This window comes from Acidovorax sp. GW821-FHT10E03 (assembly GCF_059415205.1).
This window is the reverse complement of sequence record NZ_JBWKMU010000012.1, coordinates 56,593-250,186: the sequence shown is the minus strand read 5'-3', so window position 1 is coordinate 250,186 and position 193,594 is coordinate 56,593. Positions and strand designations below refer to the sequence as shown.

At 64.2% G+C, this 193,594-nt stretch carries 175 protein-coding genes, 3 tRNA genes and 1 pseudogene; 65 read left to right on the top strand and 114 right to left on the bottom strand.

Going from position 1 to position 193,594, the window contains the following annotated elements; all coding sequences use genetic code 11:
- Positions 1–76: 76 nt before the first annotated feature.
- Together AC07OD_RS21610 and istB are read left to right on the top strand one after the other, a co-directional pair.
- A pseudogene (locus AC07OD_RS21610) lies at positions 77–541 on the top strand (IS21 family transposase); the annotation flags it as partial.
- A complete protein-coding gene (istB, locus tag AC07OD_RS21605; RefSeq protein WP_494597977.1) occupies positions 531–1,334 on the top strand; it encodes an IS21-like element ISThsp10 family helper ATPase IstB in 804 nt (267 codons plus the stop codon). The pseudogene AC07OD_RS21610 and the gene istB, both read left to right, overlap by 11 nt.
- Before the next feature lie 9 nt (positions 1,335–1,343).
- Here istB and AC07OD_RS21600 read toward each other — a convergent pair whose 3' ends face one another.
- The 8 genes from AC07OD_RS21600 to AC07OD_RS21565 all read right to left on the bottom strand — a co-directional run bounded on the left by AC07OD_RS21600 (position 1,344) and on the right by AC07OD_RS21565 (position 17,140).
- Positions 1,344–1,562 (bottom strand): hypothetical protein, encoded by a 219-nt coding sequence (locus AC07OD_RS21600; protein ID WP_494597976.1) that lies wholly within the window; start codon positions 1,560–1,562, stop codon positions 1,344–1,346.
- A gap of 31 nt (positions 1,563–1,593) precedes the next feature.
- Positions 1,594–4,116, bottom strand: coding sequence for a S8 family peptidase (locus AC07OD_RS21595; RefSeq protein ID WP_494597975.1), 2,523 nt, complete (start codon positions 4,114–4,116; stop codon positions 1,594–1,596).
- Between the two features lie 12 nt (positions 4,117–4,128).
- The gene (locus AC07OD_RS21590; protein ID WP_494597974.1) at positions 4,129–5,307 is read right to left on the bottom strand and encodes an AAA family ATPase; all 1,179 of its coding nucleotides are present in this window, start codon (positions 5,305–5,307) and stop codon (positions 4,129–4,131) included.
- Positions 5,308–5,687: 380 nt separating this feature from the next.
- The gene (locus AC07OD_RS21585; protein ID WP_494597973.1) at positions 5,688–7,262 is read right to left on the bottom strand and encodes a S8 family serine peptidase; all 1,575 of its coding nucleotides are present in this window, start codon (positions 7,260–7,262) and stop codon (positions 5,688–5,690) included.
- Positions 7,263–8,057: 795 nt separating this feature from the next.
- The gene (locus tag AC07OD_RS21580) at positions 8,058–11,267 is read right to left on the bottom strand and encodes a hypothetical protein (RefSeq protein ID WP_494597972.1); all 3,210 of its coding nucleotides are present in this window, start codon (positions 11,265–11,267) and stop codon (positions 8,058–8,060) included.
- Positions 11,268–11,270: 3 nt separating this feature from the next.
- Positions 11,271–13,217: a trypsin-like serine peptidase gene (locus tag AC07OD_RS21575; RefSeq protein ID WP_494597971.1), complete on the bottom strand. Its 1,947-nt coding sequence runs from the start codon at positions 13,215–13,217 to the stop codon at positions 11,271–11,273.
- Positions 13,214–14,362, bottom strand: coding sequence for a trypsin-like serine peptidase (locus AC07OD_RS21570; RefSeq protein ID WP_494597970.1), 1,149 nt, complete (start codon positions 14,360–14,362; stop codon positions 13,214–13,216). Before AC07OD_RS21570 ends, AC07OD_RS21575 begins: the two co-directional genes overlap by 4 nt.
- Positions 14,363–17,140 carry a phospholipase D-like domain-containing protein gene (locus AC07OD_RS21565; RefSeq protein ID WP_494597969.1) on the bottom strand — a complete coding sequence of 926 codons (2,778 nt, stop codon included), beginning with the start codon at positions 17,138–17,140 and terminating at the stop codon, positions 14,363–14,365.
- Between the two features lie 393 nt (positions 17,141–17,533).
- On the opposite strand from AC07OD_RS21565, the gene AC07OD_RS21560 reads away from it, so the two are divergent.
- Complete coding sequence (locus tag AC07OD_RS21560) at positions 17,534–18,565, top strand: patatin-like phospholipase family protein (RefSeq protein WP_494597968.1); 1,032 nt, start codon at positions 17,534–17,536, stop codon at positions 18,563–18,565.
- Positions 18,566–18,659: 94 nt separating this feature from the next.
- On the opposite strand, the gene AC07OD_RS21555 is transcribed toward AC07OD_RS21560, so the two are convergent.
- Positions 18,660–19,994 carry a tyrosine-type recombinase/integrase gene (locus AC07OD_RS21555; RefSeq protein ID WP_494597967.1) on the bottom strand — a complete coding sequence of 445 codons (1,335 nt, stop codon included), beginning with the start codon at positions 19,992–19,994 and terminating at the stop codon, positions 18,660–18,662.
- A 284-nt stretch (positions 19,995–20,278) separates the two neighbouring features.
- Entirely contained in the window at positions 20,279–21,283 is a 1,005-nt protein-coding gene (hrcA, locus tag AC07OD_RS21550; RefSeq protein WP_218341517.1) for a heat-inducible transcriptional repressor HrcA, read from the bottom strand.
- Between the two features lie 28 nt (positions 21,284–21,311).
- Between hrcA and AC07OD_RS21545 the strand changes: the two genes are divergently transcribed.
- The 3 genes from AC07OD_RS21545 to rapZ are packed head-to-tail and all read left to right on the top strand — an operon-like array spanning position 21,312 to position 24,744.
- Positions 21,312–22,208: an NAD kinase gene (locus AC07OD_RS21545; protein WP_218293536.1), complete on the top strand. Its 897-nt coding sequence runs from the start codon at positions 21,312–21,314 to the stop codon at positions 22,206–22,208.
- 2 nt (positions 22,209–22,210) lie between these two features.
- Positions 22,211–23,881, top strand: coding sequence for a DNA repair protein RecN (gene recN, locus AC07OD_RS21540; protein ID WP_218293535.1), 1,671 nt, complete (start codon positions 22,211–22,213; stop codon positions 23,879–23,881).
- Positions 23,881–24,744, top strand: coding sequence for an RNase adapter RapZ (rapZ, locus tag AC07OD_RS21535; protein WP_492254714.1), 864 nt, complete (start codon positions 23,881–23,883; stop codon positions 24,742–24,744). Before recN ends, rapZ begins: the two co-directional genes overlap by 1 nt.
- 30 nt (positions 24,745–24,774) lie before the next feature.
- On the opposite strand, the gene mutY is transcribed toward rapZ, so the two are convergent.
- The 3 genes from mutY to mutM all read right to left on the bottom strand — a co-directional run bounded on the left by mutY (position 24,775) and on the right by mutM (position 28,729).
- On the bottom strand, positions 24,775–25,845 hold the full coding sequence (gene mutY, locus AC07OD_RS21530) for an A/G-specific adenine glycosylase (RefSeq protein ID WP_369641685.1): 1,071 nt from the start codon (positions 25,843–25,845) through the stop codon (positions 24,775–24,777).
- Positions 25,842–27,806 carry a dynamin family protein gene (locus tag AC07OD_RS21525; RefSeq protein ID WP_218293532.1) on the bottom strand — a complete coding sequence of 655 codons (1,965 nt, stop codon included), beginning with the start codon at positions 27,804–27,806 and terminating at the stop codon, positions 25,842–25,844. The genes mutY and AC07OD_RS21525 overlap by 4 nt, the downstream gene beginning before the upstream one ends.
- 107 nt (positions 27,807–27,913) lie before the next feature.
- Entirely contained in the window at positions 27,914–28,729 is an 816-nt protein-coding gene (gene mutM, locus AC07OD_RS21520) for a bifunctional DNA-formamidopyrimidine glycosylase/DNA-(apurinic or apyrimidinic site) lyase (RefSeq protein WP_492254713.1), read from the bottom strand.
- A gap of 29 nt (positions 28,730–28,758) precedes the next feature.
- Between mutM and AC07OD_RS21515 the strand changes: the two genes are divergently transcribed.
- From AC07OD_RS21515 to pth, 7 genes are all read left to right on the top strand, one after another.
- Positions 28,759–30,537: a tetratricopeptide repeat protein gene (locus AC07OD_RS21515; protein WP_494597966.1), complete on the top strand. Its 1,779-nt coding sequence runs from the start codon at positions 28,759–28,761 to the stop codon at positions 30,535–30,537.
- A gap of 119 nt (positions 30,538–30,656) precedes the next feature.
- The gene (locus AC07OD_RS21510) at positions 30,657–31,073 is read left to right on the top strand and encodes a lipoprotein insertase outer membrane protein LolB (protein ID WP_494597965.1); all 417 of its coding nucleotides are present in this window, start codon (positions 30,657–30,659) and stop codon (positions 31,071–31,073) included.
- 33 nt (positions 31,074–31,106) lie between these two features.
- Entirely contained in the window at positions 31,107–31,964 is an 858-nt protein-coding gene (ispE, locus tag AC07OD_RS21505) for a 4-(cytidine 5'-diphospho)-2-C-methyl-D-erythritol kinase (RefSeq protein ID WP_494597964.1), read from the top strand.
- A gap of 30 nt (positions 31,965–31,994) precedes the next feature.
- A tRNA-Gln gene (locus AC07OD_RS21500) sits at positions 31,995–32,071 on the top strand.
- 47 nt (positions 32,072–32,118) lie between these two features.
- Positions 32,119–33,093 carry a ribose-phosphate pyrophosphokinase gene (locus AC07OD_RS21495; protein ID WP_218293527.1) on the top strand — a complete coding sequence of 325 codons (975 nt, stop codon included), beginning with the start codon at positions 32,119–32,121 and terminating at the stop codon, positions 33,091–33,093.
- A 162-nt stretch (positions 33,094–33,255) separates the two neighbouring features.
- The gene (locus tag AC07OD_RS21490; RefSeq protein ID WP_218293526.1) at positions 33,256–33,891 is read left to right on the top strand and encodes a 50S ribosomal protein L25/general stress protein Ctc; all 636 of its coding nucleotides are present in this window, start codon (positions 33,256–33,258) and stop codon (positions 33,889–33,891) included.
- A 218-nt stretch (positions 33,892–34,109) separates the two neighbouring features.
- Complete coding sequence (gene pth / locus AC07OD_RS21485; protein ID WP_218293525.1) at positions 34,110–34,718, top strand: aminoacyl-tRNA hydrolase; 609 nt, start codon at positions 34,110–34,112, stop codon at positions 34,716–34,718.
- Between the two features lie 106 nt (positions 34,719–34,824).
- Here the strand turns inward: pth and AC07OD_RS21480 are convergent, their stop codons facing one another.
- Entirely contained in the window at positions 34,825–35,082 is a 258-nt protein-coding gene (locus AC07OD_RS21480) for a YfhL family 4Fe-4S dicluster ferredoxin (protein ID WP_218293524.1), read from the bottom strand.
- A 209-nt stretch (positions 35,083–35,291) separates the two neighbouring features.
- Here AC07OD_RS21480 and AC07OD_RS21475 point away from each other — a divergent pair, with 209 nt between their 5' ends.
- The 8 genes from AC07OD_RS21475 to AC07OD_RS21440 all read left to right on the top strand — a co-directional run bounded on the left by AC07OD_RS21475 (position 35,292) and on the right by AC07OD_RS21440 (position 44,458).
- Positions 35,292–36,254 carry an ABC transporter permease gene (locus AC07OD_RS21475; RefSeq protein WP_494597963.1) on the top strand — a complete coding sequence of 321 codons (963 nt, stop codon included), beginning with the start codon at positions 35,292–35,294 and terminating at the stop codon, positions 36,252–36,254.
- Between the two features lie 5 nt (positions 36,255–36,259).
- On the top strand, positions 36,260–37,138 hold the full coding sequence (locus AC07OD_RS21470) for an ABC transporter permease (RefSeq protein ID WP_218293522.1): 879 nt from the start codon (positions 36,260–36,262) through the stop codon (positions 37,136–37,138).
- 30 nt (positions 37,139–37,168) lie between these two features.
- On the top strand, positions 37,169–38,206 hold the full coding sequence (locus tag AC07OD_RS21465; RefSeq protein WP_218341524.1) for an ABC transporter ATP-binding protein: 1,038 nt from the start codon (positions 37,169–37,171) through the stop codon (positions 38,204–38,206).
- Positions 38,203–39,078 (top strand): ATP-binding cassette domain-containing protein, encoded by an 876-nt coding sequence (locus tag AC07OD_RS21460; RefSeq protein ID WP_218293520.1) that lies wholly within the window; start codon positions 38,203–38,205, stop codon positions 39,076–39,078. The genes AC07OD_RS21465 and AC07OD_RS21460 overlap by 4 nt, the downstream gene beginning before the upstream one ends.
- Before the next feature lie 103 nt (positions 39,079–39,181).
- Positions 39,182–40,672, top strand: coding sequence for an ABC transporter substrate-binding protein (locus AC07OD_RS21455; protein WP_494597962.1), 1,491 nt, complete (start codon positions 39,182–39,184; stop codon positions 40,670–40,672).
- Positions 40,673–40,933: 261 nt separating this feature from the next.
- Complete coding sequence (locus tag AC07OD_RS21450) at positions 40,934–42,337, top strand: amidase (RefSeq protein ID WP_492254709.1); 1,404 nt, start codon at positions 40,934–40,936, stop codon at positions 42,335–42,337.
- Between the two features lie 132 nt (positions 42,338–42,469).
- Positions 42,470–43,078, top strand: a complete 609-nt coding sequence (locus AC07OD_RS21445) for a hypothetical protein (RefSeq protein ID WP_218293517.1) — start codon at positions 42,470–42,472, stop codon at positions 43,076–43,078.
- A gap of 24 nt (positions 43,079–43,102) precedes the next feature.
- Positions 43,103–44,458, top strand: a complete 1,356-nt coding sequence (locus AC07OD_RS21440) for a tetratricopeptide repeat protein (RefSeq protein WP_494597961.1) — start codon at positions 43,103–43,105, stop codon at positions 44,456–44,458.
- Between the two features lie 62 nt (positions 44,459–44,520).
- On the opposite strand, the gene AC07OD_RS21435 is transcribed toward AC07OD_RS21440, so the two are convergent.
- The 8 genes from AC07OD_RS21435 to AC07OD_RS21400 all read right to left on the bottom strand — a co-directional run bounded on the left by AC07OD_RS21435 (position 44,521) and on the right by AC07OD_RS21400 (position 50,971).
- A complete protein-coding gene (locus AC07OD_RS21435) occupies positions 44,521–45,192 on the bottom strand; it encodes a histidine phosphatase family protein (protein WP_494597960.1) in 672 nt (223 codons plus the stop codon).
- Between the two features lie 124 nt (positions 45,193–45,316).
- Positions 45,317–45,541: a hypothetical protein gene (locus tag AC07OD_RS21430; RefSeq protein WP_218293514.1), complete on the bottom strand. Its 225-nt coding sequence runs from the start codon at positions 45,539–45,541 to the stop codon at positions 45,317–45,319.
- Positions 45,542–45,579: 38 nt separating this feature from the next.
- Positions 45,580–46,467, bottom strand: a complete 888-nt coding sequence (locus AC07OD_RS21425; protein ID WP_494597959.1) for a DUF429 domain-containing protein — start codon at positions 46,465–46,467, stop codon at positions 45,580–45,582.
- A 6-nt stretch (positions 46,468–46,473) separates the two neighbouring features.
- Positions 46,474–47,355, bottom strand: a complete 882-nt coding sequence (locus AC07OD_RS21420) for an EamA family transporter (protein ID WP_218293512.1) — start codon at positions 47,353–47,355, stop codon at positions 46,474–46,476.
- A 206-nt stretch (positions 47,356–47,561) separates the two neighbouring features.
- Positions 47,562–47,984, bottom strand: coding sequence for a BLUF domain-containing protein (locus AC07OD_RS21415; RefSeq protein ID WP_010461918.1), 423 nt, complete (start codon positions 47,982–47,984; stop codon positions 47,562–47,564).
- A 2-nt stretch (positions 47,985–47,986) separates the two neighbouring features.
- Positions 47,987–48,715: a GTP cyclohydrolase I gene (gene folE, locus AC07OD_RS21410; RefSeq protein WP_218293511.1), complete on the bottom strand. Its 729-nt coding sequence runs from the start codon at positions 48,713–48,715 to the stop codon at positions 47,987–47,989.
- Between the two features lie 206 nt (positions 48,716–48,921).
- Entirely contained in the window at positions 48,922–50,160 is a 1,239-nt protein-coding gene (clsB, locus tag AC07OD_RS21405) for a cardiolipin synthase ClsB (RefSeq protein WP_218293510.1), read from the bottom strand.
- Positions 50,161–50,233: 73 nt separating this feature from the next.
- Positions 50,234–50,971, bottom strand: coding sequence for an endonuclease/exonuclease/phosphatase family protein (locus tag AC07OD_RS21400; protein ID WP_218293509.1), 738 nt, complete (start codon positions 50,969–50,971; stop codon positions 50,234–50,236).
- A gap of 119 nt (positions 50,972–51,090) precedes the next feature.
- Here AC07OD_RS21400 and AC07OD_RS21395 point away from each other — a divergent pair, with 119 nt between their 5' ends.
- Positions 51,091–52,836: a response regulator gene (locus AC07OD_RS21395; protein WP_218293508.1), complete on the top strand. Its 1,746-nt coding sequence runs from the start codon at positions 51,091–51,093 to the stop codon at positions 52,834–52,836.
- Between the two features lie 71 nt (positions 52,837–52,907).
- Here the strand turns inward: AC07OD_RS21395 and nudB are convergent, their stop codons facing one another.
- From nudB to serA, 14 genes are all read right to left on the bottom strand, one after another.
- A complete protein-coding gene (nudB, locus tag AC07OD_RS21390; protein WP_218293507.1) occupies positions 52,908–53,378 on the bottom strand; it encodes a dihydroneopterin triphosphate diphosphatase in 471 nt (156 codons plus the stop codon).
- A gap of 10 nt (positions 53,379–53,388) precedes the next feature.
- Complete coding sequence (locus AC07OD_RS21385) at positions 53,389–54,207, bottom strand: CsgG/HfaB family protein (protein ID WP_370627873.1); 819 nt, start codon at positions 54,205–54,207, stop codon at positions 53,389–53,391.
- Between the two features lie 136 nt (positions 54,208–54,343).
- The gene (gene aspS / locus AC07OD_RS21380; RefSeq protein WP_218293505.1) at positions 54,344–56,146 is read right to left on the bottom strand and encodes an aspartate--tRNA ligase; all 1,803 of its coding nucleotides are present in this window, start codon (positions 56,144–56,146) and stop codon (positions 54,344–54,346) included.
- Positions 56,147–56,189: 43 nt separating this feature from the next.
- Complete coding sequence (locus AC07OD_RS21375; protein ID WP_218293504.1) at positions 56,190–56,810, bottom strand: DUF502 domain-containing protein; 621 nt, start codon at positions 56,808–56,810, stop codon at positions 56,190–56,192.
- A gap of 8 nt (positions 56,811–56,818) precedes the next feature.
- Complete coding sequence (locus AC07OD_RS21370; protein ID WP_369641678.1) at positions 56,819–57,163, bottom strand: FmdB family zinc ribbon protein; 345 nt, start codon at positions 57,161–57,163, stop codon at positions 56,819–56,821.
- Positions 57,164–57,226: 63 nt separating this feature from the next.
- Entirely contained in the window at positions 57,227–58,672 is a 1,446-nt protein-coding gene (locus tag AC07OD_RS21365) for a high affinity choline transporter 1 (protein WP_218341533.1), read from the bottom strand.
- Between the two features lie 41 nt (positions 58,673–58,713).
- Positions 58,714–60,297 carry a ubiquinone biosynthesis regulatory protein kinase UbiB gene (ubiB, locus tag AC07OD_RS21360; RefSeq protein WP_218293501.1) on the bottom strand — a complete coding sequence of 528 codons (1,584 nt, stop codon included), beginning with the start codon at positions 60,295–60,297 and terminating at the stop codon, positions 58,714–58,716.
- Entirely contained in the window at positions 60,294–60,896 is a 603-nt protein-coding gene (locus AC07OD_RS21355; RefSeq protein WP_492244441.1) for a hypothetical protein, read from the bottom strand. The genes ubiB and AC07OD_RS21355 overlap by 4 nt, the downstream gene beginning before the upstream one ends.
- Positions 60,897–60,950: 54 nt before the next feature.
- A complete protein-coding gene (locus AC07OD_RS21350) occupies positions 60,951–61,976 on the bottom strand; it encodes a Tim44 domain-containing protein (protein ID WP_218293499.1) in 1,026 nt (341 codons plus the stop codon).
- Positions 61,977–62,016: 40 nt separating this feature from the next.
- Positions 62,017–62,748: a bifunctional demethylmenaquinone methyltransferase/2-methoxy-6-polyprenyl-1,4-benzoquinol methylase UbiE gene (ubiE, locus tag AC07OD_RS21345; RefSeq protein WP_218293498.1), complete on the bottom strand. Its 732-nt coding sequence runs from the start codon at positions 62,746–62,748 to the stop codon at positions 62,017–62,019.
- A 181-nt stretch (positions 62,749–62,929) separates the two neighbouring features.
- Positions 62,930–63,352, bottom strand: coding sequence for a gamma-butyrobetaine hydroxylase family protein (locus AC07OD_RS21340; RefSeq protein ID WP_218293497.1), 423 nt, complete (start codon positions 63,350–63,352; stop codon positions 62,930–62,932).
- Positions 63,353–63,466: 114 nt separating this feature from the next.
- Positions 63,467–63,886, bottom strand: coding sequence for an HIT family protein (locus AC07OD_RS21335; protein ID WP_494597958.1), 420 nt, complete (start codon positions 63,884–63,886; stop codon positions 63,467–63,469).
- A gap of 11 nt (positions 63,887–63,897) precedes the next feature.
- Positions 63,898–67,827: a DUF3683 domain-containing protein gene (locus AC07OD_RS21330; protein WP_494597957.1), complete on the bottom strand. Its 3,930-nt coding sequence runs from the start codon at positions 67,825–67,827 to the stop codon at positions 63,898–63,900.
- Between the two features lie 86 nt (positions 67,828–67,913).
- Complete coding sequence (gene serA, locus AC07OD_RS21325) at positions 67,914–69,143, bottom strand: phosphoglycerate dehydrogenase (RefSeq protein ID WP_494597956.1); 1,230 nt, start codon at positions 69,141–69,143, stop codon at positions 67,914–67,916.
- Between the two features lie 300 nt (positions 69,144–69,443).
- Here serA and ugpB point away from each other — a divergent pair, with 300 nt between their 5' ends.
- The 5 genes from ugpB (at position 69,444) to ugpQ (ending at position 74,844) form a co-directional block, all read left to right on the top strand.
- On the top strand, positions 69,444–70,763 hold the full coding sequence (gene ugpB / locus AC07OD_RS21320; RefSeq protein WP_218293493.1) for a sn-glycerol-3-phosphate ABC transporter substrate-binding protein UgpB: 1,320 nt from the start codon (positions 69,444–69,446) through the stop codon (positions 70,761–70,763).
- Positions 70,764–70,970: 207 nt separating this feature from the next.
- On the top strand, positions 70,971–71,852 hold the full coding sequence (gene ugpA, locus AC07OD_RS21315) for a sn-glycerol-3-phosphate ABC transporter permease UgpA (protein WP_218293492.1): 882 nt from the start codon (positions 70,971–70,973) through the stop codon (positions 71,850–71,852).
- Between the two features lie 149 nt (positions 71,853–72,001).
- Complete coding sequence (ugpE, locus tag AC07OD_RS21310) at positions 72,002–72,853, top strand: sn-glycerol-3-phosphate ABC transporter permease UgpE (protein ID WP_218293491.1); 852 nt, start codon at positions 72,002–72,004, stop codon at positions 72,851–72,853.
- 60 nt (positions 72,854–72,913) lie between these two features.
- The gene (gene ugpC / locus AC07OD_RS21305) at positions 72,914–73,918 is read left to right on the top strand and encodes a sn-glycerol-3-phosphate ABC transporter ATP-binding protein UgpC (protein WP_218293490.1); all 1,005 of its coding nucleotides are present in this window, start codon (positions 72,914–72,916) and stop codon (positions 73,916–73,918) included.
- A gap of 152 nt (positions 73,919–74,070) precedes the next feature.
- Positions 74,071–74,844, top strand: a complete 774-nt coding sequence (gene ugpQ, locus AC07OD_RS21300) for a glycerophosphodiester phosphodiesterase (protein ID WP_369641671.1) — start codon at positions 74,071–74,073, stop codon at positions 74,842–74,844.
- Between the two features lie 113 nt (positions 74,845–74,957).
- On the opposite strand, the gene AC07OD_RS21295 is transcribed toward ugpQ, so the two are convergent.
- Together AC07OD_RS21295 and AC07OD_RS21290 are read right to left on the bottom strand one after the other, a co-directional pair.
- Positions 74,958–75,929, bottom strand: coding sequence for a Bug family tripartite tricarboxylate transporter substrate binding protein (locus AC07OD_RS21295; RefSeq protein WP_218293488.1), 972 nt, complete (start codon positions 75,927–75,929; stop codon positions 74,958–74,960).
- Positions 75,930–76,040: 111 nt separating this feature from the next.
- Positions 76,041–76,319, bottom strand: a complete 279-nt coding sequence (locus AC07OD_RS21290) for a hypothetical protein (RefSeq protein WP_218340310.1) — start codon at positions 76,317–76,319, stop codon at positions 76,041–76,043.
- Between the two features lie 72 nt (positions 76,320–76,391).
- Here AC07OD_RS21290 and hemA point away from each other — a divergent pair, with 72 nt between their 5' ends.
- From hemA to paeA, 7 genes are all read left to right on the top strand, one after another.
- Complete coding sequence (hemA, locus tag AC07OD_RS21285) at positions 76,392–77,708, top strand: glutamyl-tRNA reductase (RefSeq protein ID WP_218293486.1); 1,317 nt, start codon at positions 76,392–76,394, stop codon at positions 77,706–77,708.
- 115 nt (positions 77,709–77,823) lie between these two features.
- Complete coding sequence (prfA, locus tag AC07OD_RS21280) at positions 77,824–78,936, top strand: peptide chain release factor 1 (RefSeq protein ID WP_494597955.1); 1,113 nt, start codon at positions 77,824–77,826, stop codon at positions 78,934–78,936.
- A 73-nt stretch (positions 78,937–79,009) separates the two neighbouring features.
- A complete protein-coding gene (gene prmC, locus AC07OD_RS21275; RefSeq protein WP_218293484.1) occupies positions 79,010–79,852 on the top strand; it encodes a peptide chain release factor N(5)-glutamine methyltransferase in 843 nt (280 codons plus the stop codon).
- A gap of 53 nt (positions 79,853–79,905) precedes the next feature.
- Positions 79,906–80,229: a Grx4 family monothiol glutaredoxin gene (grxD, locus tag AC07OD_RS21270; protein ID WP_218293483.1), complete on the top strand. Its 324-nt coding sequence runs from the start codon at positions 79,906–79,908 to the stop codon at positions 80,227–80,229.
- A 160-nt stretch (positions 80,230–80,389) separates the two neighbouring features.
- Entirely contained in the window at positions 80,390–81,073 is a 684-nt protein-coding gene (locus AC07OD_RS21265; protein ID WP_494597954.1) for a hypothetical protein, read from the top strand.
- A gap of 151 nt (positions 81,074–81,224) precedes the next feature.
- Positions 81,225–82,232, top strand: a complete 1,008-nt coding sequence (locus AC07OD_RS21260; RefSeq protein WP_218293481.1) for an AAA family ATPase — start codon at positions 81,225–81,227, stop codon at positions 82,230–82,232.
- 160 nt (positions 82,233–82,392) lie between these two features.
- On the top strand, positions 82,393–83,742 hold the full coding sequence (paeA, locus tag AC07OD_RS21255) for a polyamine export protein PaeA (protein ID WP_369641667.1): 1,350 nt from the start codon (positions 82,393–82,395) through the stop codon (positions 83,740–83,742).
- A 229-nt stretch (positions 83,743–83,971) separates the two neighbouring features.
- Here the strand turns inward: paeA and AC07OD_RS21250 are convergent, their stop codons facing one another.
- Both AC07OD_RS21250 and AC07OD_RS21245 read right to left on the bottom strand, forming a co-directional pair.
- Positions 83,972–84,661, bottom strand: a complete 690-nt coding sequence (locus AC07OD_RS21250) for a lytic transglycosylase domain-containing protein (protein WP_218293479.1) — start codon at positions 84,659–84,661, stop codon at positions 83,972–83,974.
- Positions 84,658–86,400, bottom strand: coding sequence for a proline--tRNA ligase (locus AC07OD_RS21245; RefSeq protein WP_492254697.1), 1,743 nt, complete (start codon positions 86,398–86,400; stop codon positions 84,658–84,660). Before AC07OD_RS21245 ends, AC07OD_RS21250 begins: the two co-directional genes overlap by 4 nt.
- Positions 86,401–86,492: 92 nt before the next feature.
- Between AC07OD_RS21245 and AC07OD_RS21240 the strand changes: the two genes are divergently transcribed.
- Positions 86,493–87,161, top strand: a complete 669-nt coding sequence (locus AC07OD_RS21240) for an RNA pyrophosphohydrolase (RefSeq protein ID WP_218293477.1) — start codon at positions 86,493–86,495, stop codon at positions 87,159–87,161.
- Positions 87,162–87,242: 81 nt separating this feature from the next.
- Here the strand turns inward: AC07OD_RS21240 and proB are convergent, their stop codons facing one another.
- The 4 genes from proB to rplU form a co-directional block, all read right to left on the bottom strand.
- Positions 87,243–88,385 carry a glutamate 5-kinase gene (gene proB, locus AC07OD_RS21235; RefSeq protein WP_494597953.1) on the bottom strand — a complete coding sequence of 381 codons (1,143 nt, stop codon included), beginning with the start codon at positions 88,383–88,385 and terminating at the stop codon, positions 87,243–87,245.
- Positions 88,386–88,476: 91 nt separating this feature from the next.
- Complete coding sequence (gene cgtA, locus AC07OD_RS21230; RefSeq protein ID WP_494597952.1) at positions 88,477–89,547, bottom strand: Obg family GTPase CgtA; 1,071 nt, start codon at positions 89,545–89,547, stop codon at positions 88,477–88,479.
- A gap of 172 nt (positions 89,548–89,719) precedes the next feature.
- A complete protein-coding gene (gene rpmA, locus AC07OD_RS21225) occupies positions 89,720–89,977 on the bottom strand; it encodes a 50S ribosomal protein L27 (RefSeq protein ID WP_008905145.1) in 258 nt (85 codons plus the stop codon).
- Positions 89,978–89,992: 15 nt separating this feature from the next.
- A complete protein-coding gene (gene rplU, locus AC07OD_RS21220) occupies positions 89,993–90,304 on the bottom strand; it encodes a 50S ribosomal protein L21 (protein ID WP_010462012.1) in 312 nt (103 codons plus the stop codon).
- Between the two features lie 225 nt (positions 90,305–90,529).
- On the opposite strand from rplU, the gene AC07OD_RS21215 reads away from it, so the two are divergent.
- The 8 genes from AC07OD_RS21215 (at position 90,530) to AC07OD_RS21180 (ending at position 97,295) form a co-directional block, all read left to right on the top strand.
- On the top strand, positions 90,530–91,459 hold the full coding sequence (locus tag AC07OD_RS21215) for a polyprenyl synthetase family protein (RefSeq protein WP_218294407.1): 930 nt from the start codon (positions 90,530–90,532) through the stop codon (positions 91,457–91,459).
- 41 nt (positions 91,460–91,500) lie between these two features.
- A tRNA-Pro gene (locus AC07OD_RS21210) sits at positions 91,501–91,577 on the top strand.
- A gap of 128 nt (positions 91,578–91,705) precedes the next feature.
- Positions 91,706–93,445 carry a type IV-A pilus assembly ATPase PilB gene (gene pilB, locus AC07OD_RS21205; protein ID WP_218293474.1) on the top strand — a complete coding sequence of 580 codons (1,740 nt, stop codon included), beginning with the start codon at positions 91,706–91,708 and terminating at the stop codon, positions 93,443–93,445.
- Positions 93,446–93,463: 18 nt separating this feature from the next.
- Complete coding sequence (locus AC07OD_RS21200) at positions 93,464–94,684, top strand: type II secretion system F family protein (RefSeq protein ID WP_218293473.1); 1,221 nt, start codon at positions 93,464–93,466, stop codon at positions 94,682–94,684.
- The gene (locus tag AC07OD_RS21195) at positions 94,684–95,562 is read left to right on the top strand and encodes a prepilin peptidase (RefSeq protein WP_218293472.1); all 879 of its coding nucleotides are present in this window, start codon (positions 94,684–94,686) and stop codon (positions 95,560–95,562) included. The genes AC07OD_RS21200 and AC07OD_RS21195 overlap by 1 nt, the downstream gene beginning before the upstream one ends.
- A 3-nt stretch (positions 95,563–95,565) precedes the next feature.
- Positions 95,566–96,186, top strand: coding sequence for a dephospho-CoA kinase (coaE, locus tag AC07OD_RS21190; protein WP_494597951.1), 621 nt, complete (start codon positions 95,566–95,568; stop codon positions 96,184–96,186).
- Between the two features lie 85 nt (positions 96,187–96,271).
- Positions 96,272–97,027 (top strand): cell division protein ZapD, encoded by a 756-nt coding sequence (gene zapD, locus AC07OD_RS21185; protein ID WP_494597950.1) that lies wholly within the window; start codon positions 96,272–96,274, stop codon positions 97,025–97,027.
- Between the two features lie 40 nt (positions 97,028–97,067).
- Complete coding sequence (locus AC07OD_RS21180; protein ID WP_218293469.1) at positions 97,068–97,295, top strand: DNA gyrase inhibitor YacG; 228 nt, start codon at positions 97,068–97,070, stop codon at positions 97,293–97,295.
- A 90-nt stretch (positions 97,296–97,385) separates the two neighbouring features.
- Here AC07OD_RS21180 and AC07OD_RS21175 read toward each other — a convergent pair whose 3' ends face one another.
- From AC07OD_RS21175 to AC07OD_RS21155, 5 genes are all read right to left on the bottom strand, one after another.
- Positions 97,386–97,865, bottom strand: a complete 480-nt coding sequence (locus AC07OD_RS21175) for an NUDIX domain-containing protein (protein ID WP_255591193.1) — start codon at positions 97,863–97,865, stop codon at positions 97,386–97,388.
- Positions 97,843–98,715: an ATP-binding protein gene (locus AC07OD_RS21170; RefSeq protein ID WP_218293468.1), complete on the bottom strand. Its 873-nt coding sequence runs from the start codon at positions 98,713–98,715 to the stop codon at positions 97,843–97,845. The genes AC07OD_RS21175 and AC07OD_RS21170 overlap by 23 nt, the downstream gene beginning before the upstream one ends.
- A gap of 55 nt (positions 98,716–98,770) precedes the next feature.
- The gene (gene argJ / locus AC07OD_RS21165) at positions 98,771–100,000 is read right to left on the bottom strand and encodes a bifunctional glutamate N-acetyltransferase/amino-acid acetyltransferase ArgJ (RefSeq protein WP_369641660.1); all 1,230 of its coding nucleotides are present in this window, start codon (positions 99,998–100,000) and stop codon (positions 98,771–98,773) included.
- A 145-nt stretch (positions 100,001–100,145) separates the two neighbouring features.
- Complete coding sequence (gene secA, locus AC07OD_RS21160) at positions 100,146–102,902, bottom strand: preprotein translocase subunit SecA (RefSeq protein ID WP_218340323.1); 2,757 nt, start codon at positions 102,900–102,902, stop codon at positions 100,146–100,148.
- 137 nt (positions 102,903–103,039) lie between these two features.
- The gene (locus tag AC07OD_RS21155) at positions 103,040–104,023 is read right to left on the bottom strand and encodes a M23 family metallopeptidase (RefSeq protein ID WP_370627804.1); all 984 of its coding nucleotides are present in this window, start codon (positions 104,021–104,023) and stop codon (positions 103,040–103,042) included.
- A gap of 31 nt (positions 104,024–104,054) precedes the next feature.
- On the opposite strand from AC07OD_RS21155, the gene AC07OD_RS21150 reads away from it, so the two are divergent.
- On the top strand, positions 104,055–104,354 hold the full coding sequence (locus AC07OD_RS21150) for a hypothetical protein (protein WP_218293464.1): 300 nt from the start codon (positions 104,055–104,057) through the stop codon (positions 104,352–104,354).
- A 45-nt stretch (positions 104,355–104,399) separates the two neighbouring features.
- Here the strand turns inward: AC07OD_RS21150 and AC07OD_RS21145 are convergent.
- The 6 genes from AC07OD_RS21145 to petA all read right to left on the bottom strand — a co-directional run bounded on the left by AC07OD_RS21145 (position 104,400) and on the right by petA (position 108,656).
- Positions 104,400–104,475 (bottom strand) — tRNA-Thr (locus AC07OD_RS21145).
- A 52-nt stretch (positions 104,476–104,527) separates the two neighbouring features.
- Entirely contained in the window at positions 104,528–105,076 is a 549-nt protein-coding gene (locus tag AC07OD_RS21140) for a ClpXP protease specificity-enhancing factor (RefSeq protein ID WP_218340325.1), read from the bottom strand.
- A 51-nt stretch (positions 105,077–105,127) separates the two neighbouring features.
- Positions 105,128–105,739: a glutathione S-transferase N-terminal domain-containing protein gene (locus AC07OD_RS21135; protein WP_007854512.1), complete on the bottom strand. Its 612-nt coding sequence runs from the start codon at positions 105,737–105,739 to the stop codon at positions 105,128–105,130.
- 111 nt (positions 105,740–105,850) lie between these two features.
- Entirely contained in the window at positions 105,851–106,612 is a 762-nt protein-coding gene (locus AC07OD_RS21130; protein ID WP_218293462.1) for a cytochrome c1, read from the bottom strand.
- A gap of 17 nt (positions 106,613–106,629) precedes the next feature.
- A complete protein-coding gene (locus AC07OD_RS21125; RefSeq protein ID WP_494597949.1) occupies positions 106,630–108,042 on the bottom strand; it encodes a cytochrome b in 1,413 nt (470 codons plus the stop codon).
- A 14-nt stretch (positions 108,043–108,056) separates the two neighbouring features.
- The gene (gene petA / locus AC07OD_RS21120; RefSeq protein ID WP_218293460.1) at positions 108,057–108,656 is read right to left on the bottom strand and encodes a ubiquinol-cytochrome c reductase iron-sulfur subunit; all 600 of its coding nucleotides are present in this window, start codon (positions 108,654–108,656) and stop codon (positions 108,057–108,059) included.
- 145 nt (positions 108,657–108,801) lie between these two features.
- Here petA and mscL point away from each other — a divergent pair, with 145 nt between their 5' ends.
- Positions 108,802–109,230, top strand: coding sequence for a large conductance mechanosensitive channel protein MscL (mscL, locus tag AC07OD_RS21115; RefSeq protein WP_218293459.1), 429 nt, complete (start codon positions 108,802–108,804; stop codon positions 109,228–109,230).
- A gap of 183 nt (positions 109,231–109,413) precedes the next feature.
- Here the strand turns inward: mscL and pdxA are convergent, their stop codons facing one another.
- Entirely contained in the window at positions 109,414–110,442 is a 1,029-nt protein-coding gene (gene pdxA / locus AC07OD_RS21110) for a 4-hydroxythreonine-4-phosphate dehydrogenase PdxA (RefSeq protein WP_494597948.1), read from the bottom strand.
- 98 nt (positions 110,443–110,540) lie between these two features.
- Positions 110,541–111,308, bottom strand: a complete 768-nt coding sequence (locus tag AC07OD_RS21105; RefSeq protein WP_494597947.1) for a Nif3-like dinuclear metal center hexameric protein — start codon at positions 111,306–111,308, stop codon at positions 110,541–110,543.
- Positions 111,309–111,446: 138 nt separating this feature from the next.
- Here AC07OD_RS21105 and AC07OD_RS21100 point away from each other — a divergent pair, with 138 nt between their 5' ends.
- On the top strand, positions 111,447–112,589 hold the full coding sequence (locus AC07OD_RS21100) for a S1C family serine protease (protein WP_494597946.1): 1,143 nt from the start codon (positions 111,447–111,449) through the stop codon (positions 112,587–112,589).
- 276 nt (positions 112,590–112,865) lie between these two features.
- Here the strand turns inward: AC07OD_RS21100 and tatC are convergent, their stop codons facing one another.
- The 16 genes from tatC to AC07OD_RS21020 form a co-directional block, all read right to left on the bottom strand.
- Positions 112,866–113,663, bottom strand: a complete 798-nt coding sequence (gene tatC / locus AC07OD_RS21095; protein WP_218293455.1) for a twin-arginine translocase subunit TatC — start codon at positions 113,661–113,663, stop codon at positions 112,866–112,868.
- 68 nt (positions 113,664–113,731) lie between these two features.
- The gene (gene tatB / locus AC07OD_RS21090) at positions 113,732–114,196 is read right to left on the bottom strand and encodes a Sec-independent protein translocase protein TatB (RefSeq protein WP_218293454.1); all 465 of its coding nucleotides are present in this window, start codon (positions 114,194–114,196) and stop codon (positions 113,732–113,734) included.
- Between the two features lie 44 nt (positions 114,197–114,240).
- A complete protein-coding gene (gene tatA / locus AC07OD_RS21085; RefSeq protein ID WP_218293453.1) occupies positions 114,241–114,477 on the bottom strand; it encodes a Sec-independent protein translocase subunit TatA in 237 nt (78 codons plus the stop codon).
- Positions 114,478–114,583: 106 nt separating this feature from the next.
- Complete coding sequence (locus AC07OD_RS21080) at positions 114,584–114,940, bottom strand: histidine triad nucleotide-binding protein (RefSeq protein WP_218293452.1); 357 nt, start codon at positions 114,938–114,940, stop codon at positions 114,584–114,586.
- A 162-nt stretch (positions 114,941–115,102) separates the two neighbouring features.
- A complete protein-coding gene (locus AC07OD_RS21075) occupies positions 115,103–116,149 on the bottom strand; it encodes a patatin-like phospholipase family protein (RefSeq protein ID WP_492244184.1) in 1,047 nt (348 codons plus the stop codon).
- A complete protein-coding gene (locus tag AC07OD_RS21070; protein WP_218293450.1) occupies positions 116,142–116,528 on the bottom strand; it encodes a DUF4870 family protein in 387 nt (128 codons plus the stop codon). The genes AC07OD_RS21075 and AC07OD_RS21070 overlap by 8 nt, the downstream gene beginning before the upstream one ends.
- Complete coding sequence (locus tag AC07OD_RS21065) at positions 116,525–116,899, bottom strand: phosphoribosyl-ATP diphosphatase (protein ID WP_218293449.1); 375 nt, start codon at positions 116,897–116,899, stop codon at positions 116,525–116,527. The genes AC07OD_RS21070 and AC07OD_RS21065 overlap by 4 nt, the downstream gene beginning before the upstream one ends.
- A gap of 5 nt (positions 116,900–116,904) precedes the next feature.
- Positions 116,905–117,303 (bottom strand): phosphoribosyl-AMP cyclohydrolase, encoded by a 399-nt coding sequence (gene hisI, locus AC07OD_RS21060; RefSeq protein WP_218294405.1) that lies wholly within the window; start codon positions 117,301–117,303, stop codon positions 116,905–116,907.
- A 113-nt stretch (positions 117,304–117,416) separates the two neighbouring features.
- The gene (gene hisF, locus AC07OD_RS21055) at positions 117,417–118,217 is read right to left on the bottom strand and encodes an imidazole glycerol phosphate synthase subunit HisF (RefSeq protein WP_218340328.1); all 801 of its coding nucleotides are present in this window, start codon (positions 118,215–118,217) and stop codon (positions 117,417–117,419) included.
- A 117-nt stretch (positions 118,218–118,334) separates the two neighbouring features.
- On the bottom strand, positions 118,335–119,075 hold the full coding sequence (gene hisA, locus AC07OD_RS21050; RefSeq protein ID WP_218340329.1) for a 1-(5-phosphoribosyl)-5-[(5-phosphoribosylamino)methylideneamino]imidazole-4-carboxamide isomerase: 741 nt from the start codon (positions 119,073–119,075) through the stop codon (positions 118,335–118,337).
- Between the two features lie 56 nt (positions 119,076–119,131).
- Positions 119,132–119,809, bottom strand: a complete 678-nt coding sequence (gene hisH, locus AC07OD_RS21045) for an imidazole glycerol phosphate synthase subunit HisH (RefSeq protein ID WP_218340330.1) — start codon at positions 119,807–119,809, stop codon at positions 119,132–119,134.
- A gap of 52 nt (positions 119,810–119,861) precedes the next feature.
- Positions 119,862–120,497, bottom strand: coding sequence for an imidazoleglycerol-phosphate dehydratase HisB (gene hisB / locus AC07OD_RS21040; protein WP_218293446.1), 636 nt, complete (start codon positions 120,495–120,497; stop codon positions 119,862–119,864).
- Positions 120,494–121,615 carry a pyridoxal phosphate-dependent aminotransferase gene (locus AC07OD_RS21035; protein WP_218340331.1) on the bottom strand — a complete coding sequence of 374 codons (1,122 nt, stop codon included), beginning with the start codon at positions 121,613–121,615 and terminating at the stop codon, positions 120,494–120,496. The genes hisB and AC07OD_RS21035 overlap by 4 nt, the downstream gene beginning before the upstream one ends.
- A complete protein-coding gene (locus AC07OD_RS21030; RefSeq protein WP_218293444.1) occupies positions 121,612–122,064 on the bottom strand; it encodes a PIN domain-containing protein in 453 nt (150 codons plus the stop codon). Before AC07OD_RS21030 ends, AC07OD_RS21035 begins: the two co-directional genes overlap by 4 nt.
- Before the next feature lie 14 nt (positions 122,065–122,078).
- Complete coding sequence (locus AC07OD_RS21025) at positions 122,079–122,303, bottom strand: hypothetical protein (RefSeq protein WP_008905190.1); 225 nt, start codon at positions 122,301–122,303, stop codon at positions 122,079–122,081.
- A gap of 57 nt (positions 122,304–122,360) precedes the next feature.
- On the bottom strand, positions 122,361–123,815 hold the full coding sequence (locus AC07OD_RS21020; protein WP_218293442.1) for an aminotransferase-like domain-containing protein: 1,455 nt from the start codon (positions 123,813–123,815) through the stop codon (positions 122,361–122,363).
- 151 nt (positions 123,816–123,966) lie between these two features.
- Here AC07OD_RS21020 and AC07OD_RS21015 point away from each other — a divergent pair, with 151 nt between their 5' ends.
- A complete protein-coding gene (locus AC07OD_RS21015) occupies positions 123,967–124,380 on the top strand; it encodes a DUF2917 domain-containing protein (RefSeq protein ID WP_494597945.1) in 414 nt (137 codons plus the stop codon).
- Here AC07OD_RS21015 and hisD read toward each other — a convergent pair.
- The 25 genes from hisD to AC07OD_RS20890 form a co-directional block, all read right to left on the bottom strand.
- A complete protein-coding gene (gene hisD / locus AC07OD_RS21010) occupies positions 124,367–125,749 on the bottom strand; it encodes a histidinol dehydrogenase (protein ID WP_492244188.1) in 1,383 nt (460 codons plus the stop codon). The two genes, AC07OD_RS21015 and hisD, sit on opposite strands and share 14 nt — an antisense overlap.
- Before the next feature lie 22 nt (positions 125,750–125,771).
- Positions 125,772–126,431, bottom strand: a complete 660-nt coding sequence (gene hisG, locus AC07OD_RS21005) for an ATP phosphoribosyltransferase (RefSeq protein ID WP_370627805.1) — start codon at positions 126,429–126,431, stop codon at positions 125,772–125,774.
- Positions 126,428–127,702: a UDP-N-acetylglucosamine 1-carboxyvinyltransferase gene (gene murA / locus AC07OD_RS21000; protein WP_218293439.1), complete on the bottom strand. Its 1,275-nt coding sequence runs from the start codon at positions 127,700–127,702 to the stop codon at positions 126,428–126,430. Before murA ends, hisG begins: the two co-directional genes overlap by 4 nt.
- An 86-nt stretch (positions 127,703–127,788) precedes the next feature.
- Positions 127,789–128,031 carry a BolA family protein gene (locus AC07OD_RS20995; RefSeq protein WP_218293438.1) on the bottom strand — a complete coding sequence of 81 codons (243 nt, stop codon included), beginning with the start codon at positions 128,029–128,031 and terminating at the stop codon, positions 127,789–127,791.
- 1 nt (position 128,032) lies between these two features.
- Complete coding sequence (locus AC07OD_RS20990) at positions 128,033–128,788, bottom strand: ABC transporter permease (RefSeq protein ID WP_218293437.1); 756 nt, start codon at positions 128,786–128,788, stop codon at positions 128,033–128,035.
- Positions 128,785–129,810 (bottom strand): ABC transporter ATP-binding protein, encoded by a 1,026-nt coding sequence (locus tag AC07OD_RS20985; RefSeq protein ID WP_218293436.1) that lies wholly within the window; start codon positions 129,808–129,810, stop codon positions 128,785–128,787. The genes AC07OD_RS20990 and AC07OD_RS20985 overlap by 4 nt, the downstream gene beginning before the upstream one ends.
- A gap of 92 nt (positions 129,811–129,902) precedes the next feature.
- On the bottom strand, positions 129,903–130,175 hold the full coding sequence (locus AC07OD_RS20980; protein ID WP_218293435.1) for an STAS domain-containing protein: 273 nt from the start codon (positions 130,173–130,175) through the stop codon (positions 129,903–129,905).
- A gap of 56 nt (positions 130,176–130,231) precedes the next feature.
- Positions 130,232–130,882, bottom strand: a complete 651-nt coding sequence (locus tag AC07OD_RS20975) for an MlaC/ttg2D family ABC transporter substrate-binding protein (RefSeq protein ID WP_218293434.1) — start codon at positions 130,880–130,882, stop codon at positions 130,232–130,234.
- 161 nt (positions 130,883–131,043) lie between these two features.
- Entirely contained in the window at positions 131,044–131,814 is a 771-nt protein-coding gene (locus tag AC07OD_RS20970; protein ID WP_370627806.1) for an MlaA family lipoprotein, read from the bottom strand.
- Positions 131,815–131,819: 5 nt separating this feature from the next.
- Positions 131,820–132,314, bottom strand: coding sequence for an outer membrane lipid asymmetry maintenance protein MlaD (gene mlaD / locus AC07OD_RS20965; RefSeq protein WP_218293432.1), 495 nt, complete (start codon positions 132,312–132,314; stop codon positions 131,820–131,822).
- Positions 132,315–132,353: 39 nt separating this feature from the next.
- Complete coding sequence (gene mlaE, locus AC07OD_RS20960; protein WP_218340336.1) at positions 132,354–133,136, bottom strand: lipid asymmetry maintenance ABC transporter permease subunit MlaE; 783 nt, start codon at positions 133,134–133,136, stop codon at positions 132,354–132,356.
- Positions 133,133–133,951, bottom strand: coding sequence for an ABC transporter ATP-binding protein (locus AC07OD_RS20955; protein ID WP_218293430.1), 819 nt, complete (start codon positions 133,949–133,951; stop codon positions 133,133–133,135). Before AC07OD_RS20955 ends, mlaE begins: the two co-directional genes overlap by 4 nt.
- Positions 133,952–134,279: 328 nt before the next feature.
- Positions 134,280–135,773, bottom strand: a complete 1,494-nt coding sequence (locus AC07OD_RS20950) for a glutamate synthase subunit beta (RefSeq protein ID WP_218293429.1) — start codon at positions 135,771–135,773, stop codon at positions 134,280–134,282.
- A gap of 48 nt (positions 135,774–135,821) precedes the next feature.
- Positions 135,822–140,552: a glutamate synthase-related protein gene (locus AC07OD_RS20945; RefSeq protein ID WP_369641644.1), complete on the bottom strand. Its 4,731-nt coding sequence runs from the start codon at positions 140,550–140,552 to the stop codon at positions 135,822–135,824.
- Positions 140,553–140,733: 181 nt separating this feature from the next.
- On the bottom strand, positions 140,734–141,432 hold the full coding sequence (locus AC07OD_RS20940) for a transposase (RefSeq protein ID WP_494597944.1): 699 nt from the start codon (positions 141,430–141,432) through the stop codon (positions 140,734–140,736).
- Between the two features lie 87 nt (positions 141,433–141,519).
- Positions 141,520–142,488 (bottom strand): class I SAM-dependent methyltransferase, encoded by a 969-nt coding sequence (locus AC07OD_RS20935; RefSeq protein ID WP_494597983.1) that lies wholly within the window; start codon positions 142,486–142,488, stop codon positions 141,520–141,522.
- Entirely contained in the window at positions 142,485–143,123 is a 639-nt protein-coding gene (locus AC07OD_RS20930) for a DUF1415 domain-containing protein (protein WP_494597943.1), read from the bottom strand. Before AC07OD_RS20930 ends, AC07OD_RS20935 begins: the two co-directional genes overlap by 4 nt.
- Before the next feature lie 116 nt (positions 143,124–143,239).
- Entirely contained in the window at positions 143,240–144,445 is a 1,206-nt protein-coding gene (locus AC07OD_RS20925) for a deoxyguanosinetriphosphate triphosphohydrolase (protein WP_494597942.1), read from the bottom strand.
- Between the two features lie 54 nt (positions 144,446–144,499).
- Positions 144,500–145,603, bottom strand: coding sequence for a 3-dehydroquinate synthase (aroB, locus tag AC07OD_RS20920; RefSeq protein WP_494597982.1), 1,104 nt, complete (start codon positions 145,601–145,603; stop codon positions 144,500–144,502).
- A 345-nt stretch (positions 145,604–145,948) separates the two neighbouring features.
- Positions 145,949–147,475 carry a putative Ig domain-containing protein gene (locus AC07OD_RS20915; protein WP_218293423.1) on the bottom strand — a complete coding sequence of 509 codons (1,527 nt, stop codon included), beginning with the start codon at positions 147,473–147,475 and terminating at the stop codon, positions 145,949–145,951.
- Between the two features lie 22 nt (positions 147,476–147,497).
- Complete coding sequence (locus AC07OD_RS20910) at positions 147,498–149,642, bottom strand: type IV pilus secretin PilQ (protein ID WP_218293422.1); 2,145 nt, start codon at positions 149,640–149,642, stop codon at positions 147,498–147,500.
- Positions 149,639–150,181 (bottom strand): pilus assembly protein PilP, encoded by a 543-nt coding sequence (locus AC07OD_RS20905; RefSeq protein ID WP_218293421.1) that lies wholly within the window; start codon positions 150,179–150,181, stop codon positions 149,639–149,641. The genes AC07OD_RS20910 and AC07OD_RS20905 overlap by 4 nt, the downstream gene beginning before the upstream one ends.
- On the bottom strand, positions 150,178–150,855 hold the full coding sequence (locus tag AC07OD_RS20900; protein WP_218293420.1) for a type IV pilus inner membrane component PilO: 678 nt from the start codon (positions 150,853–150,855) through the stop codon (positions 150,178–150,180). Before AC07OD_RS20900 ends, AC07OD_RS20905 begins: the two co-directional genes overlap by 4 nt.
- Before the next feature lie 2 nt (positions 150,856–150,857).
- On the bottom strand, positions 150,858–151,466 hold the full coding sequence (locus AC07OD_RS20895; RefSeq protein WP_492254681.1) for a PilN domain-containing protein: 609 nt from the start codon (positions 151,464–151,466) through the stop codon (positions 150,858–150,860).
- Positions 151,463–152,542, bottom strand: coding sequence for a pilus assembly protein PilM (locus AC07OD_RS20890; RefSeq protein ID WP_369641635.1), 1,080 nt, complete (start codon positions 152,540–152,542; stop codon positions 151,463–151,465). Before AC07OD_RS20890 ends, AC07OD_RS20895 begins: the two co-directional genes overlap by 4 nt.
- Before the next feature lie 268 nt (positions 152,543–152,810).
- On the opposite strand from AC07OD_RS20890, the gene AC07OD_RS20885 reads away from it, so the two are divergent.
- Entirely contained in the window at positions 152,811–155,204 is a 2,394-nt protein-coding gene (locus AC07OD_RS20885) for a penicillin-binding protein 1A (RefSeq protein WP_494597941.1), read from the top strand.
- 68 nt (positions 155,205–155,272) lie between these two features.
- Here the strand turns inward: AC07OD_RS20885 and cyaY are convergent, their stop codons facing one another.
- Positions 155,273–155,602, bottom strand: coding sequence for an iron donor protein CyaY (cyaY, locus tag AC07OD_RS20880; RefSeq protein ID WP_218293416.1), 330 nt, complete (start codon positions 155,600–155,602; stop codon positions 155,273–155,275).
- 12 nt (positions 155,603–155,614) lie between these two features.
- On the opposite strand from cyaY, the gene lptM reads away from it, so the two are divergent.
- Together lptM and AC07OD_RS20870 are read left to right on the top strand one after the other, a co-directional pair.
- Positions 155,615–155,824: an LPS translocon maturation chaperone LptM gene (gene lptM, locus AC07OD_RS20875; RefSeq protein WP_218293415.1), complete on the top strand. Its 210-nt coding sequence runs from the start codon at positions 155,615–155,617 to the stop codon at positions 155,822–155,824.
- Between the two features lie 134 nt (positions 155,825–155,958).
- The gene (locus AC07OD_RS20870) at positions 155,959–156,777 is read left to right on the top strand and encodes an oxygen-binding di-iron domain-containing protein (RefSeq protein ID WP_218293414.1); all 819 of its coding nucleotides are present in this window, start codon (positions 155,959–155,961) and stop codon (positions 156,775–156,777) included.
- A gap of 110 nt (positions 156,778–156,887) precedes the next feature.
- Here the strand turns inward: AC07OD_RS20870 and msrQ are convergent, their stop codons facing one another.
- From msrQ to AC07OD_RS20845, 5 genes are all read right to left on the bottom strand, one after another.
- Positions 156,888–157,538 (bottom strand): protein-methionine-sulfoxide reductase heme-binding subunit MsrQ, encoded by a 651-nt coding sequence (msrQ, locus tag AC07OD_RS20865; RefSeq protein ID WP_218293413.1) that lies wholly within the window; start codon positions 157,536–157,538, stop codon positions 156,888–156,890.
- Between the two features lie 65 nt (positions 157,539–157,603).
- Positions 157,604–158,608 (bottom strand): protein-methionine-sulfoxide reductase catalytic subunit MsrP, encoded by a 1,005-nt coding sequence (gene msrP / locus AC07OD_RS20860; protein WP_494597940.1) that lies wholly within the window; start codon positions 158,606–158,608, stop codon positions 157,604–157,606.
- A gap of 152 nt (positions 158,609–158,760) precedes the next feature.
- A complete protein-coding gene (gene ccsB, locus AC07OD_RS20855; protein WP_218293411.1) occupies positions 158,761–160,107 on the bottom strand; it encodes a c-type cytochrome biogenesis protein CcsB in 1,347 nt (448 codons plus the stop codon).
- Positions 160,104–162,260, bottom strand: a complete 2,157-nt coding sequence (locus tag AC07OD_RS20850; protein ID WP_494597939.1) for a cytochrome c biogenesis protein ResB — start codon at positions 162,258–162,260, stop codon at positions 160,104–160,106. Before AC07OD_RS20850 ends, ccsB begins: the two co-directional genes overlap by 4 nt.
- Positions 162,261–162,408: 148 nt before the next feature.
- Positions 162,409–163,038 (bottom strand): c-type cytochrome, encoded by a 630-nt coding sequence (locus tag AC07OD_RS20845; RefSeq protein ID WP_218340352.1) that lies wholly within the window; start codon positions 163,036–163,038, stop codon positions 162,409–162,411.
- 72 nt (positions 163,039–163,110) lie between these two features.
- Between AC07OD_RS20845 and yihA the strand changes: the two genes are divergently transcribed.
- Together yihA and AC07OD_RS20835 are read left to right on the top strand one after the other, a co-directional pair.
- The gene (gene yihA, locus AC07OD_RS20840) at positions 163,111–163,854 is read left to right on the top strand and encodes a ribosome biogenesis GTP-binding protein YihA/YsxC (protein WP_218293408.1); all 744 of its coding nucleotides are present in this window, start codon (positions 163,111–163,113) and stop codon (positions 163,852–163,854) included.
- Positions 163,855–163,903: 49 nt separating this feature from the next.
- Positions 163,904–164,809, top strand: coding sequence for an alpha/beta fold hydrolase (locus AC07OD_RS20835; RefSeq protein WP_218340353.1), 906 nt, complete (start codon positions 163,904–163,906; stop codon positions 164,807–164,809).
- A gap of 120 nt (positions 164,810–164,929) precedes the next feature.
- Here AC07OD_RS20835 and AC07OD_RS20830 read toward each other — a convergent pair whose 3' ends face one another.
- Both AC07OD_RS20830 and AC07OD_RS20825 read right to left on the bottom strand, forming a co-directional pair.
- Positions 164,930–165,796, bottom strand: a complete 867-nt coding sequence (locus AC07OD_RS20830; protein WP_218293406.1) for a lysophospholipid acyltransferase family protein — start codon at positions 165,794–165,796, stop codon at positions 164,930–164,932.
- A complete protein-coding gene (locus AC07OD_RS20825; protein ID WP_369641629.1) occupies positions 165,793–166,647 on the bottom strand; it encodes a lysophospholipid acyltransferase family protein in 855 nt (284 codons plus the stop codon). The genes AC07OD_RS20830 and AC07OD_RS20825 overlap by 4 nt, the downstream gene beginning before the upstream one ends.
- 132 nt (positions 166,648–166,779) lie before the next feature.
- On the opposite strand from AC07OD_RS20825, the gene metK reads away from it, so the two are divergent.
- The 3 genes from metK to AC07OD_RS20810 all read left to right on the top strand — a co-directional run bounded on the left by metK (position 166,780) and on the right by AC07OD_RS20810 (position 168,886).
- Complete coding sequence (metK, locus tag AC07OD_RS20820) at positions 166,780–167,961, top strand: methionine adenosyltransferase (RefSeq protein ID WP_010462160.1); 1,182 nt, start codon at positions 166,780–166,782, stop codon at positions 167,959–167,961.
- A gap of 227 nt (positions 167,962–168,188) precedes the next feature.
- The gene (locus AC07OD_RS20815) at positions 168,189–168,374 is read left to right on the top strand and encodes a DUF1328 domain-containing protein (RefSeq protein ID WP_218340356.1); all 186 of its coding nucleotides are present in this window, start codon (positions 168,189–168,191) and stop codon (positions 168,372–168,374) included.
- 59 nt (positions 168,375–168,433) lie between these two features.
- Positions 168,434–168,886 (top strand): hemerythrin domain-containing protein, encoded by a 453-nt coding sequence (locus tag AC07OD_RS20810; protein WP_218293402.1) that lies wholly within the window; start codon positions 168,434–168,436, stop codon positions 168,884–168,886.
- An 84-nt stretch (positions 168,887–168,970) separates the two neighbouring features.
- Here the strand turns inward: AC07OD_RS20810 and AC07OD_RS20805 are convergent, their stop codons facing one another.
- Both AC07OD_RS20805 and AC07OD_RS20800 read right to left on the bottom strand, forming a co-directional pair.
- Positions 168,971–170,215 carry a diguanylate cyclase gene (locus AC07OD_RS20805; protein ID WP_218340357.1) on the bottom strand — a complete coding sequence of 415 codons (1,245 nt, stop codon included), beginning with the start codon at positions 170,213–170,215 and terminating at the stop codon, positions 168,971–168,973.
- Between the two features lie 185 nt (positions 170,216–170,400).
- Entirely contained in the window at positions 170,401–171,102 is a 702-nt protein-coding gene (locus AC07OD_RS20800; RefSeq protein WP_494597938.1) for an NUDIX hydrolase, read from the bottom strand.
- 157 nt (positions 171,103–171,259) lie between these two features.
- Here AC07OD_RS20800 and AC07OD_RS20795 point away from each other — a divergent pair, with 157 nt between their 5' ends.
- The 4 genes from AC07OD_RS20795 to AC07OD_RS20780 all read left to right on the top strand — a co-directional run bounded on the left by AC07OD_RS20795 (position 171,260) and on the right by AC07OD_RS20780 (position 176,341).
- Complete coding sequence (locus tag AC07OD_RS20795) at positions 171,260–172,117, top strand: cysteine hydrolase family protein (protein WP_494597937.1); 858 nt, start codon at positions 171,260–171,262, stop codon at positions 172,115–172,117.
- 46 nt (positions 172,118–172,163) lie between these two features.
- The gene (gene pncB, locus AC07OD_RS20790; protein WP_494597936.1) at positions 172,164–173,354 is read left to right on the top strand and encodes a nicotinate phosphoribosyltransferase; all 1,191 of its coding nucleotides are present in this window, start codon (positions 172,164–172,166) and stop codon (positions 173,352–173,354) included.
- Positions 173,355–173,496: 142 nt separating this feature from the next.
- Positions 173,497–175,197 (top strand): NAD+ synthase, encoded by a 1,701-nt coding sequence (locus AC07OD_RS20785; RefSeq protein WP_494597935.1) that lies wholly within the window; start codon positions 173,497–173,499, stop codon positions 175,195–175,197.
- Positions 175,198–175,303: 106 nt separating this feature from the next.
- The gene (locus AC07OD_RS20780) at positions 175,304–176,341 is read left to right on the top strand and encodes a bifunctional nicotinamide-nucleotide adenylyltransferase/Nudix hydroxylase (protein WP_494597934.1); all 1,038 of its coding nucleotides are present in this window, start codon (positions 175,304–175,306) and stop codon (positions 176,339–176,341) included.
- Positions 176,342–176,420: 79 nt separating this feature from the next.
- Here the strand turns inward: AC07OD_RS20780 and AC07OD_RS20775 are convergent, their stop codons facing one another.
- The 5 genes from AC07OD_RS20775 to AC07OD_RS20755 all read right to left on the bottom strand — a co-directional run bounded on the left by AC07OD_RS20775 (position 176,421) and on the right by AC07OD_RS20755 (position 183,600).
- Entirely contained in the window at positions 176,421–177,677 is a 1,257-nt protein-coding gene (locus AC07OD_RS20775; protein ID WP_218340362.1) for a Zn-dependent hydrolase, read from the bottom strand.
- A 38-nt stretch (positions 177,678–177,715) separates the two neighbouring features.
- Positions 177,716–179,167, bottom strand: a complete 1,452-nt coding sequence (gene hydA / locus AC07OD_RS20770; RefSeq protein WP_218340363.1) for a dihydropyrimidinase — start codon at positions 179,165–179,167, stop codon at positions 177,716–177,718.
- A gap of 71 nt (positions 179,168–179,238) precedes the next feature.
- Complete coding sequence (locus AC07OD_RS20765) at positions 179,239–180,699, bottom strand: NCS1 family nucleobase:cation symporter-1 (RefSeq protein ID WP_218293393.1); 1,461 nt, start codon at positions 180,697–180,699, stop codon at positions 179,239–179,241.
- Between the two features lie 179 nt (positions 180,700–180,878).
- Positions 180,879–182,192: an NAD-dependent dihydropyrimidine dehydrogenase subunit PreA gene (gene preA / locus AC07OD_RS20760; RefSeq protein WP_218340365.1), complete on the bottom strand. Its 1,314-nt coding sequence runs from the start codon at positions 182,190–182,192 to the stop codon at positions 180,879–180,881.
- A 40-nt stretch (positions 182,193–182,232) separates the two neighbouring features.
- The gene (locus AC07OD_RS20755; protein WP_494597933.1) at positions 182,233–183,600 is read right to left on the bottom strand and encodes an NAD(P)-dependent oxidoreductase; all 1,368 of its coding nucleotides are present in this window, start codon (positions 183,598–183,600) and stop codon (positions 182,233–182,235) included.
- 330 nt (positions 183,601–183,930) lie between these two features.
- Here AC07OD_RS20755 and AC07OD_RS20750 point away from each other — a divergent pair, with 330 nt between their 5' ends.
- Positions 183,931–184,644, top strand: a complete 714-nt coding sequence (locus tag AC07OD_RS20750; protein WP_218340367.1) for a TetR family transcriptional regulator C-terminal domain-containing protein — start codon at positions 183,931–183,933, stop codon at positions 184,642–184,644.
- A 185-nt stretch (positions 184,645–184,829) separates the two neighbouring features.
- On the opposite strand, the gene AC07OD_RS20745 is transcribed toward AC07OD_RS20750, so the two are convergent.
- Positions 184,830–185,717, bottom strand: a complete 888-nt coding sequence (locus AC07OD_RS20745) for a LysR family transcriptional regulator (protein ID WP_492805455.1) — start codon at positions 185,715–185,717, stop codon at positions 184,830–184,832.
- A 103-nt stretch (positions 185,718–185,820) separates the two neighbouring features.
- Between AC07OD_RS20745 and argC the strand changes: the two genes are divergently transcribed.
- The 5 genes from argC (at position 185,821) to AC07OD_RS20720 (ending at position 193,559) form a co-directional block, all read left to right on the top strand.
- Positions 185,821–186,759 (top strand): N-acetyl-gamma-glutamyl-phosphate reductase, encoded by a 939-nt coding sequence (gene argC, locus AC07OD_RS20740; protein WP_494597932.1) that lies wholly within the window; start codon positions 185,821–185,823, stop codon positions 186,757–186,759.
- Positions 186,760–186,961: 202 nt separating this feature from the next.
- Positions 186,962–188,959 carry a tetratricopeptide repeat protein gene (locus AC07OD_RS20735; protein ID WP_494597931.1) on the top strand — a complete coding sequence of 666 codons (1,998 nt, stop codon included), beginning with the start codon at positions 186,962–186,964 and terminating at the stop codon, positions 188,957–188,959.
- Between the two features lie 67 nt (positions 188,960–189,026).
- Positions 189,027–190,811 carry a glycosyltransferase gene (locus AC07OD_RS20730; protein ID WP_494597930.1) on the top strand — a complete coding sequence of 595 codons (1,785 nt, stop codon included), beginning with the start codon at positions 189,027–189,029 and terminating at the stop codon, positions 190,809–190,811.
- 96 nt (positions 190,812–190,907) lie between these two features.
- Positions 190,908–193,196, top strand: a complete 2,289-nt coding sequence (locus tag AC07OD_RS20725; protein WP_494597929.1) for an InlB B-repeat-containing protein — start codon at positions 190,908–190,910, stop codon at positions 193,194–193,196.
- A gap of 18 nt (positions 193,197–193,214) precedes the next feature.
- Complete coding sequence (locus AC07OD_RS20720; protein ID WP_218293385.1) at positions 193,215–193,559, top strand: hypothetical protein; 345 nt, start codon at positions 193,215–193,217, stop codon at positions 193,557–193,559.
- Positions 193,560–193,594 lie beyond the last annotated feature (35 nt).

Here is a 193,594-nt window from a genome sequence, read left to right as displayed (position 1 = left end):
GAGATACTTCACCGGTAGAGTTCGAAAGACGCCATTTCCAACGGCTCAAAAGTGTCTAGGGAATCCGGGGCGATTCATGGTGATTGCCGCCGAAGGCCAGATCGTGTGCGAGCATCAGCGCCTGATCGAGCGTAACCACCATGGTGCGGGACAGACCGTGTACGACTGGCGCCACTACTTGGCGGTGCTGCAGCGCAAACCAGGAGCTTTGCGCAACGGCGCCCCATTCCTGGAGCTGCCAGCGGCCTTCAAGCGACTGCAAGCCACCTTGCTCAAGCAAACCGGCGGCGACCGGGAGATGGTGGAGGTACTGGCACTGGTGCTGCACCACGATGAACAGGCTGTGCTCGCTGCAGTGGAGTTGGCACTGGAGTCAGGGGCTGCCAGCAAGACGCACATCCTGAACGTGCTGCACCGCCTGCTGGACGGCAAGCCCGCTCCAGCACCGGTCACGTCGCCGCAGGCCCTCAAGCTGGCGGTGGAACCCCAGGCCAATGTGCTTCGCTACGACCAATTGAGGGAGGTGCGCTATGCGTCCTGACCCTGCCATCGCTTCCATCGTGATCATGCTGCGCGAGCTCAAGATGCACGGCATGGCCCAGGCGGTTGCGGAACTGGCTGAGCAAGGTGCACCGGCCTTCGATGCGGCGCAGCCCATCCTGTCCCAACTGCTCAAAGCCGAGACCGCCGAGCGGGAGGTGCGCTCTGTGGCCTACCAGCTCAAGGTGGCCAGGTTCCCTGCGTACCGGGACCTGGCTGGGTTTGACTTCAGCCACAGCGAGGTGAACGAGGCCCTGGTGCGACAGCTGCACCGCTGCGAATTCTTGGAGAACGCCAACAACGTGGTGCTGGTGGGTGGACCGGGTACGGGCAAGACCCACATTGCCACGGCCCTCGGGGTGCAAGCCATCGAGCACCATCACCGCAGGGTGCGGTTCTTCTCCACGGTGGAGCTGGTCAATGCACTGGAAGAGGAGAAGGCCCAGGGCAAGCCGGGGCAGATCGCGCACCGCCTGGCCTATGCTGACCTGGTGATCCTGGATGAGCTGGGCTACCTGCCGTTCAGTACGTCAGGAGGAGCCTTGCTGTTCCACCTGCTGTCCAAGCTGTACGAGCGCACGAGCGTCGTGATCACCACCAACCTGAGCTTTAGCGAGTGGGCCAACGTGTTCGGCGATGCCAAGATGACCACGGCGCTGCTGGACCGACTCACGCATCACTGCCATATTCTGGAAACCGGCAACGACAGCTACCGGTTCAAGAACAGCTCCGCACAGCAACCACCACAGACCACCAAGAAGGAGAAGATAGCCAAGAACTTATCCACAACGTGAGCGTGAAGTTCACGAACAAGGGTGGGTCAGATCGAGATGGAAATGGTGGGTTACGGTTGCATGGAAATCAACAATGGCCGACGCATACGGCTCAACGATGTTCTTCATGCCATGGCGCTCGACCGGTGATGCTGCCTTGAAGCGCTCCCTCGCCGCAGAGTAGGCGATGGCTCCATGCGTAGCATCGCGACTCCAGCGTACGCTGCACTGTTCAGGAGATGGCGACATGTATCGACGCCATATTGCAAACTAAAAGTCCCTATCCCTTCGTCTGAACTTGGGCTTGGGCTTGGGCTTGAACAGTTGCACGGACGTCGCTGGTCAAGATATTCCGGGAAGTCAACCCGATCTTCATGTCCTGGTAGACAGGCTTGTCTGCTTTCGGATCCTGAATTGTCAGCACGGCTGCAAAAGGAATGCCTGCCTCAGGAAACTGCTCCGATGCGCGAGTGAGATATTTGATGCAAACGCGCCATTCGGAAGAAACGCCAGTGCCATTTGGAGATGCGAAGCGCACCTGCTTGACTGTGCCCCACTTTAGTCCTTCCTCTATGAGATGCTTTTCCATGGCTGAGGCCGCTTTATTTGGTTCCGCCGCGAACGTGTCTTCGCTTTGCTTCGTCCACTTGCCATGCTTGTTGCGTTGATGCAGAACCGCTTCCAGATTAATCCGAACGAGTTCATCGTCATGAGAGTCTTCGATTGGCGGCGTGTAGATCAGGGTCAGTAAGGCTTCCCCGCGGCATTTGCCGTCTTCCACCAGCGACTGCGGCCAGTCAAAGTTGAAGAACAGATCCTTCTTGTCTTGCATGTCGTCGTAGAAGAGGATCGTCGCCTGATGAGGTGTCCCGCCCAGAAGTTGCTCGCTCGCCGCAGGTAGGCCGAAGCCAACAAGCTGTCGAGTAACTCGCTTGTCGTAGCTGCTCAAGCAAGCAGGCTGGCGAGCGCCATGAATAAGCAATGCTGTTAGGGCTTCGCGGGGCAGTCGCGATCCAGTGAGCATGTCTAGCCGCGCAAGCGTTTTGGCCGCCAGGGGTCCAGAGTAACTGGTGCCGTTGATGAAGCAGTGCTTTCCCGCAGGGCTGGTCGATGTAAGCCCAGTGGCGGTCGATGTGGTCTTGCAAAGCCCGCCATAGTGAACAACATCAGGTTTGACGAAGTGCTTTGGGAACGAGCCGCGGCGCGAGTAGCGAGCGGGCGCATGGGGCACATGGGATCCGGTCGAGGGCGGGTTCAAGGCCCCCACCGATACTGCAAACAGGGCGTCAGCAGGGGCGGTGATGCCGTCGCCATTCACGGATGCGAGGTCCGATAGAACAACCATCGGGTTGATGTGCCACTCCTGGCGACCAGTGCCATCTTCCGTGTTGCCCGCACTGACAACGAAGATGACATCCTGTTCCCGCGCAATTCGGTCCAGCCCGGCAGAGAGGTCGGGATATTGCGGACCTCCGTATCCCGGAGGATTTTCAAAGTTGTGGCTGAAGCAGAAAACACGCGCATTGACGGCGGCCTTTGCTGATTTCACTTCCTGCTCGATTGCAAGCACGAAGTCGAGATCGGAGCGATAGTTCTGATCGTAGAAGGTGTCGTGCGGGACCATCGCCAGATCGGCAAGTAGGCAGCCGTCCGGCTCCGGACTGACAGCAGCGCCATTGAGAGCCTGACCTGCGACCAAGAGCCCGGCGATCTCGCAGCCGTGGTTGACGATTGCGTGATTGGTCGGGACGCCCTGCGCGGCATACGGCACCCACGCAGAATGTACCGTACCGATGCCGCCATCAATGATTCCCACTACCGGATACTCGGCACCCGCTTGGGGCATCATGCGCACATATTCCTTAGCGCCTGTGCTGGTTGCTACCCTGTCCTGGGCACTGCTTCGCAGAGCGGGAGGCAAAGAGATCCGGCGCACGGCTGGATGCTTGCCCAAAATATCCAGAAGAAACTGGTGGTTCTCAGGCTGTAGCGAGGGCGTGGGCAGTTCTTTGAACGCCTGCTGCAGCTTGGACGCGCGTACGAAGAAACGTTGTTGAGGGTCAGGCAATAACCACATGTACAGTCGCAACATCGAGCCGTTATCAGGTCGAAACAATGCGCCGATGTAGCCGCAGGGAAGGTTCTCATCAAGCGTCGTCATGAGGTTGGCGGTGAGATCGCCGGCAGCCTCCACTTCTTGGCGAACTGACTTTGAAGCCGGCTCGATGGTGTCGAAGAGGTCAACACGATAGGCTTTGGGCACGCCTTCCATTCGCAACCAATTGAGAGCTTCATCTGCGCTAAAGGCTCGGCGGTCGCGCGCGTCCCAAAACTGGATGCTCTGGATAGCGCCAACTTCCGAGCGCTCGCGTGAAGGGGCTGGTTCTTGCTCTTCAGGCTTGTCTCGCTTGGGGCGGTACCTGAGAGTTTCTTCTGCCCTGGCCACGTGCTGCAGAGCCTGCTTGATACTCTGCGGTGAGACTTGAACAATCAATTCACCCTCGCCGGATGATCCAGCCAGGGGGGCGTTGTTGGGGTGAAATATTTTCTGCACGGGCCGATGACTCTTGGCCAATGCTTCCTCGCGCATCCGCACCTTTATGAACCCCACCTGGCCGGCAGAACTGGAAAGCAGCCTTGAACGTACCTTCTCCAGTTGGTCGGCAACATGATGCTTATGCTCAGCAAAGGCATCGTTGCGATGCTCAAAAAACTCCTTCGCAGAGCCTCCAGCAGTACGCTTTCGATCAGCTTGGAATTGGCGTGCGTCTAACACCACCTGAATTGGACTGAAGGTCTCCATCTTGTGCTCCCCCTAGTTAGCGACGGGCTCATCTACCCAGCGGGCGACGGCCGATTTGCTCTTGTCAAATATTGCACCCAACTCTACGAGCGTGAACCGCGAATGCCGATGGCGGGCCCACTTGGCAACGTCAGCATCTTCTCTGAGCAAAAGCGTACGAACATCAGCAGACAGCCTGCCACTATTGAGATAAGCGATATCGCGTAGGCATTCAATGGGCGATGTCGGCATGGGCCTGAGAACCGATCGCTTCTTGTACAGGTTGACGATAGTCTCGATCTCTGCGCCCGAAGCGCCTTCCGTGAGCAGCACGAGAAAACGTTTGACAGCCGGCTTGATTTCGATGGGATGCTCGTAGCGAGAGATGATCGCCTCACGAGCCTCTGCATTGGGGAGGGGCACCTCGATCTGGGCAGTGAAACGCCGCCATACCGCGGGGTCAAGCAGCTTGGGATGGTTTGTGACACCAATCGTGATGCCCGTCGAGGAGCGGACGTCAAGGTTCTGAAGAAGCGCATTGACGACACGTTTGATCTCGCCAACCTCATTGGGATCGTCCCGTAGCTTGGCGAGCGAGTCAAATTCATCGAGCAGCAAGATGCAGCGAAATCGATTGGCAAACTGAAAAACCTGCGCGATGTTGCGGGAGGTGGTTCCCAAGAACGACGACATCATTGCGTCGACGCGTGCAGTAAGCACCGGCAATCCCAACTGAGCGCCCAGCCACAACGCAAGAGTGGTCTTGCCGGTACCAGGGGCACCAGTTAGCAAGCACGACATGGCAGGCGTGGAACCAACCATAGCGAGATCGGCAGCGTGCTCCCATTCAGACGTGAGCATCTTCAGCGCGCGTTCCATCGGCGCTGGCATGTGAGGTTGCACTATCGCGGGATTTGGGAAGGTCACGTCCAAAAGCCGGACACCGGTCTCACGATCTGCAGGCAACTGCGTGGTCGGAAGCAACTGCTCACCGGGCAACGACGGTGAGGCCTTCGAAGGTACAAGTCGCCGCGGTGCTAGCGCCTGATGTCGATCAGCCGAGGCTAGCAGCGTGCGGAGTGCTTTCGCGTTGTCGACGTCTCCGGACCGCTCCAATGCCTCGGTAAGTCGAACGACCTGATGCTTGATGCTCTCCGTCGTGGAGTCGAGCGCAAGCCGACAGATGCTGTGAATGATCGAAAAATTGTCCATGACACCAATTTTCCATCCATTCTGGGAAAAAAGCTTCTTTTAAAGGAAATTTACCGCGAGCCTGGGAAATTGGCCAAAAAAAATGGCGCCTAAGCGCCATGGATGTCGTCTAAGCTAGCGTTTTCGGATGCGAAGTCTCGAATCGGGAACAGGAACGGTCGCGCTTTGCTCCGAGACGATCCAGCCCGAAAGACGGCTCGCCAAGTTGCTGATCTGGCTACTAGGAATGTCTACCAACACGTTGTTGCCACTGGAGCTAAGGACACGCCCACGCGTGGTCACGTCCGTTACGAACGTAATCGCATCAGCCGCAGACACTGCGGCGTCTTTGGTTTTCCTGAGGATCACTTGGCTCATAGACAAGACTCTAGCGGAAGACGTCATTTGGGCAAGCCCATTCCCTCAAATTCCTTAGGAAAGCCCGCTGCAGTGCACATTGTGAAAAATAGTCGCTGAATTTCAATGGCTCGATCCCTATCGCGAGCCATGCTGAGGATCGCTGGCTTACGGGAAAGCGCTGCCGCTAGGAGCCCACACGCTACCGGGCTTGACATCGAAGTACCGCTCATCACCCCGTAGCCGCCACCAGGCAATGTAGAAATGATGCCAACACCCGGCGCGGTAGCGACCACCTCTGGCCCCTTGTTTGTGAACCGTGCGGCATAGCGATGCTTGTTCAGCCCGTTCGCCGTGAATGTGGTGTACGGTGAAACTTCGTCAAGCGTCTCTGTTGAGTCCTTGGGATAGGTGTTCTTTTCACCGATGGCCGTGATCGAGATAACTTCCGACCAACGTGCAGGAAATAGCAGGTCCATACGTCCATCGTTGCCAGCGGCGGCGACGCACACAGTGCCCCTGTCAAACGCCTCCTTGATGGCATCTCTCACCGCTTCATCCGGAACGGGGGTGCCAAGGCTTAGGTTGATGAGGTCACAACCATCTTCAACAGCCGCTTCGATCGCGCGAAGAATGTCGTAATTTGTAGCACCACCACCTGATTCTGGGAAAACTCGGTAGGAGTTGAGCGTCACACCCGGAGCCCTGCCTGCGTGGAGATGCGCAGGTCCATGCCCACTACCCGAGATCAGACCGGCAACGTGGGTGCCATGCTCCCCATCGTCGATTCGCGGAGACCCGTCGCCACTGTCACCTTCAGCAGAAACGAAAGCGCGCGAATGCAGTACCTTCAGGTCCGGGTGACGTCCATCCACGCCGGTATCCACAACCCCTACCACCACGCCCTCACCGTCATTCGCTTTGGAGCTACCGTAGAGGTGGGTTACAAAGTCGTTCGCAGCCAGGTCCACCGCAGTTAGCTGCACGGAATAGTTATCGACGAGCTTTATGCCGTGTTGTACTAGTCCCCAATGCCCCGTGACATCGGCGTAAATTGCGAGCACCTGGACTTGTGGGCCGCCAACAAGCCTTAACCGTACCTCGCCCCTTGAATTAGTCGTCCCGTCGTCACCGATCCCATTGGCGAAATTAGTGAACGCCACCACCACTGCTCCGCGAATTGGCTTGCCGGCAGCATCGACGACCTTGACGCGCAAGGGATTGGCTTGCGCCAGCTTGGCTGCCCTTGCCGAGCTAGGGGATGCGAGAGGCTTAGGTTGCTTGGTCACTCTAAGCCGAGGGCTGCGGGTGGTTTCATAGATGACCAGGGGCACTGCACGCACGCCCGGCTTTTCAACGCGCAGTGCAGCGAGTTCTTGCGGTGTAGCAACAGCCAGTTTCGCCCCGGTAGGAGAGGTTGAGTGAATGATGTTGACAGTGGCCCTCGGGGGGACCACTGCGTCACGGCCGCTAGCGCTACTGGCCTTGAGTCGGGCCCGCAGCGTCTTGCTGAAGCTTGGAGTGGCCACCCCCAGCTTTTTCATATCGTCGGAATGCGTACCTCGAACAGGAAGCAGCACGTACTCAGTCGTTCCCTGATGGGTTGGAATTCTCGCCATGTCGACACTTCTCCCTGAGTGATAAATTGTTGTACGTCAATTCTGCCGTGACTCTAGCGGCAGCACTACATCAAAATTGCAGCCTTGCCAAAGCTCCAATTTTCGGCAGCCTTTTCAAGCGCAGACACCAACTCCTACGCCTAGCTACGAGGGGACGACTTCTCGATAGTCTGCAGCACCAACAACATAGCCCCATCGTGCCCACTCTGTACAGTTCGCACCGAGGCACCCAACCATTCCTCAGGAGTTGCTCTAACAGGCTGTTGAAAAACGATTTTCAGAGCATCAAAACGGCTAATTGGAGGGTCATCGAACCCTTGGCGGGCCTGAAAAAATCGTTTGTGGAGTGTTTTAAGAGGCCGGTTGCGGCTCCTGGTGGGAGCTGCAACCGAATTTCAACAGCCTGCTAACGGGAAATTTCGATTCAATCATCCGAAACACTGATGACCAGCAAATCACTGGACCAAGACCCGCATGTTGATTTCCAGTCAAACGTGACCCCCTCCTGGGGGTCAGTGGGTTACTTCTGAATGGAAATCAACAGCCAGAGCAACTGATGCGAATCGTGCAGCGTGCCAGTCGAATGATTACCTGGCCTCCCGCTGGGCGTCCGAAGAGATCGGCGACCAGCGCCTATTCGGCCTCAGTCAAGTCGGTGCTGTAGCGCAGGCCTGCCTCGCGCCGATGGGCAACGGTGTTCCCGTAGCGTTTGTGAACTGCCCGGCTGGATGCAGACGCTTCGAGCGCTCTGCGCTCGGACATCAGAGATGTAAAAACTGCATTGCTCTTATGAACTTACACAACCCTATACAGCAGAAACTTATGCCAGTCGAGCAGCGCACGCGAGAGAGGTTCCAGCGAGTTGGGATAGCGTGTGCCGTCAGTTTCCCGTCGCCCCTGCCAATCGGGCAAGAGCGACGGCAGCTCTTCCAGATCTGTCGGGTGTAACCGGTCAGCCAACGCAAGCAATTGGCCATGTATGGCAGCCTGCACAGGTTGCAAATCCTTTGATCCTTTGAATCCTGCCCTTTTCAAGATACCCCCCACTCGAACGGAAGAAGGCCCCTCTAAGCTCCTGTCGAGAGCGTTCAAAAACGGGACAAGCCAGTCCGTATGGTCAAACACCATCACGTGTCGCATAGCGATGGCCAGCTCCAAACTACCCCCGATCTCCTTGCCAATTGCTTCTCTACGCTTCTCCCACAAGCTCTGAACATCACGAACTGGCCCCCTGCTCCGAACGCCCAAAGCCGCGCGCAGAGACGACCCCAGAAGTTCATCCCTCTGCTGGGTTTCTTCGCCGAACCAAGACATGTCTTCTGTCAGGCTCACCCAGCGAGCGATGAGCTTCGGGTCTGGTTCATCCATCGCAAGGATGGCCAGACGGAGCTTGGTACGGCTCCAGCTTTCCGGCGGCACATCGCGGATCGCAAATCGCAGTCTTGCCCTGTATTCTTGGCCCACACGCTCTCCAAGCGAGAACTCCGTCGCAAGAATCAGATTGGCGTGGACCTCCACTCTCGCGACTGGGTCGAGTGAATCGACCGACTGCGCGATCTGGTCAAAAGTGGGCGGGCGCTGGCCGGCCTTGGCCGATATATGTACCGCCAGTCGAATGAGCGATGCACGGGCTTCGTCGCTGATGGAGTTAGGCTGGGCCAACCCACGGTGCGCGATGGTCCAGATCAGGTCGCGACAGTCCCGCCAGGCTCCCGCTCGATACAGAAGGCGTGCGGCAATGGCCTCAAGGGAGCCGCCGGTAGCGCTTCCGTCCAGTTGTGATCCTGTCGCCGCGCGAATGAGCTCAAAGTCCTGTGCTGGCTTCTCCGTATGGAGAAAGCGTTCCCCGAAGCGGCCCGCCCAAGCCCCCGCGACGCCAAGCGGGAGTTGCCTAACCTCGTGCGCGTCCAGCCTCTCGTCGTTGCGTGACTTTAGGTAAACCGTGGGCAGGGAATCGGAGCGGAACTCTTCGGGGTCTATGCGTGCATCCAGCGAGGCCCTGGAATTCCAGATTCGGTCGATTTCCTCCAACGGTGCGCCACTCCACAGGCCGTGATAGACCGCCTCAGCGGCCAATGCATTGCTGCGATCTGCCCGCCCGCGGAAGTAGCCGTAGGCGATGCTGTGCAGGTGCGCGAATCGACGTGGCGTCTTTGCTCGGATGAGGGGAACCATTTCGGCTCTGACGTCCTGCCGATGCCGCAGTGCCTGGCCTTCCCGCTCGACTAGCGAGACTTCGCGCGAGAACGAAGTCCAGATCTCCTCTGCCTCCTCCTGCCCCATCTCCCACGGAGAGAAATCGATGGAGTCTCCCGGATCAACTTGCTCGGGCACGGGCCGAGGGGTACCGCGCGCCATAACCAACCGAATGACCTCGGGTGTGATCCGGCGTACCACAAGTCCCGGGTCCGCCAGTGCACGAACGCGCGTGTCCCTCACATGGTCAACTATGCGTCTCACCAGAATGCCTTCGATCATCGGCTCCATCGGCGCGCCGTTGCGAAGTTCAGCGATCAGCGAAGCCGCCAGCTTTTCGCCGTTGGCCGTAGGGCTGCCCGCGAAGATCTGCCCCACCATGCGGATGCGCAGGGGATGCACCCGCGCGTACGACCAAACGCCTCCCTTGACGGACAAGGATTCCGCAAGGCCTCGCGCAGTCTCGAACGAGATCGGCATCGAGGCCTTTTCTGCAAGCCTCCTGATCAACGCATCTGCACCCGAGATGGTAAGTCCGGGCAATTCCAATTCCTCCGTCGCTATCCCAAGCTGCTTCACGTGCTTTCTTCCGGAGACGATCAGCCGTAGCCGGTCCCAGCCGCGCGTCAGGAAACCGTTGACGAAGCGTTCCAAGTGCAAAACCTGGCTGGGGTCGTACTGAACGATCTCGAAGGTGTCCAGCACGATCAGCACGGGGCGAGCCCACTCGAACCGCGACTCAAGGCGAGCTAGAAAAGTGTCAATGCCCCGGCAAAAGTCATCGACCATCTTCGGCGGAAACTCCATGAGCATGCCCTGCGAGGGGCTGCCGAGCTGCCTCCTTAGCGCCTCATCGCGAAGTTCCCCCAAAACGCTTGCAAGCCCATCGAACTGAGCGATGAACTGTTCGCAAATCTCCGCGAACAAGCCAAAATGGTCACGTGGGCTCAGGCTGGGGCGATCGAAGTCCAGATAGGCAAACGGATAGCTATGCGTAGCAGAATCAATGTGCTCCAGCATGAACCGCGAGAGCAGCGTCGTCTTGCCGACGCCGCCTGTGCCCCATATGGCAAGCGGTTTCCTTCTGGTGAACGCTCGCCGCACGGATGTAGCAACACGCGTCAATCTATGCAGCGTCGTGCTGGCGTCGATCACGCCAACGTATGCGTTCAGGGTCTCTAGTTCCTCTTCGCGGCCCACAACTTCACGCCTGAAATCGCTCCCGCAGATGCGCTCGAACTGCTCGACTAGCCGACGTTTGCGGATCATGCGATCAAGCTCGGCGACTGCCAATGCGGGTCGCAAACGATCAAAACCGCTGAGTGCCGCGCCAGCGGCGCGCAGCGCTTCGAGGCTAGGAAGATCCATCTCTTCAGGATCCGTCTTTAATCGGAGCAGGGTCCCACGCAAGGCGTGGCTGACAGCATCGCCGAACCGTGCCTTGGTGCGAGCCAGCGCGGCGGCTAGCTCAGGTGTTTCCCACGCCAGCCCGAGCACATCGGCCCGTACTTCTCGCCGCAGTTGCCATGCCGGCCCTTCCACAGTGTGTGTGGCCTCCGCATAGTCCAGCAATCGGCCCTCTGCCTCTGTGCGGTGCAAGCCCCCCCCCTTTTCCGGCGCCAAGTCCCTGGGCAGGAAGGTGGATACAACCGCAGCTTCCAACAGCAGCGGCCAGACCAAGCTTACGCGAAGCTCTTCCACGGAATCCGCGGCACGCTGCTGTGCACCAGCGTCCTGTGCCTCGTGCAGCGCCTTGCGTGCCCAGTCGGGAACTTCGATGTCATTCGATGGAGGTTGAGATATCGTCATCGCCTAGCGCCTAGGGGCGTTCACGATAAGGCTGGCACCGGCCAGCGCGAGAGCTTTGCGCACAGGAAACTTCTGGCCAGTCGCATTCTGCGCAAGCGTCATACTGGCGAACGCGTGGAAGAGCGCGTCCGCACCCGCTTGCAGATCCTCGACCGCATGCCAAGCGAATCGCATGCACTCCACGAACTCCTCAGTCACCAGAGCGTCGTTCAGATTTTCTTCCAGACGCTCTGCTCCACCGAGGGGTAGGGGTTTCGTCGTGAGGAACAGCCAACGCAGCTGCGGAATCTCAACCGTCTCTCCGGCATCTCGCACACCGATCAATGAAGTCACCAGGTCTCGTAGACCCGCAGCCCAAACGAGGTTTTCCTCCGGCGGAACGGTCACGTTGACGACGACCCAGGCCGGAAGGGAACCGGGACGCTTGGCTTCGTGCCGCGATAGCTGACGCGCGACCCACTTTGGGAGATCGAGTGCCAGCCAGCGCGCCGCCGTCTCGGTAGACAGCTGCGTCGGCCTCGGATCAGCTGGATCGGAGTCAACGCCAATCTGCTCAAGAAGCACGCGGACGAACTCCTGCGGCGGCAGCGTCTGCATGTTAGCGGCGTCGAACCGTGCGGTGAACATCTGGGTGCCGAGCATCCGCTGAAGCAGTGCAGTCGTGAAGCGAGCAAAAGTTCCGTATTCGCCGATGACCGTCAGTACACGCTTCCTGCTATCGGCACGCATGGCGGTTACGTGATCTCTGAAACTCCTGCGCCCGATGATCGGACGCGGCCTTTGAATATCCTCGGTCAGCGACCAGATCGCCGCGTGGTGATCCGTGGGGGCTGTTGGGATATGCCATTGAGCGTTTGCGCGCAGGTCTTCAGCGATCCGGTCAATGCGCACCCCCTGGTTGGTGCGCTCGCCAGGCGTGGACGCTTTGGGCGCCGGCGGGCTGTCCACGCTCGCGTTGTGCAAGGCGAAGAGGGCGCCGCTGGAGTCAACGGCCGCGCCTCCCGAAGATCCGTGCGCGGCGCTGACGCGATACCAAGTTCGAGTGCTTGACGAGTCGAGTTGCAGGAAGTGTCCGACGTCAAACTGTTGTGCGAGCCCCTGCGGATGCTGGAAAATCAGCACACGCCGGGTGTTGAAATAGTCGCACTGTCCTGCCGCAGGCAAAGGCAGCCACCCTCGCATCGCGCCACCGCTTGCTCGCGACGGCCTTTCTCCGACTGCCTTCGCCAGGCGCACAACTACATAGTCAAGAGCATGGTCGGCATCCTTCTCGGCAGTCGCTTTGCCATCGTCGCCGCGTGATCTCCTGGCATGAATCAGCCACTGGACGGCAGCCGGGACGACAATGCAGGGATACTGCTTGCTCGCTGCCGCGTCGAGCGCGGGTGCAGGCTCCGATTGATAGTCGAAGATGAACGATGGTGCCGGTGTGCTCTCCACCTGCCTGTAAGCCTCGTCTGCCGACTTCTCGAGCAGCCCGCCGCTGTCCAGGACATGGAAGTTGGTAAGCACGGTGTCGGGCCCGACAAGAAAGCCCGAGCCCTTGATCTGCCCCCGAACGACCACAGCGCACACCACGCCGCGGACCCGAGGCAACATCCTCTGAAATTCCGCGGAGTTGAAGAAAGGTTCGTAAAGATTCAGCAGCTTTTGCAGGTTCACCGAGTCCAGCCGGCGTCCCTCAAGGATCTGGTTGAGCCCCACGGAGATATATGCACCTTGGGCGGCTTCGCTGCGCAGCAGCGCCATTGCGGTGCCGATCTTGCCTTCGGCCTGCAGTTGCTTGACTAGCTCGGCGGCCAACTCCGCGTTACTGTTGATGTTGTTTCCATCGGCGCGCAGCAGGTCGATGCCAAGTACCGAGGTCGCGAGCCACGATAGATTCCAGCGGCCCAAGCCAGTCGCCAGCAGGTGAGTCAAGTCCTCGATCTGAACATCGGAGAAGTTCATGTTGTGGCTACAGCCCCCAGGGTAAGAATGGTACGAAGAGGATGCTCGGGCAACATCGCCAGGGCGACGGCTGCATTGAATGGTCCCAGCGTCTCCAGGGGATCCGTTGCCTTCCCGCCGAAATGAATCCCGATCACTTCATGGCTATCCATTCCAATGACCGCTGAGCCAGAGTTGCCGCGCAACGTCGAGCAGTCGTGCAGCAGCCATGGCACGCCGGCAGACAGCGCCGTCACATAGCCCGGGGCGCAGCGCTTGCTACCGTCCGCATCGACGAACACCTCGGTCATCTCGAATGTCGGCAACCTCATGAAAGGATGGCCCACGACGTACACCTCCTTCCCCGCAAACCCCGGTGGCTCCGGATTGGTAGCACCAAGCCGTTCACCGTCAAAAGAAACCTTGAGTGTCGGTGGCAACGCCGCCGTGCCAGGCTTCAGTCGCAGTACCGCCACGTCAATGGCTGATTCCGGGGCGCAATATGCGAGTTCGGCGAAAGCAAAGCTGGCCGTAGCCGATGGTCCGCTCGCATCGCTGAAGTCGGCGGTGCAGTTACGGGCCGGATCGAGCATCCACTGCGAAGGCTCCAGCGACCGATTCGCGACTAGCTCACACACCACATGCCTGTTGGTGATCAACAAATCGTCGCCCAACCGCCAGCCGCTGCCCAACAACGCCTCTCGTCCTGTATTCATACGCAGTACCACTTTTGCCACCGACTTTGCGCTAGCGACGATCCCCTCGCGAACACGGATCTGGTTGCGTATCGTGTTGAAGGCGACGACCCAGTGTTCGTTAGCGCGGGCCCCGTTGAAAGGCTCGATGCCGCAATCGGAAAACAGGCGCAGGGCAGGTCGTCCCAGCACCTGAACGATGACCTCTAGGTTGTCGAGCTCGGCAGTGCTAAGAGGCGCACCGTCCGCAGCGGAAAGCGTGGAGTCCAGCGAGTTGAGCATCTGTGATGCCAAGGCTTCGAGCACGTCTTGAGTGGATGGCTGGATCCTGCGTAGGTGCTCCACCAGTGCCTGCTGCGCGTCAGCACGCTGCAGCGTTTCTTCTCCATCGATGGATTGGAGATTCCCCGCTGAAGTTAGCATATGGCGCGCCGTAGCGACGAGCGCGCTGTAGCGAGTGTCCGCGTTCATCTATCGATCCAGGTACTCGGATAGCGTCATGCGGATGTATCCCGCAGGCGGCTTCGGGCCTGCTGCCACCCTGGGAACCATCTCCGGGACCACCTCCTCCATCCGGAGTTCCGGCGATCGGTTCCAGTCCTCATCAAAAACGCCTAGGAAATACGCGGAGATCTCGCGATCATCGAAGATAAGGCTTGCGTCACGGTTGAGCGACACGCCGTCTGAGCTCCAATTGTGGCTTCCCACCAGCACGCGCTTGCCGTCGACGACAATGCCTTTGGTGTGCGTGGCCGCGATCCGGCGTACACATCTATGGACGTCCATCCCGCCTCGCTGAAGGGCGCGCATGTCGTCCCAGAAGCCATCACCACCGCTTCGTAGCAGAACGCGAAAGTCGTCCAGGACTTTCGACTTCTGGCACAGGGCGTTCACCAGCTTCTTGAGGTTTCCCTGAGCCGATGCGGCTTTGATGTATTGGTTCTGAAAGACGAGCTGGTACTCTGCCGATTCGATGAGCGATAGCACTGCGTCTGTAAACACCTTGCCCTTGAGGTCCGGGGTAAGTAAAGGCTTAACTCGGAACCTGCGCGGCCCAGTGGTCAACGGATCGAATACTTGACCCGCAGGGCCTTCGAGCTCCACCGCCTCCAGTGTGGCCAGGGGCACGTCGATCAGCGTTTCTCCACCGGTAGCCTCTTCAGTGCCACCGAGCTCCACGGACCGGCGCAAATCGGCCAGGATGTGACTACGGAAGCGGTCGGCGAGGGTCTTATTCTTGAGGACCACATGCCACTCTCGGTTTCCGGCTTTGCTTGTCTTGCGAGGGTCGTTCAGATCTGCGTCTGGTATTAAGGGCTGGCTCGCGCGCTTCCAATTTCCACTGGACAGCCAGACGTCTTCCGCGTCCCGCACCGTGACCTTGATGTGGTACGAATTGGCCACCAGCCCTCCGGTTCCCGTGGGCACATAGACGTTCTCGAATGTAGAAGAATGCGACGTGCGCCACCGCGAGAACAATGCCTCGCGGTCAAAGTCCCCCTTCAGGATCTCGCCCGTGGGATTTCGGGACTGCCGCGCCAACACGAGCTTCATGTCCACGCCGCTATCTAGCCGTTCACCAATGCCCTTGGCGATGTGCTCTGCATGGAACTCATAGATGGAGGACACCAGATGGGTCTGCGTTTCCGCCAGAAAGGTCTTGAGAACAGGCCAGCTGCGTTCTGGACCGACATGTACATTGACGTCCATGGTCTCGGTCACCCAATTGAAACTGTAGCCCGGACCGGTACGCTGATCGTCGTCATAGGCGATTGAGCTAGCACCCTCCGTCACGACACCCTCGGCCATGCCTAGCTGGTCCAGGATTGACGCGGGCTGGACTGCCACTCTATGTCCCTGGTAGCTCGCCGGCACGCGGGACAAAGCCTCGGGGAGGCGCTCAGGATGCACTGACACGATCAGGCCAAGAGCGCCAGTCAGACGGCCGGATTCCGCGATGCCGCCTGCGCGCACCGCGACAACGCCCTCAACGTTAGCCAGTTCGCGCGCAAGCTCCTTCGCCGCTGCGTCGACGCTGCCACTTGCAGACGCGAATCCTGGGCTAGCTCCATCGCGCCCGCGCAGTTCGGGCGGGCCGACGGTAAGCTGGATTTGCAGTGGAACATTGAAAGCTAGCGTCATGCTTGCGCCGCCCTCAACCAACGTCACCCCAAGGTTTGCGGACTCGCGTGGAGGCGCGGTAAGGGCCACTGGCGCTGGGTTAGGGTGCCACGGCCGCTTGTCAAGATACCCGCGGATTGTCGAGGCGGGGACAGCATAGTTCTCCACCATGTACAAGCCGGCGAAGTGCAGCGCTACGGCCTTGCCGGTTTCTGTGCTGACAACCACAGATCCAGAGTTGCCGCCGAGGGTCGTGCAATCGTGCGTGGCCCAGCCCCGGCTGGAGCTACCCATGAGACCCGGGGCGACACGCTTGATCTCGTACGTGCTGCCATAGATGCGGTCCATCCAGTCCTGGTCCGGGATGATGTGCTCAGGCGCGCGGGCTGGATAGCCGATGACCGCCACTTCCTCGGCGTCTTGGGCATCGGTAACGGCAAGGTTGACCCAGCCTCGTTCCAACCCGTCGTCGGCAGCGTCAACTTCGATGAAGGCAATGTCGGCCTTCTTTGAATCAGGTTCGATCCATAGTACGCGTTTGACAATAGCCACCGCCGAATGGCTGAACCCATGTTCCCGTCGGTAGTCCAACGAGACCTGAAGCTTCTCCCCGAAACGGCCTGGCTTGAACACGAAGGAGCGGCCATCGTGACGAGCCATGATCTCCGCGACGTGGCGGTTGGTGACCACAATGTTCCGATCGACCAGCCAGCCGGTACCTAGGAAAGGCAGGTTGCCGGCATTGTTTGGCGAGTCGATCCGTCCCACCAGAGGTAGCAGCGGCTCGACCTTGTCTTTAGCTGCGCGCAGCCGGGCTATCACTCTGCCAGAAGCCCGGTCGTTCTCGGTACCTGAAAACTGGATCTCGTCTCTCTGCACGAGGAGTGCGGGGCGCCCCTCGCGCACGATGGTTTCATAAACCATCTCTTGGAGCTTGTCATCGGAGGGAGATTCGCGCGTGAGCCCATCGGCCGCTGCTTCTAGGCTCATCCGGCTCCTGACATCCTCGCTAACCTTGGCAATGCGTGCCGCGAGCTCACCATATAGAGCGGGGTCTCGCGACCTCAGGGCGACAAGCCAGCGCCGATAGATTTCAACAGGTGCATCTGACGTGGCATCTTTTGACATTCGGCCCCTCCCTTAGTGCGCGGCTTCCAGACTGCTGCTGGGAAATCGGTTGAGCGATTACATCAGAGGAGCATCTCAGTTACAACACTGTACATACGTGTCTACCTCAAGACGAAGGAAATCGCTCTATGGCGACGCGAGGATGAGGTGGGAACTTCGATCATCCAGGGTGTGAGAGCGACCAGACGCGCCAAAACCGCAAAGCTGAGGCCAAGCCTCGGTCGTCGAACTCTACTGGCCGCTGTTATCCCGTGATGAGGCTTACTTGCGTTCACCGCGTGAGAATGATCATCTTTTAATGGTAGAAAATCTCTTGCCTATGTACACCCCACTGCGATAACGTCTTGTCACGGATTCTCATCCGATGAATTCCGGCATCTCAGCGGAGGGACTATGACAGTGACGATCGACGGCAAGGAGTGCCGTATTGGCCTAGCTTTGTCCGGAGGAGGATTTCGGGCCGCGGCCTTTCATTTGGGCATGCTACGCACGCTCCATAGGCTCCGTTTGCTTCAAGGAATTGATCTGCTGACTTGCGTGAGTGGCGGTAGTATTGCGGGAGCCACTCTTGCCGCGAACTGGTCAGGCGGAATCGATGCCGCACTAGAAAAGCTCGACAAATACCTCAGGACGAAGTCAATCGCAGTGGGCTCCGTTATCGGAGGCATTCTGGATCCGTTTGAGTCTCGTTTGGGCAAGTTGGCGGAGACCTATGACCGAGATCTCTTCGATGAAAAAGCACTGTCCACCTTACAACACGGACCACGGATTTACTTGAATGCGACCAATCTCGCCACCGGCAACATGTTCTTTTTTGTCGCGGGTGGAGGAAGTGCCTCAAAAGCCGAGATGGGTGAGCATGAACTTGGAACTGCCGATGCGGGAAGCTTTCTAATCAGCAACGCTGTAGCGGCCTCTTCCGCATTTCCACCTGTATTTGGCCCCTTGCGCTTGGATCCGGATGTCTATCCACCTGCGGAGAAGGTAGGCTACGTTACGCTCACTGATGGTGGTGTCTACGACAACCTTGGCATCAATCCTGGTCTGCGCGTAGAGCGAAACAAGCTCGACTACCTGATCACCAGTGACGGAGGAAAGCCATTCACTAATACCTCTGAGCCAACAGAGGCGGGAGCTATGGTCCTCAAAGCAGCTCTGGACATTCTGATGGAGCAAGTGAGAGGACTTCAGTTCGATCGCATGCAGCACCGACATCTTGCGGGCAAGGGGCCAAAGCCACTTTGGTTCTCAATCGACAGCGTCGAGGGTCAAGCGGTCGCTGGGGATGCCACATTTGCATCCTCAATCAGTACCAATCTGAAGCGGCTGAATAACGACGAAATGACAGTGCTCCAACGCCACGGTGGAGCTCTTGTAGAAGCGCGCCTTCGTTCATACGCACCCGAACTCCTCTCCGCTGTTTGATCCGATCTCTTCGGGGTCTAGCTGCGACCTCATGAGGCTGTGCGCTACCTTTTAACGACTATCCAACTTAAAGCTGCCGCTTGCTGGCGTAATACTATAGGAAGAGACAGCCTGCAGGAGAACGAGTTTCCGAGGTCTCGCCGCCGGCTTCGGAACCCACCCGCCCCAGCAGATGCTGCTCAAGCTTCGTCAGCGCCTCCAACAACTGCTCCTGCGTTGGCGGCGCGTAGGAAAGCGTCATCGAACTGTTTGTCGAGTGCTTCATCAGATGTGCGATCGTGAAGGCGTGCACATTGAGCAGGGTCATCGCCGTTGTGAAGGTCCGCCTCAGGTCGTGCATCGACCATTGCTCACCGCATTCGGCACGCACGAGCTTGATGTGATACTGCGGAGGGCAAACCACATGGCCCTTGTCCGAGTCGGCGTAGCCGAACACGAAGTCGTTGATCTTGGCCTTGAGCCGGCGTTCCAGGATGGTCCGCGCCAGCGGTGCGATTGGGAACGTGTAGTCCTGCCCGTTCTTGGTGTTGCGGAACACCATGTGCCCCTTCTTTAGATCGACGTCCGACCAGCGCAGTGTTGCCGATTCGATCGAACGGCTGGCCGTGATCAAGGAAAACAGTATGTAGTCGCCAATCATCGGCTCCAGCGATTCGCACGCCTGCCACCACACGACGAAGTACGGCTTGTTGGTGTCCAGGAAACCGCTTCGGCGGTTCATCCGGCTCCAGCGCCTCGCCGTTTTGAGGATACCCACCGGATTGGTGAAGCCTGAGCGCGACAGCTGGTACTTGCTGATGGCGTAGTTATAGGCCGCCTGCAGGTACTTGAAGTGCTGGTTGGACGTCCGCGTGATCGGCTGAGGATGCTTCGAAAGCCTGCGCTTCGGCACCATTCGGGAGACGATATCAAAACGGTCCAGTACGTCGTCCTGATCAATCTCCCGGTACGGATGCTGAAGCCAGTCCGGTAGCTTAACCTTGACCAGTTCGACCTTCTCGGTCGAACGGGCATCTGGCTTGGTCTTGAAGGCCTGTCCTTCCAGCGCTCCGAAGTGCCTCTTGGCCGATTCGATGCTCTTGACGGTATTCGGACGGTGCTGGACCTCCCTGACGTACTCGTCGAACAGCTCTTCCAAGGTGGCGTCGCGGGCGCCCTGGTGACGCTCAGCGTAGGGATCCTTCCCGTCCAGCAGTTGCGCCTTCATTTGCAAGGCGCCTTTTCGAGCTTGGTCAACGGTCATCGGCCCATATTCACCGACTTTGCGCTTGAGCACTTTTCGACCGACCCGCATCTGCAGGTAAAAGACCTTCTTGGTCAGAGACACGCGCAGACCGAAACCGGTCAACTCGTTGTCCATGTAGAAAGTTTGGGATTCGCCCGCCAGAGGGGCGAGAGATTTGACGAAGGACTGCGTCAGCTTAGGCATCTTGGGTCTCCTAGGCTACACATAGCCGCTTCTAGGCTACACGTAGGCTACAAACTAGCGACAAATTGGTCGCAGCCTGTCGAAGTTCAGCACACTGCAGCGTACTGAAAAGTCTTTTTAAATCAAAGACTTATGCCAAGAATAGTGAAATTTCCAAGCATCTACAAGGGCTTGCGAAATGTCACTTTAAGATTTTATGAGTCCTCTGCTCTAACCAACTGAGCTAACGCCCCAAGCCATGCTCCTGCGCCATACAACGGGGCAAGCGCCGTATTGTAGGGGCTTTACTTGCGATGGCTGAGTGCGTTGGACACGAGCTTGGACGTGATGTCCACGATCTGGATCATCCGGTCATAGGGCATGCGCGTAGGGCCGATCACACCCAGCGTGCCCACGACCTTGCCGTCCACTTCGTACGGCGAACTGACAATGGACAGCTCTTCAAATGGCACCACATGGCTTTCGCCGCCGATGTAGATGCGCACACCTTCCGCTTGGCTGGAGATATCCAGCAACCGCAGTATCTGGGTCTTTTGCTCGAACAGATCGAAGGCCCGCCGCAGGTTTCCCATGTCGCTGGAAAAATCGCTGACAGCCAGCAGGTTGCGCTCGCCCGAAATAACAACCTCGTCCTGCGCCTCCGACAGGGCCTCGGAACCCACGTTGACGGCCGCCTGCATGAGGGAGGCGATCTCGCCGCGCAGCACATCCACTTCGGACTTCAGGCGCTCGCGCACCTGCTCCATCGCGAGACCCGCATAGTGCGCGTTGAGGAAGTTGGAGGCTTCAATGAGCTGCGATTGCGAGTAGTCCGCCTCGGTGAAGATGACGCGGTTCTGAACGTCCCCCTCGGGAGAAACGATGATGACCAGAAACCGGCGCTCGGAAAGCCGCAGGAATTCGATGTGGCGAAATACCGAAGTGCGCCGTGGCGCCATGACCACCCCGACGAACTGCGAGAGGTTTGACAACAACTGCGCCGCGTTCGCAATCACCTTCTGGGGCTGCTCCGGCGCAAGCTGTGGAGGTGTCAGCGGATCCCTTTGCACCGTCAGCATGGTGTCTACAAAGAGCCGGTAGCCACGTGCCGTGGGAATGCGGCCTGCCGAAGTGTGGGGGCTTGCAATCAGCCCCAGTTCCTCCAGATCCGCCATGACATTGCGGATGGTGGCTGGCGAGAGATCGAGCCCCGACGCGCGCGACAAGGTCCTCGATCCAACGGGCTGGCCATCGGCGATATAGCGCTCGACCAGCGCTTTGAGCAACAACTTGGCACGGTCATCGAGCATGGAATGATTTTAATGATGTAATTTCGCGATGACGTCCAATTTCCGCCATGTTGCGCTCATCGGCAAGTACCAGGCTTCATCGGCAGGCTCCATGGGCGACAGCTCTCGCCAAGCCTTGGAAGACATCGCCCATTTTCTGGAGCGCCAAGGCTGTGAAGTGATGCTGGAGGCTGAAACCGCCAGCAACACCGGGCTGACACACTACCCAGCCTTGAATGTAGACCAGATAGGCAGCCAGTGCGACCTGGGCCTCGTGGTCGGAGGCGATGGCACCATGCTCGGCATAGGCCGCAGGCTCGCCCGGTTTGGCACCCCCCTGATCGGCATCAACCAGGGGCGCCTGGGCTTCATCACGGACATTCCGTTTGACACGTACCAAGCCACCCTGCTGCCCATGCTGCAGGGCGAGTACGAGGAAGACCTGCGGCCGCTCATGCACGCCACGGTGGTGCGGGATGAGCGGATTGTCTTTGAGGCCCTCGCGATGAACGATGTGGTGGTGAACCGAGGCGCCACGTCGGGCATGGTGGAGCTGCGTGTCGAGGTGGGCGGCCGCCTGGTGGCGAACCAGCGCGCAGACGGCCTCATCATTGCTTCGCCGACGGGGTCCACGGCCTACTCGCTTTCCGCCGGCGGGCCGATGCTGCACCCCTCCATTCCAGGATGGGTGCTCGTGCCCATTGCCCCCCACACGCTGTCCAACCGCCCCATCGTCCTGTCGGATGCCACCGAAGTGGCGGTCGAGGTGGTCAGCGGAAGGGATGTCAGCGCCAATTTCGACATGCAGTCCCTGGCCTCTCTGCTGCACGGGGACCGCATCCTGGTCAAACGGTCGGAGCACTGCGTGCGGTTCCTTCACCCCCTGGGCTGGAACTACTTTGCCACGCTGCGCAAGAAACTACGTTGGAACGAAGGAGGTTCCTGACCATGGCGCTCAGGCGGATCACCCTGCGTGATTTTGTGATCGTTCAGGCGCTGGAGCTTGAACTGGGCTCCGGCTTCACCGTGCTGACCGGAGAAACCGGCGCCGGCAAGTCGATCCTGATTGATGCCCTGCAATTGGTGTTGGGCTCCCGTTCGGATGCGGGCGTGGTTCGCGAGGGCGCAAGCAAGGCCGACCTGTGTGCGGAATTCGATTGCCCGGCCCATGTTCACCCCTGGCTGGAGGAAGCGGGCTTCGACATCGATGACCTGCTGCTCTTGCGCCGCACCGTGGACGCGCAGGGTAAAAGCCGGGCATGGATCAATGGAACGCCCGCCACTGCGGCGCAACTGCGGACGCTGGGCGACAGCCTCCTGGACATTCATGGCCAGCATGCGTGGCAGAGCCTCACGCGGCCTGACTCCGTGCGCGGGCTGCTCGACGCATTTGCAGGAGTGCGCACCGCAGAGACCACCGCACGCTGGGCCCAATGGCGTGCGGACCAGAAGGCCCTGCAACAGGCGCGCCAGGCGCAGGCCACGCTGCAGCAGGAACGTGAGCGCCTGCAGTGGCAGATCAGCGAGGTGGACAAGCTGGCCCCCGCCAATGGCGAATGGGAAGAGCTCGACGCCCAGCACAAGCGCCTCTCGCACGCGCAGGCCCTGCTGGAAGGCGCGGAGGGCGCGATCCAGACCCTGCAGGACGACGAGGCCGGGGCGCTCGCCGGGCTCGCGCGCGCGCACGCCCTCCTGCAAAGCCAGGAACATATTGAGCCCGAGTTCGCCAATCTTGCGGACATCCTCTCCTCCAGCCTCGCGCAGGCGAGCGATGTCGTGCACTCGCTGCAGCTGTACCTGAGGCATGCGGAGATCGACCCACAGCGCCTGGCAGAACTCGACGCGCGCATATCGCTCTGGATGACTCTGGCGCGCAGGTACAAGCGCACTCCCGCAGAGCTGCCTGCCCTGCTCGCAGGCTGGAAGGAAGACATGCGCCGCCTGGATGCGGCCACCGATCTGGAGCAGCTGCAGGTCGCGGAAGCCTCCAGCGCCAAGGCCTACCAGGCATCGGCGCGGTCTCTGTCACTGGGCCGCGCAAAGGCGGCTCCCCGGCTGTCCCAGGCCATCACGCTGGCCATGCAGGGCCTTGGCATGGAAGGAGGGAAATTCGAGGTGTCCGTCACCAAAGCGCAGGAGCCTTCAGCCCATGGCATCGACGACGTCGTCTTCCTCGTGGCCGGCCATCCCGGCATGACCCCCAAACCCATCGGCAAAGTGGCGTCGGGGGGCGAGCTGTCGCGCATCTCCCTTGCCATCTCGGTGACGACCAGCGAATTGGGCATGGCGCCCACGCTCATCTTTGACGAAGTGGACTCCGGTGTCGGCGGTGCGGTGGCCGAAACCGTGGGACGCCTCATGCAGCAACTGGGCAGCAACCGGCAGGTGCTCGCAGTCACCCATCTGCCCCAGGTGGCAGCCTGCGCCCACCATCACCTGAAGGTTTCCAAGCGCAAGAGCCCACAAGGCACCACCAGCACCGTCCTGGCGGTTCAGGAGGAGCAACGTGTCGCGGAGATCGCCCGCATGCTGGGAGGGGAACGCTCCACGGGCACGACACTCGCCCACGCACGGGAAATGCTGGATATCGCTGCCGCAACTTCGGAAGGAAACGGCTGATGGCGCTCGAAATCGTCCTCATCACCGGCATGTCGGGCTCCGGAAAATCCGTGGCACTGCATGCCCTGGAAGACGCTGGGTACTACTGCGTGGACAACCTGCCGCCCGAACTGTTGCCGGCCTTCGTGGCACTGGAGCACCGCCACCACGGGAACCGCGTTGCCATCGCAATGGACGTCCGCAGCGCCACATCCTTGCACCAGGTGCCGCAGGAGCTCCATAGGCTCAGGAGCCAGGGTGTGCTGGTGCAATCCATTTTTCTGGATGCAACGATCGACACCCTGGTGCGGCGCTTTTCGGAAACACGGCGACGCCACCCACTGTCGCACGACGACCTCCAGCAGGGGCGCAAGGCGCTGGTGCAGATCATCGAACTGGAGCGTGAGCTGCTGGCCGAGCTGCGAGAGCAGTCGCATGTGATCGACACGAGCACGATACGGGCCTCGCAACTGCAAAGCTACGTCAAGAGCTTGATCGTCACGACCCGGGGGCAGATGACCCTGGTGTTTCAATCCTTTGCGTTCAAGCGCGGCATACCGATGGACGCGGACTACGTCTTTGATGTTCGGATGCTGCCCAATCCGCACTATGAGCCCTCATTGCGTGATCTGACCGGGCTGGACGAGCCTGTTGCCCACTTCCTGCGCCAGCAGCCCGACGTCTCTTTGATGCAGGCGCACATCGAGCAGTTCCTTGCGCACTGGCTGGAAATGCTTGACCGCAACCACCGCAGCTACGTTACCGTGGCCATAGGCTGCACCGGTGGCCAGCACCGCTCGGTCTATCTGGTGGAGCGCCTCGCCGAGGTTCTGAACAGCCGCTGGACCGCACTGAAGAGGCACCGGGAACTGGATGGGCGGTAAGGCGCGGTACCGCGCACACCCCCACCCCCATCACCAAAGCTGCGCCTGCGTCGAATCAAGCAGCTTGCGGATAGGCGCCGGCAGGCCGATGGAGTGCCATTCGTCGGCACCAAACCACCCGCCGTCTTCCGTGGGACGCTCTGCAATGTCCCCCGCGACCAGAACGGGATGAAGATGCAGATCCCTGTGCGTCAGCACGTGAAGAAACGGCTGCAGCTCATTGCAGGAAATGCGGGACGCATCGCCCAAAGACGCGACACAGCCCATGAGAGAGGCACCGTCGGCAAATACCGGAACGCAATGCATTCCCGCCCAGATGCCAGCCGCCGGACGACGCTGCAACCAAACCCGGCCCCCGGGATTTCGAAGCACGAGCAGTTGCCAGGATTCTGAACGGCGCACCAGCCTGCGCGTCTTGACGGGATAACGCTCCGCGTCGCCGGCCCTGGACGCTGCGCAGCCGCTTGCCAGGGGGCACTGCCCGCAGCGCGGCATTTTTGGAGTACAGACCGAGGCGCCCAGATCCATGAGCCCCTGCGTGTAGCGGGGCATGGCAGCATGCAGATTTTTCCTGGGGAGCAGTGCCTGCGCCTCCTCCCACAACAGACGTTCATTTCCTGCCGACGCCAGGTCCTTGTCGAACCCCAGCAGGCGCGTGAGCACCCTGCGGACATTGGCATCCAGAATGGGGACTCGCTCAGAAAAACAGAAGGCTGCGATCGCTCCCGCCGTGGACCGGCCAATCCCCGGCAAAGTCGCCAGCACCGCGGCAGTGTCGGGAAATACGCCCCCATGTTCGGCGACCACCTGCTGGGCGCAGCGATGCAGGTTGCGGGCACGGGTGTAGTAGCCCAGCCCGCTCCACAGCCCCATCACTTCGTCCTGCCCAGCCTGCGCCAGCGCCCTCACATCGGGGAAACGCGCAAGAAAGCGCGCGTAGTAGTCGAGAACCGTGGCAACCTGGGTTTGCTGCAGCATGATTTCCGACAGCCAGACCCTATACGGATCACGTGTTTGCTGCCAGGGCAGATGGTTGCGCCCGTGCGTCGACTGCCATGCGACCACGCGCTCCGCCACGCTCCCGTGCTCCGTGGCGCTCATGCCGAGACAGGATGGCTGCTGTCGGTGGTCGCGGATTCCAGTCCCGGCAGGGCAATGAGCTTCGCGGTCAGTTCCTGCAGCCTGTGCTCCAGCTGAACCAGCTCGTCCTCGCTCGACTCTATTTCCGCGATGCGCTCCACCAAGCCACTGGCCGCATGCTGTATGCGATCGACGGCTTCGATGCGGCGCGCAAAACTGCGGCGACGTTCACGCAATTGGGCATCCAGCTGGGCGGTGGCGGATTTGCTCCACAGTTCCAGATCGTTCGCTGCGGACTCGTACACGGTGCGCAACCGCATGGCCAAGGCCCGCACCAGGCGTTCCGCGAACTCGGGCTGTGCCAGCTTCAGCGCATTGCCCATGCCGAGGTACTGCAGATGGCTTTGTTCGATCTGGTTCAGATCGTGCGTGAAATGCTCCAGCTGAGGGGCTGAAGGCACCTGAAGGGAGAACCCGAACTCGGCATTGAGTTGCCTGAACGTTCCACCCAGCATGGCCTGGATCTCGGTGCCCGATGCCTGTGCCTTGTCCAGCGTGCCGCGCAGTTTGTCGAAGGTCTGGACATAAATTTTCTTGACCCCCAGCTTGAGCCCCTTCTGTTGCAGCGTCTGCGCCAGTTCAGAGAGTTCCGCCTTGAGCGCCTTGGCGCCCAGTTGCTGGAACACGTCACGGAGAAGCTTGAGGTGAACAGCGCGCACCGCCTGTATCTTGGTCGTGCTCAGGTCGAATTCGCGCTGCTCCTGCTCGACGCGGTGGCGCATCGATTCGATCACCGATGCGTTCTTGCCACGGAGGCTGCGCAACTCGGCCATCTGGTCGTCGAGATCGCGGCGCCGGATATTGATGACGCGGGAGGTTTCAGTGCGCAGGCTGGCGACGCCATTGGCCACCGCCGCCCGCAGAATCGACTGACGCCGGCCCATGATGCCCTTGGCCAGAGCCTCTTCCAGCACCGGCAGTCCGCTGGTTTCCAGCAGCAGATCGTCGGCGGTGATCTTGGCGACCAGGCCTTTCTGCGCGGACACCGGGACCACCCTCTCCAGGGGAACCCCCAGCATTTCCGCGGAAGTGCTGCACTGGCGCTCCATCTGCGCCTGCACCTGTTCGGCCGAGTTGAGCGTGTCCCACAGCGTATCGATCTTGTTCAACACCACCAGCCGGGCATCCATGCTGTCCGCTGAAATGGCCAGATGCTCGCGCCAGATGGACAGGTCGGAACGGGTCACGCCGGTGTCGGCACTCAGGATGAAAACGACCGCATGTGCCTGCGGGATGAGATTGACCGTGAGTTCGGGCTCCGCGCCCACGGCGTTCAGCCCTGGGGTATCGAGGATCACCAGCCCCTGCTTGAGCAAGGGGTGCGGAATATTGATGATGGCGTGGCGCCACATGGGCACTTCCACGAGCCCCTGGGCGTCGGGCACGGGGTTCTCATCGGTCAGGTCATCGTGCCAGAAGCCCAGTGCGCGCGCGTTGTCCAGGCTGACCTTGCGCACTTCGGCGACTTTCTCGAGCGCCTTGGCAATCTGGTCTGCGTTGCCGACGTCCAGAGGAATCTCCTGCCAGCGATCCGTTTTGACCCTCCACTCGGCCAGGCTCTGCATCTGCAGGCGGGTTTCAATCGGCAGCAACCGAAGGCTGGGCGCCACGCTGGCGTCGTAGCCGAGTTCCGTGGGGCACATGGTGGTGCGCCCCGCACTCGCAGGCATGATGCGGCGTCCATAGTCGGCAAAGAAGATTGCGTTGATCAACTCGGATTTGCCGCGCGAGAACTCGGCAACGAACGCCACCATGACCTTGTCGCTGCGAACCTGCTCCTCCAGACGGTGCAGCCGTTCCTGCACGGCAGCGTCCATGAGCTCGTGCGAAGACATCCACTCGGCCAGCCGCTTGAGTTGCTGGGCGAACTCACGCCGCCAGACGCCGTGCTGGTCGAACTGCTCGTTGAATGAAGGTCCCACTGTGCTCCCAGAGATCTATGTATGGCCTACAAGGCAGGCATATACACAAAATATAGCATCGACGGCCCACGGGCTGTCATTTGGGCCGAGCCGCGCCCCCGCTCGCCTCAGGGCCGCTGGCATGCCGGGCAAAAATAGCTGCTCCGCTGTCCTTGGCGCAGAACGCGTATCGGAGTGGCGCACACGTGGCACGGCGCTCCATCGCGCCCATAGACATTTGCCTGGGTCTGAAAGTGCCCCGCGGTGCCATCCGCATTGGAAAAGTCGCGCAATGTACTGCCCCCCAGCTCCACCGCCCGCGCAAGCACCACGCGAATGGCTTCATGCAGTTTCCGCACCCGTGCGGGCCCAATGCGCGAAGCACTCGTGGTCGGCCGGATGCCGGCCAGGAAAAGCACTTCCGAGGCATAGATGTTGCCGACCCCCACCACAAGCCGGCCGGCCAGGAGCAACTGCTTGATGGGCATCTGGCTCTTTTTCAGCCCCGACTGGAAGGCCGCGAGAGAAAACGCATCGGACAGAGGCTCCATGCCCAATCCCCCGAGCAACTTGGCAGCGACCGGGTCCTCCTCCCCCGTGGCGTAAACCACCGCACCGAACCGGCGGGGGTCATGCAGCCGCAGCGTTCCCTGGCTGGTCACCATGTCGAAGTGATCATGGACGCCCGCCGCAGGCAACCCTCGGGTGAACCGAAGGCTTCCGGACATCCCGAGATGCAGGAGCAGGACCCCGCTGCTGGTATCGGCCAGCAGGTACTTGCCGCGACGGCGCAGGTCCACCACGTGCTGGCCTATCAGGGTCTGAGGGGGGCAACCCAGGGGCCAGCGCAGGGGTTTTCCCAGTGTGACGGCCTCGATGCGGGCGCCAGTGATGGCATCGGCCAAACTGCGGCGCGTCACTTCCACCTCGGGCAACTCAGGCATACGAAGACCCCGGCAATGGGTTAACAGGCATGGATTATTATGACCCGATGGTGCCATTTCACAGTTTTCGGATCGCCGCATTGACTACCGTTATCGCGGTAGCTGCCCACTCAGCATGGGCGCAACAGCCGGGGGGCGACGCCCCTCCCGCCACCGGCGAAGCCCCCGTGGCATCCAATCCGGCGCTGGATGCGGAATTGTTTTACGAGATTTTTCTGGGCGAGATCAGTGCGCGGACCGGTGACCCGGGTGCCGGCTACGCGTTCATGCTCGAGGCGGCACGCCGCAGCGCGGATGGACAGCTTTACCAGAGGGCAGCGGACATCGCACTGCAGTCGCGCTCGGGCGAGTACGCGCTGGCAGCCGCCAAGGCGTGGAAGGAAGCACTGCCGCAGTCACGGGAAGCCAACCGCTATGTACTCCAGATTCTGGTTGCGCTGAACCGGATTGGCGAAACCCCCGATCTGCTGCGCCAGGAGCTTGCCCAGTCCCCGCCCCGCGCCAAGGCGTCCACGCTTTCCGCACTGCCCCAGATGTACGGACGCGCGAGTGACAAGGCACTGGCGGCCAAGGTGGTGGAAGCGGCCCTTGTCGACGAACTCGCGCACCCCGCCACCGGACCGGTGGCCTGGGTGTCCCTGGGGCGCCTGCGCATGGCGGCTGGCGACAAGCCGGGAGCGCTGGACGCTGCGCGCAGGGCACAGGCCCTGGACAACGCCAACGAGGCTGCCGCCGTGCTGGCGCTCGAGCTGATGGAAGACAACACCCCCGAGGCCGAGCCCTTGGTGACACAGGCACTCGCCAAGCAGCCGGTCCCCGAGCTCAGGATGGCGTATGCCCGGGTGCTTCTGGGCTTGCAGCGCTATCCGGACGCCAGCCATCAGCTGGAATTTGTCACCAGGGACAAGCCGGAACTGGTGGAAGCATGGCTGGTGCTCGCCACCTTGCAATTCCAGGACAACCGCCTGCCCGCGTCGGAGAGTTCGCTGCAGCGCTTCATGGAACTTGTGTCGGCCTCTCCGGATGCGGACGTACGCCAGAAGGGGTTGACGCAAGCCTACTTGCTGTACGCGCAAATCGCAGAGAAGAAGCAGGATTTCGCGGCCGCCGAGGCATGGCTGGGACGCATCGACAACGTCGATGAAGTCTTCAGCGCGCAAAGCCGCCGCGCATCCCTGCTGGCGCGCCAGGGCAAGGTGGCCCAGGCGCGCGCGCTGCTGCGCAACCTGCCCGGTACGTCGGCCGAAGACAAGCGGATGAAGCTGCTGGCCGAAGTGCAATTGCTGCGCGACCTGCGACTGTACCGGGAGGCCTACGCGGTCCAGAGCGATCTCGTGGCGCTGGCGCCCGATGACGCGGAGCTGGTCTACGACCAGGCCATGCTGGCGGAGAAAGCGGGCCAACCCGAGACGATGGAACGGCTGCTGAGACAGGTCATCGCGCAAAAGCCCCAATACCATCATGCGTACAACGCGCTCGGCTACTCCCTGGCGGAGCGAGGCTTGCGCCTGGACGAAGCCAAGCAGCTGATTCTCAAGGCCATGGAGTTCGCTCCGTCGGACCCCTTCATCACGGACAGCCTGGGCTGGGTGGAATTCCGGATGGGGAACAAGGCGGAAGCGCGGCGGCACCTGGAAACCGCGTACAAGGCGCGTCCGGACGTGGAAATCGCCGCGCACCTTGGCGAGGTGCTCTGGAGCCTGGGAGACAGGGAAGCGGCCGTCAGGGTCTGGAAGGAAGGCCAGCGCGCGAGCCCCGACAACGAGACCCTCAAGGAAACACTGGCGCGCCTCGGAGTCAGCCTTTGATGCGGGGCTGGCAAACGACACCGCTGCACCCCATGGTCGGCCTTGCAGGTCTGCGGCGTTTCGCCGTGTTGCTCGCATGGCTTGCCTGCGCGTTGTGGCTGGCCGGTTGTGCGCAGCCGATGCAAAAAACCGCTCCTGAAGAAGACGCATGGAGCGGTCGCCTGGCCCTGCAAGTCGATGGGCAGGCATCGCAGTCGTTTTCCGCCATGTTCGAGCTGCGCGGCAATGCCCAGTGCGGGGGGCTTGCATTGATAAGCCCCCTGGGCAGCCGCATCGCGCAGCTGGACTGGAAGGATGGGCACGCGCAGCTCGTCAGCGCGCAGGAGACCCGCACCTCCGATTCGCTGGATGCACTGCTGCAGGATGTGACCGGCACGCGCATCCCCGTCGCGGCCCTGTTTGGCTGGCTCAAGGGCGTGCAAGCCACGGTGCCAGGCTGGAGAGCGGACCTCTCCGCCCTGGAGCAGGGGCGGCTGGTCGCGCACCGGGACGACCCCGTGCCACAGGCCACCTTGCGCATCGCCCTGACCCGCTAGCCCGCATCCCCTCCTCGCGCACCGTTTGTTGCCATGCAAGCCCTGTATGACGTGCCGGCCCCGGCCAAGCTCAACCTTTTTCTGCACGTCACAGGCCGACGCCCGGACGGCTACCACCTGCTGCAGTCGGTCTTCATGCTGGTCGACTGGTGCGACACGCTCCATTTCGAGCGCTGCGCGTCAGGCGAGATCACGCGTGAAGACATCGGTCCCGCATTGCCGGAGATAGACCTCACCATCAAGGCGGCGCGTGCCCTGCAGCAGGCCACGGGCTGCCGCCAGGGCGCGCGCATCGGCGTCTTGAAGAGCGTGCCTTCGCAAGCGGGCATGGGCGGCGGCTCGTCGGATGCCGCAACCACCTTGCTGGCCCTCAATCGGGTGTGGGGCCTGGACCTGCCGCGCACGGCACTCGAAAAGATCGGATTGACGCTGGGTGCCGACATTCCATTTTTTTTACGCGGCCACAACGCCTGGGTCGAAGGAATTGGTGAGACAATCACGCCGCTTGAGAAAGCACACCAACTGCCGCCGGCGCGCTTTGCCATCGTGAAGCCCGCAGCAGGCTTGGAGACAAAATCAATTTTTTCGTCACCAAGTTTGAAACGCGATTCAGATAGTGCTACAATCTTAGGCTTTGCTGCAGCACACTTTGACTTCGGTCGAAACGACTTGCAGCCCGTTGCCCAAGCGCTCTGTCCCGAAGTCACCGAAGCCATTGAATGGCTCAGGTCGCGAGGGTTGCAAGGCCGGATGACAGGCTCAGGCAGTGCGGTGTTTGCACAAATGTCACACGCAGTTGATTTGGACCGCGCCCCCGAGGGCTGGCAGGTCAAGGCATGTGAAAATCTGATGATCCATCCTCTGGCAGGCTGGGCATCAGACGAGAATTAAGGTTCGCTGCCTTCGGCAGTTGACCTGTGTAGGGGAGTCGCCAAGCTGGTTAAGGCACCGGATTTTGATTCCGGCATGCGAAGGTTCGAATCCTTCTTCCCCTGCCAAATTTCTTTTCGCGTACGGGCTTTTTTTTCAGACTGCTGGGACGCTCATGCAAGCCAACCACCCCGACTTCATGGTTTTCACCGGCAATGCCAATCCTGGCATGGCAGCTGAAATCGCCCAACACCTCGGCACCACCCTCGGTGCAGCCGACGTGGGTCGCTTCTCCGACGGCGAAGTCACCGTAGAAATCAAACAGAACGTGCGTGCACGGGATGTTTTCGTGGTGCAGTCCACCTGCGCGCCGACCAACGAAAACCTGATGGAACTGCTGATCATGGTCGATGCGCTCAAGCGCGCGTCGGCAGAGCGGATCAGCGCCGTGATCCCCTACTTCGGCTATGCCCGCCAGGATCGCCGCCCGCGTTCCACGCGCGTGCCGATCACCGCCAAGGTGGTGGCCAACATGCTGCAGGCCGTGGGCGTTGCCCGGGTTCTGACCATGGACCTGCATGCCGACCAGATCCAGGGTTTCTTCGATATCCCCGTGGACAACATCTACGCATCGCCCGTGCTGCTGGGTGACCTGCGCCAGAAGAACTACGAAGACCTGATCGTGGTTTCGCCCGACGTGGGTGGCGTCGTGCGGGCGCGTGCGCTCGCCAAGCAGCTCAACTGCGACCTGGCCATCATCGACAAGCGCCGCCCCAAGGCCAACGTGTCGGAAGTCATGCACGTGATCGGCGAGATCGAAGGCCGCAACTGCGTGATCATGGACGACATGATCGATACCGCCGGCACGCTGGTGAAGGCGGCCGAAGTGCTCAAGGAGCGTGGCGCCAAGAAGGTGTACGCCTACTGCACGCACCCCATTTTTTCGGGTCCTGCCATCGAACGCATCGCCAAGGGTTCCGCCCTCGACGAAGTGGTGGTGACCAACACCATCCCCTTGAGCGACAACGCCCGGGGATGCACCAAGATTCGCCAGCTCTCCGTGGCACCGCTGATCGCAGAGACGATACAGCGCATTGCCAAGGGTGAGTCGGTGATGAGTCTGTTCTCGGACCAGGACAACCTGTTCTGACGCGCTTCCCACGGGAGCGTTGCGGACCGGATTGCGTGCAGGCCTCCTTCGGGAGGCTTGCCTGTTCGAGGGCATTGCATGGGCCTGCCGCCAGGAATGGCACCGCAGGCTTTTTTCAACAGGGCAAGACTGGTCGCGGTCTGTCCTTTTCAGGAGCTAGTTATGAACTTCGTCGCTTTTGAGCGCGCCAAGCAAGGTACGGGTGCGAGCCGCCGTCTGCGCAATTCGGGCAAGACGCCTGGCATCGTCTACGGTGGCACCACCGAACCCCAACTCATCGAGGTGGACCACAACGCACTGTGGCACGCCCTCAAGAAGGAAGCTTTCCACTCCAGCGTGCTGGACATGGAAGTGGCCGGCACGACCTCCAAGGTCCTGCTGCGCGACGTGCAATACCACCCCTACAAGCAGCTCGTCCTGCACATCGACTTCCAGCGCGTGGACGAAAAGACCAAGCTGCACATGAAGGTGCCACTGCACTACAGCGGCGCTGAAGAGTCCAACGCCGTCAAGGTCGACAAGTGCATGGTCAACCCGATCGTGAACGAACTGGACGTGACCTGCATGCCTTCGGACCTGCCAGAGTTCATCGCTGTGGACCTGTCCAAGCTGGAAAAGGGCGCATCCCTGCACCTGAAGGACATCAAGCTGCCCAAGGGCGTGGTGGCCAAGGTCCGTGGTGGCCAGAACAACAACCCCGTTCTGGTGTCCGTGGTGCCTCCAGTCGTGGTCGTCGAGACCCCTGCCGAAGCAGCCCCCGCGGCCGACGCCAAGGGCAAGGGCAAGGGCAAGAAGTAATCAGCCGTCCTTCACGGACGACCCTTTGCTTCTTCCCCAAGGCCAGCGCGCTCCGGCGACGCTGGCCACCGAAACGGCCCACCCTGCGTGGGCCGTTTTCATTGGAAGACGCGGCCCGGCGGGCCCCGTCCCGCTGCCGGGCAAACCCCTCTTCCCCGGCGGAGCCGCTCCGCACCCCTTGCAGTTCGCACCACCGCCGCACACGGATAATCCTGCCCATGATCAAGCTGTTTGTAGGCCTTGGAAACCCCGGGCCAGACTACGAGGCCACCCGCCACAACGCCGGTTTCTGGTGGATCGATGCCCTGGCGCGCGAGCTCAAGGCCACGCTGGTGCCCGAGCGCAGCTACCACGGGCTGGTCGCGCGCACCACGGTGCATGGACAGAGCGTGTGGCTGCTGGAGCCGCAGACCTTCATGAACCTCTCGGGCAAGTCCGTCGCTTCGCTGGCGCGCTTCTTCAAGATCCAGCCCGAAGAAATCCTGGTGGTGCATGACGAACTGGACATTCCGCCCGGCCAGGTCAAGCTCAAGCGCGGCGGAAGCCATGCCGGGCACAACGGGCTGCGCGACATCCACGGCCAGCTGGGCTCGCCCGACTACTGGCGCCTGCGCGTGGGCATCGGCCATCCGGGCGTGAAAAGTGAAGTCGCCAACTGGGTGCTCAAGAAACCCTCGCCCGACCAGCGCACGCTGATCGAGGACAGCATCGCCCATTCCCTGAAGGCCTACCCGGCCATGCTGGCGGGGGAGATGGACAAGGCCACCTTGCTCATCCACACCACCAAGCCGCCACGCCCCAAGCCACCCCGCCCCGCGGAAGACTGACCCCCTGGCGGCGTGGCCCTGCCCACAGGGCATGGCAGTCATTGCTATTTATTTCATAGCAATCTACGCCTAATACACAAGCGCTTACCGCCTCCAAGGCTTGAAATCAGGCCGGCGGCGCAGCCTGCAGCCGCTGGAATTTCTGCCACAGGGTTTCCCGGTTCTCCACGTGCTGCGGGTTCACGGGGATGCACGCGACGGGGCAGACCTGCACACACTGGGGCTCATCGAAGTGCCCCACGCATTCGGTGCATTTGCTCGGGTCGATCTCGTAGATCTCCTGCCCCAGGTAGATCGCCTGGTTGGGGCATTCGGGCTCGCAGACATCGCAGTTGATGCACTCGTCGGTGATCATCAGCGCCATACGGCCTCCCTGGGCATGGAGCCGGAAGCAGGGGCCAGAAGGTACGCAGCGCAGTTCATGCTCCGTATTATCCCGCGATGGTGGCATGTGCCTTGCATGCGACACTGCAACCCACCACCGCCGACGGGGATGTTTTTACCGTTATGCTGTGTATACACATTAATTTGACGCACTCGCGCCTTCCTCCTTTTTCCTGACGCCACCCTCCCATGGGCCTGTTTTTCCTCAAGCGATTCATCACCCTCCTGGCCACGCTGATCGGTGCTTCGGTCGTGGTGTTCCTGGTGCTAGAGATCCTGCCGGGCAACGCCGCCCAGATCCTGATGGGCCCCGACGCCTCTCCCGATGCCGTGGCCGCGCTGGCGGCCAAGCTGGGGCTGGATCAGCCCGCCGGCCTGCGCTACTGGAACTGGGTCAGCGGCCTGGTGGTGGGCAACATGGGCGACAGCTATGCCTACAGCTCCCCGGTTCTTAATCTGGTGCTGGAGCGCCTGGCCCTGACCGTGCCGCTGGCCCTCATGGCCATGGTCATCACCACGGTGCTGGCGCTCGCGGCGGGTGTCTACGCCGCCGCGCGCCACAACAAGCTCGGCGACGTGGGCGTGATGGGGCTGGCGCAGATCGGCATCGCCATTCCCAACTTCTGGTTCGCCATCCTGCTGATCCTGCTGTTCTCCGTGAAGCTGCAATGGTTTTCCGCCGGCGGCTTCCCCGGCTGGACGGAGGACGCCGGCGGCGGCCCGCTGGAAGCTCTCAAGGCGCTGCTGCTGCCGGCCATCGCGCTGGCCGTGGTGCAGGCGGCCATCCTCGCGCGCATCACGCGCTCGGCCGTGCTGGAGGTGCTGCGCGAGGACTTCGTGCGCACCGCGCGCGCCAAGGGCCTGTCGCAGCGCGCCGCGCTCTGGGGCCACGTGCTGCGCAACGCCATGATCCCCGTGGTCACCGTCATGGGCCTGCAGTTCGCCAACCTGCTGGCCGGCACCATCGTGGTGGAGAACGTGTTCTACCTGCCAGGCCTGGGGCGCCTGATCTTCCAGTCGATTTCCAACCGCGACCTGATCGTGGTGCGCAACTGCGTGATGCTGCTCGCGGCCATGGTGGTGATCGTGAACTTCGTGGTGGACATCCTCTACGCCGTGATCGACCCCCGCGTGAAGGCTTCCGACATCTGATTCCCATGAGCGCCGCCGTGTCCACCCCCTCCTCTTCCACGCCCTCCGCCCCCGGCTGGCTGCACCGCGCCCTGCGCCACCGCAGTTTTGTCATTGGTGCTGTGTTGTCAGCGCTGCTGATCCTTGCTGCGCTGCTCTCCTTCGTCTGGACGCCCTGGTCGCCCTACGAGATGGACTTGGCCAACAAGCTGGCGAGTCCATCCGGCACCCACTGGCTGGGCACCGACGCCTTCGGGCGCGATGTCGCGTCGCTGCTGCTGGTGGGCGCGCGCAACTCCATCCTGGTGGGCGTGATCGCCGTGGGCATCGGCCTGACCATCGGCACGGCCCTGGGCCTGCTGGCCGCCGCCAAGCGCGGCTGGGTGGAAGAACTGATCATGCGGCTGGCGGACTTCACGTTCGCGTTCCCCGCCATCCTCTCGGCCATCATGATGACGGCGGTGTTCGGGGCGGGCATCGTCAATTCCATCATCGCCATCGGCATCTTCAACATCCCCACCTTCGCGCGCGTCACGCGCGCCTCGGCCAACGCCGTGTGGTCGCGCGAATACATCATGGCCTCGCGCGCCTGCGGCAAGGGCGGCTGGCGCATCACCCTCGAGCACGTGCTGCCCAACATCCTGTCGGTGCTCATCGTGCAGGCCACCATCCAGTTCGCCATCGCCATCCTGGCGGAAGCCGCCCTCTCCTACCTGGGCCTGGGCACGCAGCCACCCCAGCCTTCGTGGGGCCGCATGCTCAGCGAGGCACAGACCCTGATGTTCCAGGCGCCGCTGCTGGCCGTGTGGCCCGGCGTTGCCATCGCGCTGGCCGTGCTGGGCCTGAACCTGCTGGGCGACGGCCTGCGCGACCTGCTGGACCCCCGCCTTTCACGCAAGCGCTGATCCCGCCAAGCAGACCACCAGAATCCCACGATGTCTCTGTTAGAAGTCTCCAACCTCCGCATCCGCCTGCAGACCCACCGAGGCCCCGCCGACGCCGTGCGCGGCGTAAGCTTTTCGCTGGCGCGCGGAGAAACCCTGGGCCTGATCGGCGAGTCGGGCTGCGGCAAGTCCATCACCGCCATGTCGCTCATGGGCCTGCTGCCCGACAGCGCGCAGGTCACGGGCAGCATCCGCTTTGATGGCCAGGAGCTGGTGGGCCGCACCGATGCGCAGATGTGCAAGATGCGCGGCAACCGCATCGGCATGGTGTTCCAGGAGCCCATGACAGCCCTGAACCCCGTGCACACCATTGGCCGCCAGGTGGCCGAGCCCTTGCGTCTGCACCGTGGCATGAGCGCTTCGGCCGCGCGCGCGGAGGCCCTGGCGCTGCTCGACCGCGTGGGCATCCCCCACGCCGCGCAGCGCTTCGATGCCTACCCCCACCAGTTCTCGGGCGGCCAGCGCCAGCGCATCACCATTGCGATGGCCTTGGCCTGCGGGCCCGACCTGCTGATTGCCGACGAGCCCACCACCGCGCTGGACGTGACCATCCAGCAGCAGATCCTGGACCTCATCAGCGACCTCGTGGCCGAGCGCAACATGGCGCTGATCCTCATCTCGCACGACCTCGGCGTGATCTCGCAGAACGTGGACCGCATGATGGTGATGTATGGCGGCAGCGTGGTCGAGAGCGGCTCCACCGCTTCGGTCTTCTCCGCCATGGCCCACCCCTACACACGCGGACTGTTCGCGGCACGGCCCCATCTGGGCGCCGTGCATGCACCTGGCCAGCGCCCGCGCCTGTCCACCATCCCCGGCACCGTGCCGGAGCTCGTGGACCTGCCGGCCGGCTGCCCGTTCGCCGGGCGCTGCAGCTACACCGTGGATGCCTGCCACCACGATCGGCCCGAAGCCACGCTGGTGGCCACCGATGCCGATGGCGACCATGAGGTGCGCTGCCTGCGCCGCGAGGCCATCGCCGAGGCCCAGAGTGCCCAGGCGGTGAACATTGTCGAGGTGACCGCATGACCCCCCTGGCGTCCCTTTCCAACGCCCCCCTGCTGCAGGTGAAAGACCTGGTGCGTGAATACACGCTGCCGCGGGAACATCTGTTCCAGCCCCCGGGGAAGGTGCATGCACTCAACGGCGTGAGCTTTTCGGTGGCTGCAGGCCGCAGCCTGGGCATCGTCGGCGAATCGGGCTCGGGCAAATCCACCCTGGCCCGCCTGGTGATGGCGCTGGACACGCCGACCTCCGGCACCGTCGAGCTGCAGGGCCGCAACCTGCACCAGTTGCCCGCAGAGCAGCTGCGCCACGCGCGGCGCGACTTCCAGATGGTCTTCCAGGACCCCTACGGCTCGCTCGATCCGCGCCAGACGGTGGAGCGCATCGTGACCGAGCCCCTGCAGGCCCAGGGTGAAACCAGCCGCGCCGCCCAGCGCGAGCAGGCCGGCCAGGTGCTGGCCCAGGTGGGCCTGCGCACCAACGACCTCTCCAAGTACCCGCACGAATTCTCGGGCGGGCAGCGCCAGCGCATCGCCATCGCGCGCGCGCTCATCACGCGCCCGCGCCTCATCGTCGCCGACGAGCCCGTGAGCGCGCTCGACGTGTCCGTGCAGGCCCAGGTGCTGAACCTCATGCAGGACCTGCAGCAGGAGTTCGGCATCACGTACATGCTCATCAGCCACGACCTGGCGGTGGTCAACCATCTGTGCGATGAAGTCGTGGTGCTGTACCAGGGCCGCATCGTCGAACGCGGCTCGCCGGCTGAACTGTTCCGCAACGCGCAGCACCCCTACACCCAGTCGCTGGTGGGCGCCGTGCCGCAGGTGCAGCCCGGCCGGGCGCGCGCACGCCGCGCCGCGGCGGCCGCTGCCACGGCCACCGCAAAAACCGCATAACCAAATGCGCACGCGATGGTGTAAAAAGCTTTTGTGCTCCCCGGTAACAAATTGAAATGACACCGGGGCTTTCGTCTGGTTTTTTTGTCTGGAGAGTCCGAACATGCTGAACCGCCGTACCGTCCTAGCCACTGGCGCCATCGCCGCCGTGCCCCTGTCCACCTCGCTCGGCGCCCTGGCGCAGGGCCGCAAAGACGCCGTGGTGCTGGCCATGACGCTCGAACCCCCGGGCCTGGACCCCACGGCCGGCGCCGCATCGGCCATCGCCGAGATCGTGCAGTACAACATCTTCGAGACGCTCACCAAGATCAACGCCGACGGCAGCGTGTCGCCGCTGCTGGCCGAGAGCTGGGAGGTCTCGCCCGACCTCAAGACCTACACCTTCAAGCTGCGCCGGGGCGTGAAGTTCCAGAACGGCGAGCCCTTCAACGCGGCCGTGGTGAAGTTCTCGTACGACCGCGCCGGCGGCGAAAAGAGCACCAACAAGGACAAGCGCACCTTCGCCAACCTCACCACGCAGGTGGTGGACGACTACACCGTCGTGCTGCTCAACAAGGACATCGACCCCGACCTGCTGTTCGTGCTGGGCCAGGCCACCTCCATCATCGTGGAGCCCAAGAGCGCCGACACCAACGCGAACAAGCCCGTGGGCACCGGCCCCTACCAGCTGCAGGCCTGGAACAAGGGTTCCTCCGTGGTGCTGACGGCCTGGGAGGGCTTTCGCGATGCCAAGGCGCTCAAGATCAAGCGCGCCACGTTCCGCTTCATCTCCGACCCCGCCGCCCAGGTGGCCGCCCTGCTGGCCGGCGACGTGGATGCGTTCCCGCGCGTCACGCCCCGCAGCGTGCCGCAGTTCAAGGGCAACCCCAAGTTCCAGGTGGTGGTGAGCGGCTCGCGCGCCAAGACCATCCTGGCGATCAACAACGGCAAGAAGCCGCTGGACGACGTGCGCGTGCGCCGCGCCATCGCCGCCGCCGTGGACCGCAAGGCCGTGATCGAAGGTGCGGGCGACGGCTATGGCGCGCCCATCGGCAGCCACTACGTGCCCGGCGCGTTCGGCTACGTGGACACCACGGGCGTGAACCCCTACGACCCCGAGAAGGCCAAGAAGCTGCTGGCCGAGGCCGGCATCAAGACACCGCTGGAGCTGACCCTGACGCTGCCGCCCACGCCCTACGCCCGCCAGGGCGGCGAGGTGGTCGCCGCCCAGCTGGCCAAGGTCGGCATCATCGCCAAGATCCAGAACGTGGAATGGGCGCAGTGGCTGTCCGGCACCTACGGCAGCAAGAACTACGACCTGACCATCATCTCGCACGTGGAACCGTTCGACCTGGGCAACTTCGCCAAGCCCGACTACTACTGGGCCTACAACTCGCCCAAGTTCAACGAGCTGTTCAACCAGATCAAGAACGCCGCGCGCCCCGCTGACCGCGCACGCCTGCTGGGCGACGCGCAGCGCCTGCTGGCCAACGATGCGGTGCACGCGTTCCTGTACTCCAACCAGTGGATCACGGTGGCCAACAAGAACCTCAAGGGCCTGTGGAAAGACATGCCCGTGTTCGTGAACGACATCTCCACGCTGTCCTGGAGTTGATGAGACACCCCCCTGAGGCCCTGCGGGCCTTCCCCCCGCTCTCACATCGCTGCGCGATGTGGGCAGGGGGACGCAGCCCTCGCTGCGGGGCGGCCCTTGCTCGGCTGCCCGCGCCTGGGCCGTGCCCTTTTCAGAGGCTGTGGGTGGCGCGCCGAGCAATGAATAGCTGAAACGCTCGGGAGCAGATAGCTCCTGAAACAATAGCTGCTAGCGCTTTATCCATAAGCGTTATCAGCCTTTTTTATCAAAAATCTCTCTACCATGACCGCCCTGCACGACCTGCCCGCCCACGACCTCCTGGCCGCCTACCGCGCGCGCCGCCTCTCGCCCGTCGAGGTCACGCAGGCCGTGCTGGCCCACATCGGGCGCTGGGAGCCCCACATAAAGGCGACCTACCTGCTGCGGCCCGAGGCCGCCCTGGCGCAGGCCCGCGAATCGGAAGCGCGCTGGCTGCGTGGCGAGCCCAAGGGCGCGCTCGACGGCGTGCCCAGCACCATCAAGGAAAACATCTCGACGCAAGGCGACCCGACCCCCCTGGGCACCGCCGCTGTCGAACTCGTGCCCGCCGCCGCCGATGCGCCGCCCGCCGCCCGCATGCGCGAGGCCGGTGCCGTCATCGTGGCCAAGACCACCATGCCCGACTACGGCATGCTGTCCTCGGGCCTGTCGACCTTCCACCCACTGTCGCGCAACCCCTGGGACGTGAGCAAGGGCCCGGGCGGCTCCAGCGCCGGTGGCGGTGCCGCCGCTGCGGCGGGCTACGGGCCGCTGCACATCGGCACCGACATCGGCGGCTCGCTGCGCCTGCCCGCCAGCTGGTGCGGCATCTTCAGCCTGAAGCCCAGCCTGGGCCGCATCCCGATCGACCCGCCCTACACCGGCCGTGCCGCCGGCCCCATGACCCGCACGGTGGCCGACGCCGCGCTGATGATGCAGGTACTCAGCCAGCCGGACGCGCGCGACAGCATGAGCCTGCCAGCGCAGGACATCGCCTGGAGCCAGTTCAACAAGGGCGTGGAGCGCCTGCGCGGCCTGCGCATCGGCCTGCTGCTGGACGCGGGCTGCGGCCTGCCGGTGGAACCCGAAGTGAAGGCCGCCGTGGAACGCGCAGCCCGCCTGATGGAGGCCGCTGGCGCCACCATCGTGCCCATGCTGCCCTTCATGACCCAGGCCATGCTCGACGGCATGGACCACTTCTGGCGCATGCGCTCCCACATCGACCTGAAGGCCCTGCCCGCGCAGCAGCGCGACAAGGTGCTGCCCTATATCCGCACCTGGGCCGACAGCGCCGCCAGCATGAGCGGCACCGAGGTCTTCAACGCCAGCCACCAGTTCCACCTCACGCGCGTGAATACGGTCAAGGCCTGCAGCGCGTTCGACTACGTGATCTCGCCCGTGGCGCCGATGCCCGCCTTCCAGGCCGAACTGCCCTCGCCCACCAACGACCCGCTGCGCCCGCTCGAGCACATCGGCTTCACCGTGCCGTTCAACATGTCCGAACAGCCGGCGGCCTCGGTCAACTGCGGCTACACCGCCAGCGGCCTGCCCATCGGCCTGCAGATCGCCGGCGCGCGCTTCGACGACCTGGGCGTGCTGCAGGTGGCCCATGCGTTCGAGCTGATCCGCGAGCCGCAAAAGGCCTGGCCGCTGCCGCCTGCGGCTTAACCCCGAGGGCCCGGCGGGGTGGATGTTGGTAACCTAGGGGTTGGCAACACGCACGCCCCGCGTGCGGCGCCCCCTCCGGGCTGGCCTGCGCCCCGGGCCACCACGACACGCACCACTTCAACGAATCACCGCATGGACATCCTCATCCTGGCGATCCTCATCGCCACCGGCACCTTCATGCTCAACGCCAAGGAGCAGCGCAAGCGCATCGTGCTGCTGGGCAACCATCTGGCCCACTACCAGATCGAAAAGCTGATGGAAGCGCTCACAGACGGCTACCTGCGGGCCCTGGGTGAAAGCACCGACGAGCGCCGCAGCCAGATCTGGAGCCTGCTGAGCACCACCGAACAGCAGCTGAGCGAGCAGTTCAGCCGCTTCGCCGCGGACTTCGCCAAGGTGAGCGACGCCGACGCGCGGGTCAGCCGCCTCGCGATGGCCATCCCCTTCGCCGAGAAGATCCTGCCGGCGTTCACCTTCGACATGCGGCGGGCCCTGGCGATCCATGCACGCGGCATCACCCATGTGGTGCAGAACACCAGCCACCTGTCGCCCAAGGACCGGGCCTACATGATGACGGCGGAGCTGTTCCTGATGCAGCACACCTGCCACTGGTTCTGCAAGTCCAAGACCGTTGCCACGGCCCGCATGCTGGCGCGCCACCAGACGCCGCATGAGCAGCTGGTGGCCTCCGTATCGGCCGAGACACGCAAGGCCTATCTGACGCTGATCAAGGGCGGCTGAGCCCTGCCGCCCAACAATGCCCCCATGCCATCCACCGCCGCGCACGCACTGACCGACAGCCTGGGCAACGCCGCCACCCTGCGCGAGCCAGGCAGCGCGGCGGCGTTGAATGACTTCGTGGAAGGCTTCATCGCCTGCGAGGCCCGCGCGGTGAACGTGCTGCAGGCCGCCGGCGACCCCAGCGCCATCGTGCAGGCCTGCTGCGCGGCACTGCACATGTTCGCCGAATCGGCGCAGGCGCCGGGCAACGCACGCCCCTTCATCGACCGGGCGCTCGCCCACGCCCCTGCGGCGAGCGAGCGCGAACAGCGCTTCGTGGCCGCCGTCGCCGCCTGGGTTCACGGCGACCTGCCGCGCGCCATCGCGCTGCACGGGGAGCAGGCCCGCCTGTTTCCGCGCGACCTGGCCTCCCTCAAGCTCGGCCAATACCACTTGTTCAACCGCGGCGACTCCCCCGGCATGCTGCGCCTGGCGCTGCAGGCCCTGCCCGCGGCCGCCGACGTGCCCTACCTGCACGGCATGCTGGCCTTTGGCTGGGAGCAGTGCCACCGGCTCACCGAAGCGGAAGCCGCCGCGCGCCATGCGGTGCGCCTGTGCCGCAAGGAACCCTGGGCCCACCATGCCCTCGCACACGTGATGCTGACACAGGGGCGCATCGGCGAAGGCGCGGACTTCATGGCCGGCGTGAGCGACACCTGGACGGGGCTCAACTCCTTCATGGTCACGCACAACTGGTGGCACCAGGCACTCTTCCTGCTGGAGCAGGACCGGCACGCCGAGGTGCTGGCGCTGTACGACAGCCAGGTGTGGGGCGTGGTCAAGGAATACACGCAGGACCAGATCAACGCCGTCTCGCTGCTGGCGCGGCTGGAACTGGCGGGCGTGGATGTGGGCCACCGCTGGGCCGACGTGGCCGGCCACCTGGCACTGCGCCTGTCCGACCATGTACTGCCGTTCCTGGACCTGCAGTATCTTTACGGCCTGGCCCGCGCGGGCCGCACGGAGGCGGCACGCACGCTGCTGCGCAACATCGAGGCCCACGCCGCCACGCGCACCGAGGCACATGAACGCACCGTGTGGAAGCAGGTGTGCGAGCCCGCCGCGCGCGGCCTGCTGGCGCATGCGCAAGGCGACTGGGCCACGGCGGCGGAGCAGCTGGGCCTGGCATTGCCACGGCTGCTGGAGATCGGCGGCAGCCACGCGCAGCGGGATTTGTTCCACCAGATCTGGCTGGATGCGCTGCAGCGCAACGGGCAGTGGGCGGCGGTGCAGAACCTGCTGCAGCCGATGGCCAATGCGCAGCCGGAGTCGGTGCGGCTCGCGCGGCAGGTGGGGGTGGTCAATGGCGCCCTGGGGCTGCTGCTGCCACACCAGGGATAGCGGAGCCCGGCGATAGAAGCAGGCGCGGGCGCGGCCCGCCCTCCCCTGTGCCTGCCGCCAGGCTATCTCACCAGCAGCTTCGTCTGGTCATACACCGGCTGCGCCGGCAGGTCCGCCAGGTGCCGCACGTCGGCCCAGTCCAGCACCTCCACCACATCGCCATCCACCCGCACGCGGTTCAGGCCGGCGTTGGGGATGTCGCTCTGGCGCGGGCCGTCCAGGCCCGTGCCGCGGGCGGTGCGCCAGACCATGTCGAGCACGCCGCCGTGGGTCACAACCATGACTTTGCGGCCCTGGTACTGCTGCGCGATGCGGCGCACGGCGTCCATCACGCGGGTGTGGAACTGGCGCGTGGTCTCGCCGCCGGGCATGCCGTAGTCGGCTTCGAAGCGCAGCCACTGGGTCCAGGCATCGGCGTGTTCGATCTTGATGTCGTCCACGCGCTTGCCGTCCACCACGCCGAAGCTCTGCTCGCGCAGGCTGCTGTCGGTGAGGGTGTCGATGCGCAGTTCCGGGAACAGCACCTGCAGGCTGGGCGTGGCGGTCTGCTGCGTGCGGATGAGGTCGCTGCAGACCAGGTGGTCCACCACGATCTGTTCCGCGGCCAGGCGTTCGGCGAGGCGGCGGGCCTGTTCGTGGCCGGTGGCGTTGAGGGGCACATCCACGTGGCCCTGGAAGCGCAGTTCGCGGTTCCAGTCGGTCTCGCCGTGGCGGATCAGAATCAATTCAGTCATGCATGCCATTATCGAATGCATGCACATGATTGCAAGCACTTTTGACTGCTAGCGCTTATGCAACAAGCGCTGATAGCTATGTTTTTTATAACAGCAGCCTGTCCACCACCCACCGTGCGGCACGTCACCGCATGGGCACGATGAGCACTTTGCGGCGCGGCTGGCAGCCAGGGCCTTCGTAGGCGGCGCTGTCGCGCTGCCAGCCATGGCCCGGCGAGGCTTGCGCGCAGACGCGTGCGCCATCCACCATGCTGCGCCAGTAGTACCAGGGCGCGGGGGCGGCCTGTGCGGGCGGCATCAGCAGTGCCAGCAGGGCGAGGGCAAGCAGGGAGCGGGCGACAACCGGCATGGGGGTGGTGAAGATATCAGGCGTGGGTTCCGCCCATGCTACGCACCGTGCGCCGGACCGATGCCCGGAAAAGCGGCAATATCGGCGGCATCGGCGGTCACGATCCAGCCTTCGAGCGGGTCCAGCCCGGGCGGCAGGCCGTAGAGCGCGTCGCCCTCTGCATGGCGCTGCTGGGCCCAGGCGGCCTGCAGCAGGCACAGCACGGCGTCCAGGCTGTCGCCGCTCGCGTCGTCCACCAGCACATCGCGCTGCGCGTGGCTGAGCTTCAGGCGCAGGCCCAGCCGGGTCTGGCCCATCTCCAGCGCATTCACAAGGTCCTTGCGGGCAATGAGCCGGTCGGGCGTGTGCTTGGCGCGGTCGTCGCTCTTGTAGCTGCGCCGCTGCAGCACTTCGCGCGCCAGCAGCCCCGGGTAGGCTTCCAGCGCCACGCGGCGCGGGTCTCCGCCGTGCAGGCCCGGCAGATGGACACCGGCGTCCAGCAGCAGCGGCAAGCCCGCGTGCAGCATGTAGGCCACGGGCGGGTTCACCCATTTCATCGACGGGCTGGAGCGCGCGGGCCCGTCGGTGGCGCGGTGCGCGAACTTGCCGCCCTCGGGGCGTGCGTCGCAGAACGCGGCGAACTGGTCGCGGATCTGCGCGCGGCTGAGGCCGCGGTAGTGCTGCATGCAGGCGCGCCACTGCACCGGCCAGCCCAGCGCCCGCACCAGCTCGCGCGGCAGGCCGAAGGGCAGGTCGAAGCCGCCCACCCAATCGCCCGGCCGGGCGAGCCACTCGCCCAGCGCGGCCAGCGTGTCAAAGCGCTCCAGCGCGGCGAGCTGTACCCGCGCGCCCTGCCGCTGGCCCAGCGCCAGCACGACGGGCTTGCGCCGCGTGGGGCTGCTGGAGAAATCGCAGCCCAGCAGCAGGGGACGGATGGGCTCCGCCATGACGGCCTACCCCAGCGCCAGGGCGGTGACACCCGCGGCAATGCACAGCGCGCCAAAAATGCGCGCCACGCGGTCGCCCTCGCCCAGCAGGTGGCCGCCGATGAGCGCCGCGAACAGCATGGACACCTCGCGCGCGGGCGCCACGTGGGACATGGGCGCCTCGCGCATCGCGTACAGCACCAGCACGTAGGCCACGGGGCTCACCGCCGCCACCAGCAGCGCGAAGCGCCACTGCGCCAGCCACAGCGCACGGGCCGTGGGCAGGTCGCGCAGCACCACGGGCGCGAGCAAGCCCACGCGCACGAAGTTGCCCATGTAGTCCACCAGGATGGGGGACATCAGCAGGATCTTGACCGCATAGCCATCCACCACGGTGTAGCTGGCGATGAAGGCGCCCGTGAGCAGGCCGTAGAGCATGCCCTTGTGCACGCGCGCCCGGGCGGCAGGGTCGTGCGCGGCGCGCAGCAGGCCCGGGCCGCCCGCGATCAGGAACACCCCGCCCACCACGCCGGCGATGCCGGCCACGCCCAGCGCCGAGATGCGCTCGCCAAGGACCGTCACCGCCACCAGCGACGACAGCAGCGGCCCGGAACCGCGCGCCAGCGGGTAAACGACGGTGAGATCGGCCTTGCTGTAGCCGCGCAGCAGGATGACGAAGTAGCCCACGTGCAGCAGCCCGCTGGCCGCGACGAAGGCCCACTCCGTGGCCCCCCACAGCGGCACGGCATCGCGCCCCAGGTACCAGCCCAACGGCGCCCAGATGACCATCATGATCACCGAGGTGAAGAACGCGAACCGCGAATCGCCCCCGGCCTTCTTGGCCACGATGTTCCAGCACGCGTGGATGAGGCCGGCAAGGATGATGAGGGCGAAGGCGGTAAGAGTCACGGATGAGAAGAAGAGCGGCCTGAATGCAAAAAGCCGCAAAGCCGGGTGGGCTGCGGCCGAAACAACGAGGCCAGAGCATCAGCGAAAAGTGGGGTGACTTGTGTAGCGAGCGGTCTCAGCCTGGGTGGAGGAACGCAGCCGCAGTCCCGTGCGGCGAGTACCGCAGGCCCGGGGTGTGGCCGCGCAGCAGCAAAACACCCCGCCTTTCAGGCTCTGCCGATGATGGAGGCCGTGGCCATCAGTTCTTCGAGCAGCGCGAACGACACCTTGCCCGACACGGCATAGGGGTCCAGCTCGGGCTTCTCCGAGTACTTGAGCAGGATGGAGTGGTTGATCTTGGACAGGTTCACCTGCCCCATGGTCCAGCCACCGAAGCGGCGTTCGGCGATTTCTTCGTAGTGCAGCAGCTCCACGTTCTTGTGGCGCGGGTCCTTCTGGATGTGGCCGTACAGGTCGCTCACCGCGGAGCGCCCGCCTTCGATGGCCTGAAGGAACACGCCGCCGCCGTAGCACAGCACCCCGGTGATGCCGCAGCCCGGGTTGTGCTGGCGCGACTGCGTCAGGATGGCTTCGATGGCGGCGGGCGAAGTGTCCACCGCGCGGCTGGCATAGAGCAGGCGTACGAGCATGGTCAGTTCCTTCCAGGGATGAGGGACAGAAATTCGCGGCGCAGCGCCGAATCTTTGAGGAACACGCCACGCATCACGGAGTTGATCATCTTGCTGTCCATCTCGCGCACGCCGCGCCAGGACATGCAGAAGTGGCTGGCCTCCATCACGATGGCCAGGCCGTCGGGCTGGGTCTTTTCCATGATGAGGTCGGCCAGCTGCACCACGGCCTCTTCCTGGATCTGCGGGCGGCCCATGACCCAGTCCACCAGGCGCGCGTACTTGGACAGGCCGATCACGTTGGTGTGTTCGTTGGGCATCACGCCGATCCAGATCTTGCCGATCACCGGGCAGAAATGGTGGCTGCAGGCGCTGCGCACGGTGATGGGGCCCACGATCATGAGCTCGTTCAGGTGCTCGGCGTTCGGGAATTCCGTGATGGCCGGCTGCGCCACGTAGCGGCCCTTGAACACCTCGTTGAGGTACATCTTGGCCACGCGGCGCGCGGTGTTGTTGGTGTTGTGGTCGCCTTCGGTGTTGATCACCATGCTGTCGAGCACGCCCTGCATCTTGACCTCGACCTCGTCGAGCAGCTTCTCCAGCTCGCCGGGCTCGATGAACTCGGCGATGTTGTCATTGGCATGAAAACGCTTGCGGGCAGCGGCAAGGCGCTCTCGGATCTTGACGGAGACAGGCGTGCCTTCATCATCCGGCGGGGTGGACGTCATATCGGCGGCGGGTTGGCTGGACATGGCCAGAATCGTAACAGCGATTGACACACCGCAGATTTCAAAGGTTTTTGACCTCCACCGCTTGATGGCAAAGCGCCAGCAGCTATGTTATTCATAGCAATACTTGCCAACGGCGCCGCCCCACGCCAGTGCCACCGTGGAAGCGGCTTTGCCGGGCCGCGGGGTGGCGTCCCCGGGGGGAAAGCGGCGCAGCCGCTCAGGGGGGCTCAATAGCTTTTTCCGGTGATCCACAGCGCCAGCCGCATGAGGCCGAAGGCAATGCGGTCCAGCACGCGCTGGCGCAGCGGGCGGCCCGCGTAGCGCGCCGGGTCCATGCGCCGGCCGGCATGCTGCATCGCATGCACCAGGCGCTGGCGCAGGTCGGTGGCAAAGGCGGCGTCCTCCACCACCACGTTGGCCTCGCGCGCCAGCAGCAGGCTCAAGGGGTCGAGGTTGGACGAGCCCACCGTGGCCCAGGGCCTGTCGCCCATCGCGTCGATCACGGCCACCTTGGCGTGCAGGAAGCTGGGCGCGTATTCGTGGATCTCCACCCCCGCCTCCAGCAGCGCGCCATACACGGGCCGTGCCGCGTGGTACTGCATGAAGTACTCGTAGCGCCCTTGCAGCAGCAGGCGCACCCGCACGCCCCGGCGCGCCGCCATCACCAGCGCGCGGCGCAGCTTGCCGCCGGGCATGAAATAGGCGTTGGCGATGATGACTTCGTGCCGCGCGGCGCCGATGGCGCGGCGGTAGGCCTTTTCGATGCGGCTGCGGTTGCGCACGTTGTCGCGCAGCACCAGCGCGGCGCGCATGGGCGGGCCGGCCTCGGCGGCCTGCAGCGCATGCTTGGCCGCGCTGGCGGCGCGCAAGGCCTGCAGGGCCTCGGGCAGGCGGCGCTGGCGCGCGTCGCGCACCGCCTGCATGCGCCACCACAGCTGGTCCATGGTCTCGCTGGCCGATGCCACCAGGCTGCCCGTGGCCTGCACCGCGAAGTCAAAGCGCGGCGCCTCCAGCGCGCCGTGGTTGGGGTCGTGGAAGTCGTCCAGCACGTTGATGCCGCCGCAAAACAGCATGCAGCCGTCCACCACGCACAGCTTGCGGTGCAGCCGCCGCCACCGGTGTGGCAGCAGCAGGCCCAGGGGGCCGAGCGGCGAATACACGCGGTACTGCACGCCGGCCGCCTGCAGGCGCTGCGCCCAGCCGTGGGGCAAGGCGCCCGTGCCCACGCCATCCACCACCAGCTGCGTGCGCACGCCGCGCTGCGCCGCGCGCATCAGGGCCTCGGCCACGGCGGCGCCCGCGCCGGTGAAGTCGAAGATGTAGGTCTCGAACTGGATGTCCGACAGGGCGGCGTCCATGGCCTGGATCAGCGCGGGAAAAAGCTCCTCGGCCCCTTGCAGCAGGCGCACCTGGTGGTCGTCGGAAAATCCTGCCCCATGGGCCCGCGCGAAAGGCTTTCTTCTCATTTCGGAAGCCCGTCGCCCGGCGGGGGCGTCGCCCCTTCCAGGGAGGAAGGCGCCGCGAACGGCACAACGGGGGTCATAGCCTGAACTCGGCGATCAGCGGGAGGTGGTCGGACATGCGCCACCAGATGCGGCCGCGCGGCACATGCAGCGACAGCGGCGTGAGGCCGCGCACGTACACATGGTCCAGCTGCGCCAGCGGCAGCCGCGCCGGGTAGGTGAAGGTGCGCGGCGCGTCGAACTCGTGCAGCGCAAAGCCGGCCAGCATGCGCTTGACCTGCTGGCCCCAGTCATTGAAGTCCCCGGCCACCACGACGGGCGCGCCGGACGGCACCTCGCGCTCGATGAAGCGCTGCAGGCGTTCGATCTGGCGGATGCGGCTGCCGGGAATGAGCCCCAGATGCACCACGATCACGTGGATGCGCCGCCCGTGGGCATCCACCTCGACATGCAAGAGCCCGCGCTGCTCGAAGCGGTGGTCCGAGATGTCTTCGTGCTGGTGCCCGATCACGGGCCAGCGCGACAGCAGGGCGTTGCCATGTTCTCCGTGTTTGGTGGTGGCGTTGGTGCGGTACACGGCCTCGTAGCCCTCGGGCGCGAGGAACTCGGCCTGGGGCAGTTCGGGCCAGCGCTGAAAATAGGTCGCCTCGCGCCGGTGGAGCTTGCGCACCTCCTGCAGGCAGACGATGTCGGCGTCGAGCTGCTCCACCGCCAGGCCCAGGTTGTGGATCTCCAGGCGGCGCGCGGGCCCGATGCCCTGCACGCCCTTGTGAATGTTGTAGGTGGCCACCCGCAGAATATCGTCGTGTTCCATGTCCTGATTGTGTCGCAAGCCGCGCTGGCTGCGGGTTTGCCCGACGCTGAAAGCCGCGGCGGCGGCTTACACTTGGTTGCACTCCACTCCCCCGCCATGGCGGGCCGGCACACACCCTGATGGCTACCGAGAACGACCCATCCGCCGCGCCTGCGGTGCTGGCGCTGATCGTCGACAGCAATGCCACTTCCCGCAGCATCCTCGTGGGCCAGTTGCGCGAGTACGGCGTGACCCGCATCGTGCAGTGCACCCGGGTGCAGGATGCGCGCAGCCGGCTGGAGCACACGGTGTTCGACTACGTGCTGTGCGAGCAGTATTTCGGCGAATCGGGCTATTCGGGCCAGACCCTGCTGGACGACCTGCGGCGCGCGCAGCTGTTGCCCTTCTCCACCGTGTTCTTCATGGTCACGTCAGAGGCCTCGTACGCCGCCGTGGCCGAGGCCGCCGAGTCCGCGCTCGACGGCTATCTGCTCAAGCCCTTCACGCCCAGCGCGCTCTTCGAGCGCCTGAGCCTGGCGCGCCTGCGCAAGATCCATCTGCGCCCGATCTTCGACGCCATCGAGGCCGAGGATTTCGAGCGTGCCGCGCAGCTGTGCGTGGAGCGCTTCGAATCGCGCCAGCCCTACTGGCTGTATGCCGCGCGCATCGGCTCCGAACTGCTGCTGCGCCTGTCCCGCCACGACGAGGCCCGCACGCTGTTCGAGGCCGTGATCGCCGCCCGCGCCCTGCCCTGGGCCAAGCTCGGGGTGGCACGCGCGCAGATCGAATCCGGGCAGGCGGCGCGGGCCATCACCACGCTGCAGGAGCTGATCGGCGAGGACGCCTCCTTCGCCGACGCCTACGACGTGCTGGGCCGCGCGCAGGTGGAACTGGGCAACTTCTCGCAGGCCATCGAGACCTACCGCACGGCCAGCGGCCTCACGCCGGATTCGGTGGTGCGGCTGCAGAAGCTGGGGATGATGTCGTACTACATGGGCGACCGCGAAACCGCCACCAAGGTGCTGGCACGGGCGGCCGTGCTGGGCATCGACTCCAAGCTGTTCGACTTCCAGTCGCTGGTGCTGCTCACGTTCTCGTACTTCGCCGACAACGACCGCAAGGGCATCGAGCGCTGCATGGCCGACTTTGGCCGCATCCTGGAGCGGCACGAGTCCAGCGCCCGCATCCGGCGTTTCGCGGCGGTGGCGCGCACGCTGCAGCTCATCCAGCAGCGCCAGTTCTCGCAGGCCGTGGAATCCGTGCGCGGCATGGCCGGCGAGATCACCTCCAGCGGCTTCGACTTCGAGGCCGCGTGCAACCTGGGCAGCCTGCTGGCCGTGCTCGCGGTCACCTCGATCGACCTGTCCGAGGGCGAGGGCTGGGTGCGCGCGCTGGGCATGCGCTACGCCAACACACGGGGCTTGACCGAGCTGCTGGCCAACGCCTGCGGCCTGCACGCACCTTACGGGGAGATGGTGCGCGACTGCCTCGTGCAGATCAACAAGACCGCCGAGGCCGCCATGGCACAAAGCCTGGCCGGCGACCCGGCGGGCGCCGTGAACCACCTGCTGCAGCAGGCCGGGCACACGCTCAACTCCAAGCTGGTGGACATGTCCCAGCAGGTGCTGCTGCGCCACCGCGCGCGCATGGCCTCGCCCGAAACTCTGCAGGACGCCATCGACGCGCTGCGCACGCGTGTGGGCACCGCGCCCACGCGGGCGATCCTGGGGCAGGACAGCGAACGCCGGCCCGGCGGCGTGGTGCTGCGCGTACGCGGCGGCGGCGATGAGCCCACCCGCATCCCGTCGCCGCCCCAGGACAGCCTGGCCCCCGACCCCGCCGAGCCTCCCGACCCCGCGGCCGCGCTGCGCCTGCGGCCGGTCTGAAAATCCCGGGAACGCCGCTGGACGGGCGCCCCTCCGGTGCCATCGGCGACGCGCCTGGCGCCCCCCAAGCCTCAGGCCTGCCCGGCGAACCGGGGCAACAGCAGGCAGGCTTCGGCGTTCGACGCGGAAAAACAGGCGTCCGCGGCGGCCTGCCAGGGTAGCCACCGGAACGCATCGTGCTCGCGCGGGCTGAGCACGACCGGGGTGCCTGAAGGCACGCGCAGCCCGAACACACGCTCCCGGTTGCGCACCACGCCGGGCGCGTAGCGGTACAGCCACTGCGGCCAGATGTCGTAGACGTTCTCCAGCGCCCAATCGGTCAGCACGCAGCCGGGCGACCGCGCATCGATGCCGGTTTCCTCCGCCACCTCGCGGCGGGCCGTCTCCTCAAAAGGCTCTTCCAGGCGGTCCTTGCTGCCGGTGACGGACTGCCAGTGCCCCTCGCCGCCCACGCGGCGAATCAGCAGCACCTCCAGCGCCGGGGTGTGGATCACCACCAGCACCGACTCCGGGAGCTTGCAGGGCCGCTGCGCTGCCACCATGGCGCCCTCCTCACCCGCCCCTGGAGCGCGTGGCGGCGGCGGTGGTGGGCACGGGCGGGGGCAATTCCTTGGCCTGCAGCGCACGCACCTGCACCACCAGCTGGTTGTGCGCATCCAGGAACGCCGCGGCGATGACCTTGCCCTCGTTGGTATTGCTCCAGCCCGCCCCCGCCGCGCCACCGAGCTTGCCGAACACGAGCCCGCCCACCCCCAGGTCGGTGGTGCGTGCCGCCCCGGTGGCCGCGGCCACCTGCTCGGTGGTTTCGTTGTCGGACAGCAGCAGGGCCGTCTGCGCCTCCTTGAACTTGACCTGCTCCACCAGACCGGCCAGGCCGGCAATGTCGCGCAGCACCGGAATCATCGCGATCACCCCGGCCAGGCCGCGCCCCGCATCCTGCTCGCTGAAGGTCAGGCTGGGGGTGAGCGTGTACTGCGCCTCATAGCCCTTGCCCTTGGCCACGGTGGAGTTGTTCTTGCGCAGGATGCCGGAGTCCTTCAGGTCCTGCTCCTGGATGGTGCCGCGCAGGCCGGCCGAGCGGTCCACCACCCGAAAGCAGCCGCTTTGCTGCGCCAGCAGCTTGACCAGGGGCACGGGGGATGCCGGCAGGTGGTAGCCCGAACCCACGGTGTAGCCGTTGGGGTTCTCGGCCAGCGCCAGCGTGGCCACGGGTGCTTCGCAGCGGACCAGCTCGCGGGCGGCGTTCTGCGCGCCCTGGGGCCCGGCCGAACCGGTGACCACCGAGCCGCCCTGGCCCAGTTCGGTCTTCTTTTCGCCGCAGCCCGCCAGGGCCAGCAGCAACACCCCTGCCAGCAGGGCCGGGATCGTCATGGAACGCATGGAAGGCTTCCTTTCAACGCTGGGGAACCAGCCAAGAAAAAAGCGGCATGGGGCCGAGGCCCCTGCCGCTTTGTGGTGCGATGCCGCCGGAGTGCATCTGCGGGATCGATCTGGCGGATGCCCCGGATCAGGCCGCCTTGATGGCGTCGGGGTTGCGCAGGCGGATGTGCAGCTCGCGCAGCTGCTTTTCGTCCACCGGCGAAGGCGCCTGCGTGAGCAGATCTTGGGCGCGCTGGGTCTTGGGAAACGCGATCACGTCGCGGATCGACTCGGCGCCGGTCATCAGCGTGATCAGGCGGTCCAGGCCGAAAGCCAGGCCACCGTGCGGAGGCGCGCCGTACTGCAGCGCGTCCAGCAGGTAGCCGAACTTGGCCTGTGCGTCTTCGGGCGTGATCTTGAGGGCATCGAACACCTTCTTTTGCACATCGGCGCGGTGGATACGCACCGAGCCGCCACCCAGCTCCCAGCCGTTGAGCACCATGTCGTAGGCCTTGGCGATGCACTTGCCAGGGTCCGTGTCCATCAGGTCCTCATGGCCATCCTTGGGCGACGTGAAGGGGTGGTGCACTGCGGCCCACCGGTCGTTCTCTTCGTCATGCTCGAACATCGGAAAATCCACCACCCACAGCGGTGCCCAACGGCTTTCGAACAGGCCGTTCTTCTTGCCAAAGTCGCTGTGGCCGACCTTCAGGCGCAGTGCGCCGATGGAGTCGTTGACGATCTTTTCCTTGTCGGCACCGAAGAACAGCAGGTCGCCATCCTGGGCGCCGGTGCGCTTCAAGATCTCGGCGATGGCTGCGTCGTGCAGGTTCTTGACGATGGGGGACTGCAAACCTTCGCGGCCGTTGGCCACCTCGTTGACCTTGATCCAGGCCAGGCCCTTGGCGCCGTAGATCTTCACGAACTCGGTGTAGGCGTCGATCTCGCCGCGCGAGATCTGCGCGCCGCCCGGCACGCGCAGGGCGACCACGCGGCCGCCCTTGGTGGTGGCGGGCGCGGAGAACACCTTGAAGTCCACGTCCTTCATCACTTCGGTCAGCTCGGTGAATTCGAGCTTCACGCGCAGGTCGGGCTTGTCGGAGCCGAAGCGGAAAGCCGCCTCCTGGTAGGTCATGATGGGGAACTCGCCCAGGTCCACGCCCAGCTGGGTCTGGAACACCTCGGCGATCATGCGCTGGAAGATCGCGCGGATCTCTTCCTCGCCCAGGAACGAGGTCTCGCAGTCGATCTGCGTGAACTCGGGCTGGCGGTCGGCGCGCAGGTCTTCGTCGCGGAAGCACTTGGTGATCTGGTAGTAGCGGTCATAGCCGGCCACCATCAGCATCTGCTTGTACAGCTGGGGCGACTGGGGCAGCGCGAAGAACTGGCCATCGTGCACGCGGCTCGGGACCAGGTAATCGCGCGCGCCTTCGGGCGTGCTCTTGCCCAGCATGGGCGTCTCGATGTCGATGAAGCCTTCCTTGTCCAGGAAGTTGCGCACCTGGATGGCCGTCTTGTAGCGCAGCATCATGTTGCGCTGCATGTGCGGGCGGCGCAGGTCCATCACGCGGTGCGTGAGGCGGGTGGTCTCCGACAGGTTCTCGTCGTCCATCTGGAACGGAGGCGTGACCGAGGGGTTGAGCACGTTCAGCTCGTGGCACAGCACTTCGATCTGGCCGCTCTTGAGCTTGTCGTTGGTGGTGCCGTCGGGACGGGGGCGCACCAGCCCCTTGACCTGCACGCAGAACTCGTTGCGCACATCTTCGGCGGTCTTGAACATGTCGGCACGGTCGGGGTCGCACACCACCTGCACGTAGCCTTCGCGGTCGCGCAGGTCGATGAAGATCACGCCGCCATGGTCGCGGCGACGGTTCACCCAGCCCGACAGGGTGACGGTTTGGCCCATCAGGGCTTCGGTCACAAGACCGCAATAGTGGGAACGCATGGCCATGGCAGAAACTTCCGGCGCCCAGGGGGCGCGTTAAGGGGATTATTTACTTGGATGAAACGAGCGTCGGGTCCGCCGGAGCGACCACGCCCATCGAAACAATGTATTTGAGGGCGGCGTCCACGCTCATGTCGAGCTCGACGCAGTCGCTCTTGCGCAGCATCACGAAATACCCGCCCGTGGGGTTGGGCGTGGTGGGCACGTACACGCTCACGAACTCGTCGCGCAGGTAGGCCGCCACCTCGCCGTTGGGCGCCCCGGTGACGAAGGCCACGGTCCAGACGCCCTCGCGCGGCCACTGCACCAGCACGGCCTTGCGAAACGCGTTGCCGCTTTCGGAGAACAGCGTGTCCGACACCTGCTTGACGCTGGAGTAGATGGAGCGCACGACCGGGATGCGGTGCACCAGGGCATCGCCCCACTGCACGAGCTTGCGGCCCGCGAAGTTGCTGGCGATGGCGCCCACCACCAGCAGGATGAGCAGCGTGAGGACCACGCCGAAGCCGGGAATGTGGATTCCCAGCAGCTTGTCGGGGTGCCATGCGCCCGGCAGGATCTGCAGGGTCTGGTCGAGCGTGCTCACGATCCAGTTGAGCACCCACGCCGTGATGACCCCTGGCACGATCACCAGAAGGCCGGTCAACAGCCATTTGCGCAAGGCAGCCATGAAGGTACTCAGTTCGACGAAGGGGTTGTGGAGGTTGAACCGCCGCCAGCGCTTGGTGCAGCTGCGCTGGATGCTTCTTTTTTAGGAGCATCTCCGGTGCTGGCGGGAGCGGGCGCGTCGGACTTCGACTCCGGCTTGGCCTCGGTGGCGGGGGCGGAATTCCCGCCGTTGCCGCCGCGGAAATCCGTCACATACCAGCCGGAGCCCTTGAGCTGGAAACCCGCCGCGGTCACCTGCTTGGAAAAGGCCTGCGCGCCGCAGGCGGGGCAGACCGTCAGGGGCGCGTCGGAGATTTTTTGCAGCACATCCTTGGCATGGCCGCAGGAGCCGCATTTGTAGGCGTAGATAGGCATGTCAGAGTGTTGAGGGAAAGTGCAAAACCCTCAATTATAGGCGGCATGCCCCCGGCCACCGTGTCACTCCGTGCCGACGAGCCTGTGGTGCGCCGCATGGCTGTTGCGGATGGCCTGCGGGCCCAGCGAGCCGATCAGCATGCCCGCCAGCGCGGCCAGCAGCCCTGCCAGCTGGGCGGGGAAGACCGCGCCCGCGGGCGTGGCCAGGAACAGCAGCCAGGTCAGCAAGCCCAGCACGATCGCGAAGATGGCGCCCTGCGTCGTGGCGCGCTTCCAGTACAGGCCAAACACCAGGGGCACGAAGGCCCCCACCAGCGGCACCTGATAGGCGCCGGACACCAGCTCATAGATCGACGTGCCCTGCATGTAGATGGCATACGCCAGCACGAGCGCACTGAACACCAGCGTGGTGACGCGCATGGTGCGCAGGTGCTGCCTGTCCGAGCTGTGCGGGCGGAACTGGCGCCAGATGTTCTCGGTGAACGTGACGCTGGGCGCCAGCAGCGTGGCCGACGCGGTGGATTTGAGGGCCGACAGCAGCGCGCCGAAGAACAGCACCTGCATCACGAAGGGCATCTTGGACAGCACCAGCGTGGGCAGCACCTTCTGCGGGTCGTCCTTGAGCAGCTCGGCCGTCTCGGCGGGCATGATGATCAGCGCGCTGGCCACGAGGAACATGGGCACGAAGGCGAACAGGATGTAGCAGATGCCCCCGATCACCGGGCCGCGCGTGGCGGCCTGGATGTTGTTGGCCGACATCACGCGCTGGAACACGTCCTGCTGCGGAATCGAGCCGAACATCATGGTGACGCCCGCCGCGATGAAGAACACCACGTCATGGAACTTGGGCTCGGGCAGGAAGCGGAACAGCTCGCGGCTGGAGGCGAACTCGATGACCTTGCCGGCACCGCCCGCCATGTTGCCCGCGAACACCGCGATCACGGCCAGCCCCACCACCAGGATGATCATCTGGATGAAGTCGGTCACCGCCACCGACCACATGCCGCCAAACAGCGTGTAGGCCAGGATGGAGACCACGCCGATGGTCATGCCCACGGGGATGCTGATGGCGCCGGCCGACAGCAGGTTGAACACCAGCCCCAGCGCCGTGACCTGGGCAGACACCCAGCCCAGGTAGCTGAGCATGATGATGAGGGAGCAGACGATCTCCACCGTGCGGCCATAGCGCTCGCGGTAGTAGTCGCTGATGGTGAGCAGCGTCATGCGGTAGAGCTTGCCCGCGAAGAACAGGCCCACCAGGATCAGGCAGAAGCCGGCGCCGAAGGGGTCTTCGACCACGTTGCCCAGCCCGCCCTCGATGAATTTGGCCGGGATGCCCAGCACCGTTTCCGAGCCGAACCACGTTGCAAACGTGGTGGTGATGATCATGTACAGCGGCAGATGGCGCCCTGCAATGGCGAAATCCGCGGCATTCTTGACTCGCCGGGCTGCCAGCAGGCCGATGGCGATGGTGATCAACAGATAGACAATGACCAGGGTCAACAGCACGGCATGCTCCTCGATGTCGCGAAGGGGTGGGGAAGGGAAACCTAGAAAATCCGGAAACGCAGAAGCACTTGCAACTGCTGTACCAGCATCAGCGACAGCAGGCCCAGCACGAAGCCCGCGCCCACGTAGATGATGCCCTGCAGCAGGCGGTTGGTGCGCTTTTGCGCGGCCAGCAGTTCCAGCAGCTCGCGCCGATGGTCCTGCGGCTTGTGGCGCAGGTAGTCGTACAGCAGCCGGGGCAGCTCGGGAATCAGCTTGGCGTAATGCGGCGCCTCGGCGCGCAGCTCTCGCAGCACGCGCTGGGGTCCCATCTGCTCGAGCATCCACTTCTCCAGGAAGGGCTTGGCCGTGCTCCACAGGTCCAGCTCAGGGTCGAGCTCGCGGCCCAGGCCTTCGATGTTGAGCAGTGTCTTTTGCAGGAGCACGAGCTGGGGCTGGATTTCCACATGGAACCGGCGCGAGGTCTGGAAGAGCCGCATCAGCACCATGCCCAGCGAGATTTCCTTGAGCGGCCGGTCGAAGTACGGCTCGCACACCGCGCGGATCGCCGATTCCAGATCGTTGACCCGCGTTTCGGGCGGCACCCAGCCGCTTTCGATGTGCAGTTCGGCCACGCGCTTGTAGTCGCGGCGAAAGAACGCCACGAAGTTCTGCGCGAGGTACTCCTTGTCCGATTCGGTGAGGGTGCCCACGATGCCGAAGTCAAGCGAGATGTAGCGCCCGAAGGTCGCCGGGTCCAGGCTCACCTGGATGTTGCCCGGGTGCATGTCGGCGTGGAAGAAGCCGTCGCGGAACACCTGGGTGAAGAAGATCGTGACGCCGTCGCGCGCCAGCTTGGGGATGTCCACCCCGGCATCGCGCAGGCGCTCCGTCTGGCTGATGGGCACGCCGTTCATGCGCTGCATCACCATGACCTCGGGGTGGCAGAAGTCCCAGAACATCTCGGGGATCAGCACCAGGTCCAGCCCCTGCATGTTGCGGCGCAGCTGCGCGGCGTTGGCGGCCTCGCGCACCAGGTCCAGCTCATCGTGCAGGTAGTTGTCGAACTCGGCCACCACCTCGCGGGGCTTCAGGCGCTTGCCATCCGCCGACAGGTTCTCCACCCAGCCGGCCATCATGCGCATGAGGCCCAGGTCTTTCTCGATCACCGGCAGCATGCCGGGGCGAAGCACCTTGACCGCCACCTCGCGCTCGATGCCGTGGCGGTCGCGCAGCGTGGCGAAGTGCACCTGCGCGATCGAGGCGCTGGCCACCGGCACGCGATCGAAGGACGTGAAGACCTCATCCACGGGCCTGCGGAACGCCCGCTCGATGGTGGCGATCGCCACCTCGGGATCGAACGGGGGCACGCGGTCCTGCAGCCGGGCGAGCTCGTCGGCCACGTCGGGCGGCAGCAGGTCGCGCCGGGTCGAAAGCACCTGGCCGAACTTGACGAAGATGGGCCCCAGCCGCTCCAGCGCCAGGCGAAGCCGCTGGCCCCGGGGGGCGTCCAGGTTGCGCCCGAACGACAGGATGCGCGACACCGGCCGCAGCCAGGGCTTCTGGAAGCTGTCGAGCACCAGGCCGTCCAGGCCGTACCGGAACCCCACCCAGAGGATGGCGGCGCCCCGCAGGAATTGCTTCATGCGCCGGCCCGGTCGGAGCCGCTGGCCGGCGCTGCCGGCATGGGGGGCACGGGCACGGCCGCAAAGGACGATGGCGCCACGCGCGCGCCCACGAACTGGCGCAGCGCCTGCGCGGCGCGGCGCGCAACCTGCGCCACCGTGTGCGCCGGGGCATCGCCGATCACGCGTGCGAGGTCTTCCTCGACATCCCAGCGCACATGGTCGACCAGCCAGTTGATCTCGGCGGCCAGCTGCACATCGCCTTCGATGCGGATGGAGGGCTTGTCCCCCCGCAGGGCCGCCTGGGCGAGCGTGAGCGGCGAGCTCTCGGTCACTTCAAGGCGCAGGTCGGGCGCCGCGGTCTCGGGCGCCAGGTTGAACAGGCCGGCGGGCGTGATGACAAGCGCCATCGAATAGGCGCGCCACTGCACGCGGGCGATGCGCCCCTTCTGGCGCACCAGGCGGTCAGTGGCCTCCTTTTCCTGCATCAGGACATGGTTGAGGAACAGCACCATGCGCTGCTGCATCTCGTGCACCAGCCACTGCGGAGGTTGGGGGCCGGCGGCCACACGCTCGAAGAGGCCGTCCAGAAACGAAAAAGGGGACTGTGGTGTTGCCATAGTCCCCGATTATTCCCTGAACTGGGATAGCCCCAAATGGGGGTATCTCCTTTATTACTGCAGGGCCTGCACCCCTGCCACCAGCCAGCCGCTGCTGCCCGCCTTGGGCTTGGTCATGTTCCAGACCTCGCGGAACGGGCTCGGGCCCGCGGAGGGCTCCTCGCGGATCATGCCGGAGAACTCGACGCTGGCCATGTAGCCGTCGCCCAGGTCCTCGATGCCCAGCAGCTGGGCCTCGATCATGACCACGTCCGTGTGGTTGGGCTGCACGCCGCGGTGCGCTTCGCGCTCGGTCAGCTGGGTGCGGATCTCGTCCAGCATGCTGTCCGTCATCATGGAACGCAGCGTGGTGATGTCCGAGCGGTCCCAGGCGGCCTGCAGCGTGACGAAGTTGCGCTTGGCGGCGGACAGGAACCCTTCGGTGTCGAAATCGGCCGGAACGCCCCAGTTCTGCGAGCCCGACAGACCCGAACCGATGACCACACCCGTGCCGGCCCCGCCCTGCGCTGCGCGCGAGGCATCGAACGCCATGCTGCTGCGCTCCCAGGGGCGCGCCGAGGCGTCGTTGCCCACGTTGTTGGGGCTGTACTGCGGAGGCACCTGCGCCGCCGCCGGCGAGGCGGCCCCTGCCCCCTGGAAGGCGAACGGCGCGCCTCCAGCGGCACCACCGCCCTGGCTGGCGCCACTGCGCGCGCGCATCACCATCTTGAAGATGGCGAACGCGGCCAGCGCCAGCAGCGCGATCATCAAAATATTGCCGAACCCTGCGCCCAGGCCCAGCGAACTGGCCAGCCAGGCCAGGCCCAGGCCCGCGGCCAGGCCACCCAGCATCGCGCCCCAGGGCTTCTTCGCAGCCGCGGCGGCGGGTGCCGCGCCCGCCGTGGCCGGCTTGGCGCCTGCCGCATTGGTCGCGTTCTGTGCCGGAGCCCCCGGCGTTGCGGGCGGCGTTGCCGACTCGCGCTGCGTCACATTGCTGGACTGCTTGCCCACCGATTTGCCGCCAGCCAGTCGCCGGGCGTCGGCATCGGCGTGTGCAAACGCCAGCATCGCGACCAACACCACAGACCACAGTTTCATCATGACTTCTCCGTCTCCGTTAATGACCGAGCGAAACGCTCACTCAGCACTTGATTCCAACATGCAAGGCGACGATGCCCCCCGTCATGTTGTGATAGTCCACATGCCCAAAGCCATTTTTCTGCATGAGGCTTTTGAGTTCTTCCTGTCCCGGGTGCATGCGGATGGACTCCGCCAGGTAGCGGTAGCTGGCATCGTCGCCCGCCACCAGCTTGCCCAGCTGGGGCAGCACCTTGAACGAATACCAGTCGTACACTTTTTCCAGCGGCTTGGCCACCTTCGAGAATTCGAGCACCAGCAGCTTGCCGCCGGGCTTGAGCACGCGGCACATCTCGGCGATGGCCTGGTCCTTGTGCGTCATGTTGCGCAGGCCGAAGGCCACGCTCACCACGTCGAAATGCGCATCCGGGAACGGCAGCTTTTCGGCATCGCAGACCAGCGTGGGCAGCACCACGCCCGCATCGATGAGACGGTCGCGACCCACGCGCAGCATGGCTTCGTTGATGTCGGTATGCACCACGCGCCCCGTGGCGCCCACCTTCTTCGAAAATGCCAGCGCGAGATCGCCCGTGCCGCCCGCGATGTCCAGCACCTGGCTGCCCTCGCCGAGGTTGGCCACCATCACGGTGTAGGCCTTCCAGGCGCGGTGCAGGCCGGCCGACATGAGGTCGTTCATCACATCGTATTTGGAGGCGACCGAATCGAACACGCCACGCACGCGGCGCGCCTTTTCCTGCTCGTCGACCGACTGAAAACCAAAATGTGTGGTGCTCATAAGAATCATGCTAGGCGCGCAAGCGCCAGAGGTACAGCGACAACCCCGCACTGAAATGGGGCTTGTGTCGCAATTAGGACAACGCCATCAAAGAGAAAACAGCCGCTACCGCTTGCCTATATTGCGCTGGCAGCTCTTCTTTCAATAGCACATTGGTCAACAAGGGCTTAGGGGCTGCCCTTCAGTGACCGCCACAGGCATGCCCGCCTGCACCACCCTTGGGCGCCATCGGCGCGTCGCGGTCCACGCCCGCCGCGGCCAGGCGCTCGGTGTACTGCGTCCACAGCGCGTCCTGCTTCTGGCCCAGTTCGTAGAGGTAGTCCCAGGTGAAGATGCCGCTGTCGTGGCCGTCCGAGAACGTGGGCTTGACCGCGTAGTTGCCCACGGGCTCCAGGTTGACCAGCGTGACCTCCCGCTTGCCCGTCTGCAGCACTTCCTGGCCCGGGCCATGACCCTGCACTTCGGCCGACGGTGAATACACCCGCATCAGCTCAAACGGAATGCGGAACGTGGCGTCATCGGAGAACCCCACTTCGAGCACCCGTGATGCTTCGTGCACCGTGATTGCCTGCGGCGTGGGCGCGCCCGCTTTCAAACCTGCCATGGATTCACCTGTGAGAGAACTGTTGTCAGAAAAGGCGGTTGTGATTGTCCCACCCGCCGCAGACCCCACCGCCCAGAGGGCCGGCAGACGCACCGACTCCTGACAGAGCGCCAGTCACGCAGTAGCCAGGGTCGCCAGTTGCTGGCGCAAGGCGCTTTCCAGCGCTGGCAGCAGCGCCTGCACGGCAGCCTCTTGCGCCACAGGGCTGGGCCGCTGCGCAGCCGCCCACACGGGTGAGGGAAAGTGACTGTCCCAGTCAAACCGCGCAATCACATGCCAGTGCAGGTGCGGCACCATGTTGCCCAGCGCCGCGATGTTGACCTTGGTGGGCGACAGGTGCTGGCGCAGGGCCCGCTCCACCATCGTCACGGCCTCCATGCAGTGGGCACGTTCGGCAGCAGCCAGGTCAGAGAACTCGGCCACATGCGCATTCCAGACCACGCGGTAAAAGGCAGGAAACCCCGCCTCCTGCGCACGGATGACACGCAGGCGCTCACCGCGCCAGACCAGTGCGCCACCATCTTCAGCGCACAACGGGCAGGCCGTCACACCAGCACCCGCTCGATGCCGCCGTTGTTGGCGCGCTGCACATAGTCCGGCATCCAGTTCTCGCCCAGGATCTCGCGCGCCATCTCGACCACGATGTAGTCGGCTTCGAGCAGCCCGTTGTTCAGGTCGCCTTCGTAGCGGTTCAGGCCCTGCAGGCAGCTGGGGCAGCTGGTGAGGATCTTCACGTTGTCCTGCGCGCCGACGGCGCCGCTGGCACGCAGCTGGGCCTCGCCCTTCTTGATTTCTTCTTCCTTGCGGAAGCGCACCTGCGTGGACACATCCGGGCGCGTCACGCCCAGCGTGCCCGACTCGCCGCAGCAGCGCTCGCTCTTCAAGACCTGCTCGCCCACCAGCGCCTTCACGGTCTTCATCGAGTCCTGCAGCTTCATGGGGTTGTGGCAAGGCTCGTGGTACAGGTAGGCACCCTTGCCCTGCAGCTGGATGCCCTTCTCCAGCAGGTACTCGTGGATGTCGATGATGCGGCTGCCCGGGAAGATCTTGCCGAACTCGTAGCCCTGCAGCTGGTCGTAGCAGGTGCCACAGCTCACCACCACGGTCTTGATGTCGAGGTAGTTGAGCGTGTTGGCCACACGGTGGAAGAGCACCCGGTTGTCGGTGATCATCTTCTCGGCCTTGTCGAACTGGCCGCTGCCGCGCTGCGGGTAGCCGCAGCACAGGTAGCCCGGCGGCAGCACGGTCTGCACGCCCGCATGCCACAGCATGGCCTGCGTGGCCAGGCCGACCTGGCTGAACAAGCGCTCCGAGCCACACCCCGGGAAATAGAACACCGCTTCCGTCTCGGCCGTGGTGGTGGCCGGGTTGCGGATGATGGGCACGTAGTCCTTGTCCTCGATATCGAGCAGTGCGCGCGCCGTCTTCTTGGGCAATCCCCCCGGCAGCTTCTTGTTGATGAAATGGATCACCTGCTCCTTGATCGGAGCCGTGCCCACCGTCGCTGGCGGCTTGGCCGTCTGCCTGCGGCCCACCTTGCGCAGCAGGTCCACGGCCAGGCGCTGGGCCTTGAAGCCCACGTCCACCATGGCCGAACGCATGAACTTGATGGTGTCCGGATTCGTGGCGTTGAGCATGGTCATCGCCAGCGCGTTGCCAGGCCGGAAGGTTTTCTTGCCCATCTTGCGCAGCAGGTTGCGCATGTTCATGGTGACGTCGCCGAAGTCGATCTTCACCGGGCAGGGGCTCTCGCATTTGTGGCACACCGTGCAGTGGTCCGCCACGTCCTCGAACTCCTGCCAGTGCTTGATGCTCACGCCGCGGCGGGTCTGCTCTTCGTACAAAAACGCCTCGACCAGCAGCGAGGTGGCCAGGATCTTGTTGCGCGGGCTGTAGAGCAGGTTGGCGCGCGGCACGTGCGTGGAGCACACGGGCTTGCACTTGCCGCAGCGCAGGCAGTCCTTGACCGAATCGGCGATCGCGCCGATGTCGCTCTGCTGCATGATCAGCGACTCGTGCCCCATGAGGCCGAAGCTGGGCGTGTAGGCATTGGTCAGGTCGGCATGCAAGGCGGCGGGCCTGGAAGCCGGCTTGGAAGCCAGATGGGCCTCCAGCGCTTTCCCCTCCAGCGCAAGCAGCTCCTGATTTCGGAGCAATTTTCCTTTGTTGAAGCGCCCTTCGGGGTCCACCCGCTGCTTGTACTGCGCGAACGGCAGCAGCTCGGCGTCGGTCAGGAACTCCAGCTTGGTGATGCCGATGCCGTGCTCGCCCGAGATCACGCCGTCCAGGCTGCGCGCCAGCACCATGATGCGCTCGACCGCCTCGTGCGCGGTCTGCAGCATTTCATAGTCGTCGCTGTTGACCGGCAGGTTGGTGTGCACGTTGCCGTCGCCGGCGTGCATGTGCAGCGCCACCCAGACTCGGCCCTTGAGCACGCGCTTGTGGATGGCCGTGGCTTCGTCCAGGATGGGCTGGAACGCCGCGCCCGCGAAGATGCCCGACAGCGGCGCGCGCAACTGGGTCTTCCAGCTCGCGCGCAGGGTGTGGTCCTGCAGCTGCGGGAACAGGGGTTCGACATCCTGCAGCCAGCCGGCCCACAGCGCGCGCACCTCGGCCACCAGCGCCAGGGCTTGCGCCACGCGGTCCTCCAGCAGTTCGGCCGAGGGGATTTCGCTCGCGTCGTCGTGCTTGCCCAGCGGCAGGTTGCCGCGCTCGAAGAACTCGGTGAGCGCGTCGCACAGCTTGATCTTGTTGCGCAGGGACAGCTCGATGTTGATGCGCTCGATGCCGTCGGTGTACTCGGCCATGCGCGGCAGCGGGATCACCACGTCTTCGTTGATCTTGAAGGCGTTGGTGTGGCGGCTGATGGCGGCCGTGCGCTTGCGGTCCAGCCAGAATTTCTTGCGCGCCTCGGGGCTGATGGCGATGAAGCCTTCGCCGCTGCGCGAGTTGGCGATGCGCACGACCTCGCTGGTGATGCGCGCCACGTCGTCGGCGTTGTCGCCCGCGATGTCGCCGAACAGCACCATCTTGGGCAGGCCGCCCCCGTGCTTCTTGCTCTTGGTGGCGTAGCCCACCGCTTTCAGGTACCGGTCGTCCAGGTGCTCCAGGCCGGCCAGCAGCACGCCCGAGCGCTTTTGCTCGGCGAACATGAAGTCCTTGATCTCCACGATGCTGGGCACGGCGTCCTTGGCGTTGCCAAAGAACTCCAGGCACACGGTGCGCGTGTGCTCGGGCATGCGGTGCACCACCCAGCGCGCGCTGGTGATCAGGCCGTCGCAGCCTTCCTTCTGGATGCCGGGCAGGCCCGAGAGGAACTTGTCCGTCACGTCCTTGCCCAGGCCTTCCTTGCGGAAGGTGCGGCCCGGGATGGCCAGGCGCTCGGTGCGCACGGGCGTCTTGCCGTCGGCCTCGAAGTACTGCAGCTCGAAGGTGGCCGTCTCCACGTCATGGATCTTGCCCATGTTGTGGTCCAGGCGGGTCACCTCGAGCCACTGGGCGTCGGGCGTGACCATGCGCCAGCTGGCCAGGTTGTCGAGCGCCGTGCCCCACAGCACGGCCTTCTTGCCGCCCGCGTTCATGGCGATGTTGCCACCGATGCAGCTGGCTTCGGCGCTGGTCGGGTCCACGGCAAACACAAAACCCGCACGCTCGGCCGCATCGGCCACGCGCTGAGTGACCACGCCGGCCTCGGTCCACACCGTGCCCACTTCGCGGTCCATGCCCGGCAGGCGGCGCATCTCCACCTCGGTCATGGCTTCGAGCTTTTCGGTGTTGATGACCACGCTTTTCCACGTCAGCGGGATGGCGCCGCCGGTGTAGCCGGTGCCGCCTCCGCGGGGAATGATGGTCAGGCCCAGTTCGATGCAGCCCTTGACCAGGCCTGCCATCTCGGTTTCCGTGTCCGGCGTGAGCACCACGAACGGGTATTCGACGCGCCAGTCGGTCGCGTCGGTCACGTGGCTCACGCGCGAGAGGCCGTCGAACTTGATGTTGTCCTTGGCCGTCAGGCGGCCCAGGGTCTTCTGGATCTGGCGGCGCAGCTGCGCGGCCTGCTCGAAGGTGGCGTTGAATTCGGCCACGGCGCGGCGCGCCGCCACCACCAGCTCGCCGACCAGGCGGTCCCGCCCGGCGTCGTCGTCGGGGGTGCGGCGCTTGTCGATCTCGGCCAGGCGGTGCTGCAGGGCATCGACCAGCAGCTTGCGGCGGTTGGGGTTGTCCAGCAGGTCGTCCTGCAGGTAGGGGTTGCGCTGCACCACCCAGATATCGCCCAGCACTTCGTACAGCATGCGGGCGGAGCGCCCGGTGCGGCGCTCCTTGCGCAATTGGTCCAGCACGTCCCAGGCCGGGGACCCCAGCAGGCGGATCACGATCTCCCGGTCGGAGAACGAGGTGTAGTTATAGGGAATCTCGCGCAGACGCACGGGCTCGGCAGCCTGCATCTGCAAGGCAGCCAACGCAATCGGAACATTCATGGGGGTCTACCTGGGGTGGGGGCGTGATTTTATGCCACCGTGCCTTCCCTTGCCGGCGCCCGCCCCGCCCAGGCAAAACCTCCCGTTCAGAACAGCACCCGGCTGCGCAGCGTGCCGCCGACCTTCGCCAGCTTGTCCAGCGCAAGGTCGGACGAGGCCGCGTCGATGTCGATGACCACGTAGCCGATCTTCTCGTTGGTCTGCAGGTACTGGGCCGAGATGTTGATCTGGTTGTCCGAGAAGATGCGGTTGATCTCCGACAGCACGCCCGGCACGTTGCGGTGGATGTGCAGCAGGCGATGCTTGCCAGGGTGCGCGGGCAGCGCGACCTCGGGGAAATTGACCGACGAGGTGCTGGTGCCGTTGTCGCTGTACTTCACGAGCTTTTCCGCCACTTCAAGGCCGATGTTGGCCTGCGCCTCCATGGTGGAGCCGCCGACATGGGGCGTGAGGATCACGTTGTCCAGCCCGCGCAGGGGCGACTGGAACTCGTCCTTGTTGGTGCGCGGCTCCACCGGGAACACATCGATGGCGGCGCCCAGCAGTTTCTTGGCCCTGAGGGCCCCGGCCAGGGCCTCGATATCCACCACCGTGCCGCGCGCGGCGTTGATGAGGATGCCACCGGGCTTCATGGCGGCGATCTCGGCCGCGCCGATCATTCCCTCGGTGGACGGCAGCTCGGGCACGTGCAGGCTCACGATGTCGCTCTGGCCCAGCAGGTCGTGCAGATGCTGCACCTGGCGCGCGTTGCCCAGGGGCAGCTTGCTCACCACGTCGAAGAAGGCCACCTGCATGCCCATGGCCTCGGCCAGCACCGACAGCTGCGTGCCGATGGAGCCGTAGCCCACGATGCCCAGCGTCTTGCCCCGGATCTCATAGGCGTTATCGGCCGACTTGAGCCAGCCCCCACGGTGGGCCACCGCGTTTTTCTCCGGAATGCCGCGCAGCAGCAGGATGGCCTCGGCCAGCACCAGCTCGGCCACCGAACGGGTGTTGGAATACGGGGCATTGAAAACGGCAATGCCGCGCTCGCGCGCCGCGTTCAGGTCCACCTGGTTGGTGCCGATGCAAAAACAGCCCACGGCCACCAGCTTGTGCGCCTGCGCAAACACCTCCTCGGTGAGCTGCGTGCGCGAACGGATGCCCACGAAGTGCACGTCGGCAATCTTGCGCTTGAGTTCGTCGTCGGGCAGCGCGCCGGACACCGTCTCGATCTGGGTGTAGCCGGCACCGCGGATCACATCCACCGCGGAAGGGTGGATGCCCTCGAGCAACAGGAATTTGATCTTGTTCTTGTCCAGCGAATTGATGGCCATGGCAATAAGGAAGAAGGAGGAGAGGGGAAAAGAAACCGGCGCGCGACGACGCGAACGAACCGGCGCGGCAGAGGCCTGCGCGCGACCGACAGCATGGTGCATTGCACAAAACCTTGCAAGCCTCGGCAAATGCGCCACACCTTGTCACAAAAGAGTCACAATCGCTTCCCTCATGGGGACCCCAAGGGGTTTCCCCGGTTGTTGCAAGCGACAGGCTCATGCGACAACGACATATCAATGTCACATCGGCTGCATAGCATCCGGCCCTTGTGCTTTTTGTCATCCTCGGAGGAAATATTCATGCAAACGAAGCATCTGGCGGTCTGCGCTGCCATCGCCATGTCGGCGTGCCTGCCTGCACAAGCCCAGGCTCAGGCGCCGGTCGAGATTCAGTGGTGGCATTCGATGAGCGCAGCGCTCGGCGATTGGGTCAACGACCTGGCAAAACAGTACAACGCGAGCCAGACCAAGTACAAGGTCGTGCCCACCTACAAGGGCACGTATGACGAATCGATGACGGGCGCCATCGCCGCGTTCCGTGCGGGCAATGCACCTCACATCCTCCAGGTGTTCGAAGTAGGCACCGCCACCATGATGGCCAGCAAGGGTGCCATCGTGCCCGCGGCCAAGGTGCTCAACGACGGCGGCTTCAAGTTCGACCCCACCCAGTACGTGTCGGCCGTGGCCGGCTACTACACCGCGCCCAACGGCCAGATGCTGAGCTACCCGCTCAACAGCTCCACCACCATCTTCTATTACAACAAGGACGCCTTCAAGAAGGCGGGCCTGGACCCCAACACCCCGCCCAAGACATGGCCCGAGGTGTTCGCCGCCGCGTCCAAGCTCAAGGCCAGCGGCCACAGCTGCCCGTTCACCACGAGCTGGATCAGCTGGACGCAGTTGGAGAGCTTCTCGCTGTGGCACAACACGCTGTTCGCGTCCAAGAACAACGGCTTTGACGGCAACGACGCCCAGCTGCAGATCAACACGCCGCTGCACGTGCGCCACTTCGAGAACCTGGCCAAGGCCTCCAAGGACGGTAGCTTCGTCTACAAGGGCCGCGGCAATGTGCCGGACGCCTCCTTCCCCTCGGGCGAGTGCGCCATGATCACGGGCTCGTCGGGCCTGTACGCCCGCGTGGCCAAGGAAGCCAAGTTCGCCTATGGCATCTCGGCCCTGCCCTACTACGCCGACGTGAAGGGCGCGCCCCAGAACACCGCCATCGGCGGCGCCAGCCTCTGGGTGATGGCCGGCAAGAAGACCGAAGAGTACAAGGGCGTGGCCGACTTCCTGAACTTCCTGAACGACACCAAGGTGCAGGCGGCCAGCCACCAGCGCACGGGCTACCTGCCCGTGACCACGGCCGCCTACAAGCTCACCGAAGCCTCGGGCTTCTATGAAAAGAACCCCGGCACCGACGTCGCCGTCACGCAGATGATCCGCAAGGCCACCGACAAGTCGCGCGGCATCCGCCTGGGCAACTTCGTGCAGATCCGTTCCATCATCGACGAGGAAACCGAACAGATCTGGTCGGGCAAGAAGACCCCCAAGGAGGCGCTGGACACGGCCGTGACCCGCGGCAACGAACAGCTGGCCCGGTTCGCGCGCGCCAACAAGTAAGTTCTGACGAGCGCCTATGGATGCGACCGGGCCCTTGCGGCCTGGGGACATCGAAAGCCCGCCGCCCCTGTAAACCCCTGCGGTTCACTGGGCGGCGGGTTGTCTTTTTTTGCCGCCGGGCTGCCCCGGGGCAAAAAGCGGCCCCCCCCGGAGGGGCAGCGCCCCTGCGCAACAGCCAGCACGGGGGCATTTTTTGAGAGTCTGGACATGGAAAAACGCGTTCTCTTTCGCTCTGCGTGGCTGCCGTGGGTGCTTCTGGCACCCCAGCTGGCCATCATCAGCGTCTTCTTCTTCTGGCCCGCAGGCCAGGCCCTGGTGCAGTCGTTCCAGATGCAGGATTCCTTCGGCTTCTCGAGGGAATGGGTCGGTTTCGACAACTTCCGGGATCTGTTCCAGGACCCGGGCTATCTGGCGTCGTTCAAGACCACCGCCTTCTTCTCGATCCTGGTGGCGGTCAGCGGCATCAGCCTGTCGCTGATCCTGGCGATCTTCGCCGACCGCATCATCAAGGGCGCGATGGTCTACAAGACCGCGCTGCTGCTGCCCTATGCCGTGGCACCCGCCGTGGCGGGCGTGCTGTGGATGTTCATGTTCTCGCCGTCGCTCGGGGTGGTGGCCTACATGCTGCGCCAGTCGGGCTTCGACTGGAACCACATGCTCAACTCCGACCACGCCATGGCGCTGATCGTGATCGCCGCGGTGTGGAAGCAGATCTCCTACAACTTCCTGTTCTTCCTGGCGGGCCTGCAGTCCATCCCCAAGTCGCTCATCGAAGCCGCAGCCATTGATGGCGCGGGCCCCTGGCGCAGGTTCTGGAGCATCCAGTTTCCGCTGCTCTCGCCCACCACGTTCTTCCTGCTCGTGATCAACGTGGTGTATGCCTTCTTCGACACCTTCGCCATCGTGGACGCCACCACGCAGGGCGGCCCGGGCCGCGATACCGCCATCCTGGTCTACAAGGTGTACCACGATGGGTTCAAGGCCATGGACATGGGCGGATCGGCCGCGCAGTCGGTGGTGCTGATGGTGATCGTGGTGGTGCTCACCGTGATCCAGTTCCGCTACGTCGAGAAGAAAGTGCAGTACTAGATGACTCCCCCCCGAAGCGCCTGTGGCGCCTCCCCCTCGAGGGGGCGCCTCCAGCGGCCCGGCAAAGCCGGTTCCGCGGTGGCACGCGCATTGGCCCTCCTTAATTCACGCATGTCTTCTTCATCGCCCCTCTCTCCTGGAGCCCTCGCATGGTAGAGCGCAGTCCTTATCTCACCGCGTTCTCGCACCTCATCATGGTGCTGGGCGTGATCATCGTCGGCTTTCCGCTGTACCTGGCCTTCGTGGCCTCGACCCACACCGCGCAGGACATCGTGCAGGTGCCCATGCCCATGGTGCCCGGCGGCAACTTCTGGCAGACCTACCACGACGCCCTGTTCGGCGGCGGCACGGGCGCGGGCTCCACCGCGCCGGTGGCGCGCATGATGTGGGTGAGCTTCGTCACCGCCATCGTCATCACGCTGGGCAAGATCGCCATCTCGCTGCTGTCTGCGTTCGCCATCGTGTACTTCCGCTTCCCCTTCAAGGGCATCTGCTTCTGGCTGATCTTCATCACGCTGATGCTGCCGGTGGAAGTGCGCATCGGCCCCACCTACCAGGTGGTGTCGGACCTGGGCATGCTCAACACGTATGCGGGCCTCACGGTGCCGCTGATCGCGTCGGCCACCGCCACGTTCCTGTTCCGGCAGTTCTTCCTCACGGTGCCCGACGAACTGGTGGAAGCCGCCCGCGTGGACGGCGCGGGCCCCATGCGCTTCTTCAAGGACATCCTGGTGCCGCTGTCGCGCACCTCGATTGCCGCGCTGTTCGTGATCCAGTTCATCTACGGCTGGAACCAGTACCTGTGGCCGCTGCTGGTGACCACCTCGGAAGACATGTACCCCGTGGTGATCGGCATCAAGCGCATGCTGGCAGGCGGCGACGCGGGCAACGAATGGAACATCGTGATGGCCACGGCCCTCCTGGCCATGCTGCCTCCGGCCTTCGTGGTGGTGGTCATGCAGCGCTGGTTCGTCAAGGGCCTGGTGGACACCGAGAAATAAGACAAAACCCCTGCCAGCGCTTATCCATTCAGCACTTGTAGCTATCAAATTCATTGCATCATGGCATCCATCTCCCTTCGCAACATCATCAAGCGCTACGGCCATGGCCCCAAGGCCAACCAGGTGATCCACGGCGTGAACGCCGAGGTCCAGGACGGCGAGTTCATCGTCATCGTGGGCCCCTCGGGCTGCGGCAAATCCACCCTGCTGCGCATGGTCGCGGGCCTGGAGGAAATCTCCGGCGGCGAGCTTCGCATCGGCGACCGCGTGGTGAACAACCTGGAACCCGCCCAGCGTGACATCGCGATGGTGTTCCAGAACTACGCGCTGTACCCGCACATGACGAACTTCGACAACATGGCCTATGGCCTGAAGATCGCCAAGGTGCCCAAGGAGGAAATCAGGGCGCGCGTGGACAAGGCCGCCAAGATCCTCGAACTGGGCCATCTGCTCGAACGCAAGCCGCGCGAGCTGTCGGGCGGCCAGCGCCAGCGGGTGGCCATGGGCCGTGCCATCGTGCGCCAGCCCCAGGTGTTCCTGTTCGACGAGCCGCTGTCCAACCTGGACGCCAAGCTGCGCGCCCAGACCCGCCTCGAGATCCAGAAGCTGCACCGCGAACTGGGCATCACCAGCCTGTTCGTGACGCATGACCAGGTCGAGGCCATGACGCTGGCGCAGCGCATGATCGTGATGAACGCCGGCAACATGGAGCAGTTCGGCACGCCCGAAGAGGTCTACCACACGCCCGCCACCACCTTCGTGGCCAGCTTCATCGGCTCGCCGCCCATGAACCTGCTCAAGAACGCCCCCAGCGCCGCGCCCGGCACCATCCTGGGCATCCGCCCCGAGCACCTGGACGTGCGCAGCGAAGGTTGGGAAGTCAAGGTCGAGACGGTGGAGCTGCTGGGCGCCGAGCGCCTCATCTACGGCCGCATCCATGGCGAACAGATCATTGTGCGCGTGGAAGAAGGCACCCATGCGCCCGCGCCTGACTCGGTGATCCACGTGGTGCCGCGCCCAGACCGCCTGCATGCGTTCGACGCCACCACCGGAAAAAGAAAGTGACCCACCCCTGAGCGGCTTCGCCGCTTTCCCCTTCTCCCGGCTGCGCCGGAAAGGGGGACGACGCCGTCGCTGCGGGGCGGCCCTTGCTCGGCGTCCGCGCGCGGTGCCGTGCCAGTGGCCACCGCGGCGTGGCACGCAAACCACGAGGCAAGATGACCATGTCTACTCCCTGGCCCTACCCCCGCTGGATCGCCCACCGTGGCGCCGGCAAGCTGGCCCCTGAAAACACCCTGGCCGCGTTCCGGCTGGGCGCCCGGCATGGCTACCGCATGTTCGAGTGCGACGCCAAGCTGAGCGCCGACGGCGTGCCGTTCCTGATGCACGACGCCACGCTGGACCGCACCACCAACGCGGCGCAGGCGCTGGGCACCACCGCCAGCCGCACCGGGGGCGATCACCCCTGGAGCGCATTGGCCCAGCTGGACGCGGGCAGCTGGCATTCGCGCACCCACGCGGGCGAGCCGTTGCCCACCCTGGAGAACACGGCGCGCTATTGCATCGCCAACGGCTTCTTCCTGAACATCGAGATCAAGCCAACGCCCGGGGTCGAGGAAAAAACGGGCCGGGTGGTGGGGGAACATGCGGCGCGTCTGTGGCAGGGCCAGGCCGTGCAGCCCCTGTTCTCATCCTTCCAGCCCGACGCGCTGGCGGGCGCCCGGGCCACGGCCCCCCACATTCCGCGCGCGCTGCTGCTAGACACGTTGCGCGACGGCTGGCTGGACCTGGCCCGCCAGCTGGACTGCGTGGCCATCGTGTGCAACCACGCACTGTGGGATGCGGCGCTGGTCGCGCAGGTCCACGGCGCGGGCCTGCGTGCGCTGAGCTACACGGTGAACGACGACTGGGCCGCGCAGCGGCTCCTCCACCTGGAAACCGACGGCATCATCACCGACCGCGTGGACTTTTTTTCGCCCGCCACGCCCTAGGGCCTGCCGTCGCCCCAACCCCGCCCCAAGGCCCGCGCCACCGTGGAACCGGCTTTGCCGGGCCACCGGTGGCGTCCCCCTTCCAGGGGGAAGGCGCGCAGCGCCTCAGGGGGTCAGTCCAATTTAGCGCCCGACTTCTTCACCGCGTCGGCCCAGCGCGGCATCTCTGCAGCCAGGAATTTCGCGAAGTCGTCCGACCCCAGGAAGGCTGGGTCCGCCCCCTGGGTCACCATGCGGTTGCGCACCTCGGGCATCTGCAGCACCTGACCGAAGGCATCGCTGAGCTTGTTGACAACGTCCTTGGGTGTCCCGGCCGGAGCCAGGAAGCCGTAGAAGCCCACCACCTCGAAACCCTTGATGCCGCTCTCGATCACCGTGGGCACGTCAGGCAGCGCGGGGTTGCGCTCCTTGCTGGTCACGGCCAGGGCGCGCACCTTGCCCTGCTTGTGGTAGCTGGCGGCCTGCGGAATGCTTTCGGCCATGAACTGCACCTGGCCGCCCATGAGGTCCGTGAACGCGGGTGCGCTGCCCCGGTAGGGGATGTGCACCATGAACAGGCCGGTGGCCGTCTTGAACATCTCGGGCACCAGGTGGCTGATGCCGCCATTGCCCGCCGAGCCGAAGTTGACCTGGCCCGGCCGCGACTTGGCGTAGGCCATGAACTCCTGCAGGTTCTTGGCGGGCACGCCAGGGTTCACCAAAAGGGCCAGCGGCTGCATGGCGGTGCGCGCGATGGGCACAAAATCCTTGAGCGTGGAATACGGCAGGCGGCTGTAGAGCCCGGGGTTGATCACCATCACGCCCGTGTTGGCCAGCATGATGGTGTGGCCGTCGGGCGGCGCTTTCATCACGTCCTGCGCGCCCACGGTGCCACCCGCACCGGCCTTGTAGTCCACCACCACGGGCTGGCCCAGCACGGCCTGCAGCTTGTCGGTGAGCAAGCGTGCATGCTGGTCCAGCGGGCCGCCGGCCGGAAAGCCGATGACGATGCGCACGGGCTTGGAAGGAAAGGCCTGCTGGGCCTGCGCGGCCACCGACAGGGCGAGCCCCGCGGCCAGTACGGGCCAGGAATGCTTGAGCGTCATCGTGTTCTATCTCCAGGTTTTTGTGTTGTTGAGGATCGGGGAGTGTGCACCCGCCCCGCCCGGCGGCGGGTGCGGGGCATGGCACGGCATTGCGCGCGGGTGTGCGGCCGGTCAGGCCTTCCAGCCGCGCACCAGCACCCACTGGCAGGTGGCGCAGGCCACCACCAGCGCGGCATAGGTCAGCATACGGCCGTCGCGCCCCCACACCACCAGTCCGGCGGCCAGGGTTGCCACGCCCACGGTGAAGACGATCGCAAGGCGAGACCCGCCAGACAGCGGCAGGGGTGTTCTGGAGCCGATGAAGCGCCCCGACAAGGCAAGCAGCAGGGCCACGGCCGCGGCGGGTGCCACGAAGTTGAGCAGGTGATTGAAAACGTCCAGAGGACCCATGGAATTGACCCACATCAAGGCTTGAACAGGCAAGACCGCCTGTTCGGGCCAACAATTTTATAATCGGGAACTATGGCAGTCTGGGCCCTCGGCATCAACCACACCACCGCGCCGCTCGATCTGCGCGGCCGGTTCGCGTTCGCGCTCGACCAGATCGCCCCCACATTGCACGGTTTGCGCCAGTCGCTGGGCACCTCCAGCCGCCACCCCGGGGTGGAAACGGCCATCATCTCCACCTGCAACCGCACCGAAATCTACTGCGCGGGCGAGCAGCCCGCCATGGACCATACGCTGGGCTGGCTGGCCCAAAGCGGCGGCGTGAGCCCCGCGCTGCTGCGCTCGCACTCCTACACGCTCGAGGACAGCCTGGTCGCGCGCCACGCCTTCCGCGTGGCCAGCGGGCTCGACTCGATGGTGCTGGGCGAGGCCCAGATCCTGGGCCAGATGAAGGATGCCGTGCGCGCCGCCGAGACCGCTGGCGCCCTGGGCACCACGCTCAACCAGCTCTTCCAGCGCAGCTTCGCCGTGGCCAAGGAGGTGCGCACCAGCACCGAGATCGGCGCGCACAGCATCAGCATGGCCGCCGCCGCCGTGCGCCTGGCCAGCCAGCTGTTCGAAGACCTCGGCAAGATCCGCGTGCTGTTCGTCGGCGCGGGCGAAATGATCGAGCTGTGCGCTACGCACTTCGCGGCCAAGAACCCCAAGCAGATTGCCATTGCCAACCGCACCCTCGAGCGCGGCGAAAAGCTCGCCACCCGCTTTGGCGGCGAGGTGATGCGCCTGGCCGACCTGCCCGAGCGCCTGCATGAGTTCGACGCCGTCATCAGCTGCACCGCCAGCAGCCTGCCCATCATCGGCCTGGGCGCCGTGGAGCGCGCGCTGAAAAAGCGCCGCCACCGCCCCATCTTCATGGTCGACCTGGCCGTGCCGCGCGACATCGAACCCGAGGTCAAGGCCCTGGGCGACGTGTACCTGTACACCGTGGACGACCTGGCCACCGTGGTGCAGACGGCCCAGGCCAACCGCCAGGCCGCCGTGGCGCAGGCCGAGGCCATCATCGACGCGGGCGTGCAGAGCTTCATGCACTGGATGGAGCTGCGCAGCCCGGCCGGCGAGACCGGCGGCGTGGTGCCGCTGATCCAGCAGCTCAACGCCCAGACCGACGAGTGGCGCGCCCTGGAGATCGCGCGCGCCAAGAAGCTGCTGGCCAAGGGCGAGGATGTGGACGCCGTGCTCGAAGCCCTCTCGCGTGGCCTCACACAGAAAATGCTGCACGGCACCCTGGCCGAGCTGCGCGCGGGCGACGCCGAGATGCGCGCCCAGACGGCCCAGACCGTCTCGCGCCTGTTCCTGCGCTCGCAAAGCAAGACCCCCCACAACGGCCTGTAGCGGCGCCCGCCCGCACCCCAGCCCGTTCCGATTTCAAGCCAGATCGGCCCTCAGCGCTTGATACACAAGCGCTAACAGCTACAAAATACGTAGCAACCCATTTCTCCAGGATTCCATGAAACCCTTTCTCCGAAGCCAGCTGGAGCGCTACGCGCAGCGCCTGGGCGAACTCGACTTCCTGCTCTCGCGCGAGGACATCATGAGCGACATGGCGCAGTACCGCACCATCTCGCGCGAGCATGCCGAGGTCACGCAGGTGGCGGGCCGCTACGCCCGCTACCAGCAGCGCGAGGCCGACCTGGCCGGCGCGCGCGAGATGCTGGCCGACCCCGACATGGCCGAGATGGCGCAGGAAGAAATCACCAGTGCCGAAGCCGAACTGCTGCAGCTGGAAGACGAATTGCAGCGCCTGCTGTTGCCGAAGGACCCCGACGACGCGCGCAACGCGTTCGTCGAAATCCGCGCCGGCACGGGCGGCGACGAATCGGCCCTGTTCGCGGGCGACCTCACGCGCATGTACACCCGCTACGCCGACCGCGTGGGCTGGAAGGTGGAGATCGTGAGCGAGAACGCGGCCGAGCTGGGGGGCTACAAGGAAATCGTGCTGCGCATCGAAGGCCAGCCCGGAACGGGCCCCTCCGGTGGCGGTGTCTACGGCACCCTCAAGTTCGAGTCCGGCGGCCACCGCGTGCAGCGCGTGCCCGCCACCGAAACACAGGGCCGCATCCACACCAGCGCCTGCACCGTGGCCGTGATGCCCGAGCCCGACGAGCACGAGGCCATCAAGCTCAACCCGGCCGACCTGCGCATCGACACCTTCCGCGCATCCGGCGCGGGCGGCCAGCACATCAACAAGACCGACTCCGCCGTGCGCGTGGTGCACTTGCCCACCGGCATCGTGGCCGAATGCCAGGATGGCCGCAGCCAGCACGCCAACAAGGCCAAGGCCCTGCAGGTGCTGCAGGCGCGCATTCAAGAAAAAGAACGCAGCGAGCGTGCCGCCAAGGAGGCCGCGCTGCGCAAGGGCCTGATCGGCAGCGGCGACCGCAGCGACCGCATCCGCACCTACAACTTCCCGCAGGGGCGCCTGACGGACCACCGCATCAACCTCACGCTGTACAAGCTGCTGTACGTGATGGAAGGCGACCTGGCCGACGTGCTGCAGGCCCTGGCCCACGCACGCGAGGCCGAGCAGCTGGAAGAGCTGGAGATGGGCACCACGGGCTGATCTCCACCCAGAATTTGAATCAAACTGGCCTCTGGCGCTTGATGGACATGCGCCAGTAGCTATCAAAATAGTAGTGAACAACACCTCCCCCACCCTTGCCCAGGCTTTGGCCCAGGCCCGTACCCTGGGCCTGGAACGCATCGATGCGCAACTGCTGCTGCTGCACGCCCTGGCCCGGCCCGACGCCGGCCGCGCCTGGCTGCTGGCGCACGACACGGACGCGCTGGACGAGGCCGTGCACGCCCGGTTCATCGCCCTGTGCCAGCGCCGCGTGGCGGGCGAGCCCGTGGCCTACCTCACCGGCCGCAAGGAGTTCTACGGCCTGCCCCTGGAGGTGGATGCGCGCGTGCTGGACCCGCGCCCCGACACCGAAACGCTGGTGGACTGGGCGCTGGAGGTGATGGCCCCGTTGCCCGCCCCCCGCGTCGTGGACCTGGGCACCGGCAGCGGCGCCATCGCGCTGGCGCTGCAGCACCAGCGCCCCACCGCCCAGGTGCTGGCGGTGGACGCGAGCGCCGATGCGCTGGCCGTGGCGCAGGCCAACGCCCGACGCCTGGACCTGGCCGTGCAGTTCCAGCCAGCGAACTGGCTGGCGGGCGTGCCAGGCCTGTTCGATGCCATCGTCTCCAACCCCCCCTACATCGCCAGCGCCGACCCGCACCTGGCCGCGCTCAGGCACGAGCCCCTGCAGGCATTGGCCAGCGGCGCCGACGGGCTCGACGACATCCGCGCCATCGTGGCCCAGGCCCCCGCGCACCTGCGGCCCGGCGGCTGGCTGCTGCTGGAGCACGGGCACGACCAGGCCCCCGCCGTGTGGGCCCTGCTCGCCGCCACCGGTTTCATCCAGGTGCAAAGCCGCAACGATCTGGCCGGCATCGCGCGCTGCTCGGGCGGACAGTGGCCGACAGTGAAATAATCCCCCCATCGCGGGCCGGTGAGGCTCGCCCGCCTCTTTCAAGGAGTATCCCCATGAGCGACACCCAGCAACGCATCGACGCCCTCGTCAAATCCAGCGACATCCTGCTGTTCATGAAGGGCAGCGCCAGCTTCCCCATGTGCGGCTTCTCGGGCCGCGCCATCCAGATCCTGAAGGCCTGCGGCGTGGACCCCAAAGCCGTGGTCACCGTCAACGTGCTCGAGGACGACGAAATCCGCCAGGGCATCAAGGACTACAGCAACTGGCCCACGATTCCTCAGCTGTACGTGAAGGGCGAGTTCATCGGCGGCTCGGACATCATGATGGAGATGTACGAGTCGGGCGAACTCAAGCAGGTGCTGGGCACCGAAGGCTGAGCCCATATCGGTTCGCACCCACACAGCCGCCTGCGGGCGGCTTTTTGCTTTCGCTCCAGGGCGATATGGAAATGGGGAAACTACCCCATGGAGGGGCAACCGAGAATGTTTGACTTCATGGTAAAACCGCCGTCTGCTCAGGCTCTCCCCCAAGACACCCATGAATCCCAAAAGCACTTTTGGCAGACGTGTATCGCGCGTTGTCGCGGCCTTTTTTCTTACGGCCCTTCTCGCGGCATGCGGTGGTTCAGACGACCCGAGTCCACCCGTTGCGTCCGAGCCACCGCCCGGCAATCCAGTCCCGACCGACCCGCCAACTGTGCCCTCCGGGCTCGCGAAATATGTGGGCACCTGGGAAGCCTGCTCATCTGCATTCCTCAAAACGACTTACTCCATCACTCTGAACGAGAATGGCAGCTTGGGCCTGGTGGCAAAAGGCACCTATTACACCGGCCCAGGTTGTACGGGGGACGCCAGAGCTGAACTAACACAAACGCCCCGCGTTCTTTCACACGCTGGGCAAACCACGCGTACTGCACGCACGTGGAATTCTGCGCACTATCCTGAAATCAACATCACCGCCGAGTTCGACGATTTTGTCTCTACTGGCACGGTTGGCTGGACACTCGTTGGTCCCGAGGTCCATGAGTTCATCCAGTTTGGCGTCTACTCTTGCTTGCCGGTTCCCATCGGAGGTCGGCAGTGTTACCTGCGCCCAAGCTCCCACATTCAGGAGATCAATGTGGCGATGCACCGGGTTGGCGCAACCATGTATTTCTTCAATCGGCCATCCGAATTGGGCGCCAGCATGTCGGAGGGCATCCCCTTCCAGAGGGTGCAATAGCCAACTGGTTGGGCCCGTAGAGCTTCGAGAGGCTTTGTAACACTCCGAGAGATTCAATGGACTTTCGTCCAATCCATTGAACCCCTATCATCCGGCCGGCACGTTGTGTGCTTGAATGGTTGCGTGACCTCACACCACGAAGGAGCATGCAATGACCAGCCATAGCCTTGTTCCCCAGCCACCCGCCCTGCGCCTGCCGGTGGCCCAGATGCGCAGCGTGTTCCACCCCGGCGATGTCGAGCGCAAGCTCGCACGGCTGCAGGAGTCGGGCAACCAGCGCGAATACGAAACCCTGCGCACCGTGTACGAGCGCATGCTGGAGCGCGGACCGGAGCGCTTTCAGGTCAAGCCCTCGGGCATCCCCGACATGGCCAGCCTGTACGGGCAGTTGCCCAACTTCACCGAGGTGCTGGACGACGTGAAGCGCCACGTGGCATTGGCGCAGGACAGCAGCGACGGCCTGGAGGTCACGCCCATGCTGCTGCTGGGCCCACCCGGCATCGGCAAGACCCACTTCGCGCGCCATCTGGCCGAGTTGCTGGGCACCGGCATGAACCTGCTGCCCATGAGCTCCATGACCGCGGGCTGGCTGCTGTCGGGCTCGTCGGCGCAATGGAAGGGAGCGCGCCCGGGCAAGGTGTTCGAGGCCCTGGTGGAGGGCGAATACGCCAATCCCGTCATCGTCGTCGACGAAATCGACAAGGCCAGCACCGATGCGCAGTACGATCCCATGGGCGCGCTGTACAGCCTGCTGGAGCACGACACGGCGCAGAGCTTCACCGACGAGTTCGCCGAGATCCCCATCGACGCGAGCCAGGTCATCTGGATCACCACGGCCAATGATGAACGGGGCATTCCCGACCCCATCCTCAACCGCATGAATGTGTACCAGGTGCAGCCGCCCAACCAGGAACAGGCCCGCGCCATCGCCCTGAACCTCTACCACGGCATCCGCGCGGGGCACGACTGGGGTCGGCGCCTCGACCCCGACCCCACGCCGGACGTGCTGGACCAGCTGGCCCAGATGCCGCCGCGCGAGATGCGCCGCGCGCTCATGACCGGCTTCGGCAACGCGCGGCTCGCGCAGCGCAGCACCGTGGAGGTGTCGGACCTGCCGCGCGCCGCCAGCGCCAAGGGGCGCATGGGTTTCATGCAGTAGCCAGGGCACGCCGGCTGAAGTCGGCCAAGGCGCCCGCGCGGCGCGGGCCTCCTCCAGCCTCGGCAGCGTGGGCGCGCACTGGGGCGGCAGGCAGGCTGGCCGCTACACTTGTCCAAGGGGCTTGCCCAGCGCCCTGCCCGCCTTCGCCGTAGCCCGTCCCATGACCCTGTCCCAAAGCCTTTTCATCATCGGCCTGCTCATCGCGGCCAGCGCCTTTTTTTCGATGGCCGAGATTTCGCTCGCGGCGGCGCGCCGCCTGCGTTTGCGCCAGATGGCCGATGAGGGGGACGCGCGCGCGGACCGGGTGCTGCGCATGCAGGAGCAGCCCGGCGACTACTTCACGGTGGTGCAGGTGGGCCAGAACGCCGTGGCCATCCTCGGCGGTATCGTGGGCGAGGGAGCGCTGAGCCCCCATTTCAGCGCATTGTTCGGACTGTGGTTTTCGGAGCCGACCGCGCAGACCGCCGGCTTCCTCGCGTCGTTCCTGGTCATCACCTCGCTGTTCATCCTGTTTGCAGACCTGTTTCCCAAGCGCCTGGGCATGGCCGAGCCGGAGCGCCTGGTGGTGCGGCTGGCACAGCCCATGGCCTGGTGCATGACGCTGCTGCGCCCCGTGGTGTGGTTCTACAGCCGGGGGGCCGATGCGCTGTTCCGGGTGCTGGGCATGTCGTCCCTGCGCGATGACCGCATCACCTCGGACGACATCCTGGCGATGATGGAGGCGGGCGCGCGCGCCGGGGTGCTGGCGGCCCGCGAGCAGCAGGTCATCACCAACGTGTTCGAGCTGGATACGCGCACGGTGTCCAGCGCCATGTCGCCCCGCGACCGGATCGCCTTCTTCCTGCGCGACGAGCCCGACTCCGTCATCCGCCTGCGCATCGCGGCCGAGCCGTTTTCGACCTACCCCGTCTGCGAGGGCGATATCGACCACGTGGTGGGTTACGTGGACGCGAAGGATCTCTTCCAGCGCGTGCTGAACAACCAGCCCATCTCGCTGGCGGACGACAGCCTGGTGCGCAAGGTGCTGATCGTGCCCGACCGGCTCACCCTCTCGGAGGTGCTGGAGCAGTTCCGCCAGGTGCACGAGGACTTTGCCGTCATCGTCAACGAGTACAGCCTGGTGGTGGGCGTGGTGACCCTGAACGACGTGATGAGCACGGTGATGGGCGACCTGGTGGGCCCGGCGGACGAAGAGCAGATCGTGCGGCGCGACGAGAATTCATGGCTCATCGACGGAGTCACGCCGATCGAAGACGTGCTGCATGCGCTGTCGCTCGACGAATTGCCCCACGCGGAAGAATACGAGACGCTGGCCGGCTTCCTGATGGTGATGCTGCGCCGCGTACCGCGCCGCACGGACAGCGTGAGCTGGGGCGGCTACAAGTTCGAGGTGCTGGACGTGGACAGCTACCGCATCGACCAGGTGATGGTGTCCCGCCTGGGTGCGCCCCAGGCGGAAAGCCCTGCCGCGCCCCCTCCGGCGGACAGCACCGCGGCGCCTGTGAAGTAGGGATGCCTTCGCGGCCATGCCCGCATGGTCCGGTTCGGCACGGTGGCTGCCAGAGCGGCCTGCCAAACCATGGATCAAATCGGGCTCCAACGCGCTCAGCATAAGCGCCAGAAGCTATACAAATAGGAGTACCCGTATCCGTATCGGTGGCCGCTGCGCGGATTCCACGGTTCCGTCCTCCGGCGCCCGGCTGCGTCGGCACCAAGGCCGGGCGCCGCAGGGGGCCGCTTCAGGCTGCGGGCAGCTGAGGCTTCTCGCCAAACAGCCAGTTGCGCTGGGCGCCAAACACCGCATCCGGGTAGGGCGAGCGCCCACGGCTGCCGTTGTAGCGGCCCAGCGCCATGAACAGGTCACCCCGCTCCCGGTCGATGTAGTGGCGAAGGATCACGCAGCCAAAGCGCAGATTGGTCTGCAGATGGAACAGCTTGCCCGCGTCGCCGTCGCCGATCACGCGCGTCCAGAACGGCATGACCTGCATGTAGCCGCGAGCGCCCACGCTGGAGACGGCAAACTTGCGGAAGGCGCTTTCGACCTGGATCAGCCCCAGGACCAGGGAGACATCGAGCCCGGCGCGCTTGGATTCGTACCAGGCGGTCTGCAGGAAGTCGCGCCGGATCTCCCACTCGGGTTTGCGGCGGCGCAGCCGGTCACTCATGGTGCCCAGCCAGCGCAGGTAGTGGATGCGGGCCTCGGTGGTGAAGAACTCGGGTTCGGGCGGGGCCTGGTTGGCAATGGCCGAGCTCAGCGCCGTGCGCACGGAGTCCATCAGAGGCTCTTCGAGCTGGCCGCCCGCATGCGCCGCTGCAGGGGCCGCCAGCCACGCCGCGGGGGCGGACAGGGCGGCCAGGCATGCACGGCGGGACAGGCCGCCGCCCTCGGGCGTCCCCCCTGCCGCCAAAGCCAGCCGCGCCTCGCTCATACCGCCATGCGGCCCTTCACGTGGGCCAGGATGTCTGCCGTGGGCACCTTGGTGGCCGCCGTGTCACGGCGATGCTGGTATTCGACCACGCCCTCCTTGAGGCTCTTGTCGCCGATGGTCACGCGGTGCGGCACGCCGATCAGCTCCCAATCGGCGAACATGGCGCCAGGGCGCTCGCCACGGTCGTCCAGGATCACGTCCACGCCCGCGGCCAGCAGGTCCGCATACAGCGATTCGGCCGTGGCCTTGACGGCCTCGCTGCGGTCCATGCCGACGGGGCACACGACCACGGTGAACGGAGCGATGGCGTCGGGCCAGATGATGCCGCGCTCGTCATGGTTCTGCTCGATGGCGGCGGCGGGCAGGCGCGTGACGCCGATGCCATAGCAGCCCATCTCGAAGAAGGCAGGCTTGCCGTCGTCACCCAGGAAGGTGGCGTTCATGTCCTTGCTGTACTTGGTGCCCAGATAGAACACGTGGCCCACCTCGATGCCGCGTTCGATGGCCAGTTCGCCCTTGTCGTCGGGCGAGCGGTCGCCCGCCACCACGTTGCGCAGGTCGGCCACGGCATCGGGCTCGGGCAGGTCGCGGCCCCAGTTGACGCCGGTGATGTGGAAATCGGGCTCGTTGGCGCCGCAGATCCAGTCGGCCATGACGGCCACCTCGCGGTCCACCACGATCTTGAGGGGCTTCTTCAGGCCGATGGGGCCCAGGTAGCCGGGCTTGCAGCCAAAGTGGTCCTCGATTTCGGAGAGCGTGGCAAAGCGGAAACCCGCCATGCCCGGCACCTTGGCCACCTTGATCTCGTTCATGTCGTGATCGCCGCGCAGCAGCAGCAGCCAGACCTGGGTCTTGACGATCTCGCCCGCCTCATTGGTTTCGTCCGTGGCCAGGACCAGCGACTTCACGGTGGTCGCCAGTGGCACGCCAAGCAGCTCTGCCACGTCGGCGCAGGTGCTCTTGCCCGGCGTGGCCGTCTTGGTCAGCGCCCCCGTGGCAGCGCCGCGTGGACCGGCGGGGGCTAGGGCTTCGGCCTTTTCCATGTTGGCGGCGTAGTCGCTCGCCGGGCAGTAGACGATGGCGTCCTCGCCGGTGGCGGCGATCACCTGGAACTCTTCGGAAAGGTCGCCACCGATGGCGCCGCTGTCGGCCGCCACGGCGCGGTAGGTCAGGCCAAAGCGGTCAAAAATGCGGCGATAGGCCTGTGCCATGACCTGGTAGCTGGCCTTGGCCGCCGCCTGGTCGCGGTCGAAGCTGTAGGCGTCCTTCATGATGAACTCGCGGCCACGCATCAGGCCAAAGCGTGGGCGGCGCTCATCGCGGAACTTGGTCTGGATCTGGTAGAAGTTCTTGGGCAGCTGCTTGTAGCTCTTGAGCTCCTGGCGCGCGATGTCAGTGATCACTTCCTCGCTGGTGGGCTGCACCACGAAATCGCGGCCATGGCGGTCCTGGATGCGCAGCAACTCGGGGCCCATCTTGTCGAAACGGCCCGTTTCCTGCCACAGCTCGGCCGGCTGCACCACGGGCATGGTCAGCTCCACGGCCCCCGCGCGGTTCATCTCCTCGCGCACGATGGCCTCGACCTTGCGGATCACCCGCAGCCCCATGGGCATGTAGTTGTAGATGCCAGCGCCCAGCTTCTTGATCAGCCCCGCCCGCGTCATGAGTTTGTGGCTGACCACTTCGGCATCCGCCGGAGCTTCCTTGAGGGTGGAAATAAAGAATTGGGAGGCTTTCATCGGAATCGATTTCGGGCAGAACGGGGCAGCCCACTTGCTGCACGCTAGGCGCCGTGCATAATGGACATAGTTTAAAAATTTGGGGTTTGATTATGCTTGACCGGGACGGCTTTCGGCCGAACGTCGGCATCATCCTGCTCAACCAGAAAAACCAGGTGTTCTGGGGCAAGCGCATACGCACCCACAGCTGGCAGTTCCCGCAAGGCGGCATTGACCGGGGTGAAACCCCCGAACAGGCCATGTTCCGTGAACTGCATGAAGAAGTGGGATTATTGCCCAACCACGTGCGCGTGGTGGCCCGCACCCGGGACTGGTTGCGCTATGAGGTGCCTGACCGGTACATCCGCCGCGATGCACGCGGACACTACAAAGGCCAGAAACAAATCTGGTATCTGCTTCAACTGGTGGGCCACGACTGGGACCTGAACCTCCGTGCCACCAACCACCCGGAATTCGACGCCTGGCGCTGGAACGACTACTGGGTTCCGCTGGACGTGGTGGTCGAATTCAAGCGCGGCGTCTATGAGATGGCCCTCACGGAACTGGCGCGCTACCTGCCCCGCCACGAGCAGCGCAACCGCTACCTGCGCAGCGGCATGCGCACGCGCGAAGGGGAGCACGCGGGCACGATGTTCCGGACCGGGTCCATGCTGATCAATCCGGGAATGGAGCTCCCTCCGGGCGCCAGCTTCGATCCCGACCCGCAGAACAGTGTGCCGGGGGAGCTGGACGGCCTGCCCACGGTCACCACGCCGCGCTAGCCCTTCAGTGGCCAGCCACCATGAAAAACGCCTGCGCAGAGCAGGCGTTTGACCGTGTGCGAGTGGCCTGGGGCTTGGCCATCAGCTGGTGGCAGCCAGCACCAGATTGTCGCGGTGCACCATCTCCGGCTCCGCAACATACCCCAGAAGCCTTTCGAACTCCGTCGAGGGCTTGCGGCACAGCATCCGCGCCTCGGCCGCCGCATAGTTGGCCAGGCCGCGGGCAATTTCAGCGCCGGAGGCGTCGCGCACGGCAATCACGTCACCACGGGAGAAGTCGCCCTCCACCGCCGTCATCCCGATGGGAAGCAGGCTCTTGCCTTCATCCCGCACCTTGGCGGCCGCCCCGGCGTCCACCACCACCGAACCCCGCAGTTGCAGGTGGTCGGCCATCCACTGCTTGCGGGCCTGCTTCTTCTGCGTCTGGGCCACGAGCAAGGTGCCCAGCGCCTCGCCCCGCACGAGGCGGACCAGTACGTCGGATTCACGCCCCCAGGCAATCACGGTGGACGCCCCCGAGCCGGCAGCCCGTTTGGCCGCCAGGATCTTGGTGATCATGCCGCCCTTGCCAATGCTGGAACCCGCGCCGCCGGCCATGGCCTCCAGTGCCGGGTCGCCCGCCTTGGCTTCGTGGACAAACTGCGCCGATGCATCACGGCGCGGATCGGCCGTGTACAGCCCCTTCTGGTCGGTCAGGATGATCAGCGCATCGGCCTCCACCAGATTGGCCACCAGGGCACCTAGCGTGTCGTTGTCGCCGAACTTGATCTCGTCGTTCACGACGGTGTCGTTCTCATTGATCACCGGCACCACGCCAAGGCGCAGCAGCGTGAGCAAGGTCGAGCGCGCGTTCAGGTAGCGCTCTCGGTCGGCCAGGTCCGCATGGGTGAGCAGCACCTGCGCGCTGCCCATGCCCTGCTCGCGCAACTTGGTTTCGTACATCTGCGCCAGCCCCATCTGTCCGACGGCGGCAGCGGCCTGCAGCTCGTGGACTTCGTGCGGCCGCGTGGTCCAGCCCAGGCGCTTCATGCCTTCGGCAATGGCACCGCTGGACACCATCACAACCTCGCGCGGCGCGCCGCCGTCGCCACGCACCAGGGCAGCCAGTTGGCGGCTCCATTCACCAATGGCGGTTTCGTCCAGGCCACGCCCCTCATTGGTCACAAGACTGGAACCCACCTTGACCACGATGCGGCGGGCATCTCGCAATACGCTGGAAACCATTTTGTAGTGTTTTTGGCCACTAGCGCTTGTTTATCAAGCGCCAATAGCTATTAAAAATATAGCAATCAAATCCAAATAGCCCTGCGACGAATCAGGCAGGAGCATCTCCGGCAAAACGAGGATCAATTTCCACCGGCTCGTTCTCCACCCGCTGCTCAGACTGCACGTGGCGGAAGATGGCATGGATCAGCGGCTCGCAGCCTTCGCGCGTGAGGGCAGAAATCTCGAAGACGGGCCCTTTCCACTTGAAGCGCTTGACGAAGTCCTTCACCCGCGTTTCCCTCTCTTCGGTGGGCACCATGTCCAGCTTGTTCAACACCAGCCAGCGCGGCTTGTTGTACAGCTGCTGGTCGTATTTCTTGAGCTCGTTCACGATGGCCTTGGCCTGGGCCACCGGATCCACCGCATCATCGAAGGGCGCCAGATCGACAATGTGCAGCAGCAGGCGGGTGCGCTGCAGGTGGCGCAGGAACTGGTGCCCGAGGCCTGCACCTTCCGAAGCGCCTTCGATCAGCCCGGGAATATCGGCCACCACAAAACTCTGCTCAGGGCCCACGCGCACGACGCCCAGGTTGGGGTGCAGCGTGGTGAACGGGTAGTCCGCGATCTTGGGGCGGGCGTTGGACACCGCCGTGATGAAGGTCGATTTGCCCGCATTGGGCATGCCCAGAAGGCCCACGTCGGCCAGCACCTTCAACTCCAGTTTCAGGTTCTTCTTCTCGCCAGGCCAGCCCGGTGTCTTCTGGCGGGGGGCGCGGTTGATGGCGCTCTTGAAGCGCATGTTGCCAAAACCACCATCCCCGCCCTTGGCGATGGTGATGACCTCGCCCGGGTTGAGCAGCTCGTACAGCACTTCGCCTGTTTCAGCGTCGGTGATGATGGTGCCCACGGGCATCTTGAGGGTGATGTCGGTGCCCGCGGCACCGAACATGTCCGATCCCATGCCATGCTCCCCGCGCTTGGCCTCATGGCGCCGAGAGTAGCGAAAATCCACCAGGGTGTTCAGATTCGGATCCGCCACCGCGAACACATGCCCGCCGCGCCCACCGTCGCCCCCATTGGGACCGCCGAACTCCTTGTACTTTTCATGCCGGAAAGACACGCAGCCATTGCCACCATCGCCTGCGGCAATGTCAATAAAGGCTTCATCGACGAACTTCATGGGATATCCAGTTTACAAAAGGGCGCGGCACCGACGGCAGGTTACCCGGCAGGTCGGAGCAGCGGAACGCCTCGGAGGCGCTGTCTGCGAATGGCTTGAACGCGCCATCGTACAGACCAAACAACAAAGCCCCGGCAAAGCGGGGCTTCGATGGCTACCGGAGGAATGAACCTCAGGCAGGAGTCACATTGACCGTGGACTTGGACAACGCACCCTTGGTGCCGAACGACACGTGGCCGTCCACCAGGGCGAACAAGGTGTGATCCTTGCCCACGCCGACATTGTTGCCGGGGTGGAAACGCGTGCCGCGTTGGCGCACGATGATCGAGCCAGCGCTGATCAGTTCACCACCGAACGCCTTGACACCCAGCATCTTTGGCTTGGAGTCGCGCCCGTTTCGCGTAGAGCCGCCGCCTTTTTTCTGTGCCATGACTAGCTCCTTCGATTAAGCAGCAATCGCACCGATTTGCAGCTCAGTGAACTGCTGGCGATGGCCTTGGCGTTTTTGATAGTGCTTGCGACGGCGCATCTTGAAGATGTGCACCTTGTCGTGCTTGCCGTGGGCCACGACAGTGGCTTTCACGGTTGCGCCGGACACCAGGGGCGTACCGATCTTGAGTTCAGCGCCGTTGCCGACTGCCAAAACCTGATCGATCACAATTTCCTGGCCTACGTCCGCAGCAATCTGTTCTACTTTAATTTTTTCGCCGGAAGCAACGCGATACTGCTTGCCGCCGGTTTTTATGACCGCGTACATGTTGACCTCTTGATATGAGTTCTGCAGACGAATTTCCGCAGAGCCCAAGAGTATAGCGCATCGCTCCGAGCAGCGCCAGCCCCCGCATGCCGGCCGAGCGGCAGCCTCGCGCAACGCGCCGGGGCGCCTTCAGGGCTTCCTATAATCCGGTCTCTTTCTGCGACCACCATCTTGACTGACCACACCGCCCCCGCCGCATCGCCCCTCCTGCTCGTTGCACAAGACATGCACGAGGTCGACAAGGTCATCGGTCAGCGCCTGACTTCCAGCGTTCCCCTGGTCGCGCAGATATCCCAATACATCATTGCCGCCGGCGGCAAGCGCCTGCGGCCCGCGCTTTTGCTCATGGTGTGCGGAGCCCTGGACTACCGAGGCGCGCAGCGCCACAGTCTCGCGGCCGTCGTGGAGCTGATCCACACCGCCACCCTGCTGCACGACGATGTGGTGGATGCCTCCACCCTGCGCCGCGGCCGCCCCACTGCCAACGAAACTTTTGGCAATCCTGCCAGCGTGCTCGTCGGCGATTTCCTGCACACCCGCTCCTTCCAGATGATGGTCGAGGCGGGCAGCATGCGCATCATGGAAATACTCTCGGAAGCCACCAATGTGATCGCCGAGGGGGAAGTGCTGCAGCTCATGAATATGCACGATGCATCGCTGGACGAAGCGGGCTACCTGCGTGTCATCCGGTCCAAGACCGCCAAGCTGTTTGAAGCCAGTGCCCGCCTCGGCGCGGTGCTGGCGGGCAGCCCGCCCGATGTCGAAGAGGCCTGCGCAACCTACGGGCAGGCACTGGGAACCGCCTTCCAGATCATTGACGACGTTCTCGACTACGACGGCGACGCAGTGGAAATGGGTAAAAATCTGGGAGACGATCTTCGGGAAGGCAAGTCCACCCTGCCCCTGATCGCCGCCATGGAACGCGGAACGCAAAGCCAGGCGCAAACCGTGCGCCACGCCATTGAACAGGGCTCCACCGACCAACTGGCCGAGATCGTGCAGATTGTCCGCGACACCGGGGCACTGGACATCACCCGGGCAGCGGCCTTCGGCGAGGCCCGCCGCGCCATGGCCGCGGCCGAGCAATTACCCGCCAATGCCTATTCAGCAGGTTTGCTAGAATTGGCCGCGCAATTGCTTGCACGACGCAACTGAGATGCCCCATTGCATCCACTTTCGAGTGCAATTGCACACAACGGGGTGTAGCTTAGCCTGGTAGAGCGCTACGTTCGGGACGTAGAGGCCGGAGGTTCGAATCCTCTCACCCCGACCACAAGACCGCATTTTCAACAAAAGCGCCGGTTCTGTGGTGCTGTTGCCAATATCGACGGCTGTACAGCTTGTGGCTGATCGGTGATGATAGGATGGATTCTTTTCCACACCTAACACATTACCGGTTACATGGCCGCTGTTGATACTGCCCCCAAAGAAGCCTCTGCAGTGGCCCTTCCCGGATTGGGTAGGGCGTTGATGTCCGCCGGCAAGTTGACCCAAAAGTCGGCAGAGGACATTTACAAAAAATCACAAATCAGCCGCACCAGTTTTATTGCCGAATTGACGGGATCTGGTGCCGTGTCGGCTGCCGATTTGGCGCACACCGTTTCAGCCGTGTTTGGTGCGCCCTTGCTGGATCTGGAAGCAATTGATCCGCTTCGACTGCCCAAAGAGCTTCTCGATCCCAAAATATGTCAGGCGTATCGGGTCGTTGTCCTCAGCAAACGCAATAATCGTCTGATCGTCGCGACCGCCGATCCCACTGACCAGGAAGCTGCCGAGAAAATCAAATTCACGACCCAGATGGGGGTGGATTGGATTATCGCTGAATATGACAAGCTCAGCCGACTGGTAGAATCCACCACAAAATCAACCAGTGAGTCGATGGACACCCTGGTGAGCGGTGGAGGCGACTTTGATTTCGACGATGTAGCCGTAGAAGAAGCACCCGACAACAACGACGCCGGTGCCGGCGATGTGGAAGATGCGCCCATCGTCAAGTTCCTGCACAAGATGCTGCTCGACGCATTCAATATGCGGGCCTCGGACCTGCATTTTGAACCCTACGAGCACCAGTACCGGGTGAGATTCCGGATCGATGGAGAACTCCGGGAAATCGCGTCCCCGCCCATCGCGATCAAGGACAAGCTCGCATCCCGCATCAAGGTGATCTCCCGCCTGGATATTTCAGAAAAGAGAGTCCCGCAAGACGGACGCATGAAATTGAAAGTGGGCCCGGACAGGGTGATCGACTTCCGTGTGAGCACCCTCCCCACCCTGTTTGGGGAAAAAATCGTTATTCGTATCCTGGACCCGAGCAGCGCCAAGCTTGGGATTGATGCGCTGGGCTACGAACCCCAGGAAAAAGAGCGGCTGCTGGAGGCCATAGGGCGCCCCTATGGAATGATTCTGGTCACGGGCCCGACGGGTTCCGGCAAGACCGTGTCGCTATATACCTGCCTGAACCTGCTAAACAAGCCGGGCGTGAACATTGCCACCGCGGAAGACCCGTCGGAAATCAACCTGCCCGGGGTCAATCAGGTCAACGTCAATGAAAAAGCGGGGTTGACTTTTGCCGTGGCCCTGAAATCCTTTCTGCGGCAGGATCCCGACATCATCATGGTCGGTGAAATTCGCGATCTGGAGACCGCAGATATTTCTATCAAGGCAGCGCAGACGGGTCACCTGGTTTTGTCGACCCTGCACACCAACGATGCCCCCACGACCCTGACCCGGATGCGCAATATGGGGATTGCCCCATTCAATATCGCGTCCAGCGTGATTCTTATTACCGCGCAACGCCTTGCGCGCAGGCTGTGCCCCGTGTGCAAGGTGCCGGCTGATATACCGCACGAATCCCTTCTCGAAGCGGGTTACAAGGATGAGGACATCGACGGAAGCTGGGTGACCTACCGTCCTGTAGGCTGCTCGGCCTGCAACAATGGCTACAAGGGCCGGGTCGGCATATATCAGGTGATGCCAATCTCGGAAGACATCCAGCGCATCATATTGCGAGATGGAAGCGCGCTTGAGATCGCCGAGCAGGCACGAGCGGAAGGTGTTCGCTCACTGCGCGAATCCGGCCTGCACAAAGCAAGATTAGGTTTCACTTCGCTGGAAGAAGTGCTTGCCGTCACCAACGAATAACGAGTTAGAGGGACCAGCATGGCAACTGCTGCATCATCACGGGATATCAAGGAATTTGTTTTCGAATGGGAAGGCAAGGACCGGCACGGGAAAATCGTGCGCGGCGAGGTGCGCGCTTCCGGGGAAAACCAAGTGCAAGCCACCCTGCGCCGCCAGGGTGTTTTCCCGACAAAGATCAAGAAAAGGCGCATGCGGTCGGGCAAGAAGATTAAGCCCAAGGACATTGCTCTGTTCACTCGGCAGCTTGCAACCATGATGAAAGCTGGGGTACCTCTCCTCCAATCATTTGACATTGTGGGGCGAGGCAATACAAATGCAAGCGTTACCAAACTGCTCAATGACATCCGCTCTGACGTGGAAACAGGCACGTCGCTGAATGCTGCATTCCGCAAGCATCCGATGTATTTTGACAGCTTGTATTGCAATTTGGTGGAAGCGGGCGAGGCCGCGGGTATTCTGGAAGCACTGCTTGATCGACTGGCCACCTACATGGAAAAAACGGAGGCCATAAAATCAAAAATCAAATCAGCACTAATGTATCCAATATCAGTTATTATTGTTGCATTCGTTGTTGTTACTGTGATTATGATATTTGTAATTCCTGCATTCAAAGAAGTTTTTACTTCTTTTGGAGCAGATTTGCCTGCACCCACCTTGTTTGTAATGGCAATAAGTGAGATTTTTGTGAAATGGTGGTGGCTTATTTTTGGCGCAATAGGCGGTGGTTTTTTCTTCTTCATGCAAGCATGGAAAAGAAATGAAAAAATGCAGATGCTCATGGATCGAATACTGTTGAAGATTCCAATCTTCGGTGCGCTGGTGGAGAAGTCCTGTGTGGCGCGATGGACCCGAACGCTATCCACCATGTTCGCGGCTGGCGTGCCTCTGGTCGAAGCGCTCGACTCGGTGGGCGGCGCCTCGGGCAATTCCGTATATTCGATGGCCACCGAAAGAATCCAGCAGGAAGTCTCCACCGGCACGAGCCTTACCGCAGCCATGGGTAATGCCAATATTTTCCCGTCCATGGTGCTTCAGATGTGTGCCATTGGCGAGGAATCGGGCTCCATCGACCACATGCTGGGCAAGGCTGCCGATTTTTACGAAGCAGAAGTGGATGAAATGGTGGCAGGCCTGTCGAGCCTCATGGAACCCATCATCATTGTCTTCCTGGGAACGTTGATTGGCGGGATCGTGGTCTCGATGTACCTCCCCATCTTCAAGCTTGGCCAAGTCGTGTGATGGAGATGGAGATTTGGTGGAATGCGAGTTGGGGTGCGGTATTGGGGCTTCTGATCGGCAGTTTTCTCAACGTGGTCATTTACCGGCTGCCCAAGATGATGGAGCGCCGGTGGACTGAAGAGGTGCAGGCGATGCAGGCGCCGGCCGCACAAGCTGATACCAGCCCGGCGCATCCCGAGCCAGAGCGGTTCAATCTCATGGTCCCCCGCTCTCGCTGCCCGTCCTGCGGGCACTTGGTGCAGTGGTACGAGAACATTCCTGTCGTCAGCTATCTCTTTCTGCGGGGCCGCTGCTCGGCCTGCAAGGCGCGGATCTCGCTCCGATATCCTCTGATCGAGATGGCGACCGGTGCCCTGTTCTTCTTTTGCATCCAGCGCTGGGGTGTCACGGCCACGGGGATTGCATGGTGTGGTTTCTCGGCGGCCCTGGTGGCACTGGCATTCATCGACTGGGACACCACCCTCCTGCCCGACGACATCACCCTGCCGCTGCTGTGGGCCGGCCTTTTGTCGTCTGCCCTGCAGTGGATCGCAGTACCGCTGCACGCCTCGGTGTTCGGCGCCGTGGCGGGCTATCTTTCGCTTTGGCTGGTCTACTGGGGGTTCAAGCTCGCCACCGGCAAGGAAGGCATGGGGTATGGGGATTTCAAGCTGTTTGCCGCGCTGGGAGCCTGGTTCGGCTGGCAGGCCCTCGTACCCATCATTCTGATGTCCTCGGTGATCGGCGCCGTCATCGGCATCGCGATGAAAATCTTCAGCAGCCTGCGTGAAGGCGGCTACATCCCCTTCGGCCCCTTTCTTGTGGGGGCGGGATTCACGGCGATGGTGTTCGGGCCCCAAGCCATTCTGGACACGGTGCTGAAACTCCTGGGCCTTTGAACGATGAATCCACGCAAGCATCCCTTGCGTCTGGGCCTGACCGGTGGCATTGGCAGCGGCAAGAGCACGGTGGGCCATGTGCTGGCCTCCCTGGGCGCCAGCCTGATCGACGCGGACCAGATCGCCCGTGAGGTCACAGGCCCGCACGGAGCGGCCATGGAGGCCATCCGCGCGACTTTCGGCAGCGGCTTCGTGGATGCCACCGGGGCGCTGGACCGGGGCCGCATGCGTGCGCTGGCCTTCAGCCGGCCGGAGGCACGGGCCCAGCTCGAAGGGATCGTGCACCCGCTCGTCACCCTTCACGGCAATTTGAAGGCCGAGCAGGCGGCGCACGAGGGCCATGCGCTGATCGTGTTCGATATTCCGCTGCTGGCGGAATCCGGTCGTTGGGCCCGCAGGCTGGACGCAGTGCTGGTGGTCGATTGTTCAGCTGAAACGCAGATCGAACGCGTCATGCAGCGCAACGGCCTGACGCGGGAGGTGGTGCTGGGCATCATTGCGTCGCAAGCCAGCCGCCCGGCCCGGCGGGCCGTCGCAGATGCCGTGATTGCCAACGACAGGGATTGCACGCTGGAGAACCTGCACGCGCAAACCCGGCAGGCAGCGGCGCTGTTCGGGCTATGATGCGAACGAAACCGTTTGTGCTTTCACTCCATGCCGTGCGCCACCGGCGTCAGAATACCCCCTGAGCCCCCAGGAACCCGCCAGCGTGATCCTTTACGAATATCCCTTTAACGAGCGTCTCAGAACCTATCTGCGGCTTGAGCAGTTGTTTCGCCGGTTGGGGGAATTGATACCCCGCTCCCACGCGCTCGATCATCACTTCGCGCTGGTCACGATCTTCGAGATCATGGACGTCGCAGCGCGGGCCGACCTGAAGTCGGACGTGCTCAAGGACATCGAGAAGCACAAGCACCAGCTCGACAGCTACCGGGGCAACCCCTCGATCTCCGAAGCGGCGCTGGATGCGATCATCGCCCAGCTGGACCGCTGTTTCACCGCGCTGAATACCCAGTCCGGCAAGTCGGGCCACTCGCTCACGGAAAACGACTGGCTGATGAGCATCCGCAGCCGGGTCGGCATTCCAGGGGGTACCTGCGGCTTTGACCTGCCCGCCTACTACGCGTGGCAGCACCATCCGCCCGCCGTGCGGCAGCAGGCGCTCGAGGAATGGGCGTCCACACTGGCCCCCCTCGCTGAATCCATCTACGTGCTGCTCAAGCTGCTGCGCGATTCCGGCGTGCCCCAGAAGGTGGCTGCCGAGCGCGGCCAGTTCCAGCAGAATCTGCCGCAGGGCCGCACGTTCCAGTTGCTGCGCCTGCGCATCGATCCCGCCCTGGACCTGATTCCCGAAATCAGCGGCAACCGCCTCATCGTCTCGGTGCGGCTCATGCGGCTGGAGGGCGATGGACGCCTGCACGCCTGCAGCGAGGACGCTGCGTTTGAACTGACCCTGTGCGCCTGAGGCTCGGCGCTGGATCGTGATTTGAGGACGACGACGAGACATGGCCGCTCCCGCCCCCCGCCCCGATGCGGCAACCGCCGCCCGCACCGTGACCTGCCCCACCTGCGGTGGAGACAGCGTCTACAGCCCTGCCAATGCCTACCGCCCGTTCTGCAGCGAGCGCTGCAAGCAGGTCGATCTCGGTGCCTGGGCAAGCGAGGATTTCCGGATGCCCGCAGAGGCCCCGCCCACCGATGCGCAGTACGGCGATCCACGCCTGCAACACTGACCCCGGCTGGCAGGCCAGCCCGCATCTTCAGGGAAATCGCCACCCAGCGCCCTATCTGCAAGCGCAAATAGCTATTAATTCAATAGCGGTCTACGGAGGTGGTGGCGAAAACTCCACGCCCCGCTCCTGCGCAAGCCACTGCAGCACCGGGTAGGCACCTGGCAAGACAGGCGATACCGTCAGCGGAATCTGCTGCCACTGCATGGCCTGCCCTTCACGCATCTCGAACTGTCCCGACCATTCCCACACCTTGCACCAGTGCAGGCGCACCAGGGCATGCGGGTAGTCGTGCTCGGTGACTTTCCATACGCTGGCCGCCCCAATGGTCACGCCCAGCTCCTCGATCAATTCGCGGCGCAGTGCCTGCTCCACGGTTTCGCCCGCCTCCAGCTTGCCGCCCGGGAACTCCCAGTACCCGGCATAGGGCTTGCCCGGCGGGCGGGTGGACAACAGCATGGCGCCATCGGCGCGCAGCAGGATGCCCACCGCGACCTCCGTGTGCTTTCGGCTGGCTTGCGGGGCGGGAACCAGGGGCGTGGTTGCGGAATCAGCCACTGTGCCGTCCCGCATAGTCGCGCGCGAACTGGTAGGCCACGCGGCCGCTGCGCGAGCCGCGCTCCAGCGCCCAGACGAGTGCCTCGGGCCGCGCGGCCGTGATCGCGGCCCCGGACACCCCCAGGGAGGACAGCCATTGGGCCACGATGGTCAGGTACTCCTCCTGGCTGAAGGGGTAGAAGCTCACCCACAGGCCGAACCGCTCCGACAGCGAAATCTTCTCTTCCACCACTTCGCCGGGGTGCACTTCGCCATCCTCGGTGTGGGTGTAGGTGAGGTTTTCCGCCATGTACTCAGGCAGCAGGTGGCGCCGGTTGCTCGTCGCATAGATCAGCACATTCGGCGTGGCCGCCGCCACCGAACCGTCGAGGATCGACTTCAGGGCCTTGTAGCCCGGCTCGCCCTCCTCAAAGCTCAGGTCATCGCAGAACACGACGAATTTCTCTGGCCGGTCGGACACCACGTCCACGATGTCGGGCAGGTCGACAAGGTCGGCCTTGTCCACTTCGATCAGGCGCAGGCCCCGCCCCGCATAGGCATTGAGGCAGGCCTTGATGAGCGAGGACTTGCCGGTGCCGCGGGCGCCGGTCAGCAACACGTTGTTGGCGGGCTTGCCCTGCACGAACTGCTCCGTGTTGCGCGCGATCCTCTCCTTCTGCCCGTCGATTTCCTTGAGGTCCGACAGCTGCATGCCGGCGACATGGCGCACGGGTTCCAGGGTGCCGTGGCCGCTGCTGCGCTTGCGGTAGCGCCAGGCAATCGAGCCCGACCAGTCGGGCGCGCCCAGCGGCTGGGGCAGCACGGATTCAATGCGGGCGATCAGTTGCTCGGCCCGCTCGATCAGGTGTTCAAATTTTTCGTTCATTTTCGCCTTCAGCGCTTGTGAATAAAGCGCTAGCAGCTATCAAATCAGGAGTCACTCACGAACGGTAGTCCGCATTGATGGTTACGTATTCGTGGCTGAAATCACACGTCCACACCGTGTCGGACACGCTGCCCCGGCCCAGCAGGACACGCACGGTGATCTCGCTTTGCTTCATCACGCGCTGCCCATCCTCCTCGCGGTAGGCCGGATTGCGGCCGCCCTTGACCGCCACATGCACATCGTCCAGGTACAGGTCGATGCCGGTCTGGTCCAGATCATCGATACCGGCATACCCCACGGCCGCGAGGATACGGCCCAGGTTCGGGTCGCTGGCATAGAACGCTGTCTTGACCAGGGGCGAATGGGCGATGGCGTACGCCACCTTGCGGCATTCGTCACCCGTCTTGCCACCTTCCACCCGGACGGTGATGAACTTGGTGGCTCCCTCGCCGTCGCGCACGATGGCCTGGGCGAGCTTTTGCGACACCGCCAGCATGGCTGCCTTCAGGGCCTGGCCCTCGGCGCTGGCCAGGGAAGCGATGGGCGCATGCGCGGCCTTGTTGGTGGCCACCACCACGAACGAGTCGTTGGTCGATGTGTCGCCGTCGATCGTGACCCGGTTGAAAGAGCCATCGGCCAGTTCGCGGGCCAGCTGCTGCATCACGGCCGGGGCCACACAGGCGTCCGTGGCCATGAAGCCGAGCATGGTGGCCATATTGGGCCGGATCATGCCGGCGCCCTTGCTGATGCCGGTGATGGACACCGTGGCGCCGCCAATCTGCACCTGCGCGGAGAACGCCTTGGGCAGCGTGTCGGTGGTCATGATGCCTTCCGCCGCACGGGCCCAATGGCCGGACTGCGCGTCAGCAATCGCGGCGGGCAGGCCGGCCTCGATGCGGTCGCTGGGCAGGGGTTCCATGATCACGCCGGTGGAGAACGGCAGGATCTGCTCGGGCGCCACGCCGAGCTGGCGCGCGAGCGCGCCGCAGGTGGCCCGCGCACGCGCCAGGCCATCGGCCCCCGTGCCCGCATTGGCATTGCCGGTGTTGACCACCATCGCACGGATCGCCTGGCCGGCGGCAAGGTGGTCGCGGCTGATCTGCACCGGTGCGGCGCAAAAACGGTTCTGCGTGAACACGCCCGCCACGCTGGCGCCCTCGTCCAGCAGGAACACGGTGAGGTCCTTGCGATGGGCCTTGCGGACACCGGCTTCGGCAACACCAATGCGGACGCCGGCGATCGGGTGCAGATCGGCGGCCACGGGGGCGACAAGATTGACAGGCATGGGAGACAGGGCCTTTCTGATAAAAACTGCGGCCGATTATCCGGAAAACCGTGGCCTGCCAATGAAAACACGGGCCGAAGCCCGTGTCATGTAAATCCACAGGCGTGGTTTCAACGCCTGCACGCGGGGGCGGTGCCCCGGGGCCTCAGGCCAGCTTGCCGTGGCACTGCTTGTACTTCTTGCCGCTGCCACAAGGGCAGGGGTCGTTGCGGCCCACGCGCATGCCTTCGGGCAGGTTCAGGCCGTCGCCGGGCTGCGCGCCCGCGGTGGTCTCCACCTCCCCCGTTTCGGTGGGGGCGGTATAGGTCACGTTGGCAATGCTCTCGCCGCGGCTTTCCATGTCCTGCGCAGCCTGGTCGAGCTGGGCCTGCGACTGCACCTGCACGGTCATGAGGATCTTGGTGACCTCGTTCTTGACCTGGTCGATCAGCTGGCGGAACAGCTCGAACGCCTCCCGCTTGTACTCCTGCTTGGGCTGCTTTTGCGCGTACCCGCGCAGGTGGATGCCCTGGCGCAGGTAGTCCAGCGCGCTCAGATGGTCGCGCCAGTTGGAGTCAAAGCTCTGCAGCAGCACCATGCGCTCGAACTGGGTGAAGTTCTCGCGCCCGACCTGCTCCACCTTGCCGTCAAAGGAGGCATGGGCGGCCGCCAGAACCTTGTCCAGGATCTCGTCGTCGGTGATGGCGCTGGCACCCTGCACCTGCTGCTGCAGGGCAATGGACACCTGCCATTCGTCCACCAGCGCCTTCTCCAGCGCCGCGAGGTCCCATTGTTCTTCCACCGACTCGGCCGGCACGTACTGGCGCACCAGGTCGGTCATGCAGTCTTCGCGCATCGCGGCGATCACGTCCGACAGGTCGGATGCGTCCAGGATGTCATTGCGCTGCTGGTAGATCACCTTGCGCTGGTCATTGGCCACGTCGTCGTATTCCAGCAATTGCTTGCGGATGTCGAAGTTGCGGGCCTCGACCTTGCGCTGGGCCGATTCGATGCTGCGCGTCACGATGCCGGCCTCGATGGCCTCGCCATCGGGCATCTTCAGGCGGTCCATGATCGCCTTGACGCGGTCGCCCGCGAAGATGCGCATCAGCGAATCGTCCAGGCTCAGGTAAAAGCGCGAGGAACCGGGGTCGCCCTGGCGGCCCGAGCGGCCACGCAGCTGGTTGTCGATGCGGCGTGATTCGTGGCGCTCGGTGGCGATGATGCGCAGGCCGCCCAGTGCCTTGACCTTCTCGTGGTCGATCTTCCACTGCTCGCGCAAGGCGCTGACCTTGGCGGCGCGGTCGGCTTCGGACAGGCTTTCATCGGCTTCGATAGCCGCCACGTCCTTTTCGATGTTGCCGCCCAGCACGATGTCGGTACCACGGCCCGCCATGTTGGTGGCGATGGTGATCATGCCCTCGCGGCCGGCCTGGGCCACGATATCGGCCTCACGGGCGTGCTGCTTGGCGTTGAGCACCTGGTGCGGCAGGCCTTCCTTGTTCAGGAGCTGGTCGATGATCTCGGAGTTCTCGATCGACGTGGTGCCCACCAGCACCGGCTGGCCGCGCTCATGGCATTCGCGGATGTCCTTGATGGCCGCTTCGTACTTCTCGCGCGTGGTCTTGTACACGCGGTCGAGCTGGTCGTCCCGGCGGCTCGGGCGGTTCGGAGGGATCACGGTCGTTTCCAGGCCGTAGATCTCCTGGAACTCGTAGGCCTCGGTGTCGGCCGTGCCGGTCATGCCCGCGAGCTTGTTGTACAGGCGGAAGTAGTTCTGGAACGTGATGGAGGCCAGCGTCTGGTTCTCGGCCTGGATGTTCACGCCTTCCTTGGCCTCGACGGCCTGGTGCAGGCCTTCGCTCCAGCGGCGGCCCGACATCAGGCGGCCGGTGAACTCATCCACGATCACGATCTCGCCGTTCTGCACCACGTAGTGCTGGTCGCGGTGGTACAGGTGGTTGGCCCGGAGCGCCGCATACAGGTGGTGCATCAGCGTGATGTTGGCCGGGTCGTACACCGAGGCGCCCTCGGCGATCAGGCCGTGGCTGGCCAGGATGCGCTCGGCGCTCTCGTGACCCTGCTCGGTCAGGAACACCTGGTGGGTCTTTTCGTCCAGCGTGAAGTCGCCCGGCTTGGTCACGCCCTCGCCCGTGCGCGGATCGGCTTCGCCTTCCTGGCGCACCAGCAGCGGCACCACCTTGTTCATGGCGATATACATGGCCGTGTGGTCTTCGGCCTGGCCACTGATGATCAGGGGCGTGCGCGCCTCGTCGATCAGGATCGAGTCCACCTCGTCGACGATGGCGAAGTTCAGGCCCTGCTGCACGCGGTCCTGTGCTTCATAGACCATGTTGTCGCGCAGGTAGTCAAAGCCGTATTCGTTGTTCGTGCCGTAGGTGATGTCGGCGCGGTAGGCTTCCTGCTTTTGCTCGCGCGGCATGTTGGGCAGGTTGATGCCCACCGTGAGGCCCAGGAAGTTGTACAGCCGGCCCATCCATTGCGCGTCGCGGTTGGCCAGGTAGTCGTTCACGGTCACCACATGCACGCCCTTGCCCGACAAGGCATTGAGGTACACCGGCAAGGTCGCGGTGAGGGTCTTGCCCTCACCCGTGCGCATTTCGGAAATCTTGCCAAAGTGCAGCGCCATGCCGCCCAGCAATTGCACATCGAAGTGGCGCATCTTCATGATGCGCTTGGAGCCCTCGCGGACCACCGCGAAAGCCTCCGGGAGGATATCGTCCAGCGACTCGCCCTTGGCTACACGGTCCTTGAACTCCTGCGTCTTGGCGCGAAGCTGCTCGTCCGACAGCTTTTCGTAGTCGGGCTCCATCGCATTGATGCGGGTCACCGTCTTGCGGTACTGCTTGAGGAGCCGGTCATTGCGGCTGCCGAATAGTTTGGTGAGGAAGTTGGTGGCCATGCGAACAGGACCGCTTGCCCGCTGCAATCAGCGCGCCAAGCGACCGAAATCCCTAAGATGAATTGAGTTCAGGTGGGTCCATCGCCATGGATTGCAAGCTGCTTGCAATCCCGGGCCTGAACACCGGACCCGCGATTTTACCTGCCCGCTGCGGGCACGGCCGGCTGGCCGGGCGATGCGCGGGGCTGGACCGCCGCAACCTGCGCCGCGGGGCCCGCGCCGCCCGCGCTCAGAAACTTCTGCGGGTCCTGGAAAACACCCTGCACCAGCACCTCGAAATGCAGATGGGGGCCCGTGGAACGCCCCGTGGTCCCCACCTCCGCAATCTTCTGGCCACGGCGCACGATGTCCCCCTGCTTGACCAGGGTGCGCGATGCGTGGGCGTAGCGCGTGACCAGCTGGTTGCCGTGGTCCACCTCGATCATGTTGCCGTAGGCGGGGTGGTATTCCTGGGTCACCACCACGCCACCGGCAGCGGCCAGGATGGGCGTACCCGTATCGGCCTGGAAGTCGAGCCCCGTGTGCAGCGCCGACTGGCCCGTGATCGGGTCCACCCGCCAGCCAAAGGACGAGCCGGGCACGCGGCCGGTCACCGGCGCATGGGTGGGAATCATCTTCTTTCGGATGTGCTGGTCGAATAGGCGCGATTCGAGCACCGTCATCAGGTCCACCCGCTGGTTGGTCAGGCGCTCCAGCTCATCGAGCGTGGACTGCAGCTCCTCCATCGACAGATTGCGCGCGCTCACGAGCACGCCCCCCCGGGCATCCGATTTCTGGATATCGGAGGGCGCCATGCCCGCCAGGCCCAGCACGCGGTCGCCCAGCGATTCCAGCTGCACCATGCGGGCCTGCATCTCGCCGACACGGCGGGCCATCGCATCCAGGTTGGCGCGCATAAACCGGTCCCGCTCGGCAAACTCGTCCTTCACGACCAGCCGGACCAGCGAGCCCACGATCGGCCAACCTTCGCGCGCGCCCTTGAGGAAAACCCAGTGGTAGAGCGTCGCAGCCACCAGCATGAGGCACAGCGACACCGCCAGCCCGGCCAGGAGCAGGCGCGTGCCAGACAGGTGAATGGCCCGGCTGCGCGCCAGCCTGGCGTCCGTGATAATCAGATGCACTACGAATTCTCCACGCCCGAAGACGCACACCATGAACCGCCGCCACTACGCCGTCAGCCTGCAGCAGGCCAGCGAGGACTCTCCCACGCTGGCCAAGCTCACAGCGCTGACACGCGATTCCAGTGATCGGCTCAAGGCCATTGAAATGCTGATTCCTGCGGCGCTGCGTCCCACGGTCCAGGCGGGGCCCATCGATGGGGACTCCTGGTGCCTGCTCGTCAAGAGCAATGCCGCAGCGGCAAAAATACGCCAGCTGCTGCCTGCTCTGCAGGCGCATTTGCGCAGCCGGGGGTGGGAGGTTAACGCGATTCGCCTGAAAGTTCAAACCTGACGGCCTGCGCCAGGATCGGGGAATGCGTGAGAAACACCAGGGACATGGTGCCGGTTGTCGGAATCGAACTGACGACCTACCGCTTACAAGGCGGGTGCTCTACCAACTGAGCTAAACCGGCGAAGGCTGCATTTTATAGTGGAAAAAGCAGCCTCAAAAAAATGCTGGGGCCGTTATTTGACCCGCTTGAGAGAAGGCCGGGCACCACCCGCTGCCGGGGGAGGCCGCGGCGCGTCGCCGCCGTCGCCGTCCTTCTTGCCATCGTCGGAGGGCACCAGTTGGACCACGCGGTCCTCGGGAGCAGGCACAGCCCCGGCCGCCACCACATCCTGCGCCGATGGCAATGCCTCCGGCAGCGCTGGCGCCGCCGGGCCCGCACCGCTGCTGCCAGCGAGCACATCCACCGGGGGAGGAAACGCCATGCCCTGGCCGTTTTCACGGGCATAGATGGCGATGACCCGGCCCACGGGCACCAGGATCTCGCGCGGCTTGCCGCCGAAGCGGGCCTTGAACTCGATGAAATCGTTGCCCAGCTGCAAGGCGCTCGTCGCGTCAAAGCTGATGTTCAGGACGATCTCGCCATCCTTCACGTACTCGCGCGGCACTTGCACGGAATCGTCCACGCGCACGGCCACATAGGGCGTGAGCCCGTTGTCGGTGCACCACTCGTACAGGGCACGAATGAGGTACGGGCGCGTGGAGGTGGATTCCTGTGCGGTCATGAAGATGGGTGGCTGCTGCGGTAGATGAAGAGAAATTGGGCAGGCCGCAGATTACTTGCGCATGACCTTTTCGGACGGCGTCAGCGCTTCGATGTAGGCAGGGCGCGAGAAGATGCGCTCGGCGTACTTGAGCAGCGGCGCCGCGTTCTTGGACAGGTCGATGCCGTAGTAGTCCAGGCGCCACAGCAACGGGGCAATCGCCACGTCCAGCATGGAGAAGTTGTCGCCCAGCATGTACTTGTTCTTGAGGAACACGGGGGCCAGCTGCGTGAGACGGTCGCGGATGTGGGCGCGCGCCTTTTCCAGCGCCTTTTCGTTGCCCTTGGTGGCGCGCGACTCCAGGATGTTCACGTGCACGAACAGCTCCTTCTCGAAGTTGAGCAGGAACAGGCGCACGCGGGCGCGGTCGACCGGGTCGCCGGGCATCAGCTGGGGGTGCGGGAAGCGCTCGTCGATGTACTCATTGATGATGTTCGACTCGTACAGGATCAGGTCGCGCTCGACCAGGATGGGCACCTGGCCGTACGGGTTCATCACGCTGATGTCTTCGGGCTTGTTGTACAGGTCCACATCGCGGATTTCAAAGTCCATGCCTTTTTCGAACAGGACGAAGCGGCAGCGGTGGGAGAAGGGACAGGTCGTACCCGAATAAAGCACCATCATGGTGGGAGGCTCCTAAAAATCAAAAGAGTGGGACGCCAAAAGCGCCCACTCTGCAAACAATCCGGCGGCACCCCGAAGGGCGCCTTCTCATGGATCTACGGCTCGTGCTGCTTACTTCACATCCTTCCAGAAGGCTGCGTTCAGCCTCCAGGCGATGATGGTGAAGAAACCGAGGAAGATCAGCACCCACACCCCCACGCGCACGCGGGTGTTCTGGGCGGGCTCACCCATCCACTGCAGGTAGTTCACGAGGTCGCCCACGGTCTGGTCGAACTGCAGCGGGGTCATCGTGCCTGGCTTGACCTGCTCCCAGCCCTTGAACACCTGGGTCTTGTGGCCATGGCTCTCGTGCTCTTCGAACACGGGGCGGCGGTCGCCCTGCATTTCCCACAGCACATGGGGCATGCCCACGCTCGGGAAAGCCAGGTTGTTCCAGCCGGTGGCCTTGGTGTCGTCGCGGTAGAACGTGCGCAGGAAGGTGTAGAGGTAGTCGGCACCCGTGCCGCCGTGGCCGGCGCGCGAACGCGCGATCACGGTCAGGTCCGGCGGGTTGGCGCCGAACCATTCCTTGGCCTGCTTGGGATCGATGGACGCCTTCATGGTCTCGCCGACCTTGTCGGTCGTGAACAGCAGGTTGTCCTTGATCTGCTGCTCGGTCAGGCCGATGTCGCGCAGGCGGTTGAAGCGCATGAAGGCAGCCGAATGGCAGCTCAGGCAGTAGTTGACGAATACCTTGGCGCCGTTTTGCAGGGAGGCCAGGTCGTTGGTCTTGTTGGGCGCCTTGTCCCAGGCGATGGTGTCACCACCCGAGGCGTGGGCAGCACCGGCCGCCAGGCCCACCGCGGCGATCAGCGTGAGGATGAGTTTCTTCATTGTTGTTGTCTCCAGGCTCAGTGCGCCACAAAGGTCACGCGGTCGGGCACTGCCTTGGCCTGGCCAATGCGGCTCCACCAGGGCATCAGCAGGAAGAAGCCGAAGTAGAACAGCGTGCCCACTTGCGATACGCGTTCGCCGATGGGAGACGGGGGCTGCACGCCCAGGTAGCCCAGGATCAGGAAGATGATCACGAAGACGCCATACAGGTACTTGTGCCAGTCCGGACGGTAGCGGATCGACTTGACCGGGCTGTGGTCCAGCCAGGGCAGGAAGAACAGGATGACCACGGCACCGCCCATCACCACCACGCCCCAGAACTTGGCGTCGATGGACAGCATCATCGCGATCACGACCACAGCCGCACCCGCGATGCCCACCTTGATGAAGCTGGGCAGCTTCGCCTTGAGCACGCCAAAGCCCGCACCGGCCACCACGCACAGGACCAGCACGTACATCATTTCGGTGGTAATGGCACGCAGCATCGAATAGAACGGCGTGAAGTACCAGACCGGCGCGATGTGAGCGGGCGTCTTGAGCGGGTCCGCGGGGATGAAGTTGTTGTACTCGAGGAAGTAGCCGCCGAACTCGGGCGCGAAGAACACCACCGCCGTGAAGGCCATCAGGAACATGGACAAGGCAAAGATGTCATGCACCGTGTAGTAGGGATGGAAAGGCACGCCGTCGAGCGGCTTGCCATTGGCATCCTTGGGCGCCTTGGGGCCCTTGATTTCCACGCCGTCGGGATTGTTGGAACCCACATCGTGCAGCGCCAGCAAGTGCGCCACCACCAGGCCGAGCAGCACCAGCGGCACGGCGATCACGTGGAAGCTGAAGAAGCGGTTCAGCGTGGCGTCGCCCACCACGTAGTCGCCACGGATCAGCAGCGCGAGGTCAGGACCGATGAAAGGGATGGCCGCGAACAGGTTCACGATCACCTGGGCGCCCCAGTACGACATCTGGCCCCAGGGCAGCAGGTAGCCCATGAAGGCTTCCGCCATCAGGCACAGGAAGATGGCGCAGCCGAAGATCCAGACCAGCTCGCGCGGCTTGCGGTAGCTGCCGTAGATGAGGCCACGGAACATGTGCAGGTACACCACCACGAAGAACGCCGACGCGCCCGTGGAGTGCATGTAGCGGATCAGCCAGCCCCAGGGCACATCGCGCATGATGTACTCGACCGACGCGAACGCCAGGCTGGCATCGGGCTTGTAGTGCATGACCAGGAAGATGCCGGTCACGATCTGGATCACCAGCACGACCAGCGCCAGCGAGCCGAAGATGTACCAGAAGTTGAAGTTCTTCGGAGCGTAGTACTCCGACATGTGCACCTTGTAGGCGTCGAAAGCGGTCGGGAAGCGGTTCTCGAACCAGTTCGTGACCTTGGCGCCCGCCGAGGCGTTGGGAGAGATTTCCTTGAATTCAGCCATGTCGTCGTGCTCCTTCAAGCCTTCTTGTCTTCACCGATCAGCAGGCGCGTCTCGGTAAGGTACATGTGGGGGGGCACTTCGAGGTTGTCGGGTGCGGGCTTGTTCTTGAAGACGCGGCCGGCCATGTCGAACGTGGAGCCGTGGCAGGGGCACAGGAAACCGCCCTTCCAGTCGTCGGGCAGCGACGGCTGGGCGCCGGGCTGGAACTTGTCGGAGGGCGAGCAGCCCAGGTGCGAGCAGATGCCCACGCCCACGAAGATTTCCGGCTTGATGGAGCGGGCTTCGTTGCGCGCGTACTCGGGCGTGAGTTCGGAAGGCTTGCGTTCAGACTTGGGATCCGCGAGCTGGCCATCGAGCTTGGGCAGCTCGGCGAGCTGCTCGGGCGTACGCTTGATGATCCAGACGGGCTTGCCGCGCCACTCCACAGTGACTTTTTCTCCGGGCTTGAGGGCGGAAATATCCACCTCGACGGCAGCACCGGCGGCTTTGGCGCGCTCGGAGGGCTGAAAAGTACTCACGAAAGGTACGGCGGTTGCCACGCCGCCCACCGCACCAGCACAGCCGGACGCGATCAGCCACGTCCGTTTGCTGGAGTCGATTGGAGTGTCACTCATGGGGATCCTCGATGAACATCGCTAGATTGGGGTCAACCGCGAATTGTAGCGGAGTGAAAATGGTTATTTCAAAGTGAGGGACTGTCTTGACAGGCCACCGCTCCGGGCAATACTCCGGGATCGCCATTCACACAAGGAGCACAACATGGGGATGATGCAGGAGTTCAGGGAGTTCGCGGTCAAGGGCAATGTGATTGACCTCGCCGTGGGCGTCATCATTGGGGGGGCCTTCGGCAAGATCGTGGACTCGGTCGTGTCGGACCTGATCATGCCGGTGGTCGGGCTGGTGTTCGGCAAGCTCGATTTTTCCAACCTGTTCGTGGTGCTGGGCACGGTGCCGCCTGGCACCGCCATGACGCTGGACGCCCTCAAGAAGGCAGGCGTGCCGGTGTTTGCCTACGGCAACTTCCTGACCGTGGCCGTCAATTTCATCATTCTGGCGTTCATCATCTTCATGATGATCAAGCAGATCAACCGCCTCAAGCGCGAAGCCCCCGCTGCCCCCGAAGCCCCGGCCGCGCCACCGGAAGACATCGTGCTGCTGCGCGAGATCCGGGACAGCCTGAAGAGATAGCCCCCTGAGGCGCTGCGCGCCTCCCCACGAGGGACGCGCCCGGTGGCTTGGCAAAGCCGGCTCCACGGGTGCGCTGCCGTGAGGTGCGCCGGTTTCGCGGGTGGCGCTGGTTTGGTGCCACTCTCTCGGTTGCCATATAAAAAGTAGCACTCAGCGCTTTACCATCAAGCGCCAGCGTGCAATTCACTCACACAGCGCCCGCGCCATGCGCACCGCCTCGATGAGGCTCGCGGCGTCGGCCACGCCCTGCCCCGCGATGTCGAACGCCGTGCCATGGTCGGGGCTGGTACGCACCAGCGGCAGGCCCAGGGTCACGTTCACGCCCTTGTCCACGCCCAGGTACTTCACCGGGATGAGGCCCTGGTCGTGGTACATCGCGACAACCACGTCGAACTCGCCAGAGCGTGCGGGTGTGCTGCGCGCACGCATGAACACCGTGTCCGGCGCGAACGGGCCGTGCACGTCCAGGCCCTGCGCCCGCGCCGCGGCAATGGCCGGTGCAATCACCTCCACTTCCTCGCGCCCGAACAGCCCGCCCTCGCCCGCGTGGGGATTGAGCCCCGCCACCGCCATGCGCGGCGCGCGGCCCAGGCTGCGCGCCAATGCGGCGTGCGTGATCTGCAGGGTCTGCAGCACATTGCCTGGCGTGACCGCGTCGATCGCGTCGCGCAGCGACACGTGGATGCTGACCAGCACCGTGCGCAGCTCGTCGCTGGCGAGCATCATGCGCACGGGCATCTGCGCCAGTGCCACGCCCTGGTGCGCAGCGGCCTCGGCCTGCAGCAACTCGGTATGGCCCGGGAAAGCGACGCCGGCGGCCGACAGCGCCTCCTTGTGCAGCGGCGCCGTCACCAGGCCCGCCACCTCGCCCCGGAGCGCTGCCCGCGCGGCCCAGACCACGCTGTCGGCCGCCGCCCGCCCCGCCTCGGCGCTGATCCGCCCCCAGGGCTGCGGTCCCGGGATGCCGGGCAGGGCCAGCACCGGAATGCAGCGGGGAGGCATCGCCAGGGCCTGCGCCGCCGCCGCGATCTGCGCCACCGGCACGGCCGGAACGCCGGGGCGCACGATGGCCTGCGCCGCACGGCGCAGCGTGGCGACGTCGCCCACCACGAAACAGCCCTGCAGGTCCTGGGGCGCATCGCGGAAGGCCTTGGCGACAATCTCGGGGCCGATGCCTGCGGGATCGCCTTGGGTGATGGCCAGTGGTGTCATGGGGATGGAATGGAAATGGAATCAGCGTCCAGCGCCGGAGAGAAAAGCGCCAAATGCTATTGATTAAATAGCAATATCACCAAAAGGCTTCGCGGCCCTCAGGCCGGGTTGGGGATTTCGATGAACACATGCCCCAGGCCCAGCAGCCCGGACACGTGCGCGGCGACGGCCGGCGCTCCGTAGCGCTCGGTGGCGTGGTGCCCCGCCGCGATGAAACACACGCCCATCTCGCGTGCCAGATGGGCCTGGGGCTCCGAAATCTCCCCGGTGATGAAGGCATCCGCCCCCGCGGCAATCGCTGATTCGAAGTAGCCCTGGGCGCCGCCCGTGCACCAGGCCACGCGGCCCAGAGGCTGCTGCCGCTGCGCGCCCGCCGCCTCGGGCTGCACGAGGGTCACGGCCCGTCCCAGTGCCCGGGCCACGTGGTCGGCCAGCGCCTGGCCGTCGGCGAAGGCCGCCGGCGCGGAGAATCCCAGGTCCTGCTCCCCGAACCGCGCATCGGCGGCAAGGCCCAGCACGCGCCCCAGCTGGGCGTTGTTGCCCAGTTCGGCGTGCGCATCCAGCGGCAGGTGGTACGCGAACAGGTTGATGTCGTGCGCCAGCAGCAGCTGCAGCCGCTGCTTCATCCAGCCCGTCACCCGGCCGTCCTGGCCACGCCAGAACAGGCCATGGTGCACGAAGATGGCATCGGCCCGCTCGCGGATGGCCGCCTCGATCAGGGCGCGGCTGGCCGTCACGCCACTCACGATGCGGCGGACTTCGGCCTTGCCCTCGACCTGCAGGCCGTTAGGACCGTAGTCCTTGAAACGCTCGGGCTGCAGCAGGCTGTCGAAGGCCTGCAGAAGGTGGGTGCGTGAAATGCTCATGCGGCTATTGTCGCGCGCGCCGGCGGTCCCAGTTGGGGGACAATGTGCCCGCAGAGGCGGCCAGGGCCTGCCGTGCAGGCCGAAAGCCCCAGCCCCACACCCCCTTCCGCCCCATCCTCATCGGTACAGAAGAATTTCATGAAGCGCATCTGGTTGCTGTTTTCCCAGGCCGTGACGGTGTTCGTTGCCGCCTATTTCGTCGTCGCCACGCTGCAGCCGAGCTGGCTGGGCCGGGGTGCCACCACGCGCTCGGGCGCGGGCATCGCGCTGCTGGAGGCTCCCGCGACCACCGCCAGCCCGCAGCCAGCGGCGGGAAGCTTCAGCGCTGCCGCGCGCCAGGCCGCGCCCGCCGTGGTCAGCATCAATACCAGCAAGGCCGTGCGCCATCCGCGCAGCAACGACCCCTGGTTCCAGTTCTTCTTTGGCGACCAGGGCGCGCAGGCGCAGGCCGGGCTGGGCAGCGGCGTGATCGTGAGCCCCGACGGCTACATCCTGACCAACAACCACGTGGTGGAGGGCGCCGACGAGATCGAGGTGACGCTGACCGACAGCCGCCGCGCCCGCGCCCGCGTGATCGGCACCGACCCCGACACCGACCTGGCCATCCTCAAGATCGAACTCGACAAGCTGCCCGTCATCGTGCTGGGCAACTCGGACGTGCTCGCCGTGGGCGACCAGGTGCTGGCCATCGGCAACCCGTTCGGCGTGGGCCAGACGGTGACCAGCGGCATCGTGAGCGCGCTGGGCCGCACGCAGCTGGGCATCAACACCTTCGAGAACTTCATCCAGACCGACGCGGCCATCAACCCCGGCAACTCGGGCGGCGCGCTGGTGGACGTGAACGGCAACCTCATGGGCATCAACACCGCGATCTACTCGCGCTCGGGCGGCAGCATGGGCATCGGCTTTGCGATCCCCGTGTCCACCGCGCGGCTGGTGCTGGACGGCATCGTGAAGGACGGCCAGGTCACGCGCGGCTGGATCGGCGTGGAGCCCAACGAGCTCTCCCCCGAGCTGGCCGAGACCTTCGGCGTGAAGGCCACCGAAGGCGTGATCATCACCGGCGTGCTGCAGGACGGCCCTGCGGCCCAGGCCGGCATGCGGCCCGGCGACGTGATCGTGCGCGTGGATGGAAAAAACGTGGGCAATGTGTCCGAACTGCTGACCGCCGTGGCGGGGCTCAAGCCCGGAACCGTGGCCCCGTTCAAGGTGCAGCGCGGCGACAAGCTGGTGGAGCTGAGCATCAACCCTGGCGTGCGCCCAAAGCCGAGAAAGAGGTAACAAGCCCCGCGCCGCCGCGCGGCGCCCTCAACGGGGGCGCCGCGGACGGCCCGGCGAAACCCGCGTTCCATGGCCCCGGGCTGGCTGCGCGCCAGTTCCCACCGATGGCCACGCAGCTGCGGCCGCACTGCGGCGCACTATCAAAAAAATAGCTGCCAACGCTTGACGGACAAGCGCTGGCAGCTATTTTTATCTGGATATTCCTTGCGGAGCAGGAGGCCCGGGGCTCCCGGTGCAACCCCGCCTTCCAGCGCGCCACGGCGGCGCGCCGATCGATCAGGACGACGCGGAGGCGGATTCCTCGGTGTCCTCAGGCGCCTTGGTGTGCTTGATGAAGATCTGCGCGGCCCAGATGCCCACTTCGTACAGCAGGCACATGGGCACGGCCAGCGACAGCTGCGAGACCACGTCCGGCGGCGTGACGACGGCGGCGATCACGAACGCCAGCACGATGAAGTAGCCGCGGAACTCGCGCAGCTTCTGCACGCTCACGATGCCCATGCGGGCCAGCACCACCACGGCGATGGGCACCTCGAACGCCAGGCCGAACGCGAGGAACATCGACAGCACGAAGCTCAGGTAGGCTTCGATGTCTGGCGCGGCCGTGATGCTCTTGGGCGCGAAGCTCTGGATGAACGCAAACACCTGCCCGAACACGAGGTAGTAGCAGAACGCCACCCCGATGAAGAACAGCAGCGTGCTGGAGACCACCAGCGGCAGCACCAGCTTCTTCTCGTGCGAGTACAGGCCCGGCGCCACGAAGGCCCACACCTGCCACAGCACGAAGGGCAATGCCAGCAGGAAGGCCGACATCAGCAAAATCTTGAGCGGCACCATGAACGGCGAGATCACCGAGGTGGCGATCAGCGTGGCGCCCTTGGGCAGGTGGGCCACCAGCGGCGCCGCCAGGAAGTCGTACAGCGCGCCAGGGCCGGGAAAGAAGAACAGGATCGCCGCCGCGATGGCGATGGCAATGAGCGCCTTGACCAGCCGGTCGCGCAGCTCCATCAGGTGCTGCACGAAGGGCTGCTCGGTACCGGCCAGCTCGTCTTCTTTGGAGGGGGTTTCGGACATATTGGGTTTTCAGGGGCGTGGAGGCCGCCCATGCAGCGCGCACGGCACGCCGCGCCGCATCGTCGTCATCAATGGAATTTCTGGGGGCGGTAGCGCGCGACGCGCGCCGCGCCGGACTGCGCCTTCGTGCGCACGCCACTGCGGGACTTGTACCACTGGGGCACCGCGCCCCGCTTGAGGCGCCAGTTCTTGCCAGGGTGCTTGTAGGCCGGCACCACGGGCGCCTGCGGCTCGTGCAGGTCGGCGTTGCTGGTCTCCGTGGCCGAGGCCCAGTCCTTCTCGAACTCGCTGGCGCTGGTCTGGATGGAGTTGTGCACGTCGCGTGCGGCGGTCTCCACCGTGTCCTTCATTTTCTTGAGCTCATCGAGCTCCATGGACCGGTTCACCTCGGCCTTGACGTCGGACACGTAGCGCTGGGCCTTGCCCAGCAGCGTACCCACCGTGCGGGCCACGCGCGGGAGCTTCTCCGGCCCGATGACGATGAGTGCCACCGCGCCGATCAGCGCCATCTTGGACAGGCCAATATCAATCATGGGTCAGGCGAAAAGGCATGCGGGGGCCGGTGCGGACGGCGCGCTCAGCTCTTTTGCTTGGCTTCGACATCGATGGTGGTCTTGTCGGCCGCCGGGTTGTTGGCAACCTGGCCTGCGGGAGGGGTGGCGGGGGCATCGGCCGAACCGTCCTTCATGCCGTCCTTGAAGCCCTTGACGGCGCCCCCGAGGTCGGAGCCCATGTTCTTGAGCTTCTTGGTGCCGAACACCATGACAACGATCAGCAGCACGATCAGCCAGTGCCAGATGGAAAAAGAGCCCATGGAATATCTCCTAACGAATTGCAGTCATTTTAGACGGGGGCCGCGACCGAAGTCCGACGCCCTTGCCCGCCAGCGGGAAACTATCGGCACGCGCCGTCAGCCTGGTTCAGCCTTTGAGCCAAGGGCGGGGGCCGCCCATCACGTGAACATGCAGGTGGTGGATTTCCTGCCCGCCTTCAAGCCCCGTGTTTACCACGACGCGAAAGCCACCCTCGGGGTACGGGTTGCAGCCCTGCTCCAGGGCCAGCCGGGGCGCCAGCGCCATCATGCGCCCCAGAACTCCCGCATCGTCTGCGGTGACCTGCGCCATCGAAGGGACATGCCGCTTGGGCACCATCAGAAAGTGCACCGGCGCCCAGGGGTGGATGTCGTGGAAGGCGAAGATCTCCTCGTCTTCATAGACCTTCTTCGAAGGAATCTGGCCCGCGATGATCTTGCAGAAAAGGCAGTTCGGATCGTGCATGAGAAAAATGTCGGTACGAAGTTAACAGTTCACCGGGCGCTGCTCAACCCCAAGCCATTGCCACCGGCGCGCCCCAGGCCAGCGCCACCGTGGAACTGGCTCCGCCAGGCCACGGGTGGCGTCCCCCTGAGGGGGAAGGCGCCACAGGCGACACAGGAGGCTTCACGCATTGTCAGCGATCTTGATGGTCGGGCGCACGCCCACATCCTTGCGGTGCGCATGCAGCCATTCCTGTCCGGCCGTGCGGCCCAGGGCGAACAGCTTGCGCACGAAGGCCAGGTCCGCGCGCATCTTGCTGTCGGCGCCGAACGGGGCCAGCACCGAGCCGCCGTCGATGCGGTGCATGCGCACGCTCTTGTAGCGGCGCGGGTCGAGCTTGCCCTCGGCGAGCAGGCGGCGCACGAACTCGATGGCGCGCATCTCGGCCAGCAGGCTGGCGTTGAAGGTGACCTCGTTCATGCGTTCCATGATCTCGGCGCCGGAATGCGGCAGCTCCAGGTGCTCGATGGGGTTGATCTGCACGAGCAGGATGTCCGAGGCCTCGGTCTGGTAGATCAGCGGGTGCAGCGCGGGGTTGCCCGAGTAGCCGCCATCCCAGTAGTGCTGGCCGTCGATCTCCACGGCCTTGAACATCAGCGGCAGGCAGGCCGAGGCCATCACGGCATCGGCGCTGAGCCTGGAGCCCGAGAAGATCTCGCCCCGCCCCGTGCGCACGTTGGTGGCGCAGACGAACACCTTGGGCCCGCCCGCCGCGCTGCTGGCGCGCCGCGCGGTGCACAGCAGGTCGAAATCCACCTCGCGCTCCAGCAGGCGGCGCAGCGGGTTGATGTCCAGCGGGTTGGTCTGGTAGGGCGACAGCCACTGCCGCATCAGCCCCATCATGGGGTTGGCGGCCGACAGCGGCGAACCCCACATCAGGCTGCCCAGCGTGCCCACGCCTTCCCACAGGCGGGTGAGCGTCTCGCGCGCCTGCTGGCAGCCCGCCAGGTGGGCTTCGTGCGGGTCCTTGTGTTCGTGTGCGGCCTTGGCAAAGCCGTGTGCCAGGGCCACGGCGTTCATGGCACCGGCGCTGGTGCCGCTCACGCCCTCGAAGTGCCACTGCCCGTCCTCGAGCAGCGCATCCAGCACGCCCCAGGTCAGCGCGCCGTGCGAGCCGCCGCCCTGCAGGGCCAGGTTCAGGCGGGGGAGCGGCGCGCCAGGCTCAGGCATCCACGGCCTGGTTCTTGCTCATGGCCAGCATGCCGCGCACGATGCGGTACAGGAACCACAGCGAAATGACGCCCCAGGCGATCCAGCCCGGCGCGATCAGCAGCAGCCACAGCGGCGACGTGACCGCGTACAGCACGCCGGCCCACAGCACGGACCGGATGCGCCAGGAAAAATGGTTGGCCTGCCAGGTGCCTTCGGCATCTCCGCGCTTGACCAGATCCAGCACCAGCGCAATCAAGAGCAGCACCAGGCTGCCCTGCGCCCCCGGAAGGACGGCGCCCACCGCCACGATCAGGTGCAGCACATAGCTGACCCAGCCGATGTTCTTGAGGCCCTGCGCCTTCTGGCTGGTGGTCTGCACGTCGACGATATCGTTCATGGGGAACCCTCCTGGGTGGCGCGCGCAACGGCCTTGCGCAAGGCTTTTTCCTCGATGCCGCTGGTGCCCTCGCGGCGCTCCAGCTCGGCCAGCACGTCGGCGGGCGTGAGGCCATAGTGGGCCAGCGCCACCAGGGAGTGGAACCACAGGTCCGCCACCTCGTAGACGAGCTTGGACTTGTCGGCGCCGTGGTCCACGTCCTTGGCGGCCATGACGACCTCGGTGGCTTCCTCGCCGATCTTCTTCAGGAACGCGTCCGGCCCCTTGTGCAGCAGGCGCGAGACGTAGCTCTTCTCGGGATCGCCGCCGTTGGCCGGCTTGCGGCTTTCAATCACATCGGCCAGGCGTGCGAGGGAATCGTTGGAACTCATGGCTCTTACTTGTAGATGGATTCAGGGTCTTTCAAGACCGGATCGACCGCCTGCCAGGCGCCATCCTTGAGCACGCTGAAAAAGCAGCTGTGGCGGCCCGTGTGGCAGGCGATGCCGGGCTCGTGGCCCAGCTGGGTCACCTTGAGCAGCACCACGTCGTTGTCGCAGTCCAGGCGGATTTCATGCACCGTCTGCACGTGGCCGGACTCCTCGCCCTTGAACCACAGCTTGCCGCGCGAGCGGCTGAAATACACGGCGCGGCCGAGCTCCGCGGTTTTCTCCAGCGCCTCGCGGTTCATCCACGCAAACATCAGCACGTCGCCCGTGCCCTGCTCCTGCGCGATCACGGGCACCAGGCCCTGCGCATCCCATTTCACTTCGTTGAGCCAGTTCATGGGCGGGATTGTCGGCGATTTGGATCGCCGGGAACGTGCGTGCCCCCGGATTTACTCAGTCTTTTGGGCATCTGGCGCTTTTCCATCAAGCGCCGATAGCTATTCTTTTAATAGCAATTGCTTCACAGCCGCACGGGAATGCCGCGTTCGGCCATGCGCGCCTTGGCCTGGCCCACGGTGTATTCGCCGTAATGGAAGATGCTGGCCGCCAGCACCGCGTCGGCTCCACCGGTCTGGATGCCGTCGGCCAGGTGGTCGAGGTTGCCCACGCCGCCCGAGGCGATCACGGGCACGCCCACGGCGTCGCTCACGGCACGCGTGAGGGCGAGGTCGAAGCCGGACTTGGTGCCATCGCGGTCCATGCTGGTGAGCAGGATCTCGCCGGCGCCCCGGCGCGCCATCTCGGCGGCCCAGGCCACGGCGTCCAGGCCCGTGTTCTTGCGCCCGCCGTGGCTGTACACGTCCCAGCCCTCTCCCACGGCCCGGCCGTTGGGGCCGGTGCGCTGGGCGTCTTCTGGCGAGCGGCGCTTGGCATCGATGGCCACCACGATGCACTGCGCGCCGTACTTGGCCGAGACGGCGTCGATCACCTCGGGGTTGGCGATGGCGGCCGAGTTGAAGCTGGTTTTGTCGGCGCCCGCGTTGAGCAGGCGGCGCACGTCCTCGACCGTGCGCACGCCGCCGCCCACGGTGAGCGGGATGAACACCTGGCTGGCCACGGCCTCGATGATGGGCAGGATCAGGTCACGGCCATCGCTGGTGGCGGTGATGTCCAGGAAGGTGAGTTCGTCGGCGCCCTGCGCGTTGTAGCGCGCGGCGATCTCGACGGGGTCGCCCGCATCGCGCAGTTCGACGAAGTTGACGCCCTTGACCACGCGGCCTCCGGTGACGTCGAGGCAGGGGATGATGCGTTTGGCAAGCATGTCAGTCAGCGATTCGTGGATGGGGCGTTGCCGAGGCCAGCGGACGCCGTGGAACTGGCTTCGCCAGGCCACTGGCGTCGTCCCCCTTGGGGGAAGCGGCGCAGCCGCTCAGGGGGGTTATCCATTCAACTCGTCGGCGCGCGCCTGCGCTGCCGCGAAATCAAGGTCGCCGCTGTAGATGGCGCGGCCGCAGATCACGCCTTCGACGCCCTCTTCCTCGACGGCGCACAGCTGTTCGATGTCGGCCATGTTGGACAGGCCGCCCGAGGCGATCACGGGGATGGAGAGCGACTGCGCGAGCTTCACCGTCGCGTCGATGTTGATGCCCGAGAGCATGCCGTCGCGGCCGATGTCGGTGTAGATGATGGACTCGACGCCCCAGTCCTCGAACTTCCTGGCCAGGTCCACGACCTCGTGGCCCGTGAGCTTGCTCCAGCCGTCGGTGGCCACCTTGCCGTCCTTGGCATCGAGGCCCACGATGATGTGGCCGCCAAAGGCGCTGCACGCGTCCTTCAGGAAGCCGGGGTTCTTGACCGCTGCCGTGCCGATGATCACGTAGCGCAGGCCGCCGTCGATGTATTTCTCGATGGTGTCCAGGTCACGGATGCCGCCGCCGAGCTGCACCGGGATGTCGTCGCCCACCTCCTGGAGGATGGACTTGATGGCGGTGTAGTTCTTGGGCACGCCCGCGAAGGCGCCGTTCAGGTCCACCAGGTGCAGGCGGCGCGCACCGGCATCCACCCACTTGCGCGCCATGGCGGCAGGGTCTTCTCCGAAGGTGGTGGATTGGTCCATATCGCCTTGCTTGAGGCGTACGCAGTGGCCGTCCTTGAGGTCGATGGCGGGGATGAGCAGCATGGTGGTGAAGTTCGGGAGGAAAAGGGCGAGGCAGGGCTCGGCCCGAACGGGTTGGATTAGGGATTCCAGTGCAGAAAATTGCGGTACAGGGCCAGGCCGTGCTCCGCGCTCTTTTCAGGGTGAAATTGCGTGGCGAAAATATTATCGCGCGCAACGGCGGCGGCGAACACACCGCCGTAGTCCGCCTGCCCCGCGCAGTGGGCCGCGTCTCGCGGCACCGCATAGAAACTGTGCACGAAGTAGAAGTAGCTGTGGTCGGGCACGCCGGCCCACACCGGGTGCACCTTGCCCGCGTGCGGCACCTGGCGCACCTGGTTCCAGCCCATCTGGGGCACCTTGTAGCGGCTGCCGTCGGGCTGGGTGCGGCCCGCCAGGTCGAACTTGCGCACATCGCCGTGGATCAGCGACAGGCCGGGCGTTCCTCCATGGGGGCCCTCGGCACTGTGGTCCAGCAGCATCTGCATGCCCACGCACACGCCGAACATCGGCTTGGCGGCGGCCGCTTCGAGCACGGATTCCTGCAGGCCGGATTCGCGCAGCTCGCGCATGCAGTCGGGCATGGCGCCCTGCCCCGGCAGCACGATGCGCTGCGCCGCGCGCACGTCCTCGGGACGCTGCGTGACGACCACGGTCCAGCCGGTGCCCTCTGCGGCGGCCTGCACGGCCTGCGACACCGAGCGCAGGTTGCCCATGCCGTAGTCCACGACCGCAACGGTTTTTGCTTCCATATTCATAGCTATTGGCGCTTATTCATCAAGCGTTAGCGCTTGATCTGGCTCAAAAATTTCACAAGGAGCCCTTGGTGGACGGAATGACGCCCACCGAGCGCGGATCGCGCTCCAGCGCCGCGCGCAGCGTGCGCCCGAAGGCCTTGAAGATGGTTTCGCACTGGTGGTGGGCATTGATGCCCTTGAGATTGTCGATGTGCAGCGTGACGCCCGCGTGGTTCACGAAGCCCTGGAAGAACTCGTACACCAGCTGCGTATCGAGCTGGCCGATGCTGCCGGCCGTGAACTTCACGTCGATGTGCAGCCCCGGGCGGCCCGAGAAATCCACCACCACGCGCGACAGCGCTTCGTCGAGCGGCACGTAGGCGTGGCCGTAGCGGCGGATGCCCTTCTTGTCGCCCACGGCGCGCGCAAAGGCCTGGCCCAGCGTGATGCCCACATCTTCGACCGTGTGGTGGCCATCGATGTGCAGGTCGCCTTCGCAGTCGATGTCGAGGTCGATCAGCCCGTGGCGGGCGATCTGGTCGAGCATGTGGTCGAAGAAGCCGATGCCGGTGGAAAGCTTGGCCTGGCCCGTGCCGTCGAGGTTGATGCGCACGCGGATGCGCGTCTCGGCAGTGTTGCGGCTGACCTCGGCGATGCGGTCGGCCAGGGGATCGGGCGTTGCGGAAGTGACGAGTGCGGAGGAAGTCATAGGGAGGCTTGCAGGGCGGCGAGCATCTGCGCGTTGTCGGAGGCGGCGCCCACCGTGAGGCGCAGGCAGTTGGCCAGCAATGGGTGCATTGTAGAAACGTTCTTGACCAGGACCTTGCGGTTTTTCATGCCCTCGTACGCCCGGGCGGAATCCGCCACACGGACGAGGATCATGTTGGCCTCGCTGTCCCAGCATTTTTCGATGCCGGGCATCTGCCGCAGGGCCGCCAGGAGCTTCGTGCGCTCGGCGCGGATCTCGGCGGCCTGCCCGGCGAACACGTCGGCGTGCTCCAGCGCGAACAGCGCGGCCTCGCAGTTGAGCACGCTCACGTTGTAGGGCGGGCGCACCTTGTCGATCTCGCTCACGAACGCGGCGGGGCCGATGAGGTAGCCCAGGCGCACGCCCGCCAGGCCGAACTTGCTGAGCGTGCGCATGAGCAGCACGTGGGCGTTGCGGGCTGGCTCGGCCCGCATGCGGTCGATGAAGGTGCGGCTGGCAAAGGGCTGGTAGGCCTCGTCCATGACCACGATGCCGCCCTGCGCGCCCGCGGCGTCGACGATGCGCTGCACCGCGCCCTCGTCCCACAGCGTGGCCGTGGGGTTGTTCGGGTAGGCGATGTAGGTGATGGCGGGGTTGTGCTGCGCGATGGCGGCCAGCATGGCGGGCTCATCCAGCTCGAAATCGGGCGTGAGCGGCACACCCACAAAATCCAGGCCCTGCAGTTGCGCGGACAGCGGGTACATCACGAAGCCCGGCATGGGCGCCAGCATGGTGGCGCGCTGGCCCGTGCCGGGTTGCGCGCAGGCCAGGGCCAGCAGGGTGATGAGTTCGTCCGAGCCGTTGCCCAGCACGATGCCGTAGCCCTCGGGCAGGCCGGCGTATTGGGCCAGCGCGGCCTTCAGGTCCAGCAGGCGGTCGCCGGGGTAGCGGTTGAGCGCGACCGCGCCCAGGCGCTGGCCCAGCGCGGCCTGCAGGTGCGCGGGCAGGCGGAACGGGTTCTCCATCGCGTCCATCTTGAGCATGCCGGCGGAAGGCTGCACGCCGTAGGCATGCATGGCGCGCACGTCGGGGCGGATGCGGGCCAGGGCCTGGAGGGGAGACGACGCGGGAGTAGTCATTCGGTGGTGTCCAGTTCGTTGGGGGTGATGAGAAACGGGTTGATGGGGCGCACGGCGTCCAGGGGCTCGCCGTGCGGCAGGGCTTCGGTCAGCAGGTAGCGGCAGCCCTGCTGGTGGGCGGACGAGAGGATGAGCGCATCCCAGTAGCCCAGGCGGTAGCGGTCCTGCAGGTCCCAGGCGCCGTCCACGGTGTAGGAGTCCAGGTGCGGCGGCAGCCACACGCGCAGGCGGCGCACCTGGGCGCGCACCTGCTGCAGCACCTGCGGGCCATCAAAGCGCTGGATCGCCTGGTTGTACAGCTCGTTGAGCACCTGCGAGCTGATGCGGCCGCTGCGCGTCTGCCAGCAAAAGCTGATCCATTCGCGGGCCCGCGCCTGGCGCTCGGCATCGCGGTCGTCCACGCTGGCCAGCAGGATTTCGGTATCGACAAAGATGGGGACGGTGCTCATGGGTATTGCACCGCTCAGCGCAGAAACAGGGTTTCGCGGGGCACATACGGGCCGCTGGACGCACCCCAGGATTCAAACCCCAGCGCCTCGCGCATGGCCTGGGCGTAAGCGTCTTCCTGGCGCATCTTTTCGGCCAGCCATTCCCCCAGCAGGCGCGAGACGCTGCTGCCGCGCCTGGCGGCTTCCACGCGCACCCATTCGGCGACGGTGTCGTCCATGGTCACGGTGATGTTTTTCATGGCTGAAATATTACACGAACTTCGTGCACCACGAACTTCGTGTTGTTTTCTGGGCGGTTACGCGGCCTTGAGCTGTGTCCCTGCCCGCAGCATCTGGCACGCCATGTCGCCCACGGTGCGCAGGGCCGCCAGATGGGCAGGCGACCAGTCACCGCCCACGCCAATGCGCAGGCAGTTGCGAAACCGCCCGCTGGCGCTGAACACCGTGCCGGGCGCGATCAGGATCTGCTGCGCCAGGCAGGCCTCGTGCAGCTGCACCGAATCGAGCGCGCGCGGCAGCTCCAGCCACAGCAGCAGCCCGCCGGGCGGGTCGCTCACCCGGGTGCCCTGCGGAAAGTGCGCGGCGATGATGCGGCGCACCTCGTCCATGCGCGCGGCCACGGCCGCGCGCAGCTGGCGCATCGCGGCGGCATGGCCGGCCTGGGTGATGAGGTCGGCCAGCGCCAGCTCCAGCACGGCCGACTGCCCGCCCGCCTGCAGGTCCTTGATGGCGCGCAGCTTGTCGGCCCAGCGCCCGGCCTCCAGCCAGCCCAGGCGCAGGCCCGGCGCCAGCGTCTTGGAAAACGAATCGCACAGCATCACGTGGCCCGTGGTGTCGTACGACTTGACGGTGCGGCGCATCTCGTCCACCTCCACGAGGTCGTTGTAGATCGCGTCCTCGATCACCGCCATGCCATGGCGCGCCGCCATCTGCGCCAGGCGCTTGCGCTCGGCCTGCGGCATGCAGCTGCCCAGCGGGTTGCTGAGCGTGGGGACGATCATCACGGCCTTGACCGGCTGGGTTTCCAGCGCCAGCTGCAGCGCATCCAGCGACAGGCCGTTGCGCGGGTGGGTGGGAATTTCCAGCGCCTTGAGGTGCAGGCCCTGCAGCACCTCCAGAAAGGAGAAATGCGTGGGCGACTCCAGCGCCACCACGTCGCCCGGCTGGGTGACGGCGCGCAGGCACAGCGCAATGGAGTCCATGCAGCCGCCGGTGACCACGATGTTCTCGGGGTCCAGGCTGCAGCCCAGGCCCACGGCGTAGCGCGCGATGGCGCGGCGGGCGTCTTCGTGGCCCGAGGAGCTGGGGTAGGTGCACAGCAGGTTGCGGTGGCGCTGCGCGGCGCGCACGACGGCGCGGCGCACGCGGTCGGGGTTGAACAGCTCGGGGCCGGGCGTGCCGCTGCTGTACGAGATCATGTCCACCGGCTGGTTGCGGCCCAGGATGCGCTGGCCCAGCCAGTCCACAGACACCTCGCGCGGACGGCGCAGGGGGCGCGGCGTGCTGGGCTCGGGCAGGCTCACCGGTCGCGCCGCGACGAAGAAGCCCGAGCGCGGGCGCGCGGTGATCAGGCGTGCATCCTCCAGCCAGTGGTAGGCCTGCACCACCGTGGTCTGCGCCACGGCATGCTGGCGCGCCAGCTCGCGCACCGACGGCAGCTTTTCGCCGCGCGCCAGGGTGCCATTGCGGATCAGCTGCGCGAGCTGCTCGGCGATCTGCAGGTACAGCGGGGGTGCGTCATCGGTGGCCATGCTGCATTCTGTACTGGCACCCTGGCCGGCAGACAGTACAGAGGCGGGCCAGTACAACCAGTACAGATGGGCTGGTACATGGTTCTGTACTGGCCCAGATGGTCCATGCCTGTGGCTGGCGGCGCACGGCGGGTGGCCGCACAGTGAAGGCATGAACTCGCTGCACACCCCCACCCTCCCGTCGCCCGCTTTGCCGACCCCGCCAGCGGTCCCGCTCACCCTGCAATGGAAGCGCCAGCCGCTGCCGCCACTGCAGGCCGTCCAGGTGCTGGACTTCCGTGCGGGCGACATGGCCCTGCTCGAAGTGGAACAAGGCCGCGTGTGGGTGACCTGCGACGGCCTGCTGGAAGACTATTTCCTGGAGGCCGGCCAGCGCCTGTCGTTCACCGGGCCCGTGCGGCTGCGCGTGAGCGCCGAAGGCCACCGGCCCGCCCGCCTGAACTGGGCGAAGCACCGGTCCGTGGCAGGGGCCGCCTGCCCGCCCGCCCCCGCTGCAGCCTCTCAGGCCAAGGCGACGGCACCCGCGCCAGGCACCCTGCCACGGGGTGCGATCAGCGCGGCTTGAGGGGCGTCGTCAGCCGCATCTCTGCCGCCTGCGCGTGGGCCTGCAGGCCCTCGCCATAGGCCAGCTCGGCGGCGATGGTGCCCAGCACCTGGGCACCGGCCTCGCTCACCTCGATGAGGCTGCTGCGCTTCTGGAAGTCGTACACGCCCAGAGGCGATGAGAAGCGGGCCGTGCCGCTGGTGGGTAGCACGTGGTTGGGGCCCGCGCAGTAGTCGCCCAAGGACTCGCTGGTGTAGGCCCCCAGGAAGATCGCGCCCGCGTGGCGCAGCAGCGGCTCCCAGCGGTGCGGGTCGGTGCTGCTCACCTCCAGGTGCTCGGGTGCGATGCGGTTGCTGATCGCGCAGGCTTCTTCCATGTCCTTCGTCAGGATCAGTGCGCCCCGGCCGGTGAGGCTCTTGGCGATGATCTCGGCGCGCGGCATGGTGGGCAGAAGGCGGTCGATCTCGCGCTGCACGGCGTCGAGGTAGGCGGCGTCGGGGCACAGCAGGATGCTCTGGGCCAGCTCGTCGTGTTCGGCCTGTGAAAACAGGTCCATCGCCACCCAGTCGGGCGGCGTGCTGCCGTCGGCCAGCACCAGGATTTCGCTGGGGCCCGCGATCATGTCGATGCCCACCGTGCCGAACACGCGCTTCTTGGCGCTGGCCACGTAGGCGTTGCCGGGGCCGGTGATCTTGTCCACCTTGGGCACGGTTTCGGTGCCGTACGCCAGCGCGGCCACGGCCTGCGCGCCGCCGATGGTGAAGGCGCGCGTGACGCCCGCCACGTAGGCGGCGGCCAGCACCAGTTCGTTGCGCTCGCCCTTCGTCGAAGTGCCCTCGCCCGTTCCACCGGTGGCCACGCTGCCGCGCACCGGTGTGGGCACGACCATGATGATTTCCTGCACCCCCGCCACGTGGGCCGGGATGGCGTTCATCAGCAGGCTGGACGGGTACGCGGCCTTGCCGCCGGGCACGTAGATGCCCACGCGGTCCAGCGGCGTGACCTTCTGGCCCAGCAGCGTGCCGTCCTCGTCGCGGTAGCTCCAGCTCTCGCCCGAGGCTTTTTTCTGCGCCTCGTGGTAGCTGCGCACACGTTTGGCGGCAGCCTGCAGCGCGTCGCGCTGGGCCTCTGGAATGGCGTCGAACGCGGCCTTGAAGTCGGCCTGGGTCAGCTCCAGCGCCGCCATATCGGGGGCCGAGAGGCCATCGAAACGGGCGGTGTACTCCAGCACCGCGGCGTCACCGCGCTTTTGCACGTCGGCCAGGATGTCGGCCACGCGCTGCTCGATGGCCGCGTCGGTGTCGGCCGACCAGTGCAGGCGGGCTGCGAAATCAGCCTCGAAAGTGGCCGCAGCGGTGGACAGACGGGCGGGAGCAGCTACCAGAGTCATAGTGTCAGTCAGTGGGTAGGGGTCAATTCTTTTCCGCAGGAATGGCCGAGGCGAACGCATCGATGATGCGGCGCAGCGGCGCCTGCTTGAGCTTGAGCGCGGCCTGGTTGACCACGAGGTGCGAGCTGATGTCCATGATGCGCTCGACCTCCACCAGGTGGTTGGCCTTGAGCGTGTTGCCGGTGGAGACCAGGTCCACGATGGCATCGGCCAGCCCGGTGAGCGGTGCGAGTTCCATGCTGCCGTAGAGCTTGATCATGTCCACGTGCACGCCCTTGGTCGCGAAGAAGTCGCGCGCGATGCTGGTGTACTTGGTGGCGACCTTCAGGCGCGAACCCTGCTTGACGGCACGGGCGTAGTCGAAATCGTTGCGCACGGCCACGCTCACGCGGCACTTGGCGATCTGCAGGTCCAGCGGCTGGTACAGGCCCTGGCCGCCGTGTTCGATGAGCGTGTCCTTGCCGGTCACGCCGATGTCGGCGCCGCCGTACTGCACATAGGTAGGCACGTCGGTCGCGCGCACCAGCACCACGCGCACGTTGGGCTGGTTGGTGGGCAGGATCAGCTTGCGCGACTTTTCGGGGTCTTCCAGCACCTCGATGCCGGCGGCGGCGAGCAAAGGCAGGGTTTCGTCGAAGATGCGGCCTTTGGAAAGCGCCAGGGTAATCATGCTGCTGCTCATGCTGTGATCCGTTCAATGTCCGCGCCGATGCCGCGCAATTTCGCTTCCATGCAGTCGTAGCCGCGGTCCAGGTGGTAGATGCGGTCCACCATGGTTTCGCCGTCGGCCACCAGGCCCGCGATGACCAGGCTGGCCGAGGCGCGCAGGTCGGTGGCCATCACGGTGGCGCCCGACAGGCGGGGCACGCCCTCAATGATGGCGACCTTGCCGTCGGTCTGGATCTTGGCGCCCAGGCGCACCAGCTCGTCGACGTGCATGAAGCGGTTTTCAAAAATCGTCTCGGTCACCGTGGCCGTGCCCTGCGCGATGCAGTCGAGCGCCATGAACTGCGCCTGCATGTCGGTGGGAAAGCCGGGGTACTCGGTGGTGCGAAAGCCCTGCGCCTTGAGCGTGGCGCCGCCCGCGCTCTGCACGCGGATGCCGCCGTCGACGGCCTGCACCTGCACACCGGCCTCGCGCAGCTTCTCGATCACGGCGTCCAGGTGGTCGGCGCGCCCATGGCGCAGCACCACGTCGCCGCCCGTGGCGGCCACGGCGCACAGGAAGGTGCCGGCCTCGATGCGGTCGGCCACCACGCGGTGGGTGCAGCCGTGCAGCTTCTCGACGCCCTGGATGCGGATGCGGCTGGTGCCGTGGCCTTCGATCTTCGCGCCCATGGCAATCAGCATCTCGGCCAGGTCGGAGATCTCGGGCTCCTGCGCGGCGTTCTCCAGCACGGTCTCGCCCTCGGCCAGCGCGGCGGCCATGAGGAAGTTCTCGGTGCCCGTCACCGTGACCATGTCGGTGGTGATGCGCGCCCCCTTCAGTCGCGTCCAGCCTGCGGGCAGCTTGGCGATCATGTAGCCGTGCTCGACCACGATGTCGGCGCCCATGGCGGCCAGGCCCTTGATGTGCTGGTCCACCGGGCGCGAGCCGATGGCGCAGCCGCCAGGCAGCGACACCGTGGCCTCGCCGAAGCGCGCCAGCAGCGGACCCAGGGCGAGCACCGACGCGCGCATGGTCTTGACCAGCTCGTACGGCGCCTCGGGCGTGTTCAGGCCGCTGGCATCGATGCGCACCGTGCCATCGTCGGCACGCGCGGCCGCCACGCCCATGTTGCGGATCAGCGTGAGCATGGTGCTCACGTCCTGCAGCTGCGGCACGTTCAGCAGCGTGACCGGCTCGGCCGTGAGCAGCGCGGCGCACAACTCCGGCAGGGCGGCGTTCTTGGCGCCGGATACCAGCACCTCGCCATGCAGGCGGCGGCCGCCGCGGATCAGGAGTTTGTCCATCTCGAAACCAGAAATATGAATAAAAAGTGCCGCCAGCGCTTTTCCATCAAGCGCAGGCAGCTATTAAAAGAGGAGCAATCTAGCAATCACCGGGGCTGCGCGGCCCATTCAGCGGGCGTGAAGGTCTTCATCGACAGCGCATGCACCTCGTCGGTGTGCATTTTGGCGCCCAGCGTGGCGTACACGCGCTGGTGCCGCTGGATGGCGCGCCGGCCCTCGAACTCGGCCGAGACGATGGTGGCGTACCAGTGGCGGCCGTCACCCTCGAGCGCGATGTGCTCGCAGGCCAGGCCAGCGGCGATGATGTCTTTGAGTTGGTCTGCGGTCATGTCAATTCCGAATTTTGTAGCCGGTGCGCAGCAGGTGGACCGCCAGGGCGCTCACGGCCAGCCAGGCCACGCCCACGATGGAGAGGCTGAGCCACGGCGAGGTATCGCTCTGGCCAAAGAAGCCGTAGCGGAAACCGTCGATCATGTAGAAGAACGGGTTGAGGTGGCTCACGGTCTGCCAGAAGGGCGGCAGCGACTGGATGGAATAGAACACGCCCGAGAGGAACGTCATCGGCACCACCACGAAGTTCTGGAACGCCGCGAGCTGGTCGAACTTGTCGGCCCACAGCCCGGCAATCAGCCCCAGCGTGGCCAGCAAGGCCGCCCCCAGGAAGGCGAACGCAAGAATCCACAGCGGCGCGGCGAACTCGGGCCGGGCGAACGCCAGCGTGACGATGAACACCCCCAGCCCCACCACCAGCCCGCGCACGATGGACGAGCCCACATAGGCCAGGAACCAGGCCCAGTGCGACAGCGGCGTGAGCAGCACGAACACCAGGCTGCCCATGATCTTGCTCTGGATCAGGCTCGACGAGCTGTTGGCGAAGGCGTTCTGCAGCACGCTCATCATCACGAGGCCCGGCACCAGGAAGGCGGTGTAGCTGATGCGGTCGTAGACCTTCACATGGTCTTCGAGCACGTGGCCGAAGATCAGCAGGTACAGCACGGCCGTGAGCACGGGCGCGGCCACGGTCTGGAAGCTCACCTTCCAGAAGCGCAGCACCTCCTTGTAGAACAGGGTCTGCCAGCCGGTCATCGTTGTGCTCCCACGCTCGGCACTGCGGTCTCCGCGCCGCCCCCCAAGGGGACTGCGCCCTGCCTGGGGCGGCCCGGCGCTGCGGCAGCCTCCACCCCCGCCAGAGGAATATTGGATGCCGAGGTGCCCGACATCACCTGCAGGAAAACGTCTTCCAGGTCGGGCCGGCGGATCTCCATGTCATGCACGTCCACGCCCGCCACCCGCAGCGCGGCCAGATGGCTTTCGATCTCGGCAGCGTCGTGCGCGGGCAACTGCACGATGCGGCCCGTGACGCGGGCGAGCGCGTTGAGCGAAGGCGGCAGGACCGCATCGGTCTTGAACTGCAGGATGCTGCCGGAGGCCGCCTGCAGCAGCTCGCTCGTGCGGTTCAGGGCCACGATGCGGCCCGACTTGAGCATGGCGATGCGGCCACACAGGGCCTCGGCTTCTTCCAGATAGTGCGTGGTCAGCAGCACGGTGTGGCCTTCCTTGTTCAGGCGCGCCACGAAATGCCAGAGCGTCTGGCGCAACTCCACGTCCACGCCCGCAGTGGGCTCGTCGAGCACGATGATGGGTGGCTTGTGCACCAGCGCCTGTGCCACGAGCACGCGGCGCTTCATGCCGCCCGACAGCTGGCGCATGTTGGCCGTGGCCTTGTCGGCCAGGCCCAGGTTTTCCAGCAGTTCGTCGATCCAGGCTTCGTTGTTCTTCACGCCGAAGTAGCCAGACTGGATGCGCAGCGACTCGCGCACGTTGAAGAAGGGGTCGAACACCAGCTCCTGCGGCACCACGCCCAGCTTGCGGCGCGCCTGGGCAAAGTCGGCCTGCACGTCGCTGCCCTGCACCAGCACACGGCCGCTGCTGGCACGGGCCAGGCCCGCGAGAATGCTGATGAGGGTGGTCTTGCCGGCACCGTTGGGGCCCAGGAGCCCGAAGAACTCGCCCTCCTCGATGTCCAGGCTGACCTGGTTCAGTGCCTGGAAAGGGCCTTTGGGCGTGGCAAAGGTCTTGGAGATGGCTTGGAATGAGACTGCGGGCATGAAGCCCCTGATTTTACGGCCTTGCACCAAAGAGCGCCGACCGGGGTCTGGCACGGCCCCTGGGCCGTCGCCGGCCCGGCCTGCCGCCGCTGTCAGGACGCGGGCGCGAGCAGCGTGCCCACGCCATACAGCCCCGCCAGGCTGCGCAGGGCGGCGGGCAGGCCTTGGACGGCAAAGGTCTTGCCATCGTCGATCGCTTCGCGCCGGCACTCGAGCAGCACCGCCAGCGCCGACGTGTCAAACACCGCCAGCGCATGGGCATCCACCATGACGCAGGGCTCGCGGTGCGCCTTCAGGCCCTGCAGCAGCATGTGCAGGCACACCGTGGCCTGGCGGTGGGTCAGTTCGGCGGGTAATACCAGCATGTCAGTGCCCCATGGTGCCGCGCGCCGGCCGCGGCGCATGAAACCGGTGTGCCATTTCAGCCCTTGGCGCCGGCATTGCTCTTGTTGCGGGCCACCAGTGTCTCGATCAGGCCGTCGATGCCCTTGGCGTTGATCTCCTGCGCGAACTGGCCGCGGTAGGTTTCCACCAGCCACACGCCCAGCACGTTCAGGTTGTAGATTTTCCATCCCGCACCGTCGCCGGGGGTTTTTTCCAGCCGGTAGTCCAGCTGGATCGGATCGCCACGGCCGACGATTTCGGTGCGCACCAGCACGTCCTTGTCCTCCGGGGCGGCCCGCAGGGGCTTGACTTGGATGGTCTGGTCGTTCACCTGCGCCAGCGCCCCCGCGTAGGTGCGCACCAGCAGGACCTTGAACTCGTCCTGCAGGCGCTTTTGCTGCTCGGGGGTGGCCTGGCGCCAGCCGGGGCCCACCGCCGCGGCGGTCATGCGGCGGAAGTTCACGTTGGGCATCACGGTCTTGTCCACCAGCGCGATGATCTTTGCCAGGTCGCCGCTCTGGATGGCCTTGTCCGCCTTCACGGTGCTGAGCACATCGGCCGACAGGCGCTTGATCAGCGCATCGGGAGCTTCATCCGCGGCCAGGGCGGCCAGGGGCGCGGCGCCCAGCGCGGCCACGGCCGTCAGGCACAGGGCCATGTGGCCCAGGGTACGTCGGTTCATCGTCATGATGTCTTCTACTTTCTCGGGAGCTGCGGGCGCCGGTGGCACCCGGCGTTCATTCATTGTGGGCGGCCAGCGCAGGCCCCGTGCGTCGCGCGGGTTGCGGATTGCAAGCAAGTGCAACACGCCTGCCCCGGACATGGCCCGCCACGGATTGCGCCACCGCCTCAGCGCGGAGGCTCTTCGGGCAACACGCCATCATTGGCGTTGCGCTCGTCCTTGTCATCGCCATTTTGCGCCGTGCCCGCCTGCTGCTGGCTGCGCACCTGCAGGAACACGTCGCGGGTGAAGCTGTACTTGTCCAGGGCGGCGCTGTCGAGCACGGACCCCGCGCGCAGCAGGTTGGCGCGCACGTCCACGGCACGCAGTGCATACAGCGCATTGCGGGCCGATACCGGGTCCACATAGCTCACCGCGTTGCCCTTCCAGTCGACGGGCAGGGCCAGCGTGTCGCGCACGGTGGAGGGGCCCAGGATCGGCAGCACCAGGTACGGGCCCGTGCCCATGCCCCAGTACCCCAGCGTGAGGCCGAAATCCTGCTTGTAGCGGTCGATGCCCAGTTCGCTGGCGATATCGAGCACGCCGCCCAGGCCCATGAAGGTGTTCACGTTGACGCGCATGAAGGTGGACGCGGCGGCTTCCGCCCGCAATTGCAGCACGTTGTTCACGAACGACCACACATCTCCCACGTTGGCGAAGAAGTTGCTGACGCCCGTGCGCACCGGTGCGGGCGTGGCTTCCTTGTAGGCAATCGCCACCGGCTTGAGCACCATCGCATCGACCTGCTCGTTGAAGTTGGTCATGCTGCGGTTGTAGGACTCCAGCGGGTCGCGCGGGTCCGGGTTGGCCACCGTGGCGCAGCCCGTGAGCAGTGCCGCTCCCAGCAGAAAGGCCAGCCACGCGGCGGCGCGGGCGGCGGGTTGGGAAAGCTTGGTCATCGTCGTCATTTCTTGTCACCTGCCCCTGCGGGCTTGCTGTTGCTGCCGTCTTCGGCCTTGTTGTAGAGGAATTGTCCGATCAGGTTCTCGAGGACCACGGCCGACTGCGTGGCGGTGACCATGTCGCCCGCCACCAGGTTCTTCTCGTCGGCACCGGCCTCGATGCCGATGTACTGTTCACCCAGCAGGCCGCTGGTGAGGATCTTGAGGGAGCTGTCCTTGGGGAAAGCGTAGCGGTTTTCCATCGCCAGCGTCACCCGCGCCTGGTAGGTCTTGTCGTCGAACGTGATGGACTCCACACGGCCCACCACCACGCCGGCACCGCGCACCGCGGCCTGGGGCTTGAGGCCGCCAATGTTGTCAAAGCGCGCGGTGATGCGGTAGCCGGGCTGGAAGTTCAGGCTCAGCAGGTTGGCCGACTGCAGCGCCAGGAAGACCAGCGCCACCGTGCCGAGCATGACGAACAGCCCTACCCAGAGATCGTTTTTGGATGGTTGCATTGTTTGATTTCTCCACTCCGGCGGCTTTTCGGGCCCGCCTCAGATACTGAACATCAGGGCCGTGAGCACGAAGTCCAGCGCCAGCACGGCCAGGGACGCCATGACCACCGTGCGGGTAGTGGCGCGCGCCACGCCTTCGGGCGTGGGCTTGGCGGCATACCCCTGCAGCAGCGCCACGAACGTGACGGTGAAGCCGAAGACCACGCTCTTGATCACGCCGTTGCCCAGATCGCGCCAGACGTCCACGCCGCCCTGCATCTGGCTCCAGAACGCCCCGTGGTCGACACCGATCATGAGCACGCCCACGATCCACCCGCCGGCCACCCCCACGGCGCTGAACACCGCCGCCAGCAGGGGCATGGTGATCACACCGGCCCAGAACCGCGGCGCGAGGATGCGGCGCACCGGGTCCACGGCCATCATCTCCATGGCGGAAAGCTGCTCGCCCGCGCGCATGAGGCCGATCTCGGCCGTGAGCGAGGTGCCCGCGCGGCCGGCGAACAGCAGGGCCGTCACCACGGGCCCGAGCTCACGCACCAGCGACAGCGCCACCAGCATCCCCAGGGCTTCGGAAGCCCCGTACCGCTGCAGCGTGTAGTAGCCCTGCAGGCCCAGGACAAAACCCACGAACAGGCCCGACACCGCGATGATGGCCAGCGAGTAGTTGCCCAAAAAATGGATCTGGTCGCGCACCAGCGATGGCCGCATGAAGGCCGCGCCCACCAGCTGCAGCAGCCGCGCGAACAGGCGGGCGGCCATGCCGATATCGGACAGTTTCTGGCGCACGGCAAAGCCCACGTCGGACGGCTTGTACCAGCTCATAGCACCCGCCCCCCGAACGGACCGAAGTCCTGCTCCACGGTCGGGCCCGCGTAGTGAAACGGCACGGGCCCGGTCGGCAGCGCGTTCACGAACTGGTGGACCAGCGGGTCGGCGCTCGCCCGCACCTCGTCGGGCGTGCCCTGCGCGGCCACCACGCCCGCGCCCAGAATGATCACATGGTCCGCAAGCCGGAAGGTCTCTTCCAGGTCGTGCGAGACCACGATGCTCGTGAGGCCCAGGGCATCGTTGAGCTGACGGATCAGCTGCGCCGCCGTCCCCAGGGAAATGGGGTCCAGCCCCGCAAACGGCTCGTCATACATCACCAGTTCGGGGTCTAGCGCAATGGCACGCGCCAGCGCCACGCGCCGCGCCATGCCCCCGGAAATCTGGCTGGGCATCAGGTCGCGCGCGCCGCGCAGGCCCACGGCATGGAGCTTCATCAGCACCACGTCCCGGATCAGCGCCTCGGACAGGTCGGTGTGCTCGCGCAGCGGGAACGCCACGTTCTCGAACACGCTCAGATCCGTGAACAGCGCCCCGAACTGGAACAGCATGCCCATGCGGCGGCGCGCTGCATAGAGCTGGCGGGTGTCCATGCGCCCCACGTCGTCGCCATTCAGGAGCACCTGGCCAGCCTGCGCGCGCTGCTGGCCGCCGATCAGGCGCAGCACCGTGGTCTTGCCCCCTCCGGAGGCACCCATCAGCGCCGTCACCTTGCCCCTGGGCACCGCCAATGTCACGTCGCGCAGGATGACGCGGTCACCGTAGGAGAACGTGACATTGCGCAATTCGGCAAGACAGGAAGACTCAGGCATGCAATGGAAGGGGTTCGGAAATCCGGAGAACGGGCGGCCGCGACGCATGGGAACATGCTGCGCTCACACAGCGGCGATGGTAGCTGAAGAAACATACATTCATGTATGTTTGCGTTTCAACACCGCCGCCGGCGGGGCCACGGGAGCTATCCCGCGTGCGGCAACCCCGGATTGACAGGCACCGATTGTGCCAATAAAGGCCGCCATCCGCTGCGCTCTGCTCCAAGGCCCTGACCGACGGGCGTCCTGGCCGCGCCGGTGGCGCCGCGCTCCCTCGGGCGAAAAAAAACGGCGCCCCAGGGCGCCGTTGTTGCAGTGCGACACTGCCTCAGCGCGGCAGGTCGGAATATCCCATCAGGAATTCATCCACGGCACGGGCGGCCTGGCGGCCTTCACGAATGGCCCACACCACCAGCGACTGGCCCCGGCGGATGTCGCCGGCGGCAAACACCTTGGGCGCGTTGGTCGCGTAGCCGCCATCGAAGTCCGTGGTGGCGCGGGCGTTGCCGCGGGCATCCTTGTCCACGCCAAACGCCTCCAGCACGGCGGCCACGGGGCTCACGAAACCCATGGCCAGCAGCACGAGGTCCGCCTTGAGGATCTGCTCGGAGCCGGCCACCTCGACCATCTTGCCGTCCTTCCACTCGACGCGCACGGTCTTGAGGCCGGTGACCTTGCCGGACTTTCCGTCTTTCCCGTCGCCGATGAACTCCTTGGTGGAGATCGCGAACTCGCGCTCGCAGCCCTCTTCATGGCTGGAGCTGGTGCGCAGCTTGATCGGCCAGTAGGGCCAGGTCATGGGGCGGTTTTCTTCTTCGGGGGGCTGGGGCATCAGCTCGAACTGCGTGACGCTCGCCGCACCGTGGCGGTTGCTCGTGCCCACGCAGTCGCTGCCGGTGTCGCCGCCGCCGATCACGATGACGTGCTTGCCGTCCGCGCGCAGCTGTCCCTTGAGCTTGTCGCCCGCGTTGACCTTGTTCTGCTGGGGCAGGAATTCCATGGCGAAGTGGATGCCGTCGAGGTCGCGGCCGGGCACGGGCAGGTCGCGCGACTGCTCGGCGCCGCCGGTCAACAGCACGGCATCGAACTCCTTGTGGAGCTGCTCGGGCGTGACGGTTTCCTTGGCCCAGTTGGTGACCTTGGAGCCCTTGCCCAGGCCGTCCTTGGGCGCGCCCACGAACACGCTGGTGCGAATGACCACGCCTTCGGCTTCGAGCTGCTTGACGCGGCGGTCGATGTGCGACTTCTCCATCTTGAAGTCCGGGATGCCGTAGCGCAGCAGGCCGCCCACGCGGTCATTCTTCTCGAACAGCGTGACGCTGTGTCCGGCGCGCGCCAGTTGCTGCGCGGCCGCCATGCCGGCTGGGCCCGAGCCCACCACGGCCACCTTCTTGCCGGTCTGGTGCTTGGCAGGACGCGCCTGCACCCAGCCTTCGTCCCAGGCCCGGTCGATGATGGCGTGCTCGATGGACTTGATGCCCACGGCGTCGTCGTTCACGTTGAGCACGCAGGCCGCCTCGCAAGGCGCCGGGCAGATGCGGCCGGTGAACTCGGGGAAGTTGTTGGTGCTGTGCAGCACCTCGATCGCGCTCTTCCAGTCCTGGTGGTACACCAGGTCGTTGAAGTCCGGAATGATGTTGTTGACCGGGCAGCCGTTGTTGCAGAACGGCGTGCCGCAGTCCATGCAGCGCGCGCCCTGCACCTTGGCCTGGCTCTCGTCGAGGCCGATGACGAATTCCTTGTAGTGCTTCAAGCGCTCGGGCACGGGCTTGTAGCCCTCTTCGATGCGCTCGTATTCCATGAAGCCGGTAGTTTTTCCCATGACGATGTCCTTGTCTATGAATGCTGTGCTGGTCTCTGCGGCATCGCCTTACTTGGCGGGGACCGCTTCTTTTTTGGTAGCAGCTACCGCTGGCGTAGCGGACTCCTCCAGCACTTTTCGTTCATAAATTTCAGCCAACGCACGCTTGTACTCGGTCGGGAAGACCTTGACGAACTTGCTGCGCGACGCCGCCCAGTTGTCCAGGAGCTCGCGCGCACGCTTGCTGCCCGTCCAGCGGTTGTGGTCCTCCAGCAGCTTCTTGAGCTGCGCCTCGTCGGTCTGGCCGTTGTGCCAGATGGCGCGGGGCACGCTGGCCTTCTGCTCTTCAGCCGGAAGGATGCGCTCCAGGCTGACCATGGCCATGTTGCAGCGCGTGTCGAACTGGCCGTCCTCGTCATAGACATAGGCCACACCGCCGCTCATGCCCGCGGCGAAGTTGCGGCCCGTCTTGCCCAGCACCACCACCGTGCCGCCGGTCATGTATTCGCAGCCGTGGTCGCCCGTGCCTTCGACCACCGCCGTGGCACCCGACAGGCGCACCGCGAAGCGCTCGCCCGCCACGCCGCTGAAGAAGGCTTCACCCGTGGTGGCACCGTACATCACGGTGTTCCCCACGATGGTGTTGCGCACCGCGTCGCCGCGGAAGTCGATGCTGGGGCGCACGATCACGCGGCCGCCCGACAGGCCCTTGCCCGTGTAGTCGTTGGCGTCGCCGATCAGGTACAGCGTGATGCCGCGCGTGAGGAACGCACCGAACGACTGCCCGCCCGTGCCTTCGAGCTGGATGCGGATGGTGTCGTCCGGCAGGCCCTCGGGGTGCACGCGCGTCACGGCACCGGAGAGCATGGCGCCCACGGAGCGGTTCACGTTGCGCGCCACCTCGATGAATTGCACGCGCTCGCCCTTTTCAATGGCGGGCTTGCTGCGCTCGATGAGCTTGCGGTCCAGCGTGTGCTCGATGTTGTGGTCCTGCACATCCACGTGGAAGCGCGGCACATCGGCGGGCACGTTGGGCTGGGCGAACAGGCGGCTGAAGTCCAGGCCACGTGCCTTCCAGTGTTCCAGTCCCTGGCGCATGTCGAGCAGATCGGTGCGGCCGATCAGGTCGTCGAACTTGCGGATGCCCAGCTGGGCCATGATCTGGCGCACTTCCTCGGCGATGAAGAAGAAGTAGTTGACCACGTGCTCGGGCTTGCCCGAGAACTTGGCGCGCAGCGCGGGGTCCTGCGTGGCCACACCCACCGGGCAGGTGTTCAGGTGGCACTTGCGCATCATGATGCAGCCCTCGACCACCAGGGGTGCCGTGGCGAAGCCGAACTCGTCGGCACCGAGCAGCGCGCCGATGGCGACGTCGCGGCCGGTCTTCATCTGGCCGTCGGCCTGCACGCGCACGCGGCCGCGCAGACGGTTGAGCACCAGGGTCTGCTGGGTTTCGGCCAGGCCGATCTCCCAGGGGCCGCCAGCATGCTTGATGGACGACCAGGGCGATGCGCCCGTGCCGCCGTCATGGCCGGCGATCACGAGGTGGTCGCTCTTGCACTTGGTCACACCCGCGGCGATGGTGCCCACGCCGACTTCGGACACCAGCTTGGTGCTGATGCTGGCGTGCGGCGCCACGTTCTTCAGGTCGTGGATGAGCTGGGCCAGATCTTCGATGGAGTAGATGTCATGGTGCGGCGGGGGCGAGATCAGGCCCACGCCGGGCACGCTGTGGCGCAGCTTGCCGATGTAGTTGGAGACCTTGCCGCCAGGCAGCTGGCCGCCTTCGCCGGGCTTGGCGCCCTGGGCCATCTTGATCTGGATCTGGTCGGCCGACGACAGGTATTCGGCCGTGACCCCGAAGCGGCCCGAAGCCACCTGCTTGATGCGGCTGCGCAGGGAGTCGCCATCCTGCAGGGGCAGGTCGACTTCGACGTTCTCGGCGCCGATCACGCTCTTGAGCGTATCGCCCTGCTTGATCGGGATGCCCTTGAGTTCGTTGCGGTAGCGCGCGGCGTCCTCGCCGCCCTCGCCGGTGTTGCTCTTGCCGCCGATGCGGTTCATGGCCACGGCCAGCGTGGCATGCGCCTCGGTGGAGATGGAGCCCAGGGACATGGCGCCCGTGGCGAAGCGCTTGACGATTTCCTTGGCGGGCTCGACCTCGTCCACGGGGATGGCCTTGGCAGGGTCGATCTTGAACTCGAACAGGCCGCGCAGCGTCATGTGGCGCTTGCTCTGGTCGTTGATGATCTGTGCGTATTCCTTGTACGTGTTCCAGTTGTTGGCGCGCGTGCTGTGCTGCAGCTTGGCGATCGCATCGGGGCTCCACATGTGCTCTTCGCCACGGGCGCGCCAGGCATATTCGCCACCGGCGTCCAGCATGGTCTCGAGCACCGGGTCGTCACCGAAGGCGGCCTTGTGCATGCGGATGGCTTCCTCGGCGATCTCGAAGACGCCGATGCCTTCCACGCGGCTGGCGGTGCCGGTGAAGTACTTGCCCACGGTTTCCGTGTTCAGGCCGATGGCCTCGAACAGCTGGGCACCGCAGTAGCTCATGTACGTGCTCACGCCCATCTTGGACATGATCTTGGACAGGCCCTTGCCGATGGCCTTGACGTAGTTGTAGATGGCCTTGTCGGCCGACAGGTCGCCCGCGAGGTCCTTGTGCATGTCGGCCAGGGTTTCCATGGCCAGGTAGGGGTGCACGGCCTCGGCGCCGTAGCCGCCCAGCACGGCGAAGTGGTGCACTTCGCGCGCGGTGCCGGTCTCGACCACCAGGCCGGCCGTGGTGCGCAGGCCTGCGCCCACCAGATGCTGGTGGATGGCCGACAGGGCCAGCAGCGCGGGGATGGCCACCTGGGTGGCGCTCACGGCACGGTCGCTGACGATCAGGATGTTGGCGCCGCCCTTGATGGCGTCCACGGCCTGCGCGCACAGCGAGGCGAGCTTGGCTTCCACGCCCTCACGGCCCCAGTCCAGCGGGTAGGTGATGTCGATGGTGGCGCTCTTGAACTTGCCCTGCGTGTACTTCTCGATGTTGCGCAGCTTGGCCATGTCGGCGAAGTCCAGCACGGGCTGGCTCACTTCGAGCCGCATCGGTGGGTTGACCTGGTTGATGTCCAGCAGGTTCGGCTTGGGGCCGATGAAGCTGTTGAGCGACATCACGATGGCCTCGCGGATCGGGTCGATCGGCGGGTTCGTCACCTGCGCGAACAGCTGCTTGAAGTAGTTGTACAGCGGCTTGTTCTTGCCCGAGAGCACGGCCAGCGGGCTGTCGTTGCCCATGGAGCCGATGCCTTCTTCGCCGTTCCTGGCCATGGGGGCCATCAGGAACTTGATGTCTTCCTGCGTGTAGCCGAAGGCCTGCTGGCGGTCGAGCAGCGGCAAGGGTGCGGCCTCAGGGGTGGACGCGGTGTCGGTGCCCACGCTGTCGAGCTTGATGCGCAGGTTCTCGATCCACTGCTTGTAGGGCTTGGTGTTGACGATGTTGGCTTTCAGCTCGTCGTCGTCGATCATGCGGCCCTGTTCCAGGTCGATCAGGAACATCTTGCCGGGCTGCAGGCGCCATTTGCGCACGATCTTGTTCTCGGGGATGGGCAGCACGCCGGATTCCGAGCCCATGATGACCAGATCGTCATCGGTGATGCAGTAGCGCGAAGGGCGCAGGCCGTTGCGGTCCAGCGTGGCGCCGATCTGGCGGCCGTCGGTGAACACGATGGACGCCGGGCCGTCCCAGGGCTCGAGCATGGCGGCGTGGTATTCATAGAAGGCGCGGCGGCGCTCGTCCATGGTGGTGTGCTGTTCCCAGGGCTCGGGGATCATCATCATCACGGCCTGGCTGATGGGGTAGCCGGCCATGGTCAGCAGTTCGAGGCAGTTGTCGAACGTGGCGGTGTCGGACTGGTCAGCGAAGCTGATGGGATAGAGCTTTTGCAGGTCGGCCGCGAGCACGGGCGAGGCCATCACGCCTTCGCGCGCCTTCATCCAGTTGTAGTTGCCCTTGACGGTGTTGATTTCACCGTTGTGCGCCACGTAGCGGTACGGGTGGGCCAGGGGCCACTCGGGGAATGTGTTGGTGGAAAAACGCTGGTGCACCAGGCCCACGGCCGAGATGCAGCGCTCGTCCTGCAGGTCCAGGTAGTAGGTGCCCACCTGGTCGGCCAGCAGCAGGCCCTTGTAGACCACGGTGCGGCTGGACATGCTCGGCACGTAGTACTCTTTGCTGTGCTTGAGCTTCAGCGCCTGGATGTTGGCGCTGGCGGTCTTGCGGATCACGTACAGCTTGCGCTCCAGCGCGTCCTGCACGATCACATCGTTGCCACGGCCGATGAACACCTGGCGCAGGATGGGCTCCTTCTTGCGCACGGTGGGCGACATGGGCATGTCGCGGTTCACCGGCACATCGCGCCAGCCGAGCAGCACCTGGCCTTCGGCCCTGATGGCGCGCTCCATCTCCTGCTCGCAAGCCAGGCGCGAGGCATGCTCCTTGGGCAGGAAGATCATGCCCACGCCGTATTCACCGGCGGCGGGCAGCGTGACGCCCAGCTTCGCCATTTCCTCGCGGTACAGCGCGTCGGGAATCTGGATCAGGATGCCGGCACCGTCACCCATGAGCTTGTCGGCACCCACCGCCCCGCGGTGGTCGATGTTCTCCAGGATCTTCAGGGCCTGCGTCACGATGTCGTGGCGCTTTTCACCCTTGATGTGGGCCACGAAGCCGAGCCCGCAGGCGTCGTGCTCGTTACCCGATGAATACAAACCGTGTTGTTGCAGATGCTGGATCTCGGCAGCCGTGGTCATGGCGCACTCCTCATATTTTTCGCAGGGAGTGGAAGATTAGTGCATTGCAACATCTTTTGGCAAGCACATTAATTAGGGTCAGATTCTTAATCAATAGCTACAGATCAGCTCATCATTTTTATTGGGGACACATCATTTTTGGTAGCCATAAACCCGATGCGGCCTTATGCATGGCCACGAATCATTCAGATTTATTGTGAAGCGCCGGCCGTCCCGCCTGTCCCCGGGTCACCCGACGCGGCGTGTTTTTTTGCAACTCTTGCACAAAGCCGGGGTCGCCCAGCGCCCAGCCGCTGAGCACGGATGATGTCAGCGCGGCCTGCTCTTGCGATCCGATGCCCGCCTGAACCAGTGCGGCGTACGCCGCCTCGCGCGCAAACGGCGTGTTGCCCAGCGCCCAGTACAGGGCATGGGGCGTGAGCAGGCGGTCGTGGCGCAGGCCCAGCCAATGGGCGTGGCTGGACCACGCGTAGTCGCAGGCCTGCACCACCTGCCCCGTGCGCACGGGGTTCAGATCGAGGTAGACCATGCACGGGAGCAGGTACCGCTCGGGCTGCAGCACCGTGGAGCGGTAGCGCCCCTCCCACAACGTACCGGTGCGGGCATGGCGACGGTTGAAATACTGCACATAGCGCCGCCCCACCGCCTGCATCATCTGCGGCAAACCATCGACGGTGGTGGGAGTTGCCAGCAGATGAAAGTGGTTGTCCATCAGCACATAGGCGTGCACAGCCACCCCGTATTTCTGAGCGTTGTCCGCCAGCAGCAATAGCATGGTCTCGAAGTCTTCGTGGTCGATGAAGATGCTTTGGCGGTTGTTTCCACGCTGGATGACGTGGTGCAGATGACCGGGCAAGGTCAGGCGTGGCAGGCGGGCCATGGATGTCGATGGGAGCAAGGATGGGGGGCGATCATAAATCCGTCCCCGATTATCCCGTCCAGGCGGAGCCCTGCGTGCGGTGCGAGGCTAGTGTGGCACTGCATCCGCAGCCACTGGCGTATCGCCAGCCTGCGGCTTCAATCCAAAACGCGCCCCCAGCGTCCTGTCGAGCCCGAACTCTTCCAGAATGGCGCGCAGCCGATCCGAGGCGCTGCGCTTTTTCTGGCCTGTGTACCGGGCAATGATGAGCTCGTTCTTCATGCTGTGCTCCCAGCCCACCAACTCCGTCACCGTGACCTGGTAGCCACTGGCCTCCAGGTACAGGCAGCGCAGCACATTGGTGACCTGGCTTCCCAGCTCGCGGGTGTGCAGCGGATGGCGCCACAGCTCGGCCAGTGGCGTGCGCGCCAGTTGCAGGGCCTTGCCCTGGCGCAGGCAGGCGGCCATTTCGGCCTGGCAGCAAGGCACCAGCACCATGGCCCGGGCGTTTTTCTGCAGGCCGAAGGCGATGGCATCGTCCGTGGCCGTGTCACAGGCATGCAGGGCGGTGACCACGTCGATGTGGGCCGGCAATTCATCTGCGCCAGTGGATTCCGCCACGGACACATTCAGGAACGACATGCGCTGAAAGCCCAGCTTGTGCGCCAGCACACGCGACTTTTCCACGAGCTCGGCGCGCGTCTCCACGCCGTAGATATGGCCACGCCCGAGCGCCTTGAAATACAGGTCATACAGGATGAAGCCCAGGTACGACTTGCCCGCGCCATGGTCTGCGAGCGTGGGCCCCTGGCTGGTGGTGGACAGCTCTGCGAGCAGTGGTTCGATGAAGTTGAACAGGTGGTACACCTGCTTGAGCTTGCGCCGCGAGTCCTGATTGAGGCGCCCATCGCGCGTGAGGATGTGCAGTTCCTTGAGCAATTCCACGGATTGGCCTGGCCGCAGCTCGGACAGTCCCCCGGTCGGGGCAGCCTTGGCCTTAGCGTCAGCACCACTACCCGAGGAGTCCGGCGCCTGGGAATGGGTGCGGGCAGCTTTCTCTTTCGCGGCTTTCGTCATTGCCATGGTCCTCGCTCCGTGTCTTTTACCGCTGGCGGCGCCGGCAGGGAGGCCCCAGGCCCTACGCTCAGAGCGGCCCAACCCGACATGCCTAGTTCTTGCAAAACCTCGATGTTCCGCTCGAAGATCGTTTCCGCCTCGGGGAACACCTCGACAGCGCGGTCGATGCTCTCTTCGCGCAGCAGGTGCAACGTGGGATAGGGTGAGCGGTTGGTGCAGTTGGTCACATCGTCCTCTCGCGTACCCGCAAACTGGAACTGCGGGTGAAAGCTGGCGATCTGCAGCGTGCCTTCCATGCCCACTTCTTCCAGCACGGCCTCTGCATCTTCCAGGAAGTCGTTGAAATCCAGGAAATCATGGAGGCAATGGGGAAGGATCAGCAGCGTGGTGTCTCGCACCTCGGAAGGAGTAGCCGCCAGGGCGGCAAGTTCGCTGCGCAGTACCTCCAGAATCGTCGCCAGATCCCCGGTCAGCGCTACCGCGTAGTGAATCTGCCCCTTCACGTGAACGCCCTTTGCAAAGGGGCACAGGTTGAGGCCGATCACCGCCCGCTCGAGCCACTGGACCGTGTCGCGAATGAACAATGCGGCAGGCTCCTCGGAGCCCACCGTAGCCGTGGAAGGGAATGAAGTCATGGGGAGGCGCGCGAAGCGCAATGAAGTGCCTGCGGATTTTACCGGGCGCCATTGCCTCCGGCGACAGCCTCCGCCTGCAACGACACGCCCCACATGCGCACAGCCGCGCGCAGCCCTCAGTCGAGAAGTCGCCGCCCAGTAAGGCGCCCATGTTCGCGCGCCGCAAATCGGTCGGTCATGCCCGCAATGAAATCCGCCACCGCCCGTGCCCTCAACGGGCCCTGGTCTGCCGAGGCCTGCTCCGCGAAAGCTGCCTTCATCTCTTGCGGCGACACCGTGTAAGCCGCGAACAGGTCGCGAACCACTTCCTGCGCGCGGCCCGTGGTCTCCATCACACGCGGATGGCGGTACAGATTCTTGAAAAGAAACCGCTTGAGAACCTGGGAGCGCTCCCGCATGCCATCACTGAACATCACCAGCGCGGGGGCTTGGCGAACTCCATCGACGCTGGCCGGGCCATGCCGTGCGAGCGCCGTCCTAGTGGTGTCGATCACGTCATAGACCTGCGCGCTGAGCATGCGCCGTATGGCCTCGTACAGCAGGCGCCGCTGGCGTGGCACCTGGGCGAGGTCCGGATGCTCCGACTCGGCAGCAGCCCGGTACTCGTCGAACAATGGCACATCCTGCAACTGGTCCAGCGTGATCAGCCCCGAGCGCACACCGTCGTCGATATCGTGCGCGTTGTAGGCGATCTCGTCTGCCAGATTGCACAGCTGTGCCTCCAGGCTCGGCTGTTCGTGGCGCAAGAACCTCGCACCGACGCCATCGGGCTCTTCGTCTTCCAGCTGCCGGGCGTGCTGCCGGGAACAATGCTTGAGAATCCCTTCCCGCGTTTCGAACGTGAGATTCAGCCCGTCATACTGTGGATAGCGCTCCTCCAGCTTGTCCACCACGCGCAAGCTCTGCAGGTTGTGCTCGAAGCCCCCGTGCTCGGCCATGCAGCCATGCAGCGCGTCCTGGCCAGCATGCCCGAAGGGCGTGTGGCCCAGGTCATGGGCCAACGAGATGGCCTCTACCAAATCCTCATTGATGCGCAGTGAACGTGCTATGGAACGCCCGAGTTGGGCTACTTCCAGCGAGTGGGTCAGGCGAGTACGGAACAGGTCGCCTTCGTGGTTAAGAAAAACCTGCGTCTTATAGACCAGCCGCCGAAACGCTGTGGAGTGAACAATTCGATCCCGGTCCCTCTGGTACTCCGTCCGCGTAGGCGCAGCTGCCTCAGGATAGCGCCGCCCACGGCTCACTGTGGGGTCGCAAGCATAGGGGCGGAGATCCGAGTTGCGCCCCCAATTGGGGGCCAGCGCTCCGTCTTTATCGAGCATTTCTAGCTACAAAAAAATAGCAGCAATCGGCATTGCAATTGCATCGCGTTTGTATCACTTGCAGCAGGCATCGATCACGTCACGCACCAGACGGTCGGGCGCGGAACGCAGGGCAGCTCGGCCGGGACCACCGATGACGACAAAACGAATTTCGCCTGCTTCCGATTTCTTGTCCACGCGCATCAGCTCCAGGTAGCGTCCCGCGTTGTCGTTTGAATCAAGCACTGGTCCTTGGGTGGGCAGCCCAGCGCGGGCGATCAGCACCGTGAGTCGCTGCACAAAGGCCGCATCCACAAGACCCAGGCGATGCGACAGCTCAGCTGCCATCACCATACCGGCTCCCACACCTTCACCATGCAACCAAGCGCCATATCCCATTCCGGCTTCGATCGCATGTCCAAAGGTGTGGCCAAAATTCAGAATGGCACGCAAGCCCGATTCACGTTCGTCCTGCCCCACCACCCATGCCTTTATCTCACAACTGCGACGCACGGCGTGGACTAGCGCAGCGCGGTCGCGCGCCAGCAGGGCATCGATATGGGCTTCAAGCCATTCCATGAAAGCCATGTCCGCGATCGGTCCATACTTGATTACTTCCGCCAGACCCGCGCTGAGTTCGCGCGGAGGCAGCGTGTCGAGCACATCCAGATCGCACACCACCAGCTGAGGCTGATAAAACGCGCCGATCATGTTCTTGCCCTGCGGATGGTTGATCGCCGTTTTGCCCCCCACGGATGAATCCACCTGCGCCAGTAACGTGGTCGGCACCTGCACGAATGGCACACCACGCATGTAGCTCGCAGCGGCGAAGCCGGTCATATCACCCACTACACCACCACCGAGCGCAAACAGGACCGTCTTGCGGTCGCAGCCGCGCTCCAGCAGCACATCAAAAATCTTCTGCAGGGTCTGCCAGTCCTTGTGTGCTTCGCCATCCGGCAACCGTACCTCATGAACCTGCGGGTAGCGCTCCGACAGCGCGGCTCTCAGTGCCGCCATGTAGAGCGGGGCGACCGTTGTATTGCTCACAATCAATGCGGCACCGGCGCGCGGCAGGCCATCATAAGTGGTGGCACTACTCAATAGGCCACCGCCAATCGCAATGCGATAGCTGCGGTCACCTAAGTCAATAGCGACTTCTTGGGCAGTAAGGGACATAAAAAAGGTATTTTTACGACGACGCGATGCTTCGTCGCCAAAGCTATTGTGCATGCTGGAGATGCCGGGGGGCAAATCAATCCCAGCAAGAGTGTCCACATACGCCCTGTAGCGCGAAAAGTTCGCCCCGACGGGTGCGCGCGCGTGCGCCAACCGTGTTAAGCAAGACCTCTACCTCGCCTGATAAAAACCCAATCTGGGGAAGAAGCTACTCGGGAACCGGAATCACCCGCTCGCTCAAACTCGAGACAAAAAAATCCCCGGACATGCCGGGGATAAAGTCATAGAAATTCTGATTAATTACCTGCCACCCTCCATCTCTCTCAGGGGTGGCGGGCTAGCTACTCAGGGGCACGTGTAATCTTCCGGCACACCACCAGGAGGTATTGGTCCGGTCACAACGTCAATATTGAACGTGCGAGTCACCGACGTCGCCCCCTTCGTCGCCGTGACCAAGAATCGTTGGCTACCGCAATTAGTCACCTTCGGTACGCCATTCAAAACGCCAGCCGTAGGCGATGTTCCTGCAGTCAACCACGCTGGCAAACCGCCAAAGGACCACGTCACACCCGTTGTCGACGAGACGAACGAATAAGTGAAGTTTTTCCCGACAGGCGCAGATCCCAGCGAGCAAACTGCCGTAGAGTTGCAATCGCCGATGGCAAAATCTTCTGGCAGGCCGCCGACCACCTTGAATGTAATCGTGGCAGTTGCAGATATCTTGTTCTTATCAGTGGCAGTGACCGTAACACGGTACTCACGCTCTGCCGCATCCTGGCTTACCGTACCGCTCAGAATACCCGTACTCGCATCCACGGTGAGCCCTGTAGGCAGGCCAGTAGCCGCCCAGGTGAAGGGTGGCAAACCGTTCTTCGCCTCCAAGTATGCCGTGAATGGGATACCCTTAGTAATGGTTCCTAGATCCTTATTATCGATCGTAGGCGCAACTGTACGTGCCGCCATCACTTGAATCGGGAGAATGCCAACCATCGGATCCGAGATGCCGTTGCTTACATTGTTGTCAGCACGATCAGCAGTCATTTCCAAGAAGATCGTGCCGGTTTCCGTACCGCTCAGCAGCGAAAAGAGTGCAACCCCGCCAATCGAAGGCAACTGAAGCACACTGCCACTCTGGCTCCCCGCAACCAAACGGGCGCCTACGGCTGCGTCGGTTCCCGAGAGAATACGAACCTGTACATTCGAACCCGACGTGCTGCCAGTTGGCTGATTCGCATCATCCATGACAAACGCCTGAATGGCCATTTGATTCAGAATACCGTTCGCATTGAACTTGGTTCCCAGAATATCATTGACTTGGGCTGCCAGACGGACGCTGGCAGGCTTGCCCGTTGCACCTCCAACGGAAATCTCCACGCTGGCTGATCTTTGTTGCTTATCAAGAGGGTCTTGAACCGTACACGTAATGCGGGCATTTCCCGCCTGGTCCCCTGCATGGAAATGAAAAGAATTGCCACCAGCGTTTGAGCCTAGCGTAATATTTCGATATGCGCTAGGAACTTTAACCGTCCCACCATTGCCATCATCAACTTCTGTTTCGTGCTCCGATTTACCATCCAGATAATACAGCGCACCGGAATCCAAACCTCCCGCGACATTACATGCAAAAATATCCTCGCCACCAGGTATTGGTAAATTTCCTTTTCGGGCTTCAACGTAAAGAGTTGTTGTGTAGGGTCGGTAAGCACCAAGACCGGGCAGCGCGTCGGCGATATTGATCGGCAACTGTGCCTTGTCCGCACGTAAAGTAATGGTGTAGTGCTCCTGGGTTTCACCCGGGCTTCCACCACCTCCACCACACGCCGACAGCGCAATGGTTGTTGCGATCATGAGAGTTTTGAATCTTTTCTGCATTTTCTTTCCCTATAAATTTGCATCAACGAACCGCAGTACGTTCAGTAATTACCTTGGGCGTAATAAATATGAGCATTTCCTGCTTATTTGCCTGCTTGGTTTTTGTTTTAAATAAATTTCCGACACCTGGGATGTCTCCCAAAAACGGAACTTTGGCCTCTGCATCATCTTCAAAAAGTTCAAAAATCCCGCCAATCACAACCGTTCCGCCATTTTCAACCAATACCTGGGTTTTAATATGTTTGGTATTAATTGCCCGTACATTCTGAAGAATTTCCCCCGGACTGTCTTTGTTAACATCCAGATCAAGAATGATATTTCCTTCAGGGGTTATCTGAGGCAGGACCTCCAACTTCAACACAGCCTTTTTAAAGGCTATGACGGTTCCGCCATTAGGAGCAGTCACTGGATAAGGAAATTCCGTACCCTGCTCTATCGATGCCTTGGTCTGATCTGCAGTCACAACCCGGGGACTGGAGACAATCTTGCCTTTCCCATCAGCTTCCATCGCCGATATTTCAAGGTTCAAGAATCGATTGGCCGCGGAATTGAAAATAGATATTGCAAAACTAGCTGGATCGAATCCACCTTGCGCCTGTGCAGGTAGATTAACAAAGTTACCCAAGGTATTTGCAGTCCCGCCCGCACCAGAGGATGCGACAGCGTTGCTGTAGCTAGTGCCGAAAGCAACACTATTACCACCGCCAAGGTTGTACCCGCCTGTCCCGCCACGATTAGCGCGCAGATCTGTCCCACCCAAGCGAACACCCAGCGAACGCCCAAAAGTATCGGAAGCCTCGACAATTCTTGCCTCAATCATCACTTGCCGAACAGCGACATCCAGAGTCAACAGCAACTGGCGAACTTCCTCTAACTTGCTCGCAGTATCAGTCACAAACAGTTGATTGGTTCTGGGTTCGGCAATTGCACTCCCTCTCTCAGAAAGGAATCTATTTGATGTCCCTCCGGATCCCCCACCGCTACTTGACGCAGTCAATTGGGTGACCATGTCCACCGCCTTGGCATAGTTCATTTGAAATGCCTGAGTCCTTAGCGGTTCCAGCTTTTGAATCGCCAGCGCGGATTCATAGTCCTTTTTTGTCCGATCATCAATTTCATCTTTGGGGGCAATCCACAAAACCGTTCCTGATTTACGCATGCCAAGGCCCTTGGCATCCATGATGATTTGGAGTGCTTGATCCCAGGGCACATCTTTGAGGCGGAGAGTTAGTGAGCCCGAGACGGTGTCCGAGGTAACAATATTGAAATTTGTAAAATCAGCTATCACTTGCAAAAGTGAGCGAACTTCAATGTTCTGGAAGTTAAGCGACAACTTCTCTCCATTGAACCCAGGACCTTGAGTAAGCTTGTTCAGATCCACTTTCTTTTGGCGAATCTCAATTACAAACTGGCTATCACTTTGATATGCACTGTGCTCCCAATCGCCAACGGGATCGATCGTCATCCGCACTCTTTCACCTTGCTGCATGGTCGTAATGGCTTGCACAGGCGTACCAAAATCACCTACATCCAAGCGACGGCGCAGACCTTCCGGCAAAGAAGACTTCAGAAAATCGACGACCAAGCCCTTGCCCTGTTGGCGTATGTCAACCCCAACCTGACTAGATGGAAGCGTCACGATGACCCGTCCGGAGCCATCGCTTCCCCGCCTGAAATCCACGTCTTTTAATGTTTGAATATCATTATTTGCAGGATCCGAAAACGTTAGCGCCTGAGCAGGCTGGGATGCGGAATACGCTGAAGGAGCTGTTGCCAAAGAAATCAACAACGAGTTTCCTTGGATTTCAGCTTGATAGGATGTCGATTGCTTCAAATTAAGAACAACCCGAGACCGATCGCCAGCTTGAACCACATTGACAGATTTTACATTCCCCTGACCGACTTCGATATTGTTTTTTCCGATTGCATTCGATGCACCAGGAAAATCCAAGGCAATGCGCGGAGGCGTTTGAATCGCAAAGCCTGTTGGAATTTCCTTAAGAGGTTCCGCAAAATCAATACGTATGACGTCCACACCGTTTTGCACGCTCCCCGTCACAGAACGGATAACAGTATCTGCAAGAACCTCAAGAGGAGCCAGAATTGCGATTGAGAACCCAATCGCAATTCGGCAGATTTTTACTATGTAAGCTTTCGAGTATTTCATTTTTTGCCCTCTTGCAGATCCAGCGAAACTGCGCGCTCGACCCAGTCACCTGTAGCGTCCTGCACGATCTCTCGCAGTTGAATTGAATTTTCGGTTATTTTTGTTATTTTCCCGTAATTTTGCCCGATATAATTTCCAACTCGTACCTGATAAAGTAATTTGTCAACCTTTAAAAGTGCGGTGGGCATTCCTTTTTTATCCAGGCTACCGACCATGGCCATGACATCCAACGGATAAGCCTCGAGCGGCTCTTTTCGTCTAGCCATCTCTGGCGCGATAAGAGCGGCGTTTGAAGTAGATTGCGTAGACTCCCGGCGTAGCGCCTGCGTCAATTTCACCGCGTTAAAAGGCTCCACGCCCGAATCCATCGAATAGGCCTGAGGAATGAATTGCTTCGGTTCGGTCAACGGAGTAATGCGAGGCTTGGTTGTCGCGCGCAATTCAGACATCCATTGGCGCAACTCTTCGTCGCCCGATGATCCACAGCCGCTCAATAATAAAGAGACGAAAACCAACCCAGTCAGTTTATAAGACGTCATTTTTTATTAGCCTTTATCGCCTGCTTCTGAGCCTGAATTTCTTCGGGATCAAGATACCTGAAAGTACGCGCCGTCGCTTCCATTGTCAGGACTCCGTTTGCATCCTTTGCAACGGGATTTATTGATATATTATTAAGAGTGACAATTCGAGAAAGATGAGCGATATCTGATGCGAACGCCCCCATATCATGGTACTTCCCCGTGACACGCACCTGGATTGGTAACTCGGCATAATACTCCCTTGCGACCACTTGCCCCGGTCGAAACAGGTCGAACTGCAAGCTCCGACCGAGCCCCGCCTGATTGATATCGGACAAGAGCGCCGCCATCTCAGCCTTGCTAGGCAGCTGTTTTTCAAGCTGAATCACGTATTGCTGTACCTGCTCTCTCTGTCGCTTCAACGCCTCCAAGCTCACCGCCTTAATCAATTTAGATTGATAGTCCTGACGAAGAGCTTGCTCCTTCGCCACTTCAGCAGTGAGCTCCACCTCATACTCATTGATTTTTACGAACCATAAGATAGTTGCTACAGCAGCTGCAATAAAGAAGCAAAGCAATACCTTAGGGACTACCGGCCACAACGAAGGATCTTTAGGGTCCAGGTTTCGAAATTGCCTAGAAAGACCGTCCTGCAAAGCAACGAAATCAATATTTGCCTTTGATTTTTTTGCCATATTTATTTCCCAATCGCGGCGCTGGCAGCGTCTTTTGCTTTTTGTGCTTCCCCGGTGCGCATCAGCCGGAAGCGCAGATTGAAGGATGAGACCCGACGCTGATCCTTGGAGGAAAGCGCAACGTTACTTGCCACAATCTCCACCAATTCCGGCTTCGATAACCACGGGGTGTTATCCGTGAGATTGCGGAGCATCTCAGAAACACGTTCATTGGATTGAGCGACGCCTTGCATGGCAATGACCTGCTCAGTTTGCTTGATGCTGGTCACATACGCCCCCTCCGGTATCTGACGCACAAGCTCATTGAGCAAATGAACGGGCAGATTGCGGTCAGATTGGAGATCTTCTACAGCTTTTTGCCTTGCTCGCAGAGCAGCAATCTCATCTTCAATCGTCGCGATTTCCTTGATCTGCCCTTCAAGAACTTTAATTTCGCTCTGCAAGAATGTATTTCGCTCCTGCTGGGCTGTGATCATCATCTGAAACCACCAGTAAATCGCACCCGCAATAGCCAAACCAATGAGAAATGATGCAAACATCGTGGCCTGAAAGGCCTCTTTTCGACGTTTGCGCGCAGCTTCCCGGTGAGGAAGTAAGTTGATCAATATCACTGCAGGAACCTCCGCATGGCCAGACCGCATGAGGTCAGATAAGACGGTGCTTCACGCACCATTTTTTTCAAACGAACGGAACTTCCAATTTCCATGCCGTCAAATGGATTGACGGCGCTGCACGCGAATCCGGTCTGCTGGGTCACTGCTTCTGTCAGGCCTGGCAATGGAGCAGATCCTCCGGCCAACATGATGTGATCAACGCGGTTGTGGGGTGTACTCGTGAAGAAGAACTGCAATGCCCGGCCAATTTCTTGTGCCATGCTGTCTACAAAAGGTCGAAGGACGGCAGATTGATAATCTTCAGGAAGGTCACCATTTCGCTTCTTGCTTTCGGCCTCTTCGATGGAGAACCCGTACTGGCGAACAATCAGTTGTGTAAGTTGCGCCCCACCAAATGCTTGGTCGCGGTCGTAAAGAACTTCCTCGTTGCGAATGACCTGCATGCTCGTGGTCAGGGCACCCACTTCAAAAAGTGCGACCATGGCATCCACCCCCTTCTTCGGCAACGCCTCAATCAGGCGGCCTGCAGCCAGACGGGACGCGTGGGATTCAATGTCCACCACCACCGGCTTGAGCCCGGCTGCCTCCGCCAAACCTTGCCGGTCCTGTACCTTCTCGCGGCGCGACGCGGCAATGAGGACGTCCACATCGCCAGGAGCGTTCTTGCTGGGCCCGATGACGCAGAAGTCCAGACTCACTTCGTCGAGGGAGAAGGGAATGTATTGATTGGCCTCGGACTCGACCTGAACTTCGAGTTCCTGTTCTGTCATCCCGCCTGGCAGCGTGATCTTCTTGGTGATGACAGCCGACGGCGGCAGCGCCAAGGCGACGTTCTTCGTGCGCGTGCCGCTTTTCTTGACCAGTCGGCGCAGGGCATCAGCGACCTCATCGAACTTCTCGATGTTGCCATCGGTGATCCACCCGCGCTCCAGCGGCTCGATCGCACAGCGCTCCAGCACCAGACTGCCCGCCTTATCACGCCCCAGCTCGACCAGTTTGACGCTGGAAGAACTGATGTCGATTCCCAGCAGCGGCGCAGACTGGCGACTGAACAAAGACCCCATTGAGCTCAAGATTGGTCCCCTGTAACTTGCCAAAATGAGGCAACAAAACTTAACACTTCACATGAATGCTATCAGTAAGATAGTTCTCCAGCAAAGATTTTTCCCCGCGTAACACTTGCGGAGCGTTGCCAAAAGCAGACGAATTTTTCGCGCTTTGCAAGACCGTTTAGGGAGGGTGGCGCGCCTTTTGGCGACCTGCTCATCGCACGGCGCTGCGATTTTCCGTGCTCAGGAGCAGACATTTTTATAATGGGGGGTCCTACCCCTCCGGAGCGATATGCCGCCCTCTCCATCGAAGTCCACCGACAAGCCGGACTCCTCCCCCGCTCCCCACCGTCCCACCTGGCTTCGTTGGTTCCTGCGTGCAATCCTCTGGATCGCAGGCTTGGCAACTGCAGCCGCTTTCGGGCTGGCGCTGACCATCGCCGTGGCCCTGGCCGTCGCCTACCCGAACCTGCCGGACATTTCCGATCTTGCCGACTACCGGCCCAAGCTGCCCCTGCGCGTCTATTCAGCGGAAGGTGCTTTGCTCGGCGAATTTGGGGAAGAGCGCCGCAATCTCACCCCCATTGGAGAAATCCCCAAGGTCATGAAGGACGCAGTATTGGCCATTGAAGATGCCCGCTTCTTTCAACACGGCGGCGTTGATTACAAGGGCGTGGTTCGCGCTGGTCTCGCCAATCTGGGCCGCGTGAAAAGCCAGGGAGCATCCACTATCACGATGCAGGTTGCACGCAATGTTTACCTCTCTTCAGAGAAAACATTTACACGCAAAATTTACGAAATCTTACTGACATTCAAGCTTGAGCATTTACTGAGCAAGGATCAGATTCTTGAAATTTACATGAATCAGATTTATCTCGGCAATCGCGCTTATGGATTTGCGGCGGCCTCGGAGGCGTATTTTGGCAAGCCATTGAAATCCGTGTCGGTGGCAGAGGCTGCCATGCTGGCCGGCCTGCCCAAGGCGCCCTCCGCGTACAACCCGATCAGCAATCCGAAACGGGCGCGCTCCAGGCAGCTGTACATCATCGAGCGCATGGAGGAGAACGGATTCATCACAGCCCAGCAGGCCACGGACGCCAAGAAGGAAGAACTCAAAATCCGGTCAGGACCGGACAACACCCGGATCCATGCGGAGTACGTCGCCGAGATGGCGCGCCAGCTGATCTTCACGCAGTATGGCAACGAGGCCTACACACGGGGATTGAATGTCTACACGACCCTCAACGCGGCAGAGCAGGAAGCTGCCTATGGGTCGCTGCGCCGGGGCATCATGGACTACGAGCGGCGACAGCAGTACCGGGGGCCGGAGAAGTTCGTGGCCTTGCCCGCCGCAGCCCAGGAGGTCGAGGATGCCATTGACGACGCATTGGCCAATCACCCGGACAACGGGGATGTCCTCTCCGCCGTCGTTCTGGAAGCCTCTCCCCGCAAGATCATTGCGGCCCGGGCCAATGGCGACAACCTCGAGATCACCGGCGACGGCCTGAAGCCCGCGCAGTCGGGCCTCAGCGACAAGGCACCGCCGAACATCAAGATTCGCCGAGGTGCGGTGATCCGGGTCGTGAAGACCCCCAAGAACGCCTGGGAGATCACACAACTGCCTGAAGTCGAGGGCGCGTTCGTGGCCCTGGACCCGCGCAGCGGGGCCATCCGGGCCCTGGTGGGTGGGTTTGACTTTGACAAGAACAAATTCAATCACGCGGCCCAGGCGTGGCGCCAGCCGGGGTCGAGCTTCAAGCCCTTCATTTATTCCGCGGCGCTGGAAAAGGGGTTCACGCCCGCTACGGTCATCAATGACGCCCCGCTGTTCTTTGACGCCGGCGTCACGGGCGGCCAGCCGTGGGAGCCCAAGAACTACGACGGAAAGTACGACGGGCCCATGAGCATGCGCACCGGCCTGGCCAAGTCCAAGAACATGATCTCGATCCGGATCCTGCAGGCCGTGGGCCCCAAGACGGCCCAGGAATGGGTGTCGCGTTTTGGCTTCGATGCGGAAAAGCACCCGGCCTACCTCACGATGGCCCTGGGCGCGGGTTCGGTCACGCCGCTGCAGATGGCGACCGCCTATTCCGTGTTCGCCAATGGCGGATACCGTGTGAATCCCTGGCTGATCGCCAAGGTCACGGACCACAAGGGCCGCGTGATCTCGGAAACAACGCCACCGGTGACCAGCGAGCAGCCCCGCGCCATCGACGCCCGCAACGCCTTCATCATGAACAGCCTCCTTCAGGAGGTGACACGGTCCGGCACCGCCGCGCGCGCGCAATCCACGCTCAAGCGCCCGGACCTTTACGGAAAGACCGGCACCACCAATGATTCGGTCGACGCCTGGTTCGCCGGCTACCAGCCCACCATCGCCGCCGTGACCTGGATTGGTTACGACACGCCCCGCAACCTCGGAAGCCGCGAAACCGGGGGCGGACTCAGCCTGCCGGTATGGATCAATTTCATGGAACGCGCGCTCAAGGGTGTGCCTGTCATGGAACCCACGGTGCCGGCTGGCGTCGTCAACGTCGGCGGGGAGTGGTTCTACGAGGAGTACGCCCGCCACAGCGGCATCTCCAGTGTGGGCATTGATGACCGATCTGCGTCACCGGCGGTGGCCCCGCACGCACCGCCCCCGGCGGAGGAGCGAAACCGCATCCTGGACCTGTTCCGCAACTGACACGGCCGGGACTATCAGAGTCCCAGCCTGGGGGGGCAGCAAGCTTGAGCCAGGCTGAGGCGGTTTCCCTAGGCCGAGAACTGCAGCGGCAGGCCCGCTTGCCGGGCTGCGTCCCGGCTCAGGCAGTCAAAGAACTCTCCCGCGCCCTTGGTGTCTTGCCATGCCTGGCCATCGAAACGGTAGTGGTAGCCACCGGAGCGCGCCGCCATCCAGACCTCGTGCAGCGGCTTTTGGAGATTGATCACGATCTGGCTGCGGTTGGGGAAGGTCAGCGTCACCATGCCCCCCGAGCGCTGGGCGTCCACATCGGCCTCGGTCGCGTCGTTGATACGATCACAACTGCGCTCGACGGCCAGAAGCAGTTTTTCGGCGTGGTCCAGGAATTCAAGGTCGGTCATTACAATTTGCGCATGTTGATAGCTTCCCAAATTCTAGTCAGGACGCTTGTCCTTGCCGCCAGTACGGCGGCCCTCGCCGGCTGCGGCCAGCGAGGCCCCCTGTATCTTCCCAGCAGCCCCGCGGCTGCACAGCGCGCAACCCTTCCGCAGACCCTGACACCCAGCGTCGGCACGACCACGCCCGCCCAGGCACCGGCGGCTGCCGCGTCGCAGCCGCGTTAAGCCGCGGCGAATCGCCGGCAGGGGCCAGCGGCCCACCTGGCTGCCACTACCAATGCCGAGGTGCTTGATTTCCATCAAGGACACCTCGAAGGGTCAATCGTACAGTCCGTGCTTTATCGCACTGCAGGATGGCCATGGCCCTGGAACTCTACCGCGACAAGAATCACGCTTGTCTGATGTTCACCGACCTCATCGAGGAAGACGGCCAGGCCGTGCAGGCCAACCAGTTCCTGATCGTGGACGACGACACGGGCGCCATCATCGATCCCGGCGGCAACCTCGCTTTCAACGAGCTGTTCATGGGAATGACCAAGCATTTCCCGCCACACAAGCTGTCGTACCTGATCGCCTCGCACGCGGACCCGGACATCATTGCCTCGCTGGACCGGTGGATGACCAGCACCAAGGCAGACCTGGTGATCTCGCGCGTGTGGGAGCGTTTCGCCCCGCACTTCACCAAGGTCGGCAAGACGGAGAACCGGGTCATCGGGGTGCCTGACAGCGGCGGCCACCTGCCGCTGGGCCGCCATGAACTGGTGCTGCTGCCTGCGCATTTCATGCATTCCGAAGGCAATTTCCATTTCTACGACCCGGTCAGCCGCATCCTGTTCACGGGCGATCTGGGAGTGTCCATGATGTCCGGTGCCGAGGCACGCGTGCCGGTGACCGACCTCAAGGCGCACATCCCGCGCATGGAGGGGTTTCACCGCCGCTACATGGTCTCCAACAAGATCCTGCGGCTGTGGGTGCGCATGGCGCGGCAGCTCGATATTTCCATGCTCGTTCCGCAGCACGGCGCGCCGATCATCGGCAAGCAGGCCATCAGCGACTTCATGGACTGGATCGAGAACCTGATGTGCGGCATCGACCTGTTCGACGACCGGGCCTACCAATTGCCCACCAGCTACATCGATCCGGTGACCCGGCAGCTGCGGCCCGGGCTGGGGCGGTAGCACGGGCCGTTTGCTTGATCTTCAATAAAAACAGGGCCTGGCGCTTTACTGGCAATCGTAGATAGCTATATATTTTATAGCAATCGACCTAGCATCCCATCCGCATTGCGTTACCGGGCCCCAGCGGCCGTCCGGCGGGGAGCCGCCGCCCCCTGCGCCGCCTGCCGCTTGCGCAGCCGGTGCCACAGCCGCCAGCCGAGCAGGGCCGCGAGCACCACCGCGTAGACCGCCACCTCGCCAAAATCGTTCTTGCCCGCGCGCATCCAGAAAAAATGCAGGATGGCCAGCCCCGCCACCGCGTACACGCTGCGGTGCAGGGCCTGCCAGCGCCTTGCACCCAGCGCCTTGATGGCGCGGTTGAACGACGTGGCGGCGAGCAGCGTGAGCACCAGCAGCGCCAGGGACCCCACCAGGATGAAGGGCCGCTTGACGATGTCGCGCACGATGTCGGCCACATCAAAGCCCATGTCGAACCAGGCGTAGCTCAGCAGGTGCAGCAACCCATAGAAGAACACGAACAGCCCCAGCATGCGCCGAAAGCGCGCGAGCTGGGGCGTGGAGGCCAGCACGCGCAGCGGTGTCACCGCCAGCACCAGGCACAACGCGCGCAGCGTCCAGTCGCCCGTGGCGCGGATCAGGGCTTCGGCAGGGTTGGCCCCCAGTTCGTTGGCGGCCGCGGCATACACCAGCCAGGCCAGCGGAAGCAGGCACAGCACGAACACCACGGGCTTGGCGGCAGGATGGAGCAGCAGTTTTCGCATGGGGGCAAGGGCCGGGCCGGGCTTTCGCCACCGGACGTGACGGCGAAGCCGGGCGGACGCGGCGGTCAGTAGAACTTCTTGAGGTCCATGCCCGCGTACAGCTGCCCCACCTGGGCTTCGTAGCCGTTGAACATCAGCGTCTTGCGCTTCTTGGCAAAGAGGCCGTCTTCGCCAATGCGCCGTTCGGTGGCCTGGCTCCATCGGGGGTGGTCCACCTCGGGGTTCACGTTGGAGTAGAAGCCGTACTCCTGTTTGGCCGCCTTGTTCCACGCCGTGCCTGGCTCCTTCTCGACAAAACGGATCTTGACGATGCTCTTGGCACTCTTGAATCCATATTTCCAGGGCACCACCAGGCGCATCGGCGCGCCATTCTGGTTGGGCAGCACTTCGCCGTACATGCCGAACGCCAGCAGCGTCAGCGGGTGCATGGCCTCGTCCAGGCGCAAGCCCTCCACATAGGGCCAGTCAAGCACGCGCGAGCCGACAAACGGCATGGTGGCCTTGTCGGCCAGCGTCACGAATTCCACATACTTGGCGCTGCCTTGCGGCTCCACCCGCTTGATCAGTTCGGACAGCGAATAGCCCACCCATGGAATCACCATCGACCAGCCCTCCACGCAGCGCAGCCGGTAGATGCGCTCTTCCTGGGCACTGAGCTTGAGCAGGTCTTCCATGCCGTACTTGCCAGGCTTCTTCACCAGCCCTTCGACTTCCACGGTCCATGGCGTGGTCTTCAGGGTGTGAGCGTTGCGGGCGGGGTCGGCCTTGTCGGTGCCGAACTCATAGAAGTTGTTGTAGGTGCTCGCGTCCTTGTAGTCGGTGAGCTTTTCCATCGAGATGGCGCCCGGCACGGTGGACTTCGCACTGGCCAGCGCCGCCAGCTTGCCAGGACGCGCGACAGTGCCCTGCTGTGCCAGCGCCTCGCGCCCGGCCCAGGCGGCCAGTGCCGCGCCCGCCGCCCCGCCGGCCATCAGCCGGAGCATCCTGCGCCGCTCCTCGTACACCGAGCGCGGCGTGATCTCGGAGGAATGCGGGTGGTTGAAACCCGGTTCGCGGGATGGAATCAGCATGGGTGTCTCCGGTGGTTCTCGGTTGAAACGGACTCTGCGATAGAGCGGAACAACTGCTAGTTCGTTCCCTGGGCCGTTCAGGTTACACCGAAGACACAATAGTTGCAGGCGCCGCCTGCCTGCCGGGCAGGGGCGTGCGGGCAGCCGCGGGCCTACAGCGTGCCGTAGCTGTGCAGCCCGCTCAGGAACATGTTCACGCCCAGGAACGCGAACGTGGTCACCGCCAGGCCGACCAGCGCCCACCAGGCCGAGACGGTACCCCGCAGGCCCTTCATGAGGCGCATGTGCAGCCAGGCCGCGTAATTGAGCCAGACGATCAACGCCCAGGTCTCTTTCGGGTCCCAGCTCCAGTAGCCGCCCCAGGCCTCGGCCGCCCACAGCGCCCCCAGCACGGTGGCGATGGTGAAGAACGCAAAGCCCACGGCGATGGACTTGTACATCACGTCGTCCAGGATCTCGAACGACGGCAGGCGCGCCGCGATGCGCTTGCGGCCGAAGAGGATGCCTGCCACGATGAATGCCGAGATGCCGAAGTACACCATCCAGTAGCTGCCGCCGTTCTCGGTGGCGCCCTGGCGGAACACGATGGGCTCGAAGCACAGCACCACGCCCAGCAGCCACAGGGGGGCCAGCTTGTACCAGCGGGTTTCGGTGGCCTGCTGCTTGATGAGGTAGGCGAACGCCACCATGGCAGCCAGCGCGAACGTGCCGTATCCGATGAAGTTGGCGGGCACGTGCAGCTTCATCCACCAGCTCTTGAGCGCGGGCACCAGGGGCTGGATCTCATGCGCCTCGCGCACCACGGTGTACCAGAGCAGAAAGCCGACCGCCGCGCTCACCACCAGCATCACGAAGCCGCCCAGCGCGCGGGTGTCGTACTGCTGCTCGTAGTACAGGTAGAACGCCGCCGTCATCCAGCAGAACAGCACGAACACTTCATACAGGTTGCTCACCGGGATGTGGCCGATGTCCGGGCCGATGAGGTAGCTCTCGTACCAGCGCACCAGCGTGCCGATGAGCGCCATGGCCACGGCCACCCAGGCGATGCGCGAGCCGAGCATGCCCATGGTCCTGCCTTCGCCGCGCGAGAACATGCCGATCCAGTAGAACGCGGTGCTGATGAAGAACAGCATGCTCATCCAGAGGATGGCGGACTGGCTCGACAGGAAGTACTTGAGGCCGAACACCGTGTCCGCGCGCGCCAGGCTGCCCGCGCCGTCCTGCTGGTACAGGCCGATGGCAAAAAGCGCCACCGCCGTCACCACCAGCATCAGCACGCGCAGCGGCCGCCAGAACCAGCCCAGCCAGATGGTGCAGGGAATGGCACCCAGCAGGATGCCTTTTTCGTACACATCCATGTAGCTGCCGTAGCGCTGCAGCGCATAGAGGCCGCCCACCGCCACGATGGCCGCGAACAGCCAGTCGAACCAGTTGCGGCGGGCGAAGAACCCCTCATTCAGGGTGATCGCGGTATTCGTGTTGCCGGTGGCGGTGTTCATGCGGTGCCTTCCGGGGCCTTGCCGGCCCCGATCAGTTTCTGTGCGAGCTGTACAAACTCCTGGTCCCCGTCCATGGTCTTGCGGTTCGTGGACAGCGCCATGGTGGCGTGGCTGCCGCCGCCCTGCGGCGCCACCCAGACCCAGACACGGCGCTCGCGCACGTACAGCATGGCAAAAACACCGAGGATCAGCAAGACGCAACCCAGATAGACAATGTTCTTGCCAGGGGCTCGGGCCACCTGGAACACGCTGGCCTGCACCTGGGTGAAGTCCTTGAGCTCGAACGCCAGTGGCGCGGGGTAGATCTGCGCGTCGCTGAGCGACAGCACGGCCTGGGTCATGAAGCCCCGTGTCTGTTCATCCTGCGGCAGGCGCGGCAGGCCCGCGTTCTGGCGCGACAGCTGGGCCACCTCAAACAGCGTGCCATTGAGAATGCGCACCAGCACTTCACCGGCGCGCGCGCGCTCGGCCTCCGGCACATTCGCCTCCATGAAGTCCGACACCGCCTGCAGGCCACCGGTGGGCTTGCCGTCCACCATGCCGCGTCCGGCGAACAACGCCAGCGCCCGCGATGCGGACTGCTGCAGCTGCTCGGCCAGATCCGTGCGCGAGGCATCGATGGCCTGCGCCACATAGCGGCGCACCGCCTGTTCGCGCGCCGCCGGGTCGGCCAGCGTGGCCTTCAGGCGCATGAAGCCGTCCATGCCGCCCTTGTCATCGGCCGGCACGCGAAGGTATCGGAACGGTTCCGCCGGGCTCTCGCGCACCCCCAGCAGGAACACCGGCACGCCGTCCCCCGTGTCCACGGGCAGCATGTAGTTGTGGAACTCGCGGGCCTGACCCGCCGCGTCGCGCAGCTTGTAGCTCACGCTGGGGCCCACGTTGCGCAGCTCCTTCTTGGTCACGGTCTTGTTGGCCGCGCCCAAGCGGGACTCCACCGACTCGCGCAGGTCCACCTTGCGCACATCGACACCGGTGCCGCCCGGGCCTGCCCCGCCGAAGTTCTCGACATTGATGGTGCGCAGCGCCGTGAATTCCAGCGTCAGCGTCTCGCTGCCAGTGCCGCCGCCGTTGTTGGTCAGCTGGGTGGAATTGCCCACCACGCCCTCGACATCAAAGGCCTTGGCGCCTGCCACCATGGGCACGGCCCGCAGCTTCAGGTGCGAACCACCGTCGTCGAAGCTCGACTGGTAGATCTCGATGCCGCGGTAGCTGGCCGGGTGGTTCACCTCCACGCGCGCCGGGGTCTTCTCGCCCGTGGCCTTGTCATGGATGACGATCTCGCTGGCAAACAGCTTGGGCATGCCGGTGGAGTAGTGCTCGACGATGAATTTCTTGAGTTCGATGGCGAACGGCAGGTCCTGCAGCAACACGCCGTCGGACTGGTTCAGGATCGCCGTGCTCGACTGCGTGCCCTCCGCCACGAGCAGGTTGCCGCGGAAGGTCGGGTTGCGCTCCGACAGGCGGTGCTCGGGCTTCACATCGGCGATCAGCCCGCCGCCCTGGTACGGGGTCTTGCCGCCCAGCAGCATCTGGGCGCGCACGATGAGGTCACCGTCCAGCAGGCCACCCACGCACACCAGCACGATGGCGCTGTGCGCCGCGATGTAGCCCAGCTTGTTGGCAGCCCCCGCCTTGGCGGCCACCATCCAGCCGGTACCGGGGCCGGCGGCCGTGTCGCGCTGCTGCAGGCGCACTTTCCAGCCGCCGCCCGCCAGCATCGTGCCGATGCGGCGCGCCTCGGCCTCGGCGGACCCGCTCAGCCCTGCCTCGGCCTTGTGGTGGAAGGCCTTGAGGCTTTGCTCCCGGATGTTTTCCTTGTAGACCTTCAGGTCGATGAGGATCTTGGGCGTGTTGCGGGCAATGCACAGCGAGGTGCTGACCACCAGGAACGCCAGGATGAGGAGGAACCACCAGGCGCTGTAGACCGCGTTGAGCTGGATGGCGCCGAACAGCTCGGCCCAGAACGGCCCGAACTGGTTGACATAGTTGACCGCCGGCTCATGCTGCTTGAGCACCGTGCCGATCACGGAGGCGATGCAGATCACCGTCAGCAGCGAGATGGCGAACCGCATCGAGGACAGCAGTTCGATCCCTGCGCGCAAGGCCTGGGAACCAGACTGGATGCGAAGGCCTTGGGTGTTGTCGGACATGGATGGAAACGTGGGCTTCGGGGCGCGAAAGAAAGAAAAAGGGCGGGACCATCTGTGCGATGGGCCCGCCCGTTTTGGGATTGTTATTGGCGGTAGGTTCCGTGCGGCCCGGTCTTTCGGGCCACAAGATTGACGAAAATCAAATCGCTCAGCGCAGGCCGGCGATGTAGTCGGCCACGGCCTTGATTTCCTTGTCGTTGAGCTTGGCCGCCACTTGCGTCATCTGGATGCTGTTGGCGCGCGAGCCGTCGCGGAAGGTGTTGAGCTGTGCCACGGTGTAGTCTGCGTGCTGGCCCGACAGGCGGGGGTACTGCGCGGGGATGCCGGCACCGTTGGGGCTGTGGCAGCCCGCGCAGGCAGCGATCTGGCGGTCGGCGATACCGCCACGGTAGATGCGCTCGCCCAGGGCGACGAGGTCCTTGTCCTTCGCGAAGCCGGCCTTCGCGGGCTTGGCGGTCACCCAGTACGCGATGTTCCGCATGTCGTCATCCGACAGGGCACTGGCGAAACCCTTCATGACGGCGTTGTTGCGCTTGCCGGACTTGAATTCCTGCAGCTGCTTGACCAGGTATTCGGGGTGCTGCTGCGACAGCTTGGGGTTGGCCGCGATGGCCGAGTTGCCATCGGCGCCGTGGCAGGCGGCGCACACCGCGGTGTAGCTGGCCTCGCCCTTGACGAGATCCGGCTTGGCCGCTTTGGGGGCATCGCCCGCCGCAAAGGCCGAAATAACAGGTGCTGCCAGTGCGGCAGCCGTCAGCAAGGAGGCGAGCAACTTCATATCGAGGGTCTGTGTTTATGTGCGCAAAACCTCGCGATTCTACAATGAGGCTCCCTCGCATCCCAATTCCCCATGACGACATCTCCTACCGCGCCAGTTGCTGGCTCCCTTCCGCCCGCACCTGACGCCAAGACCGCCATGGGCTGGATGCACACGGCCAAGTTCCTGACCACGGCCGCGCAGCTGCACCATCTGCCGCCCATCGACGTGCCTGAAATCGCCTTCGTGGGCCGCTCCAATGCGGGCAAATCCACCTGCATCAACACGCTCACCCAGCAAAAGCAGCTCGCGTTCGCGTCCAAGAAACCCGGGCGCACCCAGCACATCAACCTGTTTTCCCTGGGCAAGCAGGGCGTGATGGACGCGGTGCTGGCTGACCTGCCCGGTTACGGCTACGCCGCCGTGTCGCGCTCGGACAAGGTGCGCTGGCAGCAGGTGATGGTGAACTACCTGGTCAGCCGCCCCGGGCTCACGGGCATCGTGCTGCTGTGCGACCCGCGCCTGGGCCTGACCGAGCTGGACGAGGCCCTGCTGGAAGTGGTGCGCCCGCGCGTCGAAGAGGGTCTCAAGTTCCTCATCGTGCTGACCAAGGCCGACAAGCTCACCCGCGCCGAGCAGGCCAAGGTGCTGTCGATTACGCGACTGAACGCGGGCGGTGGAGAGGTGAAGATGTTCTCGGCCCTCAAGAAACAAGGCGTGGACGAGGTGGCGCAGCTGCTGTGGCAATGGGCACACCCGGTACAGCCGGCCGCCCCCGCAGCAGCGCCCGACGGCACCGCCGCACCGGAAGCCCCTGAGGATTCTCAGCAAAATTAGGCACGGCGCTTGTCTGTCATGCGCTGCTAGCTATTCAATTCATAGCATCATGATCCAGACCCGCTCCGTCACCCTGCCCCACGGCATCACCCTGCACTGCCGCGTGACCGGCGTGGCCGGCCGTCCGGTGCTGCTGCTGCTGCACGGTTTCCCGGAAGGCGCCTTCATCTGGGACGAACTGCTGCTGCACTTCGCTCGGCCTGAGAACGGCGGCTACCGCTGCATCGCACCCTACCTGCGCGGCTTCGGGCCCTCCAGCAGCCCGGCCGAGGCCGAGGCCTACCGCGCCAAACACCTGGTGCAGGACCTCGCGGCCCTGATCGCGGCCGAGTCCCCGGGCGGCCCGCTCGAATGCCTGGTGGCGCACGACTGGGGCGGGGCCGTGGCCTGGAACCTGGCCAACCAGCAGCCGGGGCTGATGAAGCGCCTGGCCATCATCAATTCGCCCCACCCGGGCACGTTCCTGCGCGAGCTGCAGCACAGCCCCGCGCAGCAGGCCGCCAGCCAGTACATGCACTTTCTCTGCCGCCCGGACGCCGAGGCGCTGCTGGCCGAGAACGATTTTCGCCGCCTGTTCGGCTTTTTCGACGCACCGGACGGCCGCGCCCCCGCCTGGCTCACCGAGAGCGTGCGCGCCCAGTACCGCGCCCTGTGGCAGCAGGGCCTGACCGGGGCCTGCAACTACTACCGCGCCAGCCCCCTGCGCCCACCCCGCGAGGGCGACGACAGCGTGCAGGCGATCACCCTGCCGGACAGCATGCTCACCGTGGCCGTGCCGACCCTGGTGCTCTGGGCGATGGACGACCCGGCCCTGCTGCCCGGGCTGCTCGACGGCCTGCCGGGCTGGATTCCCCAACTGCAGCTGCACCGCGTGGAGCAGGCCTCGCACTGGGTCGTGCACGAACACCCCGAGCGCGTGGCGATGGAGCTGCGGCACTTTTTGCAGCAAAAATGATAGCTGTCAGCGCTTGAAGCGTAAGCGCTGCAGCCTGTTTGAACCCAGTGACAACGGGTGCCCCGCCTGTCCGCGCCCGCGAGCGGCCAGCCAGCAGGAGCCGGCTGCGCCTGGCGTCATTCAGTACACCGAGCCTTCGCCCTCGGGCCGCGTCTTGAAGCGCTTGTGCACCCAGTAGTACTGGCCGGGCGACACATCGATGTAGCGCTGCAGATTGGCGTTCATGAGGGCGGTGTCCGCCTGCACGTCGTCGGTGGGGTAGCCGGGCCAGGCAGGCGAGATCTCGGCCACATAGCCCGTGGGCGTGAGGCGCGTGACCATCGCGATCACCTTGGCCCGCCCCAGCCGCGCAAAGCGCGACAGCGACGGCACGGTGGCGGCCTGCATGCCGTAGAACGGCACGAACAGCGAGTCGTTGCGGCCGAAGTCCATGTCGGGCAACAGGTACAGCAGGCCACCCTTGCGCAGATTGGCGATGATGGGCTTGACCCCGTCGTTGCGGTTGAGCATGCGCACGTCGCCAAAGCGCTGGCGCCCCTCGCGGAACCAGGCATCCACGGCCGGGTCCGGGTGGGTGGAGAAGATCGACGTGAACGCGCGCGACGTGTGCAGCGTGAGCGCCGAGCCGCCCGCATCCATGCCGTAGAAATGCGGCGCGAAGATGATGGTGGGCGTGTCGCCCTCCAGCTCGTTGAGCGCTCCCCGCAGCTTCACGCGCTCGAGCACCACATCCCGGGGCGCGAACCACAGCCAGCTGCGGTCCAGCCACGACTGGCAGAACACCACGAAGGTTTCCTGCGCCCAGGCACGGCGCTGCTGCTCGCTGGCATCGGGATAACACAGCGCCAGATTGCGCAGCGCCACACGCCGGCGCGGCCCGGCCAGCACGAACAGGATGCGGCCGATCAACCAGCCCATGCCGCGCAGCACCGGCAGCGGCAGGCGCGCCAGCACGCGCATGAACCAGACCCCCAGGCGGCCCGTCATGCGGCCACCTCGGGCGCCGCGGCCGACTCAGCGCGCGGCTGCTTGTAGCGGGCGTAGCCCCACAGGTACTGTTCGGGGCATTGGCGGATGAGGTGTTCCATGGCCTGGTTGATCTGCAGGACGGCGACGTCGATCTGGTCGGACAGCGGCTGTGCCAGCGGCTCGAAGTGGGTGACGAAACCCCGGCCCCAGGGCAGGCGCTCGCAGCGCGCCAGCACCACGGCCGCGCCCGTCTGCTGGGCCAGGCGCACGGCCAGGGTCATGGTGTAGGCGTCCCGGCCAAAGAAAGGCGCCCAGTGGCCCTGCCCTTCGGGCGGCACCTGGTCGGGCAGCAGGCCCACGGCCTCGCCCCGGCGCAGGGCCTTGATCATCTGGCGCACCCCCGCGAGCGTGGTGGGCACGGCGAGCATGCCGGGCCGGTTGCGCGCGGTTTCCATCACCTTGGCCAGCCAGGCCTGGCGCGCGGGGCGGTACAGCACGGTGATGGGCCCGCGCTCGGCGCTCCAGCGCCGGGCCGCGGCCTGCGCCGACAGCTCGAAGCACCCCTGGTGGGGCGTGAGGTACACGATGCCGCGCCCGGCCGCGTAGGCCGCCTCGACGCAGGCCTCGCCCTCCAGCCGGCAGGGCATGGGCGCGCCCAGCCACAGGCGGGGCAGCTCGGTCACCATCCGCCCCGCATGGGCCACGGCCGCGCGCACGGTCCCGAACGGATAACCCGCCAGCGCCACATTGGCCAGGAAGCGGCGCCGGTAGGTGGGCGAGGCGGCGAACGCCACCCAGCCCATGGCCGCGCCCATGATGTGCAGCAACCACAGCGGAAATACGGAAAAGAATCGGAAGACGACTGGCATTAAAATGGATGGGTCGCTGAGTTAAATGAGCAACTTGCAGGGCGACGTTAAATAAATCTGCTAAAGCGTTCGCCAAAGCTCCTTCGGGGTGAGGGCAACGCCCCAAATGCCGGAACACAGGAGTTTATTCAAATGGCGAACGACTTTCTCTTTACCTCGGAATCCGTCTCCGAAGGCCACCCCGACAAGGTGGCCGACCAGATCTCGGACGCGATTCTCGATGCGATCTTCAAGCAGGACCCCCGCTCGCGTGTCGCCGCCGAAACGCTGACCAACACCGGCCTCGTGGTGCTGGCCGGCGAGATCACCACCAACGCCCACGTGGACTACATCCAGGTGGCGCGCGACACCATCAAGCGCATCGGCTACGACAACACCGACTACGGCATCGATTACAAGGGCTGCGCCGTGCTCGTGGCCTATGACAAGCAGTCCAACGACATCGCCCAGGGCGTGGACCACGCGTCCGACGACCACCTGAACACCGGCGCCGGCGACCAGGGCCTGATGTTCGGCTACGCCTGCGACGAGACGCCCGAGCTGATGCCCGCGCCCATCTACTACGCGCACCGCCTGGTGGAGCGCCAGGCCCAGCTGCGCAAGGACGGCCGCCTGCCCTTCCTGCGTCCCGACGCCAAGTCGCAAGTGACGATGCGCTATGTGGACGGCAAGCCCCACAGCATCGACACCGTGGTGCTCTCCACCCAGCACCACCCCGACCAGAGCGAAACGCAAACCAAGATGAAGGCCTCGTTCACCGAAGCCATCATCGAAGAGATCATCAAGCCCGTGCTGCCCAAGGAATGGCTGCAGAACACGCGCTACCTGATCAACCCCACGGGCCGCTTCGTCATCGGCGGCCCGCAGGGCGACTGCGGCCTCACAGGCCGCAAGATCATCGTGGACACCTACGGCGGCGCCTGCCCCCATGGCGGCGGCGCCTTCAGCGGCAAGGACCCCACGAAGGTGGACCGCTCGGCCGCCTACGCCGCCCGCTACGTGGCCAAGAACATCGTGGCCGCCGGCCTGGCGCGCCAGTGCCAGATCCAGGTGGCCTACGCCATCGGCGTGGCCGAGCCGATGAACATCACGGTCTACACCGAAGGCACGGGCGTGATCTCCGACGAGCGCATTGCCGCGCTGGTGAAGGAGCAGTTCGACCTGCGACCCAAGGGCATCATCCAGATGCTGGACCTGCTGCGCCCAATCTACGAAAAGACGGCGGCCTACGGCCACTTCGGCCGCGAAGAGCCCGAATTCAGCTGGGAAAAGACGGACAAGGCGGCGGCACTGCGCGCAGCAGCAGGGCTGTAAAACCCGCCGCGCGAATCACACGCCGTAAGCCCTCCCCGGCCCCAAGCCGCAACGCCCAGGCGTTGCGGCTTTTTTTCGCGCTGCGTCTGGCAGCCGCGCCCAGGGGCCCTCTCCTACAGCGGCAACCCGCCCGGGCTGACGGCCGCGCACCCGCCCCACCGGTATCGTTCCTGCACACCCTCACGCAGCCCCGGGCTGCTCTTCAACCCCCGCAAGGAGCGACCATCATGCTGAAGTACGCCATCATTTTTGCCCTGATTTCCCTGGTTGCAGGCGCGCTGGGCTTCACCGGTGTGGCTGCCGGCGCCGCTGGCATTGCCAAAGTGCTGTTCGTGATCTTCCTGATCATCGCCGTGGTGTTCGTGGTCCTCGCCGCCGTGGGCGTGGGCGCCGCGCGCAAGGCGCTGAAGTAGCCGCCACGGCTTGGTTGCACCCCCACGATCCACGCACAAGAAAAGAAATCAGGAATCCCATGGCCCTCAACATCTTTGAAGCGCTGCGCGAAAGCCACGAACGGCAGCGCGCGCTGTGCAAGCAGCTGGTCGATACCAGCGGCGACACGCCCGAGCGGCACGACCTGTTCGAGCAGCTCAAGACAGAACTGCTGGCGCACGAGCTGGCCGAGGAGCGGCATTTCTACATTCCGCTGATGGCGCACGATGCGGGCGTTGATCTATCCCGCCACGCGATCTCCGAACACCACCAGCTCGATGAACTGGTGGAATCGCTGGAGGATGCCGACCCCGCAACGCCCGCCTGGCTGCCGCTGGCCAAAAAACTGGCCGAGAAGGTCGAGCACCACCTGGAAGAAGAGGAACACAAATTCTTCCAGATGGCCGGCAAGCTGCTGACCGAAAAGCAGAAGATGCAGCTGGCCAAGGAATACCTGGCGACCTACGAAGAAGCAAAGACGACGACTGCCTGAGCGGCGACGGCACCCTTCTCACCCCATGTGAAGACAGTGCGTGAATTGCGCGTCGCGCCCCCGCAGGGGAACGTGATCAGCGCCTCAGGCCACCGCTTCCTCGGCCTGCACCACGCAGTTGCGGCCCCGGGACTTGGCCACATACAGGGCGGTGTCCGCGCGCTTGATGAGGGCATGGGCGTCTTCGTGATGGTCCCAGGTCGCCACGCCAAAACTCGCGCTCACATGGCCCACCGAATCGAAGGGCGCGCCGGCGATGCGGGCACGCACGGCCTCGGCCATGGCCATGGCGGCGTCCACCGGGGTTTCCTTGAGCAGGATGATGAACTCCTCCCCGCCGAAACGCGCCGCGCAGTCGGACGAGCGCAGCAGTTCGCGCACGCGCAGCGCCGTGCTCTTGAGCACCACGTCGCCCGAATCGTGCCCGAAGGTGTCGTTGATGCGCTTGAAGAAGTCGATGTCGAACATCACCACCGACAGGTGGCTCTTCTTGATGCGGGTGTCGGCCATCTCGGTCTCCAGCCGTTCGAAGAAGCGGCGGCGGTTGACCAGATCGGTCAGGAAGTCCTTGGTGGCCAGGTCCTCGAGCTTGCGGTTCAGGCGCGCCATGGGCTCGATCACCAGCGAGGACAGCGACAGGTTCAGCACCACGAACAGCAGCACGAAGCTGCCCAGCAGCGCGCCCATCACGGTATAGAAGGTCTGGCGCGCCTTCTCCAGCGGGAAGTACATCGGCACCTTCACCACCTGGATGCCCACCGTTTCGTTCATGCCCCAGCCAAAGCCGTTCTTGTCGCCATACACCTTGAGCATGGTGGGGGGCGCCACGGCCGGTGTGCTGTGGCAGGCCATGCACTGGGCCTGCTTGATGGTGATGGGGCGGGCCACGTACAGGGCGCGGTGCATGCCCTCGCCCACCTCGCCGGAAACCTCCTTCTTGAGGTCCGCGCGGCCTTCGCGGAAGTCGCCGATGATGCGCTCCTCCCATTCCGTGGCGCGGTCGCGCAGATTGGTGGGATTGAGCACCGCCTCCTTGTACTCATACCCGGGAAAGCGGCTCTGCAGGCGACGCAGGGTCTCCGTGGCGGCATAGGCTGGCACCGTCTGGGGGAGGAATTTTTCCGCCAGCGTCACGTCCAGATGCGGCTTGACGAGCTCGGTGGTGTAGTCGCGGATCGCCATGGCCGCATGCATCATGATCTGCGAGTTGTGCTGCACCTCCTCGATCGCCGACTGCTGCAGGAATCGGTGCACGTACAGCCCCGCCCCCACCACCGCCAGCAGCAGCACACCCGCCAGCACCAGATTGAATTTCAGCCGCAAAGACATGGATGACCCTCAGGCGCCAGCGTCGGGCCGGCTTGTTGTTGTTGGCGGTGCGGCGGCGGCCCTCCCGGCCCGCCGGCGCGCACCCACCCTTCGTGGGACACAAAGTTTGCGTTTGTGCCAGATTTCCCCGGCGCGGTCCAACTTTTTCGTTCGTTCGTGCGTGCGTGCGCGCCGCCGCCAGGGCGCTACAGCCCCCGTGCGCTCAGCGACAGGCTGCGCCGGTAGGCGTGACGCACCCGGTACAGCTGCGCGGGCCGGTGGGCGCCGCCGGTCTGCAGGGCACCGGGCAGTGCCTCCAGCATCGCGAGCTCGTCCATCTTGCGGCGAAAGCTCACCTTGTTGATCGCCTCGCCCAGCACGGCTTCGTAGACCGCCTGCAGCTGCGGCAGCGTGAAGGGCTCGGCGCACAGGTGCACGGGCATGGACGAATACTGGCTCTTGCTGCGCACGCGCAACACGGCGGCATCGACGATCTGGCGGTGGTCGAACGGCAACGGCGGCAGGCCGCCGTCCACGGCCACCAGCTGCACACAGCCCTCCGCCTGGGCCAGCGTCCCGGGCGGGACCAGCGCACAGTACGCCACCGCCAGGGACCAGCCCCGCGGGTCCCGCACCGCGCCCGAGAAGGTGGCCAGCTGCTCCAGATAGGGACTCTCCAGGCCCGCCTTGGCACGCAGCACGCGGGCGGCGGCGGCCTGGGCGTCCACATCGTCCTGAGCGTGGATGTAACCGCCCGGAAGCGCCAGCGCCTGGGCGAACGGCGCGTGCTCCCGGCGCACCAGGGCCACCTTCAGCACCCCCTCTTCCAGGGTCAGCAGCACCACATCCACGGTGCAGATCACGGCACAGGCGCTGTCGTCGTTCATGGGGGAAGGCACATGGTTCATTGCAGAGATATACGAACGAGGCTACCACCGGGCGGCGCAAACCCCAAGCGCTTGCGTGCTGGCCGCTGGCGCACAGCGGAAACATGAGGTTTCACATTAGTTAGTTTCATTATTAACCTAACAAACCTACACTGTTCCCATACCGAAGGAGAAGCCCATGGCCCGCAATATCCAGCTGCTGGTGATCGACCCGCAAAACGACTTCTGCGACCTGCCGGCCGATTGGCAACCCCGCCAGCCGGACGGCACCCGCACGATGCCCAGCCTGCCCGTGGCTGGCGCCCACGCCGACCTGCAGCGCGCGGCCGCCTTCATCCGCGCGCAGGCGGGGCGGCTCGACGCCATCACGGTGACGCTCGATTCGCACCAGCGCTTCGACATCGCCCACCCCGGCTTCTGGCAGCAGGCCGACGGGTCGGCCGTCGCGCCCTTCACGCCCATCACGGCGGCCCAGGTGCGCAGCGGCGCCTTCACCCCCCGCAGCGCCGCCGCACTGCCCCGCACGCTGGCCTACCTGGATGCGCTGGAAGCCCAGGGCCGCTACACGCTCATGGTCTGGCCGGTGCACTGCGAGATCGGCAGCTGGGGCCACGGCGTGCATGCCGACGTGCTGGCCGCCTGCGGCGACTGGCAGCTGCAGCTACAGCGCGCGGTGCACCACGTGTTCAAGGGCACCAACCCCTGGACCGAGCACTACAGCGCGATCCAGGCCGAGGTGGTCGATGCCGCCGACCCGGACACCGCCCTCAACACCCGCCTGCTCGCGGCGCTCGACACCGCCGACCTGCTCCTCATCGCCGACGAGGCCAGCAGCCACTGCGTGCGCGCCACCACCGAACACATCGTGCGGCACCTGCCCCGCCTGCAGGCGGCGGGCGCCCGGCCCGGCCACATCGTGCTGCTGACCGACTGCATGAGCCCCGTGGGCGGCTTCGAGGCGCAGCACCAGGCCTTCCTCGACGCCATGCGCGCGCAAGGCGTACAGCTGGCCACCAGCACGGAAATCGGCCTTTAGCGCTTGCTGAACAAGCGCAACAAGCTATAAAAACAGGAGCACCATCATGACTCGCATCATCACCAGCCTGCTCGACACCGACCTGTACAAGTTCACCATGTGGCAGGCCCTGCTGCACCGCCATCCGCAGACGCAAAGCGAATACCGCTTCGTGTGCCGCAACCAGCCCCTGTACCCGCTGGCCGAGCTGCTGCCGCAGGTGAACGCCGAGCTGGACCACCTGTGCTCGCTGCGCTTTACCAAGGGCGAGCTCGACTACCTGGGCAGCCTGCGCTTCATCAAGAGCGACTTCGTCGACTTCCTGCGCCTCTTCCAGTTCCAGCGCAACTTCATCGAGGCGCGGGCCGAGGGCGACACGCTGACCATCGTGGCCCGCGGCCCCCAGGTGCATGTGATGGGCTTCGAGATCTTCGTGCTGGCCATCGTGAACGAACTGTACTTTCGCCGCTTCGACGCGGCCGCAGCGCTGGCCAGCGGGCGCGAGCGCCTGGCCGCCAAGGTACAGCGGTTGCAGGACCTGGCCCGGCAAGCCACCTTGCGCCACCCCTTCGAGCTGTTCGACTTCGGCCTGCGCCGCCGCTACAGCGGCGACTGGCAGCGCGAGGTGGTCAAGACATTTGCAGAGCAGACACCCCAGTGGTTCAAGGGCACCAGCAACGTGCTGCTGGCGCGCGATTTGAACCTGGTGCCCATCGGCACCATGGCGCACGAATACCTGCAAACCTACCAGGCGCTGGGCGTGCGGCTGCGCGACTTTCAAAAGGCCGCGCTGGAGGACTGGGTGCAGGAGTACCGGGGCGACCTGGGCATCGCGCTGACCGACACCGTGGGCATGGACGCCTTCCTGGCCGACTTCGACCTGTACTTCGCCAAGCTGTTCGACGGCCTGCGCCACGACTCGGGCGACCCGGTGGCCTGGGGCGAAAAGGCGCTGGCGCACTATGCCAGGCTGCGCATCGACGCGCACACCAAGCGCCTGGTGTTCTCCGATGGCCTCGACCTGGAGCGCGCCCTCATGCTGTACCGCCACTTTGGCGACCGCACGCAGCTCGGGTTTGGCATTGGCACGAACCTCACCAACGACATGGGCGCAGACCACAAGCCCCTCAACATCGTGATGAAGCTCACGCACGCCAACGGCCAGCCCGTGGCCAAGCTCTCGGACACGCCCGGCAAGACGCTGTGCGACGATGAAACATACTTGGCATACCTGCGCCAGGTCTTCAGCATTGCATAAGAAGCCCCCCTGAGTCGCTTCGCGCCTTCCTCCGGGGAGACGACGCCCTCACTGCGGTGCGGCCCTTGCTTGGCGTCCCTGGCATGGGCTGCGCCCGTGTCGGCGGCTGCCGACGAAATCGAACCTTAGGATGAATGACACCATGCTCCGCATCACCATCGCCCAGCTCAACTTCACCGTCGGCGACATCGAGGGCAACGTGGCCCGCATGGTGGCCGCCGCGCGGCAGGCGGCGCGCGAACAGGCCGACCTCATCGTGTTCAGCGAACTGTCGCTGTGCGGCTACTACCCCGGCGACATGCTGGAGGAAAGCGCCTTCCAGCAGCGCATCGAGGCCGGCCTGGCCGCGCTGCAGCAGGCCTCCGCCGGGCTGCCGCAACTGCACTGGGTGGTGGGTGCGCCCATGCCCGCGCGCGGCCCCGGCAAGCGGCTGCACAACAGCCTGCTGGTGCTGCAGGGCGGCACCGTGCGCCTGCAATACGCCAAGCAGCTGCTGCCCACCTACAACATCTTTGACGAGCGCCGCCATTTCGAGCCGGGGCCCGACGTGGCCAAGGTGCTGCGCATTGGCAACGCCCAGGTGGGCCTGCTGGTCTGCGAGGACGGCTGGAACGACCACGGCGCCGACTACGTGACGAACCCCTTCGAGCGCATGCGCGACGCGGCACCCGACCTGGTGGTGAGCATCAATGCCAGCCCCAGCCACATCGGCAAGCGCGAACAGCGCCACCAGATCTTTGGCGGCTCCTCGCGCCGGCACGGCCTGCCCATCCTGTATGTGAACCAGGTGGGCGGGCACGACCAGGTGGTGTATGACGGCGCCTCGTTCGCCGCCGAGCCCGAGGCCGGCATCGTCTTCGAGGCGCCACGCTTCGTGGAGGACGTGCGCACGCTCCGGTTCGAGGGCGGAAGCTTCTTCACGGCGGAAGGCGCACGCCCCGCGCCCGTGCCGGAGCAGGGCCTGCCCACGATGGATTTCTACCGCCAGCAGATCGTGCTGGGCCTTTCGGACTACGCGCGGCGCTGCGGCTTCACGCAGGTGGTGGTGGGCAGCTCGGGCGGCATCGACAGCGCGCTCACCCTCGCGCTGGCGGCCGAGGCGCTGGGACCCGGGAACGTGGTGGGCATCACCATGCCCTCGCGCTATTCCAGCAGCGGCTCGGTCGATGACTCGGTGGCGCTGTGCCGCAACCTGGGCGTGCAGCTCTTCACGCACCCGATCGCCGATCTGGTGGCGGGCTACGCGCGGCAGTTCGAGGCCAGCTTTGGCCCGCCGCTGGCGGGCCTGCCGCTTGAAAATTTGCAGGCGCGCATCCGTGGCACGGTGCTGATGGAGTATTCCAACGCCTTCGGCCACCTGCTGCTCACCACCGGCAACAAGTCGGAAATCTCGGTGGGCTACTGCACGCTGTATGGCGACACCAACGGCGGGCTGGGCCTGATCGGCGACCTGTACAAGACCGAGGTGTTCGCGCTTGCGCGCCATGTCAACGAACACGCCGGGCGCGAGCTGATTCCGCAGGCCATCATCGACAAGGAACCGTCCGCCGAGCTGGCGCCCGGCCAGCGCGACGTGGACAGCCTGCCCCCCTACCCGGTGCTGGACGAAGTGCTCAAGCTGCTGATCGAGGGCGACCGCCTGTCGAGCGCCGAGCATGCGGCCGCGCAGGCCTTCGTGGCGCAACTGCAGCAGGAAGAAGCCGGCCGCGCGCTGGTGCAGCGCGTGCGCATGATGGTGGCGCGCAACGAATACAAACGCCGCCAGGCCCCGCCCATCGTGCGCGTGCGGGCCCGGGCCTTTGGCAGCGGGCGGCAGATGCCGATTGCGGCACGGTATGCATGAACCATCGATCAGATAAAATCACTACAAAAAAGATAGCTGCTGGCGCTTGATAGACAAGCGCCAGCGGCCAAAAAACCTCAAAAATACAACCCAGCAATGGAGACACATGCTCGATACCGCCATCTACATCGGGCGTTTTGAACCCGTGCACAACGGCCACATCGCGCTGCTGCGGCGCGCGCTCGACAGCGCGCAGCAGGTCATCGTGGTGGTGGGCTCGGCCTGGCAGGCGCGCTCGCCCAAGAACCCCTTCACCTGGCAGGAGCGCGAAGCCATGCTGCTGATGGCGCTGCCCGAGGCCGACCGCAGCCGCGTGCAGGTGCTGCCCATGCGCGACTACTACAACGAGGCCGTGTGGGTGCAGGCCGTGCGCCAGGGTGTGGCGCGTTTGACCGCACCGAGTGCGCGCACCGGGCTGGTGGGCCACTTCAAGGACGCCACCAGCGGCTACCTGAGCGCGTTCCCCGGCTGGGAGCTCATCCATGTGGAGCGCCAGGGCCCCATCGACGCCACGGCCATCCGCGACGCCTGGTTTGGTGCGAGCCCCGACACCGTTCCCTCCGCCCTCGCCCCCCTGGCCAACCAGATGCCCCCCAGCACCCTGGCCACGCTGGTCCAGTTCGCGCAGACCCCGCCCTACCTGGCGCTGCAGCAGGAGTGGCGGATGCTGCGCGGCTACCGCCAGGCCTGGGCGGCCGCGCCCTATCCGCCCGTGTTCGTGACGGTGGACGCCGTGCTGCGCTGCCGCGACCATGTGCTGCTGATACGCCGCGCCCACGCCCCCGGCAAGGGCCAGCTGGCGGTGCCCGGCGGTTTCATCGAACAGCGCGAGACCGTGTGGCAGTCGTGCCTGCGCGAACTGGTGGAAGAAACCCACTGCCACCTGCCCGAGGCCACCATGCGCGCCGCCCTGCAGTCGGTGGCGGTGTTCGACCACCCCGACCGCAGCCAGCGCGGGCGCACGCTCACGCACGCGCACTACTTCGATCTGGGGGACACGCCGTTTCCCGTGGTGCAGGCCGATGACGACGCGATGCTGGTGCAGTGGACGCCCATCGGCCAGCTGGCGGGCCTGGAAGAGGAGTTCTTTGAAGACCACTTCCACATGCTGGACCACTTCCTGGGGCTGACGGAACTGCACTGACGGCGCACGGCCGCATTTCGGGGAAGAACTGCTGCCAGCGCTTGTCCGTCAAGCGCCGTCAGCTATCATTTATATAGCATCAAGTCCCCGCCCGCTCGAGCATGGCATGCAGCAGCACGTTGCACCCCGCCGTGATGTGCTCGGGCTTCGCATCCTCGATCTCGTTGTGGCTGATCCCGTCCTTGCACGGGATGAAGATCATGCCGCTGGGCGCCAGCTTGGCCATGTACACGGCATCGTGCCCCGCGCCCGAGACAGCGGGCATGTGGCTGTAACCGAGCTTGGCGGCCGCGCGGCCCACGGCCTCCACGCAGTTCTCGTGGAAGGCCTGGGCCGGGTAGCTGGACACCATCTCGATGTGCACCTGCACGCCGTGTTCCTGGGCCACCTGCCCGGCCAGGGCCTTCACCTCGGCGGCCATCTGGTCCACGAGTTCGTCGGTGCTGTTGCGCAGGTCGATGCTGAACTTGACCCGCCCGGGGATCACGTTGCGGCTGTTCGGAAACACCTGCACCATGCCCACGGTGCCACGTCCGTGCGGCGGGTGGCGGTGGGCTGCCGCCACCACGTCCTGCATGATGCGCGTGGCGGCCAGCATCGCATCCTTGCGCAGCGCCATGGGGGTGGGGCCGGCGTGGGCTTCCATGCCGGTCACGGTGCAGTCGAACCAGCGGATGCCCAGCACGCCGCTGACCACGCCGATGGTCTTGTCGTTGTCTTCCAGCACCGGACCTTGCTCGATGTGGGTTTCGAAGTAGGCACCGATGGGGTGGTCGCCGGGTTCCTGGTCGCCCACGTAGCCGATGCGTTCCAGCTCGCCCTTCACGGTCTTGCCCTCGGTGTCGGTGGCGGCGTAGGCGTGTTCCAGCGTGAAGGCCTTGGCGAACACGCCCGAGCCCATCATCACGGGCACGAAGCGGCTGCCCTCCTCGTTGGTCCAGAACGCGACTTCGATGGGCGCCTCGGTCTCGATGCCGTGGTCGTTGAGCGTGCGCACCACCTCGATGCCCGCCAGCACGCCGTAGTTGCCGTCGAACTTGCCGCCCGTGGGCTGGGTGTCGATGTGGCTGCCGGTCATGATGGGCGGCAGGCTGTTGTTGCGCCCGGGGCGGCGCATGAAGCCGTTGCCGATCTTGTCGATGGTCACCGTCATGCCCGCCTCGCGCGCCCAGCGGGTGACGAGATCGCGGCCCTGCTTGTCCAGGTCGGTGAGGGTCAGGCGGCACACGCCGCCCTTGGGGGTGGCGCCGATCTGCGCCAGCTCCATGAGCGAATCCCACAGGCGCTGGCCGTTGATGCGCAGGTTCTCGATATCGGGTTTGACTTTGGTGTCCATGGTGTTCTCCAGAGGCATTGAATCGGTCAGCGAGTCCATCAACGTGCGACAGCGGTAGGCGCCAGGTCCTGCGCGCGCTTTTGCACGGCCTGGAAGTTGGCGCCGAACGCGGGGCGCTTGATGTAGCGGCCCTTGCCCTGTTCGGCCCGCAGGTCGCCGTTGGCGAACACCACGCGGCCCTGGCTGATGGTGTGGCTCGGGATGCCACGCACGGTGCGGCCCTCGAAGATGTTGAAGTCGCCCTTGCTGAACTGCGTCTTGGCCGAGAAGGTCTTGGTGCCTTCAGGGTCCCACAGCACCAGGTCGGCGTCGGCACCCTCGCCGATGAAGCCCTTGCGCGGGTAGATGTTGAACAGCTTGGCGCAGTTGGCCGAGGTGATGGCCACGAACTCGGAGGGCGTGAGGCGCCCGGTGTTCACGCCCGCATCCCAGATGGCGGCCATGCGCTCTTCCACCCCGCCCGTGCCGTTGGGGATCTTGGCGAAGTTGTCCTTGCCTGCCGCCTTCTGCGCGGCGCAGAAGGTGCAGTGGTCCGTGGCGGTGGTGTGCAGCTGGCCCGACTGCAGGCCGCGCCACAGCGCCTCCTGGTGGACCTTGGGGCGAAAGGGCGGGCTCATCACATAGGCGGCGGCCTTGGCGAAGTCCGGGTCGCGGTACACGCTGTCGTCCACCAGCAGGTGCCCCGCCAGCACCTCGCCGTACACACGCTGGCCGCGCGCGCGGGCGCGGGCGATGGCGTCGGCCGACTCCATGCAGCTCACATGCACCACGTAGATGGGCACGCCCAGCACGTCGGCAATGGCGATGGCGCGGTTGGCGGCCTCGGCCTCGACCATGGGCGGGCGCGAGAGCGGGTGACCCTCGGGGCCGGTGATGCCCATCTTGGCGACCTCCTGCTGCAGCAGGTACACCAGCTCGCCGTTTTCGGCATGCACCGTGGGCATGGCGCCCAGCTCCAGCGCGCGCTTGAAGCTGTTCACCAGGGTTTCGTCGTCGCACATGATGGCGTTCTTGTAGGCCATGAAGTGCTTGAAGCTGTTCACGCCTTCCTGCTGCACCAGGGTGCCCATGTCGGCGCGCACCTGCTCGCTCCACCAGGTGATGGCGACATGGAAGGAATAGTCGGCAGCCGACTTCTCGGCCCAGCCGCGCCACTTGCGGTAGGCGTCGAGGATGGGCTCCTGCGGGTCGGGAATCACGAAGTCGATGATGCTCGTGGTGCCCCCGGCCAGGCCCGCGGCCGTGCCGGTGAAGAAGTCGTCCATGGTGACGGTGCCCATGAACGGCAATTGCATGTGCGTGTGCGGATCGATCCCGCCAGGCAGCACGTACTGGCCGCTGGCGTCCAGGGTCTGTGCGCCCGCGGGGGCCTGCGCCGCCACGCTCTCGCCCACGGCCACGATGCGGCCGTCCACGCACAGCACATCGGCCGGCTGCTCGCGGTCGGCATTGACCACGGTTCCACCGCGGATCACAAGGGCTTGGGTCATGGGGATCTCCTTCAGGGATGCAGATCAAAAAGAGGCCCTGCGCTGGCACCAGGCCCAGGCAGGGCCGGAGGTCATTGCTTTTTCTTCGCGGTCAGGTAGTAGTAGGTGCCGGCCACGGCCAGGCTGAAGAACCAGCCCGAATCGAACAGGGTGAGCCAGATGGCGGGCATGCTGGCCTTGTCCACCACGCCCGACACCGCCAGATAGCCCGGCAGGCACGGCAGCACGCCCAGGAAGAAGGCCATGAGCGCATGCAGGTTCCAGCCGTTGCTGTATTCGTACTCGCCGCCGCGGCGGTACAGGTCGTCCACCTTCAGCTCGCTCTTGCGCACCAGGTAGTAGTCCACCAGCAGGATGCCCGCGATCGCGCCCAGCAGCGTGCCGTAGCCGCCCAGCCAGGTGAAGAGGTAGCCGCCTGATGTGGCCAGGATCTTCCAGGGCATGAACACGAGCCCGATCAGCGCGGCGATGATGCCGCCCATGCGAAAGCTGATCCTGGTAGGCGCGCACTGGCTGAAATCATAGGAAGGCGACACCAGGTTGGCGGCCACGTTGGTGGTCAGGTTGGCCAGCAGGATCACCAGCAGGCCCAGGCCGGCCGCCACGCTGCCCATCTGGGTCAACAGGCCGTCGGGGAACAGCTGGGCCTTGCCGTACAGGATGGCCGACGCGGAAAAGCCGATGACGCCCACCATCGAGAACAGCGCCATGGGAATCGGCAGGCCGATGGCCTGGCCCAGGACCTGGTCCTTCTGCGATCTGGCGAAACGCGTGAAGTCCGGAATGTTGAGCGCCAGCGTGGCCCAGAAGCCCACCAGCCCGGTGAGCGCGGCCCAGGTCTTGGGCCCGCCTTCCACCACCTTGGCGGGCAGGTTGAAGAGCTGGCCCGAGGGCACCCGCACCATGAGCACCACCACCAGCAGGATGGAGGCGGCGATCATCAGCGGCGCGGCGATCACCTCCAGCTTGCGGATGGATTCCGGCCCTCGCCAGATGAACCAGATGTGCACCGCCCAGAAGGCGAGGAAACACATGAACTGCGAGGTGCTGATGGTCTGGCCATCGGCCGGCCCCGCGAGGTTCATGCCCACGATGTTCAGGAAGCCATGCAGCGCCAGCGCACCAAAGTAGCAGTTGATGGAGAACCAGCCGCAGGCCACCAGGCCGCGCAGCACGGCGGGCAGGTTGGCGCCCTTCACGCCGAACGATGCGCGGGCGAGCACCGGAAACGGCACGCCGTACTTGGGGCCCACGCGCCCGATGAGCACCATGGGCACCAGCACGATGCAGTTGGCCAGGAACACCAGCCACACGGCCATTTGCCAGGAGAAGCCCTGGTCCAGCATGGAGCTGGCCATGGTGTAGGTGGGCACGCAGACCACCATGCCCACCCAGAGCGCGGCAAAGTCCTTCCAGGTCCAGTGCCGCTGCGCGGCGGTGGTGGGGAGCAAATCTTCGTTGGCGAGCGTGTTGGATGCTGCGCCGGGCATCAGCCCCGCCACATGGGCAGCGCCACCGGTACTGTTCGTCATGCCTGTACTCCTGTCAAAGACCTCATTGGGGTTGCACACAACCCGCTGTCTGGTCCGGCGCCCCGGTGCATTCAGATGCGGGCCAAAGGAAGCGAGCGATGCTATAGATCACGCAAGGACCGCACCAGATGCAGCGCAGCACGCGTTGCGAACGCGCACCACATCGGGCGCCTCCAGCGTCATGCCGCCGCCGGCACGCGCTGCGGGTTGTTGGGGTGCGTCGTCCAGTTGGCGTATTCACCGGTGACCGTCTTGCCCGTGCGCACATCCACCTCGCCGGGCTCCAGCGCGCGCATGGTGATGCACTCAGGCACGGGGCAGATCGACACGCACAGGTTGCAGCCCACGCATTCGGCCTCGTTGATCTCGAACTTGCGCACGCCACCGTCCTTGGTGAAGGTGATGGCCTGGTGCGAGGTGTCTTCGCACACCACATGGCAGCGGCCGCACTGGATGCAGGCATCCTGGTTGATGACGGCTTTCTCGATGTGGTTGAGGTTGAGGTTCTTCCAGTCCTTGACGGTGGGCACGGCCTGGCCCTTGAAGTCGTCGAGCGTGGCGTAGCCGTGCTCATCCATGAAGTTCGACAGCCCATCGCACATGTCCTGCACGATCTTGAAACCGTAGACCATGGCCGCCGTGCACACCTGCACCGTGCCGCAGCCCAGGGCGATGTATTCGGCCGCGTCGCGCCAGGTGGTGATGCCGCCGATGCCGCTGATGGGCAGGCCGGCGGTCTGCGCGTCGCGCGCGATCTCTGCCACCATGTTCAGAGCGATGGGCTTGACGGCCGGGCCGCAATAGCCCCCGTGCGAGCCCCAGCCGTCGGTGCTGGGGCTCATCACCATGCGGTCCAGGTCCACGCCCATCACGGAGTTGATGGTGTTGATGAGCGACACCGCGTCCGCCCCGCCCGCCTTGGCGGCGCGCGCCGGGTGCCGCACGTCGGTGATGTTGGGGGTGAGCTTCACGATGACGGGCAGGCGGCTGTAGTGCTTGCACCAGGCCGTGACCATCTGGATGTACTCGGGCACCTGGCCCACGGCGGCGCCCATGCCGCGCTCGCTCATGCCGTGCGGGCAGCCGAAGTTGAGCTCGATGCCGTCGGCGCCGGTGTCCTCGACGAGCGGCAAAATGCTCTTCCAGCTCTGCTCCTCGCAAGGCACCATGAGCGAGACGATCATGGCGCGGTCGGGCCAGTTGCGTTTGACGCGCTTGATCTCTTCCAGGTTGGTGTGCAGCGGCCGGTCGGTGATGAGCTCGATGTTGTTCAGGCCGATCACGCGGCGGTCTTGCGACATCAGCGTGGAGTAGCGCGGGCCGTTGACGTTGACCACGGCCGGGTCTTCGCCCAGCGTCTTCCAGACCACGCCGCCCCAGCCCGCCTCGAAGGCGCGGGTGACGTTGATCTCTTTGTCGGTGGGCGGTGCGGAGGCCAGCCAGAAGGGGTTGGGGCTTTGGATGCCCAGAAAATTGCTGCGAATGTCTGCCATGGGGTGCTCCCGTGAAATGCAGTGAGTTGCGGTGAACGCGTCAGGCCACGAGCGCCACGGGCACGCCCAGCGCTTCATGGATGGACAGGGCCGCCACCTTGCCGTGCTCCACGGCCTCGACGGTCAGGTCGCGCCCGCCCACGCGGCAGTCGCCCCCGGCCCAGACACGCGCCAGGCTGGTGCGGCCCTCCAGGTCCGTCACAATGCGCCCGGCTTCCAGCGCGATGGAGGCACCCACCGGCTCGGCCACAAAGGTCTGGCCGATGGCCTTGAGCACCATGTCGGCCTCCAGCATGAAGGTCTCGCCGGTTTCCACCAACTTGCCGCCACTCAGCGCCGTGGCGGCAAAACGCACGCCCTTGACAACACCGCCTTCGCTCAGCACCTCTTTCGGTGCAGCCCAGTGGCGGATGGTCACACCATTCGTCTGCGCCCACTGCTGCTCCACAGCGGACGCCGACATGGCCTCTGCGCCGCGACGGTAGACGATGGTCACTTCTTCGGCGCCCAGCTTGCGCGACTGCACGGCGGCATCCACTGCCGTCATGCCGCCGCCGATCACCACCACGCGGCGGCCCACGGGCAGGGTCGAGAGATCGGTGCTCTGGCGCAGCTCGGCGATGAAGTCCACCGCATTGCGCAGGCCGGTGGCCGTGGGCTCAGCCACGCCCAGCGCGTTCACGCCCTGCAGGCCCAGGCCCAGGAACACCGCATCGTAGGCGCCCAGCAGGCTGTCGAGCGTGATGTCACGGCCCAGCTGCTGGCCCGTGCGCACCTCGATACCGCCGATGGACAGCAGCCACTCCACTTCCTTCTGCGCGAAGTTGTGGGTCGTCTTGTAGCTGGCCAGGCCGTATTCATTCAGGCCGCCCAGCTTGGGGCGCGCCTCGAACAGCACCACGTCATGGCCGCGCACGGCCAAGCCGTGGGCACATGCCAGGCCAGCCGGCCCTGCGCCCACCACCGCCACGCGGCGGCCGGTGGAGGCTGCGCGCTGGAACAACGGTGCGCCCGGGCTGGCAAAGAATGCGTCGGTGGCGTAGCGCTGCAGCGAGCCGATTTCCACCGGCTTGTCCTCGTTGGTGTTGCGCACGCAGGCCTGCTCGCACAGCACCTCGGTGGGGCACACGCGGGCGCACATGCCGCCCAGCGGGTTGGCCTGCAGGATGGCGCGGGCCGCGCCCCGGTTGTTGTCCTGCGCGATGCGATGGATGAAGGACGGGATGTCGATGCCCGTGGGGCATGCCGTGGCGCACGGAGCGTCGTGGCAGTAGTAGCAGCGTTCGGCTTCGATCAGCGCCTGCGGGCGGGTGAGCGGCGGGTGCGCGTCGCTGAAGTTGCGGGCGTAGTCGGCCAGGTTCAGGCGCGCGGCATGTATGCCGCAGGCACGGCTTGCGGGTGTGTCCATCAGTCTTGCTCCGGAAGGTTCGGGGTGGAGATCCAGGCATGCGCGGCACGGGCCGCCCCGCGCCCTGGGGCTTTGTGGCACCTGTGGCGGGCATGCCGCGTGCCAGCCAACGCAGCGCAAGCCAGAGTGCTTGCGCCCGCGAACTTCGGAGGTTTCATCGTGGTCCTCGCTGTGGGGTGCAGGTGCCCGCCGCTTTATTTGCCGCGGTGCCCTGCGATGTGGGTCAATTTACCAACCCGTAAAAATTTACCAATTGGTAAAATCCCTAGAGCAAGCGCCATGCCAACCAATTGCCAGTCTTCGAGGCCTCGCTTGTTCCACAATGGTGCGATGACAGACGCCCGCCAGTCCCCTCCAGATCCCGCCGCGCCCCCGCGGGCCAAGGCACCGAGATCCCCCGCCCTCGACGACACGGCCGCCACCCGCGCGCCCACGGCATCCCGCCTGCTCAAGGAGCAGGGCATCCTGGCGGAGGCCGAGAACCACTTCGCGCAATTCGGCTTCGAAGGCGCCTCGCTGGAGAACATAGCGGCCGCCATCGGCATCAGCCGCCACAACCTGCTGTACTACTTTCCGAGCAAGGAAGCGCTGTACCAGCGTGTGCTGGACGACGTGCTCACCCAGTGGCTGGCCGGCATGGAGGACCTTTCGCACAGCGAAGATCCCCAGCAGGCCCTGCGCCGCTACATCCGTGCCAAGCTTCAATACTCGCGCGTGCACCCCCAGGGAGCCAAGGTATTCACCAAAGAGGTGATTGCCGGTGCACCACGCTATGGCAAGGCCATCCGCGAGCGCGTCGGCCCGCTGCTCAAGACCGAGGTGCGCACTTTCGAGCGCTGGGCGCGCGAAGGCCGCATCGCCAAGGTGAACTTCACCCATCTGATGTTCATCATCTGGTCCGTGACGCAGGCCTATGCGGAACAGGAGGCGCAATTCGCCTTGTTGCTGGGCAAGCCGTCACTGACCGAACGCGACTATGAAAACGCCGAAGCGTTGATCGTGCGCATGGTGCTGAGCGCGCTTGCGCCGGATGCCGTGGCCTGACGCCGCCAGGGCCCCGAAGGCGTGCACCGTGAAGACCGCCGCCAGGGCCCCCAAACCGCTACTCAATCCGTAGCACGAGGCCATGCAGAGGCGGGCGCTACCGGCGGATCTTCTCGGTAGGGGTTCTTGTCGGCGCGCCGCGACGCCAATGCTCCCCAGGCCGCCCACACGCCTTCGTTGCGCCTTCACGCCTGCCGCTGCTGCCACAGCACGTCCAGCACATGCTGGGTCGCCCGCTCCACCGCCCCCGCCCGGTGCGCGATGCCCAGTGGCCGCCACAGTGCGGGGCGCAGCGCCAGCATGCGGATGCGCGGGTCCAGTGGCACGGCCGCGGACGCCTCGTGCGGTAACAGGGTGGCCCCATAACCCGCCGCCACCAGGCTCTTGATGGCATCGTTGTAGTTGAGCTGGATGCGCGCCTTGGGATGCCTGCCCGCCAGGGCGAGCCACTCGCTGGCCAGGCGCGACAGGCTGGTACCCACGTCGTTGAGGATCAGCGGCTGGCTCGCCAGCCACTGCGGCGTCGCACGCCGGGGTGCGGGCCATGCGGCCGGAACAAACGCCATCACCGGGTCACGCCGCCACGGCAGCACCTTGACACCTTGCACGGCGCCCTGCGGGAGCGCGACAAGGCCCACATCCAGCGAGCCGTTGGCCAGGCGCGCCATGGTCTCCTGCGAAGTGAGCACCGCCACCTGCACGTCAATGCCGGGGTGATGCTGCCCGACCACCTCCAGCGCCCGGGGCAGCAGGTGCGCAATGACACCGGTGGAGGCACCCAGCCGCACGCGGCCCGACAGGCCCTGGACCTGCCGCTGCACGACGTCCAGCGCCTCCTCGGCATCCTCCAGCAGGCGGCGCGCCCTCTCGACCAGGGATTCGCCCACGCCGGAGGGTTTCACTTCGCCACGCTTGCGCACGAGCAGGGGCGCGCCTATCTGCGCCTCCAGGTCGGCGACATGCAGGCTGACCGTGGGCGCGGCAAGGTGCAACACGCGGGCGGCCTCGGCGAACGAGCCGAGGTCGGCGATGGTGACCAGCGTGCGCAGGCGGTCCAGATTGAGTTCGCGCATGACGTTCAGTAAAACTGATGCTGATGTTTGTGAAATTCAACTTTTCAAATTCTATGCCTCCGTTGAAGATTCCGTACCCACATTCACACACCAGGAACACCCCATGAGCGCTCCCCTTGTTTTCATCGATGGCGACCAGGGCACCACCGGGCTGCAGATCCACGACCGTCTGCGCCATCGCACAGACCTGCGCCTGCTGACGCTGCCCGAGGGCGAGCGCAAGGACGCGGCCCGGCGGACCGAGGCCATCAACAGCTGCGACGTCGCGATCCTCTGCCTGCCGGATGCCCCGGCGCGGGAAGCGGCCGCCGCCGTCGTCAATCCCTCGGTCCGCGTGATCGATGCGAGTTCCGCGCACCGCACCGCCCCCGGCTGGGTCTACGGATTTCCCGAAATGGACAAAGAGCAGGCCGCGCGAATCGCCCGCGCCCGGCGCGTGAGCAATCCCGGCTGCTATCCCACCGGTGCCGTCGCCCTGCTGCGGCCTCTGGTACAGGCGGGCCTGCTGCCTGCGGACCACCCCATCACCATCCACGCAGTCTCTGGCTATTCAGGTGGCGGCCGGGCGCGCGTGGAGGAGCATGAAGGCGCCCACACCGCCAACGCGCCGGCCTTCCAGATCTACGGCCTGCAGCTGGAACACAAGCACACGCCCGAGATCGCCCTGCATGCAGGCCTGTCTGAGCGCCCGTTCTTCCTGCCCGCCTATGGCTCTTTTCGCCAGGGCATTGCGCTCACCATTCCGCTCTTGCTGCGGCAGCTGCCTGCGGGCACGACGGGCAGGCACTTGCACGCCTGCCTCGCGCGCCACTTCGCTGGCGCGGCGCATGTCGACGTCATGGACCTTGCCCAGGCCGAGGCGGCCGAGCATCTGGACCCGCAGGCCCTCAACGGCACCAACCAGCTGCAGTTGGGGGTCTTCGCCAACGACCGCCATGGACAGGTGCTTCTGACCGCGGTGTTCGACAACCTGGGCAAAGGGGCTTCAGGGGCCGCGGTTCAGAACCTGGAATTGATGCTGGCCCACAGTGCCCGGGAATGACGGGTGCCGTGGTCCGCGGGCGAGGCGCTCATGTAACAAATCAACACCACAGAAAGCGAATGTATGTGCTGCATATGCAACGCCGCAGGCAGTTGTCTTGTGGGCTTTTTCACGGTTCGCCGCGTATTTTTGGTCTGCTACACTGCCTTCGCTGTACCGTTTTCTTGCAGGCGCGCAGCCCACATCCCCCCCACCCGCCCTCATGGCTGCACACGGCAAAGCACCCTATCTTTACGCTCTGATTTTGTTGTTGGCCGTGCTGGGCGTCTACGTGCCTGGACTCCACAACGAATTGCTGTTTGATGACATGCGGCTCACGGATGGTTCCATCTTCGGCAGGTACGGCAACCTGCTGGAGATCAAGCAGCGCATGGTGTCGTATGGCAGTTTCGTCTGGGTCGACCAGCTCGTGGGCAGCGGCTGGTGGAAGCAGCGGCTGGTCAATATGGCGTTGCACCTGGGTGTGGTGGCTGCGATGTACGCGCTCTTCAAGTCGCTGATGGCCCATACCCGCTTCCCGCAGGACATCGAGGAACAGGCTCACTTCGCATCATCCCAAGACGCCGCATTGCGCGTGGGCATCGCTTTGTTTGCGCTCAATCCGGTAGCCGTCTACGCGGTGGGCTACCTGGTACAGCGATCAATCCTCATGGCAACGCTGTTCTCGGTGCTCGCGTGCTGGGCGTTTGTGCGCGCTTTGGAAACACAGCGAATGGTCTGGTATGTGGGGGCATTGGCCAGCTACTTGCTGGCCTTGCTGTCCAAAGAGCATGCGGTCATGACCGTCGCCGTGTGCATGGCACTGTATGTCCATGTTCGCCGCCCCAGCCTCAAAAACATCGCCATGGCGATGGGAGCCACGCTCTTGCTGCTGGCCTTGGCTACTGCCGCGCTCCTGCGCTTTCGCGGCGAGCTGATAGGCCAGCTCTTTGATGCGCAGTCCGTGGCCTTCGCCCAGCAGCTTGAGACGCTGCGGCCTGGAATTTCGCAGCAGATGTTCCCCTTGAGCATCCTCAACCAGGCTGCACTTTTCTTTGCCTACGGCCTGCTGTGGGTGGTGCCTTATGTTGGATGGATGTCCATCGATTTGCGCCCGGCATTTCCGTTGGGCTTCGCCTCATCCTGGCATATTGTGGGAGCCTTGGGCTATGTGGCACTGCTCTGCGGCTCCGCCTGGTTGCTGCTGCGGCGCACGGGCGCACTGAGCCTTGCGGCGCTACTCCTCCTTTTTCCACTGTTGTGGTTTGCCACGGAGTTCGCCACCGTCTGGGTACAGGATCCACTTGTGCTGTATCGCAGCTATCTTTGGGGTGTGGCGCTTGCTGGATTGCTGGCGATAGCACTCACGGGCTTCAGGCCCCGTACCATCTATGCACTCGGCGCCGTACTCGGTTTGTTGTTTGCTGCACTGGCGCTGGAGCGCAATCTGTCGTTGCGTGACGAGGTGACTGCCTGGACGGATGCCGCGGAGAAAATCAACCTCAAGGCGCCCCCCAGCGCAGTGGGCCGCAGCCGCCCCTTTCTGAATCTGGGAGCGTATTACCTTGGCAAAAAGATGGTCGATCCAGCGGAAAGAAATCTGTCTGTTGCAAAAGCCCTTGGCGACCAGGGAGAGCTGGGGAATAGCACGCTGTTCAATACGGGCGTGATCCTCCAACTCAAGAAGAACCATACAGAAGCGCTCCGTGCTTTCGCCACCGCCGAAGCCCAGGGGTATGCAGAAGTATCCCTGTACTACCATCGTGGCGAATCCCAAGCGGCGCTTGGACAGCTGGCGCCTGCATTTGAGAGCTTCAGTACGGCGCTGGACATGGCAGAGAAGGACCCTGAACAGGCAAGCATCCTGCCCACGGTGCGCGTGCGCCAGATCGAGACCGCCATGGCAGCGGAGCTTTATGATGAAGCTATCAAAGGCTTCCATGTTCTACTTCAAGCCGCGCCCAATGACCCTCGACTTCTGCTTGGATTGGGAATGGCGCAGGTAGGAAAAGGCGAAACCGGAGCCGCTATTGAAGTGTTCAATCAACTCATTGCAAGCAACCCCAGCGCGGCCGCATACTACGGACGTGCCGTAGCACACCACCGTGCGGGTCATCAAAAGGAAAGCTTGGACGACTTGGACCAAGCCATCAAATTGGACCCGAAGCATCCGCAATATCCTCAGATGCGGGAAGTATTCGCGACCCCCAAGAAAAAATAAGGCGTGACACGTTGTGGCTCTGCGTGTCCTGCACATCGGCAAGTTTTATCCACCCCATCGGGGGGGCATGGAAGTTTTCCTGGCCGACCTCATCAAGGCACAGCGCGCCGCAGGAATTGATGCAGCCGCGCTGGTGCACGGAACTCCCGAGCCAAACGATCCGCCGTGGATTACACGGGTACCTGTGCAGTTACAACTTGTCTATGCGCCGATAGCAATCGGGTTTCGTTCGGCCTTGGCAAGGTCCATTGCCAAGCACAAGCCCGATGTCCTGCATTTACACATGCCAAACAATTCGGCACTTTGGGTTCTCACTTTGGGGACGGCGCGAGGAATACCGTGGGTCGTGCACTGGCATTCAGACGTGGTGGTCTCGCGCATGCAGAGCGCGATAGGACTTGCCTACCGGCTATATCGCCCATTCGAGCAGGCTGTGCTGGACCACGCCAAGCGCGTCATCGCTACTTCGCAACCTTATCTCGAATCGAGCGAACCTCTGCAATCTTGGCGCCACAAATGCTCCGTCATTCCCCTGGGCCTGGATACCGAGAATTTGACGTTCGAGGTGCCCACGCCCTCCCAATGGAAGGCCAATAGGCTTCGTTTGCTGTCCATTGGAAGGCTCACGTACTACAAAGGCTTTAAAACGCTGATCAAAGCGGCAGCCCGCATGGAGAACGTGGAGTTGCTGATCGTTGGGGATGGAGAACTTCGCAGCGAGCTACAGGCGCTGATTGGCGCGCTTGCGCCCACTGACAAGCCAGCGAATGTGCGCTTGTTGGGCAATGTGTGCGACGAAGAGAAGAATGCTCTCCTGCAGGACTGCGATGTGTTTTGCCTGGCCTCGCATGAACGTACCGAAGCCTTTGGCATGGTGTTGCTTGAGGCGATGCACTATGCACGACCGTGTATCGTGTCGGCGCTGCCAGGCTCCGGAATGCCATGGGTGGTAGCCACCGCCGGCGCGGGACTCGAGGCGCGTCCTGAAGATGTAGCCGACTGGGAGGCCACCATTCGGCAGATGCAGAACGATCCCGCACTTCGCGCCCTGAAAGGTGAAACAGGGAAAGCAGCCTTGCAAACATACTTTTCGATTGATGCTTGCGCGCAGGCTGTTGCCGATCAGTACGTACTGGCGGCTCCGGAAGCCGATCATTTCCGCCGTCCCCCCAAAGACATTCTTATCGTCATTCCTGCTCGGAACGAGGCGGCAACAATAGGTGCATTGCTGTTGCGTCTGAAGGCAGAGGGTTGGCACAACATCGTTGTCATCAATGATCAAAGTACCGACGATACAGGCGCCATTGCATCCGCCGCAGGTGCACATGTGTTGAACCCAGCCCTGCCCATGGGGGCGTGGGGCGGCATGCAAGCCGGCATCTGCTATGCCCTGCAGCAAGGCTATCGGGGCGTCATCACCATGGACGCGGACGGACAGCACGAGGTGGATGAACTCCCCGTGCTGCTTCAGGCAAGAAACCAGTCAGACTTGGTCGTTGGCGCCTTTCCAGAACGGGCCAGCCGCTTGCGCCATCTTGCATGGCAATGGTTTCGCCAACTGGCAGGTTTTGATTTGCGGGACTTGACTTCCGGTTTCAGACTGTACAACCATCATGCGATGAGGGTTCTCGCATCCCGCGAAGCCACGTTGCTGGACTACCAAGACCTCGGGGCCCTGCTATTGGTACGCAGGGCCGGTCTTACGATCTCGGAAGTTCCCGTGTCCATGAATTTGCGTGCAGTGGGGACATCACGCATATTCAACTCGTGGATCAGCGTGGCCAAATACATGGTTGCAACAACATTGCTTTGCTTGGCTCGATGGGACATTGGCCAGCGGAAGGCGCCCTAGATCATCCAAAGTTGTGCGTTTCTCCCGGCGATCAACCCGAAGACCACCCATATTCAATGCCAATTTGTATTTTCCCAGCGATGTAGTACAAATGAAATGAAAAATATAAAAAAACCAAGCGAATTAATATGGAAATCGATAATTATTCTATCGATTTTTACGGCCATCGCTTTTCCGGGAACGGTCCGCGCACAAAAAGTATTGCAACTCGTCCCCGGGCAGCCGCCCCTTGCCAGTACGACAACTGCGGCACTCAACACAAAACCTGGTGAGGCATTGCGCATCGAAAATCTGATAGTTGATGACAAGCATCCTTCAGTAGTTCATCTTGAGCTTCACCGCTCCGAGGTGGTTGGCAGCGATACCCAGTATGTGGTGGTAGATGAAAAAGGGGCGCGCGCATTTCCATTTGCCGGTAGCGCCCATTTCATTGGCGGCCTAGAGGGAAAGCCCGAAAGTTATGCTTTTGCAACAATAACCCCAGATGGCGAAATCCGAGCCATCATTCACCGAGATAATGAGGTCATAGTGAATGAACTACTCCCCGCGCACGGCAGTAGCGGAGGAAAAGTCGCATCGCGGCTGGTTGATCATCACAAGGATTTTGTCAATCGAGAATTTTCTTGTGGTGTAACACCCACTTTTCTTCAAAGTGAGCCGATTCAACGCAATATTCGCTTAGATGAGATTTTAAAAGCGAGCAAGGCAACCTCTTCTCAAATTCTTGCAGAAAAAGCGGATAGCCCGCGCCGCGCCGACATCATCATTGACAGCGACTACGAGCTCTATCAAAAGCTTGGATCTGAAGCCGCAACCTTCACGTACATCACAAACCTTCTCACCTACATTAGCAGCAGGTACCAAACGGAAGTTGCCACGCGCTTCAACCTCAAACAGATACTCATCCGTACAACCTCAGCAGACCCGTGGAGCAAAACGACAACAGGTGAGATGCTCGATGAACTTCAAGCTTTTTGGAACTCGGGCGCAAACGCATCGGTTTCCAGACACCATGTGCACCTCATGAGCGGCAAAAACATAGGCGGTGGCATAGCCTATGTGGGCAGTTTGGCCAGTCCAACTATTGCCTATGGGGTTAGCGCAGGACTTTCGGGCAACTTCACTCCCTCAAACCCCCAAGTCATCTGGGATTCTGTAGTGGTTGCCCACGAAATTGGGCACGCCTTTGGAAGCTCACACACGCATGACTATGACAATCCATTCATTGCGCCATCACCAAACAACGGGGGCGCCATTGACTGCTGCTTCTCGGGGGACGCCACCGGGCAATGTGGTATCTCACTCGGAGGGGCTGGACGCCTTGGGTATCTGCCAGGTATCTCATCAATTTCAGGGGGAGGGGCTGGCCAACGCAACGGCACCATCATGAGCTATTGCCATCTTTTGAATGGCTCGATGGGCAATATCGCCTGGACATTTGGAACCAGTCATCCATACGGTGTGAATCCAGATCGCGTGCCTGCCGTCATGTCAAGCCAAGCCCAATCAAAGCTACCGCTTGATACATCTGGCACTTTTCCCTTGGCGGTGGGGATTTCCGGCACCGGCACCGTAACCAGTTCTCCCGCGGGCATTAACTGCGGAATTGACTGCAATGAAAGTTACGCGGCAGGGACTACTGTCATGCTGTCAGCTACAGCGGGAACGGGCTACACCTTCTCGGGATGGAGCGGTGACTGCACGGGGAACGGGCCATGCTCCATGACGATGAATGTGGCAAAGAACGTCATGGCCAGTTTTGTACCCACACCACAAGGGGTTCTCTCCATTGCCAAGGTAGGAACCGGCAGCGGCACTGTGGTGAGATCCGGAGGCGCCCTCAATTGCGGCAACACATGCACTGAATCGCTGCCCCCTGGCTCGATCGTCACCCTCACAGCCACGCCCGCCAACGGCAGCACGTTCACGGGATGGAGTGGGGATACTTGCACCGGCACGGGTTCGTGCTCATTCACGGTCAACGCAAACACGACCGTCAATGCCCAGTTCAATCTGAGTTCCGGTGGCAGCACATCGACACCTCTGCTACAAAGCAATTTATCTGGCAGTGCTGGCTCTACGCAGTACTTTTCCGTGGCGGTTCCTGCCGGAGCCATCAATCTCGTGATTCAGATCAGCGGCGGCACGGGAGATTCAGATCTCTACGTCAAACTGGGCCAAGTGCCAACCCTGTCGTCTTACGATTGCAGGCCATATCTCATTGGTAATATTGAGACTTGTACACTCCCCACACCGGCAGCAGGCACTTACCACATTATGCTCACTGGCTATGAGCCTTTTTCCGGATTAACGTTGGCCGCCAGCTATCAAATGCAAGCCCCCCCAGACATCGGCACAATTATAAATCTCCTGCTTTTGAATTAAGACGAGCCAAGAGGATATATGAAACTCCAAAAATACTTCTGCATTCTTGCAACAACCATTGGTGCACTTTGGGTCCACGCCGCGCAGGCTCAGACTTTCTACATCGAGGAAGATCCAGTTTACCTTCGATTTGAGCAATATACCGGAATCAATGGAAATCTCTCTTTTTGGCGCTTACCGACCCCGGGGGTTTCGACGTTCCCCGGGGGAAGCTGTACCAACTTGCGAATCCCCCCTGATCGCCCAGAGCAGGCTTCAAGATTCATGGCGCTATATCTCTTCTCAAAGACCAACAACAAGAAAATTTTCTACCTATACAATACAACTTCGTGCGTCATGGTCAGCTTCGGCACGAATGGCTGATGAAATTTATTTACGAAGGATTTTGGCAGCCTAGG

What these genes read in the sequence shown, in the direction of transcription:
- istB (WP_494597977.1), top strand. Translation starts at nt 531, where the DNA reads ATGCGTCCTGACCCTGCCATCGCTTCCATCGTGATCATGCTGCGCGAG.
- AC07OD_RS21600 (WP_494597976.1), bottom strand. Translation starts at nt 1,562, where the DNA reads ATGTCGCCATCTCCTGAACAGTGCAGCGTACGCTGGAGTCGCGATGCT.
- AC07OD_RS21595 (WP_494597975.1), bottom strand. Translation starts at nt 4,116, where the DNA reads ATGGAGACCTTCAGTCCAATTCAGGTGGTGTTAGACGCACGCCAATTC.
- AC07OD_RS21590 (WP_494597974.1), bottom strand. Translation starts at nt 5,307, where the DNA reads ATGGACAATTTTTCGATCATTCACAGCATCTGTCGGCTTGCGCTCGAC.
- AC07OD_RS21585 (WP_494597973.1), bottom strand. Translation starts at nt 7,262, where the DNA reads ATGGCGAGAATTCCAACCCATCAGGGAACGACTGAGTACGTGCTGCTT.
- AC07OD_RS21580 (WP_494597972.1), bottom strand. Translation starts at nt 11,267, where the DNA reads ATGACGATATCTCAACCTCCATCGAATGACATCGAAGTTCCCGACTGG.
- AC07OD_RS21575 (WP_494597971.1), bottom strand. Translation starts at nt 13,217, where the DNA reads ATGAACTTCTCCGATGTTCAGATCGAGGACTTGACTCACCTGCTGGCG.
- AC07OD_RS21570 (WP_494597970.1), bottom strand. Translation starts at nt 14,362, where the DNA reads ATGAACGCGGACACTCGCTACAGCGCGCTCGTCGCTACGGCGCGCCAT.
- AC07OD_RS21565 (WP_494597969.1), bottom strand. Translation starts at nt 17,140, where the DNA reads ATGTCAAAAGATGCCACGTCAGATGCACCTGTTGAAATCTATCGGCGC.
- AC07OD_RS21560 (WP_494597968.1), top strand. Translation starts at nt 17,534, where the DNA reads ATGACAGTGACGATCGACGGCAAGGAGTGCCGTATTGGCCTAGCTTTG.
- AC07OD_RS21555 (WP_494597967.1), bottom strand. Translation starts at nt 19,994, where the DNA reads ATGCCTAAGCTGACGCAGTCCTTCGTCAAATCTCTCGCCCCTCTGGCG.
- hrcA (WP_218341517.1), bottom strand. Translation starts at nt 21,283, where the DNA reads ATGCTCGATGACCGTGCCAAGTTGTTGCTCAAAGCGCTGGTCGAGCGC.
- AC07OD_RS21545 (WP_218293536.1), top strand. Translation starts at nt 21,312, where the DNA reads ATGACGTCCAATTTCCGCCATGTTGCGCTCATCGGCAAGTACCAGGCT.
- recN (WP_218293535.1), top strand. Translation starts at nt 22,211, where the DNA reads ATGGCGCTCAGGCGGATCACCCTGCGTGATTTTGTGATCGTTCAGGCG.
- rapZ (WP_492254714.1), top strand. Translation starts at nt 23,881, where the DNA reads ATGGCGCTCGAAATCGTCCTCATCACCGGCATGTCGGGCTCCGGAAAA.
- mutY (WP_369641685.1), bottom strand. Translation starts at nt 25,845, where the DNA reads ATGAGCGCCACGGAGCACGGGAGCGTGGCGGAGCGCGTGGTCGCATGG.
- mutM (WP_492254713.1), bottom strand. Translation starts at nt 28,729, where the DNA reads ATGCCTGAGTTGCCCGAGGTGGAAGTGACGCGCCGCAGTTTGGCCGAT.
- AC07OD_RS21515 (WP_494597966.1), top strand. Translation starts at nt 28,759, where the DNA reads ATGGATTATTATGACCCGATGGTGCCATTTCACAGTTTTCGGATCGCC.
- AC07OD_RS21510 (WP_494597965.1), top strand. Translation starts at nt 30,657, where the DNA reads ATGCAAAAAACCGCTCCTGAAGAAGACGCATGGAGCGGTCGCCTGGCC.
- ispE (WP_494597964.1), top strand. Translation starts at nt 31,107, where the DNA reads ATGCAAGCCCTGTATGACGTGCCGGCCCCGGCCAAGCTCAACCTTTTT.
- AC07OD_RS21495 (WP_218293527.1), top strand. Translation starts at nt 32,119, where the DNA reads ATGCAAGCCAACCACCCCGACTTCATGGTTTTCACCGGCAATGCCAAT.
- AC07OD_RS21490 (WP_218293526.1), top strand. Translation starts at nt 33,256, where the DNA reads ATGAACTTCGTCGCTTTTGAGCGCGCCAAGCAAGGTACGGGTGCGAGC.
- pth (WP_218293525.1), top strand. Translation starts at nt 34,110, where the DNA reads ATGATCAAGCTGTTTGTAGGCCTTGGAAACCCCGGGCCAGACTACGAG.
- AC07OD_RS21480 (WP_218293524.1), bottom strand. Translation starts at nt 35,082, where the DNA reads ATGGCGCTGATGATCACCGACGAGTGCATCAACTGCGATGTCTGCGAG.
- AC07OD_RS21475 (WP_494597963.1), top strand. Translation starts at nt 35,292, where the DNA reads ATGGGCCTGTTTTTCCTCAAGCGATTCATCACCCTCCTGGCCACGCTG.
- AC07OD_RS21470 (WP_218293522.1), top strand. Translation starts at nt 36,260, where the DNA reads ATGAGCGCCGCCGTGTCCACCCCCTCCTCTTCCACGCCCTCCGCCCCC.
- AC07OD_RS21465 (WP_218341524.1), top strand. Translation starts at nt 37,169, where the DNA reads ATGTCTCTGTTAGAAGTCTCCAACCTCCGCATCCGCCTGCAGACCCAC.
- AC07OD_RS21460 (WP_218293520.1), top strand. Translation starts at nt 38,203, where the DNA reads ATGACCCCCCTGGCGTCCCTTTCCAACGCCCCCCTGCTGCAGGTGAAA.
- AC07OD_RS21455 (WP_494597962.1), top strand. Translation starts at nt 39,182, where the DNA reads ATGCTGAACCGCCGTACCGTCCTAGCCACTGGCGCCATCGCCGCCGTG.
- AC07OD_RS21450 (WP_492254709.1), top strand. Translation starts at nt 40,934, where the DNA reads ATGACCGCCCTGCACGACCTGCCCGCCCACGACCTCCTGGCCGCCTAC.
- AC07OD_RS21445 (WP_218293517.1), top strand. Translation starts at nt 42,470, where the DNA reads ATGGACATCCTCATCCTGGCGATCCTCATCGCCACCGGCACCTTCATG.
- AC07OD_RS21440 (WP_494597961.1), top strand. Translation starts at nt 43,103, where the DNA reads ATGCCATCCACCGCCGCGCACGCACTGACCGACAGCCTGGGCAACGCC.
- AC07OD_RS21435 (WP_494597960.1), bottom strand. Translation starts at nt 45,192, where the DNA reads ATGACTGAATTGATTCTGATCCGCCACGGCGAGACCGACTGGAACCGC.
- AC07OD_RS21430 (WP_218293514.1), bottom strand. Translation starts at nt 45,541, where the DNA reads ATGCCGGTTGTCGCCCGCTCCCTGCTTGCCCTCGCCCTGCTGGCACTG.
- AC07OD_RS21425 (WP_494597959.1), bottom strand. Translation starts at nt 46,467, where the DNA reads ATGGCGGAGCCCATCCGTCCCCTGCTGCTGGGCTGCGATTTCTCCAGC.
- AC07OD_RS21415 (WP_010461918.1), bottom strand. Translation starts at nt 47,984, where the DNA reads ATGCTCGTACGCCTGCTCTATGCCAGCCGCGCGGTGGACACTTCGCCC.
- folE (WP_218293511.1), bottom strand. Translation starts at nt 48,715, where the DNA reads ATGTCCAGCCAACCCGCCGCCGATATGACGTCCACCCCGCCGGATGAT.
- clsB (WP_218293510.1), bottom strand. Translation starts at nt 50,160, where the DNA reads ATGAGAAGAAAGCCTTTCGCGCGGGCCCATGGGGCAGGATTTTCCGAC.
- AC07OD_RS21400 (WP_218293509.1), bottom strand. Translation starts at nt 50,971, where the DNA reads ATGGAACACGACGATATTCTGCGGGTGGCCACCTACAACATTCACAAG.
- AC07OD_RS21395 (WP_218293508.1), top strand. Translation starts at nt 51,091, where the DNA reads ATGGCTACCGAGAACGACCCATCCGCCGCGCCTGCGGTGCTGGCGCTG.
- nudB (WP_218293507.1), bottom strand. Translation starts at nt 53,378, where the DNA reads ATGGTGGCAGCGCAGCGGCCCTGCAAGCTCCCGGAGTCGGTGCTGGTG.
- AC07OD_RS21385 (WP_370627873.1), bottom strand. Translation starts at nt 54,207, where the DNA reads ATGACGATCCCGGCCCTGCTGGCAGGGGTGTTGCTGCTGGCCCTGGCG.
- aspS (WP_218293505.1), bottom strand. Translation starts at nt 56,146, where the DNA reads ATGGCCATGCGTTCCCACTATTGCGGTCTTGTGACCGAAGCCCTGATG.
- AC07OD_RS21375 (WP_218293504.1), bottom strand. Translation starts at nt 56,810, where the DNA reads ATGGCTGCCTTGCGCAAATGGCTGTTGACCGGCCTTCTGGTGATCGTG.
- AC07OD_RS21370 (WP_369641678.1), bottom strand. Translation starts at nt 57,163, where the DNA reads ATGCCTATCTACGCCTACAAATGCGGCTCCTGCGGCCATGCCAAGGAT.
- ubiB (WP_218293501.1), bottom strand. Translation starts at nt 60,297, where the DNA reads ATGAAGCAATTCCTGCGGGGCGCCGCCATCCTCTGGGTGGGGTTCCGG.
- AC07OD_RS21355 (WP_492244441.1), bottom strand. Translation starts at nt 60,896, where the DNA reads ATGGCAACACCACAGTCCCCTTTTTCGTTTCTGGACGGCCTCTTCGAG.
- AC07OD_RS21350 (WP_218293499.1), bottom strand. Translation starts at nt 61,976, where the DNA reads ATGATGAAACTGTGGTCTGTGGTGTTGGTCGCGATGCTGGCGTTTGCA.
- ubiE (WP_218293498.1), bottom strand. Translation starts at nt 62,748, where the DNA reads ATGAGCACCACACATTTTGGTTTTCAGTCGGTCGACGAGCAGGAAAAG.
- AC07OD_RS21340 (WP_218293497.1), bottom strand. Translation starts at nt 63,352, where the DNA reads ATGGCAGGTTTGAAAGCGGGCGCGCCCACGCCGCAGGCAATCACGGTG.
- AC07OD_RS21330 (WP_494597957.1), bottom strand. Translation starts at nt 67,827, where the DNA reads ATGAATGTTCCGATTGCGTTGGCTGCCTTGCAGATGCAGGCTGCCGAG.
- serA (WP_494597956.1), bottom strand. Translation starts at nt 69,143, where the DNA reads ATGGCCATCAATTCGCTGGACAAGAACAAGATCAAATTCCTGTTGCTC.
- ugpB (WP_218293493.1), top strand. Translation starts at nt 69,444, where the DNA reads ATGCAAACGAAGCATCTGGCGGTCTGCGCTGCCATCGCCATGTCGGCG.
- ugpA (WP_218293492.1), top strand. Translation starts at nt 70,971, where the DNA reads ATGGAAAAACGCGTTCTCTTTCGCTCTGCGTGGCTGCCGTGGGTGCTT.
- ugpE (WP_218293491.1), top strand. Translation starts at nt 72,002, where the DNA reads ATGGTAGAGCGCAGTCCTTATCTCACCGCGTTCTCGCACCTCATCATG.
- ugpC (WP_218293490.1), top strand. Translation starts at nt 72,914, where the DNA reads ATGGCATCCATCTCCCTTCGCAACATCATCAAGCGCTACGGCCATGGC.
- ugpQ (WP_369641671.1), top strand. Translation starts at nt 74,071, where the DNA reads ATGACCATGTCTACTCCCTGGCCCTACCCCCGCTGGATCGCCCACCGT.
- AC07OD_RS21295 (WP_218293488.1), bottom strand. Translation starts at nt 75,929, where the DNA reads ATGACGCTCAAGCATTCCTGGCCCGTACTGGCCGCGGGGCTCGCCCTG.
- AC07OD_RS21290 (WP_218340310.1), bottom strand. Translation starts at nt 76,319, where the DNA reads ATGGGTCCTCTGGACGTTTTCAATCACCTGCTCAACTTCGTGGCACCC.
- hemA (WP_218293486.1), top strand. Translation starts at nt 76,392, where the DNA reads ATGGCAGTCTGGGCCCTCGGCATCAACCACACCACCGCGCCGCTCGAT.
- prfA (WP_494597955.1), top strand. Translation starts at nt 77,824, where the DNA reads ATGAAACCCTTTCTCCGAAGCCAGCTGGAGCGCTACGCGCAGCGCCTG.
- grxD (WP_218293483.1), top strand. Translation starts at nt 79,906, where the DNA reads ATGAGCGACACCCAGCAACGCATCGACGCCCTCGTCAAATCCAGCGAC.
- AC07OD_RS21265 (WP_494597954.1), top strand. Translation starts at nt 80,390, where the DNA reads ATGAATCCCAAAAGCACTTTTGGCAGACGTGTATCGCGCGTTGTCGCG.
- AC07OD_RS21260 (WP_218293481.1), top strand. Translation starts at nt 81,225, where the DNA reads ATGACCAGCCATAGCCTTGTTCCCCAGCCACCCGCCCTGCGCCTGCCG.
- paeA (WP_369641667.1), top strand. Translation starts at nt 82,393, where the DNA reads ATGACCCTGTCCCAAAGCCTTTTCATCATCGGCCTGCTCATCGCGGCC.
- AC07OD_RS21250 (WP_218293479.1), bottom strand. Translation starts at nt 84,661, where the DNA reads ATGAGCGAGGCGCGGCTGGCTTTGGCGGCAGGGGGGACGCCCGAGGGC.
- AC07OD_RS21245 (WP_492254697.1), bottom strand. Translation starts at nt 86,400, where the DNA reads ATGAAAGCCTCCCAATTCTTTATTTCCACCCTCAAGGAAGCTCCGGCG.
- AC07OD_RS21240 (WP_218293477.1), top strand. Translation starts at nt 86,493, where the DNA reads ATGCTTGACCGGGACGGCTTTCGGCCGAACGTCGGCATCATCCTGCTC.
- proB (WP_494597953.1), bottom strand. Translation starts at nt 88,385, where the DNA reads ATGGTTTCCAGCGTATTGCGAGATGCCCGCCGCATCGTGGTCAAGGTG.
- cgtA (WP_494597952.1), bottom strand. Translation starts at nt 89,547, where the DNA reads ATGAAGTTCGTCGATGAAGCCTTTATTGACATTGCCGCAGGCGATGGT.
- rpmA (WP_008905145.1), bottom strand. Translation starts at nt 89,977, where the DNA reads ATGGCACAGAAAAAAGGCGGCGGCTCTACGCGAAACGGGCGCGACTCC.
- rplU (WP_010462012.1), bottom strand. Translation starts at nt 90,304, where the DNA reads ATGTACGCGGTCATAAAAACCGGCGGCAAGCAGTATCGCGTTGCTTCC.
- AC07OD_RS21215 (WP_218294407.1), top strand. Translation starts at nt 90,530, where the DNA reads ATGCACGAGGTCGACAAGGTCATCGGTCAGCGCCTGACTTCCAGCGTT.
- pilB (WP_218293474.1), top strand. Translation starts at nt 91,706, where the DNA reads ATGGCCGCTGTTGATACTGCCCCCAAAGAAGCCTCTGCAGTGGCCCTT.
- AC07OD_RS21200 (WP_218293473.1), top strand. Translation starts at nt 93,464, where the DNA reads ATGGCAACTGCTGCATCATCACGGGATATCAAGGAATTTGTTTTCGAA.
- AC07OD_RS21195 (WP_218293472.1), top strand. Translation starts at nt 94,684, where the DNA reads ATGGAGATGGAGATTTGGTGGAATGCGAGTTGGGGTGCGGTATTGGGG.
- coaE (WP_494597951.1), top strand. Translation starts at nt 95,566, where the DNA reads ATGAATCCACGCAAGCATCCCTTGCGTCTGGGCCTGACCGGTGGCATT.
- AC07OD_RS21180 (WP_218293469.1), top strand. Translation starts at nt 97,068, where the DNA reads ATGGCCGCTCCCGCCCCCCGCCCCGATGCGGCAACCGCCGCCCGCACC.
- AC07OD_RS21175 (WP_255591193.1), bottom strand. Translation starts at nt 97,865, where the DNA reads ATGCGGGACGGCACAGTGGCTGATTCCGCAACCACGCCCCTGGTTCCC.
- AC07OD_RS21170 (WP_218293468.1), bottom strand. Translation starts at nt 98,715, where the DNA reads ATGAACGAAAAATTTGAACACCTGATCGAGCGGGCCGAGCAACTGATC.
- argJ (WP_369641660.1), bottom strand. Translation starts at nt 100,000, where the DNA reads ATGCCTGTCAATCTTGTCGCCCCCGTGGCCGCCGATCTGCACCCGATC.
- secA (WP_218340323.1), bottom strand. Translation starts at nt 102,902, where the DNA reads ATGGCCACCAACTTCCTCACCAAACTATTCGGCAGCCGCAATGACCGG.
- AC07OD_RS21150 (WP_218293464.1), top strand. Translation starts at nt 104,055, where the DNA reads ATGAACCGCCGCCACTACGCCGTCAGCCTGCAGCAGGCCAGCGAGGAC.
- AC07OD_RS21140 (WP_218340325.1), bottom strand. Translation starts at nt 105,076, where the DNA reads ATGACCGCACAGGAATCCACCTCCACGCGCCCGTACCTCATTCGTGCC.
- AC07OD_RS21135 (WP_007854512.1), bottom strand. Translation starts at nt 105,739, where the DNA reads ATGATGGTGCTTTATTCGGGTACGACCTGTCCCTTCTCCCACCGCTGC.
- AC07OD_RS21130 (WP_218293462.1), bottom strand. Translation starts at nt 106,612, where the DNA reads ATGAAGAAACTCATCCTCACGCTGATCGCCGCGGTGGGCCTGGCGGCC.
- AC07OD_RS21125 (WP_494597949.1), bottom strand. Translation starts at nt 108,042, where the DNA reads ATGGCTGAATTCAAGGAAATCTCTCCCAACGCCTCGGCGGGCGCCAAG.
- petA (WP_218293460.1), bottom strand. Translation starts at nt 108,656, where the DNA reads ATGAGTGACACTCCAATCGACTCCAGCAAACGGACGTGGCTGATCGCG.
- mscL (WP_218293459.1), top strand. Translation starts at nt 108,802, where the DNA reads ATGGGGATGATGCAGGAGTTCAGGGAGTTCGCGGTCAAGGGCAATGTG.
- pdxA (WP_494597948.1), bottom strand. Translation starts at nt 110,442, where the DNA reads ATGACACCACTGGCCATCACCCAAGGCGATCCCGCAGGCATCGGCCCC.
- AC07OD_RS21105 (WP_494597947.1), bottom strand. Translation starts at nt 111,308, where the DNA reads ATGAGCATTTCACGCACCCACCTTCTGCAGGCCTTCGACAGCCTGCTG.
- AC07OD_RS21100 (WP_494597946.1), top strand. Translation starts at nt 111,447, where the DNA reads ATGAAGCGCATCTGGTTGCTGTTTTCCCAGGCCGTGACGGTGTTCGTT.
- tatC (WP_218293455.1), bottom strand. Translation starts at nt 113,663, where the DNA reads ATGTCCGAAACCCCCTCCAAAGAAGACGAGCTGGCCGGTACCGAGCAG.
- tatB (WP_218293454.1), bottom strand. Translation starts at nt 114,196, where the DNA reads ATGATTGATATTGGCCTGTCCAAGATGGCGCTGATCGGCGCGGTGGCA.
- tatA (WP_218293453.1), bottom strand. Translation starts at nt 114,477, where the DNA reads ATGGGCTCTTTTTCCATCTGGCACTGGCTGATCGTGCTGCTGATCGTT.
- AC07OD_RS21080 (WP_218293452.1), bottom strand. Translation starts at nt 114,940, where the DNA reads ATGCACGATCCGAACTGCCTTTTCTGCAAGATCATCGCGGGCCAGATT.
- AC07OD_RS21075 (WP_492244184.1), bottom strand. Translation starts at nt 116,149, where the DNA reads ATGCCTGAGCCTGGCGCGCCGCTCCCCCGCCTGAACCTGGCCCTGCAG.
- AC07OD_RS21070 (WP_218293450.1), bottom strand. Translation starts at nt 116,528, where the DNA reads ATGAACGATATCGTCGACGTGCAGACCACCAGCCAGAAGGCGCAGGGC.
- AC07OD_RS21065 (WP_218293449.1), bottom strand. Translation starts at nt 116,899, where the DNA reads ATGAGTTCCAACGATTCCCTCGCACGCCTGGCCGATGTGATTGAAAGC.
- hisF (WP_218340328.1), bottom strand. Translation starts at nt 118,217, where the DNA reads ATGCTTGCCAAACGCATCATCCCCTGCCTCGACGTCACCGGAGGCCGC.
- hisA (WP_218340329.1), bottom strand. Translation starts at nt 119,075, where the DNA reads ATGCTGCTCATCCCCGCCATCGACCTCAAGGACGGCCACTGCGTACGC.
- hisH (WP_218340330.1), bottom strand. Translation starts at nt 119,809, where the DNA reads ATGAATATGGAAGCAAAAACCGTTGCGGTCGTGGACTACGGCATGGGC.
- hisB (WP_218293446.1), bottom strand. Translation starts at nt 120,497, where the DNA reads ATGACTTCCTCCGCACTCGTCACTTCCGCAACGCCCGATCCCCTGGCC.
- AC07OD_RS21035 (WP_218340331.1), bottom strand. Translation starts at nt 121,615, where the DNA reads ATGACTACTCCCGCGTCGTCTCCCCTCCAGGCCCTGGCCCGCATCCGC.
- AC07OD_RS21030 (WP_218293444.1), bottom strand. Translation starts at nt 122,064, where the DNA reads ATGAGCACCGTCCCCATCTTTGTCGATACCGAAATCCTGCTGGCCAGC.
- AC07OD_RS21025 (WP_008905190.1), bottom strand. Translation starts at nt 122,303, where the DNA reads ATGAAAAACATCACCGTGACCATGGACGACACCGTCGCCGAATGGGTG.
- AC07OD_RS21020 (WP_218293442.1), bottom strand. Translation starts at nt 123,815, where the DNA reads ATGGCCACCGATGACGCACCCCCGCTGTACCTGCAGATCGCCGAGCAG.
- AC07OD_RS21015 (WP_494597945.1), top strand. Translation starts at nt 123,967, where the DNA reads ATGAACTCGCTGCACACCCCCACCCTCCCGTCGCCCGCTTTGCCGACC.
- hisD (WP_492244188.1), bottom strand. Translation starts at nt 125,749, where the DNA reads ATGACTCTGGTAGCTGCTCCCGCCCGTCTGTCCACCGCTGCGGCCACT.
- hisG (WP_370627805.1), bottom strand. Translation starts at nt 126,431, where the DNA reads ATGAGCAGCAGCATGATTACCCTGGCGCTTTCCAAAGGCCGCATCTTC.
- murA (WP_218293439.1), bottom strand. Translation starts at nt 127,702, where the DNA reads ATGGACAAACTCCTGATCCGCGGCGGCCGCCGCCTGCATGGCGAGGTG.
- AC07OD_RS20995 (WP_218293438.1), bottom strand. Translation starts at nt 128,031, where the DNA reads ATGACCGCAGACCAACTCAAAGACATCATCGCCGCTGGCCTGGCCTGC.
- AC07OD_RS20990 (WP_218293437.1), bottom strand. Translation starts at nt 128,788, where the DNA reads ATGACCGGCTGGCAGACCCTGTTCTACAAGGAGGTGCTGCGCTTCTGG.
- AC07OD_RS20985 (WP_218293436.1), bottom strand. Translation starts at nt 129,810, where the DNA reads ATGCCCGCAGTCTCATTCCAAGCCATCTCCAAGACCTTTGCCACGCCC.
- AC07OD_RS20980 (WP_218293435.1), bottom strand. Translation starts at nt 130,175, where the DNA reads ATGCTGGTATTACCCGCCGAACTGACCCACCGCCAGGCCACGGTGTGC.
- AC07OD_RS20975 (WP_218293434.1), bottom strand. Translation starts at nt 130,882, where the DNA reads ATGACGATGAACCGACGTACCCTGGGCCACATGGCCCTGTGCCTGACG.
- AC07OD_RS20970 (WP_370627806.1), bottom strand. Translation starts at nt 131,814, where the DNA reads ATGACCAAGCTTTCCCAACCCGCCGCCCGCGCCGCCGCGTGGCTGGCC.
- mlaD (WP_218293432.1), bottom strand. Translation starts at nt 132,314, where the DNA reads ATGCAACCATCCAAAAACGATCTCTGGGTAGGGCTGTTCGTCATGCTC.
- mlaE (WP_218340336.1), bottom strand. Translation starts at nt 133,136, where the DNA reads ATGAGCTGGTACAAGCCGTCCGACGTGGGCTTTGCCGTGCGCCAGAAA.
- AC07OD_RS20955 (WP_218293430.1), bottom strand. Translation starts at nt 133,951, where the DNA reads ATGCCTGAGTCTTCCTGTCTTGCCGAATTGCGCAATGTCACGTTCTCC.
- AC07OD_RS20950 (WP_218293429.1), bottom strand. Translation starts at nt 135,773, where the DNA reads ATGGGAAAAACTACCGGCTTCATGGAATACGAGCGCATCGAAGAGGGC.
- AC07OD_RS20945 (WP_369641644.1), bottom strand. Translation starts at nt 140,552, where the DNA reads ATGACCACGGCTGCCGAGATCCAGCATCTGCAACAACACGGTTTGTAT.
- AC07OD_RS20940 (WP_494597944.1), bottom strand. Translation starts at nt 141,432, where the DNA reads ATGGCCCGCCTGCCACGCCTGACCTTGCCCGGTCATCTGCACCACGTC.
- AC07OD_RS20935 (WP_494597983.1), bottom strand. Translation starts at nt 142,488, where the DNA reads ATGACGAAAGCCGCGAAAGAGAAAGCTGCCCGCACCCATTCCCAGGCG.
- AC07OD_RS20930 (WP_494597943.1), bottom strand. Translation starts at nt 143,123, where the DNA reads ATGACTTCATTCCCTTCCACGGCTACGGTGGGCTCCGAGGAGCCTGCC.
- AC07OD_RS20925 (WP_494597942.1), bottom strand. Translation starts at nt 144,445, where the DNA reads ATGCTCGATAAAGACGGAGCGCTGGCCCCCAATTGGGGGCGCAACTCG.
- aroB (WP_494597982.1), bottom strand. Translation starts at nt 145,603, where the DNA reads ATGTCCCTTACTGCCCAAGAAGTCGCTATTGACTTAGGTGACCGCAGC.
- AC07OD_RS20915 (WP_218293423.1), bottom strand. Translation starts at nt 147,475, where the DNA reads ATGCAGAAAAGATTCAAAACTCTCATGATCGCAACAACCATTGCGCTG.
- AC07OD_RS20910 (WP_218293422.1), bottom strand. Translation starts at nt 149,642, where the DNA reads ATGAAATACTCGAAAGCTTACATAGTAAAAATCTGCCGAATTGCGATT.
- AC07OD_RS20905 (WP_218293421.1), bottom strand. Translation starts at nt 150,181, where the DNA reads ATGACGTCTTATAAACTGACTGGGTTGGTTTTCGTCTCTTTATTATTG.
- AC07OD_RS20900 (WP_218293420.1), bottom strand. Translation starts at nt 150,855, where the DNA reads ATGGCAAAAAAATCAAAGGCAAATATTGATTTCGTTGCTTTGCAGGAC.
- AC07OD_RS20885 (WP_494597941.1), top strand. Translation starts at nt 152,811, where the DNA reads ATGCCGCCCTCTCCATCGAAGTCCACCGACAAGCCGGACTCCTCCCCC.
- cyaY (WP_218293416.1), bottom strand. Translation starts at nt 155,602, where the DNA reads ATGACCGACCTTGAATTCCTGGACCACGCCGAAAAACTGCTTCTGGCC.
- lptM (WP_218293415.1), top strand. Translation starts at nt 155,615, where the DNA reads ATGTTGATAGCTTCCCAAATTCTAGTCAGGACGCTTGTCCTTGCCGCC.
- AC07OD_RS20870 (WP_218293414.1), top strand. Translation starts at nt 155,959, where the DNA reads ATGGCCCTGGAACTCTACCGCGACAAGAATCACGCTTGTCTGATGTTC.
- msrQ (WP_218293413.1), bottom strand. Translation starts at nt 157,538, where the DNA reads ATGCGAAAACTGCTGCTCCATCCTGCCGCCAAGCCCGTGGTGTTCGTG.
- msrP (WP_494597940.1), bottom strand. Translation starts at nt 158,608, where the DNA reads ATGCTGATTCCATCCCGCGAACCGGGTTTCAACCACCCGCATTCCTCC.
- ccsB (WP_218293411.1), bottom strand. Translation starts at nt 160,107, where the DNA reads ATGAACACCGCCACCGGCAACACGAATACCGCGATCACCCTGAATGAG.
- AC07OD_RS20850 (WP_494597939.1), bottom strand. Translation starts at nt 162,260, where the DNA reads ATGTCCGACAACACCCAAGGCCTTCGCATCCAGTCTGGTTCCCAGGCC.
- AC07OD_RS20845 (WP_218340352.1), bottom strand. Translation starts at nt 163,038, where the DNA reads ATGAAGTTGCTCGCCTCCTTGCTGACGGCTGCCGCACTGGCAGCACCT.
- yihA (WP_218293408.1), top strand. Translation starts at nt 163,111, where the DNA reads ATGACGACATCTCCTACCGCGCCAGTTGCTGGCTCCCTTCCGCCCGCA.
- AC07OD_RS20835 (WP_218340353.1), top strand. Translation starts at nt 163,904, where the DNA reads ATGATCCAGACCCGCTCCGTCACCCTGCCCCACGGCATCACCCTGCAC.
- AC07OD_RS20830 (WP_218293406.1), bottom strand. Translation starts at nt 165,796, where the DNA reads ATGACGGGCCGCCTGGGGGTCTGGTTCATGCGCGTGCTGGCGCGCCTG.
- AC07OD_RS20825 (WP_369641629.1), bottom strand. Translation starts at nt 166,647, where the DNA reads ATGCCAGTCGTCTTCCGATTCTTTTCCGTATTTCCGCTGTGGTTGCTG.
- metK (WP_010462160.1), top strand. Translation starts at nt 166,780, where the DNA reads ATGGCGAACGACTTTCTCTTTACCTCGGAATCCGTCTCCGAAGGCCAC.
- AC07OD_RS20815 (WP_218340356.1), top strand. Translation starts at nt 168,189, where the DNA reads ATGCTGAAGTACGCCATCATTTTTGCCCTGATTTCCCTGGTTGCAGGC.
- AC07OD_RS20810 (WP_218293402.1), top strand. Translation starts at nt 168,434, where the DNA reads ATGGCCCTCAACATCTTTGAAGCGCTGCGCGAAAGCCACGAACGGCAG.
- AC07OD_RS20805 (WP_218340357.1), bottom strand. Translation starts at nt 170,215, where the DNA reads ATGTCTTTGCGGCTGAAATTCAATCTGGTGCTGGCGGGTGTGCTGCTG.
- AC07OD_RS20800 (WP_494597938.1), bottom strand. Translation starts at nt 171,102, where the DNA reads ATGAACCATGTGCCTTCCCCCATGAACGACGACAGCGCCTGTGCCGTG.
- AC07OD_RS20795 (WP_494597937.1), top strand. Translation starts at nt 171,260, where the DNA reads ATGGCCCGCAATATCCAGCTGCTGGTGATCGACCCGCAAAACGACTTC.
- pncB (WP_494597936.1), top strand. Translation starts at nt 172,164, where the DNA reads ATGACTCGCATCATCACCAGCCTGCTCGACACCGACCTGTACAAGTTC.
- AC07OD_RS20785 (WP_494597935.1), top strand. Translation starts at nt 173,497, where the DNA reads ATGCTCCGCATCACCATCGCCCAGCTCAACTTCACCGTCGGCGACATC.
- AC07OD_RS20780 (WP_494597934.1), top strand. Translation starts at nt 175,304, where the DNA reads ATGCTCGATACCGCCATCTACATCGGGCGTTTTGAACCCGTGCACAAC.
- AC07OD_RS20775 (WP_218340362.1), bottom strand. Translation starts at nt 177,677, where the DNA reads ATGGACACCAAAGTCAAACCCGATATCGAGAACCTGCGCATCAACGGC.
- hydA (WP_218340363.1), bottom strand. Translation starts at nt 179,167, where the DNA reads ATGACCCAAGCCCTTGTGATCCGCGGTGGAACCGTGGTCAATGCCGAC.
- AC07OD_RS20765 (WP_218293393.1), bottom strand. Translation starts at nt 180,699, where the DNA reads ATGACGAACAGTACCGGTGGCGCTGCCCATGTGGCGGGGCTGATGCCC.
- preA (WP_218340365.1), bottom strand. Translation starts at nt 182,192, where the DNA reads ATGGCAGACATTCGCAGCAATTTTCTGGGCATCCAAAGCCCCAACCCC.
- AC07OD_RS20755 (WP_494597933.1), bottom strand. Translation starts at nt 183,600, where the DNA reads ATGGACACACCCGCAAGCCGTGCCTGCGGCATACATGCCGCGCGCCTG.
- AC07OD_RS20750 (WP_218340367.1), top strand. Translation starts at nt 183,931, where the DNA reads ATGACAGACGCCCGCCAGTCCCCTCCAGATCCCGCCGCGCCCCCGCGG.
- AC07OD_RS20745 (WP_492805455.1), bottom strand. Translation starts at nt 185,717, where the DNA reads ATGCGCGAACTCAATCTGGACCGCCTGCGCACGCTGGTCACCATCGCC.
- argC (WP_494597932.1), top strand. Translation starts at nt 185,821, where the DNA reads ATGAGCGCTCCCCTTGTTTTCATCGATGGCGACCAGGGCACCACCGGG.
- AC07OD_RS20735 (WP_494597931.1), top strand. Translation starts at nt 186,962, where the DNA reads ATGGCTGCACACGGCAAAGCACCCTATCTTTACGCTCTGATTTTGTTG.
- AC07OD_RS20730 (WP_494597930.1), top strand. Translation starts at nt 189,027, where the DNA reads ATGGAAGTTTTCCTGGCCGACCTCATCAAGGCACAGCGCGCCGCAGGA.
- AC07OD_RS20725 (WP_494597929.1), top strand. Translation starts at nt 190,908, where the DNA reads ATGAAAAATATAAAAAAACCAAGCGAATTAATATGGAAATCGATAATT.
- AC07OD_RS20720 (WP_218293385.1), top strand. Translation starts at nt 193,215, where the DNA reads ATGAAACTCCAAAAATACTTCTGCATTCTTGCAACAACCATTGGTGCA.